Annotated in this window: 206 protein-coding genes, 1 tRNA gene and 6 pseudogenes (1 of these 213 cut by a window edge); 96 read left to right on the forward strand and 117 right to left on the reverse strand. The window is 38.8% G+C overall.

Going from position 1 to position 230,686, the window contains the following annotated elements; translation table 11 throughout:
- Positions 1-259, forward strand: a pseudogene (locus tag ANA7108_RS27665) (transposase); the annotation flags it as partial.
- 74 nt (positions 260-333) lie between these two features.
- Here the strand turns inward: ANA7108_RS27665 and ANA7108_RS29045 are convergent.
- The 3 genes from ANA7108_RS29045 to trxB all read right to left on the reverse strand — a co-directional run bounded on the left by ANA7108_RS29045 (position 334) and on the right by trxB (position 2,372).
- On the reverse strand, positions 334-507 hold the full coding sequence (locus ANA7108_RS29045; RefSeq protein ID WP_016952382.1) for a glycosyltransferase: 174 nt from the start codon (positions 505-507) through the stop codon (positions 334-336).
- 181 nt (positions 508-688) lie between these two features.
- A complete protein-coding gene (locus tag ANA7108_RS30310; RefSeq protein WP_016952383.1) occupies positions 689-850 on the reverse strand; it encodes a hypothetical protein in 162 nt (53 codons plus the stop codon).
- A 163-nt stretch (positions 851-1,013) separates the two neighbouring features.
- Positions 1,014-2,372, reverse strand: coding sequence for a thioredoxin-disulfide reductase (gene trxB, locus ANA7108_RS0118920; RefSeq protein WP_016952384.1), 1,359 nt, complete (start codon positions 2,370-2,372; stop codon positions 1,014-1,016).
- A 308-nt stretch (positions 2,373-2,680) separates the two neighbouring features.
- On the opposite strand from trxB, the gene ANA7108_RS0118925 reads away from it, so the two are divergent.
- The 4 genes from ANA7108_RS0118925 (at position 2,681) to ANA7108_RS0118940 (ending at position 7,888) form a co-directional block, all read left to right on the forward strand.
- Complete coding sequence (locus tag ANA7108_RS0118925) at positions 2,681-6,076, forward strand: phycobilisome rod-core linker polypeptide (RefSeq protein WP_016952385.1); 3,396 nt, start codon at positions 2,681-2,683, stop codon at positions 6,074-6,076.
- Between the two features lie 347 nt (positions 6,077-6,423).
- On the forward strand, positions 6,424-6,909 hold the full coding sequence (gene apcA, locus ANA7108_RS0118930) for an allophycocyanin subunit alpha (protein WP_016952386.1): 486 nt from the start codon (positions 6,424-6,426) through the stop codon (positions 6,907-6,909).
- Between the two features lie 68 nt (positions 6,910-6,977).
- Complete coding sequence (gene apcB, locus ANA7108_RS0118935; RefSeq protein WP_016952387.1) at positions 6,978-7,463, forward strand: allophycocyanin subunit beta; 486 nt, start codon at positions 6,978-6,980, stop codon at positions 7,461-7,463.
- A 218-nt stretch (positions 7,464-7,681) separates the two neighbouring features.
- Positions 7,682-7,888, forward strand: a complete 207-nt coding sequence (locus tag ANA7108_RS0118940) for a phycobilisome linker polypeptide (protein WP_016952388.1) — start codon at positions 7,682-7,684, stop codon at positions 7,886-7,888.
- A gap of 172 nt (positions 7,889-8,060) precedes the next feature.
- Here the strand turns inward: ANA7108_RS0118940 and murQ are convergent, their stop codons facing one another.
- Positions 8,061-8,990: an N-acetylmuramic acid 6-phosphate etherase gene (murQ, locus tag ANA7108_RS0118945; RefSeq protein ID WP_016952389.1), complete on the reverse strand. Its 930-nt coding sequence runs from the start codon at positions 8,988-8,990 to the stop codon at positions 8,061-8,063.
- Positions 8,991-9,053: 63 nt separating this feature from the next.
- Positions 9,054-9,497 carry a DUF3110 domain-containing protein gene (locus tag ANA7108_RS0118950; protein WP_369750743.1) on the reverse strand — a complete coding sequence of 148 codons (444 nt, stop codon included), beginning with the start codon at positions 9,495-9,497 and terminating at the stop codon, positions 9,054-9,056.
- A 213-nt stretch (positions 9,498-9,710) separates the two neighbouring features.
- On the opposite strand from ANA7108_RS0118950, the gene ANA7108_RS0118955 reads away from it, so the two are divergent.
- Positions 9,711-15,188 carry a translocation/assembly module TamB domain-containing protein gene (locus ANA7108_RS0118955; RefSeq protein ID WP_016952391.1) on the forward strand — a complete coding sequence of 1,826 codons (5,478 nt, stop codon included), beginning with the start codon at positions 9,711-9,713 and terminating at the stop codon, positions 15,186-15,188.
- Between the two features lie 283 nt (positions 15,189-15,471).
- Here ANA7108_RS0118955 and ANA7108_RS0118960 read toward each other — a convergent pair whose 3' ends face one another.
- From ANA7108_RS0118960 to ANA7108_RS0118970, 3 genes are read right to left on the reverse strand one after another with little or no spacing between them, the layout of a single operon-like run.
- Positions 15,472-15,861 (reverse strand): COG3650 family protein, encoded by a 390-nt coding sequence (locus tag ANA7108_RS0118960; protein ID WP_016952392.1) that lies wholly within the window; start codon positions 15,859-15,861, stop codon positions 15,472-15,474.
- A 43-nt stretch (positions 15,862-15,904) separates the two neighbouring features.
- Positions 15,905-17,407: a cryptochrome/photolyase family protein gene (locus tag ANA7108_RS0118965; protein ID WP_016952393.1), complete on the reverse strand. Its 1,503-nt coding sequence runs from the start codon at positions 17,405-17,407 to the stop codon at positions 15,905-15,907.
- Positions 17,408-17,428: 21 nt separating this feature from the next.
- Positions 17,429-18,367 (reverse strand): carbohydrate ABC transporter permease, encoded by a 939-nt coding sequence (locus ANA7108_RS0118970; protein ID WP_016952394.1) that lies wholly within the window; start codon positions 18,365-18,367, stop codon positions 17,429-17,431.
- A 40-nt stretch (positions 18,368-18,407) separates the two neighbouring features.
- Here ANA7108_RS0118970 and ANA7108_RS0118975 point away from each other — a divergent pair, with 40 nt between their 5' ends.
- Both ANA7108_RS0118975 and modA read left to right on the forward strand, forming a co-directional pair.
- The gene (locus tag ANA7108_RS0118975) at positions 18,408-19,046 is read left to right on the forward strand and encodes a GIY-YIG nuclease family protein (RefSeq protein WP_026104307.1); all 639 of its coding nucleotides are present in this window, start codon (positions 18,408-18,410) and stop codon (positions 19,044-19,046) included.
- Between the two features lie 358 nt (positions 19,047-19,404).
- A complete protein-coding gene (gene modA, locus ANA7108_RS0118980) occupies positions 19,405-20,199 on the forward strand; it encodes a molybdate ABC transporter substrate-binding protein (protein ID WP_026104308.1) in 795 nt (264 codons plus the stop codon).
- A gap of 202 nt (positions 20,200-20,401) precedes the next feature.
- On the opposite strand, the gene ANA7108_RS0118985 is transcribed toward modA, so the two are convergent.
- A complete protein-coding gene (locus ANA7108_RS0118985) occupies positions 20,402-20,851 on the reverse strand; it encodes a phosphate-starvation-inducible PsiE family protein (RefSeq protein ID WP_016952397.1) in 450 nt (149 codons plus the stop codon).
- Between the two features lie 174 nt (positions 20,852-21,025).
- Here ANA7108_RS0118985 and ANA7108_RS30575 point away from each other — a divergent pair, with 174 nt between their 5' ends.
- Positions 21,026-21,181, forward strand: a complete 156-nt coding sequence (locus ANA7108_RS30575; protein ID WP_192815417.1) for a hypothetical protein — start codon at positions 21,026-21,028, stop codon at positions 21,179-21,181.
- A gap of 281 nt (positions 21,182-21,462) precedes the next feature.
- On the opposite strand, the gene ANA7108_RS0118990 is transcribed toward ANA7108_RS30575, so the two are convergent.
- Both ANA7108_RS0118990 and ANA7108_RS0118995 read right to left on the reverse strand, forming a co-directional pair.
- Complete coding sequence (locus ANA7108_RS0118990; RefSeq protein ID WP_016952398.1) at positions 21,463-21,858, reverse strand: response regulator; 396 nt, start codon at positions 21,856-21,858, stop codon at positions 21,463-21,465.
- 43 nt (positions 21,859-21,901) lie between these two features.
- Complete coding sequence (locus ANA7108_RS0118995; protein ID WP_016952399.1) at positions 21,902-24,829, reverse strand: response regulator; 2,928 nt, start codon at positions 24,827-24,829, stop codon at positions 21,902-21,904.
- Between the two features lie 407 nt (positions 24,830-25,236).
- On the opposite strand from ANA7108_RS0118995, the gene ANA7108_RS0119000 reads away from it, so the two are divergent.
- The 8 genes from ANA7108_RS0119000 to ANA7108_RS0119035 all read left to right on the forward strand — a co-directional run bounded on the left by ANA7108_RS0119000 (position 25,237) and on the right by ANA7108_RS0119035 (position 32,128).
- On the forward strand, positions 25,237-25,767 hold the full coding sequence (locus tag ANA7108_RS0119000; RefSeq protein WP_016952400.1) for a universal stress protein: 531 nt from the start codon (positions 25,237-25,239) through the stop codon (positions 25,765-25,767).
- A gap of 187 nt (positions 25,768-25,954) precedes the next feature.
- The gene (gene hoxE, locus ANA7108_RS0119005) at positions 25,955-26,467 is read left to right on the forward strand and encodes a bidirectional hydrogenase complex protein HoxE (protein WP_016952401.1); all 513 of its coding nucleotides are present in this window, start codon (positions 25,955-25,957) and stop codon (positions 26,465-26,467) included.
- Positions 26,454-28,061 carry an NADH-quinone oxidoreductase subunit NuoF gene (gene nuoF, locus ANA7108_RS0119010; protein WP_016952402.1) on the forward strand — a complete coding sequence of 536 codons (1,608 nt, stop codon included), beginning with the start codon at positions 26,454-26,456 and terminating at the stop codon, positions 28,059-28,061. Before hoxE ends, nuoF begins: the two co-directional genes overlap by 14 nt.
- A 12-nt stretch (positions 28,062-28,073) precedes the next feature.
- On the forward strand, positions 28,074-28,790 hold the full coding sequence (gene hoxU, locus ANA7108_RS0119015; RefSeq protein ID WP_016952403.1) for a bidirectional hydrogenase complex protein HoxU: 717 nt from the start codon (positions 28,074-28,076) through the stop codon (positions 28,788-28,790).
- A 34-nt stretch (positions 28,791-28,824) separates the two neighbouring features.
- On the forward strand, positions 28,825-29,352 hold the full coding sequence (locus tag ANA7108_RS0119020; protein ID WP_026104309.1) for a DUF3122 domain-containing protein: 528 nt from the start codon (positions 28,825-28,827) through the stop codon (positions 29,350-29,352).
- A 94-nt stretch (positions 29,353-29,446) separates the two neighbouring features.
- A complete protein-coding gene (locus tag ANA7108_RS0119025; RefSeq protein ID WP_255344985.1) occupies positions 29,447-29,983 on the forward strand; it encodes an oxidoreductase in 537 nt (178 codons plus the stop codon).
- Positions 29,984-30,047: 64 nt separating this feature from the next.
- Positions 30,048-30,662: a CBS domain-containing protein gene (locus ANA7108_RS0119030; protein WP_016952406.1), complete on the forward strand. Its 615-nt coding sequence runs from the start codon at positions 30,048-30,050 to the stop codon at positions 30,660-30,662.
- A gap of 17 nt (positions 30,663-30,679) precedes the next feature.
- Positions 30,680-32,128: a Ni/Fe hydrogenase subunit alpha gene (locus ANA7108_RS0119035; RefSeq protein WP_016952407.1), complete on the forward strand. Its 1,449-nt coding sequence runs from the start codon at positions 30,680-30,682 to the stop codon at positions 32,126-32,128.
- Between the two features lie 189 nt (positions 32,129-32,317).
- On the opposite strand, the gene ANA7108_RS0119040 is transcribed toward ANA7108_RS0119035, so the two are convergent.
- The gene (locus ANA7108_RS0119040; RefSeq protein WP_016952408.1) at positions 32,318-32,878 is read right to left on the reverse strand and encodes a leucine zipper domain-containing protein; all 561 of its coding nucleotides are present in this window, start codon (positions 32,876-32,878) and stop codon (positions 32,318-32,320) included.
- 500 nt (positions 32,879-33,378) lie between these two features.
- On the opposite strand from ANA7108_RS0119040, the gene ANA7108_RS0119045 reads away from it, so the two are divergent.
- Both ANA7108_RS0119045 and ANA7108_RS0119050 read left to right on the forward strand, forming a co-directional pair.
- On the forward strand, positions 33,379-37,161 hold the full coding sequence (locus ANA7108_RS0119045; RefSeq protein WP_016952409.1) for a tetratricopeptide repeat protein: 3,783 nt from the start codon (positions 33,379-33,381) through the stop codon (positions 37,159-37,161).
- Positions 37,162-37,421: 260 nt separating this feature from the next.
- Positions 37,422-38,369, forward strand: a complete 948-nt coding sequence (locus ANA7108_RS0119050) for a serine protease (RefSeq protein WP_016952411.1) — start codon at positions 37,422-37,424, stop codon at positions 38,367-38,369.
- A 254-nt stretch (positions 38,370-38,623) separates the two neighbouring features.
- On the opposite strand, the gene tsaB is transcribed toward ANA7108_RS0119050, so the two are convergent.
- Together tsaB and ANA7108_RS0119060 are read right to left on the reverse strand one after the other, a co-directional pair.
- The gene (gene tsaB / locus ANA7108_RS0119055) at positions 38,624-39,283 is read right to left on the reverse strand and encodes a tRNA (adenosine(37)-N6)-threonylcarbamoyltransferase complex dimerization subunit type 1 TsaB (RefSeq protein WP_016952412.1); all 660 of its coding nucleotides are present in this window, start codon (positions 39,281-39,283) and stop codon (positions 38,624-38,626) included.
- 207 nt (positions 39,284-39,490) lie between these two features.
- Positions 39,491-39,739, reverse strand: coding sequence for a Ycf34 family protein (locus tag ANA7108_RS0119060; RefSeq protein WP_016952413.1), 249 nt, complete (start codon positions 39,737-39,739; stop codon positions 39,491-39,493).
- A gap of 86 nt (positions 39,740-39,825) precedes the next feature.
- Here ANA7108_RS0119060 and ANA7108_RS0119065 point away from each other — a divergent pair, with 86 nt between their 5' ends.
- Together ANA7108_RS0119065 and ANA7108_RS0119070 are read left to right on the forward strand one after the other, a co-directional pair.
- Positions 39,826-41,097 (forward strand): CCA tRNA nucleotidyltransferase, encoded by a 1,272-nt coding sequence (locus tag ANA7108_RS0119065; RefSeq protein WP_016952414.1) that lies wholly within the window; start codon positions 39,826-39,828, stop codon positions 41,095-41,097.
- A 172-nt stretch (positions 41,098-41,269) separates the two neighbouring features.
- Complete coding sequence (locus tag ANA7108_RS0119070) at positions 41,270-41,563, forward strand: hypothetical protein (RefSeq protein WP_016952415.1); 294 nt, start codon at positions 41,270-41,272, stop codon at positions 41,561-41,563.
- 193 nt (positions 41,564-41,756) lie between these two features.
- Here ANA7108_RS0119070 and ANA7108_RS29050 read toward each other — a convergent pair.
- A pseudogene (locus tag ANA7108_RS29050) lies at positions 41,757-42,026 on the reverse strand (Uma2 family endonuclease); the annotation flags it as partial.
- A 276-nt stretch (positions 42,027-42,302) separates the two neighbouring features.
- Between ANA7108_RS29050 and ANA7108_RS0119075 the strand changes: the two are divergent.
- Positions 42,303-43,469, forward strand: coding sequence for an AAA family ATPase (locus tag ANA7108_RS0119075; protein ID WP_016952416.1), 1,167 nt, complete (start codon positions 42,303-42,305; stop codon positions 43,467-43,469).
- A gap of 120 nt (positions 43,470-43,589) precedes the next feature.
- Here ANA7108_RS0119075 and bchH read toward each other — a convergent pair whose 3' ends face one another.
- Positions 43,590-47,324, reverse strand: coding sequence for a magnesium chelatase subunit H (bchH, locus tag ANA7108_RS0119080; RefSeq protein WP_016952417.1), 3,735 nt, complete (start codon positions 47,322-47,324; stop codon positions 43,590-43,592).
- Between the two features lie 260 nt (positions 47,325-47,584).
- Between bchH and ANA7108_RS0119085 the strand changes: the two genes are divergently transcribed.
- From ANA7108_RS0119085 to ANA7108_RS31205, 5 genes are all read left to right on the forward strand, one after another.
- A complete protein-coding gene (locus ANA7108_RS0119085; protein ID WP_016952418.1) occupies positions 47,585-48,526 on the forward strand; it encodes an N-acetylmuramoyl-L-alanine amidase in 942 nt (313 codons plus the stop codon).
- 481 nt (positions 48,527-49,007) lie between these two features.
- On the forward strand, positions 49,008-49,655 hold the full coding sequence (locus ANA7108_RS0119090; protein WP_016952419.1) for a hypothetical protein: 648 nt from the start codon (positions 49,008-49,010) through the stop codon (positions 49,653-49,655).
- A 105-nt stretch (positions 49,656-49,760) separates the two neighbouring features.
- Positions 49,761-50,150 (forward strand): hypothetical protein, encoded by a 390-nt coding sequence (locus tag ANA7108_RS0119095; protein WP_016952420.1) that lies wholly within the window; start codon positions 49,761-49,763, stop codon positions 50,148-50,150.
- A gap of 94 nt (positions 50,151-50,244) precedes the next feature.
- On the forward strand, positions 50,245-50,877 hold the full coding sequence (locus ANA7108_RS0119100; RefSeq protein WP_016952421.1) for a hypothetical protein: 633 nt from the start codon (positions 50,245-50,247) through the stop codon (positions 50,875-50,877).
- A gap of 17 nt (positions 50,878-50,894) precedes the next feature.
- Complete coding sequence (locus tag ANA7108_RS31205; RefSeq protein ID WP_255344987.1) at positions 50,895-51,020, forward strand: hypothetical protein; 126 nt, start codon at positions 50,895-50,897, stop codon at positions 51,018-51,020.
- 217 nt (positions 51,021-51,237) lie between these two features.
- On the opposite strand, the gene ANA7108_RS0119105 is transcribed toward ANA7108_RS31205, so the two are convergent.
- Positions 51,238-52,230, reverse strand: coding sequence for a CHAD domain-containing protein (locus tag ANA7108_RS0119105; RefSeq protein WP_016952422.1), 993 nt, complete (start codon positions 52,228-52,230; stop codon positions 51,238-51,240).
- A 133-nt stretch (positions 52,231-52,363) separates the two neighbouring features.
- Positions 52,364-52,768, reverse strand: a complete 405-nt coding sequence (locus tag ANA7108_RS0119110; protein WP_016952423.1) for an NIL domain-containing protein — start codon at positions 52,766-52,768, stop codon at positions 52,364-52,366.
- Positions 52,769-52,951: 183 nt separating this feature from the next.
- Here ANA7108_RS0119110 and ANA7108_RS0119115 point away from each other — a divergent pair, with 183 nt between their 5' ends.
- Positions 52,952-53,530 carry a thioredoxin family protein gene (locus tag ANA7108_RS0119115; protein WP_016952424.1) on the forward strand — a complete coding sequence of 193 codons (579 nt, stop codon included), beginning with the start codon at positions 52,952-52,954 and terminating at the stop codon, positions 53,528-53,530.
- 74 nt (positions 53,531-53,604) lie between these two features.
- On the opposite strand, the pseudogene ANA7108_RS31030 reads toward ANA7108_RS0119115, so the two are convergent.
- Both ANA7108_RS31030 and ANA7108_RS0119120 read right to left on the reverse strand, forming a co-directional pair.
- A pseudogene (locus ANA7108_RS31030) lies at positions 53,605-53,784 on the reverse strand (DUF6737 family protein); the annotation flags it as partial.
- A gap of 158 nt (positions 53,785-53,942) precedes the next feature.
- Positions 53,943-54,416 (reverse strand): hypothetical protein, encoded by a 474-nt coding sequence (locus tag ANA7108_RS0119120; protein WP_016952425.1) that lies wholly within the window; start codon positions 54,414-54,416, stop codon positions 53,943-53,945.
- 591 nt (positions 54,417-55,007) lie between these two features.
- On the opposite strand from ANA7108_RS0119120, the gene ANA7108_RS0119125 reads away from it, so the two are divergent.
- Together ANA7108_RS0119125 and ANA7108_RS0119130 are read left to right on the forward strand one after the other, a co-directional pair.
- Positions 55,008-55,469, forward strand: coding sequence for a DUF1499 domain-containing protein (locus ANA7108_RS0119125; protein WP_016952426.1), 462 nt, complete (start codon positions 55,008-55,010; stop codon positions 55,467-55,469).
- Positions 55,470-55,570: 101 nt separating this feature from the next.
- Positions 55,571-56,005 (forward strand): EVE domain-containing protein, encoded by a 435-nt coding sequence (locus ANA7108_RS0119130; protein ID WP_016952427.1) that lies wholly within the window; start codon positions 55,571-55,573, stop codon positions 56,003-56,005.
- A 124-nt stretch (positions 56,006-56,129) separates the two neighbouring features.
- Here the strand turns inward: ANA7108_RS0119130 and murG are convergent, their stop codons facing one another.
- Positions 56,130-57,203 carry an undecaprenyldiphospho-muramoylpentapeptide beta-N-acetylglucosaminyltransferase gene (gene murG / locus ANA7108_RS0119135; RefSeq protein ID WP_016952428.1) on the reverse strand — a complete coding sequence of 358 codons (1,074 nt, stop codon included), beginning with the start codon at positions 57,201-57,203 and terminating at the stop codon, positions 56,130-56,132.
- Positions 57,204-57,287: 84 nt separating this feature from the next.
- On the opposite strand from murG, the gene ANA7108_RS0119140 reads away from it, so the two are divergent.
- The 7 genes from ANA7108_RS0119140 to ANA7108_RS0119175 all read left to right on the forward strand — a co-directional run bounded on the left by ANA7108_RS0119140 (position 57,288) and on the right by ANA7108_RS0119175 (position 64,351).
- Complete coding sequence (locus ANA7108_RS0119140) at positions 57,288-58,097, forward strand: hypothetical protein (protein ID WP_016952429.1); 810 nt, start codon at positions 57,288-57,290, stop codon at positions 58,095-58,097.
- A 621-nt stretch (positions 58,098-58,718) separates the two neighbouring features.
- On the forward strand, positions 58,719-60,200 hold the full coding sequence (locus ANA7108_RS0119145) for a SulP family inorganic anion transporter (RefSeq protein ID WP_016952430.1): 1,482 nt from the start codon (positions 58,719-58,721) through the stop codon (positions 60,198-60,200).
- 22 nt (positions 60,201-60,222) lie between these two features.
- Complete coding sequence (locus ANA7108_RS0119150) at positions 60,223-61,086, forward strand: universal stress protein (RefSeq protein WP_016952431.1); 864 nt, start codon at positions 60,223-60,225, stop codon at positions 61,084-61,086.
- A 358-nt stretch (positions 61,087-61,444) separates the two neighbouring features.
- A complete protein-coding gene (locus ANA7108_RS0119155; RefSeq protein ID WP_016952432.1) occupies positions 61,445-62,215 on the forward strand; it encodes an SDR family oxidoreductase in 771 nt (256 codons plus the stop codon).
- A 65-nt stretch (positions 62,216-62,280) separates the two neighbouring features.
- Complete coding sequence (gene sipA / locus ANA7108_RS0119160) at positions 62,281-62,529, forward strand: regulatory protein SipA (RefSeq protein ID WP_016952433.1); 249 nt, start codon at positions 62,281-62,283, stop codon at positions 62,527-62,529.
- Between the two features lie 50 nt (positions 62,530-62,579).
- Positions 62,580-63,137 carry a peroxiredoxin gene (locus ANA7108_RS0119165; RefSeq protein ID WP_016952434.1) on the forward strand — a complete coding sequence of 186 codons (558 nt, stop codon included), beginning with the start codon at positions 62,580-62,582 and terminating at the stop codon, positions 63,135-63,137.
- A 344-nt stretch (positions 63,138-63,481) separates the two neighbouring features.
- A complete protein-coding gene (locus ANA7108_RS0119175; protein WP_016952436.1) occupies positions 63,482-64,351 on the forward strand; it encodes a polyphosphate kinase 2 family protein in 870 nt (289 codons plus the stop codon).
- Between the two features lie 488 nt (positions 64,352-64,839).
- On the opposite strand, the gene ANA7108_RS0119180 is transcribed toward ANA7108_RS0119175, so the two are convergent.
- Positions 64,840-70,497: an AAA family ATPase gene (locus tag ANA7108_RS0119180; RefSeq protein ID WP_042490558.1), complete on the reverse strand. Its 5,658-nt coding sequence runs from the start codon at positions 70,495-70,497 to the stop codon at positions 64,840-64,842.
- 663 nt (positions 70,498-71,160) lie between these two features.
- On the opposite strand from ANA7108_RS0119180, the gene ANA7108_RS27675 reads away from it, so the two are divergent.
- The gene (locus tag ANA7108_RS27675; RefSeq protein ID WP_016952438.1) at positions 71,161-72,819 is read left to right on the forward strand and encodes a response regulator; all 1,659 of its coding nucleotides are present in this window, start codon (positions 71,161-71,163) and stop codon (positions 72,817-72,819) included.
- Between the two features lie 112 nt (positions 72,820-72,931).
- On the opposite strand, the gene ANA7108_RS0119190 is transcribed toward ANA7108_RS27675, so the two are convergent.
- A complete protein-coding gene (locus ANA7108_RS0119190) occupies positions 72,932-73,858 on the reverse strand; it encodes a phosphodiester glycosidase family protein (protein WP_016952439.1) in 927 nt (308 codons plus the stop codon).
- 160 nt (positions 73,859-74,018) lie between these two features.
- Here ANA7108_RS0119190 and ANA7108_RS30315 point away from each other — a divergent pair, with 160 nt between their 5' ends.
- Positions 74,019-74,183 carry a hypothetical protein gene (locus tag ANA7108_RS30315; protein ID WP_158318376.1) on the forward strand — a complete coding sequence of 55 codons (165 nt, stop codon included), beginning with the start codon at positions 74,019-74,021 and terminating at the stop codon, positions 74,181-74,183.
- Positions 74,184-74,208: 25 nt separating this feature from the next.
- Here the strand turns inward: ANA7108_RS30315 and ANA7108_RS0119195 are convergent, their stop codons facing one another.
- The 7 genes from ANA7108_RS0119195 to ANA7108_RS0119225 form a co-directional block, all read right to left on the reverse strand.
- Positions 74,209-74,634 (reverse strand): hypothetical protein, encoded by a 426-nt coding sequence (locus ANA7108_RS0119195; protein ID WP_016952440.1) that lies wholly within the window; start codon positions 74,632-74,634, stop codon positions 74,209-74,211.
- A gap of 27 nt (positions 74,635-74,661) precedes the next feature.
- A complete protein-coding gene (locus ANA7108_RS31210; protein ID WP_016952441.1) occupies positions 74,662-74,829 on the reverse strand; it encodes a hypothetical protein in 168 nt (55 codons plus the stop codon).
- Between the two features lie 327 nt (positions 74,830-75,156).
- Positions 75,157-76,407 carry a DUF4912 domain-containing protein gene (locus ANA7108_RS0119205; RefSeq protein WP_016952442.1) on the reverse strand — a complete coding sequence of 417 codons (1,251 nt, stop codon included), beginning with the start codon at positions 76,405-76,407 and terminating at the stop codon, positions 75,157-75,159.
- A 543-nt stretch (positions 76,408-76,950) separates the two neighbouring features.
- A complete protein-coding gene (rfbB, locus tag ANA7108_RS0119210) occupies positions 76,951-78,036 on the reverse strand; it encodes a dTDP-glucose 4,6-dehydratase (RefSeq protein WP_016952443.1) in 1,086 nt (361 codons plus the stop codon).
- Between the two features lie 152 nt (positions 78,037-78,188).
- Positions 78,189-79,193: a glycosyltransferase gene (locus ANA7108_RS0119215; protein WP_016952444.1), complete on the reverse strand. Its 1,005-nt coding sequence runs from the start codon at positions 79,191-79,193 to the stop codon at positions 78,189-78,191.
- Between the two features lie 177 nt (positions 79,194-79,370).
- The gene (locus ANA7108_RS0119220) at positions 79,371-80,024 is read right to left on the reverse strand and encodes a DUF6391 domain-containing protein (protein WP_016952445.1); all 654 of its coding nucleotides are present in this window, start codon (positions 80,022-80,024) and stop codon (positions 79,371-79,373) included.
- 547 nt (positions 80,025-80,571) lie between these two features.
- A complete protein-coding gene (locus ANA7108_RS0119225; protein WP_016952446.1) occupies positions 80,572-80,847 on the reverse strand; it encodes a LuxR C-terminal-related transcriptional regulator in 276 nt (91 codons plus the stop codon).
- A 516-nt stretch (positions 80,848-81,363) separates the two neighbouring features.
- On the opposite strand from ANA7108_RS0119225, the gene ANA7108_RS0119230 reads away from it, so the two are divergent.
- Positions 81,364-82,341, forward strand: coding sequence for a carbohydrate kinase (locus tag ANA7108_RS0119230; RefSeq protein WP_016952447.1), 978 nt, complete (start codon positions 81,364-81,366; stop codon positions 82,339-82,341).
- Between the two features lie 92 nt (positions 82,342-82,433).
- Here the strand turns inward: ANA7108_RS0119230 and cobS are convergent, their stop codons facing one another.
- On the reverse strand, positions 82,434-83,210 hold the full coding sequence (gene cobS / locus ANA7108_RS0119235) for an adenosylcobinamide-GDP ribazoletransferase (RefSeq protein WP_026104311.1): 777 nt from the start codon (positions 83,208-83,210) through the stop codon (positions 82,434-82,436).
- A 280-nt stretch (positions 83,211-83,490) separates the two neighbouring features.
- On the opposite strand from cobS, the gene ANA7108_RS0119240 reads away from it, so the two are divergent.
- The 5 genes from ANA7108_RS0119240 (at position 83,491) to psbM (ending at position 86,232) form a co-directional block, all read left to right on the forward strand.
- Complete coding sequence (locus ANA7108_RS0119240; protein WP_016952449.1) at positions 83,491-83,943, forward strand: hypothetical protein; 453 nt, start codon at positions 83,491-83,493, stop codon at positions 83,941-83,943.
- Between the two features lie 144 nt (positions 83,944-84,087).
- Entirely contained in the window at positions 84,088-85,224 is a 1,137-nt protein-coding gene (tgt, locus tag ANA7108_RS0119245; protein ID WP_016952450.1) for a tRNA guanosine(34) transglycosylase Tgt, read from the forward strand.
- Positions 85,225-85,311: 87 nt separating this feature from the next.
- Entirely contained in the window at positions 85,312-85,449 is a 138-nt protein-coding gene (locus ANA7108_RS0119250; protein WP_016952451.1) for a photosystem II reaction center protein K, read from the forward strand.
- A 226-nt stretch (positions 85,450-85,675) separates the two neighbouring features.
- Positions 85,676-85,972, forward strand: coding sequence for a 2Fe-2S iron-sulfur cluster-binding protein (locus ANA7108_RS0119255; RefSeq protein ID WP_016952452.1), 297 nt, complete (start codon positions 85,676-85,678; stop codon positions 85,970-85,972).
- Between the two features lie 143 nt (positions 85,973-86,115).
- Entirely contained in the window at positions 86,116-86,232 is a 117-nt protein-coding gene (gene psbM, locus ANA7108_RS29070) for a photosystem II reaction center protein PsbM (RefSeq protein WP_084776946.1), read from the forward strand.
- A gap of 503 nt (positions 86,233-86,735) precedes the next feature.
- Here psbM and ANA7108_RS0119260 read toward each other — a convergent pair.
- Positions 86,736-87,587, reverse strand: a complete 852-nt coding sequence (locus ANA7108_RS0119260) for a universal stress protein (RefSeq protein WP_016952453.1) — start codon at positions 87,585-87,587, stop codon at positions 86,736-86,738.
- A 749-nt stretch (positions 87,588-88,336) separates the two neighbouring features.
- Between ANA7108_RS0119260 and ANA7108_RS0119265 the strand changes: the two genes are divergently transcribed.
- Positions 88,337-89,365, forward strand: a complete 1,029-nt coding sequence (locus ANA7108_RS0119265; protein WP_016952454.1) for a DUF2235 domain-containing protein — start codon at positions 88,337-88,339, stop codon at positions 89,363-89,365.
- A gap of 135 nt (positions 89,366-89,500) precedes the next feature.
- Here the strand turns inward: ANA7108_RS0119265 and sfsA are convergent, their stop codons facing one another.
- Positions 89,501-90,226 (reverse strand): DNA/RNA nuclease SfsA, encoded by a 726-nt coding sequence (gene sfsA / locus ANA7108_RS0119270; protein WP_016952455.1) that lies wholly within the window; start codon positions 90,224-90,226, stop codon positions 89,501-89,503.
- Between the two features lie 277 nt (positions 90,227-90,503).
- On the opposite strand from sfsA, the gene ANA7108_RS0119275 reads away from it, so the two are divergent.
- Positions 90,504-91,172 (forward strand): 2OG-Fe dioxygenase family protein, encoded by a 669-nt coding sequence (locus tag ANA7108_RS0119275; RefSeq protein ID WP_016952456.1) that lies wholly within the window; start codon positions 90,504-90,506, stop codon positions 91,170-91,172.
- 892 nt (positions 91,173-92,064) lie between these two features.
- Entirely contained in the window at positions 92,065-93,333 is a 1,269-nt protein-coding gene (locus ANA7108_RS0119280) for a tetratricopeptide repeat protein (protein ID WP_016952457.1), read from the forward strand.
- Positions 93,334-93,379: 46 nt separating this feature from the next.
- Here the strand turns inward: ANA7108_RS0119280 and ANA7108_RS0119285 are convergent, their stop codons facing one another.
- Positions 93,380-95,464 (reverse strand): serine/threonine-protein kinase, encoded by a 2,085-nt coding sequence (locus ANA7108_RS0119285; protein ID WP_016952458.1) that lies wholly within the window; start codon positions 95,462-95,464, stop codon positions 93,380-93,382.
- 842 nt (positions 95,465-96,306) lie between these two features.
- Positions 96,307-96,810: a 2TM domain-containing protein gene (locus tag ANA7108_RS0119290; protein ID WP_016952459.1), complete on the reverse strand. Its 504-nt coding sequence runs from the start codon at positions 96,808-96,810 to the stop codon at positions 96,307-96,309.
- A gap of 203 nt (positions 96,811-97,013) precedes the next feature.
- Between ANA7108_RS0119290 and ANA7108_RS0119295 the strand changes: the two genes are divergently transcribed.
- A complete protein-coding gene (locus ANA7108_RS0119295; protein ID WP_016952460.1) occupies positions 97,014-97,721 on the forward strand; it encodes an ROK family protein in 708 nt (235 codons plus the stop codon).
- 164 nt (positions 97,722-97,885) lie between these two features.
- Here the strand turns inward: ANA7108_RS0119295 and ANA7108_RS0119300 are convergent, their stop codons facing one another.
- A complete protein-coding gene (locus tag ANA7108_RS0119300) occupies positions 97,886-98,728 on the reverse strand; it encodes a prephenate/arogenate dehydrogenase (protein WP_016952461.1) in 843 nt (280 codons plus the stop codon).
- Between the two features lie 82 nt (positions 98,729-98,810).
- Between ANA7108_RS0119300 and ANA7108_RS0119305 the strand changes: the two genes are divergently transcribed.
- The 3 genes from ANA7108_RS0119305 (at position 98,811) to ANA7108_RS0119315 (ending at position 101,956) form a co-directional block, all read left to right on the forward strand.
- Positions 98,811-100,367, forward strand: a complete 1,557-nt coding sequence (locus ANA7108_RS0119305) for a pentapeptide repeat-containing protein (protein ID WP_016952462.1) — start codon at positions 98,811-98,813, stop codon at positions 100,365-100,367.
- A 66-nt stretch (positions 100,368-100,433) separates the two neighbouring features.
- On the forward strand, positions 100,434-101,027 hold the full coding sequence (locus ANA7108_RS0119310; protein ID WP_016952463.1) for a DUF1517 domain-containing protein: 594 nt from the start codon (positions 100,434-100,436) through the stop codon (positions 101,025-101,027).
- Positions 101,028-101,083: 56 nt separating this feature from the next.
- Positions 101,084-101,956: a hypothetical protein gene (locus tag ANA7108_RS0119315; RefSeq protein ID WP_016952464.1), complete on the forward strand. Its 873-nt coding sequence runs from the start codon at positions 101,084-101,086 to the stop codon at positions 101,954-101,956.
- A gap of 221 nt (positions 101,957-102,177) precedes the next feature.
- Here the strand turns inward: ANA7108_RS0119315 and aroF are convergent, their stop codons facing one another.
- From aroF to ANA7108_RS0119355, 7 genes are all read right to left on the reverse strand, one after another.
- Positions 102,178-103,209, reverse strand: coding sequence for a 3-deoxy-7-phosphoheptulonate synthase (gene aroF, locus ANA7108_RS0119320; protein ID WP_026104312.1), 1,032 nt, complete (start codon positions 103,207-103,209; stop codon positions 102,178-102,180).
- A gap of 272 nt (positions 103,210-103,481) precedes the next feature.
- Entirely contained in the window at positions 103,482-103,952 is a 471-nt protein-coding gene (locus ANA7108_RS0119325; protein WP_016952466.1) for a PAM68 family protein, read from the reverse strand.
- A 12-nt stretch (positions 103,953-103,964) separates the two neighbouring features.
- The gene (rpsO, locus tag ANA7108_RS0119330) at positions 103,965-104,234 is read right to left on the reverse strand and encodes a 30S ribosomal protein S15 (RefSeq protein ID WP_016952467.1); all 270 of its coding nucleotides are present in this window, start codon (positions 104,232-104,234) and stop codon (positions 103,965-103,967) included.
- Positions 104,235-104,504: 270 nt separating this feature from the next.
- On the reverse strand, positions 104,505-105,557 hold the full coding sequence (locus ANA7108_RS0119340; protein WP_016952469.1) for a 3-deoxy-7-phosphoheptulonate synthase: 1,053 nt from the start codon (positions 105,555-105,557) through the stop codon (positions 104,505-104,507).
- A gap of 218 nt (positions 105,558-105,775) precedes the next feature.
- Entirely contained in the window at positions 105,776-106,153 is a 378-nt protein-coding gene (locus ANA7108_RS0119345; protein WP_016952470.1) for a DUF1823 family protein, read from the reverse strand.
- Between the two features lie 180 nt (positions 106,154-106,333).
- The gene (locus ANA7108_RS0119350) at positions 106,334-106,777 is read right to left on the reverse strand and encodes a hypothetical protein (protein ID WP_016952471.1); all 444 of its coding nucleotides are present in this window, start codon (positions 106,775-106,777) and stop codon (positions 106,334-106,336) included.
- A gap of 587 nt (positions 106,778-107,364) precedes the next feature.
- A complete protein-coding gene (locus ANA7108_RS0119355) occupies positions 107,365-108,150 on the reverse strand; it encodes a dienelactone hydrolase family protein (RefSeq protein ID WP_016952472.1) in 786 nt (261 codons plus the stop codon).
- 223 nt (positions 108,151-108,373) lie between these two features.
- Between ANA7108_RS0119355 and ANA7108_RS0119360 the strand changes: the two genes are divergently transcribed.
- Entirely contained in the window at positions 108,374-110,482 is a 2,109-nt protein-coding gene (locus ANA7108_RS0119360; RefSeq protein WP_016952473.1) for a M3 family metallopeptidase, read from the forward strand.
- Between the two features lie 109 nt (positions 110,483-110,591).
- Here the strand turns inward: ANA7108_RS0119360 and ANA7108_RS0119365 are convergent, their stop codons facing one another.
- The 4 genes from ANA7108_RS0119365 to ANA7108_RS0119380 all read right to left on the reverse strand — a co-directional run bounded on the left by ANA7108_RS0119365 (position 110,592) and on the right by ANA7108_RS0119380 (position 113,203).
- Positions 110,592-111,059, reverse strand: a complete 468-nt coding sequence (locus ANA7108_RS0119365; protein WP_016952474.1) for a PPC domain-containing protein — start codon at positions 111,057-111,059, stop codon at positions 110,592-110,594.
- 69 nt (positions 111,060-111,128) lie between these two features.
- Entirely contained in the window at positions 111,129-111,809 is a 681-nt protein-coding gene (locus tag ANA7108_RS0119370) for a ComF family protein (RefSeq protein WP_016952475.1), read from the reverse strand.
- Between the two features lie 40 nt (positions 111,810-111,849).
- Positions 111,850-112,338, reverse strand: coding sequence for a GNAT family N-acetyltransferase (locus ANA7108_RS0119375; RefSeq protein ID WP_016952476.1), 489 nt, complete (start codon positions 112,336-112,338; stop codon positions 111,850-111,852).
- A gap of 265 nt (positions 112,339-112,603) precedes the next feature.
- A complete protein-coding gene (locus ANA7108_RS0119380; RefSeq protein ID WP_016952477.1) occupies positions 112,604-113,203 on the reverse strand; it encodes a tRNA-(ms[2]io[6]A)-hydroxylase in 600 nt (199 codons plus the stop codon).
- A gap of 361 nt (positions 113,204-113,564) precedes the next feature.
- Here ANA7108_RS0119380 and ANA7108_RS0119385 point away from each other — a divergent pair, with 361 nt between their 5' ends.
- Together ANA7108_RS0119385 and ANA7108_RS0119390 are read left to right on the forward strand one after the other, a co-directional pair.
- Complete coding sequence (locus ANA7108_RS0119385; RefSeq protein ID WP_016952478.1) at positions 113,565-114,986, forward strand: cell wall metabolism sensor histidine kinase WalK; 1,422 nt, start codon at positions 113,565-113,567, stop codon at positions 114,984-114,986.
- A gap of 110 nt (positions 114,987-115,096) precedes the next feature.
- A complete protein-coding gene (locus ANA7108_RS0119390; protein ID WP_016952479.1) occupies positions 115,097-115,774 on the forward strand; it encodes a response regulator transcription factor in 678 nt (225 codons plus the stop codon).
- Between the two features lie 5 nt (positions 115,775-115,779).
- Here the strand turns inward: ANA7108_RS0119390 and ANA7108_RS0119395 are convergent, their stop codons facing one another.
- The 7 genes from ANA7108_RS0119395 to ANA7108_RS0119425 form a co-directional block, all read right to left on the reverse strand.
- Positions 115,780-116,514, reverse strand: coding sequence for a DUF4079 domain-containing protein (locus tag ANA7108_RS0119395; protein ID WP_016952480.1), 735 nt, complete (start codon positions 116,512-116,514; stop codon positions 115,780-115,782).
- 50 nt (positions 116,515-116,564) lie between these two features.
- The gene (locus tag ANA7108_RS0119400) at positions 116,565-117,281 is read right to left on the reverse strand and encodes a molybdopterin-dependent oxidoreductase (protein WP_016952481.1); all 717 of its coding nucleotides are present in this window, start codon (positions 117,279-117,281) and stop codon (positions 116,565-116,567) included.
- 4 nt (positions 117,282-117,285) lie between these two features.
- Complete coding sequence (locus ANA7108_RS0119405; protein ID WP_016952482.1) at positions 117,286-117,888, reverse strand: cytochrome b/b6 domain-containing protein; 603 nt, start codon at positions 117,886-117,888, stop codon at positions 117,286-117,288.
- A 152-nt stretch (positions 117,889-118,040) separates the two neighbouring features.
- Positions 118,041-118,733, reverse strand: coding sequence for a cytochrome c biogenesis CcdA family protein (locus tag ANA7108_RS0119410; protein WP_016952483.1), 693 nt, complete (start codon positions 118,731-118,733; stop codon positions 118,041-118,043).
- Between the two features lie 126 nt (positions 118,734-118,859).
- A complete protein-coding gene (locus ANA7108_RS0119415; RefSeq protein ID WP_016952484.1) occupies positions 118,860-119,471 on the reverse strand; it encodes a thioredoxin family protein in 612 nt (203 codons plus the stop codon).
- Positions 119,472-119,529: 58 nt separating this feature from the next.
- On the reverse strand, positions 119,530-119,883 hold the full coding sequence (locus tag ANA7108_RS0119420) for a pentapeptide MXKDX repeat protein (RefSeq protein WP_016952485.1): 354 nt from the start codon (positions 119,881-119,883) through the stop codon (positions 119,530-119,532).
- A gap of 216 nt (positions 119,884-120,099) precedes the next feature.
- Positions 120,100-120,480, reverse strand: a complete 381-nt coding sequence (locus ANA7108_RS0119425; protein ID WP_026104314.1) for a hypothetical protein — start codon at positions 120,478-120,480, stop codon at positions 120,100-120,102.
- A gap of 264 nt (positions 120,481-120,744) precedes the next feature.
- Here ANA7108_RS0119425 and ANA7108_RS0119430 point away from each other — a divergent pair, with 264 nt between their 5' ends.
- Entirely contained in the window at positions 120,745-121,158 is a 414-nt protein-coding gene (locus ANA7108_RS0119430) for a heavy metal-responsive transcriptional regulator (RefSeq protein WP_016952487.1), read from the forward strand.
- Positions 121,159-121,176: 18 nt separating this feature from the next.
- Here the strand turns inward: ANA7108_RS0119430 and ANA7108_RS0119435 are convergent, their stop codons facing one another.
- From ANA7108_RS0119435 to ANA7108_RS0119455, 5 genes are all read right to left on the reverse strand, one after another.
- Entirely contained in the window at positions 121,177-121,419 is a 243-nt protein-coding gene (locus tag ANA7108_RS0119435; RefSeq protein ID WP_016952488.1) for a hypothetical protein, read from the reverse strand.
- Complete coding sequence (locus tag ANA7108_RS27680) at positions 121,420-123,726, reverse strand: heavy metal translocating P-type ATPase (RefSeq protein WP_016952489.1); 2,307 nt, start codon at positions 123,724-123,726, stop codon at positions 121,420-121,422.
- 228 nt (positions 123,727-123,954) lie between these two features.
- Positions 123,955-124,149, reverse strand: a complete 195-nt coding sequence (locus ANA7108_RS0119445; RefSeq protein WP_016952490.1) for a heavy-metal-associated domain-containing protein — start codon at positions 124,147-124,149, stop codon at positions 123,955-123,957.
- A 28-nt stretch (positions 124,150-124,177) separates the two neighbouring features.
- The gene (locus tag ANA7108_RS0119450) at positions 124,178-124,783 is read right to left on the reverse strand and encodes a DUF305 domain-containing protein (RefSeq protein ID WP_016952491.1); all 606 of its coding nucleotides are present in this window, start codon (positions 124,781-124,783) and stop codon (positions 124,178-124,180) included.
- A gap of 238 nt (positions 124,784-125,021) precedes the next feature.
- Entirely contained in the window at positions 125,022-125,927 is a 906-nt protein-coding gene (locus ANA7108_RS0119455; protein ID WP_016952492.1) for a Ycf66 family protein, read from the reverse strand.
- Between the two features lie 232 nt (positions 125,928-126,159).
- Here ANA7108_RS0119455 and gndA point away from each other — a divergent pair, with 232 nt between their 5' ends.
- From gndA to ANA7108_RS29080, 5 genes and pseudogenes are all read left to right on the forward strand, one after another.
- The gene (gndA, locus tag ANA7108_RS0119460) at positions 126,160-127,590 is read left to right on the forward strand and encodes an NADP-dependent phosphogluconate dehydrogenase (protein ID WP_016952493.1); all 1,431 of its coding nucleotides are present in this window, start codon (positions 126,160-126,162) and stop codon (positions 127,588-127,590) included.
- A gap of 151 nt (positions 127,591-127,741) precedes the next feature.
- Positions 127,742-128,047, forward strand: a complete 306-nt coding sequence (locus ANA7108_RS0119465) for a putative toxin-antitoxin system toxin component, PIN family (RefSeq protein WP_016952494.1) — start codon at positions 127,742-127,744, stop codon at positions 128,045-128,047.
- Complete coding sequence (locus ANA7108_RS0119470; protein WP_016952495.1) at positions 128,044-128,289, forward strand: hypothetical protein; 246 nt, start codon at positions 128,044-128,046, stop codon at positions 128,287-128,289. The genes ANA7108_RS0119465 and ANA7108_RS0119470 overlap by 4 nt, the downstream gene beginning before the upstream one ends.
- A gap of 81 nt (positions 128,290-128,370) precedes the next feature.
- Positions 128,371-128,592 carry a hypothetical protein gene (locus tag ANA7108_RS0119475; protein ID WP_016952496.1) on the forward strand — a complete coding sequence of 74 codons (222 nt, stop codon included), beginning with the start codon at positions 128,371-128,373 and terminating at the stop codon, positions 128,590-128,592.
- Between the two features lie 273 nt (positions 128,593-128,865).
- Positions 128,866-129,021 (forward strand): annotated as a pseudogene (locus ANA7108_RS29080) (Txe/YoeB family addiction module toxin); the annotation flags it as partial.
- Between the two features lie 105 nt (positions 129,022-129,126).
- Here ANA7108_RS29080 and ANA7108_RS0119485 read toward each other — a convergent pair.
- The 4 genes from ANA7108_RS0119485 to ANA7108_RS30325 all read right to left on the reverse strand — a co-directional run bounded on the left by ANA7108_RS0119485 (position 129,127) and on the right by ANA7108_RS30325 (position 132,730).
- Complete coding sequence (locus ANA7108_RS0119485; RefSeq protein WP_016952498.1) at positions 129,127-130,263, reverse strand: serine/threonine-protein kinase; 1,137 nt, start codon at positions 130,261-130,263, stop codon at positions 129,127-129,129.
- Between the two features lie 418 nt (positions 130,264-130,681).
- Positions 130,682-131,554: a bile acid:sodium symporter family protein gene (locus ANA7108_RS0119490; protein ID WP_016952499.1), complete on the reverse strand. Its 873-nt coding sequence runs from the start codon at positions 131,552-131,554 to the stop codon at positions 130,682-130,684.
- Between the two features lie 17 nt (positions 131,555-131,571).
- Complete coding sequence (locus tag ANA7108_RS0119495) at positions 131,572-132,585, reverse strand: tRNA-dihydrouridine synthase (RefSeq protein WP_026104315.1); 1,014 nt, start codon at positions 132,583-132,585, stop codon at positions 131,572-131,574.
- Positions 132,476-132,730, reverse strand: a complete 255-nt coding sequence (locus ANA7108_RS30325) for a hypothetical protein (RefSeq protein WP_016952501.1) — start codon at positions 132,728-132,730, stop codon at positions 132,476-132,478. The genes ANA7108_RS0119495 and ANA7108_RS30325 overlap by 110 nt, the downstream gene beginning before the upstream one ends.
- A gap of 43 nt (positions 132,731-132,773) precedes the next feature.
- On the opposite strand from ANA7108_RS30325, the gene ANA7108_RS0119505 reads away from it, so the two are divergent.
- A complete protein-coding gene (locus tag ANA7108_RS0119505; protein WP_016952502.1) occupies positions 132,774-133,055 on the forward strand; it encodes a BrnA antitoxin family protein in 282 nt (93 codons plus the stop codon).
- Between the two features lie 49 nt (positions 133,056-133,104).
- Here the strand turns inward: ANA7108_RS0119505 and ANA7108_RS27695 are convergent, their stop codons facing one another.
- From ANA7108_RS27695 to ANA7108_RS27700, 6 genes are all read right to left on the reverse strand, one after another.
- Complete coding sequence (locus ANA7108_RS27695; RefSeq protein WP_016952503.1) at positions 133,105-133,353, reverse strand: hypothetical protein; 249 nt, start codon at positions 133,351-133,353, stop codon at positions 133,105-133,107.
- A 41-nt stretch (positions 133,354-133,394) separates the two neighbouring features.
- A complete protein-coding gene (locus ANA7108_RS0119515) occupies positions 133,395-133,823 on the reverse strand; it encodes a hypothetical protein (RefSeq protein WP_016952504.1) in 429 nt (142 codons plus the stop codon).
- Positions 133,816-134,031 (reverse strand): hypothetical protein, encoded by a 216-nt coding sequence (locus ANA7108_RS0119520; protein ID WP_016952505.1) that lies wholly within the window; start codon positions 134,029-134,031, stop codon positions 133,816-133,818. Before ANA7108_RS0119520 ends, ANA7108_RS0119515 begins: the two co-directional genes overlap by 8 nt.
- A gap of 129 nt (positions 134,032-134,160) precedes the next feature.
- The gene (locus ANA7108_RS0119525) at positions 134,161-134,652 is read right to left on the reverse strand and encodes a hypothetical protein (RefSeq protein ID WP_016952506.1); all 492 of its coding nucleotides are present in this window, start codon (positions 134,650-134,652) and stop codon (positions 134,161-134,163) included.
- A complete protein-coding gene (locus ANA7108_RS0119530; RefSeq protein ID WP_016952507.1) occupies positions 134,642-135,505 on the reverse strand; it encodes a hypothetical protein in 864 nt (287 codons plus the stop codon). Before ANA7108_RS0119530 ends, ANA7108_RS0119525 begins: the two co-directional genes overlap by 11 nt.
- Positions 135,506-135,522: 17 nt before the next feature.
- Positions 135,523-135,900: a prevent-host-death family protein gene (locus tag ANA7108_RS27700; protein WP_202804352.1), complete on the reverse strand. Its 378-nt coding sequence runs from the start codon at positions 135,898-135,900 to the stop codon at positions 135,523-135,525.
- A gap of 269 nt (positions 135,901-136,169) precedes the next feature.
- On the opposite strand from ANA7108_RS27700, the gene ilvA reads away from it, so the two are divergent.
- The 3 genes from ilvA (at position 136,170) to coaBC (ending at position 139,191) form a co-directional block, all read left to right on the forward strand.
- The gene (gene ilvA, locus ANA7108_RS0119540) at positions 136,170-137,681 is read left to right on the forward strand and encodes a threonine ammonia-lyase, biosynthetic (RefSeq protein ID WP_016952509.1); all 1,512 of its coding nucleotides are present in this window, start codon (positions 136,170-136,172) and stop codon (positions 137,679-137,681) included.
- A gap of 45 nt (positions 137,682-137,726) precedes the next feature.
- Entirely contained in the window at positions 137,727-137,915 is a 189-nt protein-coding gene (locus tag ANA7108_RS0119545) for an RNA-binding S4 domain-containing protein (RefSeq protein ID WP_016952510.1), read from the forward strand.
- Positions 137,916-137,979: 64 nt separating this feature from the next.
- Positions 137,980-139,191: a bifunctional phosphopantothenoylcysteine decarboxylase/phosphopantothenate--cysteine ligase CoaBC gene (coaBC, locus tag ANA7108_RS0119550; protein WP_026104316.1), complete on the forward strand. Its 1,212-nt coding sequence runs from the start codon at positions 137,980-137,982 to the stop codon at positions 139,189-139,191.
- A 38-nt stretch (positions 139,192-139,229) separates the two neighbouring features.
- Here the strand turns inward: coaBC and ANA7108_RS29085 are convergent, their stop codons facing one another.
- Together ANA7108_RS29085 and ANA7108_RS0119560 are read right to left on the reverse strand one after the other, a co-directional pair.
- Entirely contained in the window at positions 139,230-139,652 is a 423-nt protein-coding gene (locus tag ANA7108_RS29085) for a PIN domain-containing protein (RefSeq protein WP_016952512.1), read from the reverse strand.
- A gap of 2 nt (positions 139,653-139,654) precedes the next feature.
- Positions 139,655-139,915, reverse strand: a complete 261-nt coding sequence (locus ANA7108_RS0119560; protein ID WP_016952513.1) for a type II toxin-antitoxin system Phd/YefM family antitoxin — start codon at positions 139,913-139,915, stop codon at positions 139,655-139,657.
- Between the two features lie 207 nt (positions 139,916-140,122).
- Here ANA7108_RS0119560 and ANA7108_RS30585 point away from each other — a divergent pair, with 207 nt between their 5' ends.
- Positions 140,123-140,680 (forward strand): hypothetical protein, encoded by a 558-nt coding sequence (locus ANA7108_RS30585; RefSeq protein WP_016952514.1) that lies wholly within the window; start codon positions 140,123-140,125, stop codon positions 140,678-140,680.
- A 69-nt stretch (positions 140,681-140,749) separates the two neighbouring features.
- On the opposite strand, the gene ANA7108_RS0119570 is transcribed toward ANA7108_RS30585, so the two are convergent.
- From ANA7108_RS0119570 to ANA7108_RS0119595, 5 genes are all read right to left on the reverse strand, one after another.
- A complete protein-coding gene (locus tag ANA7108_RS0119570; RefSeq protein ID WP_016952515.1) occupies positions 140,750-141,187 on the reverse strand; it encodes a hypothetical protein in 438 nt (145 codons plus the stop codon).
- 185 nt (positions 141,188-141,372) lie between these two features.
- The gene (locus ANA7108_RS0119575) at positions 141,373-141,597 is read right to left on the reverse strand and encodes a type II toxin-antitoxin system HicB family antitoxin (RefSeq protein ID WP_016952516.1); all 225 of its coding nucleotides are present in this window, start codon (positions 141,595-141,597) and stop codon (positions 141,373-141,375) included.
- A gap of 67 nt (positions 141,598-141,664) precedes the next feature.
- Positions 141,665-142,069: a hypothetical protein gene (locus ANA7108_RS0119580; RefSeq protein ID WP_016952517.1), complete on the reverse strand. Its 405-nt coding sequence runs from the start codon at positions 142,067-142,069 to the stop codon at positions 141,665-141,667.
- A 136-nt stretch (positions 142,070-142,205) separates the two neighbouring features.
- Entirely contained in the window at positions 142,206-145,373 is a 3,168-nt protein-coding gene (locus ANA7108_RS0119590) for an efflux RND transporter permease subunit (RefSeq protein ID WP_016952519.1), read from the reverse strand.
- Between the two features lie 59 nt (positions 145,374-145,432).
- Positions 145,433-146,746: an efflux RND transporter periplasmic adaptor subunit gene (locus tag ANA7108_RS0119595; RefSeq protein WP_016952520.1), complete on the reverse strand. Its 1,314-nt coding sequence runs from the start codon at positions 146,744-146,746 to the stop codon at positions 145,433-145,435.
- A 323-nt stretch (positions 146,747-147,069) separates the two neighbouring features.
- Between ANA7108_RS0119595 and ANA7108_RS0119600 the strand changes: the two genes are divergently transcribed.
- Positions 147,070-149,682 carry a PAS domain S-box protein gene (locus ANA7108_RS0119600; RefSeq protein WP_016952521.1) on the forward strand — a complete coding sequence of 871 codons (2,613 nt, stop codon included), beginning with the start codon at positions 147,070-147,072 and terminating at the stop codon, positions 149,680-149,682.
- Between the two features lie 91 nt (positions 149,683-149,773).
- The gene (locus ANA7108_RS0119605) at positions 149,774-151,273 is read left to right on the forward strand and encodes a site-2 protease family protein (RefSeq protein WP_016952522.1); all 1,500 of its coding nucleotides are present in this window, start codon (positions 149,774-149,776) and stop codon (positions 151,271-151,273) included.
- Between the two features lie 293 nt (positions 151,274-151,566).
- Here the strand turns inward: ANA7108_RS0119605 and ANA7108_RS0119610 are convergent, their stop codons facing one another.
- The gene (locus ANA7108_RS0119610; protein ID WP_016952523.1) at positions 151,567-152,820 is read right to left on the reverse strand and encodes a glycoside hydrolase family 10 protein; all 1,254 of its coding nucleotides are present in this window, start codon (positions 152,818-152,820) and stop codon (positions 151,567-151,569) included.
- A gap of 333 nt (positions 152,821-153,153) precedes the next feature.
- Here ANA7108_RS0119610 and ANA7108_RS0119615 point away from each other — a divergent pair, with 333 nt between their 5' ends.
- Positions 153,154-153,567: a hypothetical protein gene (locus tag ANA7108_RS0119615; protein ID WP_016952524.1), complete on the forward strand. Its 414-nt coding sequence runs from the start codon at positions 153,154-153,156 to the stop codon at positions 153,565-153,567.
- Positions 153,568-154,379: 812 nt separating this feature from the next.
- Entirely contained in the window at positions 154,380-155,903 is a 1,524-nt protein-coding gene (gene purH / locus ANA7108_RS0119620; protein ID WP_016952525.1) for a bifunctional phosphoribosylaminoimidazolecarboxamide formyltransferase/IMP cyclohydrolase, read from the forward strand.
- Positions 155,904-156,309: 406 nt separating this feature from the next.
- Here purH and ANA7108_RS0119625 read toward each other — a convergent pair whose 3' ends face one another.
- The 9 genes from ANA7108_RS0119625 to ANA7108_RS0119665 form a co-directional block, all read right to left on the reverse strand.
- On the reverse strand, positions 156,310-157,047 hold the full coding sequence (locus ANA7108_RS0119625) for a biotin/lipoate A/B protein ligase family protein (protein WP_026104318.1): 738 nt from the start codon (positions 157,045-157,047) through the stop codon (positions 156,310-156,312).
- 48 nt (positions 157,048-157,095) lie between these two features.
- Complete coding sequence (locus ANA7108_RS0119630; RefSeq protein WP_016952527.1) at positions 157,096-157,575, reverse strand: YbjN domain-containing protein; 480 nt, start codon at positions 157,573-157,575, stop codon at positions 157,096-157,098.
- A gap of 295 nt (positions 157,576-157,870) precedes the next feature.
- Entirely contained in the window at positions 157,871-158,428 is a 558-nt protein-coding gene (recR, locus tag ANA7108_RS0119635) for a recombination mediator RecR (protein WP_237741566.1), read from the reverse strand.
- 365 nt (positions 158,429-158,793) lie between these two features.
- Positions 158,794-159,591, reverse strand: coding sequence for a hypothetical protein (locus ANA7108_RS0119640; protein ID WP_016952529.1), 798 nt, complete (start codon positions 159,589-159,591; stop codon positions 158,794-158,796).
- 91 nt (positions 159,592-159,682) lie between these two features.
- The gene (gene purU / locus ANA7108_RS0119645; RefSeq protein ID WP_016952530.1) at positions 159,683-160,534 is read right to left on the reverse strand and encodes a formyltetrahydrofolate deformylase; all 852 of its coding nucleotides are present in this window, start codon (positions 160,532-160,534) and stop codon (positions 159,683-159,685) included.
- A 15-nt stretch (positions 160,535-160,549) separates the two neighbouring features.
- On the reverse strand, positions 160,550-161,167 hold the full coding sequence (locus tag ANA7108_RS0119650; protein WP_016952531.1) for a DUF4340 domain-containing protein: 618 nt from the start codon (positions 161,165-161,167) through the stop codon (positions 160,550-160,552).
- Positions 161,168-161,281: 114 nt separating this feature from the next.
- Entirely contained in the window at positions 161,282-163,120 is a 1,839-nt protein-coding gene (locus tag ANA7108_RS0119655; protein ID WP_016952532.1) for a Gldg family protein, read from the reverse strand.
- A gap of 115 nt (positions 163,121-163,235) precedes the next feature.
- The gene (locus ANA7108_RS0119660; protein WP_016952533.1) at positions 163,236-164,048 is read right to left on the reverse strand and encodes an ABC transporter permease; all 813 of its coding nucleotides are present in this window, start codon (positions 164,046-164,048) and stop codon (positions 163,236-163,238) included.
- Complete coding sequence (locus tag ANA7108_RS0119665; RefSeq protein ID WP_016952534.1) at positions 164,049-165,035, reverse strand: ABC transporter ATP-binding protein; 987 nt, start codon at positions 165,033-165,035, stop codon at positions 164,049-164,051.
- Between the two features lie 387 nt (positions 165,036-165,422).
- On the opposite strand from ANA7108_RS0119665, the gene ANA7108_RS0119670 reads away from it, so the two are divergent.
- The gene (locus tag ANA7108_RS0119670) at positions 165,423-167,492 is read left to right on the forward strand and encodes an S-layer homology domain-containing protein (RefSeq protein WP_016952535.1); all 2,070 of its coding nucleotides are present in this window, start codon (positions 165,423-165,425) and stop codon (positions 167,490-167,492) included.
- 186 nt (positions 167,493-167,678) lie between these two features.
- Complete coding sequence (locus tag ANA7108_RS0119675) at positions 167,679-168,365, forward strand: hypothetical protein (RefSeq protein WP_016952536.1); 687 nt, start codon at positions 167,679-167,681, stop codon at positions 168,363-168,365.
- Positions 168,366-168,661: 296 nt separating this feature from the next.
- On the opposite strand, the gene ANA7108_RS0119680 is transcribed toward ANA7108_RS0119675, so the two are convergent.
- Positions 168,662-170,305 carry a DUF1565 domain-containing protein gene (locus ANA7108_RS0119680; protein WP_016952537.1) on the reverse strand — a complete coding sequence of 548 codons (1,644 nt, stop codon included), beginning with the start codon at positions 170,303-170,305 and terminating at the stop codon, positions 168,662-168,664.
- 202 nt (positions 170,306-170,507) lie between these two features.
- Between ANA7108_RS0119680 and ANA7108_RS0119685 the strand changes: the two genes are divergently transcribed.
- Both ANA7108_RS0119685 and thiS read left to right on the forward strand, forming a co-directional pair.
- A complete protein-coding gene (locus ANA7108_RS0119685; RefSeq protein ID WP_016952538.1) occupies positions 170,508-171,551 on the forward strand; it encodes a thiamine phosphate synthase in 1,044 nt (347 codons plus the stop codon).
- 115 nt (positions 171,552-171,666) lie between these two features.
- Positions 171,667-171,879, forward strand: coding sequence for a sulfur carrier protein ThiS (gene thiS / locus ANA7108_RS0119690; RefSeq protein WP_016952539.1), 213 nt, complete (start codon positions 171,667-171,669; stop codon positions 171,877-171,879).
- A gap of 110 nt (positions 171,880-171,989) precedes the next feature.
- Here thiS and ANA7108_RS0119695 read toward each other — a convergent pair whose 3' ends face one another.
- On the reverse strand, positions 171,990-173,228 hold the full coding sequence (locus ANA7108_RS0119695; RefSeq protein WP_016952540.1) for a glycosyltransferase family 4 protein: 1,239 nt from the start codon (positions 173,226-173,228) through the stop codon (positions 171,990-171,992).
- A gap of 1,050 nt (positions 173,229-174,278) precedes the next feature.
- Here ANA7108_RS0119695 and ANA7108_RS0119700 point away from each other — a divergent pair.
- Entirely contained in the window at positions 174,279-175,238 is a 960-nt protein-coding gene (locus ANA7108_RS0119700; protein ID WP_016952541.1) for a DUF1517 domain-containing protein, read from the forward strand.
- A gap of 278 nt (positions 175,239-175,516) precedes the next feature.
- Here the strand turns inward: ANA7108_RS0119700 and ANA7108_RS0119705 are convergent, their stop codons facing one another.
- The 4 genes from ANA7108_RS0119705 to ANA7108_RS0119720 form a co-directional block, all read right to left on the reverse strand.
- Complete coding sequence (locus ANA7108_RS0119705) at positions 175,517-175,768, reverse strand: type II toxin-antitoxin system HicA family toxin (RefSeq protein WP_016952542.1); 252 nt, start codon at positions 175,766-175,768, stop codon at positions 175,517-175,519.
- Positions 175,761-176,270 carry a DUF4365 domain-containing protein gene (locus ANA7108_RS0119710; RefSeq protein ID WP_016952543.1) on the reverse strand — a complete coding sequence of 170 codons (510 nt, stop codon included), beginning with the start codon at positions 176,268-176,270 and terminating at the stop codon, positions 175,761-175,763. Before ANA7108_RS0119710 ends, ANA7108_RS0119705 begins: the two co-directional genes overlap by 8 nt.
- 353 nt (positions 176,271-176,623) lie before the next feature.
- Positions 176,624-178,462, reverse strand: a complete 1,839-nt coding sequence (locus ANA7108_RS0119715; RefSeq protein ID WP_016952544.1) for a bifunctional serine/threonine-protein kinase/formylglycine-generating enzyme family protein — start codon at positions 178,460-178,462, stop codon at positions 176,624-176,626.
- A gap of 378 nt (positions 178,463-178,840) precedes the next feature.
- On the reverse strand, positions 178,841-179,656 hold the full coding sequence (locus tag ANA7108_RS0119720; RefSeq protein ID WP_084776949.1) for an ABC transporter permease: 816 nt from the start codon (positions 179,654-179,656) through the stop codon (positions 178,841-178,843).
- Positions 179,657-180,286: 630 nt separating this feature from the next.
- Here ANA7108_RS0119720 and ANA7108_RS0119725 point away from each other — a divergent pair.
- Positions 180,287-181,363 carry a glycosyltransferase family 4 protein gene (locus ANA7108_RS0119725; RefSeq protein WP_016952546.1) on the forward strand — a complete coding sequence of 359 codons (1,077 nt, stop codon included), beginning with the start codon at positions 180,287-180,289 and terminating at the stop codon, positions 181,361-181,363.
- On the opposite strand, the gene ANA7108_RS0119730 is transcribed toward ANA7108_RS0119725, so the two are convergent.
- Positions 181,350-181,739, reverse strand: a complete 390-nt coding sequence (locus ANA7108_RS0119730; protein ID WP_016952547.1) for a DUF1499 domain-containing protein — start codon at positions 181,737-181,739, stop codon at positions 181,350-181,352. The genes ANA7108_RS0119725 and ANA7108_RS0119730 overlap by 14 nt on opposite strands.
- A 307-nt stretch (positions 181,740-182,046) precedes the next feature.
- On the opposite strand from ANA7108_RS0119730, the gene ANA7108_RS0119735 reads away from it, so the two are divergent.
- The 5 genes from ANA7108_RS0119735 (at position 182,047) to ANA7108_RS0119755 (ending at position 187,574) form a co-directional block, all read left to right on the forward strand.
- Complete coding sequence (locus ANA7108_RS0119735) at positions 182,047-183,195, forward strand: alanine--glyoxylate aminotransferase family protein (protein ID WP_016952548.1); 1,149 nt, start codon at positions 182,047-182,049, stop codon at positions 183,193-183,195.
- A 546-nt stretch (positions 183,196-183,741) separates the two neighbouring features.
- On the forward strand, positions 183,742-183,930 hold the full coding sequence (locus tag ANA7108_RS0119740) for a hypothetical protein (protein WP_026104321.1): 189 nt from the start codon (positions 183,742-183,744) through the stop codon (positions 183,928-183,930).
- A gap of 257 nt (positions 183,931-184,187) precedes the next feature.
- Positions 184,188-185,801 carry an RluA family pseudouridine synthase gene (locus ANA7108_RS0119745; protein WP_016952550.1) on the forward strand — a complete coding sequence of 538 codons (1,614 nt, stop codon included), beginning with the start codon at positions 184,188-184,190 and terminating at the stop codon, positions 185,799-185,801.
- A 307-nt stretch (positions 185,802-186,108) separates the two neighbouring features.
- Complete coding sequence (locus ANA7108_RS0119750) at positions 186,109-186,747, forward strand: hypothetical protein (RefSeq protein WP_026104322.1); 639 nt, start codon at positions 186,109-186,111, stop codon at positions 186,745-186,747.
- An 11-nt stretch (positions 186,748-186,758) separates the two neighbouring features.
- Positions 186,759-187,574, forward strand: coding sequence for a pentapeptide repeat-containing protein (locus tag ANA7108_RS0119755; protein ID WP_016952552.1), 816 nt, complete (start codon positions 186,759-186,761; stop codon positions 187,572-187,574).
- 103 nt (positions 187,575-187,677) lie between these two features.
- Here ANA7108_RS0119755 and ANA7108_RS0119760 read toward each other — a convergent pair whose 3' ends face one another.
- The 5 genes from ANA7108_RS0119760 to ANA7108_RS0119775 all read right to left on the reverse strand — a co-directional run bounded on the left by ANA7108_RS0119760 (position 187,678) and on the right by ANA7108_RS0119775 (position 195,370).
- Positions 187,678-191,910, reverse strand: a complete 4,233-nt coding sequence (locus tag ANA7108_RS0119760) for a chemotaxis protein CheB (protein WP_016952553.1) — start codon at positions 191,908-191,910, stop codon at positions 187,678-187,680.
- 481 nt (positions 191,911-192,391) lie between these two features.
- On the reverse strand, positions 192,392-192,604 hold the full coding sequence (locus ANA7108_RS0119765) for a DUF2555 domain-containing protein (RefSeq protein ID WP_016952554.1): 213 nt from the start codon (positions 192,602-192,604) through the stop codon (positions 192,392-192,394).
- Positions 192,605-192,760: 156 nt separating this feature from the next.
- Positions 192,761-193,387, reverse strand: coding sequence for an alpha/beta hydrolase (locus tag ANA7108_RS0119770; RefSeq protein WP_016952555.1), 627 nt, complete (start codon positions 193,385-193,387; stop codon positions 192,761-192,763).
- 290 nt (positions 193,388-193,677) lie between these two features.
- On the reverse strand, positions 193,678-193,887 hold the full coding sequence (locus ANA7108_RS29815) for a hypothetical protein (protein WP_144052406.1): 210 nt from the start codon (positions 193,885-193,887) through the stop codon (positions 193,678-193,680).
- 244 nt (positions 193,888-194,131) lie between these two features.
- Positions 194,132-195,370: a glycosyltransferase family 4 protein gene (locus ANA7108_RS0119775; protein WP_026104323.1), complete on the reverse strand. Its 1,239-nt coding sequence runs from the start codon at positions 195,368-195,370 to the stop codon at positions 194,132-194,134.
- Between the two features lie 85 nt (positions 195,371-195,455).
- Here ANA7108_RS0119775 and ANA7108_RS0119780 point away from each other — a divergent pair, with 85 nt between their 5' ends.
- Entirely contained in the window at positions 195,456-196,436 is a 981-nt protein-coding gene (locus ANA7108_RS0119780) for a glycosyltransferase family 2 protein (protein WP_016952557.1), read from the forward strand.
- 205 nt (positions 196,437-196,641) lie between these two features.
- Positions 196,642-198,705: an ATP-binding protein gene (locus ANA7108_RS0119785; protein ID WP_016952558.1), complete on the forward strand. Its 2,064-nt coding sequence runs from the start codon at positions 196,642-196,644 to the stop codon at positions 198,703-198,705.
- Positions 198,706-198,999: 294 nt separating this feature from the next.
- On the opposite strand, the gene ANA7108_RS28290 is transcribed toward ANA7108_RS0119785, so the two are convergent.
- On the reverse strand, positions 199,000-199,770 hold the full coding sequence (locus tag ANA7108_RS28290) for a ParB N-terminal domain-containing protein (protein ID WP_237741530.1): 771 nt from the start codon (positions 199,768-199,770) through the stop codon (positions 199,000-199,002).
- A 20-nt stretch (positions 199,771-199,790) separates the two neighbouring features.
- Positions 199,791-201,167, reverse strand: a complete 1,377-nt coding sequence (locus ANA7108_RS0119795; protein ID WP_016952560.1) for an AAA family ATPase — start codon at positions 201,165-201,167, stop codon at positions 199,791-199,793.
- A 304-nt stretch (positions 201,168-201,471) separates the two neighbouring features.
- On the opposite strand from ANA7108_RS0119795, the gene ANA7108_RS0119800 reads away from it, so the two are divergent.
- The gene (locus ANA7108_RS0119800; protein ID WP_016952561.1) at positions 201,472-202,356 is read left to right on the forward strand and encodes a ParA family protein; all 885 of its coding nucleotides are present in this window, start codon (positions 201,472-201,474) and stop codon (positions 202,354-202,356) included.
- Positions 202,357-202,579: 223 nt separating this feature from the next.
- Here ANA7108_RS0119800 and ANA7108_RS27715 read toward each other — a convergent pair.
- Both ANA7108_RS27715 and ileS read right to left on the reverse strand, forming a co-directional pair.
- A pseudogene (locus ANA7108_RS27715) lies at positions 202,580-203,185 on the reverse strand (Uma2 family endonuclease).
- A 90-nt stretch (positions 203,186-203,275) separates the two neighbouring features.
- A complete protein-coding gene (gene ileS / locus ANA7108_RS0119810; RefSeq protein ID WP_026104324.1) occupies positions 203,276-206,203 on the reverse strand; it encodes an isoleucine--tRNA ligase in 2,928 nt (975 codons plus the stop codon).
- A 152-nt stretch (positions 206,204-206,355) separates the two neighbouring features.
- On the opposite strand from ileS, the gene ANA7108_RS27720 reads away from it, so the two are divergent.
- The 3 genes from ANA7108_RS27720 to ANA7108_RS0119825 are packed head-to-tail and all read left to right on the forward strand — an operon-like array spanning position 206,356 to position 207,218.
- Positions 206,356-206,610: a hypothetical protein gene (locus ANA7108_RS27720; RefSeq protein ID WP_016952565.1), complete on the forward strand. Its 255-nt coding sequence runs from the start codon at positions 206,356-206,358 to the stop codon at positions 206,608-206,610.
- The gene (locus ANA7108_RS0119820; RefSeq protein WP_016952566.1) at positions 206,600-206,977 is read left to right on the forward strand and encodes a type II toxin-antitoxin system RelE/ParE family toxin; all 378 of its coding nucleotides are present in this window, start codon (positions 206,600-206,602) and stop codon (positions 206,975-206,977) included. Before ANA7108_RS27720 ends, ANA7108_RS0119820 begins: the two co-directional genes overlap by 11 nt.
- A complete protein-coding gene (locus tag ANA7108_RS0119825) occupies positions 206,970-207,218 on the forward strand; it encodes a DUF4926 domain-containing protein (RefSeq protein ID WP_016952567.1) in 249 nt (82 codons plus the stop codon). Before ANA7108_RS0119820 ends, ANA7108_RS0119825 begins: the two co-directional genes overlap by 8 nt.
- Before the next feature lie 85 nt (positions 207,219-207,303).
- On the opposite strand, the gene ANA7108_RS0119830 is transcribed toward ANA7108_RS0119825, so the two are convergent.
- The 7 genes and pseudogenes from ANA7108_RS0119830 to ANA7108_RS0119860 form a co-directional block, all read right to left on the reverse strand.
- Positions 207,304-207,846, reverse strand: a complete 543-nt coding sequence (locus tag ANA7108_RS0119830; RefSeq protein ID WP_016952568.1) for a transposase — start codon at positions 207,844-207,846, stop codon at positions 207,304-207,306.
- Positions 207,847-207,990: 144 nt separating this feature from the next.
- Positions 207,991-208,407, reverse strand: a complete 417-nt coding sequence (locus ANA7108_RS0119835) for a type II toxin-antitoxin system VapC family toxin (RefSeq protein ID WP_016952569.1) — start codon at positions 208,405-208,407, stop codon at positions 207,991-207,993.
- Positions 208,404-208,649, reverse strand: a complete 246-nt coding sequence (locus tag ANA7108_RS0119840) for a hypothetical protein (RefSeq protein ID WP_016952570.1) — start codon at positions 208,647-208,649, stop codon at positions 208,404-208,406. Before ANA7108_RS0119840 ends, ANA7108_RS0119835 begins: the two co-directional genes overlap by 4 nt.
- A gap of 76 nt (positions 208,650-208,725) precedes the next feature.
- The gene (locus ANA7108_RS31035; RefSeq protein WP_016952571.1) at positions 208,726-208,950 is read right to left on the reverse strand and encodes a hypothetical protein; all 225 of its coding nucleotides are present in this window, start codon (positions 208,948-208,950) and stop codon (positions 208,726-208,728) included.
- A 54-nt stretch (positions 208,951-209,004) separates the two neighbouring features.
- Positions 209,005-209,076: pseudogene (locus ANA7108_RS31415) on the reverse strand (DUF5131 family protein); the annotation flags it as partial.
- Between the two features lie 201 nt (positions 209,077-209,277).
- The gene (locus tag ANA7108_RS0119850) at positions 209,278-210,141 is read right to left on the reverse strand and encodes an ABC transporter substrate-binding protein (protein ID WP_042490566.1); all 864 of its coding nucleotides are present in this window, start codon (positions 210,139-210,141) and stop codon (positions 209,278-209,280) included.
- Between the two features lie 59 nt (positions 210,142-210,200).
- Complete coding sequence (locus ANA7108_RS0119860) at positions 210,201-210,785, reverse strand: molybdenum cofactor guanylyltransferase (RefSeq protein WP_016952574.1); 585 nt, start codon at positions 210,783-210,785, stop codon at positions 210,201-210,203.
- A gap of 283 nt (positions 210,786-211,068) precedes the next feature.
- Here ANA7108_RS0119860 and ANA7108_RS28295 point away from each other — a divergent pair, with 283 nt between their 5' ends.
- The 4 genes from ANA7108_RS28295 to ANA7108_RS0119880 all read left to right on the forward strand — a co-directional run bounded on the left by ANA7108_RS28295 (position 211,069) and on the right by ANA7108_RS0119880 (position 214,721).
- Positions 211,069-211,629, forward strand: a complete 561-nt coding sequence (locus tag ANA7108_RS28295; protein WP_016952575.1) for a tetratricopeptide repeat protein — start codon at positions 211,069-211,071, stop codon at positions 211,627-211,629.
- Positions 211,630-211,874: 245 nt separating this feature from the next.
- Positions 211,875-212,882, forward strand: coding sequence for a tryptophan--tRNA ligase (gene trpS / locus ANA7108_RS0119870; RefSeq protein WP_016952576.1), 1,008 nt, complete (start codon positions 211,875-211,877; stop codon positions 212,880-212,882).
- A gap of 59 nt (positions 212,883-212,941) precedes the next feature.
- Entirely contained in the window at positions 212,942-213,856 is a 915-nt protein-coding gene (locus ANA7108_RS0119875; protein WP_016952577.1) for a methylenetetrahydrofolate reductase, read from the forward strand.
- Between the two features lie 163 nt (positions 213,857-214,019).
- The gene (locus ANA7108_RS0119880; protein WP_016952578.1) at positions 214,020-214,721 is read left to right on the forward strand and encodes a Uma2 family endonuclease; all 702 of its coding nucleotides are present in this window, start codon (positions 214,020-214,022) and stop codon (positions 214,719-214,721) included.
- 205 nt (positions 214,722-214,926) lie between these two features.
- Here the strand turns inward: ANA7108_RS0119880 and ANA7108_RS0119885 are convergent, their stop codons facing one another.
- Positions 214,927-216,726 (reverse strand): DUF262 domain-containing protein, encoded by a 1,800-nt coding sequence (locus tag ANA7108_RS0119885; protein WP_016952579.1) that lies wholly within the window; start codon positions 216,724-216,726, stop codon positions 214,927-214,929.
- 305 nt (positions 216,727-217,031) lie between these two features.
- Between ANA7108_RS0119885 and ANA7108_RS31420 the strand changes: the two genes are divergently transcribed.
- Entirely contained in the window at positions 217,032-217,238 is a 207-nt protein-coding gene (locus tag ANA7108_RS31420) for a hypothetical protein (protein ID WP_016952581.1), read from the forward strand.
- Here ANA7108_RS31420 and ANA7108_RS0119900 read toward each other — a convergent pair.
- The 5 genes from ANA7108_RS0119900 to psbZ all read right to left on the reverse strand — a co-directional run bounded on the left by ANA7108_RS0119900 (position 217,235) and on the right by psbZ (position 220,384).
- A complete protein-coding gene (locus ANA7108_RS0119900; RefSeq protein WP_016952582.1) occupies positions 217,235-218,500 on the reverse strand; it encodes a glutamate-5-semialdehyde dehydrogenase in 1,266 nt (421 codons plus the stop codon). The genes ANA7108_RS31420 and ANA7108_RS0119900 overlap by 4 nt on opposite strands.
- 4 nt (positions 218,501-218,504) lie before the next feature.
- Positions 218,505-218,906, reverse strand: a complete 402-nt coding sequence (locus tag ANA7108_RS0119905) for a hypothetical protein (RefSeq protein ID WP_016952583.1) — start codon at positions 218,904-218,906, stop codon at positions 218,505-218,507.
- 230 nt (positions 218,907-219,136) lie between these two features.
- Positions 219,137-219,208: transfer RNA gene (locus tag ANA7108_RS0119910), tRNA-Gly, on the reverse strand.
- A gap of 233 nt (positions 219,209-219,441) precedes the next feature.
- A complete protein-coding gene (ribH, locus tag ANA7108_RS0119915; RefSeq protein ID WP_016952584.1) occupies positions 219,442-219,999 on the reverse strand; it encodes a 6,7-dimethyl-8-ribityllumazine synthase in 558 nt (185 codons plus the stop codon).
- A 196-nt stretch (positions 220,000-220,195) separates the two neighbouring features.
- Complete coding sequence (psbZ, locus tag ANA7108_RS0119920) at positions 220,196-220,384, reverse strand: photosystem II reaction center protein PsbZ (RefSeq protein ID WP_016952585.1); 189 nt, start codon at positions 220,382-220,384, stop codon at positions 220,196-220,198.
- Between the two features lie 326 nt (positions 220,385-220,710).
- On the opposite strand from psbZ, the gene ANA7108_RS0119925 reads away from it, so the two are divergent.
- From ANA7108_RS0119925 to ANA7108_RS0119935, 3 genes are all read left to right on the forward strand, one after another.
- Positions 220,711-223,404 (forward strand): CBS domain-containing protein, encoded by a 2,694-nt coding sequence (locus ANA7108_RS0119925; RefSeq protein ID WP_016952586.1) that lies wholly within the window; start codon positions 220,711-220,713, stop codon positions 223,402-223,404.
- A gap of 364 nt (positions 223,405-223,768) precedes the next feature.
- Positions 223,769-224,683: a hypothetical protein gene (locus ANA7108_RS0119930; RefSeq protein ID WP_016952587.1), complete on the forward strand. Its 915-nt coding sequence runs from the start codon at positions 223,769-223,771 to the stop codon at positions 224,681-224,683.
- A 53-nt stretch (positions 224,684-224,736) separates the two neighbouring features.
- Positions 224,737-225,729 carry a pentapeptide repeat-containing protein gene (locus ANA7108_RS0119935; protein WP_016952588.1) on the forward strand — a complete coding sequence of 331 codons (993 nt, stop codon included), beginning with the start codon at positions 224,737-224,739 and terminating at the stop codon, positions 225,727-225,729.
- Positions 225,730-225,879: 150 nt separating this feature from the next.
- Here ANA7108_RS0119935 and ANA7108_RS0119940 read toward each other — a convergent pair whose 3' ends face one another.
- Both ANA7108_RS0119940 and ANA7108_RS0119945 read right to left on the reverse strand, forming a co-directional pair.
- Entirely contained in the window at positions 225,880-227,220 is a 1,341-nt protein-coding gene (locus ANA7108_RS0119940; RefSeq protein WP_016952589.1) for a TldD/PmbA family protein, read from the reverse strand.
- Positions 227,221-227,428: 208 nt separating this feature from the next.
- Positions 227,429-228,901: a TldD/PmbA family protein gene (locus ANA7108_RS0119945; RefSeq protein ID WP_016952590.1), complete on the reverse strand. Its 1,473-nt coding sequence runs from the start codon at positions 228,899-228,901 to the stop codon at positions 227,429-227,431.
- A gap of 586 nt (positions 228,902-229,487) precedes the next feature.
- Here ANA7108_RS0119945 and ANA7108_RS0119950 point away from each other — a divergent pair.
- Positions 229,488-230,686 carry the beginning of an AMP-binding protein gene (locus tag ANA7108_RS0119950; RefSeq protein WP_016952591.1) on the forward strand. Its footprint extends 1,546 nt past the window's final position, so 1,199 of the gene's 2,745 nt are visible here — the first part of the coding sequence; it begins with the start codon at positions 229,488-229,490; the stop codon falls past the right edge of the window.

Below are 230,686 nucleotides of genomic sequence, written 5' to 3' on the forward strand. Positions count from 1 at the left end.
GGAATTGTGGTTAGCTCGTGATATTGTTACGGATAATCCTCTTCCTTGGCAGAAATCTCAGGGTCATTTGACCCCTGGAAGAGTTGCTCAATCTATGGGTGGAGTTTTTGCGGCCATTGGTACTCCCGCCTCTGCACCCAAACCTCGCGGAAAGTCTCCTGGTTGGGAATCAGGAAAACAGCGTCACCGTAAAAACCCCTGCCCCATTGTTAAAAAAACAGTAACACGACCACGTAAAGAACCATCAGTTACTGTTTAATACCTAAGATTATTCATAGTTTTACGAAGTCTCTGATTAACTCAGCCCTCCTGAGTCTTTTTTCATGCCTTAGTCTAAACTCCAGTAACCCCTGAAAACGCTCTAACTATCTCTGGAGAATTATCCTCTGAACCATCATCCACAACAACAACTTCTGATGGAGGATCTTCTTGAGATAAAACAGATTCTAGAGTTTGACGAATCCATTTTTCTCCATTGAATAATGTGATAATAACGGCAACATCCATAGATTTATAAACGGTTTAATTTTATTCAGCAAAACCTGTATATCTTAACATTAATTGTCACTGCCAGGACTTATGCAACTAGCACATTAGAAAGGTGCGTCAGACTGTATAAATCCAGTCAATAAGCAGATTTTTGATATCTGACGCACCCTACAATAGATTTTTGGTGTGACACGCAGCTTTAGTCATAACTGACTAGTAGTCTGTCAAGAACTAATTGACGGGTAAATAAATCTTCCTTCTTCCTTCTTCCTTCTTCCTTCTTCCTTCTTCCTTCTTCCTTCTTCCTTCTTCCTTCGCGCTCTTTGCGTTCTTTGCGGTTAGTTACTTCTTTATCCGTCATTATGTATTTGACAGACCACTAGCTAGTAGGATTTGAGGAAAAGAAAACAGAGAGATCGGTTGATAATTTTTTCATTGTAGAGACGATAATTTCTACTCATGGAACGTCTCTACAAGAATTCTGGATAACGGATATTTAAACAAAAATCGATGTTTAATGAAGTCTACAAATTACCCTCTATCAATTGTCGATATTCGCTTTTTTGCTTCACCCCTTTAACTTCCTTCACTAGTTCTTGATTTTTAAATAGTTGCACCGTCGGTGTGCCGGTAACTCCAGCATTTTCAGCAATATCTCTATCTTTGTCAATGTCGATTTCGACAAAATGGATTCTACCGTCAAATTCATCAACCACTTTATTTAAAATAGGTTTGAGTGTATGGCAAGGACCACAACCAGGAGATACATATTTGACCAACATCAAGCGATCGCTCTCATGGAATAATTTCCTTAAGGCATAACCACCTTCATGGCGTGTTGTTTTCAAATTAAACTCCGCTGCTGTTTCTGTTTTTTTATCTTCTGGTTGGGCTTCCAATTCCTGACTCTGGATTTGATGAAACTCTTGAATTAAACCTTTCCCAGATAACCACCGTTCCGCTAACATCGCCGCCATACAACCAGTACCCGCCGCCGTAATAGCTTGGCGAAATTCATGGTCTTGCACATCACCAGCAGCAAATACCCCATCTATACTAGTCTCTACGCCACCATCTTTAGTAATAATGTACCCCACCTCATCCAATTGTAATTGCCCTTGAAATAAGCTAGTATTGGGCTGATGACCAATGGCGTAAAATAAACCCTTGGCAGGTAATTCGCTCACTTCCCCAGTTTGATTATTGCGGACTTTCACCCCAGCCATCTGACCATTTCCAAAGACATCCACAGCCTCTGTGTGCCAGTGTACTTGAATTTTCGGATTACTCAAAACCCGGTCTTGCATTGCTTTAGAAGCCCGCATTTTTTCCGAACGCACCAGCAAATTCACCTGATCTCCATACTTAGTTAAATAAATTGCCTCTTCCGCTGCTGAATCACCTGCACCAATTACAACTAACTCTGCACCACGAAAAATTGGAGTTGCACCATCACAAATTGCACAAGCAGAAATTCCCCGACTCCAAAATTCATGTTCGCTAGGTAAACCCAACCGCTTGGCTGTTGCACCAGTAGCAATTACCAAGCTATGCGCCTTTACTTCCCTTTCTTGGGAACGGATAATAAAAGGGCGCTGACTCAAATCAACTGAGATCACATCTTCCGTATATAATTGCGCCCCCCACCGTTCCGCCTGGGCTTTCATATTATCCATCAGTTCCGGCCCGGTAATACCTTGGGGAAAGCCGGGAAAGTTCTCAACTTCTGTCGTTGTCATCAATTGTCCACCCGGTAAACCTCCAGCTTGGAACCCTTCAAAGACAACAGGTTTTAAATTAGCACGTCCTGCATATATAGCCGCCGTATATCCTGCTGGACCAGAACCGATAATTACCAAGTTTTCTACTGTAGGTTTAATCATGACTATTATACAAACTCATAACGACTACGCTTAATTTATAATAACACAACTGATATCAACTCACTTAATTCCAAAATACACAAATGAATTTCCCCCTGACTTGTGCCAATCACCTAATTTAGATTACAGATTCGACATACTTCTTAATAAACTAGCAGCGTAAACGCAAAACGTTCTAATCTAAAAATTAACTGGGTTAATTTACTGGGTTTTGGGGGCGTAACATTCATAAACACGTAAATATGTCAAGCCTCAGAACAACCCAGACTTAACACATAAACTTATTTATTAGGAGTTTTAGAAATCCAATGAGTGTTAAGGCAAGTGGTGGAAGCTCCGTTGCGCGTCCGCAACTATATCAAACATTACCAGTAGCGACTATTTCCCAAGCGGAACAACAAGACCGCTTTTTGGGAAAAGGCGAACTGAGTGAATTGGGAAGTTATTTTGCATCTGGTGCAAAGCGTTTAGAAATTGCCCAGATTCTCACAGAAAATTCCGAGATCATCGTCTCTCGTGCTGCTAACCGGATTTTTGTCGGTGGCTCACCAATGGCTTTCTTAGAAAAGCCCCAAGAGCGAGAACTAGCAATGGTTGGCGCTGGTGGGATGAGTGTGCAAGAGGGCATGGCACTAGGAACTGTTACCTACGTTGAAAGTCGTGGTGGTTTCTTTGAAAACCTGCGTTCTATTTTCAATACTTCTGCCAGTGGACCAGCACCTGTAGGCTTTAGACCCATTAACGTAGCTCGTTATGGGCCTAGCAACATGGCTAAGAGCTTACGGGACTTGTCCTGGTTCTTGCGTTATGCTACCTATGCGATCGTAGCTGGCGATCCTAACATCATCTCTGTCAACACCAGAGGTTTGCGGGAAATTATTGAAAATGCTTGTTCTGGAGAAGCAACCATAGTAGCTTTGCAGGAAATCAAAGCAGCAGCTTTGTCTTATTTCCGTAAAGATGCCGCAGCCACAGAAATTGTGACTCAGTACATGGATGTGTTGCTGACAGAATTCCAAGCCCCTACACCTTCAACCAAAGTCCGTCAACGTCCTTCCGGCGACCAACAAGGATTACAACTGCCGCAAATTTACTTTAATGCCGCAGAACGTCGTCCCAAGTACGTTATGAAGCCAGGATTGTCTTCTAGCGAAAAGACAGAAATCGTCAAAGCGGCTTATCGTCAAGTGTTTGAGCGCGATATTACCCGTGCTTACAGCTTGTCTATTTCTGACTTGGAATCCAAAGTTAAAAATGGCGAAATCTCCATGAAGGAGTTTATTCGTCGTCTTGCTAAATCTCCCCTTTACCAAAAACAGTTTTATCAGCCTTTTATTAACAGCCGGGTAATTGAGTTGGCTTTCCGTCACATTTTAGGACGGGGTCCAAGTAGTCGTGAAGAAGTGCAAAAATACTTCTCCATTGTTTCCAAAGGCGGTTTACCAGCTTTAGTTAATGCCTTAGTAGATTCCAACGAATACAGCGATTACTTTGGTGAAGAAACAGTTCCCTACCTTCGGGGTCTGGGTCAAGAAGCTCAAGAATGTCGCAACTGGGGACAACAGCAAGACCTCTTTAATTACAGTGCGCCTTTCCGTAAGGTTCCTCAGTTTATTACAACTTTTGCTGCTTACGAACAGCCATTACCCGACCAACATCCCTACGGTTCTGGTAATGACCCCTTGGAAATTCAATTTGGGGCGATTTTCCCCAAAGAAACCCGCAACCCCAGCAGCAGCCCTGCACCCTTTGGTAAAGATACCCGCCGGATTTTGATTCACCAAGGACCTGGTATCAATAACCAACTCAGCAATCCTCGTGCTAGGAGTGTAGCTCCTGGGACTTTGGGCGCAAAGGTGTTCAAGTTAGACCAGTTACCTGGAACTATTGGCAAAAAAGCGGCTACAGGTGCAAGTGTTAAATTCTCTGAAAGCTCTACCCAAGCGGTAATTAAGGCTTGTTACTTGCAAGTTTTCGGTCGTGACGTTTACGAAGGTCAACGCCTGAAAGTTGCAGAAATTAAGCTGGAAAACGGCGAAATCACTGTCCGCGAGTTTGTCAAAATGTTGGCGAAGTCGGATTTATTCCGCAAGATGTACTGGACTTCTCTCTATGTCTGTAAAGCCATTGAGTACATTCACCGTCGCTTGTTGGGTCGTCCTACTTACGGTCGTCAAGAAAACAATAAGTATTTTGACATTGCTGCTAAGAAGGGCTTCTATGCGGTCGTTGATGCCATCATTGACAGTGAAGAATACAGCCAAGCATTTAATGAAGATACAGTTCCTTACGAACGCTATCTAACGCCTGCAGGTGTGTCTTTACGTCAATTGCGCGTGGGTACTATCCGCGAAGATGTGGCGAATGTTGAAAAACAAGAAACACCTCGCTTTGTGGAATTGGGTGCAGTTACAGAAATGCGGACTGAGCCAGATATTGATTTCCGCATGAACCAAGGTGTTAGCAAGCAACGTGAGCAAACCAAGGTCTTTAAGCTGACAGCAGTTAGCAATGACAAGATTGCTGCTGAAACCGTGATTAGCGGTGCTTACCGTCAGATTTTTGAGCGTGATATTGCTCCTTACATTTCTAAGAACGAATTCACAGTTCTAGAAAGTAAGTTGGTGAATGGTGAAATTAGTGTTAAGGAATTTATTCAAGGTTTGGGTTACTCTAATCTGTACCTGAAGGAGTTCTACACACCTTACCCCAACACCAAAGTAATTGAGTTGGGTACTAAGCATTTCTTGGGTCGCGCCCCTATTGATCAGGCAGAAATTCGCAAATATAACCAAATTTTAGCTACTCAAGGTATTCGTGCCTTTATTAGCGAGATGGTAGATAGTGCGGAATATCGTCAGGTGTTTGGTGAGGATACTGTTCCTTATCGTCGCTTCCCAACTCTACCAGCGGCTAACTTCCCCAATACCGAGAAGCTTTACAACCAGCTAACCAAGCAAAATGATGACGTGGTTGTTCCTAGCTTTGAAACTCTGAAGCCACGGATTAAAACTGAGAATACGCCAATGTTAGCGAATGCGATCGCTGATTTGGCGACTCAAGCCAAGAAAATCGACAAGAGCAACCCCTTGTTTATTGAGTTGGGTCGTTCTTACAACGATGGTCGTGGTCAGTCTGTAGAAGTTGGTGTGGGTACAAGTCGTCGCAAACCAGCTCGGATTTACCGCGCTACCACTGGGACAAATTCCCCAGAAACCAATCAGGTAATTAATGCTATCTACTGTCAGGTAATGGACGTATTTAGCGGGCAAGTACCTACCTATTTCCGTCGTTCTGAATTAGATAGCAAATTACGTAACGGTGAAATTACCGTCCGTGAGTTTGTCATCGAACTAGCTAGTTCAGATATCTATCGCAAGCGTTTCTACACTCCCTATCCCAACACCAAGGTGATTGAATTCCTATTCCGTCACCTATTGGGTCGCGCACCAGCTACCCAAGGCGAAATCCGTCAATATAACAAATTATTGGCCGATAGCGGTTTAAGGGCTGCTGTAGAGGCAATGGTTAATAGTTCTGAGTATGCTCGGTACTTTGGTGAAGATGTTGTACCTTACAACCGCTATCCTTCCTTACCAGCAGGTAACTACCTTGGTAGTGTACAGGCAGCAGCAGACTTGGTTAAACAATCCTGGTCTAGCTTATCCCCCGCTGTTTTAACCGGTCGTCCTAGCAACAGATAGGCAACAGGTGACAGGTGACAGAAGAAGCAGAGGGGCAGAGGGCAGGGTGCAGGGGAGAAGTATTTTCCCCCTTGCTCCCTGCTTCCTGCTACCTTTCCTTTTTTCTGTTCCCTGTTCCCTCAGAATGAGCAAATCTGAAAATTAATATTACAAAGTGTTAAGAGCAGCAATAAATGCTCAACATAATGCCGGACAATGTTTTGCGGAAGGTAGTTGAGTTTTCAGCCTTATCTAGTTGTATCGAGTCTATCTGACTCGCAATGTGTATAAGATAGAAAAACGCTATCAACCAATTAAAGTCTTACCAGTTTCAAAGCTGGTGTCATTAGTTTTGGAGGAATCCATTAATGAGTATCGTCACGAAAGCCATCGTGAATGCTGATGCAGAAGCTCGCTACCTCAGCCCCGGTGAATTAGATAGAATCAAAGGTTTTGTTGCTGGTGGCGCACAACGTCTCCGCATCGCTCAAGTATTGACCGAAAACCGCGAGCGCATTGTTAAAGGTGCTGGCGACCAACTATTCCAAAAACGTCCTGATGTTGTTTCCCCCGGTGGTAACGCTTACGGTCAAGAAATGACAGCTACCTGCCTGCGTGACCTTGACTACTACCTCCGTCTCGTTACCTACGGAATCGTTTCTGGTGATGTTACCCCCATCGAAGAAATCGGTATCGTTGGTGTACGCGAAATGTACAAATCTTTGGGTACTCCCATTGATGCAGTTGCTGGTGGCGTTGCCGCTATGAAGAACGTTGCTGCTACTCTGTTGTCTTCTGAAGACGCTGGTGAAGCTGGTTCTTACTTCGACTACGTTGTTGGTGCAATGCAGTAGGTTTTAGCTGTTTAAGAAGCTCAAACTAAAACTGTGGCAATAAGGTTGGAAATAAGGAAAAAACAACAATGCAAGACGCAATTACCTCCGTTATCAATTCTTCAGACGTTCAAGGTAAGTACCTTGATACCGCTGCTCTCGAAAAGCTAAAAGGCTACTTCGCTACTGGTGAACTGCGCGTTCGTGCGGCTCAAACCATCAGTGCTAACGCTGCTGCGATCGTTAAAGAAGCTGTAGCTAAGTCCTTGTTGTACTCTGACATCACCCGTCCCGGTGGTAATATGTACACCACTCGTCGTTACGCAGCTTGTATCCGTGACTTGGATTACTACTTGCGTTATTCTACCTACGCTATGTTGGCTGGCGATGCATCCATTTTGGATGAGCGTGTATTGAACGGTTTGAAAGAAACTTACAACTCCTTGGGAGTACCCGTAGGCGCTACCGTTCAAGCTATCGGCTCTATGAAGGAAGTAACCGCTAGTTTGGTTGGTCCTGACGCTGGTAAAGAAATGGGCGTTTACTTCGACTATATCTCCTCTGGCTTGAGCTAGGAGTTACGTTTGCACTTAGTAATTTAGGTGCGGCTTTATTAAGGTCTGGAGATCAATCATGATTGCTAGAAGGTTCTCTTGCTAATTGATTGTAAGTGTTATCAGTCTAGTATTGATGGTTGATTCCCAGCCTTGGAAAGATTAATTAAAGATTTGCACTCAAGATTTTTGAGATAAAAATAAAGTTTCGCCAAACAATATCAGGAGATTTCAAGAATATGTCCCGGTTGTTTAAAATCACTGCTTGTGTTCCTAGTCTAACTCGTACTCGCACCCAACGCGAATTACAAAATACTTACTTTACTAAGTTAGTTCCTTATGAAAACTGGTTCCGTGAACAACAACGGATTCAAAAAATGGGTGGCAAAATTGTTAAAGTGGAATTGGCAACTGGTAAACAAGGTATGAATACTGGTTTGTCTTAAATTGCTATCAACCAAAAATTATTTGATTTAATGCTTAAGAGGCCTAAAAAGACCTCTTTTTTATTGATGTGTTGATACTAGGGTTGAGGGCTAAAGCCCTCACTACAAAAGTTTAATGATTGAGGTTGCTATATTTTAGTTACTTATCAAAAAAAACCTCCGCATCTCTTCTTCAATCGGTTGGCTTTTGTTGTTTATAACTGTCAACAGCAGCCCGAAGATTACCCTGTTGTGCAGCTAAGAGTTGTTCACCCGTTTCCTTATCTAAATCAGTCCAGTGCATTAACAGCGCTAACTTCACCCATTTGCCACTACGTTCCAGTAAGAAACCAGCTGCTTCTCGACTTAAACCAGTGAAATCTTGTAAAATTCGTAGAGCGCGATCGCGTAATTTTTGGTTGGTGACGGCGACATCTACCATGCGATTACCATAAACTTTACCTAGCTTCACCATGACCCCCGTAGAGAGAATATTTAAAGCTAGTTTAGTGACAGTACCAGCTTTGAGGCGGGTAGAACCAGCGAGAATTTCTGGGCCAGTTAACAGACGAATGTCAATATCTGCATCAAAATCTACTTGTTCAGCAGGAACACAGGCCATAAAAATAGTCATTGCCCCCCGTTGACGGGCAGCATTTAATGCCCCGTGAACATAAGGAGTTGTACCTCCAGCAGTGATACCGACTACTACATCCAATTGGGTGATTTGTCGTTGAGCGATCGCACTTTCTCCATCTTCTGCCCGGTCTTCTAAATCTTCGGAACTCCTTACTAGTGCGCCAGCACCACCAGCGATAATACCCTGTACCAACTCTGGAGGCGTGCAGAAAGTAGGTGGACACTCAGCCGCATCTAATACACCTAATCTCCCACTTGTCCCCGCACCAATATAAAATAAACGTCCGCCTTCATGAAGCCGATCTGCTGTGCGTTCAATAGCTGCTGCTAACTGAATTTTAGCGGCTGCGATCGCGGCTATTGCCTTTTGGTCTTCGTTATTAAATAACTCCACCAATTCTAGAGAGCTAAGTTGGTCTAAATTCAGACTATTGGGATTTACCTGTTCCGTCAGGAGATGCCCGCGTTCCTGCAAGTTTGTCATTTTTTACTTGTCCTGTGTCAGTTGTCAGTGGCCAGTTGTCATTTACCAATGACTAATGACTAATTACAATAACCCTTCTAGTCGGCGACGAATGCTGTCTAAATCAGAATCAGGTGTATCCTGTGCTGCGGTAGCAGATGGATTGGGGTAGAAGGAATCTTCATCAGTATCCACTGTTTCGTTCTCCGGTTGCCAGTCGGTTTGTTCGACATTTACTTCTGGTGGAGTGACTACCAAATTACTATTTTCTGGAATCAGTTCCCAGTCATAATCAGCACTTGCACAAAATTCCTGAATCTCCTCAGCATTCATCACCTCGACTGTTGGTGAGGCAAAATCCTGTGCTTCTAACATCAGAGCATAGCGTGTCGCGTCATCTTCTGACTCAAACATGAGAATTTTATTGCGTCCTGCCCCTGACAGCCCCGCTTCAGGATTACTAGTCCAAACTGTGTGAATCCCCTCGTTATCAGTCCCGACATTGAAAATTAATACAAAAACACGCATCATTCAGCCTTTAATCTCAAGTTTATATTATTCCCATTAAATCAGTAAGCAACACCAACCTAAAGGTGCTGGGCTTTAGCTCAGTTGATCAGCACATAAATAAGTAACAGGAAACTAAATATCTGGATACTGGAAGTTGCATAGTTGTTAAATATAGTGTAGTTATTAAGAGTCGGTTGTTAGCGACATCCGGCAATTTAAGATTTAAAACCTATGTCTAACTCTACCAATCAAGATTCTCATCCTCCGATCAATAACCCTAAGCATCTGTGGTTGATCATATTGAGTCGTAGTGGCCTTGCTTTAGGAGCATTGTTGCTGCTGGGAATTATCGTCGGTATCTGGCGGTTGCGGGATTTTGTGCAAACTGAGTTAGCACCATTGGCAGAGAAAAATCTTACCTCTACCCTCAACCGTCCAGTTAAACTTGGACAAGTAAAAGAATTTTCTCTGATGGGGGTAAAATTTGCCGCTTCGGAGATTCCTCCTACATCTACGGATTCAGATCGGGCGACTATAGAAGCAGTAGAAGCAGGTTTTGACATCTGGCAATTAATTGTTAACCGCCATCTGAAACTGGATGTCACTTTAATTAACCCAGATGTGTATATTCAACAAGATCAGCAAGGTCGCTGGATTACCACTAAGATAGCCCCAGGCGGCAAAAGTGGTCTAATTAAAACTGATTTAGATAAATTGCGCTTTCGTAATGGCAGGATTGTATTGTTGGCGCATCACGGCAGAATAAAAGAGGCAAAAGGGCAAGCATCAATGCCCCAGTCCTCAGCCCCTGTAGTATTTTCAGGACTAAATGGAACTTCCCAACTGGTAGAGAATAACCGCCTGATTAAGTTTGAGTTAGCGGGAAAACCAGACAATGGTGGCAGCATTTTCCTTCAGGGAAATATCCGCGCCCAAGCAAGTTTAGAAGGTAAGTTAAAGCTGCAAACCCAAGATTTATTGGCCGCAGATATTACTAATTTGATTAAGTTACCACTGACTTTACAAGCTGGTCGGGTCAATGGTGATTTGCAAATTCAATTGATACCAGACAAGGAAACTTTATTAGATGGTACTGCTGCTTTGCAAAACGTGACCATACAACTAGCAAAAGTACCACAACTGTTAAAAAATACTCAGGGTAATATCACCTTTAAAGGACTGGCAATACAGTTAGATAATGATGTAATTACTAGCTACGGACAAATTCCCTTGGTGGCTAGAGGTGTGATTGACCGAGAAAAGGGTTTTCAGTTGCAAGGGCGTGTGAATGCGGTGAGTGTATCCAAAGCCCTGGAAACTCTCAAGGTTAAATCACCTTTACCTGTGAGTGGAGTAGTCAAAGCAGATTTGCAGATAGTTGGAGATATATCTAAACCTGTTCTTTCCGGGACTGTTTCTAATCTGAAAACTGCCCAAATTGATAAAGTTGATTTTCGGAAAGTTAGTAGTAAGTTTGAGCTTTCGACTTTTGACTCTCTGATTACTCTCAAGGATATTCAAGGTCAATCTACATTGGGAGGAGAGATTAGAGGTGGGGGAACTATCCAACTTGGTAAAACGCCACAAATAAATGTTAATTTTACTGCCAAGAATATTCCAGGGGATGCGATCGCTAAACTCTACAATATTACTTCAGGATTTCCCATCGGCAATGTCTCCGCCACAGCCGCACTCACTGGTGCAACTGATCAAGTCCAAACTCTAGTTAAATGGCAAGCACCAAAGGCTAAATATGCCGCTACTGGTGAAACTATTATCAATCCAAACCGCACAGTTACTTTTCGTGATGTGGCTGTTAATGTTGGTGGTGGTATAGTCCGGGGTTATGGTAATTACGATTCCCAAGGTTGGCAAGCTGTAACTCAAGCCTCTGGTGTGAAATTAACACCATTTCTGAACAAAGAGCAACTAGAAAATATCTCTTTGGGAGGGGCAGCATTTAACGGTCGTTTACTGCTATCGGGAACTTCAGGACCATTTAAACTGACTAATATTCGCCCAGAGGGTGCAGGTGTTGACATTGCTGGAGGGAGAATTGCTATTTCTCGTCTGCAATTGCAAGACCAAAATTTTATTGCTGAATTAACAGGCCGAGGTGTACGTTTAGGGCAAATATTAAAACAGTCTCTCCCCATTTTAAATAACCCATTGGCAGGTAAGTTCACGATTGCAGGGAATACAGAAAATTTCAGCCTCAAGACTTTGGGTGGTGTGGGTGAAGGTAGCCTCACGGTTGGTAATGGGACAATTACAGCTAAAAATATTCAACTTAGTAATGGTCGCTATCAAACACAACTTAAAGTTGAAAATGTACCCTTACAGTCATTACCAGCGGTTCCACCCCAATTAAACGGTAGATTAGCAGGTCAGTTTAATGTTGCTGGTTCCCTTGAATCTTTTCAACCGCAAACTATTCAAGCGAATGGTCAAGCCCGGCTAAATCTGGCAGGGGGAACAGTTACAGCCTCTAATATCCAAGTTGCTAATAATCGTTATCAAGGGATTATTACTGGATTGGGTGTGAACTTAAATCGCTTGAATAAGCAGTTACAAGGTCAATTTGCGGGTCAGTTACAAGTGGCTGGCATTTTCGGATCTGCTAAATTAGCTGATGTGCGTGCTGCTGGTCAGGTGCAGTTTAGTCAAGGTATTGGTGGGATTAATTCACCACTCAATGCAGCTATTAGTTGGAATGGTCAGCAACTGACAATTCCTCAAGCTAGAACTCCGAATTTGAATGCCAGTGGTTATATATTAGCCAATGCTCAACAACCGGGTCTACCGGAAATTACGCAGTTAAATCTCAACGTCCAAGCACAGAATTTTGATCTGCAAAAACTACCTTTGAAGTTTCCTAATGCTGTAAATGTAGCTGGGAAAGTGGACTTTAGAGGACAGGTGACAGGGAAATTGACAGCACCTAATGTCGTTGGTGTGCTGGGGTTACGAAATTTGGCAGTACAAAAATTTGCTTTTGAGCCGCTGTTATCTGGTAAAATCAACTTGTTCCAAGGGCGGGGGTTAAACTTGGATTTAGCCGGGAAAAGCGATCGCTTGGCTTTGAACTTCAACAGCAACAATAGCCCGAATACCTTTGCTATCAAGTGGCAGGAAGCATTAGCCACAGGTCAAGCGACAGGAGATAATTGGGCAGTTAAAGTCGGAAATTTCCCTTTACAAGCCTTAAATATACGTTTACCGCAGACAACCACTTTAGGTAATGCCGCATTAGCTGGGTTGTTAACTGGAGATTTGGAGATTAATCAAAAGACATTAGTAAGTAGAGGCAATATAGCGATCGCACAACCGCAAATTGGTAGAATCAAAGGCGATCGCTTCACCACACAGTTTAGCTACAACAAAGGTACAGCCAGCCTCAAAAATAGTGAATTTATCAAAGCTCAAAGTAAATACACCTTTGATGCTACTGTCAACCAAACCACTAAAGCCCCTCAACTGCAAGCAAAAATTAACATCAACCAAGGCAATATTCAAGATGTGCTGACAGTAGCACAGATATTTGAACTTCAAGATTTACAACGAGGTTTAGCAGCACCAACCTACGGTACATCCGCAGATTTAACCACTAATCCCCAAGGCTTATCCAATCAACCTTTATTCAATCAAATCCAGCGACTATCAGAAATTGATGCACTTCTAGCAGCACAAGAACAAACGCGGCTAGATTCCAAACTCATACCAGATTTGACAGATTTAAAAGGTATTTTTAATGGCGACATTGCCATCGATACTGCTACAGCCAATGGACTAGCAATACAGTTTAACTTACAAGGACAAAACTTTACTTGGGGTAGAGAAACAGAACCCAGTCGTTTCTATCGGGCAGAAACAGTAATTGCTCAAGGCAGTTTTGAAAAAGGGATTTTCCGCTTACAACCTTTACGCATTCAGTCCCAACAAAGGTTAATAGCTTTTACTGGTAACATCGGTGGTGAAGAACAATCTGGTCAATTGCGAGTTAATAATTTCCCCATCCAAATATTAAATAACTTTGTCAAATTACCAGTAGGAATTACAGGTAATCTCAACGGTACTGCCGCTTTAGCAGGAAGTATAAAAAACCCTCAAGCCAGAGGAGAATTAGAAATCACAGAGGGAACACTCAATCAGAAAAAAGTCGAATCAGCTACTGCAAGTTTTAGTTATGCTCAAGGTCGTTTAAACTTTGGAAGTAAAGTCTTAGCAGCTAGTCCCGAACCTGTAAATATCACTGGCAACATTCCTTATAAATTACCTTTTGCATCCGTAGAACCAGACGGAAATCAAATTAGTCTAGATGTAAAAGTTAAAAATGAAGGTTTGGCATTATTAAATTTATTAAATAACCAAATAGCCTTTGAAAATGGTGAAGGAGAAGTAGATTTAACTGTCAGAGGAACAAGACAACAACCTTTAGTTAAGGGAATAGCCTCACTCAACAATGCCACCTTTACTGCTCAAGCATTACCAGAAAAAATAACAAATGTTTCTGGAAAGGCAGAATTTGATTTTGACAAAGTATTAGTAGAAAATCTGCAAGGTCAGTTTAGCAATGGTAAAGTAGAAGCCGCAGGAGAAATCCCCATTTTTAATAGTCAAGATATTCAAGTAGAAAATCCCCTCACCGTTAATCTTGAAAAATTAGCCTTGAATCTCAAAGGATTATATCAAGGTAATGCTAGTGGGAATTTAAAAATTACTGGTTCCGTCCTTGAACCAGGAATAGGCGGTAAAATACGACTATCTAATGGTCAAGTATTATTAACAGAATTGAGTAGCTCTGACACATCTAAAACCAGTACTAATTCATCAAATTCTATAGTTAACCAGCAAAATATCACATCTGCTAGTAGTGGAATTATAAAATTAAATAATTTAGCACTAAAGCTTGGGAATAATATTCAAATTGCTCGTCCACCTGTTTTTAATTTCATCGCATCTGGTGATCTAATTGTAAACGGTTCTTTAAGTAACCCCATACCTGAAGGAACTATCAAATTAACTAAAGGTGGCGTAAATTTATTTACTACCCAATTCAATTTGGCTCGTAACTATCAACATACCGCCACTTTTAGAAGTTCAAGCTCTCAACCCCGCGACCCTGACTTAGACGTTAAACTATTTGCTAAGATATTAGATGTAATTCAGAGTAGTGATATCAATAGACAGAGTTCTACAGGATTAGCAGCATTAGAAACAGTTCGTGTCGAAGCAACTGTCAAAGGTCCTGCAAGTCAGATTAATGATAATTTGGAACTGAAAAGCAGCCCCTCACGCTCTGAAACAGAAATTGTCACTTTATTAGGAGGTGGGTTTGTAGATACCCAAGGACGTGGTGACAGCACATTGGGTCTAATTAATATAGCAGGTTCTGCTGTTTTCAATAACTTTCAGGGTACATTTAACCAGATTGGTGATGCTTTTGGTTTAAGTGAACTGCGGTTATTTCCTACTATTATTTCTGATAGACCAGAAGCTGGTAAAAGCACTTCTAGTTTAGAATTAGCATTAGAAGCAGGAGTAGATATTTCTAGTAAATTTTCCTTCTCTAGTATTAAGATTTTGACAGCTAGTGATCCCTTTCAATGGGGTATTAATTATCGGATAAATGATGAAATTCGGTTGCGTGCTTCCACAAATTTAACTGATGACAGTCGCGCAGTAATTGAGTTTGAAAGAAGATTTTAAAATAATTCGTAATAGTGCCTACGGCAGGCTACCGCCAACGTAATTCGTAATTCGTAATATTTCCTTCTGAAACGCTACGCGAACGTAATTCGTAATTTGGAAGGGAGTCGAATATAATTCAATACGGTTCAGTTAAGCCTAAATTTTTTTAAACCGAACCACAGAGGCACAGAGGACACAGAGAAAATAGATCAACAAGTTGTTAACTGAACTGTATTGGAATATAATTAACACAGATAAGTTTAGACTTCAGCAGACTAGGAATCGATCAATTGTGGCTGGATTATTTTTTCACAGCACAACCTTCTAAAACTTGATTACCCATAATAAAAATAGCTGAATATGAATATTTATTATCCGACATTGTATCACTGCAATCGTTCACTTTATTCAAAATTAAGATATTTCTTCCTTTTCCCTGGAGTTGATATACTCGCACTTTATCTATCGGTCTTCCTTGGGCTGGTAATGGTGCAGTATAAGGAAATATTTGTTGTTTTTCTCCTATTAACTTAAAGACAATTCCCTCTTTAGTAACAGTAATATTCCAAAATGGTTCATTACCTACAACCGTGAATTCTTCAATTTTAGATGATTTGGCAATACTCTGATCAGAAACTAATAGATTAGCCGCAATTCCCAAGATAGCTATAGAGGAAATTAAGTTTTTCATGGTTAGCAGTTAGTAATGAACTTTTGGTATTTATAACTATAGATCATTCCTGATTTATATGCCAATCTTTAGCTTGTTGATGAATAGACTGTAACTCATTTGATGACATTTTATCTAAATTCTTTAAAATAAAACTCATTCGTCCTTGAGTTTGTAATTTCGAGCGGTTTTTATCCAAAAAATTCCAGTAAAAGAAGTTAAAAGGACAAGCTTTTTCACCTGTGCGTTCTTTATAATTATAAACACAACTTTTGCAATAGTCACTCATCTTATTGATATAATTAGCAGATGCGGCATAGGGTTTAGATGCTAATATTCCCCCATCTGCAAATAAACCCATACCAATTACATTTGTTTGCATTACCCAGTCATAAGCATCAATAAAAGCTGCATGAAACCAATTTTCTACTTCTAGAGGTGAAAGTCCTGCTATTAACGCAAAATTACTTAATACCATTAATCTTTGGATATGATGAGCATAACCAGTACGTTGCACTTGAGTAAGAATTTGGTGCAAACAATTCATTTGGGTTTGACCAGTCCAGAAAAATTCAGGTAAAGATTGGGTGTGGTTAAACCAATTTTTTTCTGTATATTCTCTATCTACAAAGTGGTAAATACCATGCATATATTCTCGCCAACCTAACACCTGACGGATAAAGCCTTCTACACTATTTAAAGGTAATTGATGTTGTTGATATGCTTGTTCTGCTGCGGTAATTACTTCCAAAGGTTGTAATAAACCCAGATTCAAATAAGGAGAAAGTAAAGCGTGCCACATAGTTTCTTCTCCTGTTACCATTGCATCTTGGTAGGGACCAAAATCAGGTAAACGATATTGAATAAACCAGTTTAATATCTTCAGTGCTTGTTGACGAGTAACACCCCATAAAAAAGGTTCTACTTCTCCATAAGTTGCAAATGGTAAAGATTTAACTTTAGCAATTACATCCAGTGTAATCTCATCAGGTTGAAACCATTTTGCAGGTGGTGTATTTAACTTTCCTTTTGGTGGTTGGCGGTTTTCTTGATCTAAATTCCACTTTCCTCCAACTGGTTGATCTTTATCCATTAAAATTTGAAATTTTCGCCTTCCTTGTCGATAGAAATCTTCCATTAATAGGCGTTTACGATTTTTAGCCCAACCATGAAAATCTTCTCGACTCCACAAAAATTGATTGTTAGGAATAAGGTTAATTTGACAAGGAAGTTGCAAATTTTCAATTATCTGCATGAAAGGGTGATTATTGGGCATCATTACCCGCAGTTCAGTAATATGATAATCTCTCACCCATGTTTGTAATGGTGTAGTAAAATCATCCGCAATTTCATAACTTACTAAATAGCCTTTTTGCTGCAATTCTTCAGCGAAATGACGCATAGCAGACCAAACTAAAACTAGCTTTTGTTTATGGTATGCTCTCTCTTGAATATGGTTGAGTGACTCGATAAAAATTACAGGTGTTTTTTGGGTTGCTGAACAAGTTTGTAATGCGGCTTGTTGTTCCCAAAGTTGATCTCCTAATATCCAAACTCCTATAGACATTTTGATTTTATTACCTCAGGATTACATACCTAGATTATTACCATCTTGCTGATTGATAACTAATCGCAAAATTGATAAACTCAAAATAATTAAAAATAGCACCAAGCCAATAGTGCAAGCATAGCTAATTTCTAAATTACTAAATGCTTGTTCATACAAATAGTAAACAATAGTTTTAGAACTATTGAGCGGACCTCCTCCAGTCATAATATAAACTTCTTCAAACACCTTAGTAGCTGAAATCGCCGAAATTACCGCAACTAAAGCTAAATAAGGCTGCATTAAAGGTATAGTAATATCCCAATGTTTACAAATACCATCAGAACCATCTATTGCCGCAGCTTCATAAACATCAATAGGAATTGATTGTAATCCCGCTAAATAAATTACCATGTAATAACCTAGACCTTTCCAAATAGTTACAGCCATTACACTGGCCAAAGAAATTGGTACAATTCCTAATATTTTGGCGGGACTAGTTAACCAGGGAATTCCCTCAGGAAATATACCTAAAGTTTGGAAAAATTGATTTAGTAAACCATTTTCTGCATACAACCATTTCCAAGCTATCCCAGCGACTACCATAGAAATTACAACTGGTGTATAATATGCAGTTCTAAACCAATTCATGCCTCGCAATTTTTGATTTACCAAAATTGCTAAAATTAAAGGAGCAATTACTAAAATTGGTACGACTCCAACTAGATAGAGAAATGTGTTTTCTAAGGTTTTCCAAAAAACTGCATCTTTCCATAAACGCAAGAAATTAGCAAAACCTACCCATTTAGGAGGTTCGCCAATATCTTGGTAGCTAGTAAAACTAAGGTAAAAAGCTTGTATTGCTGGATAAAAAACGGTTAATCCTAAAATAATTAAGGCGGGGAGTAAAAATAAATAAGGCGTTAATCGCTGTTGAATAAGTAGCCAATTTTTAGGCGTTATGGGCGTTAATTTATTCATATATATTATTCTCAATAGAATACTTCAAACAATAACTGTCATGGAAACTCAAAACAATTTGTCAATTGAACATCAAAATGTACCTGTTGCTCACCAAGGACTACATAATTTTTTGTATAGTTCTGAGGATGAACACACTGCCACTGACGTGAGTATAACGCCACAGACGGCAAATGATGAGACAGAAATTATTTCTTTAGAAGCCTGGCGGGCAATTGCAACTAATGCGAAGATTGCAGGCGTGTATGCAGTGTTGGATAATGAACGTTGTACGCAGTACATTGGCTATTCCCGTAATGTGCTGCTTTCGCTTAACGGCCATGTTACCCAAAATGGCCACCACAAGTGTGCTTTTGTACGTGTCCAACCCTTCAAATTTCCCAAACGGCAAGAAATGGAAGATTTACGCAATGCTTGGATAGCAGAACTGGAGACTATTCCCAGTGGTAATGCTGGTGAGGGGGGAATGTGGGCGAGTACCGTAGGTGAAGTTGCTAAGTCGGTAATGTCAGACACTGAACGCCAAGCTTATGAGGAGAAAAAGCTAAAGTTGCGAAAAGCAATGGCAGATACAACTCTTTTCAAAGAAGCCGAAAGGGTAGATGTAAGTGAAGTTACTGTGAAGAACGATGATTGGAGTGCAGTGATTAATGCACAGACTCAGGAAACTAAGTCTTAAGGAACTGCTAATTTTGATGGTGCGTTATGAAAGCCTAACGCACCAATGATACATCTGATATCATGTCCGGTTAAAGACTTATCATTAGGGCTGACGCGGAGACGCGGAGAGTTTTTTTGATAAGCAATTAGCCGGACTTGATATGATAGCTCAAATCCTTAATACCAACTTTATAGGTAAATTTAACCAATTAAATTGGTATTTATCATCTAACAACACACAATATTTTGCATTATTTTGAATTTATTTCTCTTTCTTAACAGAGTTACCAGTTTTATTGGTAAAAATATGATATTCTTGGTAGAATTCTACTGAGTGTTAATTCATGAGCCAAAATTTATCTACGCTTAGTTTCCTAGTGAAAAGAAGAAGATTTTTAGTTTTAATTACTACAGCATTAGCTACCTTACTACTTGCAATTGGCTTACCAACCTTAAGACCTTCTGCTGTAGTAGCGCAGTCTAATAATAATTTGCTTATTTCCGCTGCTGCTAGTTTAAAAGACGTAATGGAAGAAATTAAGCCCCTTTACCAGCAAACTCAACCAAACGTCAATATCAGTTATAACTTTGGATCTTCCGGTGCATTACAGCAACAAATCGAACAAGGTGCGCCGGCGGATATGTTTATATCTGCGGCTAAAAGACAAGTAGATGCTTTAGAACAAAAAGGACTATTAGTTCCAGGTACTCGTCATATCATTGCTAAAAACCGTTTAGTCTTGGTTGTACCGAATAATGTTGTTGGTGTCTCTAGTTTCTACAACCTTAAAGACGCAAAAATCAAAAAAATTGCTATTGGTGAAACTAGAAGTGTACCCGCAGGACAATATGCTAAACAAGTATTAGAAAAGTTGAAAATTTGGACACAGGTGCAATCAAAACTAGTTTTTGCTAATAACGTGCGCCAAGTTTTAGCATCTGTAGAAAGTGGTAATGCTGATGCAGGTTTAGTTTATGCTACTGATGCCAAAATTTCTAATCAGGTAAACGTTGTAGTTGCGGCAGATGAAAAATACCACTCTCCCATTATCTATCCATTAGCAGTTTTAAAACGCAGCAAAAAAATTGATTCTGCTAAAGAATTCTCCCAATTTTTATCTACTAATCAAGCACAGGCTGTATTTAAAAAATATGGGTTTATTTTACCTTAGTCGTAGCTATAGCAGGTGACAGGTGACAGCCTGAAAAGTCTTTTGATGTCTAGGTTTTATAATCAATTAGTGTCTTAACCGCCTTGTCTGTTGCTATAAAAATCAAACACTTTTGCCCAGATTAAAGATTCCTGCATGATTCAAAAATGCAGGAATAATTTCGGATTTATTGTCTAATCGACATCCGCTGTCAATATAATCCTTAATCTTCGCCAATTTTGACGTGTTCAAACAACTTAGATATCCAAGGAATAGCAACAAAAATTCCAGTCAATACTAATAAAAATACAGAAATTCCCAAAATTTGCTCACGGGGAATTTCTAGCACACCTCGTAAAATTATCTCACGTAAAGCAGAAACAATAGTAATTTCTACCGCTGCACCTACAGATATACTATGCTCTTGGATATAATCAATCAAGAGTTGAAATAATTCCACAAGTATCAAGATAAACAAAATATCAGATGTTACTTCCCGTAAATCAAGTGGATGTAAAAATGAGAGAAACATATCTCCTAATCTGATTAGCATCACACAGAATAAGCTTACACATAGAGAGATAACGATAATGTCTTGAAAAATTTCTAAGTTCTGTACAATTCTATCTCGCTTAAACCAACTATTTACTTCTACCAGAATACGTTTTGGCATGATTGCTCCAGTATATCTATTTTTATGTATGTTAATAACATTAAATTAAAATTAGAATTTACAATGTTTATCTAGAGCATTAATGAATTATTTGTCATGATCTGAACCCATTTCTACTTGTTGTAAAGTTCTTTCTAATTCACCTTGTAAAATTGCTAAAGGAGTTTTTAATTCATGTCTGCATCACCAGTAAAACGAGATGCTTATAGCAATTCCCATTCAAGTGAGGTACAAGCAGTAATAATTAAACGCAGCGAAAAGTTCCTCGAAGCCGGGTTTCCCGGCGTAGGAAACTTTTCAAGACAGATGGACGCAGATAAACGCAGATAATTTTGTACTTCATTAGACTAGGAAATGCTATATTTAAAACTGCGTTCTAATCGTGCTAACATTTGATTAAATTCTTGAATCAGTTCTAAAAATTCTACATCTGTAACATCTTGATGAACTTGTTGATTTAATCCATCAGAGGTGTTTCAAAAGTTTTGAGGGGTCGAAATTCAGGCGATGGCTATTTGAGTAAATTAGTATAAATCGATTTCAATAGCAAAATCCGGTAGACCGTGGAAAGTTAAACGGGAGTGGCATTTAAATAATTCTATAAGAGGTTATTATTCTTCTACTTCTCCAAAACTCCAACCTAAAGCCGCTGCTACTTGACCAGCTAATTCTAGCGGATTAAACGGTTTAGCGATCGCACTCTTGATCCCCAATTGAGTATAGCGACGACGATCAGTAGCTTGGATTTTCGCAGTTAACAAAATCACTGGAATCTCTTTAGTTGCTGGATTTGCTTGTAAATTTTCAAAAGCAGCCAGTCCATCCATATCTGGCATCATCACATCTAGTAAAATTGCATCTGGTTGGTAAATCTCAGCTTGTATGATTCCCTCTTTTCCAGAACTTGCAGTTACCACTTCCCAAGCTGCGACTGTTTCTAAACAAATCTTCGCTACTTCTTGAATGTATAGCTCATTATCAACTACTAGAATTCGCTTTGTTGTCATTTTATTAATTAAGAATTACGTTTTATTAATTACGGATTACGAATTACGAATTATCTGTCATTTTGTGCAACAAATACATCACCCGTTGTTCAAATTCATGATTTATAACTCGTCCTTTAGTCAAAAATTCCGTATTTCCTAATTCCTCACCTCTAGCAGATGTAATCACTCGATATCCTCCTTGTTCTAACAAAGTTTGTAACTCTGTGCGAATCACCGCATCATCATCACAAACTAACACGAGAGGATAGTGTTGATTGATAATGATTGGTTCTGAGGTAGTAGACTGTTCCGATTCTGCACTGTAGGGAGTGACTAAAATCGGCAGTTTCACATAAAAACTACTACCTTCATTTAAAACACTTTCTACCCAAATACTACCACCATGTTGCTGGACAATACTTTTGCAAATTGCCAAACCTAAACCAGTTCCCTCGTGATTGCGTGAATCTGAAGAATCAACCTGTTGAAAGCGCTCAAAAATACTGTTGAGTTTGTCGTTGGGGATTCCCCGACCTTGATCCTTAATTGTTAACAACACCTGATCTTCTTGTTGTTTTGCTATTAACCAAACCTTAGCACCAGAATGAGAAAATTTAATAGCATTACTCAACAAATTCGTCAAAGTTTGAACAATGCGATCTGGATCAGCCCAGAGTTGAACAGGTAAGCTAGAAATTGATAAACTCACCTCAGCCTTAGCTGCTAGAGGCTGCATAATATTCACTGCTGAAGCAATTAACTCCTCCATATTGCAGATTTCTTGCTCCATTTTTACCTTACCTGATTCAATTCGCTCAATGTCGAGAATATCGTTAATTAGCCTGACCAAGCGCTCAGTACTATCAGTAGCAATTTGTAGCAAGCGTTTCCCCTGCTCTGAGTCTGTTGGTAGCAAACCACTAGCTAACATTCCTAAAGAACCATGAATTGAAGTCAGAGGAGTACGAAGTTCATGACTCACCACAGACACAAACTCATCTTTCATTCGTTCCACTTGCTTGCGCTCAGTGATATCACGCAAAATGACGGTATATACACATTCCTGATCAATATCTAATTTAGAGATAGAAGCCTCTGACGGAAACTCAGTTCCATCTTTGCGACGACCAAATATTTCGCGTCTTTCACCCATTCTTCGGGCTGGACTGGGAGATTTACCAAAGTCCACCACATGATGACGATGTTGTTCAGCAAAGCGCACTGGTAATAGTAAATCCAGCTTTTTACCTAAAACCTCTTCCGACAAATAACCAAAAATCTTTTCTGCACCTTGGTTAAATAAAGTAATTTGCTGATTGCTATCAATAGAAATAATCGCATCATCAGCAATCCCCAAAATTCCTTCAAAGCGAGTTTGGGAAACCCGCAAAGCTTCCTGTGTTTGCAGTCTCTCATCCAGTTCTGACCGTAAATGATGATTAACAGTCATTAACTCCGCTGTACGCTCTGCTACTCTTAATTCTAGCTCGTCATTAACTTTATGCTGGGTTTGAGTCATGCGCTGTCTGAGTTTCACCCGTTCTAAACGGTTGATAATTCTAGTTACCAGTTCGGCTCCAATGATGGGTTTGCTAACAAAATCATCAGCACCAGCACTAAACACCTGATTCACCATTTCTGTATCGTTATGAACAGTGAAAAAGAGGATAGGTAACTCACTCCATTGGGAATCGCTGCGTACTATTTGGCAAAGTTCAATCCCGTTGTTATAGGGCATTTCTACATCTAGAATTAACATATCTGGCTTTTCAGTTTCTAGAGTTACCCAAAACTGACGAGGGTCACTCAGAGAAATAACCCGAAAACCCCAAGGTGTGAGTAAGGTTTGTAATAATGGGAGAATTTGCGGGTCATCATCTACAACCAAAATATTTGCTTTAGCGGCTTCTGGAGATAATTCTTCACCCACAACTAAGGAATTTTGATGATTTTTAGCTGTTGGTAGGGATAGGTTTTGTTGATCTTTGCTTTCGATTTCCTGACGCAGTAGGTTGACCAAATTTTGTAAATTGTTCGTATCAGTGGCATGGAAATTTTTAGCAGATTTCAGTATCTTCTCAATTTTTCTGGCTAATTGTGAACCCAAAGGTAAACCAAAAGTTCCTAAAGAACCTGCTAAGGTGTGTGCTTCTTGGGCGGCTTGTGAACGTAATTCTGGGTTTAAAGTTGGCTGTGCAGCTTGTTCTATGATGTTCACTTGTTCATTAACCCGCCCTCGAAAACGTTGCCAAATATCTGCAATGGCTGTGAAAGTTGGCTGGGATTTTAAATGGGATTGTAAATGAGTATCTTCTTCCAGTGCTTTGAGGCGATAGCCAATTCCATATACTGTTTCTATTAAATCACTGTTAGCGCCTACGCCTCTCAGCTTCATTCGCAGTCCTTTAATATGGGTACGAACGGCTTCTTCTCCTGGTGTGTCTTCATAGGACCAAAGATGATCTAAAATCATGCCACAGCTAAATACCCGGCGATGATTTCGCAAAAATAATTCTAATAGAGCATATTCTTTAGGTGTGAGTGAGAGTAAATTTTGGGCATAGGTGACTTCACAGTTACTCGGATCTAGTTTTAAATTTCCCCACTCTAGGATAGGTTGTGCAGTTATACTACCTCGGCGTAATAATGCCCGGACACGTGCCACTAATTCTTCTTGATCAAATGGTTTAACTACATAGTCATCTGCACCTGCATCCAAACCGATGGCTTTGTCGTGAGAGCGATCGCATCCGGTTAATAATAAAATTGGTACTGGCCGACCACTAGACCTAATTTTCCGACATAAACTAATACCGTCCAACTTCGGCAGCATTACATCCAAAAGAATTAAATCATAATCGTAAGTTGTGATTAAATCCCAAGCTGCATCTCCGTCACTCGCTACTTCAACGGCATAATTTTGGTCAGTGAGAACCGCTGTGAGTGCATAGGCATTTAATTCATCATCTTCAACAATTAATATCTTCATCTTCAATGCTTCCCTGATGTAATACTTTTAAAAGTTGGATATAAAGCAAACCATTTTATATTAGAATGAGTGATGATTAATTGTCCAGAACTCAAATAAGTTTCAGATTATATCTGAGGTATTAATTTAAGTTAATTTATTTAAAAATATATCAAGCTTAAGATATATGGTAATAGGAATGCTTTTAAGAAATAATGTCGATAGTCTCAATTAAATGAACCGCAAAGACGCAAAGGACGCGAAGTAAAGAAATAAGAAGATAGCTAATCTTACACTAGGAAGGGAGTAGGTATAGGAAGAAGATAAATAATCTAACGCTGGAAAGGGAGTAGTAGAAAAATCCATCCTCACAATTTCCTCAAATTGTTGATTTATAAACAAAGCAGTAAGCAGGAATGGAGGCCTCTATGTTTAACAAAATTATAGTTGCATTAGATCGCTCGGAAATGGGACAGTCTGTTTTTGAACAATCTTTGGCATTATCAAAGCTAACATCGGCTAAATTAATGCTACTGCACGTCCTATCTCCAGAAGAAGAGGAGAGTCCTGACTTGATGATTGCTCCTAACATTGACTATTATCCAGGTTGGAATGAGCAAGGTTTTAAGTTATATCAACAACAATGGGAAGCCTTTAAAAACGAAAGTTTGCAGATGTTACAGTCTTGGTGCGCCCAAGCAAACACAGCCGGAATCACTGCGGAATTTACTCAAAACACTGGTAATCCTGGCCGCAAGATTTGTCAATTAGCTACAACCTGGAATGCTGATTTGATTGTCATGGGGCGGCGAGGTCGTTCTGGACTAACAGAACTAGTACTTGGTAGCGTGAGTAATTATGTTTTACATCATGCTCCTTGTTCAGTGCATATTATACATTTTCCGACTCATCTCAAACCCACAGCAGTGAAACTAGAAACCACAAGCGTGGCTAACTAAAACGGTAATATTATTTTTGGTTTAAAGCTGAGGCGGAGAGAGGGAGATTTGTTTTTGATAAGTATAGGACTTTATGCACAAGTCAAAAAATATCTCACCGCAGAAGACAAGGAAAAATAAGAGTTTGAGTTTTTTTGCATAAGACTTAAAGTAATCAAGCGAACCTGATGTAATTGGTGATTTGAGAATGAAAACCTCTATTCCACCTAAATATACTCATCCCAGTGGAGATAAACGGTTAAAGATGCTAGATGCAACAATTAAGCGTCATCAATATCAACAAGATGCATTAATTGAAATTCTCCATCGGGGTTCGGAAATTTTTGGCTATTTAGAAACTGATTTATTGCTTTACATTGCCCATAGTCTCAAATTACCACCAAGTCGGGTTTATGGAGTAGCAACTTTCTATCATTTATTTTCTCTAACACCTAAGGGAGTACATAACTGCGTAGTGTGTACAGGTACAGCTTGTTATGTGAAAGGGGCGCAAGCAATTTTAGCTAGTGTAGAAAAATCTACCCAGACTCGTGCTGGAGAAACAACATCAGATGGTCAAATTTCCCTAATGACTGCTAGGTGTTTGGGGGCTTGTGGAATTGCACCTGCTGTAGTGTTTGATGGCACAATTTTAGGACATCAAACACCGGAATCAGTCTGTGAACTTGTTCAAGGATGGTGGCAACATGGAACTGGCTGAATTATTAGAAATAGCTGAAAAAGAACGTTCCCAAGTAAAACCTATACAGATTAGCTGCTGCACCGCTGCTGGTTGTTTGTCTGCTAATTCCCAAGCTGTCAAGCAAAATCTTGATGCATTTGTCAAAACTGCGGGTTTGCAAGACACAATCCAAGTCTCTGGTGTTGGGTGTATGCGTCTGTGCTGTCAAGGAACTTTAGTCAGGGTCGATAACCAAGCAAATCCCACCGAGACAAAGCTTTATCAGAAAGTCACCCCAGAGGATGCACCAGCAATAATTGCCGCAGTCAATGGAGAAAAAACCAATTTACAATCAGGAGATTTAAATCAGCCGTTTTTTAGGCATCAACTATCTATTGTCTTGGAAAACAGCGGCAAAATCGACCCAGAACGCATTCAAGCTTACATTGCAGCTGATGGTTATCAAGCCCTTTATCATGTGCTGCGGGAGATGAAACCCAATCAAGTGGTAGAGACAATTACTAAAAGTGGGTTACGAGGACGAGGTGGGGCTGGTTATCCCACAGGTTTAAAATGGGCAACAGTTGCCAAGTCTCAAGGTGAAAGAAAGTTTGTAATTTGCAATGCTGATGAGGGAGATCCTGGGGCATTTATGGATCGGAGTATTTTAGAAAGTGATCCTCATCGGGTTTTAGAAGGAATGGCGATCGCAGCCTATGCCGTCGGTGCAAATCAAGGTTACATTTATATTCGGGCAGAATATCCCATTGCTATTAGTCGCCTGGAAACTGCTATTCACCAAGCCCAACGTCTGGGACTCTTAGGTAGTCAAATCTTTGAATCTCATTTTGATTTTAAAGTCGAAATTCGCATCGGTGCGGGGGCTTATGTCTGCGGAGAAGAAACCGCTTTAATGGCTTCAATTGAAGGAAAACGCGGCCTTCCTTCCCCTCGTCCACCATATCCCGCTAATTCTGGTTTATGGGGTGATCCCACCTTAATTAACAATGTCGAAACCTTTGCCAATATCTCACCGATTATCCGCAAAGGTGCTGATTGGTTTGCTGGTATTGGTACGGCGAAAAGTAAAGGGACAAAGGTTTTTGCTATGGCCGGTCAAATCTGCAATACGGGTTTGATAGAAGTGCCGATGGGGACATCATTACGGCAGATTGTTGAAGAAATGGGAGGAGGTATTCCATCTGGCGGTATTGCTAAAGCAGTACAAACTGGTGGTCCTTCGGGGGGATGTATTCCCGCTTCGGCCTTTGATACACCTGTAGATTATGAATCCTTGAGCAATCTGGGTTCCATTATGGGTTCTGGGGGCATGATTGTCATGGATCAAACTACAAATATGGTCGATGTTGCCCGCTTTTTCATGGAATTTTGCATGGATGAATCCTGCGGTAAGTGCATTCCTTGTCGGGTCGGAACTCTGCAATTACATGAGTTGTTAACGAAGATTAGTCAAGGAGAAGCAAAACACGCTGATTTAGAACTGCTGGAGGAACTGTGCGACATGGTGAAACACACAAGTCTATGTGGTTTGGGACAGTCTGCACCAAATCCGGTTTTTAGTACTTTGCGTTATTTCCGTGATGAATATTTAGCATTAGTCACTAGTCATTAATAAATTACCCTTATGGCTGTCAAAACACTGACTATAAATGGTGAATTAATTAGCGCCCGTGAGGAAGAAACTGTACTAAAAGCAGCGCAAGAGGCTGGAATTCATTTACCTACACTTTGTCATCTTGAGGGTGTGGGAGATGTGGGGGCTTGTCGGCTATGTTTGGTGGAAATTGCTGGGAGTAATAAGCTGCAACCAGCTTGTGTGACTAAGGTGTCAGAAGGAATGGAGGTGATAACTCATAGCGATCGCTTGCAAAAATACCGTCGTACTATTATTGAAATGCTATTTGCCGAAGGTAATCACATTTGCTCAGTTTGCGTTGCCAATGGCAATTGTGAATTGCAAGATTTAGCTATAGAAATGGGTATGGATCACGTCAGATTAAAATATCAATTTCCTGACCGTGCTGTAGATATTTCCCATGAACTTTTTGGCATAGATCATAACAGATGTGTTCTTTGTACTCGCTGTATTCGTGTATGTGATGAAATCGAAGGCGCTCATACTTGGGATATGGCAGGAAGGGGTTCAAAATCTCATGTAATTACTGATTTAAACCAGCCTTGGGGAACTTCACAAACTTGTACTTCCTGCGGTAAATGCGTCAATGCTTGTCCCACAGGGGCGCTATTTAATCAAGGTTCAAGTGTTGGGGAAATGAAACATAATCGCGCCAAAATCGATTTTTTAGTTACAGCTAGAGAGAAAAAACAATGGAATTTTTAAAGGATAAAACACCAATGAGTCAAAGAGAAAGCTGATGTTAAACAGGATTAGAAAAAGATGCTTATGGATGCTAACTCTGGGAATTTTAATCATCTTGATCTTCCCAGGTTTAGGAAACTTCCAGGGGAAAGCAATTGCTGCTGTCACTAGTTTTGAAGAAGCACCAGGAGAAATTGTTTATCGCTCACAAATAAAATTAGATGATCAATCAGGAAAGGTATGGCAGGTTGTCTTATTTAAACAAGTGCATCCAAGTCAACAATCTCATATAAATTTGCGGTTAATTGGCTTTCCTGGTTCTGCTGAATTAACTCACCCCCAACCTTTAAAAATAACTTCAAATACAGGTAAGGTTTGGAATGCTGCTGATGTGTTTTTGGATCAAGCACCAGCACCAACTGTCGGTCAATATGATCTGACAAATATCTTGCCAGAATTACCAAATGAACAGTTAACATTAGCAATACCTTTACCTGATGCAAACTCCATTAATATCTCTGTTCCCCCATCTGTAGTTCAGGAATGGCAATTGTTAATGACAACTGATATCATATCCGGTTGAATCATCATTTCTCTGTGCCTCTGTGGTTAGTTTTTCCATGAGGTGTGCGTAAGTCCTATTTAAATTAAATTTGCAGCCAAGCGAGGTAATTTGTTTGAAATTAGCGACAGTATGGTTAGGTGGATGTTCAGGTTGTCATATGTCATTTCTCGATTTAGACGAATGGTTGATTGATTTATCCGCTCAAGTAGATGTGGTTTATAGTCCCTTTGTTGATGTTAAGGAATATCCAAAAGGTGTGGATGTAGTTTTAATAGAAGGTGCTATAGCTAACGAACAACATCTAGAATTAATCCACAAAATTAGAGAACGCACCCAAACAATAATTTCCTTTGGTGATTGCGCTATCACTGGCAATGTTACGGCTTTACGTAATCCCTTAGGTAGTGCGGAAATAGTTCTTCAGCGTAGTTATATAGAAACAGCCGATATCAACCCCCAAATTCCCCACGCACCGGGGATTATTCCACCTTTGGTTGACAAAGTATTACCCGTTCATCAAGTAGTAGCGGTTGATATTTATTTACCTGGTTGTCCACCCTCTGCGCCTAATATTCGCGCTGTTCTTGAATCATTATTAAAGGGAGAAAAACCACTAATAGCCGGCAGAGAAATCATTAAGTTTGGCTAATTTAATCAAGTTGAGATTTTAGATAATTTCACAAACAAATCTTGAATATTGAACGAGGTTGACCATGTTAACAGCAGCAGATGTAATGACCAAAGATGTAGCCATGATTCGCAGTTCAGCAACAGTTAAAGAAGCTGTTAATTTAATGCGTGCAAGAGATTGGCGAGCCTTAATTGTAGATCGTCGTCATGAACAAGATGCTTATGGTATTATCACCGAAAGTGACATTGTTTATAAAGTCATTGCCTATAGTAAAGACCCAAACAAAGTGCGTGTCTATGAAATCATGACTAAACCTTGTATTGTGGTCAATCCTGAATTAAGTGTTGAATATGTAGCCAGATTATTTGCTAATCATCATCTTCGTCGTGCGCCTGTTATTAGCGGCCATCTATTAGGAATAATCTCACTTACTGATATTTTAGCTCGGAGTAGTTGTCTAGAAAAACCTAGAACAATTCTCTTAGAACAAGAATTGCAAGATGAAATTAAAAAGTCTCGTCTTGTTTGTGCTGAAAAAGGCATCAATTCCAGCGAATGTGCAGCCGCTTGGGATGTGGTGGAAGAGATACAAGCCGAAATTGCCCACCAACGATCTGAAAAGCCCCTAATCTCAGCCTTTGAAGATTATTGTGATCAGTATCCAGAGGCTTTGGAAACAAGAACATTTAATCTGTAATCAATTACTAATTACTAATGAAAACAATAGTTATTGATCCGGTGACACGCATTGAAGGACACGCCAAAATTAGCATTTATCTGGATGATTTTGGACAAGTCAGCGATGCGCGATTTCATGTCACAGAATTTCGGGGATTTGAAAGGTTTTGTGTCGGCCGTCCCCTTTGGGAAATGCCGGGAATTACTGCCCGGATTTGTGGTATTTGTCCAGTTAGTCACTTGTTGGCTTCGGCCAAAGCAGGCGATCGCATTCTTGCTTGTAGAATCCCCACCGCAGCCACTCAACTCCGCCGCTTAATGAATTTAGGACAAATTCTCCAATCCCATGCCCTCAGTTTCTTTCACCTCAGCGCCCCGGACTTATTATTAGGCATGGATAGTGACCCTGAAAAACGTAATATATTTGGGTTAATTGCAGCTGAACCAGAATTAGCCAGAGGTGGGATTCGTTTACGTCAGTTTGGGCAAGAGATAATTGAATTACTAGGGGGAAAAAAAATTCATCCCTCTTGGGCTGTTCCTGGTGGAGTGCGTGATCCCTTAACTTCAGAAGCACGCAGTCACATTCAAGAACGGATTCCCCAAGTCCGCACTATTATTATTAATGCCATTGGTTTATTTAAAGGACTTCTCAAAAAGTATGAAAAAGAAGCTCAAACTTTTGGTAATTTCCCCAGCTTGTTTATGGGATTAGTCACTGATAAAGGTTTATGGGAAACTTACGACGGACATATTCGCTTTGTTGATAGTGGAGGTAATATTGTTGCTGATCATCTTGATCCCACTAACTTTCAGGAATTTATTGGTGAAGCAGTTCAAACCGATTCTTATTTAAAATCTCCTTATTATCGTCCTTTGGGCTATCCTGATAAAAGTGACCATTGTCGTTTAGATAGTGGAATGTATCGCGTTGGTCCATTGGCTAGATTAAATATTTGTAGCCACATTGGTACACCTTTAGCTGATCAAGAATTAAGAGAGTTTCGTAGTCATGATAATGGCACTGTAAAATCATCTTTTTTCTATCATTACGCCCGGTTAATTGAAATTTTAGCCTGTATTGAAAAAATAGAAATTTTATTAGATGATCCTGATATTTTATCAACTCATTTACGTGCCGAAGCTGGGATTAATCAATTAGTAGGAGTTGGTGCAAGTGAAGCACCGAGAGGCATATTATTTCATCATTATCAAGTTGATGAAAATGGCTTGATGCAAAAAGTAAATTTGGTAATTGCTACGGGGCAAAATAATCTCGCAATGAATCGTACAGTTGCCCAAATTGCTAGGCATTTTATCCAAGGTAGTGAAATTAATCAAGGCATCTTAAATCGTGTTGAGGCAGGAATTCGGGCTTTTGATCCCTGTTTGAGTTGTTCAACCCACGCCATGGGAAAAATGCCTTTATATATTGAATTAGTGGCAGCAGATGGTACTGTTTTAGATCAAGTTTGGCGTAGCTGAATCTGAATATGAAAAAATAATAATTCATACATCAATTAGAAATTTGATGAAAAAGCCAAATAAATTTACAAAAATGTTGGGTTTTCTTACGTCAACCCAACCTACACAGATCAATATTTTTATAGCAACAGAGAGGGTATTTAGGACACCAAAAGACTTTTCAGACTGTCACCTGATATACAAATAATATTATTCATCCCAAAGCTTTTCTAACTGACTTCTCCAAGCTGTTAAAACTTGTTCTCTTGCTGCTGCATTTTGGTCTATTTCTCCTAATAAACCTTCTGCATAAAAACGATCTAAATTTTGCATTGTTGCTTGTAGAGATTGTCCTTGTTGTTTTGCAGCTTGAATAATTTGCCGGATACGAGTTTCTATCAGTCGATTGAAGACATCATTAACACCAACTTGATATAAAGATTTAAGTCGTCCAATTGCATTAGCAAAGTCTGCACTAGTTAAAGTTCCGCTGTTGTGCTGAAATACTCCCCATATTACCCCATCATACAAAGCATAACGTGTTTCTTGAGTATCATCAAAGTTGGCTTCGAGGAACTGTGTTAAAAATGCTTCGGCTTCTTGTAGAGGTATAATTGGAAGTAATAGCCGCAACCAAGTATTATCTTCGGAAAGTAATACCAATAAACGAAAAGTAGGAGTTTCAATTTGCCAAGAACCAGGTGCTATATTATGCACTATTTCTGCATCAAATAACTCTATTAATGTAGCTGCAATTTCTTCCAGTGTCATAGTTTTTTGTAAAAAATTTTCAGATTCCCGATTTCTTAATCAATAAACCCAAAACATTGATTAATAAAGAATTTCAAAACCTGACGGTTATCAATTAACTGTCATGATTCAAAAATTTACAGTGTATTTGGGTCAATTCCCCTTGATTGTAATCTAGCTAGAAGAGTTTGCAATTCTTCCTCTTGGGTAGAGTCTCTACAAGGGTTTCAAGTCACGCACATTTAATTCTCGGAGATGTCTATTAAAAAAATGACTGACATAGCAGTATGCACTTGAATGAGATACATCATAGTTCTCTCCTCGCTTGCGGGGAGGGGTTAAAGTATCTCACACAACCGATAACCGCTATAATACATCAGATATGTGATTATGGTTTATCACAGTGTTGCTTACCTACCCTACACCCTTGACTAAGATTGTTACAAAAAACGCAACAGCACCCCAGATCATAAATTACCCCTCGTACAATCCAAGTAGTGAGGAGTAATAGAGGCAAAATCATGAAATACCAGGGAAATGACCGGGGTTTGCTACCGATATTTAGCCGTTGTGGGTTAACAATGTTGCTAACTGCGGTGTTACTGGTGGACTCAGTGGCAGCAATGCCCAGAGGTACAGGGTTACAGATAGCACAACAGCAAGGAACACAACAAGAAGCCATGCTTGCTAAAGCTAAAAAGTTATTTCAAGAAGGAAGGCAGCTTTATCAGCAGGGTACAAAGGAATCTTTATTACAAGCAATTAATAAATGGGAAGAAGCGTTACCCCTATATCGTGCAGTGGGGGATAGGCGTGGTGAAGCCACTACTCTCCTTGGTATTGGCAGTGTCTACTCCTCATTAGGAGAAAAGCAGAAAGCACTGGCATACTTGAACCAAGCACTTGCCCTGTATCGTGCAGTGGGGGATAGGCGTGGTGAAGCCACTGCTCTCAATAATATTGGCGGTGTCTACAACACCCTGGGAGAAAAACAGAAAGCACTGGCATACTTGAACCAAGCAATTCCCCTGTATCGTGCAGTGGAGGATAGGGGTGGTGAAGCCACTGCTCTCAATAATATTGGCTTGATCTACTCCGACCTGGGAGAAAACCAGAAAGCACTAGAATACTATAACCAAGCACTTCCCCTGTATCTTGCAGTGGAGGATAGGGGTGGTGAAGCTAACACTCTCAATAATATTGGCTTAGTCTACTCCGACCTGGGAGAAAACCAGAAAGCACTAGAATACTATAACCAAGCACTTCCCCTGTATCTTGCAGTGGAGGATAGGGGTGGTGAAGCCCGCACTCTCAATAATATTGGTTTAGTCTACTCCGACCTGGGAGAAAACCAGAAAGCACTAGAATACTATAACCAAGCACTTCCCTTATTTCGTGCAGTGGAGGATAGGGGTGGAGAAGCCACTACTCGCAATAATATTGGCGGTGTCTACTCCGACCTGGGAGAAAAGCAGAAAGCACTGGAATACTATAACCAAGCACTTCCCCTCAGACGTGCAGTGGGGGACAGGGGTGGTGAAGCCACTACTCTCGTTGGTATTGGCAAAGTCTACTCCGACCTGGGAGAAAAACAGAAAGCACTGGAAAGCTATAACCAAGCACTTCCCTTATTTCGTGCAGTGGAGGATAGGGGTGGAGAAGCCACTACTCGCAATAATATTGGCGGTGTCTACTCCGACCTGGGAGAAAAGCAGAAAGCACTGGAATACTATAACCAAGCACTTCCCCTCAGACGTGCAGTGGGGGACAGGGGTGGTGAAGCCACTACTCTCAATAATATTGGCTTTGTCTACAACTCCCTGGGAGAAAAGCAGAAAGCACTGGAATACTATAACCAAGCACTTCCCATAGCACGTGCAGTGTCGGATAAGCGTGGTGAAGCCCGCACTCTCAATAATATTGGCTTGGTCTACTCCGACCTGGGAGAAAAACAGAAAGCACTGGAAAGCTATAACCAAGCACTTCCCTTATTTCGTGCAGTGGAGGATAGGGGTGGTGAAGCTACTACTCTCAATAATATTGGCACTGTCTACTCCTCTCTGGGAGAAAACGAGAAAGCACTGGAGGAATACTATAACCAAGCACTTCCCATATATCGTGCAGTGGAGGATAGGGATGGTGAAGCTACTACTCTCACTAATATTGGCATGGTCCACTCCGACCTGGGAGAAAACGAGAAAGCACTGGAAAGCTATAACCAAGCACTTCCCCTCAGACGTGCAGTGGGGGATAGGGGTGGTGAAGCTGCTACTCTCAATAATATTGGCGCTGTCTACTCCTCTCTGGGAGAAAACCAGAAAGCACTAGAATACTATAACCAAGCACTTCCCCTATATCGTGCAGTGGGGGATAGGGGTGGTGAAGCCGGCACTCTCAATAATATTGGCGAAGTCTACAACGACCTAGGAGAAAAACAGAAAGCACTGGAATACTTGAACCAAGCACTTCCCCTATATCGTGCAGTGGAGGATAGGGATGGTGAAGCCCTTACTCTATACAATACTGCCCTAATACAAGGCAGCCAAAAAAACCTTCAAGCAGCCCTGACCAACATTCAAACCGCCATCAACATCATCGAAGAATTACGCACCAAAATAGCCAGCACAGAACTACGTACATCCTACTTCGCCACCAAACAGGACTACTACAAATTCTACATAGACCTGTTAATGCAGCTACACAAACAAAACCCCAACAAAGGCTACGACGCACAAGCACTACACATTAGTGAACGTTCCCGCGCTAGGGGTTTAGTTGAACTTCTCACCGAAGCTAACATCAACATCCGTAAAGACATTAACCCCCAACTCCTAGCGGAAGAAACCCGTTTACTGTCTCTGAGAGATGGTAAAGAAAAACTCCTCTCAGAACTGATGAGTAAACCAAAACCTCCCGAAGAAATTATCCAAACCACTAACCAAGAAATTCAAAATATCATCCAACAACAAAAGGAACTAAAAAATAAACTCCGCGCCACTAACAAAGAATACGCAGACTTAAAATATCCCGAACCTCTAACATTACCCCAAATTCAACAACAACTAGACCCCGATACAGTCCTATTACAATATTCATTAGGTGCAGAAAATAGTTATTTATGGTTAGTAACTCATAACAGTTTCACCACCTATCAACTACCCAAAGAAGCAGATATTAACAAAGTTGCTGAGGCATTAATTATCAAATTAAAAGCCCCCAGCAATTATGGTGCATCAGCCCAAGAAATAGCACACCATATAGCAGGAAAAACCCAATTAGCTAACAAACTCAGTCAAATAATTCTCCAACCTGTGTCCGATAAATTAGGGAAAAAACGGTTAGTAATTGTCGCTGATGGTATCTTACATCAAATCCCCTTTGCTGCATTATCTGACCTAACCCCCCAACCCCCTTCCCTGCAAGGGAATGGGGAGAAAGATCAACTCCCCTCACCTTCTAGAAGAGGGGTAGGGGGAGAGGTCACATATCAACCCTTATTAGTAAATCATGAAATCATTAACTTACCATCCGTCACCAGTTTAGCCACCCACCGGGAAAAACTCAAAAACCGCAAAACTGCACCGAAAAAATTAGCTGTATTAGCTGACCCAGTTTTTAGTAATGATGATAGTCGTGTTACAGGTAAAACAGAAGATGTATCATCCACAGATTTGGATTTAGAACGTTCTGCTTTAAGGCGTTCTAGTGTTAATAGAGGTTCATTATCTCGACTACCAGGAACTCGTCAAGAAGCAGAAGCAGTTTTAAAACTTGTTCCCAATACTGAAAGTATCAAAGCCTTTGATTTTGATGCTAATTATGAATGGGTAACACAACAAAAATTAAATCAATATCAGATGGTACTTTTTGCCACTCATGGACTAATTGACATGAAAAATCCAGAGTTATCGGGCATAGTTTTATCATTATTTGATAAACAGGGAAAAGCCAAGAACGGATTTTTAAGATTGGATGATATTTTCAACTTAGATTTACCTGCGGAATTAGTGGTATTAAGTGCTTGTGAAACAGGTTTAGCTGGGGAAGTTAAAGGAGAAGGTTTAATAGGTTTAACCAGGGGTTTCATGTATGCAGGTGCGGCTAAGGTTGTGGTATCTTTATGGAAAGTTAATGATGACGCAACAGCAGAATTAATGACTGAATTTTCTGGTCAAGTATTGAAAGAAGGTAAATCTCCCATTGTGGCTTTAAGAAATGCCCAGTTAAAATTATGGCAACAACAAAAAACTCAAGACCCTCGTTTTTGGGCTGCTTTTACTATTCAAGGTGAATGGCAAAAATAGTTATTAAATCTCCTGAACAAATAGATCCCCCAGATCCCCGACTTCTTGAAGAAGTCGGGGATCTAAAACTAAAACTGATATAAAACTAGAAAATCTGTTACAAAAACTGTAACAATACCAGTATTTATACTTCGGCATTTTATAATTGAAAAGTCAAAGATTCATTTTCTCATTAATGGTGTGTGACACTGCGCCAACACATCATAAAAATTACTAAGAAAATCTACACATTACAGAATTTTGAATGAGGAGTGTTTACCATGTCTAAAAGACTATTTGCTTTATTAACAGTAAGTGCGTTAATTGTAGCTGCTGCTGGTTTATCTGTGGAAGCACAAAGTAAACCTAAAGATAAACCAACAAATGCACCTAATTTTGTAAAATTGGAAAATGCAGGTAAATTAAATTTATCTTCTGCTGGTAATCCTTTTAAACCGCGTAATTTTAAACAGTCTAAAAAACCTTATGCTGGAGATCGGGGTATTATTGGCTATGATAACCGTGAACCAATGTTAAGTAGAGAATATCCTTGGTCTGCTATTGGTCGGATTCAAGGAACTACGACAGACGCAAAAAATTATCATTGTACAGGTACTTTAATTGCGGAAAATTTAGTGTTAACAAATGCCCATTGTGTGATTGATTCTAAAACTCATCAAATCAGTAGAGAAATTGCTTTTTTACCTAATGTAATTAATGGTCAAGTTGCTGATAGAGAAGATATTGCTTTTGCAGACAGAGTGATTTACGGTACTGATTTTACAGCAGATACAATCACTAATCAAACTCAAGATTGGGCAGTAGTCAGATTAAATAAACCGATTGGTAGAAAATATGGTTATTTAGGCTGGAGAAATTTACCAGTTTCAACAATGATTAATAATCCCAAAAAATTCTCTTTTGTTGGTTATTCTGGTGATTATCCTAATTCCAGTAAAAGAGGTTATGAGTTTTTAAGTGCTGGTGCTGGTTGGACTGCTGGTTTTCAAGAGGGATGCAGTATTGTGAAGGAAGAGAGAGATATACTGTTTCATGATTGCGACACAACCGGAGGTTCTTCTGGTGGTCCGATTATTGGTTGGATTAATAATCAGCCTTACATTGTAGCCTTGAATAATGCTGAAATTAAGGATGTTAACACCAATGAAGGTATTATTAATTTAGCTGTGAATATATCTTTTTTAGATAGACTGGCTGGAACAAATTGAGGATAGAAAAATTTTGCCATTTTGCGCCTATAGGTGAGAATAATTGATAAGCTGTTGTGCATTTAATTTGTATAAGCCTAGTGTCCAAGATATCCGTACTACAAGACTTAACAATATTAGGATTATTAGGATGATCAAATTTATCTGCTTAACAGCTTATTCAGGAAATGAATAATCAACTTTTATCAATTCCTGAACCCAACATTTTGCGACTACAACTGGTTGAGTAATTTTTTGTTACCTACCTTTGTTGATCAAATATCTACAGGATGCTGTCCATAATATGGTAGAGCCTCTGACCAATCAGGGCGTTTACTTTGTTGCCAATCTAAATAAGCTAATTCTAAAATACTGCTAACAGTTGCTGCTAATCCTGATGTGGCTTTAATTAGTTGATATTCTGTATGCCAATTAGCTAAAGTTTCTTGCCATTTTTCTGGTGTAAATACTGCATCTGGTAATAAAGAAATTAGTCCCAAATTATCAGCAGCTATTTGATAAATAGCACCAAAAACTTGCCCCCGTTGTGCTGGCATTTCTACTGCAATAATTGCTTGTGGTTTTGGATTTTTGCTGTTTTCATGCCAAGCTACAGCAGCTAAAGTGGAAATCGCAAATACTGGAATGTCTAACTGTTGTCCCAAAGTTCGGGCTGTGACTACACCAATTCGACTACCTGTAAAACCACCGGGACCTTTAGCAACGGCAATAAAAGCCAAGTCTGTCCAATTTTGGGGTGCAATTAAATCAATTATATATTGATGAATTAAACTTGATAAATCACGTCCTAAATTCCAAACATGGGCGCGGGTATCATCTGCAAAATTACTAATTACTAGACCTAGTTCTGGTGTAGTGGTGTGCAGTGCTAAAGCGTATTTTGCGGTTGGGAGATGTTCTAGTTGAGTTGTCAAAGTAAATATAGATTTTGAGAATATGAAAAAGTTAACTTTGGCTAAATTAACGATTTATAATTCTATCAGTTTTAGATACATAAAATATATAAAGAAACTTAAAATACAGCAGATTGCAGATAAATGAGGTATGGAATCTAAATTCAAGGTAGGGGCGTATTGCAATACGCCCCTACTCAAATTGCAATACGCCCTCAAATCTAAAACTTAAGTTGGTACTAATTCACCGGGACGTAATTTAGCCCATTTACCCATTTCTTTCTTAAAGCTGAGACAACCGACCACATCCCATTCCATTTCAATTATTTCGTCTTTTGTGCGAATATTGACATTGATAGAAGGTTCATTGGGGTCAAAATCGGGGGTTTCAGTCAAGTGAGGCTGTTGGTGCTGTGCTTCTACTGCGTTGTAGGTTACACAACGGTCTACATAGTGGCAATTTACGCAAATACACATAATAGAACCAACTCCAGAAACCTTTATAGTTAATGTAGCTTAAGCCAAACTATTCAGCATGAGTTAGTAGGTTGATTTTTATGACAATGAGTAACTCAGTTATTTCTCGTCTAGCTGCTGAAAATTGGCCTTTTAGCCTGGAATGGTTGCCAAAACCAGCTTACATGGTTGGTGGGGCGGTAAGAGATGCGATTTTGGGTAGAAGTCGGGAATATTTGGATTTAGATTTTATTATCCCATCGAACGCGGTAAAAGTAGCGAGTGCGATCGCTAAACATTATCAAGCGGGTTTTGTTTTATTGGACGCAGAAAGACAAATTGCCCGTGTGGTGTTTCCCCATGCTACGGCAGATTTTGCCCAACAGGAAGGAGATAGTTTAATCACGGATTTGCATAGAAGGGATTTTACAATAAATGCGATCGCTTATAATCCCCATACTCAAGAAATAATTGACCCTCTCCAAGGCTGTGCAGACATAGAAGCCGGTCTATTACGCATGATATCACCCAAAAATCTGCAAGATGATCCTTTGCGGTTAATGCGGGCTTATCGTCAAGCCGCCCAACTTAGTTTTACAATTGAACCAGCTACCCAAGCTACTATTCGCACCTTAGCAGCAGATATTAGTCAAGTTGCAGCCGAACGAGTGAGAGTAGAAATTGGTTATCTTTTAGGAAGTTCTCAGGGTACACCTTGGCTAAATGCTGCGTGGAAAGATGGTTTATTAGCTACTTTCTTTACCAACGCCACCCATAACGGCTTACTTAAATTAGCCGCAGTTGATAAAGCCGCAATTTTAATTTCTCAAAACTGGCCACAATTAGCGGAAGAATTGCAGCAATGCGTCCGAGATACAGTTAAAACCAACTGGTTAGGTATTGCTAAACTTGCTTGTCTGGTTCACCCAAATCCAAAAGTTGCAGAAATAGAACTACAAGAACTAACCTATAGCCGTGCAGAAATTCGGTCTGTAATTATCGCCCTGAGACTGTTCCCAAAGTTCAAAGTAGCTAATCTGTCCCTACGAGAACAGTATTTTTTGTTTCAGGACGTGGGGGTTGTATTTACGGCTACAACCACATTAGCCTTAGCAGATGATGTGCGAGTAGAGGCGATGTCTGGCGATAATCCGCTATGGGTCTATGCACCCTTAATCAACCGTTACCTGAACCCTGATGATCTGGTAGCTCACCCCTCACCATTAGTGAGTGGCAAAAAAGTGATTATAGCACTAAATGTTCCAGCTTCACCACTTGTGGGTAAAATATTGAGTGAAATCGCTGTAGCGCAAGCTGAGGGAACAGTTACGACCGTCGAAGAAGCAATAGAATTTGCAAGACAGTTTGTTGAGAATTAGTTTGTGTATTCTTAATTACCTTCTAGCTATAAGGTTCCTCCGCAATCACAACGTTATTATTGAGTGATATATCAAATATTTTATTAATTAATATCCAGTGTATTTACAGTTGTGCTAATCTTTGATATCAGCATACTATGTAGCGCAATAACTTTGCATTATCTAAGCTATTATGAAATCTATTCTAAAAACCTACGTAGAACAAGAAATATGGTTATTAATCAGAGATAAATGGTTTTTCGGAACAATTATCAGAGTTTCCGATGAATTGTTGTGGTTTAAACACAGAACTCACAATAAAGAGACAGAAGAAGATACTTTGTGGGAAAGGATTGTCAGAATCAGTGAAGTAGTTGCTATTGATAAAGTTATCTCGGTTATGAGTCGAAAACCGGATGTGTTTATGTCCCGGTTATTGGAAACCGAGAACAACACCAATAATCATCAACAAGAACATGACAAATAATTAGTTGATGGGAAAAATTCCATAATCTGAATTTGATCATTTTCCGGGTTAAACTGTTACTACTGGTTAATCAAATATTACCAGCTTTAAGAATTTGTATGGCTACGCTATCAGCAGTCAAATTCAATTCTGGAAAGCTGGATATACTATCAATTCAATTTTTTCAATGCACTACCTGAAAATCTTTTCCCTGCTATATAAAACTTACATCTTCATATAAATCATTCATATTTCCCTGAAAGTTAATACTTTGTAAATCAAAATATGATTCTGTATAAGATTGTAATACCCATAACCCTTGTTCATTAAGACGGAAACATTGTACTTTTGTTTTTTTGACATCAATTAGAACATATTCTTGTAAAGTATCTATATTTTGATAATCCGCAAATTTATCACCGCGATCAAATGCTTCTGTAGAATCAGATAATATTTCAATAATTAAACAGGGAAACTTTTTATAACCTATTTCACGTAGTATGCCGTTCGCGGTAGCGTGCCAGAGGCATCAGGGATAACCCAACAAATACATTTAGGTACATAAAAAATCGTACACAGCTTTATATTCTTACAAAAAATAATATCCTAAATTCGTTTAAAAACAAACTAACAGCTTAGTTGAGGGGTTTATTTATAGTAGTGATATGCACCCTAAATCGAAATTTTGATGATGAGATGGTAATTACTGAGACACTTTAGGGAAAAATAAGAGTGTGATCTATTGTGTATCAAGAATTTTATGGTTACTTTTGAGAGTGCAAGCGATTTTGAAAAAGTGGTCGCATTATTACTGACTCAGGCAGGATGGAAAATCACAATGCCTCCTGCTAATACGAAAGGATACGATATTGAAGCAGTTAAGGGTAGTGAAGTATTGGCAGTTCAAGTTAAAAACTATAAAACTTCTGTGAAAATACCCCAGTTAGAGAAATTTATTGATTTTCTTGAATTACCTATAGCTGCAAAATTTACTAAGGGTTTATTTGTGACATCAAGTGTATACTCCTCCCAAGCACTGACATACTTTGAACAAATCAATAATGATAAAATTAGACTTGCCGTTTTTAAGGAAGGAAATCTTACCTGGACAAGTCGAGATAAAGATGGAAATCTTATTTGGAGAGGAGTTGATGGACCCATTGAACCTCCCCCAGAAATAATACCTCCTACCAAAAAACTTACTTATTTTGGTGTATTTACCTGTAAAGGTGGTGTAGGAAAGACAACAGTTAGCGCCCATCTTGCAGGTGCATTTGCCCTCTCTGGTTATGATGTAGCATTAATTGATTTAGACCCACAACAAAACCTAACAACTTTGCTAGGTGAAGGGGTAAAACTATCCAATAAAAAAAATAGTCCAGGAAATACTGTCACTGTTTATAACGTTGATGAATGGGATGATGAAAATCCCCCTGATGATGTGAAAATGGTTATATGTGACTGTTCACCTGTTTTAGATAAGAATCCTCCAGAAATACTTAAGAAGTTATCTTATTGCATCATTCCGACAACACTTAACCCATTAGGTTTAAATAAAAATGGTCATGTCATACAAGAAACTTTGAAAGCAATTAGGAGTATTAATAAAGATGCTTATTTATTTGTATTAATCAATAATTATTTCCCTGATGAAAATAAAAGAAGTCAAGTGTTAAAATATCAATATCAGCTTTATTTTGATGAATTATCTCAACAAGATTCTCGTTTTAAATTTATTGACCCAGATCAAGTAGCTATACGTAATAGTAAACAATTATTTTATTGGGGATATCATATTTATGATGGAAGTCGGTCAGAATTAGCCTTTACACCCATTGGAGGTAGATGCTTACCTAAAGCTGATTTTCTCAATTTACTTGAATATCTAGAAGAACATTCTGATATTGAGAGTTTAAGAAATACGTAGTTTAAAGTTAAAAGGTGCGTTACGCTGTCGCTAACGCACCCTACCAATATTTAATTATCTTCTTTCTCTGTGTCCTCTGTGCCTCTGTGGTTCGTTACATCCAACCAAAATTTTAATTTCCTAAACCGTCACTCCTTCTAATTCCTCATCAGTTAGATCATATAATTTCCGCAATTTATCCAACTTATCTCCATCAGCTTGCCATAAACCGCGTCCCGATGCTTCTAACATTCTGCCGACAATATTTCTAAAAGCTTCAGGATTGGCTTTGCGTAATTTTTCCGCCATTTCTGGATCTAAAGCATAGGTATCTGCTGCTTGATCATAAACCCAATCATCTTGAAAATCAGCAGTACCACCCCAACCAATTAAAGCCGTCATGCGTTGAGAAATTTCAAAAGCACCACCAGAACCTTGATTAGCCATTGCGTCAGCCCATTTGGGATTTAATAACTTAGTTCTGTATTCCATTCGCAACAAATCATCTAAATTGCGGGGTGTGGTGTCTTTAGAGAAACTTTCGACAAAACTGGCTTGTACCTTCCTCCCACTTTGTTTTTCAGCGGCTTTTTTCAACCCGCCAGTATTGGCATAGTATTCCTGAATATCAGTTAAACCATATTCTACCGAATCTATTTCTTGGATGATGCGATCGCTAGTTTTTAATAAAGTCTGCAATATTTCCGGTCTAGCTTGTCCTTTATCATTTCTACCATAACTAAACACATTGCGACTTTCCCAAGTATTTCCCAACTCTTCCCCAGATTCCCAATTACCATCAACCACCCTATCATTAACCAAAGAACCAAAATCACCAGATGGATTAGAAAACAATCTCGCTGAAGAATTTTCCACACCTTGGGCTTTCAAAATCAAAGCGTGTTTTCTAATAAAATTCATTTCCTCCGGTTCATCAACTTCCGCAGCCCGTTGAAATAAATCATCTAACAATTCAATGATATTCACAAAACTATCACGGAAAATACCCGATAGATTTGCTAACACATCAATGCGTGGATGTCCAACATCAGATAAAGGCTTCAAATCATATCTAACAATTCTTCCAGTTCCCTCCTTCACAGGTTCAGCACCCACCAATTCCAAGAGAATTCCCAAAGATTCACCCTTAGTTTTAATAGCATCCAAACCCCATAATAAAACTGCTACAGTTTCAGGATATTTCTTATTTTCATCCAAAGACTGAGAAATAATTTTCTTAGCAATTTCCTTACCCCGTTCAAAAGCAGCAGGAGAAGGCATACGATAAGGATCTAAAGCATGAATATTCCTACCCGTAGGTAACACCCCCGCACCATCCCTTAACAAATCCCCACCAGGTGCAGGAGGAATAAACTCACCATTTAAACCCCTTAAAAGATTTGTTAACTCATCAGTAGACTGATTTAATAACCTTGTAATTTCCTTTCTTTCTTCTTCTCTTCCTTCTTCGCGCCCTTCGCGCCTTCGCGGTTCATTCTCTTCTCCAAAATAAGCATCCAAATAACCAGTTAACTCCTCCTGATTCGGTGCTTCACCTAAAGTATGTAAACCAGAAGAAAAAAGACGATTTTCCAGAACTTGCAAATACTCATACAACTTAACTAAATAATGATCAAAAGCATGACCACTAAACATCCGTACATTTTCCGGCGTAAAAGGAATACCCAACCTTTTCGCATCATCAAAAGGACAATCAGCATCCAAACCAGTATCAACAATCTTCTTACAAATCCCTTCCTTTAATAGATAATTTTTTTCTGGATCTTCCCGATATTCAGAAATCAAATCGCGTAAATTCACCAACTCCTTATACAATCCAGCGCGGCCATAGGGAGGGACATTGTGAGAAATTAACACCCCATAACCGCGACGTTTAGCTAAAATTGATTCCGAAGGATTATTTGCGGCATATATATATAAATTAGGGAGATTTCCTAACAGAATATCAGACCAGGAATAACCCGTATTTCCTAAAGGTGAACCTGGCAACCATTCAACAGTTCCGTGCATTCCGAAATGAACAACTGCATCAGCTTGAAAATCGTTTTGCAACCATTTATAATAAGCTGCATATTGAGGATGTGGAGTTAAATCTCTTTCAAACATTAATCGCATCGGATCACCTTGAATTCCCAAAGGTGGCTGTACACCTATCCACACATTTCCTAATTGCACACCACCAATATTAAACTCGTCTCCATAAGTTTTTATGCCGCTACCGGTGAGATATTTCCATTGTTTTTCAATGCGAGATGTTTGGAGATATCCTAACCATTTTTCTAAGGTTCTAGCATTAACGGTAGAACCCCCCCTAGCCCCCCCGTAAACGAGGGGGGATATGACTTCCTCCTTGTTTGTGGGTAGATTGGGGTTTTCATCTGCTTCTTTAATTTGGCGAATTAATTCTTCTCCATCTTCAGGAATATCACCAACTGTATAACCTTGTTCTTTTAGTGCATTTAGTAATTTAATTAAACTGCGAGGAACGTTTAATAAAGCAGCAGTTCCCACCGCCCCATAACCAGGGGGAAAACCATATAAAATAATGGCAATTTTCCGTGCGAAAATAGGTTTTTGGCGGAGAGAAACCCAGCTTTTAACTCTATTAGTTAATCGCTGCATTCGTTCAGGAACTAAATAAATTTGTTCACCTACTAAACCACCCAGGGGAATTGTATCAATAGCACCATCTAATTCTGGCAAAGAATACAATACAACACTTTGTAAACCGCCCACACCTTGCCTTGTCCAAGAATAAATATCTTGAATTAATAAAGGTGCAGCGACGATATAAGGGACATTTTTAGCTGTGAGAATGCGTTTAGCAACTTCTATTTGTCTTCCTGCTTCCATTGAACCAGCGGGTCCACCAACTAAGGGAAAACCGATAGTAGAAACTACAGCATCTACTTTTACCGCTTCTGAGGAAAGGGAAGGAGTTTCAATATTACCGAGTTGACGTTGTTGGGTTTCGTAGTCGCTTGTCATCCAATCTCTGACGGCTACGTGACCTTCTACACCGTTGATAAAGATGGGTAAGGGAGTTAACCCGGCTTTTTCAAAATAGCGTATCAGTTGGGGAATATAGGGCAGTTTGGTGATGACGTGTTTACGGTAAAGAAGAATTCCAATAACTGGGGAATTTTCTCTTCTCTGTTCCCTGTTCCCTGTTCCCTGTTCCCTTTTTTGATACCATTCTAAGTAGGCTTTAGGTGATGTGAAAAATCCTTGATAGTCAGGATGTAATAATCCCATGTTGGGGGTTTCGATGGGTGGAGGTATATCTCCGACTTTTAAATCTAAGTATTTTTCCGCAATTGTCCAAAATAGGGAAGCAACGTTTTCTGAACCGCCGGCGTTCCAGTAACCATAGATAATTAACCAGTTGCGAAGGTCTTGGACTTTTTGGACTGGTACGAATTTTAATAACTTTGGTCCGACTTTTAGGAAACTGATATAACCAGCGAGTTTGTCTTCTTCTTTACCGTTGCTGAATTTGTCAAGGATGAATTTAATGGGTTTGGGCATTCCTGCGGGTTTATCTCCAATGGAAAATGCTCCTATTTTTGTTAAACTCATCAATTCCAGTGCTGACTCGAAAATGAGACGAATAGGGATATTAGCGACACGTTTCCGCAACCACATCACTTGATCATAATCAAAAAGTAAGCTACCGAAGAATACATCTGCGTCCTGGAGTGCGGTTTCTACTTCGGCGCTATTGGTGGTAATATTGCGATCGCTAAATACTCGAATATCCAACTCTGGACACCGGGAATTAGCCAACTCAGCCGCTTTCCGGTATAAGTCCGCGTTAAACGATTCAAACCCAGCAATCAAGACAATCCGTTTCATTATGCTTTTGCTACGAAATGTTTCTTTATCCTGATCTTAAACATTGTTGAGGATTAATGGGGGAATATCTACCTAGAGATTATAATTAGCAAGTCTGTTTCCCCATTCTTAGAAGTTCTGAAATTTTGGATTTATAATATATTTGTAAAGTAGTTAATTTCTTCAATAAAATCCTCAATTGGCATGATTGGAAGTATAAATGTATCTTGAAAAATAGCAGCAGTTTAGAAATACTAGAAAAGTAAATTGAGGATACACCCATGAAATTTGGAATTGATATGGGGCATAATTGCCCTCCCGATACTGGAGCCAGCGGCATTAAATTTGAAGATAATTTAACTGTAGAGGTTGGTACTAAAGTTATAGCTAAGTTAAAAAGCTTAGGTCATGAAGCAATATCCTGTAACCCAAGTAGTGCTAGTACAGTAAGCCAATCTCTCGGCAGACGTTGTGATACTGCTAATAGAAATAAAGTTGATCTTTATGTTTCTATTCATTTTAATGCCTTTAATGGACAAGCTAATGGTACAGAAGTATTTGCTATTAGCAGTGCTGGCAAAAAAATTGCCCAAACTGTATTGGATGAAATAATTAGGTTAGGCTTCTTTAATCGCGGTGTCAAAAGTGGTTCCCACCTATATGTTCTCAGGAATACAAATATGGCGGCAATTCTCATAGAATGTTGCTTCATTGATTCCGCCAAAGATATGCAACTATATAACGGTGAAGCAATGGCCAGTGCGATCGTTAAAGGCTTAACTGGTAAAGTAGCATCTGCCCCTGTCAACACCATTAAAGATGACGAAGACAACACAGATACGAGTATTCTTAGACTACAAAAAGCCTTAAATCAACTCAAAATAACTGATAAAAATGGTAAGCCTTTGGATGAAGATAACTTAACAGGCCCAGCCACAGCCTCTGCTATCGAAAAATTTCAGAAGATTGCAGGAATTATCCCCACCGGAATGCCCAGCCCAACCACATGGGAAGCAATAAATCAAATATTATCCAAACGAGTTGTTCAAGGAAGCAAAGCTACCGGAGCAATTGTTAGATACTTACAATATCGTGTAGGTGCTGTATCTGATGGTATCTACGGACCACAGACACAAGGAGCAATTAAAAAATTTCAACAGCAAAATGGTTTAACTGCTGATGGAATTGTCGGAGCAATGACTTGGCAGAAATTAATAGGTTAGATTGAGGAACTGCTGGGGATTAGACATCTAGTGAAAAAGTAGAGACGTTCCATGTAACGTCTCTAAGTAGGTAGACAGAATTAAATGTCAGCTAAAATTTTGGTTGTAGTGAGCGATTTATCGCTTTCTTGCTAGGTTTGATAGGGTTAAATCCCTGACTACTAACTTTTCTTTTATTTAGTCTTACTACTTACAAGGGTTCAGAATTAAATGTCAGCTAAAATTTTGGTTGTAGTGAGCGATTTATCGCTTTCTTGCTAGGTTTGATAGGGCTAAAGCCCTTACTACTTACAAGGGTTCTAGGGTACGCATATTTCATTTCTAGAGATGTCTATTGGGGACTGGGAAAGAATTCTTACCAATTACCCAATCACCCAGCTAAAATTCTGAAAACAGAGTGCATAAACTAAAACTGGTCAACCTATAAGTCAGTGAAGGGGATGAAACCCCAGCAAAATAATCACATCTTAGGGGTATGACCATGAAATTCCGTCACTTCACTGGCTCTTTGTTAACAGCTACCGCACTACTAACTACAACATTACCCGCTTTCGCAGGTCCCTTTGAAATCAAGCCTGCTGGTATTTTTGCTCCAGCAACTAGCACTCCTGGAACATCCATAGGAAATGGAACTCCTAGCACCTCCTCTCCTAATAACCCAATTGGGACTACTGAAGTTCAAGGATTAGGAGATCATCAATCTTGGGTAGATCCCAAAACCCTCGCCAAAGACCCCCGCGCCCTATGTAGTGATGTGGGCTTGGGTAACAATACCCGCAATAGTTCCACTAAACTAGCCCTAGCAACCTCTACCAGCACTCGTTCCACTTCTGCTAGTAGTCATAATGATGGCGGTGGTGGGGGTGTCAGCTTCTTAGGTATTGGTGTTAACGGTAGTGGTTCCAGCCAAGGTAGTAAAAATAATAGTAACTCTGGGGACCAACGCAACAACCGCACAGAAGAAAATAGCAGCAGTTCCTCAACAGTAGCTCAAGGTAAGAATTGTGATGCTTTCGTTAACTCGGCCGCTGCTAGAGATATGAACTTTGAAGACAACCTCACCCGCCGTTATGAAATCAAATCTGGTCGTCGGGGACAGCAAGTAAATCAACTGCTAGAGGATAAATAAGCTAATTGATAATTGATAATTGGTAATTGGTAATTGGTAATTGGTGATGGGTGATTAGGAAAACTTTTCTCCTATCACCCTATTTAGCTTGAGGAAAAATTAACCATGAACAGATCAAATAGAGGGATAATTATTACCCTCAGTACAATCTTATTCTTATCTATCTCATCTTTTGTTAATGCTCAAACCCCTTCTCGGCACATTCGTGATTCGCAAATTCTCCCCTATTTGCTAGATCATCCTGATCAAAATTCATCGGTGCGAGTACGTTGTCTACCTACTCAGCAACAGGAACCAGACAGACGAAGACGGATGATTAGAGATAGTCTACTGCAACCAAATCCTCACACTATCACCATTGAAATAGAAGGGAATTGTCGAGGTGTAAGAATAATTACCCCAGAAACTACAGATTTTTTAAATCCCTCTGACTTTAACGACGACTGGTTAATTCGTGAAGGTTCTGGTTGGAATTGGTTGCTACATAATCGTTAATTTATCTCCTGACTGCATAAACTCATAAACCCAAACCTATTGATTGAGTGCAGGGTTAAAACCTCAAATCCACTCACACCACAGCAAAACGGTTATGAAAACACAAATACTTTTGAGTCTTGCTTGTTCTTTATCTCTGTTGAGTTCTCTCACAGTTCCAGCTAATGCTCAACCAGTTCCCTCCCAACCCCCAGTAGTCAGTCAAGAGCTTACTATTCCCCAGGATACTGCAATTATTGTCTCCTTTCCTGCACCTGTAACTGTAGATGTAGGACAAAAAAAGGATTATCCGCTCACAGTTCCTTTATCTAGTGCAATTAAAGATAGTCAAGGTAATGTGATTGCACCAGAAAATACACCTGTTACTATTGTTCTCAAACCTGCTGAGGGAGGTGCTAAAATTGTGGCGCAGTCGTTGGTTATTAATGGGCGCATTGTTGCTATTAAAGCATCTAGTCAAGTAATTCCTGGTACTACGATTACCCACAAACGAGCTAATGATAAAGCTGTGGAAAATGGCTCTATTTGGGGAAGAATTGGTGGTAGTACTTTAGGCTTTTTAGGACAAGGTGATCCTGAGAAATTTGATCGAGGGGCAATGCTAGGAAGCGCGGTCGGATTGGTTTCTGGTTTACGTTCTGCTGAAAATACTCGCATTGTCCAAATTTCTCAAAGCAGTGTTTATGTGTTATCTCTTGATGCTCCAATTATTGTTTCTGCTCCTTAATCAAGTTTATAAGGAAAATGCTGCAAACAGTAGAGGAATTTTCTAGTAGAGAACGGTGGAATCAACTCAGCGACCCAGATATAGAAAATATTGCCACATCCTATTGCCACATCCTTAGCACCCCTCCCCAACGGACTAAGTAGGTGGGCATTAAAAATTGTCGTTGGGGTAAGGCAGGGAGCAGGGGGCTTTCTAGCAGGGGGAAAGAGGGTTTCAGCCCTATTTACTTTTCTTCACATACCTTTAAATTTTTCTGTTTACCTACTTACCGACAGAAAACGAACTCGCTAAACGGTTTGATTTACTCTGTTTTAAAATCCAATTAGCAATCCTCAAACATTAAATTCTACCCTGTCCATGTTATGGCAACTCTAAATCTTTTACTGACAATGGTTGCAGAATTGTTAAATGAAAGTTATAGCTAGTTTCAGCTTTTAGATATCGCTCTTTTAATGGTTGCCATTGCTGCCATAATTGGTAACGATTTGCTGCTAATAATGTAGTTAAGCCTCGTAGTTGACTGTTGAGTTCTGATTTGAAGATATTCGCCAGCCATTCATTTAAAACCATGCTATCTTGCAACATACCCAAACTTTCTTGGATATGTTTGACATCTATAATATTAGCTGCGAAAGATTCACTATATAACTCAGTAAATAACTCCATTTGATAGCGAATACGTTTGGCTTGTTTCCGCAAACTATGTAGAATTTCACCTTCAGTTTTTAGATGTTGTTCTAGTTGTTCCGGTGTCCAGTTAGCTTGAACTATAACTTTTGAGTCTACCACTTCAGTACCAACAAGCCAACCAGGATGTAAGAAAAATCTACTCACTTCTGGTAATAATAAATCTGGTAGCACTTGCTGAATTGGCAAAGATGCTAATGGTTGATAACTAGGTTTTTTTAACCAATCTTGAGAGTCTTTTTTTAAATCTTTGTAAGATTCATCTTTGAATGTTTTATGAATATGAGAAAGTGCAGTTTTTCTCTGTTTATCTAAAGTAGATAAGGCTATTTGTAATACTTCTTGTTCTTTGTGAAGCAAATGTGGTTTGTAATTGTTTTCTAGGATATCTTTTAGCACATCTAAGTCTCGAAGCTTGCCCAAAATACAGGCAATTTTACCAATATTTTTGTCGCTGATTGACTTAGGTAAATTTAAAGATAGCCCAAACCTACTAACGGCTGTGCGGAGACGACGCATTCCTACACGCATTTGGTGTAGTGCTTCTGGATCTTCATCCTTATTAACTGATTTTTCCCACTTTACGGTTTTGTTAAAGTGTTTTTCAATTGCTTGGTATGCACAGTCTCCTAGAGTTTTGATTGTTGAGGTTGTGTCTAGATTCATAATTAATTACAGACTATAGGAATAATATTTGATTTTGGCAATATATATCAGCATATCAGGTGAGCAATGCCCTGCAAATTCTTGCTACAATCTACAAAACTTAAAAAATTGCGATTAGGAGACTGGAGCAGTTTTAAAGATTAGTAGAAATAGCTTGTACAGGGCAGGTGGGTATACATTGCTCACAAACAATGCAGCGCGATCGCGTAAAGGTGAGTTTATAAGTTTCTGGCTTCAGGGATAGGGCTTCAGTTGGACAAACCCCAGTACACAAACCACAGTCAACACAGACATCTTCATCTATCACAATTTCACCTAAATTATGGGAAACACTGATGTTTTGCGATCGCATCCAATCAATTGCTGCATCTAACTGATCGATATCTCCTAATAGTTCTACTACCAGTTTACCAATTTGATTGGGGGCAACTTGAGCGCGGATAATATTAGCAGCAACGTTAAAATCTTTTGCTAGTCGATAGGTGACTGGCATTTGAATAGCACGTTTAGGAAAGGTAAGGGTGACACGTTTTTTCATAAATAGAAAAATAAATAATAGGTTTTGTTTCTGTTGTCAAGCTGAAAGGGCATATTTAACGTACTACAGAGGCAAAAATCAGGAATACGCTATTGGGTTTCTAAGTTTAAATCTGTCGCTTTTTTTTCAGACTGATATTACACTAGATAATGAAAATGCTTAATAAGTTTTAATAAATAAATTATGAGTACAGATACACCTGTGAAGCCAGAATCTACTGTTGGCGGGCGCTTGAAGAACTTCATCATCGTCATTGTAGCAATCGCTCTGAGTGTGTCACTATTTTTAGGACTCCGAACCCAGACAAATTCAGTCTCTCTGACTCAACTAGATCAAGCTTCCACACCTTTAGAAGTAGCAGTTAGCAATAATAAACCTAGTTTAGTAGAATTCTATGCCGATTGGTGTACGGTCTGCCAAAAAATGGCTCCAGCTATGGCGCAACTCAAACAGCAGTATGCTGACAAGCTGAACTTTGTCATGTTGAATGTAGACAATACCAAATGGTTGCCAGAAATGCTTAAATATCGGGTAGATGGCATTCCCCATTTTGTGTTTTTGGGCAAGCAAGGAGAAGGTGTAGCTGAAACAATTGGCGATATACCTCTTGCTGTCATGTCTAGCAATTTAGAAGCCTTAATAGCTGGTTCTGCTCTTCCCTATGCCCAAGCTAGTGGCCAAGTTTCCAAATTCTCCGCCCCAGTATCAGCCGTAGGTGGTCCAGATGACCCTCGTAGTCATGGTAGCCAAGTTGTCAATTAATTCGTAATTCGTAATCGTGCTTCCAATCCCGCTAGGGATACGTAATGGGTAATGAGTAATTAACTGCTCATTACCTAATTTTTATCTTCCAAAACACCACTGTGAATCATGAGTTTTGGACAGATTAACAAAAAGAAACCTATCCAAATTAATAAAGGAATAGCGACAAGAATTGTTAACTAAATGATTTTAAATATTAACCAGCTACCGCTAATTAATGTTATGCCTGTGAGAATTATTGACCAAGACTGACACTACTAAAGTTTATAATTCCAAGGATTTATCAAGTTTTGTGCAAACATTGTTTGTAATTAAAAAAAAGTTTTTTATCAAAAAAGACAAAATGCAAGGAGTAGAAATAAAAAGAAAACGATTGGTAGTAGTAATTTAATCTACTACAACCTGATCCATTTTAACGTCCATCAGGGTTCCATTTTTCTAGAGCTATGTATTCGTTCTGTACCAAATCTAAAGGCTCAATCACACCGCTAGAACTAGATACACGAAACCAATAGACTGGATTGGTAGTTTTATCTGGATGATTCTCAAACACTCTAACTACGTAGAAAGCAGCATCAATATTAGCAGAACTATCAACAGCTGCTGCAACACGGATACTACCTTTTGAAAGGTTTTCAATTTCTCGTGCTTTGCGTTGCACTTGTGGGAGATTCCAGACTAAATTGACGGCTTTTTTTGGATCTATGGTTTTAGTAGCTTTATCTGCTTTAGCCACAGTTGGTAAATAAGCTAATCTCTTCTGAATCAAGTTTTCCTGATTATTGCCAATATTTTCAATGCTTGCATATCCTCCTACTACTCCTAGAATGAATGACGCAATTAGAGGGTAATAATTGAATTCCTTCTTGGTGTTACCTCTAAACATAATGATGCACCTCCGTAACTATGTAATTTTTATCCCTGTATAACTAGAATACCAGGGGTTAGACCCCTTATGTCTATTCTGGTCAAGAGTTTAGATGCTGTTGTACTTAGATAGATCAGAGTTAGCGCATATTTTTTTAACCTCCATAAATCGCAATGCTGCATAGACAATAGCGATCCCCACTCCATACCATCCTATAACTAATCTGAGTATTTTCCTAGTTTTCTTGATCTTGCTATTCATGATCCCCATTCACTAAAAATTGTTAAATGGCTATTATCAAAAAGTTTAGAAACTTTAAATTATGTGGTAAAATTTGACTGGTTTAAGTAGTATCGCAGATTGAGAAAAGACTAATAAATTTTGTTGAAAACCACAATTACGAGTTAATTAATTACACCTTCCAAGCCTTAGGAGATGAAAATAACAACCACAGGGCAACCAAATGATAAATTAGATGTAGAGCATGGATAGCGATCGCCCGATTGGCAGATAAAATCTCATTCAGAAGATAGACTAGGTGTGAATATTGGGACTGAATAGTGGTATTGTAATAAACTTAATATTGTAATTGTAACCTTCAGAAAAACTATGTTATCACAGAAATTACAGGGTGTGATTTTGACAATATTCTTAACCCTAAATGTTTTCATGCTTCCTGGGATTACTTGGGCTGCTGGCTTAGGAATTGAGTCAGGTCATCTAGCTTCTTGTCCAGCTTCTCCAAACTGTGTTGTGAGTCAAAATGCTGATGCTGAACATACTATTGAACCGATTCCCTATCATCTAGACCATGATACAGCCAGAGAAATCTTACTAAAAGTTTTGACGGTGGTTCCTCGGACGGAAGTTATAGAACAGACAGATAATTACATTCATGCTCTTTCTAAAAGCCGTATTTTCAAATTTGTTGACGATGTAGAATTCTATTTACCCACTGATGAATCAGTCATTCATCTACGTTCAGCATCTCGCGTAGGAGATTCGGATCTGGGAGTCAATCGCAGACGTATGGAACAAATTCGTCTGGCTTTGCGCGATTTAAACATATAATTAAGCATCGGTTTCTTAACACTACACTTTCCCAAATAGCTCATGCTTTCCGATTGTAGATAAGTATCCTTAAAAATATGCTTTCAGTAAATTATTGGCTCATGAAATCAGAACCAGAAGTTTATAGTATTGCTGACCTACAACAACAGCATGAGACTATTTGGGACGGTGTACGTAATTATCAAGCTCGCAATTTTCTACGCCAAATGCAGTTAGGAGACTTAGCTTTTTTTTATCATTCCAATACTAATCCTCCCTGTATTGTGGGGTTAATGCGTGTGGTTAAAATAGACATTGCTGACCCCACACAATTTGAGCCAACTAGTAAATATTATGACTCTAAATCAACTCCTGAATCCCCCCGGTGGCAGACAGTAGGAGTAGAATTTGTTGAGATTTTCTCTAACTTTATCTCCCTATCGACACTCAAAGAAAATTTTAGCCCCGATGAGCTACTTTTAGTCAGACCAGGAAATCGGTTATCGGTAATGCCTGTATCATCAGCAGTAGCTCAGAAAATACGGACTTTAGCATAAAAACTGTTATTAACCGGACAAAAATTGGGCAGAAAAGCACGGGAAAAAGTCAAATTATGTAAAGAAGGCTAAAACCCTCCTTTTCCCTGCTTCCTACCTGATATCAACGACAAAATTCAGTTTCTTATTTCTCGACAACTTCCCGCACCAAAGCCGCTAACTTATCGGCACTATGAGGAGATGCGATCGCTTTAGCATTTTCTCCCATCTTGGCCAATTGGGCTGGAGACTGCAACAAATCTAAAACCCGCTTTTGTAATATTTCCGGTGTCAACTCTGACTGTTTAAAGGTTAAAGCTGCACCAACATCAGTAAAAACCGCAGCATTATAAGATTGATGATCTTCTGCTGCAAAAGGATAAGGTATTAAAATTGCTGGTGTACCACAGACCGCTAATTCTGTTAAACTCCCAGCACCAGAGCGACTAATAGCTAAATTAGCACGGCGCAATAAGGGAGCCATATTGTCATAAAAAGGTAACTCTATATACTGAGAATGTTGCAGACTTGCCGTTTCAGGATCTTGATCACCTGTTAAATGTACTACATAAGCACCAGCATCAAACCAAGCTGGTGCTGACTGACGCACTAATTTATTCACAGCTACTGCACCCTGACTACCACCAAAAACGACAATTAGAGGTACACCGTCAGGAATTGGTAAATCTAGAGTATCATTTATTCCCTGTTCTAGGAATTGAGAACGAACAGGAGTACCCACACAGACATTTTGGGAACGGGGTAAATACTTTGCAGCCACATCAAATCCCACAGCTACTACACTACACCAGGGTCCAAAAAAGCGAGTGACTTTACCAGGTAAAGCATTAGATTCATGAAAAACGACCGGTAAACCCAAAGAACGAGCCGCAATGACCCCAGGGCCAGCAATATAACCACCTGTGGTAAATAATCCTTGGAAATTACCCTGTTTGAGAATGCGTCTGACTTGGAGAATTGAACCGAGAAGCTTAATCAAAATTCGCAATGAAGAAAAGCCAAAACCTTGCTGAAACCCTTCAACCGCAATTGTATTCAAAGGATATTGGTCTGGGACAAGCTGAGTTTCTAGTCGGTTGGGGACACCCAGCCATTCAATTTCATAGTTTGGCAGTTTTTGCGCCAGTGCGATCGCTGGAAACAAATGTCCACCAGTCCCACTAGCAGCTATTAATAATTTTATGGGTGCGTTTGCCATTCAAGCCATACCATTTAGCGCCTAGCTTAACTAAGATAGAACAAATTCCTTACATTCTCTAATCAAATCAGTAAACTATTACTAATGACTAACAATATTGCTTTATTAATGAAACTCAACAAAAAAGTTACTAGTGGCATTTCTCTGCTATCGTTGCTCATAACACTCAGTGTCAGCCATACTGGGTATTTTGCTCAAGCCGCTACACCTGATAATGCACCTGCATCACTCAAAAACCTGTTAACACAAATTGATACAGCTGCTAGTCGTGGTGATATTAAAGGAGTAATGCAATTTTACAGCCCTAATTTCACTCATGGCGATGGCTTAAACCGCCAAACAATGGAACAAGCCTTAACGTCTTTTTGGAAACGTTATCCCCAATTACGCTACAGCACACGTCTGCAATCTTGGAAATCTGAAGGTAATACCATCATTGCCGAAACCGTCACTAACATCACAGGTTTACCCTCTTCTAACAGTAGTAATATGGCTCTTAACGCTACGATTACTTCACGTCAGCGTCTTAGTGGTACAAAAATCCTACGCCAAGATATCTTATCAGAACGCACTCAACTCAGCTCTGGTAGCAAACCACCCCAAATAGAAATTAACCTACCACAACAGGTAAAAGTTGGACAGCAATATAACTTTGATGCTATTGTCCAAGAACCATTGGGTAATGATTTTATCCTAGGTAGTGCGCTAGAAGAAACTATCCAACCTAGTAAATATCTCAAACCCACAGATGTAAATTTAGAATTACTGAGCGCTGGTGGACTGTTTAAAATCGGACGCGCACCATCTACTCCCGGTAATCAATGGATTTCGGCGGTAATTCTGCGTAATGATGGCATGACAATGATTACTCAGCGTTTAGTTGTGAAAAAGTAATAACTTAGTCAGTGGTAAATAAATATAGCGTTTCCCAGTCTAATGAAGTACACACCAATTTATTCACTGTTCCCTGTTAAGAGTTCCCTGTTCCCTAAAACGAAAAAACTTTGTACCTCACTAGCATGGGAATGGCTATACCACTGATTGATGTGTGAGATTGATTGTCCTTTGTGTTTCATGGAAAAGAAAAAGTGTTGTCGTATTTATTACCAGAAATGAAAATATAAATTATAAATTATAAATTATAAATCTTCTTGATATAGCAACAGACAGGGCGCTGAGGACAGCAACTGATTATAAAAGCTAGATCCCAAAAGACTTTTCAGACTGTCACCTGTTATATCATGTCCAGTTGTTCGCGTAGCGTCTCGTCAAAGATATACTTATCATTTAGACTGACGCTCAAGACACGGAGAATTTTTTTTGATAAGTGATTAGGCGGACATGATATTAAGAGTCACCTGCTATAAGTGAGAATTTTTAGGTGTAGTTATTGAGATTCAAACCATGCAAAGCTGAGTCTGTCTCTAAAATTTCCAGCAGACAAAAGAAATGGAATCGGGAAGTGTTCTCTGTATAATTTCCTGTGTCCTAAATTGAACTAAAGCGGAGGATGATTTGAATACAACAGTTTTACAGCGAGAGTGGTTATCCAACGTCAAAACAGACATCTTGTCAGGAACTCTAGTCGCCTTAGCACTGATTCCCGAAGCGATCGCATTTTCGATTATCGCAGGTGTAGATCCAAAAGTTGGCCTATATGCCTCATTTATTATCGCTGTCGTCACAGCTTTCGTTGGTGGAAGACCAGGTTTAATCTCAGCCGCTACAGGTGCAATGGCACTACTGATGATTACTTTGGTGAAAAACCACGGACTAGAATATCTGTTTGCCGCCACAATTTTAACAGGTATAATCCAGATTATTTTTGCCCGACTGAAATTAGGTAATAAGCTCAAATACGTCCCCCGTGCAGTCATGACTGGCTTTGTCAATGCCCTAGCCATTCTCATCTTCATGGCGCAGTTACCGCAACTCATCAACGTTCCTTGGCAAGTATATCCAATGCTGGCTGGTGGTCTGTCCATCATTTACATATTGCCACGATTTACCAAAGCAGTACCTTCACCCTTAGTTGCCATTATTGTGTTAACAGCCATTGCCATCATCGGTAAAATTGATGTGCCAACTGTAGGTGATATGGGTGAATTACCCACGACTTTACCCTTTTTCAAACTTCCTCAAATACCACTCAACTTAGAAACACTCCAGATCATCTTTCCCTATGCCATCACTTTATCAATTGTGGGTTTGCTGGAGTCATTATTGACAGCATCATTAGTTGATGAACTGACAGATACTCCCAGTGATAAAAATAAAGAAGCTCAAGGTCAGGGAATTGCTAATATCATGACTGGGTTCTTTGGGGGTATGGCAGGTTGTGCCATGATTGGTCAGTCAGTAATTAACATCAAATCGGGTGGACGTACCCGTCTTTCTACCTTGGTTGCAGGTGTATTCTTACTGTTTTTTATTCTGGCATTAGGCACTTGGGTAAAACAAATCCCCATGGCCTCACTAGTAGCAGTAATGATTATGGTTTCTATTGGTACTTTTAGTTGGACTTCATTAACAACTCTACATCTAGTCCCTAGAAGTGAAACCGCCGTGATGCTAACAACTGTCTTAGTCACTGTACTGACCCATAACTTGGCAATGGGAGTTATTGTCGGCATAGTGATGAGTACAGTCTTCTTTTCCCGCAAAATTGCCAAAGTAGTATTTGTGGACAAAGTTCCCAATTCTGACCAAAGCCACCGCATATATAATGTTTCTGGTCCATTATTCTTTTTATCAATAGAAGAATTTATAGCGGCATTTGATTTTCAAGAAAACTTAGATTCGGTGAAAATTGATTTAACTAACGCCCATATTTGGGATCAAGCAGCAGTTGCAGCCATTGATAAAATCGTGATTAAATTTCGCCGTAATGGTGTAGAAGTAGACCTAGCAGGACTCAATGAAGCCAGTGCTACATTACTGAAAAAATTAGCTCTTCACGACAAATCAACGGATTTGGACAACTTGGCTGGTCACTAAATTAGCAAACAGGGCATCAATAATGAAAAGAATTCTTGTCTGCACAGATGGTTCATGTTTCTCTCAAAGTAGCTATCAATATGCTGCTTGGTTAGCACCACGTTTACAAGCCTCTATCGAAGTCCTGTTTGTCAGTGATATTCGCGCTCAAAAAGCTGTTTCCACTGGAGATTTTAGTGCCACTTTAGGTATCGACGCTTCCCGTGAACTTCTCAACCAGTTAGTAGATTTAGAACACGAAAAAGCTAGAATAAACCATCACAAAGCCCAATTGACACTACAAGCCGCAGCACAGTTTTTTACAAAACAAGGAATCAGCGAGGTGAAACTTACTCACCATACTGGTTTTTTGGTGGATAGTTTCCATGAATTTGAGGCACAAGCTGATTTAGTCATATTGGGTAAACGTGGTGAAAATGCCGAGTTTGCTTCAGGACATTTAGGTGCAAATGTAGAACGGGTATTGCGTTCTAGTAGTAAGCCCAGCTTTGTGACATCGAGGAATTATCAACCGATTAACCGCATTCTTTTAGCTGATGATGGTGGTAAGAGTTGCCAAAAGGCATTAGAGTTTTTAATTACCTCACCCGCTTTTAAAGGGCTAGAATTACATCTGCTGACTGTGGCGAAAAAACCAGGGGATGAAGCAGCACAAGCCTATTTAAAAACTGCCGAACACCAAGTCAAAGCAGGTGGTTTTATCCCAATTTGTCAACTTATCCAAGGTAATCCAGAACAGGAAATAGCCCGCTATGTGGAAGCCCAAAACATAAATCTCCTGATTATGGGAGCCTATGGACATAGCCGGATTCGTCATTTAGTTATTGGTAGCACAACAGCACAAATACTGCGAGGTAGTCATATTCCTGTTTTGCTATTCCGGTAGATTTCATGACTTAGCTGGTCTTGTTGATTTAAGAACTTATCGCTAACTTGATATTTGAGATTTTAGAGCAAATTAGCGATAAGTTACAAATTCAGAGGGAACAGGAAGCAACTCTTAACAGGAAAAACTCATGTTTAAAAACATGAGATTGAAATAATGACACTGTTTTTTTCGTCTCACTCTCCTTGTAAAAACATCCTTTTTTTTGACTGAGCTTTAAACTCTTAAACTTTAGTTTTTTATTTGTTCCCTGTTCCCTTCTTTTGTAAGCTTGGCAAAAATATGCGGTAATAAAATAGGACTATGATGCCTAAAGTGAGAAATTTCCTCATTTGGCATTTTTAATTTTGAAGTACTTATGCTCTCTCTAGAAAACCAAATCGTATTCATCACAGGTGCAAGTAGCGGAATTGGTGCAGCTTGCGCCAAAATCTTCGCTAATGCAGGTGCAAAACTGATATTAGCCGCTCGACGGTACGATCGCTTGCAAGAATTTGCTAAAACCTTAAATTTACGGGCTGACAAAATCCATTTATTGCAACTAAATGTGTGCAATCGCGCATCAGTCGAATCCACTATCTCTAATTTACCCCCAGCTTGGTCAAATATTGACATCTTAATCAACAACGCCGGATTAAGTCGCGGTTTAGATAAACTGCATGAAGGCGATATTCAAGATTGGGAAGAAATGATTGATACTAATATCAAAGGTTTGCTTTACCTCACCCGCTACGTAGTTCCCGGTATGGTTGCCCGTAATCGAGGTCATGTAATTAACCTTGGTTCCATCGCCGGACATCAAACTTACCCCGGTGGTAACGTCTATTGTGGAACCAAAGCCGCAGTCAAAGCCATTTCCGAAGGTTTGAAACAAGATTTATTAGGTACTCCCATTCGTGTAACATCTGTTGATCCGGGAATGGTAGAAACAGAATTTAGTGAAGTCCGTTTTCATGGTGATACAGAACGGGCTAAAAAAGTTTATCAGGGAGTTACTCCCCTTACCCCTGATGATGTTGCTGATGTCATATTTTTCTGTGCCACGCGATCGCCTCACGTTAATATTAACGAAGTCATACTCATGCCCGTTGACCAAGCTAGTGCAACCTTAGTTAACCGACGCATTTAAACAACCTAATTGGGCAAATCCCTGCTAAAAATTAAGAGTTCCTGCACATTCCCAACCATCTTAAAATGTCCCCAGAATTTCCTATTGGTAGTAAAGTCCGTGTCGTCGCACTACCACCCTACATCAAAACCGCTGACCCAATGCCCATGCTACGCCCTCCCAACGTCATTAGCATTGGCGAAGAAGGTATAGTCCTTGACCGTCGTCCCGGAGGATATTGGGGCGTGCGCTTTGGAATGGGAGCCTTTCTCATAGAGAGCCAATACATTGAAAGCACAGAAAAACTTCCTGAATCTCAACCCGAACCAGAATAGCAGCCATCAAGGATGATAACTTAACATAAGTTATTATTCAGGTTGAGACAATGATTTCCCGCCGCACTTTTATCAGCATCTTATTTGCCGCTTGTTTGTCCCTGATGAGTTGGTTAAACTTCACCCCCACCGCTCATGCTTTAGGTGGTAAACTACCGACAATTAACCAACCAGCACCAGAGTTTACATTACCCACCAATACAGGAGAGGGCAAAATTTCCCTCTCTGACTTGCGTGGTAAATGGGTAGTTCTGTATTTTTATCCCAAAGATTTCACATCTGGCTGCACAATCGAAGCACGTCGTTTTCAGCAAGATTTGCCCAAATACATCGAAAAAAATGCGGAAATTATCGGTGTTAGTGCAGATGACATTGATTCCCATGCCGAATTTTGTGACTCAGAAGGGTTAAAATTCCCTTTATTAGCTGATACTAACGGCGCAGTTAGTAAAACTTACGGTTCTTGGATAGGCTATGTATCTATGCGCCACAGTTTTATCATCGATCCTCAGGGCGTTCTCCGTGATACTTTTGTGAAAGTGAACCCAAATATTCACAGTGCAGAAGTTTTAGCGCGACTGGAAAAACTACAGTCAGCCGCTTCTTAATTCAAATTTCCATAAGTTAAAACACAGAGGGATTAAAAGTTAGTTGAATTTATTAACATTTATTTTGTCTCCTCTGTGTTCTCTATTTTCTCTGAAGTGATCACCTCTTTTTTATGAATAATTAGTAATTCCTTATTCTCTCCGTGTCTCCGTGTCCCCGTGTCCCCGTGTCCCCGTGTCCCCGCGTCTCCGCGTCTCCGTGTCTCCGCATCTCCGCGTCTCCGCGTCTCCGTGTCTCCGTGTCCCCGCATCTCCGCATCTCCGCGTCTCCGCGTCTCCGTGTCTCCGCATCTCCGCGTCTCTGCGTCTCCACATCTCCCCTCCCAATTCAGGTAATATTTCAAATGAATCATGATCCTTTTATAGTTCCACCCGGTACAAAGATTTCTTTAAAAAATGACTATAATCCAAGTTATCAAACATCATCTGAGGAAAAAGTCGATGCTAACATAAAATTAACAGCAGGTATTCAACAATTAGCTAATTATCAAAATATTCTTTATGCTCAAAACACCTATGCCTTGCTGATTATTTTTCAAGCAATGGATGCTGCTGGTAAAGATAGCACCATTAAACACGTAATGTCTGGTATTAATCCCCAAGGATGTCAGGTTTTTAGTTTCAAAGCACCAAGTGCAGAAGAATTAGACCATGATTATTTATGGCGATCAATGAAGGCTCTACCAGAACGGGGACGAATTGGCATATTTAACCGTTCATACTATGAAGAAGTACTAGTTGTGCGCGTACATCCAGAAATTCTAGAAAAACAACAACTGCACTGTATTCCTAAAGGTAAACAGATATGGCAACAGCGTTTTGAGGAAATTAATAATTTTGAGAAATATTTAGTAAATAATGGAATTATTGTCCTCAAGTTTTTTCTTAATGTTTCTAAAAAAGAACAGAAAAAGCGCTTTTTAGACCGAATTAACTCACCAGAAAAACATTGGAAATTTTCAGATAGTGATGTAAAAGAGCGTGCTTTTTGGGATGATTATATGAATGCTTATGAAGAAGTTTTTAATCACACTAGCACTGAATTTGCACCTTGGTATATTATTCCTGCTGATCGTAAATGGTTTACAAGGTTGATAGTCGCCGATATTATCTGTAAAAAATTACAAGAATTAAATTTACAATATCCAACTCTGACTGAAGAGCATAAACAGCGACTTTTAGAAGCTAAGAAAATGTTGGAAAGTGAAGATTAACTTACAATAATATTTCTCGTACTGTCACCTGTTAAGAATCACCTCCTGTATATTAGGACTAGCCCTTTCAAGGTGACTAACGAAGATACGTCGTTTCAGTGCTATCATCTTGACTCTTAGGTTCATATTTTGGGTTTTTTGAAGGTTGAAATAACCAATCTTCGTTCCAAATTTCACCACCTTGAAAGGGCTAATATTAGGACTTACGCATTGACAGAAAATACAAAATATGGATTATAAAAAAAACCGATATGTCGTAGGGGTTTAGCATTGCTAAATCCCTACAGCACGGATCTATTTAAGTAAGTGGGCGTTAAAAAATATAATATAAACCTAACCCCCCAACCTACCAGGGGAGAGGTTTGGAAGCGAGGTTTTATATTTAATTGTGCCAAGCTATTTACCATCAAAGTAATCATTAATCAAAGCCTAAAACGACCTATTTTCGTAGAAATCATACCATGATTAATTTGTACAGTGCGTAAGTCCTATATATTAGGAAGGGTGAAATAAAAAGTTGCACCTTGATCCACCGCTGCTTCAGCCCAAATGCGTCCACCGTGACGTTGAATGATTCTTTGGACAATTGCTAGTCCAATACCTGTACCTTTAAATTCTTGTTCGCGGTGCAGACGTTGGAAAACCCCAAACAAATTATCAGCATACTGCATATCAAACCCTGACCCATTATCGCTGATAAAGTACACTCCTTCGTTATCGATAACTTCATAACCTATTTGAATATGGGCAATGGATTTGTAGCTAGTGTATTTAATCGCATTTGATAACAAGTTGATCCAGACTTGTGCAAGCAGGGAACGGTCAGCTTGACAGATGGGTAAATCAGCGATCGCAAATTCAATCTGACGGCCTGAGTATTCTGGAGTCAAATCACACAGCACCTGTTGAATTAACTTATTGACTAACACAGGCTGCTTAGACATTGCCTTGCGATCCAAACGGGATAAATTCAACAGATCATCAATTAATTCACCCATGCGTTTAGCATTATCTCGAATAATTTTTAAGTAACGATTGGCTTCGGTATCCAGTTGTTCACTGTAGTCTTCTTGCATCATTCTCGAAAAGCCATCAATTGCCCGTAAAGGCGCTCGCAAATCATGGGAAACAGAATAAGAAAACGACTCCAACGCCTTGTTAGCAGATTCTAATTGAGCAGTTCGTTGTTTTACCCGTTCTTCCAACTCGGCATTAAGTTGACGGACTTCTGCCTCTATAGCTTTGAGGGTACTAATATCCCGGACAATCGTAGAAAAATATTCCACACTGCCATCTGTTGCTTTGTGAGCAATCAGCATTTGGGAAACTGGAATTTCTCTGCCATCACTGTCCAATAAAGCTATTTCACCAACCCAAGACCCATCTCGAATCGCTGCTGGTATCCCCTCGTTTTGCAGAATCTCTAGCGCCCATTGGGGATGATAGTTGGCAACGCTCAAGGTAGAAAGGTTTGCATCTGAGGAAATGCCAAGCAGTTTACGACATTGAGCATTATTCCAGAGGATATTGCCTTGGGAGTCTGCCATGCCAACGTAGTCTGTAGTGGCTTCCAGCATGGCAATTAAGCGATCACGGTCTTTTTCTGCTTTTTGGCGATCGCTAATTTCCGCCCGTAAAGAGGCATTCAATTCTGCCTGATACTTTAATAACCGAGCATTGTCAATAGAAATAGCTGCCCGACTAGAAAGTAACCGCAGGATTTCAATTCGCTCTGGAGTAAAGGCATTAGTAGTGAGATTGTTTTCTAAAAAGATAATTCCCGTCAGTTTTCCCCGATTCAACAAGGGCGCACACAGAATTGATTTCGATTGGTGCTGCATAATCCAAGGATCAGATTGAAAGTTACCTTTTTGAGCAGCATGATCGAGAATGACACTTTCTTGAGTGCGAACCACATAATTAATCAGGGCAGTTGGTAAATAACAAGTACCGTTTTTTGAGCCTAATTCTAAAGGAATTGATTGTAAAACGGCTATTTTTTCATCATCAAAAGACCCAATCGCTTCAATCCGCCATTCGTCTTCTGTTGGCAAAATTAAGTAACCTGTTTGCGCCCCAGCATTCTCAATCAAAATAGTCATTAGTTTTGCCAGGAGTTTATCTAAGAGGATTTCACTGGAAATGGACTGAGACGCTTTCAACACCGTTTCTAAGTCAAGTCCTGCTAACTCAGTTGTAGTCAATTGTGTAGTGTCAACTTTATCTATTCTGGTTCTTGTAAATCCCAGTTCTAGCAATTCGGAATAACGTCTTTTCAAATCCTCAACTTTAGCTGTTGCCCCCCATCTTAAATAACTATATTGCGCCTCTTTTAGATAGGTTTTGGCGACAGTTATCCGATGATTGGCCAGATGAAACTTAGCAGCTAGTTCATTGGCCAAAGCTTCCTCCTGAAGATAGTTATTTTCTGCTGCAAGAGCGATGGACTTTTCATAATTATCCATCGCCTCCACTTGCTGTCCTAAAACCCGGTGACGCTCTGCCTCAACTAAATAAAATTTATGCAAATGATTCATCGGGGCATATTCCGCCCATTGCTGGCTTTTTTCCTGATTTATTGCTACTTTTTCGAGAATCAGAGCCTGTTTTTTGGCATCAGATTGTTGATATACAGCTAAATAAGTTAAAGAACCATAAAAATAAATTAATGAATATTTAAAAGCAGCAGTTAACGCCTCAGAAAATGCTTCAACTAATTCAGCATTTTCCCAAGCTTGTTGATAGTCTTCAAACAAATAACCCAGAATTAACTTATTCAGATAAACACTACAAATAGCGTACTGCACATTATTAGCTTGGTGCTGCGGCATCATGATCTGCTCATCATAAGCCTCCCCAACTAAGCGACAGGGATTATCAGCCTGACCTCGCAAATTTAAAACAGTTTGGCGAAAAATTTTCAGAAAACTTAGAGCAGTTCCCTGGCGAATTTGATGGATAGCATGATCAAACATTTCTGTCTCTTGCTCCATCTCTCCCAAATTTCTCCCCGTACAAAAAGAAATCCCCGTATAATTGTAGAGCGCATAAGCTCCATGTTCTAACTCTCCAGTATCCAGTCCAATTTGATAGGTTTCTAACAATGGCGACAATGAATCCTGGGCGTGTCGTTTCCAGGGGCGAACAAAAGCATGAACAATATTATAAGTTTTGGCTTTTAAGTTCTTGTTTTTTAAATCATCTACCAAAGCCAATGCAGCTTCACCTGATTGATAACTAATATCAATATCACCTCCTAATCCTGCTTGAATTAAGCCATACCAAGAATAACTAGAAGCAGATGTTGGTGCATTGCCATAATTGAGAGATAGCTCAATTTGCTTGCACACAATTAGAGGAAATAATTTAGATGTAGATTGATGAGAAGCTGTCACAACTGTTACTAAAATCCGCATCATTGCTAAATAATTCGGGTTGGTCATTTCTGGCAGATTAATTAATTCTTCCAGAGTGTAGCTAGAGAATTTCCGTTTAGTTTGTTCCTGGATTTGTTGAATTTTTTCTGGGCTGAGATCTTCAGGAAATTCTACACCTAGCTGCTTGAGAATTATCAGTGCAGTTTTTTCTGCTAAGGGTAAATTATTCTGAGCAATATAACTTTGAATTTTTGTTGTATACACTTTTACAGTGTCTAAAGGGCTAAGAGCTTGATGTAATAAAATTTTTGCCTGGCGCTCCATTTGTGCAAAATCACCGCTCAAAAAAGCCGCTTCAACTGCTTCTCCAAACAGATTTAAAGTGAGTTGATATTGGCTATACCAACAATCATCTGCTAATAATTCAATTCCCTTATTCAAGCACACAAAGGCAGTTCCATAAGCCGTTGCTGTTTTGGATTTTTTGCCAGCAATTAAATTTAGCTGGGCAAATTGTTCTCTTTGGATGCCATCTTTAACTAGCTCAGTAGCGATATTTAAATGATTGACAATTTCAAAAATTCTTTCTTCTTGTTCTGCGTCCGATGTTTCCTTTAATAGCAGTTCCCCAATTTTTAGGTGAGTCTGTTTTTTCTGAGAATCGGGAATGAGTGAGTAAGATGCTTGCTGAACCCGATCATGCAAAAATTTATAAACAATTGTCAACTTCTCACCAGGCAGACTTGCAGATATGTCTTGCTCATATAGGAGAGGAATCTGATAGAACTGACTGAGTGGAATCACTAAACCAGATTCCAGTGCTGGCCATAAATCTATTCCTGTTTCTGATTGTGAATTTTCATTAATAATTGCCAAAACGTCTAAACTAAATTTATTTCCCACACAGGCAGCTAACTTTAAAATATTTTGCGTAATTAGTGGCAGTCTTTGAACTTCACTAATCATTAATTCAACGACATTATCAGTTATGTTAATATCTTGGATAACTTTTATATCCCATTGCCAATAACCTGAATTAAACTCAAAAAACAATAAATTGTCTTCATAAAGAGACTTGAGTAATTGAGTTAAGAAAAAAGGATTACCTTGGGTTTTCTGAAAAACCAATTCAGCTAATGAATGTGCCGGAGAAACTGTTGTGTGCAGAGTATCAGCTACTAATTGATTGACATGAGTAATATTCAAAAACCGGAGGATGATATTATTCACAATTGCCCCAGTTTTTTCAATCTCCTCCAAAGTTAGCATTAACGGATGAGTAGAACTTACCTCATTATCTCGATATGCCCCAATTAGCAATAGATATTGACTATCGGGGTCTAAGATAATTAGCTGGATGAGTTTAAGGGAAGACAAATCTGCCCACTGTAAATCATCTAGAAAAAAAACTAGGGGATGTTCGGGTTGACTAAATACATGAATAAATCTTTGAAATACTCGATTAAATCTGTTTTGTGATTCAGATGGACTTAATTGCAAAACTGCTGGCTGAGAGCCAATAATTCGTTCTACTTCGGGAATAACATCAATAATTACTTGGCCATTAGCACCAAGGGCTGTTAAAAGTTTATATTTCCAAACAGCTATTTTTTCATCGGTTTCTGTCAGCAGTTGTGCCATCAAATCCTGAAATGCTTGAATCAAGGCAGCAAAAGGTATATTCCGTTTAAACTGGTCAAATTTACCAGAGATAAAATAACCCCGTTGGCGGACAATCGGTTTATGAACTTCATGAACTAAGCAAGATTTACCAATACCTGAGTAACCAGAAACTAGCATCATTTCTGTGCTACCAGAGCTAACGCGCTCAAAAGCTGCTAACAGAGTCGCAACTTCAGCTTCTCGTCCATAGAGCTTTTGGGGGATTGAAAATTTGCTATATAAATCTAGCTTACCAATAGCAAAATGAGAGATATCACCATTCGTTTCCCATTGAGTTAGACAAGTTTCTAAATCAGCTTTTAGCCCTAAAGCACTTTGATATCTATCTTCAGCATTTTTAGCCAACAATTTCATCACAATATCGGCAACTACTGGAGGAATATTTGGATTTAACTGTTGAGGTGAGATAGGTTGTTTAGCAATATGACAATGAATAAATTCTAAAGTATCAGCAGCATTAAATGGTAGACAACCTGTGAGCATTTGATAAAAAGTCACACCTAAAGAATAGAAATCAGTCCGGTAGTCTAGGCAACGGTTCATTCTCCCTGTTTGCTCTGGAGATATGTAAGCCAGCGTTCCCTCTAATACTGTGGGACTTTTGAAAGTTAAGGTTTCTTGGGATAGAGCAGTTGAAATACCAAAGTCAATAATTTTAAGTTGTTGTGTTTCTGAATTAAAAACAATATTGGATGGATTAATATCTTTATGAATTATTTTGGCACTATGAATATCATTTAAAATTTTAGTTATTTGAATAGCCAAGTTGAGAAATTCTGTTAAGGTAAACTTGCTTGTAGCTATCCTATTAGCTAAAGATTCACCCCCGAAATCCTCTAGGATGATGATAAAAGTATTTTGATATGGCTGTAAATCGTAAGACTTAATTACACCTTCGAGTGATAAGCTGTGGGTAATTTCATATTCGAGTTTATATCGGGTAATTTCTTCTGGTGTAGGGTATTCTTTGGTCAAAATCTTGAAAATTACTGGCAAACTATCCCGTTCACGAATTCCTCTATAAACCTGTGAAGTAGGACTTTTGTGGATTTTTTTCTGAATTTGATAACCCGGAATTGTCATCATAGTTCAACCACCTTTCATAGGTACATTAATCCAGAAATACCGATTGATGGTAAATCTATATTCTACAATAATTTAACTTCTGATTAACTCATTTATCTACACTAGAAGCATTGGCAAGTTAAGTTAACTGAAGGCGTGTAGCTCAAAAAAAACTATCTCTCCCTTGAGCGTAAGCAAGGGCATGATTAGCCAGCCATTTGAACACCACTTAAATCGCGCCATCTGGTAAATTATGGGCTTCATCTCTGGGCAATATTGATTTTATCCGTAGACTCTCAGTGTCTTTAGACTTGAGTATGTCAAAAATACAATTTTTTCAACAACTAGATATTTTGATTAACATAGATATATATCTTAAATTATTTGGCGTTGCTGAATAAAAGTATGAATTTATCTGACGCAGAGGTACAGGAAGCAAGAGTTTGGGAGATGGAATATTTGAGTTGCATCCCTCGATTCGTCAACGCCAAATAATTTAATGAACAAATGTGAGTATCGTCATCATTTTTTCTAACTAAAATATTTTCCTACTTCTCTCAAAAATTAACATTTCTTAATCATAATGGCTAAATTAATGAGCAAATAGGTTTATAACCTCATGCAAATTACATAAGTCCTAAAAAGTTGGGGAATACTCAAAGGTTACCAAAGAACTTATCAAGTATGATTCAACCCTTGAACGTGTTGATTGTGGAAGATTCAGAGGCTGATGCTATGTTAGTTATCCGTGAACTACATCGCAATGGTTTCAATCCCATCTGGGAGCGTGTCCAAACAGCTCAAGAGCTACGTGCGGCCCTTCAGAGATGTAGCTGGGATGTGATCCTTTCAGATTACCGATTACCTGGATTCAATGCATCTGTAACTCTGGAAATTGTGAAGCAGAGTCAAAAAGATATTCCTTTCATTGTCGTTTCCGGCACAATTGGCGAATTATCTGCTGTGGAAATGATGAAAGCGGGCGCTCACGACTATGTGATGAAAGACAACTTAAACCGATTGTCAGAGGCAGTGCGTCGAGAAATGCGGGATGCACTGGTGCGGGCAGAGCGGAAAGAAGCCGAACGCGAACGCGAACACTTGCTTGCTCGTGAACGCCACTACATTAAACAATTGCACCAGTTATATGAAGCAGAACAGCAAGCACGGTCGGCGGCAGAAGCGTCCAGAGAAGAAGCCCAAGCTGCCAACCGGATTAAGGATGAATTTTTAGCGGTGCTATCCCATGAATTGCGATCGCCCCTCAATCCCATTTTGGGTTGGTCTAGGTTGCTACAAACTGGCAAGCTAGACGAGGTAAAAACAAAGTTAGCTCTGGCAACTATTGAGCGGAATGCCAAACTGCAAGCTGAATTGATTGAAGATTTGCTGGATATTTCCCGGATTCTACGGGGCAAGCTTAGTCTCACAAGTAACCCGATTAATCTAGCCTCAACTATTAAAGCAGCAATCGAAACTGTGCAACTCGCAACAGAAGCCAAGTCTATTCGGATAAAAACTATGCTAGATCCGGATCTAGGACTTGTTTTAGGTGACTCAACCCGTTTACAGCAAGTGATATGGAATTTGCTCTGCAATAGCGTTAAATTTACACCCCCAAAGGGTCGGATTGAGGTGCGATTGGAACAGGTTGATAATCAAGCTCAAATTACCATTAGCGACAATGGCATGGGTATTTCTCCTGAATTTCTACCTCATATATTTGATTATTTTCGGCAAGCGGATAGCACTACCACCCGTAAGTTTAGTGGATTGGGTTTGGGTCTGGCAATCGTGCGTCATTTAGTGAATCTGCACGGTGGCACTATTGAGGCAGAGAGCCAGGGTGAAGGAACGGGAGCTACATTCACGGTTAAGTTTCCACTGATGCCCACTGTACCAACTGTTAATCAAGATGTTCAATTGTCAGAACTATCTCTTGATTTAAAGGGTTTCCACATTTTAGTGGTTGATGACGACACTGATACACGAAATCTGATTGTTTTTCTTTTGGAACAAGTAGGGGCAAGGGCGATCGCATTTGCCTCCGCTGATGAAGCATTTACGTCCTTAACTCAATCCCCACCGGATATCCTCATTACTGACATCGGGATGCCAAAAATTGATGGATATATGCTAATGCGGCAGATCAGAGCTTTGCCACCAGAGCAAGGTGGACAGATTCCCGCGATCGCTTTGACTGCCTACGCCGGAGATATTAATCACCAACAAGCAATACAAGCAGGCTTTCAACAACATATTGCCAAACCTATTGAACCAGATAAATTAATACAGGCAATCTCTACACTCTTGAGCCAGATGCATTGTCAGGCGCACGTCTAGTTATGAGGGTTACGTTTTGAAGATTGTTTGCGTCGTAATCCAAAAGATAAGGTTTCTCAACTTTATCTAGAACGCTGTCAGATGTAAAGTAGCTTCTGAAACTATCGCACTATCATTTCTTATAAATCAAAAACGCCGATCCAATGGGTCCAAAATTCTCTACATATACCTTATTGTTATAAAACAATCCCGGAGACATTCCCCCATCAAATAAAATCCCTTCTTGAATTCTCCCTAAACAGTTATTTCTAGCAATTCCTGATAACACATCATCAAACTGACTGGGTAGCAATTCTTTATTAATTGCAGAAGTTTGAATACTAGAATTAGCTTTCACATCATTAACTAACAAAATTACATAACCTTTATTTGTAATTGCAGCCATAGAGCGATTAGTTGCACCTTTACAAGCAAATTCTCCCAAGGCTTTACAAATATCTTTAAACTGACCTTGACTATAAAATCTACCATTACCACCTACTAAATTGTAATTAAGAGAATTCGCTGCTCTTCTCCCAGTATCAATAGTAGCTCTACGTTGCCTTGGGTTTCCACCTGATATCCCAAAGGAAGAACGTTTATTTTTAAACGCACCTGAATACTCTACCCCACGAGAAATATTTAAACCTTGGGGTTTATTAACAGTATCTATATAGTCAGCATTAATAGCTGCAATTGGTGATTTACCATTTAATTTTGAATTTTCGTCTGATATCAATTGACCAAACTGTTTGGGTATGAATTCTTTACGAAAATTTCCTCTACTATCTTTAGCATATATTTTATGAGCTAAACCCAGATTCACCTTAAAATCTAAACTAGGTGATTTAGGATTAAAAAGAATCACATGATTGATCCCTTTACTGTATCTTTCACCTTGATTATTAGTCTTCAAAAATTCAATACTAAACTGGGAATTATTACCAGGACAATTAGTAGATGTTTTTGGGGCTGAATTAGCCACCATATCCTGACAACCTAATAATAAACTGGCGCTAATTATTGGCATAGATATCAAAAATAATTTATTTGTGTTCATCTGTGTTTATCTGCGGTTATGATCACAAAAAAAACCGCTACAGGATTACTATAGCGGGGATTATTACTGGATATAACAAATCAATCATTGAATTTCTTGCCTTATCATTCTCATGTAATATTTTACCTGTTAACTGCCCGATACAAAAAAATGACAGTAAATGAATTCACAATCCGCTTTAACCAATGCTGGGGGTTTAATTCCCCTGCCTCTACAGACAGAAATTTTTGATGCCTCAGCTAAATCCCCGTTGCAAAACTTAATTACGTTGGCGGTAGCCTGCCGTAGGCATTATTACGAATTACGTTGGCGTAGCCTGCCGTAGGCACTATTACGAATTACGAATTATTTTAATCTTTTTGCCTCAGCAATTGCTCTAAAATTCTCTCCAGCCTCTCTATAGCAGCATTTGTTGATTGTTGGCTATCTCGTAATTCGAGAACTACATTATTTACTACAGCATTACGCGCTTTGGTTGTATCCACAAAATCATCAATTTTGTGGCTTAATCGGTCAAACTGCTCATCTACTTTGACAATAAAGTTGTCAACTTTTTCGCCCATGACTTGAACTGTTACGGATAACCCGTCAAGCTGTTTTTGGGTGATATCTTGCCTTTCTGATAGCCTGTCAATGCGATTATTGGCTGATTCAGCATAGGAAGCGGCTGATATCAAAAGCTGTTTGACAGTCTCAAACTCATCATCTAACTGCTGTAGGTGTGAGTCGATGTTGGTTAAACGGGTGTTGGTGTCTACTGGTTGTGGGTTGGTCATGCCGATTTTTGCTGGCTGTGCGTGCGGCTAACTTGCTTTCTGGTCTTGAGGTTTGTAGCTCTGAATTGCTCGTGTAATCATCCGTTCTACAAGATTGGATAATGTACGATCTTCAGCATTTGCAATACTTTCTAACTCTTCCCGTAGTTCATGTGAGCAAGTAAATGTAATTTTTGCCTTTTTAGTTTGACCCATAACTTCAGAAACTATAGATATCTTCAGGTTACATTCTCACTCAGTCAAAAACCAAATTTTTTAGGAGCTATTGGAAGCTATAGATTACTTCAGAAGCTATAGATAATATAACAACAGATAAGCTAATTAGACAAGTATCTGTCAGCGATCGCTTACTAATCCCCTCATAAATTTCCCTCATAAATATAGGTGTCAACAGCTGTTGCGGCTCGCAAAGCAGGTTTTTAAGTACATATCATGAAAAAAACCGCTACAGGATTACTATAGCGGGGATTATTAAAAAATGCAGTTATGGCGTAATGTAAAATTCAATGTGAAATCCAAGAATTACGAAAGCCATTCCAGAACAGCTTCATCCTTGGTATTGGTATTGCGAGAAGGTGTTTCACGTTCAAACTTCATGTGAATAGAACGGCTTTGTTCACCATCAGCAGCAACAGCTAAAATTGGGTAATCAATTAAACCATCTTGGAAGGACATTTGGAAGCGGAATGTACCATCTGAATTCAGCTTAATTGGACGACCACCAATAGTTACATTCGCATCTGGTTCAGTTGCACCATATACAATCAATTCAGCGTCGGCAATTAACCAGAACTTGCGAGGACGTACAGGCACAGCAGAAGCGGAGAAGCCTACACCAGACATACCTACACCGGACATGGTTAAACCAGACACGCTAGGAACTGCCCACATACCTACACCAGATGGGAATACGTAGGAGCTGATAGATTTTTCAGGACTGACAGAACCGGCTACGTGCTGCATGGAACCAAATATAGAACCAGCTACCCGTTGTGCTTCAGCAGATTCTGCTAAACCAAAGATTTCGTCATAAATGGGGTTGCCATTTGCACCAGCAGCGGTAGTGGCAATTTTCTTAGCTGGGGGAACTAGTTCATACTTAGTCTTACCGCGTAAGTCTTCTTCAAAGTCTACGGTGATGAAGACATCTTCAATCCAGTCGGAAGGATAGACGGGAGGAATATGAACTCTAGCAGAACGAGCTAGTACTAACCAACGACCATCTGCGGTACGATAACCGATATCGATGACATAATCGCGATCGCTCACTGGAATGGGTATGTACCACTCTCTTGCTAATTCATCAGCAGGATATTCTTGAATGCTGTGAGGACTTTGGTATTCAATGTCATTGATGTCAGTGACATCATAAATCCGCAATGCTAGGGTTTGTCCCCCTTGACGGCGGAGTTCCTCTTTATGATCATTGGGAATATCCCAATATGTGTAAGCCCATTGAGGATCACGTGGTAGCAGCACAATACGGCTGTCACCATAACCCGCTGGTAAATCGGCAAGCACCTCATCTACATCAGTTAGAGAGCCACCAGTACGATCTTCCTGACCTAATTCAAACTTTGCTGCTTCCACGGTCTCCTGTGCCTCCAGTGAACGAGATGGACTAAGCGAAACTTTGTTGTGCTGGACTTCCTGAATCGATGCCAGCAATTGAGATTTACGCATTCGGCTATAGCGAGAAATGCTAAATTCACTAGCAACTTTACGAAGTTGCCGTAATGTCATCTCCTCTAGCGGGGGGCGTTCTTTTGCCATTAATTTGGCCTCCAGTAGTGTTAAAGGTAAATGATTTCCCCGGGTTATAGAATGGTTGTTAAAATGTCACCTATCCCAGATGAATTTCTTATTCCTGACTTCTGGTTTTGCCCAGTTTATAAATGTTTTAGTTTGTTTTTAAATTGAGAAATACAAGCTTTTGATTCCTCGTCCTGCCATCATTAGCATTTCTTTGGGATCAGCGGTTTGCTTTCTTCAAATAAATACTAACCGGTAATCATGCCTAGTGAGCAAGGGGTCTGAAGACGGTTTTTGGTCTGTTTGACGTATTTATCAGTTCTTCGGGGATCAATATGTCATAACTTCCTGACATAAGGAGTTTTGAGAAGGGAGTTATATCAAGATTCCATGACATTAATATTCAAAAGCGGTAGGGGCGTATTGCAATACGCCCCTACTAAAAAATAAAAATGTGTAGGTTGGGGAGATTTGGACGGGGTTCCCGGATTGTGACCAATGGCCTTTGACGTAAGGAAACCCAACCTACGAATATTCTTAACTGAACAGTATTGCAATACGCCCCTACTGACTGTAATTTTGCCGATAATAAGCTTGATATTCCTCAGATAGTAGTGGTTTCCACCAATCACTATTCTCCAGATACCATTGCACTGTGAGACGTAAACCCTCGGTAATTGTCACAGAAGGACTCCAACCAAGCTCAGTTTTTAACTTATTGGCGTTAATTGCATATCGTCGGTCATGTCCTGGTCTATCTTTGACAAAAGTAATCAACTTTTCAGCCGGACTCACTGGTAAATCAGGTGCTAACTCGTCCATAATTTGACATAAAGTTTTGACAAGACTGATATTTTCCACTTCATTATTACCGCCAATATTATAATTTTCACCTGGCTTTCCTTGATGAATTACCACATCTAAAGCCTGACAATGATCATTAACATAAAGCCAATCTCGTACATTTTTACCATCTCCGTAAACTGGTAATGGCTTACCCATTAAAATATTGATACACATTAAAGGAATTAACTTTTCTGGAAATTGAAAAGCCCCATAATTATTAGAGCAATTAGTGATAATTGTCGGTAATTTATAAGTGTGGTAATAGGCTCGAACCAAGTGATCACTTCCAGCTTTTGAGGCTGAATAGGGACTATTGGGACTGTATGCTGTAGTTTCCGAGAAAGCCGGATCATCTGGGGATAAACTACCATAGACTTCATCAGTAGAAACATGGAGAAAAAGATAATTTTCTGGCTGTGCTTTTGTTTCCCAGTGTTGACGGAAGGATTCTAGAAGGGTAAAGGTTCCAACTACGTTAGTTTGTACAAAAGCCCCAGGAGCAAGAATGGAACGGTCTACATGAGATTCAGCAGCGAAATGAGCTATGGTATCAATATTTTCTGCTCCTAATATTTTATCAACAAGAGTGCGTTGCCCTTGGCCGGCGTAGCCATCGCATATATCTCCCTGGACAAAGCCAAAATTCTCGTATTCCTGAACTAACTTCAAATTGGGGAGATTTCCAGCATAGGTGAGAGCATCCAAAACTACTACACGGTCATTTGGATAAACCCGACACCAGTGATGCACAAAATTTGCACCAATAAACCCCGCACCCCCAGTAACTAGTAAACGACGACTCATAATAATTTTAGATTTTAGATTTTGGATTTTAGATTTTGGATTTTAGATTTTAGATTTTAGATTTTGGATTTTAGATTTTGGATTTTAGATTTTGGATTTTAGATTTTGGATTTTAGATTTTAGATTTTGGATTTTAGATTTTGGATTTTGGATTACAAATACTTAGAAAAATATTTCTTCTTTAGTTTACCATATACTCTACCTACAAATAATTTTGCTAAACGCAATCTTGTTAAATTTTGAATCTTGACTGAGTTATGGCTTTTGTGGTCAAAGAACTCATTTATTTCTGCCAAAATCACTGGCAATCGCTGTAAAATATTCTCAGTTCGGTACTCTGATAAAACCTCCGGTGATAAAGTTAGTGTGATTGGTGATGTGAGAGACTTTAAAATTCTCTGCACATCATATTCTAGAGAATAGCCAGCTATTTTATAGCAATTAAATCCAGGATCTAAATAATCAGAAAGTCCGCCGTTGACACTAGAAAAAACTTGACAACCACAAGCGAGAGCTTCCATTGGTTGTAAGCCAAAACCTTCACTCACGCCTTGTTGCGCCCAATATTCGGCAGAGTCGTAAAGATAAATTTTAGCGCGGTTGAATAATCCCGGTAAATCTTCGATATAAGAATCAACGACAAAGACTTTACATTTTTGCTGCAATGCGGGAATTAATTCTTTAATTAAATATTCAGAAGATTTTCGGGTTTGAACTAAAATATCAATATCTCGTTCAAGATGCAAATTTGTAAATTCATCAGCGATTTGATTAGGTAAATAATAAATTAAAGAATTAGGTGATTTTTGTCCCCAATATCCCATCGTGTTACGGCTGACTGTCACAATGGGAATATCTGACGGTAGATTGAATTTATAACCAGCAGTGTGAGCATGATAAACCACATTGTATTTTTGCAGTTTAGGCGCTAGTTTAGCGATATCAAATCCCCAACTAATCACAAAAATAACATGATCTAAGTTGTTCTGCTTGAGCAGATCGTCAAGAAAAAGTTTACCTGGTTCACGTTGACGGTAAGTGACAACATCAGCACTACAAATCTGTTGAACTAAAGTAACTGTTTTTAACTCCGCCCAAAGACCACCACAGGCAAACTTTCCATCTGTTCCTGGTACTAAAAAGTAAAGTTTTCTCATCACACAATTAATAGGTATTTAAGTAGAAAGGCACAAAAAAAACGTAGACGCGGAGCGGCTTCTCGAAGAGTACTATGTAACTAAAAGTAAAGTTGCCCAAAAACCTCTTTCCTTCTGCCCCCTGCCCCCTGCCTCCTGCCTTGTCATAACGACAATTTTTAACGCCAACCTACTTATTTACTCACACCAGTTCACTTTGACAAAATGTGCTTCACGTCCCCAAGCATCCCGTGTACGGGTAATATTTTCAGTCTCTAGATTAAATGGGATAGCTGTTGTTAAATAACGTTGAGCTATAGAACCTAAATTGGGGGCTAGTTCCGATGCTGTTGTCGCTGCTAAACCTAAACCAATGAGTTGTTCAATAGGTCGAAATGGTAGCAACAAATGTACACCTACAGCCATTCCGGCTGTCAATAGCATTGCTACAGATAAATTTGTACCACAACGGGGATGAACAGCTAAATCCCATTCTCCACTGGTGAGGCGATGTTGGGCTAATGTTACCGCACGTCGCAGATGACTGATATTAACATCACCATAAAGATAAAATCCATGTTCGGTAGACAAGCCGCCCAGTAATTCGTTATCCAATTGCACATTTGTCGGCTTTCTTGCAGGTATACAAGCGCTTTTGATTTCACTGAGAACCCAAACGGTAGCGTGTTCTAGGGCGTGAACCTGACGCAGCATGAGAATTTCTTGTAACCCAGGCAGAAAAGATAGCTGTTTGAGTAATTCAGTGTCTTGTTTGGGTGATGGTGCGATTAAGTCAAACTTAAAAAAGTCAAAGGGAGATGAGCCATTTGAGAAAGAAGTAGAACTATTCATGTTGACCCAAGCTGATAAAGCAACATAGAGTTCTTTCCAATGTAGCTCTTGTAGAACTAAATTATTGCTAATTTTTATGGATAATTTCTGAACAAAGACTAAGGTATGGGGAAAAGAGTAAATGAAAAATTATACCCTTTTCCCCTGGCATTTTCCCTGACTGCTTACAAAAGTCTATTAGACATCGACCTGTCTTTAAATATGCGTTATCGGTTCTACTTTTTCACCAGATGTTGATTGATAGCTTCAGCTTTTCCTTGGTTATCTGTTTTGTTGAATTGTCAGCTGATGATCATTTAAATTGCATCTCCTTGTCTTTCTAGTAACTGCGGATGATGCAACTTAAAGGTAGATTAGCTTAAGAAAGATGATGGTATACAAGTTCCGATACTGAAAAAAGTTGAGTCCTTAGCGTCAACTCCCGCTAAGTGAAAGTTGCGGAACTTGTGGTAGAGGTTCACACTGAAAAATGGGTGTGAGGAGGAGAACAATCAGTAAACCTCAAAATTGACTTTTCAGCATACCAGATGGGAATAGTAGTAATCGACTAACTAACGGTTTCATCTTGAGCGGTGGGGAGAATACAGCAATTGACATCGTTTAAGCAAACTTTGCCCCATTGTAAAGCCCAGCGAACCAAAGCGACGCGGTTATCAGTTTTGGTTTTGGTGAGAATGTTGCTGATATGGTTATCAACTGTACGTTTGCTGATTTCCAGTTTGGCTGCAATCTCTTGGTTAGTTAAGCCGGTGGCCACTAAGTCGATAATTTGCAGTTCTCTGTCTGACAGACTAACAGGGGTCTGAGACTCACTAGCAGCCATGACTTCTTTATTCCTCCCTTGGTATATGTACTCAATCACTATTTCTAATTCTAAAAGATTCTCTCAAAGCTAGGCATTACAAATGTTCCCAGTAATACCAAAGTCTATATTTTCTTTGGATTTGATCTAGACCTTATACCAGATTAAGATGAAGCTGCATAGAATAATTGTAGCTTGCTTCCCGTTCGCAAAGCGTGCCGTAGGCATAGGGTACGCGGATGCACGCAGATAAACGCGGATAAAGACAGATAAATCAATGGATTTCAGAATTATGTGCAACATCACATAAAATTGGTATTAATCTAGTTCATTCGATATTTTGTAGTAAATAGTACGTTTATAGATCAAAAATTTTTGAACTATGCAGGCAAAAACAAATGGGAGTTTAAAAGCAGATATACTCTATTTAGTCACAAAAATTGCTATTGTATTGTATGAATAACTGGAGACAAATGAATAAAATTTGTTGTAGATTTTATACATATTTCTAATCCCAAGTCGTAAATCAAAAATGAGATGAGTAATCCCCGTGTTTTGTGCCTTGGTGAGGTTTTGTTTGATTGTTTAGCTGATCAAATGGGTCTAAAGTTGGAAGAAGTACAGTCTTGGACTCCCTACCCAGGGGGAGCGCCTGCTAATGTGGCTTGTGCTTTAGTGAAGTTGGGAACGCCAGCAGGGTTTATTGGCGCAGTAGGAGAAGATGAACCAGGTAATACACTGGTGAAGCTATTACAAGATGTAGGTGTAGATACCACAGGTGTGCAGCTTCATTCTACAGCACCAACACGACAAGTTTATGTGACTAGGGATTTGGCGGGCGATCGCACTTTTGCCGGTTTTGGTAACTATGATACTTCAGAATTTGCAGATACTCGCTTACAATCTACAAAATTATTACCTGCTCTCTTTAATGAAGCCGACTTTTTAGTAGTAGGAACTTTAGAATTAGCCTATCCTGAAAGTGAGCAAGCTGTTTTGCGAGCCTTAGAATTAGCAGAACAGTATGACCTGAAAATCATTCTAGACATAAATTGGCGACCAGTATTTTGGCAAGACGAAAATACAGCCAAGGCCAAAATTCTCCCATTATTAAAGCGTTTCGATTTTCTCAAACTGACCAAAGAAGAAGCTGAATGGCTATTTAATACTACAGATCCTGGTGCAATTACTTACCGATTGAATTCACTGGAAGGAGTTTTGGTGACAGATGGTGAAAATGGTTGTGCCTATTGTTTAGGTGAGAACGAAGGCAAAGTACCTGCTTTTTCTATGCCTGTGGTTGATACGACTGGTGCGGGAGATAGTTTTTTGGCTGGGTTTATCCACCAATTACATCAATCTGGTATTCAAAGTTTGAGAGATGGAGAAACGGCCAAACGGATTGTTACCTATGCTAGTGCTGTGGGGGCATTAACTACTATTAAACCAGGTGCGATCGCATCCCAACCCACTCCGGCAGAAGTTGATGCTTTTTTAGCTTCCCATCAACTTTAACCTGTCGCGGAAGTCCCCACCTTCACTCTACTCATCAGGTGGGGATTGTGAGTCGGGGATGATAAATCCCCCCGGAATTGAAAAATTAGCTTTCACGAAAAACTAGTAATTACACACAAAAATAAAGCTTCAGTCCATTCAACAACTGCACCATAGGTATCTCCTGTATGTCCACCTAATTTATGATTAAACCAAGCTGGTATTAAACTAGAAATCACACTGCCAATAATTATCATTCCTATAGCTAAAATTAAATTCTGGGGATTAATTAACCAAACTAAAATACTCAAACCTAACAGTAAAAACCAACTCGGTAATAAATCTTGATAAGAACGAATCGCTTGTTTATGAAATGCACCTTTACCTGTAGGTTTTAAATAAGGATAAAAAGCGATCGCCACTTGTTGTCCCCAACGTCCCCACCCACAAGCCGCAATCAATACCAAATAGCGGTTTTCTGACAAATCAGTCAAGGCAGTAGTTTTCAGTAGTAAGATAGCGATCGCTGCCATCGCCCCAAATGCACCTGTAGCACTATCAACCATCACTTGTAATCTTCTTTCTGGATCAGTCACCGCTAATCCATCGGCTGTATCCATTGCTCCATCTAAATGTAGTCCTCCCGTAATTGCCATCCAAATACAAACTACCAAAGCACTACGAGTTAATACTGCCATATTTAGATAACTAATCGCCATATCCAATAAACCTAAACTTCCACCAATCATCAACCCGACAACTGGAGCAAAACAGGCTACTCGATTGAATTCTAAGTCCTTGATATAAGGTAAAGGAATAGCACTATAAAATAGTATGCTCGCTATTAAATGTAGAAGTTGTTGTTTGCACCACTGTAATATTTTCATCATCTTAATACTAGCAATCTGCTGTATTTACTCATAATTAGCGACTTATGACAAAAAATTTGTTATGCTAGTGGGACGATTATCAACCTAACGAGTAGCAATTAATACAAATATATTGCTGGCTACAAAAGCCACAAACTGCTCAGGGATGATCCGCTTTTCGATTCTTTAATGGACGATCACCCGACAAAGTTGATATTTTGGAAATGTAGGGAGTCAAAAAGCTACGCAATTGACTTTTTAGCTGTGTTGTCACTCACCATCCCTCAATAGCTATTTCTCTATGAGTCATCATCTACCGGAAACCAGGATACCAGCCCCGTGCATTGTTAATACTGGCATTATTGTCAATAAGCTCGACATCCGACGATTACTGACTGATTTAGGCCGAGTCCGCTACATTTACACCCAAGACAACAAGCTACTCAGCGAGGGTGAAGGGGATGTGATGGAAGTATTTACCAGTCCGCAAAGGTCTACATTAGTAGCTAACAAAGCGCTGTATCTGAATATTTATAGTTTTGACTATTTGGAACTAAAACAATCGCCACAACAAGAAACCTATTTTGATTTAATCCAAGAGGATATCTGTTTGCGCTTGATTCCCCTATCAATACCTTTACAAGAACGATGCGATCGCCATTTTAACATTGTTGCCATAGAAGCAATGATGGATCAGGTACTCTCAGCCAGATGGGATGCAGAAATTGATGATGATTGTTCCGATTGCTTCTAACCAAAAAATAATATACCCAATAAGGCAGTAGTATGATGCAGGGTTTAACCCCTAATTACTGAGTACTGAGTACTGAGTACCGAGTACTGAGTACCGAGTGTGGATAGAAATCAATTGACTTCAATGACCAATGACCAATGACCAATGACCAATTTTTCCTTTGAATCTCTAGCTACCTGTAGCCATACCAAAGCCAGAGCCGGAGTATTTTACACTCCTCACGGGGAAGTCGAAACTCCCCGATTTATGCCTGTAGGAACGCTGGCAAATGTCAAAACTATCACCCCTGCTCAACTCAAAGATACAGGGGCGCAAATGGTTTTATCTAATACCTATCATTTGCACCTCCAACCAGGGGAAGCAATTGTTGCTGGAGGTGGTGGACTACATAAGTTCATGGGCTGGAATGGTCCCATGCTCACAGATTCCGGTGGGTTCCAAGTCTTTAGCTTGAGCGAGATGCGAAAAATTACAGAAGAAGGTGTAACTTTTCGCTCACCTCATGACGGGCAGATGATTAAATTAACCCCAGAACGCTCTATTGAAATACAGAATATTTTGGGGGCTGATGTGATCATGGCTTTTGATGAATGTCCTCCCTATCCCGCCACTCGTCAAGAAGTAGAAGCCGCCACAGACCGTACTTATCGCTGGCTAGAACGCTGTATAGTCGCCCACAAACGCAGCGATCAAGCATTGTTTCCCATCGTGCAGGGGGGTGTGTATTTAGATTTGCGCGTCCGGGCTGCGGAAGCTTTAGCAAAACTAGATATGCCCGGATATGCCATTGGTGGGGTGAGTGTGGGCGAACCAACAGAACTAATGGCGCAAATTGTCCAAACTACAGCGCCGTTGTTACCAGTTGATAAGCCGCGTTATTTGATGGGTGTGGGTACTTATCGAGAAATGGCAATTGCGATCGCTAGTGGTGTCGATTTATTCGACTGTGTGATTCCCACCAGATGGGCGCGACATGGAACAGCGATAGTATCGGGTGAACGTTGGAATTTAAAAAATGCCAAGTTTCGGGAAGATTTTACGCCCTTAGATGAAACTTGCCCTTGTTATGCTTGTGTAAATTTTAGTCGTGCATACATATCACATTTAGTGCGATCGCAAGAAATATTAGCCTATACCTTGTTGAGTATTCACAACATCACCGAACTGATTCGCTTTACCCAAAAGATTCGGGCATCAATTTTGAGCGATCGCTTTGTAGACGACTTTGGTCACTGGTTGACAGAAGAAGGTAACAGGGAACTCTTAACAGAGAACTCTTAACAGGTAGAGATTTTACCAATTACCAAACCATGTTAAGATACTTCTCAATTATGAAAGATGTGTTGGATTAGGTGGATTTAAACAAACATGGAAGCAGCACTTTTAGTAGCAAAACTGCCTGAAGCTTACCAAATCTTCGACCCCTTGGTAGATGTTCTCCCAGTAATTCCTGTATTCTTCTTGTTGCTCGCTTTTGTTTGGCAAGCAGCCGTAGGTTTCAGGTAAATCAATCTCTTATTAATTCTCTGGACAGGAAACATACACCTGTCCTATTTTTTTTCCTATTATCTTAGCGAAAATTGATATTTATTAATATTTTGCAATAAATAACTATAATTAACTAGGATAACAGGAGAACTCTTGTAAAAAGTCATTTTCCCAAGGGTCTAAAGCATCAAACTTGATTAACACAAAGCCACAAGCCACACTTACACTCAGCGAGGAATCAGTTATGGGAAACATTAAATTTGTTAAAGAAAATAAAGAAATAGTGGCGGCCGATGGTGCTAATCTCCGCATCAAAGCTATAGAAAATGGCATCGATATCTATAAGTTCTTGGCTAAGGTGACGAATTGTAACGGAAATGGTCAGTGTGCTACTTGCGTTGTTGAGGTAGTTGAAGGACTAGAAAACCTCTCACCCCGCACCGATGTAGAAAACCGCAAATTCAAGAAAAAGCCCGATAATTACCGCCTGGCTTGTCAAACCCTAGTTAATGGACCCGTCAGTGTTGTTACCAAGCCTTAAGTAAAGAGTTGGCGAGTTGAAAATTTTACCCAACGACTAATAACCAATAACTACTGACCGAAACAGAAAATTTGAGCAAACCCTGTCATCGATGATGCTATTCTAAAATTGTTAACTGGAAATCAAAGAGAGGCGATCTTGCCATGCAAGTTAATGAGTTGGGGTTCGTAGCGAGCATTTTGTTCGTTCTAGTTCCTGCCGTGTTTTTAATCATACTTTACATCCAAACTGCCAGCCGCCAAGGTGGAAAAGATAGTTAATACTTGAACTATAAAAGAAAAAACCCTTACACTTTTAGTGCTAGGGTTTTTATTTATCAACCACCGATACCAGTTTTGGATTATGTATTGGTAATTTGAAAAAGTACTATTAATTACCAATATAAACACCATCTGCTTAAAAACTTATAATTAGGGGTTGCTGATAGCGTAGCGTGGCGTTAGCCATATAAATCTGAAAACTTTACAGGTAAAGGGTTTTAGCCTGTTAGAATTTAAAAAAGTGCGAGCTTTTATGAGGTGGCAACTGAAAAACCTGGCATTTAATTCCTACTCAAAGGCAAAATCGTTCCCATTTAACTCTTGAAACTGTCACCTGTCACCTGTTAAGAGTCACCTGCCTACAAGACTTTCTCAGCAAGTCCTAATTAGGTCTGATGCGGAGATAGAGAGATGGGGTTTTTTGATAAGTAATTAAGTAGATGGGCTAAATTAAATATCATCCCTCTCTCCAAACCTCCCACCTGCAAGAGAAAAAACTCTAACTATGCAACCGTCCGCGCTAACAATACAGGACAAGTCGCATTGACTCGAACATAGTCAGACAAAGAAGCACCAATAAGTCTGTCTAGATCCACAAAACTCTTAGCAATAGATGGACGACGATCTGGAGAACCCAGCAATAATAAATCTACATTCAGTTCTTCAGCTAAACGACAAATTTCTTCCCCAGTTTTGCCACTACTAGTGACACAACGAACCGCAACATTTTGTCTTTCAGCCTCAGCAACTGCAAGTCCCAAAACTGAATTTTTTTCTGGTTTGATATCAGTAATTCCTGATAATTTGCCGCCTAAATCTGTGTTGACATTAGCCAAAACTAACTGACCACCTGTGACACCACGCAACAAAAATAGAGCTAAATTCAAGCAATTTGTAGCTGCTTCAGAATTATCTATAGCCACCATCACACGCTTGATTCTTTTGACATAAATGTCATCTTTAACCAGCAACATGGGACGAGAAGACAATTGAAAAACATACTGGCTAACTGAGTTCGATAAAATCGATTGTAATCGCTTTAGTCCTCGTGAACCCATGATAATCAAGTCAGCATCAACTTCTTCAGCTACTTGACAAACTACATCCTTGGGATCACCTTGTCGCAAAATCGAAGAAACCTGACTAGGATCTAAGTTCAAAGACTGAATTGCATTAGCGAGGATTTTACCACCTTCTTCCCATTTAGCTGTCATAGCAGCAGAAGTACTTTGCCCAGAAACAACGTGCAGAACTGTAACTTTTGCAGATTGGATTGATGGCATTTCTCTCAATGTCTTGAGCATTTCTTCCGCGTGTCCCAGTCCAGAGACAGCCAGCAAAATTTTTTCTATCATCTTCCGTAATTGTTCTTAAGGTTTCTTGGGGTTTCGCTGCTAGTACTGAGCATCAGAACGGATGCTCCCTGCACAACAACCTAGTCAGTAAACAAGCACAATTAAACTTCAGCTATTTAGTCATTAGTTACGAGTCATTAGTTAGTACGATTAAAACTAACCAATGAGTCAAAAACTAATGAATATTTAAGTTTATTTGCACTGATTTACTTAAATATTGCAACTAGGTTTTTATTTAGATTAAGCATACTCTCAATTTAGCCTAATAAACTTTACAAAATCTGATTTTATTTACTATTTTTAATCTATGTTCATCTTTTGTAATTAGAAATTCGTTAAGTAATGCTAAGAAAAGTTAAAGATAGAGTATATCAGTTATCCAATCAATACAAGATTTTTCAAGTCAGGTAAACAGAAAAATTTAAAGGTATGTGAAGAAAAGTAAATAGGGCTGAAACCCTCTTTCCCCCTGCTAGAAAGCCCCCTGCTCCCTGCCTTACCCCAACGACAATTTTTAACGCCCACCTACTTAACCACATCCCCAATCACAGTATAAGTACGGGCTTCCTCACCACCAAATAACCCTTCTACTACTTTGCCACAACTGTAAAAAAATAACAGTTGCGAGATTGCTTAGATTTGGGAATCATCTCAGTATTCTATGCAACTCTACATGAAATTGGTATAAAGGAGTGATATACAAAAAATTCCAGCTTGATCAAAATTTGGAATTTTCTATAGAAGAGTGAATGCAAATGAAACGGATTATTGTCTGCTTTGATGGAACATGGCAAACACTAGAAACTTCATATCCAAGTAATGTGGTAAAAATGGCTCAAGCTATTAAACCAGTTTCTGATGATCACATTTACCAAACATTATTTTACGACCAAGGTCTGGGAACTGGAAACTTAGTTGATAAAATAGGAGGTGGTGCTTTTGGTTGGGGAATTGACCAAGCGATTCAAAAAGCCTACTGTTTTTTGTGCCTTAATTATGAAAATGGAGATGAAATTTATCTATTTGGTTTCAGTCGTGGTGCTTATACTGCACGCTGCTTGGCCGGATTAATTTATTGTTCAGGATTATTAAAAAGACAATATATTCGCAAGATTCCCGAAGCTTATAAGCTTTATCGAAATAGAGACGAAGATACTCATCCTAGTGCTAAAACAGCAGTTGATTTTCGTCAAAAATATGGTGAAAATGTACCTATTGAAGTCCTAGGATGTTGGGATACTGTGGGTTCTTTAGGTGTTCCAGACCTGATTCCTTATATCCCAATAGATAACTGGCTTAATAGGAAATATGAGTTTTTTGATACTAAGCTCAATCACCGGATTAAGAAAGCATTCCATGCGGTTGCAATTGATGAGAACCGCAAAGCATTTGATGTAACTCCTATGACTCCTCATAGTCCAAACCAAGTAACACAAATATGGTTTCCTGGTGTACATGGTTGTGTGGGAGGAGGAACAGAATCAACGAGAGGTTTATCAGATCAGGCACTCGATTGGATGATGGATCAAGTATCTGCAATTGGACTAGAATTAGATAAAAGCTGTGTTGAAGATAAAATTCAACCCAATTATCAAACTCTTTTTCACCAGGATTCAAAAATATTAGATATTCCTTTACCAAAGGTACTGCGTAAAGTTGACGGTCAGTTTTCAGATTTGCATGACAGTGTCAAGAAACGTTGGCAAGATGCTTCACTTAATTATCGACCTGGAAATCTGAGTAAATTTCAAGATCAACTAAATACCTGGAAATCATAATAATTTTGATAATCTTGATTTTAGAGATGGGGAGAGCAATTTATTTCAAGTTTACTCAACCTATCTCTCGGTAATTGATCAAAAACTGATTGAGTTCAGAACTCAGCAATATTTTGGGAAGATTAAATTTTCAGATTAAATTTTCAGTTTTGCTAAACCCAAATAACGAATACCCTCTGGAGAAACATCAAAGCGACAGGGTAGGACTTCTAAACCCAGATTTATGGCTTCCCGTAACAACTTACCATATACAGGGTCGGTGCTATCTCCAGGGGCAAACTCTGGACAATCACCCCGATTGATAAAATACAGCATCACCCCTCGACTTTGGGGTAAAAGTGCCATTAATTCCCGTAAATGTTTTTGTCCTCTTGTGGTTTCTGTGTCGGGAAATAGCGCTAAATTACCTTGTGTCCAAGTCGTATTTTTGACTTCTAAATAAATTGAGATTTGTTCATCATTGCCTGTTAATAAAAAATCTACTCGACTTTTTTTATCTTGTCCATAAACTACCTCACTTTTGACTTGGTTATAGTCACCTAATTCTGGGAAAAGATGTTTTTCTAAAGCTAATTTCACTACCCGATTTGGTAAAGCTGTATTCACACCTACCCAAGTGGGTTCTGTATCTTGTACTTGAATTAACTCTAAGGTATAAGCTAATTTGCGGTTAGGATTATCACTTTTAGAAAGCTGTACTGCACTACCAATAGTTGAGACTCCAGTCATTGGGCCTGTATTGGGACAGTGCGCTGTTACTACTTCCCCTGAAGCTATTTGAACATCGGCAAAAAAGCGCTTGTAGCGTTTGAGTAAAATGCCAGAATATAGAGTTGGATAGCGATAAAGCCAATCAGTCATTGTCATAGTTCAGAGGGAACAGGGAACTCTTAACAGGGAACAGGGAATGGGGAACAGTGAAACCCACCCTTAAAAGAGTGAGATTGAAAACTTGGACGTTTTTAAGACACTTTCTATTCCCTGTTACTTTTTTTGTAAATCGTCTTATTAATACCATAAATTGGTAACTTTTGTAGTCAAATTTACGATTATTAAATAATAGTTGTATATAATGGAGATTACATACTTCCTATGTAAGAAAACTGGGAGGGTTAAAAAATGCAAGGAGAAATATCCTATGCAAGAAGTCTCGTGCGCGACGGAATTAGAATATGCTTTTCTGTTTAGTCTCAGAAAAGTAAATTCAATTAATACTGAAGATTTACAGCCATTTTTTCATAATTTACCAATTGATCCTTACATTAAAGGAGAATATCGATCCAGAAGGTTATCGCGGGTGGTAGTTTCAGGAGATAACTTGATTAAACTTCCTCATGGACATCTATTCCAAAGCCGAGATTATAATCCCTTATTAGGTGATATCAAAAGAGAGTTTGAAGAATTAGATGATGGGTTGGTAGAACTGGATATTTTTAAGCAAGTTATTTCAGCATTTTGTGATTCTTGTCAACTTCACCCAGAAGCCGAAATTGGTGTTCATCAAATTAGAACTTCTTGTTCACCTGGTCATTTGGGAAATCCTGCACCGGAAGGTATTCATCAAGATGGTACGGATTTTATTGGGATATTTGCTGTGGGTAGAGACAATATTCAAGGTGGAGAAACACATTTGTATAAGGCTAAAAAAGAGAAACCAGTTTTTAATAAAATTCTCCAACCAGGAGAACTACTTTTAGTTAATGATCATGATTTTTTTCACTTTACAACTCCTATTAAACCTCAAAATCCAGCTATAGGAACTAGAGATGTTTTTGTGCTGACTTCTCCTAGTTTAATTTCAGATTGAGTATTTTTTAGAGAGGATGTCTGGAAAAAGTTAATCACCCGTCTCCAAACCTCTTCTCCCTAGGGGGAGAGGCTTTGATATGATGTTCGTTTAATTACTTCTCAAAAAAACTGTCCGCGCGGTTCCTTTCAACTACTCTGGTAAACTTTACGAATTTAGGACTTACGCAAGTGTCACACTAAAAATCTGTTGTAGGGTGCGTCAGACTACATAAATCCTGCAAATAAACAGATTGTTGATATCTGACGCACCCTACCAATGTGCCAGTTGCGTCAGACTACATAAATCCTGCAAATAAACAGATTGTTGATATCTGACGCACCCTACCAATGTGCCAGTTGCGTCAGACTGCATAAATCCTGCAAATAAACAGATTGTTGATATCTGACGCACCCTACCAATGTGCCAGTTGCGTCAGACTACATAAATCCTGCAAATAAACAGATTGTTGATATCTGACGCACCCTACCAATGTGCCAGTTGCGTAAGTCCTGGAATTTTTAAACATCCTTTTCAAATCCAAAATTGATTGACGTTATTAGATATAGGATGGTTATATAGGAATCATATTTGATTCTTGAAAAACACTCTGTACACTTCCCCTGTTCCCTGTTCCCTCTCTACACAGATAATTTCAAAAATCAAATACCAGTCCTATAGTATAGGACTTACGCACTGTACGAATCTGCCATGATGTGAATGAACGAAATTGCGTCGTTTTCGCCTTTGGGAATAACTTATTGAGTAAGGTGCGTCAGATAGAGAGAATCTGTTTTTTGTGAAAATATCGTGTCTGACGCACCCTACAAGAAATATAATTCATATTACATATCTGAGGAATCTTGTCAATGCGTAAGTCCTATAGTAGTCTTAATTAATAAGATCAAAGATTATGAATGAGGAATTTTACAATCGGGGATTAGAAAAAGCTCAAAAACAAGATTATGCTGGTGCTATTGCAGAATTTAACCAAGCTATCCAAACTGATCCGTATTTTAGCGCAGCTTACGTAAAAAGGGGTTTAGCGTATTATAACTCAGGTGCAATTCTCCAAGCTGTTTCTGATTATACTGAAGCTATTAAACTGGATGCTAAAAGTGTTCAAGCTTATTATGGTCGTGCTTTAGCAAGGTTAGGGCTGAAAAATTTACCTGGTTGTTTAGAAGATGTAGAAAAAGCGATTCAGCTGAATCTTAATTTTGCTGCTGGTTACAATTTGCGGGGGATGGTGCGACGCAAACAGGGATATATTGAAGATGCGATCGCTAATTTTAAAAAAGCCGCAGAATTATATTTACAACAAAAGGATAAAGAAAATTGTCGTCTCTGTTTAGAGAAGATTAAACAAATACAACCTAAAGAACAAATTACAGTAAATCCACCCAGTAGTTTTCAACCGATTCCTGTCATATCTACTCAAGATTATTTTACGCAATTATTAGATAAGGCGGAAAAAGGAGACACAGGAGAAGCAATTGCTGATTTAAATTGGATTTTAAAAGCTGATTCCCAAGATGCACAAGCTTATTGCTGTCGTGGGGTGGTGCGTTGTAAAATGGGAAATTATCAAGAAGCGATCGCAGATTTTAATCAAGCCCTACAACTAAATTTTCAAGATGCTATTGTTTATCGCAACCGGGGAAAAGCTCGTTCGCAGTTAGGAGATCATCAAGGGGCGTTATTAGATTTTAACCAAGCAATCAAGATAGAACCAGAAAATGGTTTAGTCTATGTTGCTAGAGGTAATGTTTATCGATCTATGTGTAACTATCTGGCTGCTATTCAAGACTACGCCCAAGCCTTAGAAATTAATCCCCAAGATGCACAAGCTTACTACAATCGCGGACTTGCGTACACCTTTTTAGAAGAAATGTCAAATGCGATCGCAGATTATCAAAAAGCAGCGAGTATATTTTGTGAACAAGAAGACTGGGAAAATTATCAACAAGTATTAAATAGCCTACAGAAAATCCAGTCATCTATCCCAGGAACAAACAAAGCCACCCATAATCTACTACGTCAAAAACTGTTACGTCTAGTGGGGGGATATTGGGAAATCGCTCAAAGACTGATTCAGCAAAAGAAATTTGTGTATCCAGGGATGTCGGAAGAGTGGTATTTACAAAAAGTGATTGATGATTGGGAGCGCGATCGCAGTTAAACTCCTAAAATATCTCTGAATTCTTTAAAAAGTGAAGAATATTAGCCTATTGAGACAACCGCCAAATTTTAATTTTATTATCTTCCCCACCACTAACCAAAGTCTTACCATCACCACTAAAAGCCAGAGATGTAACTGTACTAGTTTCTCCCTGTAAGGTGCTTATTTCCTTATCTGTGGACACATCCCATAATTTAATAGAGCGATCGCGGTTAGCACTAGCTAAAATCTTACCATCTGGACTAAAAGCAATAGTAGTCACATTATTATCTTGTCCAATCAAAGTGGGAATTTCTGTTCCAGTTTCGAGATTCCACAATTTAATTTTGCGATACCTGCGAAGAGCATCACTATCGCGGCTAACACTTGCGAGAATTTTACCATCTGGGCTAAAAGCTAACGATGTCACTGTTTGGGAATTTGGTGTAAGCGTCTGAATTGGCTTTTCTTGAGCGATATTCCATAATTTAATAGTCCTGTCAAAACTACCACTAGCTAAAGTGACACCATTAGGACTTATCGCCACAGTTCGCACCCAGTAAGAATGACCTTTAAGGGTACGAATCAGCTTTCCTACTGCTAAATTCCAAACTTTAATTGTTTTGTCATCACTAGCACTGACTAAAGTTTTTCCATCAGCACTAATAGCCAAAGCATGAACTGCATCAGTATGACTTATTAAGGTATGAATTAGCTTTTTAGTGCTTAAATCCCAAACTTTAATTGTGTAATCATCACTCGCACTGATGAGATTTTTGCCATCTGGGCTAATAGCTACCACATTTATCTTTTGTTTATGTCCTTTCAGTCTGGCAATTTCCTCGCCTGTGCTAATATTCCATAAATTAATTATGGTATTTTTTTTAGCGCAGCCCTTTTTACAATCACCACTACTAGCAATAATTTTACCATCTGGACTAATTGCAACAGACGAAATAAAATCTTTATTTCCAACGAGAGTTTTCACCAAAGACATTTTCTCCGACAACTTCTCTTGAGATTGATGGACAATAGCATCACTCTTAACCTTACTAATTGGTGGTGGACTGAAACTAGAGGAAAGACCAGTTTTTAATTTGCGAAAATGTCTATAACCAGATTCTCCTAAGCCCAAAGATAAAATCACCCCAGCTACCAAAAGAATATTTCTGAGTAAAAGATATTTTTTTGGATAAGAGGATGTTTTATTTTTTGGTAATTGGACAAATGAATTACTAGCAGGTGGTAATAGATGTGTATATTGTTTACTTAAGTCTTTAATAACTTCATTAGCTGATTGGTAGCGATGTTTAACATCTATTTGTAAAAGCTTATCAATAACTTGTGCTAGTTCATTACTCACAGGAGTTCGCAAATAATTATGCCAAGTTTTCACCCAACTGTATCCATGTTCCATCCACAATTGAAAAGGAGAAATTCCCGTTAATAAATGAAAGCAAGTAGCCCCTAAACTAAATAAATCGCTAGAAGGGTAAGCTTTTCCATCTCTAATTTGTTCAATGGAAGAATAACCATGTGAACCAATTGATGTACCATGTTTTTTCTGACCTTTAGCTGTTAATTGTTTGGAAGATCCAAAATCAATTAAAACTAATCTTCCGTCACTTTTACGTCTGATAATATTTTCCGGCTTGATATCGCGGTGAATAACTCCCCGCTCATGAATAAACTGGATAATAGGTAACAAATCTAGCAAAATAGATTGAATATCCCAATCTCTATAGGTTTTTCTTAATTGCAACTCTTTTAATAAATTGTTTCCATCAATAAACTGCTGTACTAAATACAAACAATTATCTTGCTCAAAGTAAGCTAATAGAGTGGGAATTTGTGGATGTTCTCCTAGTTCACGAAGTCGCTTTGCTTCTTCACTAAACAACTCCATTGCTTTCTTTTGTGACCAAGTTCCTTGGAATTTTGGTGCTAATTGTTTAATGACACAGTAGTCATTTAATTTATCTGTATCTTCTGATAGGTAGGTTCTACCAAATCCCCCTTCATCTGAAAGCACCCGCATCACTCGGAAGCGATTTCTTAAAAGTTGTACTAGGGGCGTTTGACAAGTTTGACAAAGCTGATTTCCCTCTGGATTTTGGGGATTTGAACAATCTGGATTTAAGCAGCAAATCATGATCTGAGATGCGTGAATGCATGATAAATAATTCGTACTCTTACTCTGTTTTCCTGAATATTGGAAAATTATTAGTACTGCGGTCAATTAAAAATTTAAAACTTAAATTTAAAACTTAAAATTAAAACTCCTTGTCATGTAGGCTTTTAGTTGATTTTGTATCTCCTGCAACTTATCATCTGCTGTAATTATTTATTTTCTGATTATACAATATTCAAAAATCAAAAACTGGTCAAATTGCCACTACAATTTGATGTATATTTTGCTATCAAATTAGCCATTATTTATTCAGTAAATATATTTTTCATCTAATCACAAATATTCATTGTTTATTTGTAAAATCAGCTACTCAAATTATGTGTTATACTAGATTAATATGAAGCTGCATAAAATAATTTAACGCGGATGCACGCAGATAAACGCGGATAAAGACAGATAAATCAATAGATTTTAGAATTATGTGCAACCTCACATAAAATTAGTAACAGTACTAATAGTCTGTCAAGAACTAATTGACGGGTAAATAAATTTTGTTTCTTCCTTCTTCCTTCGCGTTCTTTGCGGTTCGTTCCTTTATCCATCAAAATTTATTTGACAGACTACTAGTATCGCAGGGCGTCAATAAACCAACTATTCTAAATCTCCGACAATCCTATGCTGTCTTCGTTTTGACTTCCGAGAAAGCGGTAATACCAATTTGGTTTAAGTACCCAAGCAAAATTAATTGTACATATTGATTGAAAACAAAAAGAATGTCTGTATTCCTTACCTGTTACCTGTTCCCTGTTAAGAGTTCCCTGTTCCCTCTCCTAACTATAAAATTTATTTTGCACGACTACTTATTAAGCTTGCCATGTTTTAAACCACTTATTCAAGACAGTATTGATAGTCTGTTTGATTTGATGCTTACGATTCCACTTTTGGAAAGCAGTTTCGTATTCTTCACCTTTGGTTTGAAAGGTATTCCAGATATCAAGCACTAGGGCTAAACTGCAAAATAGTAAAATATAAAGTGACCAAGAAAGAGTATTGCCACCAATCAAATCCATCAGCAGCAAAAAGATATTGACAATAGTATAATTACTGAGGCGCTTTTTAAATTTACTCCAACGGTAAACCTCAAAAGCTTTGCGCTGCTGCACTTCATTCTGTTGTCCTAACCAGTCTTGTTCTGCACTTTTTACGATTTCAGGTGAGATTTGTAACTCAGCAGCAATTTCTATAATTTGCTGATAGGAAAATTCTTGATTATGATCGTGGGTTTGACGAGCGATCGCTAATTGCAGAATTTGCTGCACCTCTTCTTGGCTATAAGAACGTAGGCTGTTAGATTCAAAGGCGGTCATAATACTTTCTCTGATAGGAATTTTAATAATAGAGAGCCAGGATTAGCAATTTTTGCACTACTCCTACACTAGCAAATCTAGATGAGGGTGGCGATAGAGATTTCTAACGGCAAGAAAAGCTAAAGACTCTCAAAAAATCTGCTGCTGGCTGGAATTTAGCAGCGCATAATAACCAAAGAAGTTGCACTAGGAGATAAAAACTCATGCTAGAAGATAACGGATCAATTCGCACTCTATCGGTGGATATTGGCGGTAGTGGTGTTAAGGTGATGGTTTTGGATATTACAGGTAAACCCTTAACCGAAAGGGGACGGTTAGAAACCCCTCAACCCGCGACACCAGAAGTAGTAATTAATGCCATTGTTATGTTAGCTTCATCTCAAGGTGAGTATCATCGAGTTTCTGTCGGTTTCCCTGGTGTGGTGCGTTGTGGAGTCACGGAAACAGCCGCAAACCTAGATAAAAATTGGATTGGGTTTGATTTAGCAACAGCACTGTCTGGGCGATTAAACAAGCCCGTTCAGGTAATTAATGATGCAGATATGCAAGGACTAGGTGCAATTGCAGGTAAAGGTGTGGAATTGGTGATTACCTTGGGGACTGGTTTTGGTTCCGCTTTATTTGTGGATGGTAGGTTAGTACCAAATATGGAGATGGGACATCATCTCTTTCGTCAAGGGAAGACTTATGAAGAACAGCTAGGACGTGCAGCCTTAGAAAAAATTGGGGATAAAAAATGGAATCGGCGCTTACAAAAAGCGATCGCATCTTTGCAAAGTTTGTTTAATTATGATTGCCTTTATATCGGCGGTGGTGAAGCTGTGCGAGTAAATATGAATTTGCCCTTAAATGTCAAACTCATTCCCAATATCACTGGTTTATTAGGTGGTATTGCTTTATGGGAAGAATAGAGGTGAAAACCTCTATATAATTTGTAATTAACAACGGTTTTAATATCAAGTCCGGATCATCACTCATTATCAAAGTCTTTCCGCTTACTCGTGTTAGACCTAATCATAAGTCATTTCCAGCAATTAGTATAAATCACAACCGGACTTGATATGATTACACATGATCAATCTTTAATAAACTTAGGTCGCTGCTGTTGATTTAACTGCAACTTTTGCTCCAACATTTCCCACTTTTCTTGTGAAATCAGGTCAATAAATTCGTCGATATTTTGACGGTATTGATGTAATGAGTGTAGCAATGCCTGACGATTATATTGTGCCATCATTACCCCTAATTCTGGATTTCCACCACCAACACGGCTGGTATCTCGAAAACCTGAACTAGCGAGATTTTCAGCAAGGTGGGCAATTTCTAGGTCTATTTCACTTAAACAAGCAGCTATCAAAGAAGCACTAACCATAACAGGTAAATGAGAAATCCAACTGACAGCGCGATCATGTTTTTCTGGCTGACAATGGTAGATAATAGAACCAAGCGATCGCACAATTTCCTCCAGCACTGCAATAGCATCTGTGGGCGTTGTTGTCACTGGTGTTAGTACATAAGGACGATTAACAAACAAATTTCGCTGTGCAGCTTCTATGCCTACATCTGTATTTCCCGCCATTGGATGACCACCAATAAAATTTTCCCAAATTGGGGTAATTGCCTCGACTATTGGTGTTTTGACTGAACCCACGTCAGTCACGATAGTAGTCCTAGGTAAATGAGCAATTAATTGTTCAACTTGAGGCACAATAAGTCCTATGGGGGTGCAAATAAATACAACATCGGCTGATGCCAATAGGCTCATGTCAACTGAGGCTTCATTAACACTACCCAATTCAACAGCCTTTTTACAGGTTGATTCACGACGGCTAACCCCTAAAACATGATGTCCTTGCGACTGTAAATCAAAACCTAAGGAACCGCCTATGAGTCCGAGTCCTAAAATACCAATTTTCATTTTTACCATTGACAACTAAACTTTTACATATTCTCTGCATAACTTTACCAACTATGAAAGTTGGCATCCGAGAGGTAGGTTCATGACTATAGAAGAATTACTAGAAAAATATGCAACGGGAGTCTTAGATTTTAGTGGTGCTGAACTGGCTGAAGTGAACTTGAGCGGCACTAAACTTAATGGTGTTAATCTGAGTCAAGCTAATTTGAGTGTAGCTAACCTCAGTGGCATAAATCTCTCCGAAGCTAATTTGAGTTACGCCAAACTTAATGTAGCCAGACTAAGCGGATCAAATCTAGCTGGAGCTATTCTTAACAACTCCAGTCTCAACGTCGCTAATTTGATTAGAGCCGATTTTAGTCGCACTCAATTGCGTCATGCTTCTCTAGTTCGAGCTGAGTTAATTCGCACAAATTTCACTCGCGCTGATATGAGTGAAGCGAACCTCAACAGTGCCGATTTACGAGAAGCTACATTGCATCAAGCAAATCTCCGTCACGCTAACTTGAGCGAAGCCAATTTAAGAGGCTCTTGTTTACGGGAAGCCAACTTAGAAATGGCTAATCTAAACGGTACAGATTTGACTTCTTCCGATCTCAGTGGGGCAAATTTACGTGATAGCGAGTTGAGACAGTCCCAACTTTGCATGGCTAACCTCAGTGGAGCAGACTTAAGTGGCGCAAATCTTCGTTGGGCTGATTTGAGAGGAGCAAATCTAATTTGGGCAGATTTAAGTGGCGCAAAACTCAGCGGAGCTAACTTAACTGGGGCTGATTTAAGCAATGCTAATTTAACTAATACAAGTTTAGTACACGCTAATTTAACTCAGACAAAATTAATCAAAGTAGAATGGATTGGTGCTGACTTAACTGGTGCTACCTTAACGGGAACAAAACTTTACGCCACTCCTCGTTTTGGCTTAAAAATTGAAGGCATCAAATGCGACTGGGTTGATCTTTCTCCTACAGGAGATCGCACCATCATCCAAAATTTTAATGACGAAGAATCACGGGAATTTTTTAATGCTACTCCGCCGACAATTCGCATTATTGTTGACTTACCTTTAGAACACGAAGCCAACTTTGTTCTCGCTGGTACTTATTACCAAATAGCTCAAGAATATGCGGGATTAATCCAAATACCCAGCGTAGAAAACGGCAGCCGTAGAACTATTTTTACCTTTCGAGTCGATAGCGATGAGGCTTTATTACCAACAGCTTTTATGGCTATTCTTCCCTTTAAAGATGCCGCTGCCACCCAGAAAAATATTTACACGATGGTAGAGATGATTAATAAAGAAACTATCTCTAACCAAAGTTTTAAATCAGCTGGACTTGTCAAGAAAATTATATTTTTAGTAGAGGAAGCTTTTAATAAGTCAAAAACCATTAAACAGACGAAAAAAAATCTAGAAGTAGCAGCAAAATTAAAGTTTTTTAGAGCGCCAACCCAAACAATATTAACAAATTCTAATGCTCAATCTTTAACTATTTATGATCATCCCAACTTTGGCAAACGATTGATGAATCGTCCTATCGGTGGTAGTTCAGTTGATGATCTAGCCATTAAATCAGAATATATTACACCTTCGCTACAGATGACCTTAGATTTTGTGCAAGGATTTTATTTACTTGGATAATAATTTAGGTAGGTCATTTGCTATTTGGTTGGGATAAATAATAAATACATTTGAGGAGTCAAAGAAATGCGCGATCGCTTAAATCGAATGATGGGTAAAACTCGCTATGTCGTCTGTCGTCTATTCCTGCATTTAAACGGGGGTGAAGTAGCACCAATTTTGGGAACCCTAAATCGTGCCGCACGGGAAGCAATTGATGCTGATGGCGATTTGGAAGTTTTGGGAGAAGAATTAGTCAAAATCTGCCAAAGCTTACTCCAATATGATGAATACTGGACTTCAGCCGCTAATGAAGGCGATGTATTTTGGAGTGAAGGTGAAGCAGGAGATTATGTCAACGAATTATTTACCGACTCCGCGCAGAGATATCTGAGTGAGCCAGATTTTAGTTCAGCCTCTAGTTTTGATGAACCTTTATCTATTCCTGTCACCCGCAACGTAGTTATCATGCTGACAGTGGCTTATGAAGGCGAAGTCCCAGAATTAGAAGCAGACCTTTCTAATATTCAGGCGCTGAAGGAAGGCTTGAAAGCTTTCATCAATCTGCACTACAAGCATAAACTCCGAGCCATCCAAGTACATTTTTCACCAGCCCAGTTAGGTGACGAACTGACTAATGATCAGTTATTGCAGTATTTTCCGGAATTGATTCCTTTGTAATTTGTTAGTTAGTCTATAATTACCAACCGCATTGATCACTTTAGGAAAATCGCACCATGATCATCACCATAGCCCGTAAATTTACAGTCATTTTTCTAGCCTTGAGTTTATGCTTGACAACTGTTGCTTGTGGAGGAGGAAACCAAAATACATCTGCCACTAAAAATGTGAGCCAAACTGCTACCCCCACGAAAATAAGTGATGGACAGTATCCAGTTCAGCAAGCCACCTACAACGATGGAAATGGTGAATACACCCTGTTTTTACTCAATAGTCAGCCGCCAACATTTGCCACCGAAAAATTACAAATGGCACGATTGACAGATGAAGAAATCAAAGCGGGTAAAAAGACTTACTTGAAGGTAGAAAATGGACAGCCAGCCTTATACCTGACCGAAGATTTTAAAATTGAGTACGTCCATAACGTCACTGAAACACAAACTAATCCCCAAACAGGACAAAAGGAAACAGTTGTTGTTCGTCAAGAATCTAACTTCTGGACACCCTTTGCCGGGGCTGTGGCTGGTAACATAGCAGGTCAAGCTATTGGTAGTCTATTATTTAGACCTCAGTACTATGTACCCCCTGTTTATCAGTCAGGTGGGATTATGAATGGCTATGGTGGATATGGTTCTACCTATGATCAAGCTGTTTCTAGCTACCGTACTCGCTACAATGAACCACCCGCAGCAGTGAAAAATCGCACTGCTTTCCGCACTACAGGGACAATTAGGTCATCTGGAAACTCAACTCGCACGACACCACGCACAAATACAAGTGGTCGAGCAACTGGTTCTGGTTTTGGTGGCAGTACACTTCGTCCTTCTGGTAACTCTAGCTCTACTCGACGCAATTCTGGTAGTAGTTTTGGTAGTGGTGGACGTTCTTCGAGTCGCCGTTCTTCTGGATTTGGTAGCAGAAGAAGGTAATTCGTAATTCGTAATTCGTAATTCGTAATTCGTAATTCGTAATTCGTAATTCGTAATTCGTAATTCGTAATTCGTAATTCGTAATTCGGATGATGGTTACAAATTACGAATTAGTTTTCTTTCAACTCTTTCACCTGTCACCTGTCACCTGTTACCTGTCACCTGTTACCTGTCACCTGTCACCTGTCACCTGTCACCTGTCACCTGTCACCTGTTACCTGTCAGCGTCCCATGACTTTAGCTATAACTGCTAATTCTGGCATCAACTTATCAAATCGGTCTGGGGTTAAAGATTGGGGTCCATCAGATAAAGCTTTGGCAGGATTGGGATGTACTTCTATCATCAGGGAATCTGTACCAGCTGCGATCGCCGCCATTGCCATCGAAGGTACAAACTCAGACCAACCGACACCATGACTAGGATCAATCATAATCGGTAAATGGGTCAGTTTTCGCAACACCGGCACAACCGATAAATCTAGGGTATTTCGCGTATATTGACGGTCAAAAGTTCTAATTCCCCGTTCACACAAAATCACATTAGGATTACCCGCAGCCAAAATATACTCAGCCGCCATTAACCAATCTTCAATTGTGGCCGCCATACCTCGTTTTAAAAGAACTGGTTTTGGTTGCGCCCCAACTTTTTTGAGCATGGAGAAATTTTGCATATTTCTCGCCCCCACTTGAATCACATCCGCAACTTCCCCTATTTTCTCCAAGTCTTCTGTATCCATTACTTCGGTAATAATGCCGAGTCCACTCACTTCTCTCGCTTTCGCTAACAATTCCAAAGCACTTTCACCATGACCTTGAAAAGCGTAAGGTGAAGTCCGGGGTTTGTATGCACCACCACGTAAAAACTTAGCACCAGCAGCTTTTACACGCAGTGCCGTCTCGACAATCATTTCCTCATTTTCCACAGAACAAGGACCTGCGACCACTACCAATGGATGAATTTCGCTAAACACAACATCCCCATCAGGAGTATTAACTACTACCTCAGAAGCTTGACCATGACGGAATTGGCGGCTTACCCGTTTGTAGGGTACTTCCACCCGTAGGACTTGCTCAATCCATTGACTGGTTTCCTGAATTCGTAAAGGGTCTAAGTTAGCTGTCTCACCCACTAAACCAATTACTACTTTATGCTGTCCGATAATTTTTTCTGGTGTTAATCCCCAGCTACTTAGTTCCTCGCTCAGACGGTCTATTTCTGCTTGTGGGGAACCTACTTTCATAACAATAATCATCTGAAGATTCCTATTTATGTGAGTAACTTTTATTGTTTATTATCTAAAAAATATCAGGGTGTCACCCTACCTAGGATTGAATAATTATTAATTAACAGATAGAATATCAAAAAAAATGTAGCGCTCAGTACTTTTTTTGAATATTGGGTATAAACAAGAAAATCATAATTTTTTTGAATATTGATGTTGAAGTGATAAAGTTTCAACTTCAACATTCAAGCTTAAAAACCTACCCAATATTGCAGTTATTTAAATACCTGAGCGCTAATGATTCAGACGTTCTTTTTTCGAGTTTCGCGCCAAACTTCGGTCATCCGTCCCCAATTAGTCCCAAACTCACCTACACCTAGTAAACTTCCAGGTCTTTCTTCATCCCAAGAGGCTGAAAGGACACCATAGGTAATTCCCAGCACCCCTAAACCGAATAATCCCATATTCACCAATAACACAGCAATGGGAGGAAGTTGGATATCAGCAAATGTGATGAGTAGATAACTGGCAACTAAAGTGATAATACCTAATAATGTAGGTATACCACAAAACGCAGCAACTCGGCGAATCATCCGCTGGCTGACGACTTCAGGAATCGTCATTTCTTCTTTAGTAAAGGTTTGGGGTTTTTGCGGCTGTTTACTAGATTCCTGTAACTTAACTGTGGGTTGACTGTTAGTTTTAGCAGGCTTTTGGCGCTTTTTGTTTGGCTCAAAAGGTAAACGACTACGTTCTGATTCTTCACCAGGCATAAGCAGTAGTTCCTAACCGCGAATACCGAGACGACCAATCAATGCTTGATACTTGTCGCGGCTATCCTTCTGGATATAAGATAGCAGGCGCTTACGCTGACCAATCATCTTCAATAAACCCCGACGGGAAGAATGGTCTTTTTTGTTAGCTTGTAGGTGTTGACTGAGGCGGTTAATGCGGTCAGTTAACATAGCGATTTGGACATCGGCTGAACCAGTATCGGTTTCATGAACTTGGAAGCCGGAAATTAGTTCTTGTTTGCGCTGTTGCGTCAGAGCCATGATTAATTCAATTTCTATTTTTTCTAATGTCTTCAGCAGTCTCTCATGATATCACAACCTTTAAGCTGTGCGGTAAATTAGCATTATCACCTTTTCTCAGGTCTATCATATTGACAACTAAACTCAGTAATCGGTGAAAACAGGCTCTGGGGTTGAAGGTGCAGAAAAGCATATATACGAGGAAGGTATTTTTTACCATGCAGCCACAGAACACCGCCCAGCTAACCAAAGCAATCCACCTGCGTCTCTGCGTAAGCTAAATTCATACTCTTAATCAGCAACGCCAAGTTTTGCATGAGCAGCCAAAATAATTTTTTCTGTTTCCTCCCAGTTAATACATTTGTCAGTTACGGAAACACCATATTGTAATTCTTCGCGTTTGCCAGTAATTGGTTGATTACCTTCATATAAATTGGACTCCAACATCATCCCGACTATGGAGGTATTCCCAGCCACTATTTGCTGAATCACATTTTCTAAGACCATAGGTTGTAATCTGTAATCTTTATTTGTATTGCCATGACTACAATCAATCACTATTCTGGCTGGTAAATTTGCCGCAGTTAATTCTTCTTCTACCAGCCTGATATTTTCTACATCAAAATTAGGCTGACTTCCGCCACGTAAAATTACATGACCATGAGCATTTCCTCTAGTTTGAAATACGCTTACTTGTCCTTTCTGATTAATTCCTAAAAAATTATGTGGGGCTTTAGCCGATTTTAAGGCATTTAAAGCTACATGAATATTGCCATCAGTTCCATTTTTAAACCCTACAGGCATAGACAGTCCACTAGCCATTTCTCTATGAGTTTGTGATTCAGTTGTGCGTGCGCCAATTGCTGACCAAGCAACCAGTTCACTAATATATTGAGGGATAATAGGATCAAGTGCTTCTGTCGCAGTTGGTAATCCTAAATCTGCAAGTTTTAATAACAGATTACGGGCAATTAATATACCGTTTTCAACATGAAAAGAATCATCCATATCTGGATCGTTAATCAATCCTTTCCAGCCCACAGTCGTACGGGGTTTTTCAAAATATACCCGCATAATCAATAGCAGTTTATCTTTGACTTTATCTGCTAGAACTTTCAATCTTTCGGCATATTCAATTGCCGCTTTAGGGTCATGAATTGAACAAGGTCCAACCACAATAAATTTTCGGCTATCTTGGAAATCAAGAATATGTTCTATTTCCTGTCTAAACTGCAAAATTTTTTGTTCAACAGACTTAGTTAAAGGCAATTTTGCCTTAACTTCATTGGGAGTTAATAGGACGTGGGAGTTTTTAATGTTAGTATTAATTAGTTTGTTGATCATGATGCAAATCTCTTGATTTATTTAATGTTATTTAATGCCTAAGGAATTAATATACACATTTTCAAGAAAAAATACAAGCTTAATGCATACAGCCATCTGAAATGATATGTACAAAAACACGTAGCTTTAGTATCTACTTTGAAAAGTCAAATTTTAGGGTAGCCCTGATGATTATCTCTAAAATTCTCACGAATTATTGATAATTGCTAACATAGCAATTACTCAATTTTTCCAGTCGTAATCAGCAGATGACTTAATAGCCAATTTGCTGCTGTTGCTCTACGAGTTTGTCGTGGTCCGAATTCACCTATTTTATAACCTTTGAAACCTAGTTTTTCTTTGAGTAACTGTTTGTTTTCTTGGGGAATAGAACGAGTCAATTTCATAGTTGCAGGGCGAGATTCAAGAAAATCTGTTGGTTCTGAGTAATCATCTCGCCATGCTGGTGCTACTTGACTTGTATTCCATGTTGCAGTAATGGAGTCGTAACGATAGCCTAAGTGATGCCATACTAATTTGTTGACGGTAGCATCATCAATGGTATCGTTGATAATTGCCCAAATTGTTGCTGTGTTAAGTTCTGGTAAGTTAGACATAAGCCAAATACAATTGATTCATTCTCATTTGCAAAATAATTACTGATGAATGGTAGTGAAAAACAATTTTTCACTACCTGGGTAGATTCTTAAAGACAGGGATGATTTTATCCTGTTATCAATAGGCTGAAAGATTTATCTGCTACAACTTATAGATGTTTTCACAATAAATCCTCTCACCTATAAAGTAATTGTTAAATCTTTGAATAAAGTAAAAAGTTCTACGCAAAGAGAGGTTACTTTTTCAGGAGCTATTTGATCATCTGTAACCCACCCGCTATAAACCCAATCTCCACAATAGTTGTAATAGGCATCTACTTGAGATATTTTGTCCCAAATGGAATGAAACTCTATATGATCCAGCTTATAAGGAGCAGTAAAGCTAAAACTACCATCTTCAGAGGATTGTTGCCAAAAGCATACATTTAGCATTACGTCAATTAATCCCTCAGCTTGAGGTATTAAAATTTTAAACCCTTCAAACATTTTACTACACCATATTTCTGCCTCGGTAGTATTATCAGGGAAATATTTTTTGACAATTTCTGACATTTTTACCAAATATTGGCGAACTTCAAAGTTTTTAAGTAAGACTTTTTCGCAATCCGATAAATTTTTCTGCATTATTCTTTGTCCTTGTATGCGTTTTCACTAAGCGTTTTTCTGTTATGTTTAGTTTGTAAGATTGATTAAAATATTGTGGTTTTTATACTTCCACAATAATTATTATATAGGTAAACTGGAAATCGTGAATACTAAACTAGTATATGCAACGCCTTTCTTACCACTACCGAAAATAATCTGCACCCATATCTTTACTGCTGGCTGATTTTAATAGATGGATTATACCGTTTCACTCTCAGGTTGATATAACTAGACAGACATGAAAAAGTGGGGATAGGAAGATTCATTTGCGGCTTTAATATACAGAGTATTGCGGATAAATGGACTCCAAAATCATAGTAAAAAAAGCTACTTACTAAAAGAGTTTTAGAGAACTCCTAAAAATAAATTATCCAATTTCACCGGATCAAAAAAACTTTGTCTCCTACTGCTAATAGGATATTCTTTGATTTAGAAGTTTCTTACTGCTGACCGCTGCTCTCAGTGTATTGACATTACTTTTAACAAGTTGCCATAAATAAACAAACCCAGCCGCCTGTAAAAACCGGGTCTGTAGAGTATTTAAATATTTAGAGTTTCAAAGATTTTTAGCGAAAGATTTCTCCAAAAAACTGTCGCATAGCCTTCCAAGACCGTTGTTCTGCAATTGGATTATAAAGTGCGCCTTTAGGATCATTTTTGGCTTCTGGATTGGTGAAAGCATGAACTGCACCACCATAAGAGATCAATTGCCAGTCCACATTGGCCTGACGCATTTCGTTTTCAAAGCCCTGGAGTTGCTCTTTTGGGACAAAAGGATCATCCGCACCATGTAAAACTAATACCTTAGACTTAATGTTTTTGGCATCAGCGGGATTAGGGGTATCGAGGTTGCCATGAAAACTGACTACACCCTGGATATTTGCACCACTACGGGCTAATTCTAATACTGTTCCACCACCGAAGCAGTAACCAATAGCAGCGATGCGTTTAGGGTCAGTTAACTGATAGTTTTGTAAAACTTGTAACCCAGCGGTGACTCTTTGACGCAATAATTTTCTATCCTGGCGATAAATTGTGGCTTGAGTTCCCGACTCCTGTTGATTTTTCGGTCTTACTCCCTTGCCATAGATATCAGCAGCAAAAGCAACATATCCCAACTTAGCTAATTGCTCAGTCCGTTTTTTGGTAAAAGTCTGTAAGCCAGTCCAGTCGTGAACTACTAAAACCCCAGGACGCTTACCCTTGATAGCATCGTCATAAGCTAAATAACCTTCTAGAATGGTATTACCTTGCTTATACTCAATATTCTGTGTTCTAATTGCTGCTAATACATCACCAGCACTCAACAACATAACCACAGGTGTAAAAAAAACAGAAAGCAAAATTTTCATGACCCTGTCAGTACTAAAATACTTATTATCCCCACAAAACTGATAAAAACTGCAACAATGTCTTACTCTGACTGCAAAAATTATGCTTCTGCTTGGTGGTAGATTTTTATAAATTCATAAGACTGCCATTCCAGCAAGGCCAAATTGTGTAGTGACGGTACATTATTAGTTATATAAATAAAAATCATTGTTCCGTCTATTTATCGGCTACTAACATAAAACCATGAGTGCAACTGCTACTATTTCTCAAAATTCCCTAATTCAAGGCTGTGGTTTACCTCCGTTTGCAGAGATTACACCGGAGCAAGTAGAACCAGCCTTCAGGTATCTGTTAGCAGACCTGGAGCAGCAACTGATCATCTTAGAAGCTAATGTACAACCTACCTGGAGCGGTTTAGTAGAACCTCTAGAAAAGTTGACAGAAAGGCTGCACTGGAGTTGGGGGATACTGAACCATTTGATGGGTGTTAAAAATAGTCCAGAACTACGTATAGCCTATGAAAAGGTTCAGCCGCAAGTAGTACAGTTTATTAACACTCTTGGTCAAAGCAAACCTCTTTACAAAGCTTTTAAAGCTTTACACGCTAGTGATAACTGGGAAAATTTAGAATCAGCCCAGCAGCGTATTGTCGAAGCAGCTATTCGGGATGCAAAATTGTCTGGTGTTGGTTTAGAAGGAGCAGCGCGAGAACGTTTCAATTGTATTCAGATGCAGTTAGCAGATTTAGCGACAAAGTTTTCTAACCATCTTCTCGATGCTACTACAGCTTTTAGCTTAGTTCTCACAACCAAAGCCGAAATAGAAGGTTTACCTAGCAGCTTACTGAGTCTCGCTGCCCAAGCGGCTCGTGCTAAAGGAGAAGAAAACGCGACTCCAGAGACTGGACCTTGGCACATTACTTTAGATTTTCCTAGTTATTTCCCTTTCATGCAACACAGCACCCGTCGGGATTTGCGTGAACAGGTTTACAAAGCTTACATTACTCGTGCTTCTTTTGGAGAGTTGAATAATAACCCTTTAATTGAACGTATTTTAGAGTTACGGCAAGAACTGGCAGAGTTAATTGGTTTTGCAAATTTTGCCGAACTTAGTTTGGCTAGTAAGATGGCTAAGAATGTCCCAGCCGTAGAAAAGCTGTTAGAAGAATTACGCCAAGCTAGTTATGATGCGGCTGTCAAAGACTTAGAAGAACTCAAAGCCTTTGCCAAAGCCAAGGGAGCGGCAGAAGCTGGAAACTTACAACATTGGGATATTAGCTTTTGGGCAGAACGTCAAAGAGAAGCAAAATTTGCGTTTACTGAGGAAGAATTACGACCTTATTTCCCTCTTCCTCAAGTCTTGGATGGGTTATTTGCACTAGTGAAGCGATTGTTTGGTGTGACTGTTACTCCCGCTGATGGTCAAGCCCCTGTTTGGCATGAGGATGTACGTTATTTCCAAATTACTGATAAAAGTGGTTCTTCCATTGCTTACTTCTATCTAGACCCCTATAGCCGTCCCGCCGAAAAGCGTGGAGGTGCTTGGATGGATGCTTGTATTCATCGCCGCAGAATTAAAGAAAATGGTGTAACTAGTATCCGCTTACCTGTAGCTTACTTGATTTGTAACCAAACTCCCCCAATCGATGACAAGCCCAGTTTAATGACTTTTGATGAAGTAGAAACATTGTTCCACGAGTTTGGACATGGCTTACATCATATGCTGACTAAGGTTGACTATACGGGAGCCGCAGGCATTAATAATGTAGAGTGGGATGCAGTGGAATTACCTAGTCAATTCATGGAAAATTGGTGTTATGACCGCCCCACATTATTTGGTATGGCTAAACATTACCAAACAGGTGAACCATTACCAGAGCATTATTACCAAAAGCTGTTAGCAGCCCGTAATTACATGAGTGGTTCGGCTATGTTACGGCAAATTCACCTTAGCAGCGTTGACTTGGAATTACACTACCACTATCGCCCTGATGGGAAGGAAACTCCGGTAGATGTACGTCAACGTATTGCTAAAACAACTACTATTTTACAACCACTGCCTGAAGATGCCTTTTTATGTGCATTTGGACATATTTTTGAAGGTGGTTATGCGGCTGGTTACTACAGCTATAAGTGGGCAGAAGTTCTTAGTGCTGATGCTTTTGCTGCTTTTGAGGAGGCTGGGCTAGAAGATGAAGAAGCAATTCACGTTACTGGTAGGCGCTACCGAGATACGGTGTTAGCACTGGGCGGTAGTAAGCACCCAATGGAGGTTTTTCAATTCTTCCGGGGTCGGGAACCCAGTACTACTGCTTTGCTCAAGCATAATGGTTTATTGAGCCAATCCATTTAAAGTTTGTATGGTAGTCAGCTGTTTAAAATCCTGATCTATCTGTCAAGCCCTAAGGGCATAGCTGCGCGGTAAGCGCAGCTTGGCGCAAGCTAGTCAATTCAACTGGAGTTTATTTTACTGGTTGCAGTTTTGTCACCTTGAGTTTAAATTGCCCTATTCCAGTTTCTCCAAATGACCGGACACGAATGATATAATTTCCCGTTTCTACAATCCGGGTAAACAAAAGAGAATTGCTAGTACCATCAGGTCCGTCATCATTTTCTGCAACTGTTGAGCCATCAGGCGCTAATAGTGTAATCATACTGTCAAAGTTCTCCGATGACAGATCAATTGCTAGATTGTCGCCTTTGTTTAAATTGACCGTGTAATCACGGGCAAATCCTCCTTGACCTGTAGGAATATCTTGATCTGATAGAGTATCGGAAATTTCAGTACTACTAGGTAAAGGAATAGGGCTATATAAATTATTTTTTTGCTTTTTTTGAGCAAAAGCTGTATTTATACTGATAGTCATTGTTAGTAATATTGCAGGAATGATAATGATTTTTCTTAAAGCATCTGTAAAATCTTTATTCATAAATTGAAAGAGTATTGCTAAAAACGCAGGGTAATCTTGCTAATTATAGATTTCTTAGCTATGACTTGCCTATAAACTCTTTATTGATCTATCTTTGGCCGTAGTGGCAACAGCGGCTAAACCCAAAACCGAAATGTTACTTTGATTAAGTGTATACACAGCAGATTTAGCAGTAGCTCCTGTTGTATAAATATCATCGACTAATAGCACTGGTGCTTCAGGTTGACGACGGCGAAAATCTGTCCCTAAAGAAAAAGCTGCTGCTAAATTTTTTTCTCGCTCAGAAGCGGATACGCCAAACTGTGCTTTCGTATTTTTGATTCTTTCTAAACCATTTAATTGTAACTGACAACCAGTTATTTGACAGAAACCTTTAGCTATGAGTGCAGCTTGATTGTAACCTCTTTCTTTGAGTTTTTGAGAGTGGAGTGGTATTGGTATAATTACTGGCTTTTGATTGGTTTCTACCGAATTTAATAACCATGATTCTCCTAAGTACCGACCTAGAAAAGAACCAATTTCTGGATGATTTTCATATTTCATTACGGCGATCGCTCTTTTGAGAGAACCACCATAAATTCCCCAAGCAAACACTGGTAATGGTTGTTGCCATAAATAGCTAGGTTTTTTCAGATGACAGCTTTGTATTTGTTGGTTGCAATATTGACATAATTCACTTGGTGTGCTGCGTTGACACAAAGGGCAATTAGATTGGAGAAACAGGTTGAGTAAGCTTTTGAAAATTGTCATTATTCAACCCCTTTGGGGAATTAACAATTAAAAATTCAGGTCAATTGCTAAGAAGATATTTAACGTAAATGCGATCGCACCTTTGTGTTTCTACACCTGTTGTGGGGATATAACCATTATTTTCATATAGTTTGACTGCGGCTTTTAAAATACTGGCAGTTTCAATCCAAATTTGCTCAAATCCACGGGATGCTATCGCAGTTTCTAGTTGTTGTAATAAATGCTTTCCTAATCCTAGACATCTTACATTTGGTAAAAGATACATTTTGCGGATTTCTACAGCTTTTTCTCCTCTATCTATAGGATAATATGCACCTGTACCTACTATCTGATTTTGGTGTTCAATTACCCAAAACTCTCCTCCAGTAGCTAAATAACATTCCTCAACTTGCAATACATCTCTATCAGCACCATCTGGTTCCCAATCTAAACCATATTCTAATAATACAGAACGAATTACCTCTGCAGCTTGAGTCTTTTCTTTCTGTTCCCAGTCACGAATTACAAAATCTTGGTAGTAATATAGCATCTTTGAAAATCTCTGAGTTTATAGCCATCTTCAAACATTGTTCAGAGGGAACAGGAAGCAACTCTTAACAGGAAAAACTCATGTTTAAAAACATGAAATTGAAATAATGACACTGTTTTTTTCGTGTCACTCTCCTTGTAAAAACATCCTTTTTTTGACTGAGCTTTAAACTCTTAAACTTTAGTTTCTTATCTGTTCCCTGTTCCCTGTTCCCTGTTCCCTTCTTTTGTAATTTTCTATATTCACAACTCAAATCAGTGCTAACTTAACTATGAATTCTTGGTTCTGGGTGTAAAGTTGCTAATAATTCACTTTCAACAACTGCTAATTCATCAAGACGCTGCATGACTATTTCTCGCTCAAAATAAGTATCAGCTAATACCCAATATGTACCAAAATGTCGCGCTTCTGATGCCATCAACGTACGATAAAATTTAGCTAATTCGGGTTCTGGACAGTTCGCAGCTAAAAGTCCCAAACGTTCATGACTCCGTGCTTCAATTAAACCAGTCACCAGTAAATTGTCTAAAAATCGTGCTGGTTCCTGCGATCGCACTTGGGTTTTTAACCCCGCACCATAGGGAGGTGCTGACAGGGGTGCAAGGCGAATATTGCGGCGTTCTAGCCATTGATTGACTAGTTCAAAGTGTTCTAGTTCTTCACGAGCGATCGCTGTTAGCTCTCGTACCATTTTACTATTAGACGGGTAACGAAACATAAAATTTAAGGCTACCCCAGCGGCTTTCCGCTCACAGTGGGAATGATCGAGTAAGATAATATCCAAATTAGCGATCGCTTGCTCTATCCAAGCATCACTGGTAGGCTGCTTCAGAGCATTAATAGTTGGTAACGGAGAACTCAGCACAGGATAAAAACTCCAAATTTGACAATTTTCATAAATTTTAACTAATTTGGGCGATTTAAGTCTCCCGCTTTTATAATTTGATTTCTTGCTCCGTTCGGCTAACGCTCACGACGAAGCCTGGATTCTACTGTATTATGGATTAATTTAGGCACAGACAAACAACAACCAAAATTTTCAGCGAATTCTCAGATGAAATTAATGTAATTACTGCTAATTTGATTTAAATTATTAATAGAGAAAAATGTATTTTTTTAATTAACTAACTAATTATTAGTCAGAACCAGACGTTTATAAAGTAGATTTAATTTAAATAAATTTAATTTAAATTATTTTTCACAAGACCCAACTTATAAATAAGAAAGTGAAACAAATTAGAAAAATTTGTCAACGAATTGATCCATTTTCATTACGACTACGTCTAACTATTGGTACTGCTATATTTTCCGCATTGGCATTAGGTAGCCTCGCTGTATGGACTAGCTGGAAAATGCAGAAAATACTGATTGACAGTCATAAACATAACATTCAACAAATTGCTAACCGATTGCCACATGATATCCAACTTTATAGTGAAATGATGCAACCCGAAACAGGGGTGCAAAAAGCTATTAATAACTTAGCAAATACCAACACTTTATTATGGCTAAAAAGTACTGATAATAAAATTTGGTTCAAATCTGCCACTTTAGATTTGTTATCTGATTCTACAGTGGCTAAATTAATGTCTATTAGCAATATGTCAATTAAACCTAAAGTTTACCAAGTCAATAACAACTACTTCATTTTAAGTGGTGGTTCTTTACAAGTTCAGGGTAAACTGTTGGGTATGCTATTTGTAGTGCAGGATATTACAACCGAACAAACAATGTTTATGGCAATGGTTAGAAGTTTGACTATTGCCAGTATTTTAACAATTATTTTGATTACAATAGCGATCTCATTTTATATTCAGCGTTCTCTACAACCATTACGTCAACTCAGTCAAATGACCTCTGTCATTTCTATAGAAGACTTAGGACAAGCACAGCTATATCTTGATAATGCACCCAGCGAAGTCAAAGAATTAGCTCAAACTTTAACTATGTTGTTGTCACGTCTTGCCCAATCGTGGGAACAAGAACGACAATTTGTTAGTAATGTTTCCCATGAATTACGCACACCTCTAACAATTGTACATGGTTATTTACAAAGTGTTCTTCGACGACAAAATAACTTAACAGAAATTCAAATAGAAGCCTTAGAAACTGCCTCATCAGAAGCTGAACATACTATCCGGTTATTACAAGATTTACTAGATTTAGCAAGAGCAGATAGTGGTTATTTACGCTTTCAGATCAAATATTACATATTGAATGATTTAGTTGAAGAAGTTGTAGAAATGGCAGCAAAATATAGTGGTCGTATCATTAAAATTGAAACAGCAAATCACCCAATTGAAGTAAGAACAGATTATAGTCGTCTGAAACAAGTATTGCTGAATTTGATTGATAATGCTGTTAAATATTCTGCCGCTGAGACACCAGTAACTTTAAAATTAAACCAGTTTCATGATAAAGTAGTTATTCAAGTTTGTGACCAAGGTTACGGCATTCCCTTACAACATCAATCCCGGATTTTTGAAAGATTTTATCGTGTAGATGAATCCCGCAGTCCCATAACAGGTGGTTCTGGTTTAGGGTTATCAATTGTTAAAACTCTGATAGAAGGTATGGGAGGTAACGTCACTTTACAATCAAAGTTAGAAGAAGGGAGTATATTTACCATCAATTTACTTAATAATTAATAATAGGTGACAATTACAAAAGAAGGGAACAGGGAACAGGGAATAAATTTGTGTGTACTTCATTAAACTGGGGAATGCTATATATTAATAATTTATAATAATTAAAAAAAATGTCAGCACATATTCTTTTAGTTGAAGATGAAATTAAACTAGCTCGATTTGTAGAATTAGAATTGAGTAGTGAAGGCTATAAAGTCACCGTCGCTAATGATGGCATGACTGGTTTAACATTAGCACGAGAATCATCACCAGATTTAGCTATTCTAGATTGGATGTTACCAGGATTATCAGGTGTAGAAATTTGTCGCCGTTTGCGAGCAACTGGAAACTCAATCCCAGTAATTTTATTAACAGCAAAAGATGAAGTAAGTGATCGTGTTGCTGGTTTAGATGCAGGTGCAGATGATTATGTCATCAAACCATTTAGTATTGAAGAACTATTGGCGAGAATTCGCGCTCATCTCCGACGTACACAAGAAACAGATGAAGACATTCTGCAATTTGAAGACTTGAGTTTAAATCGTCGGACTCGCCAAATTTATCGAGGTAAGCGAGGAATTGAATTAACAGCAAAAGAGTTTGATTTATTAGAATATCTTCTTTCCCATCCCCGGCAAGTTTTTACAAGAGATCAAATTTTAGAAAAAGTTTGGGGTTATGATTTTATGGGAGATTCTAATATTATTGAAGTTTATATTCGTTATCTGCGTTTAAAGTTAGAAGAAAAAAATGAGAAGCGTTTAATTCACACAGTGCGTGGAGTAGGTTACGCACTGCGAGATATGTAAAATTACTACGGCTTGGGAGATAAAGAAGGTGCTTGAATTGTGCAAGGTTGTGTATCACACTTCTGCCCATAAAGCATCTGCACATAAGGTTCTTGCCAACTCAGAGGAACTTCTAACAATGATCTTGTCCCTGTAATTCCTTGTCCGATAAATAATAAAAGAGCAAGAGAATTGAGAATAATATGAACCTTCCGCCAGCGATTTGTTTTATCTTTGTATATATCTGGTAAAATTGCTATTGAAAAAATCATTAATAAAGCCGCTAATTCTCCATAATAGTAGTGAGAAATATACCATTGATCGGTTTTGCGGTAAACACCATCTTGACAACCAAAAACCACTAAACCAACCCCACTCAGAGTTGCAAATATACCGCGCCAATTTGCTTGTTTTGCTTGATAAAGTAAATACAAAGAAGCAATAGTAGCTGCAAGTAATAACCCCAGAAAAATTACCTGAAATGGTGATTTAACCCAAACTTGCTTATCTATAATGTTCCCAAAAACATCGTTAGCTAAAGCTATTAAAACAATACCGACAACTGAGCCAGTTAACCACTTTCCTAACTGGACGTGTTCTTGTCCAACTACAGGAGGAATTTTACTTTTACTACCTGCTACAGTTTCTAATCGGCGTTGACGAACTTGTAAAGCCCGGTTAACAATAATCCCAATTAGGGGGAAAACTACAATTACGGCTAATATTGGATGTAATAACAAAATCGCATCTTTAATTTCCATTTTGCACCTCTTGATAAAACGAGTTTTGAATGTAACTTTTTTGTGCAGTACTAAAGTCCTGCAAACCATTCATAACCCTGGTCTTCCCAATAGCCTGTAGTCGGTAACAAATTACTGACAAACATAATTTGAGTCACCCATTTACTTTGTTTGTAGCCAAGTTTAATAGGAGATGCTAGACGCAAGGGCGCACCATTTTCAGGTGCTAATGGTTGTCCATTTTTTTGATAAGCCAACAGAGTTTGAGGATGAATAGCAGAAGCTATATCCCAGCTTTCATAGTAACCATCTGCTGATTTAAAATAGACATAACGAGCATTTGGTTTAGGTTGGACAAGAGTAATTAAGTCTCGTAAGCTCACACCTCCCCATTGAACAATTGCTGCCCAACCTTCAACACAAATATGACGAATCACCATTGAAGTTAAAGGCAATTTTTGAATATCTACTATACTTAATTGCATGGGATTATTAACTTCTCCATCAATTTTCAGGCTAAACTGCGCTTGATCAATTTGTGGTGTGAAGTTAAAGCTATTTATCAATAATTTTTCTGGTTCAATTTCACTGATAGAAAATTCAGGTACAGGCTTTTGACTAAGTAAAAGTTCTTCAAAAGATTGATTAAGTGGCTTAAATATTTGTCCGACATTCTCTGAAAACAAATTAGTTCCACAGCCACCTAAAAGTAAACTTGCGCCTGAAAGTCCAGATAATTGCAGGAAATTACGACGTGATATAGTCCGTTTAGGAAAAATTAAACTCATATTTTTAATTAAAAATAAACATAGACTTGACTAAACGAAAGCTTCCCACTTTGAGAGCAAGTAAGAAATGAATAATTGTAAATAAAAGGACAGTAGGAACAGTAATAAAATGAATAGTGCGGAGAATTTGCCAACTACCAAATAGCCCAGATAACCAATGTAATTGGGCAGGTTTATACATAGCCAAACCACTAAATATCGCCAGCAGTAAAACAGGAATAATACCAGTGTATACTAACCGATGCCAAGCGTAGTTTTTGCGTTTGAGATTTTGGCTGACTTGTAATGCTTTAATATCACCAGCGTCAACAAATCGACGTTGCCAACGACGAGTGATAAAAATATATATTCCATACCAGAGCAAGTTAAGAGAAAAGAACCACATGGCTGCAAAATGCCAATTTCTCCCACCTGCTAACCAACCTCCTAGTAATAGAAAATCGGGAAAATGCCAACCTTCACGTCCACCAAATACCGGATTAGCATTATATATTTGCAGTCCACTAGCAATCATAATCATTAAACTAATGATATTCATCCAGTGAAAGGTTTTAGCGAAGAAAGTTTGCTTTGGTTTAGGGGAAACTTTGCGTTTAGATGAAGTCATACAATTTTGGATTTTTGGCGTTGCTAAGTGAAATTATAAATTTGTATCACGCAGAGACACAGAGAGTAAGAGTTTGGGAGATGGAATTTTGGACTTTCAATTATTTAATCCAAAATCCAAAATTGACAATCTAAAATTCGCTCATTGCTGTTTCACAAAGGTAGACGGGGAAAAAATGGAGCTAACCACAGCTGGATTTGGATATCCCAACCCAGAAGAATAGTAATTGCTGTTGTGACAATCATGACTCCACCGACACGCTGTAATGTGGCGCTATGGGAGCGGAGTTTGAGTATTTTTTGGCTGACTGACCTTCCTCCGTAAGCAATTGCCAATAAGGGTAATCCTGCACCTATTCCGTAAGCAAGCAGTAGCCCAAATGCGCTGATAATTTCATGTTTGACTGCTGCTAAAACGAGAATTGCTCCCAAAACTGGACCCGCACAGGGAGTCCATAACAATCCCAATTGAGTCCCTAACCAGAATTCTCCCATAAGTCCTACTCGTTGAGATTTTTTAGTCCAGTTACCAATAGGAATGTAGCTAAATATTCGGTAACTCCAATTAGGGAAAATTGCCAGCAGTCCTAAAAATAATAAAAGTGCGATCGCACCATAACGTAATATATTAGCCAAACCTGTAAACCAGATTGCGGTGACACCTAACAAACTACCCGCTACTGCAAAACCAGCGATTAATCCCCCAACCAGTGCAATTGGTCCGTAAACATGAGATTGAAAAGAGCGCCCCACAAACACAGGTAAAATCGGTAAAACACAGGGAGAAAGCACATTTATAACTCCCCCCACAAAAGCCAGACCAATTGATAGATGAGAATTTGCCATAAATTAGGACTAACAATGTCTTTTGTAGGGTACGTCAGATAAAAAAAATCTGTCGCTGCTTCCCGAATTAACAAGTCTGACGCACCTTACTAATATGCCAGATGCGTAAGTCGTGATAAATTCCGGCTATCCTAATAGTTGGCGGATAGTCTGCTCGGTTTTCTCATAAGCCCCTTCCCCAATATGGTCATACCTGAGTTGACCTTGACGGTCGGCTAAAAATAGGTGAGGCCAATACTCATTTTTATAGGCATTCCAGGTTTTAAACTCGTTATCAACTGCAACCGGATAGGTAATTTGATGCTTCTGAAGCGCTCTTTTGATATTATTTATATCTCGCTCAAAGGCAAATTCCGGTGTATGGATACCAATTACCTTTAATCCCTGCTCTGCATATTGCCGATGCCATTTCGTAATGTAAGGTAAGGTGCGTTGACAGTTGATACAAGCAAAAGTCCAAAACTGGATTAGGACAACATTATCTTTCAGATTTGCGATCGCTAAAGGAGTAGAATTAAGCCACTGACTAATACCCTCAAACTCTGGCAGATTTTTACCTGCGGGAGGATTCGCAGCAACAACTTTAGCCTTTTGTGTATTGTTGGAATTGGTAGGCAAAGGAGAAATACTATACTCTTTTTTCAAGTTGGGAAAGGCTGTTGTAGTTGCACCAACTCCCACAACTCCTAACCCAAAATAAAAAAGTAATTGCCGACGACGAAGCAGGTTGTGATTCATGAAAATTTCTTTTATTGAAGTCAAAGCCTGACAATGAATCTAATCAAAAAGGTTGCGGTTATGGCTTGCTGGTGGCGGGTAATTTCTTCATAGCATCACCTTTCATAGCGTCGTCTTTCATAGCATCACCTTTCATGGCATCACCTTTCATAGCATCACCTTTCATGGCATCACCTTTCATGGCATCACCTTTCATGGCATCACCTTTCATGGCATCACCTTTCATGGCATCACCTTTCATAGCATCACCTTTCATAGCATCGTCTTTCATAGCATCACCGGGTTTATCATTGCTCACAGCAGGAGAGGCATTAGGAACAATCTGATTGTTGGTTGCAGGAGTGCTAGTGCAAGCTGCGAGACTGGTAGTTAAGCTCAGAGCAGCAATTAAAGAAAGTGTTTTCCAGTTCATAGTCTTCTTCCTCTGAATAGTTATTTTTTTATGAATAGACTTCTTGCAAAAATTAAAAAAATGAATAAATAACCGCCGATAAATGCAGATTAAATTCACTTAATATAGAAGTCATGCAATTAATTTGAGATTGTCTAAGTCCCAATATTAACAGGGTTGAAAGTGCCATTTTCATATTTCATAAGTAATGACTTTTACCAATCAACCCAATACAAATTACTTCACTTCGCTGGCTTCAAATCTAGAAATCTTACCTTGTTTAACTGCAACTACTACATCGTAAGTTGAACAGTAAGCAAACGTGACATTATTAGCTTTGTTGTAAAGATTCACTACCATACCTGCACCACCGGGTTGAACACCAAGCGGTTCAAGATCACCAAAGAAGAAGCGACGTAATTGATCTCCACCACCAAATTGACCTTTATTCTTCATCACCAAATCAATTTTCTGTGCAGCAGTCAAACCTGTAGAATCTTTCATTTCTGCGGCTGAGGCTTGAACTAGTGAAGGATTCACCGCTTTAAGTGGAAAATCCCAAACTGTCAACATACCAGCTAGAGCAACACCTGTGATTAAAGAAGAAGCGAGTTTCATTTGTTTTTCCTGATGTTTAACTTGTTCAACTAAACACAGCATCCCATCTGCTACTGAAACTCAAATGAAGCCAGTCTATGAATTGTCTGAATTTATCCGTTGGAAAAATTTAGTTTACACTCAGCATATTCTCAGAATAGTATGGGCTGCACGCCATACCGTCAGGGCTGTAAGTAATTATAATTAAGTTCTGTAACGGCAATTTAGATTCCGCCTCACATACTTGCCACTTATACTAAAAAGAAATAGTTGCTAAAGTTAGTTATGTTAATTCAAGATAAACAACTGCTTTTAATTGGTCAGGTAACTGAACTAAGTGGAATTTCCATCAGAACAATTCGCTATTATGAAAGCCTAGGTTTAATTCAAGCCTCAGCACGCACTGAAGGAGGTTTTCGTCAGTTTTCCTTAAATGTTCTGACTCGTTTAGATTTCATTAAAAGAGCGCAACATCTGGGTTTAAGCCTGGAAGAAATTCGAGATATTCTTCAAGTGTATGATCAAGGAGAAATACCTTGTGGTGAAATTCAAGAAAAGCTGCAAGAAAAGCTATTGAAAATAGACCACCAAATTCAACAATTGTTAACTTTACGCGGAGAGATTCAAGGATTACTTTCAGGCTGGCAAAATAGGAAAGAACAACCGCCGGAAAGTATTTGTCCTATTATTCAGAAATAGAGTTTAATTTGGTGACTTCTATTCGTTATTAGTCAATTTAGTCGGCGCTACTTTTGATTTACTGTAAATAAACCACCATAACTCAATGCCAATTAAGGCTAAACCACCGACTGTAACAGCAACTTTCAAACTTAATGGTTGCTCAATTCGGTGAAATTCGTTAGTTTTCATAGAATGAGAAGCTGGCATTTCTGCTACTGCACTTGATGTCAGCACTACTAAACCAATAAGACTGGCCAAAATAGTTTTTTGATTCAACATTTACTTAACTCCTGGTTGAAAGTTACGCAATCTTAAGGCATTGGTGACGACAGAAACGGAAGAAAAAGCCATTGCAGCACCCGCGATAATGGGATTAAGTAACCAACCAAAAATAGGGTAGAGAATACCCGCAGCAATAGGAATGCCAATAATGTTATAAATAAAAGCAAAAAAGAGATTTTGCTGAATATTGTTGATAGTAGCGCGGCTGAGTTTTATGGCGGTGACAATGCCTTGCAAGTCTCCAGAAATTAGGGTAATATCACTTGCAGCGATCGCAACATCTGTTCCTGTACCAATGGCAATCCCTACATCTGCTTGTGCTAAAGCTGGGGCATCATTGATACCATCCCCTACCATAGCGACAATTTTAGATTTTCTATTTGTTTTATTGAGATTATTTGGTAGAGAAGTTGTATGCAAAGTCTCTACATTAGATTGCAAAGATTGAATAATAGCGGCTTTTTGGTCTGGACGAACTTGGGCAAAAACTTGGGTGATACCAACTTGAAGTGCGATCGCATCCGCAGTTTGCTGATTGTCTCCAGTTAACATTACCACTTCTAAACCTAAATTTTGCAGTGCTTTGACTGCCTGGGCTGATGAAGGTTTGAGGGCATCAGCAATCGCCATTATTCCTTGTAATGCACCATCAACAGCTATCAAAATCACTGTTTTTCCGGCGGATTCCCAATCTATTTGATACTGCTGTAGAGAATCTGTATTAATTCCTATTTCTGTTAACCAGCGTTGTGTACCGATTTGTACCAGATGGTCATTTACAACCCCTTGTACACCACTACCAGCAATAGCTAGAAAATTATTAACCTTTGCTAAACTCACATCTTGGGACTGGGCATATTTTACTACTGCTTCTGCCAAAGGATGCTCAGAATTTCTTTCTACAGTTGCAGCTAATTGTAACAGGTTAAGCTCATTATTATTTGCTGTGCCATTAACAGTCACAAAATCAGTAACTGTGGGTTTACCTTGAGTTAAAGTCCCGGTTTTATCCAAGACAATAATTTGGATTTTGTGGGCTAACTCTAAACTTTCAGCACCTTTAATTAAAATACCATTTTCCGCACCTTTACCTGTTCCGACCATCACAGAAGTTGGAGTAGCTAAACCCAAAGCACAGGGACAGGCGATAATCAAAACACCCACCGTCGTCATAGTAGCGAGGGTGAGATTACCCATGATATTAAACCAAATCACAAAAGTTGTAATTGCGATCGCAATCACAGCCGGCACAAACCAACCCGTTACCTGATCTGCTAAACGTTGAATAGGTGCTTTTGAACCCTGCGCTTCTTGCACCAATTTGACAATTTGTGCCAAAAAAGTATTTTTCCCTACCCTTGTTGCCCTAAACTTAAAACTACCAGTTTTATTAATAGTCGCCCCAATCACCTCATCTCCTGGCTGTTTCTTTCTTGGTAAACTTTCACCTGTAACCATCGCCTCATCTACTGTTGAAGCCCCTTCAATCACTTCACCATCTACAGGAATCTTTTCTCCAGGACGCACCACAATCACATCATTAATTCTCACCTCAGCAATGGAGATATCCATTTCTACATCATTGCGAATCACTCTAGCAGTTTTCGCTTGTAGTCCCATCAGTTTGCGAATTGCTTCCGAAGTTTTTCCCCTAGCGCGACTTTCCAAAAATCGCCCTAACAAAATTAAAGTAACAACCATTGCTGCAACTTCATAATAAACATGAGGTTCTAAACCTTGGCTAATCAACAAACCAGGGAATAGCGTCACCACCAGAGAATATAAATAAGCCGTCCCCGTCCCCAAAGCAATCAAAGTATCCATAGTTGCAGTATGGTGTTTGAGAGACTTCCAACCATTGCGGAAAAAAGACCAACCACACCAAAATTCAACAGGTGTCGTCAACACCAACTGCAACCAAGGATGATGTAAAAAGCTGGGAATAAAAGGCAACTTTAAACCCATCATCATTGGTAAAGAACCGAAAAACAGGAAAATGCTAATTACACCTCCCGTCTTCAACTTAAGAATTAGTTCCTGTTGTTCTGCTAACCTACTCGCTGTTTCTGTATCATTTTCGCCTTGTGATTCTGACAGCGAAAAAGATGAATAACCCGCAGCCTCAATAGCAGCTTGGATTTCCTCTAAATTTGTCTGTTGGGAATCATAGTTAATACTAGCTTGCTCTGCACCAAAATTAACATTACAATCAATCACCCCAGAAACCGACAAAATTGCCTGTTCCACATTATTAGCGCAACCAGCGCAACTCATACCTCGAAGTTTGAGAGTAAGATTATCCATATTAGTAAGTATTAGTAAGTTAAATTTTTCAGCCGCAGATAAATGCTGATAATTTATCTGTGTGCGTCTGCGTGTATCTGCGTTTTTTTTAGAGAATAGGACTTACGCAACTGGCACATTGGTAGGGTGCGTCAGACTGCATAAATCCTGCAAATAAACAGATACTTGATATCTGACGCACCCTACAACAGATTTTTGGTGTGACACGCAGCTTTAGTCCTATATCTATTAAGCAGGAGGATACCCAGCAGCCACCAAAGCTTCCTTAATTGCTGTTTCTGAAGCTTGAGTATCTACGCTGACCAGCTTAGTTTTTGGGTCAGCATCTATGTTAGCGTTAGCATCTACAGCCTTGAGCGCATTAGTAATATTGGTTGCACAAGTCGAACAAGCCATTCCGGGAACTGTCAGTTTGAGTGTCATAGGTTTAAAGAATCTCATGAAAAACTAATTAAGATGACGCTTTAGACAACTGCTCTAATTGCTGAATTTCAGCGGTTTGCGTTTTGATGATATCTTGGGCTAAATCGCGGAGTTGTTTGTGAGTAGCACTGTTCATGGCTTTCTGTGCCATCATCACAGACATTTGTTGGTGATGAGTCATCCGCTGTAGAAATGCCTTGTCAAAGTCGGGGGAATTTTGCAAAGATTCCATATTCATCATTCCAGCCATTCCCTGATCTTTGCCATGCTGCATTCCCATACAATTCATAGTAGTAGCGGGAACTTCTGTGCCATACAAATTTTTGTACAAAGCTTTCAGTTGCTCAATTTCTTTAGTTTGATCAGTTTTTATCGTCCCAGCCAATGTTTTAATTTCTGGATTTGTAGCTTTTTGTACAGCCAAATCCGCCATTTCTATACTTTTCTGGTCATGATGAATCATCATGGCGATAAAATGTTGATCTTCCCACTTCTGCGTCATAGTTTTAGTCACCCCAGCAGGAGAAGATGGTGACTGGTGGTGCTGTTGTGCTACGGCGCTGTAGGTTGTCGATAAAGTGACAATTAATCCGACAAACCCATAATTTACTAAAGTTGCTAATTTGTTAAGCATACTGTTTGCTCCTTTCGCTTCCTCAGGAAGGTTGAGGGCATTTCCGCCAAAAAATCAGTAAATGGTATTGCCTAGTTACCAATTTTTGGCTGAGAGTCCTGTTAAATTTATCCTAAACCCTCTAGTGGGATAGAGAGTCTAGAGTATATTTACAAATCTTAATAATTTTATTAATTAAGACGCGGAGCGTATCACCGCGTCAGCTTTGATTACTATTCAAATTCAACCGGACAGGATATCAGTCCTGCAGTGTTTGTTCTATTGGTGTTTCGGCTGGGGGAGCAATTACCGCGTCTGGTGCGACTTCCTCAATGGGAATTGCTGCTGGTTTTGCTTCTGTTTCCCCTTGCGCTGCTTCCACCAGTTCCGGTGATGGGGAGTTGGGAGGAATTACTTCTGGTATACTGACGATTTTATCTTCTATTATTTGTTCTACTACAACAACAGTTACCTCTGCTATTGCCACTTCCTGACTCTCTGTCACCACATCCCCCTGTCCTTCTGTCACCACATCCCCGTGTCCTTCCATCACCGCGTCACCGCGTCCTTCCATCACCGCGTCACCGCGTCCTTCCATCACCGCGTCACCGCGTCCCTCCATCACCGCGTCTTCCTTCCTCTCCGTCGTAGCTTCTGGGGAAGGTGCTTCTACTTCGCTCGATTGTGCTGGTATAGAACCGGTTTTATCAATTACTTCAACAACAGGCTTTGGTGTAGGTGTAGATGGTTGTTTGGTCATTGTTTGCTGCACCTTACCTTTGACACCACTGAACACACTACCAATAAAGGCTGGTAATTGTCCCAGTTTTTCCTGTAGAGAAAAATTAGATACCTGGTCTTGTAAACTAATCTTCACTAGCTCCAGACTAGGTACAGGCGTTTGTTGTTTTTCTGGTGTGAGTTGGCGACGTAATAACAGAGTTTGCCAGCCAAAAGAACTCAAAAGTGCAACACTAGCTACATGACCTAGCAGTAAACCCCCAGTAATACGCGGTGCAAAAACCCATAAGACTAAAGCATAGAAAAGACCAACTCCGCTCCAGATAAAGTCATTCTTACGGTGGATTTCCGGGAAGAAGAAAGCTGATATGTAAATGGCTAGGCTGCCAAGTCCAACTACTAAGGCTAGGAAATAGGCCAGCATTTTTCAATACTCCTGATTGTTTGATTTGTGCCAGTATTTTAATTTTGCAAATTTTGTAACTAAATTGTTGACTTAGATACAAATTAAAACTAAATATTGATATTTAGTGGTGATTTTTTAAATTCTAGAAAAACTCTTAATATCTTCTTTAGGAGTGAAGCGAAAATCTCGGATTACCCTTAAAGGGAAAGGATCTGCAAGAGTTAGCCAAACCCGAAAAAATATTTGAACTATGACCCTACAAAGCTTTGGTGTGATTGGATTAGCTGTTATGGGCGAGAACATCGCTCTCAACGTCGAGCGTAATGGCTTCCCAATTGCAGTTTACAACCGCTCTCGTGAAAAAACCGATGCTTTCATGGCGCAGCGTGCAGGTGGAAGGAATGTTGTTGCAGCCTTTACTCTAGAAGAATTTGTCGCCGCACTAGAACGTCCCCGCAAAATTCTAGTCATGGTACAAGCTGGTAAGCCTGTTGATGCGGTAATTGCCCAGCTTAAACCCTTGCTACAAGAAGGTGACATCATTATTGATGGTGGTAACTCCTGGTTTGAAGATACCGAAAGACGGACTCAAGAATTAGAACCCACTGGTTTACGCTACATCGGTATGGGTGTGAGTGGTGGTGAAGAAGGTGCGTTAAATGGTCCTTCTTTGATGCCTGGGGGTACAAAAAGCTCCTATGAGTATCTATCGCCCATTTTCAACAAAATCGCTGCTCAAGTTGATGATGGTCCTTGTGTAACTTACATTGGTCCCGGTGGTTCTGGTCACTATGTAAAAATGGTTCACAACGGTATTGAGTACGGCGATATGCAGTTAATTGCAGAAGCCTACGATTTGCTGAAAAATGTGGCTGGTTTAAATGCAGCACAACTCCATGAAGTGTTTTCCCAGTGGAATACAACTGACGAACTCGATTCATTTTTGATTGAGATTACAGCCAATATTTTCCCCTACGTTGATCCAGAAAGCAAGATTCCTCTGGTTGATTTGATTGTTGACGCAGCCGGTCAAAAGGGAACTGGTCTTTGGACTGTAAAAACTGCTTTAGACATAGGTGTGGCAATTCCGACAATTACAGCCGCTGTAAATGCCCGGATTATGTCTTCGATTAGAGATGAACGGATTGCTGCTTCTAAACAAATCAGCGGACCTAATGCTAAGTATACCGGAGATATCAAGGCTTTTGTGAACATGGTGCGTGATGCACTTTATTGTTCTAAAATTTGTTCTTATGCTCAAGGTATGGCGCTGTTATCTACAGCTTCCAAGACTTACAATTGGGATTTGAATTTGGGCGAAATGGCTCGGATTTGGAAGGGTGGTTGTATTATTCGCGCTGGCTTCTTGAATAAGATTAAGAAAGCTTTTGACGAAAATCCAGCTTTACCAAACTTGCTATTAGCACCTGAGTTTAAGCAGACTATTCTTGATAGACAAACTGCTTGGCGTGAAGTGATTGTGACTGCTGCTAAATTGGGTATTCCTGTTCCCGCTTTTAGTGCTTCTCTAGATTACTTCGATAGCTACCGCCGGGAACGTTTGCCTCAAAACTTAACTCAAGCACAACGCGACTATTTCGGCGCACATACCTACAAACGTATTGATAAAGAAGGATCTTTCCACACTGAGTGGGTTCCCATTGCTGAAGCTAAGAAGTAAGACACTTCTGGTTAAGCTTTACAATTAATTCTTGCCATTTATTTCGGTAAGATTGCCTGTAGGGGCGGGGTTTTCCCCGCCCTTAATTGTGAGATTAATACTAGGTTTTTAAAGTAAGAACCAATTATAAGTTTAAATATTATGCGAGACTTTGCCTCTTGTACTGGAATACACGGATGTTTTACTGCGTGAATTACCAAACCTTTATTTGAGCTATGAAGAGGTAGATGACCTAATTGATTTCTACTGTGCAGTAGGAGTGCAGCATGAAATTTTCTTCCTTTGGCGACCGTTCCTGCGCGATCCTAAAGATGACATGGTATTGGAGCTTGCAGTCAAAGCAAGATGTGAGATTATAATTACATATAACACCCGCGACTTTGCAGGCGTAGAGCAGTTTGGGTTAAAGCTACTTGAGCCTTCAGAGTTTTTAGGCTTGATAGGAAAGTTGCCATGAGTATTGTTCAAGTTCAAATTCCCGACTCATTACAAAAAAGCTTGCATGAACTTGCAAGTCGTGATGGAATTTCTATTGATCAATTTATATCTACTGCGATCGCAGAAAAACTCTCAGCTTTGATGACAGAAAATTATCTCAAAGAAAAAGCAAAAAGCGGTAGTCGCTTGAAATATGCAGCAATTTTGGCAAAAGTCCCAGATGTTGAACCAGAACCTTATGATAGGATACCGACCGTCTAACAAATTAGCATAACTCAGTTATTGGTACTGCAAGCGATCAATGATTTTCTAAAGAATTAAGGAAATTAGGAACATATTAGAATGCACATCAGTTATAGATTGAATGCTAACGAACTGGACAACAATTTTCTGGAAAGCTTAAAAGCTGCTTTTCAGGACAAAGAAATCGAAATTGTTGTATATGAAAGTGACGAAACACATTTTCTTTTAGAGAATCCTGCCAATAAAAAGAGATTGCTAACTGCGGTTGAAAACATTCAAAATCGGAGCAATCTTGTAGAGCTTAATTGGGAAAGCATCTGATGAGACGAAGAATTTTGTTTGAAGCAGAAGCTTTTGAGGACTTTAATGAATGGGCAAAAATTGATCGCAAACTTTACAACAAAATCGTTGAACTTATTTAGGACTTACGCATTGACAAGATTCCTCAAATATGTAATATGAATTATATTTCTTGTAGGGTGCGTCAGACACGATATTTTCACAAAAAACAGATTCTCTCTATCTGACGCACCTTACTCAATAAGTTATTCCCAAAGGCGAAAATGACGCAATTTTGTTCATTCACATCATGGCAGATTCGTACAGTGCGTAAGTCCTATTATTAAAGATATTGAACGATCTCCATTTTCAGGTATGGGCAAACCTGAACCCCTTAAATATGAACTCAGTGGTTTTTGGTCAAGACGCATTAGTGATGAACATCGGCTTGTTTATCAAGTTACAGATTAAGAGATTCTAATTGCTGGTTGCAAAAGTCATTATGAGTAATAGCGTCAGCGCGACTTAGTGCATTGCTAAACCCATACTTGTTTATTTTGCAATGCTTACCCCAAATCAACCATTACCCAAAAACTTAGCTCTCATTTCCTCCAAATCTTTGTCTATAGCATCATTATTCGTAGGCATAGATGTAGGATTAGATGGTTGTGGTGGAACATTTTGCGGTTGTACCTTACCACCTGTAAAATGTGTTTTTAGTTCCAGTAATTCTTTCTCAATTTCAGGAGAAGTTTGAGAAACAAAGGTCGGTGGAGAAGTTGTTGATGCTTGGGTAACGGGTTTAGTAATTATTGTGGGTGGGATAACTGCGGGAGTTTGAATATTTAAAGCTTTTAGAACTTCATCGGTTGTTTGGTAACGACGACTGGGAATACTTTCTACCATTTTGTCAATAATCTGACTCAATTCTTGACTTACTGGAGTTTTGAGATATTGTCGCCAAATCCAAGTAGCATTATGAGTATCATAGCTATCGAAGGGCGATCGCTCTGTTAAAAGATTAATACAAGTTACGCCTAAACTATAAATATCACTAGCGAAAAGCGCCCTGCCGCGCATTTGTTCTGGGGCGACATATTCGGGACTACCTATACTTGTTCCAGTGTGGTTCAGGGATGTAGCGGTGGCAGATTTGGCTGCCCCAAAATCTACAATAACTAGTTTATGATCACTACCTCGACGAATAATATTCTCTGGCTTAATATCTCGATGTATGACTTGTCTTGCATGACAAAATTGCAGCACTGGTAATAAATCATTCAGTAATTGGCGAATCTGCGTTTCATTAAAAGCACCTTTATTTGTTAATTCCTGGGCTAAGTTTAGTCCGTCTATAAATTCTTGCACTAGATACTGCCTGTCATCTTGGCTACAATATGCTAGAAGTGCAGGAATTTGGGGATGTTGTCCCAATTCGTCTAACTGTACTGCTTCTTGGTTAAATAACTCTACGGCTTTTTGTACCGTGTTTGTACCTTGGGCTTGAGGATAAAATTGCTTAATGACACAGGGAGGTTTTGAGGGTTTATCCTCATCCACAGCTAAAAAAGTTCTGCCAAAACCACCTTGTCCTATGGGTTTGATAGCACGGTAGCGTTCTTTGAGGAATAATTTTGTACCACAAGTCAGGCAAAACTTGAGATCATCAGGGTTTTCCGGTTTGGAACAATGGGGATTAAGGCAGTAACTCATAGAGAAATAACTCGTACTTATCTTTATTGTGCCTTGTAGCTGGGTTGTTGGAAACTTGCTCAGATTTTGGGGTGACTACTCGCAATTGAGGATAAGCGATCGCTTATCAGTTAAAATTTTCTTACAGGACTTACGCAACTGGCACATTGGTACGGTGCGTCAGATATCAACAATCTGTTTATTTACAGGATTTATGCAGTCTGACGCACCCTACAACAGATTTTTAGTGTGACACGCAGCTTTAGTCCTATCTTACTTTGCTGAATCAGGAGATGATTGAGGCTGACGCGGGGACATAGAGACGCGGGGACGCGGTGATTATATATTGATGGAGATTCTCAAATCATCCCGCAATTATGCAACGCTAAATCTTCTTATTTGCTATCGGCCATCATTCTATTTTAGTCTCTAGAGGTTGCTAAATCGGACTAGTTGCAGCCAACTTTCGCCCGTAAGCAATAGCAATCAAAGCTGTCACATTCTCAAATAAACTGTAAATCGCAGCCGGTACAGCCATATCAGGATTATTGAGTAGACTGGCGGTTATAGCGATCGCTAGTGTACCACTTTGAACCCCCACTTCAATGGCAATGCAGATTTGCTGAGGAGGATTGAGTTTAAATAGTTTGCTAACATAAAACCCGGCCAATATTGCGATAGTATTCAACAGCACCACAGCAGCCCCTACTTGGACAATAAAGCGGGGGAGATTATTCCATTCATGAATAATCAGTAGCACAGCAATTATTGCCAAGAAAGCAACTGCTAGGCGGTTAGTAATTTGTTCCAAACGACGCGCAAGTTCTGGTAATATTTGTCGAAAACCCATTCCTAAGCCGATAGGTAGAAGCATCATCAGAAAAATTCGTAGTATAGTTGCACCAATGGGTAAGGCTATGGCGGCTGTTTGTCCGATGAAGTGCTGATATGCAAGGTTGCCCAAAACGGGAATTGTAAAGACTGTAATTAGACTGCTACAAGCTGTCAGCGTGACAGAGAGTGCAACATCACCTTTAGCGACGAATGTAATGATATTTGAGGTTACGCCACCTGGACACAGTGCTATTATCATAAACCCCATAGCGATCGCAGGTTCCATGGGGAAAATGTTAGCAATGACAAAAGCAATTATGGGTAAAAAGACTAACTGACTAATCAAGCCAATTGAGACAGCTTTGGGATACTTCTTTACACGTTGGAAATCTTCTGGAACAAGAGATAAACCCATTCCTAACATAATGATAGCCAAGGCTATCGGTAAAACAACCGCACTCAGAAAGCTGGCTTCCATAATTAATTTTGGATGAATTACACAATCAAAGATGGTGCTAGGGCTAAAGTTTTCGTCAGATCAACAAGCAGAAAGCGATCGCACAAGTCAAATAATTCTACCTCGCTCTGCACCCGTCGCATCAATCGCAGAAAATCACCTTCAGTATCAACACTTAAAGCAATGTAGTTAAGGAACATTTTTAGGTAGCCTACCCGCGCCCGTTCGGGCATAGTTGACGCTGTGGGAGTTTGGTATAAACGATCAATATATTTGCGTACTTCGACTAAAGGAACAGGCGTAATCTCCTCTCCTCTCAAAGCCTGACGAATTTGATTAAAAACCCAAGGATTACCAATCGCCCAGCGTCCTACCATCACACCTGCTGCACCGGTTTGGGAAAGTACTTCCAGGGCTGTTGTCGCTGAGTTGATATTGCCATTAGCAAGCACTGGACAATTAACCCGTTTCACCGCTTCTGCAATCAAATCATATTTAACTTCTCCGTGGTACATATCTTTAACCGTGCGACCATGTAAACTCAGTAAATCAATATTGTGGCGATTGATTATATCTAGTATTTGGTAAAAGTTATCGGTATTTTCAAAGCCTACGCGCATTTTCACAGTTAAAGGTTTATCATTCACAGCAGCACGCAGTTCTCCCAAAATCTGCTCGACTTTTTCCGGTTCTCGCAACAATCCACCACCAACATTTTTGCGATAGATTCTCGGCGCTGGACAGCCCATGTTTAAGTCTACTCCCGCGATATTGTATTTGCAGAGTTCCTTGGCTGTTCTTACTAAATCGGGAATGCTTTCGCCAATCATTTGAGCAAAAACGGGGCGACCGGTATCATTTTCGGTGATTGCTGCCAGAATTTTACGATTGAGCCGGGAAGTATCATTGACGCGGAAATATTCGGTAAAGAAGTAGTCAGGACTACCGTAATGGGCAATGACTTTCATAAACCAGAGGTTTGTCACATCCTGCATAGGTGCAAGAGCGGTGAGAGGAAGGTCTGGCTGAAGCGATTGGGGGAGCAATATCATTGTTTTGAGATTTAGCTGCTTGTAAGACTTCTAACATAGTATTTGCAGCATCGAAAGCATCATAAGGCGACCAAACTGAATATGATTTATCCGGTTTAATTAAGTGAGTTTCTTCTTGTGCTAGTTCAGATATCAAAACCTGCATGGTGATGTAATTAGAATTATTTCAGCACGAAAGGCAAATCGTTATGAACGAAAAAAATTTGAAGAATATCTCACGTACTAATTGGCAAGCTTTAGATTCAATGTCAGATGAGGATATTGACTATTCTGATATTCCTCCATTAACTGATGAATTTTTTGAAAGAGCAACTCTGCGAATTCCCGCAGCGCAAGCAAAAAATGTGATTCAATTAGAACCTGATGTAATAGCTTGGTTTAAAGCTCAAAATACAGATTATCAAACAGCTATTAATGAGATTTTACGTCGTCATATTGAAAGTGGTGGTAGTAATAAACAAGCTGCTTGATCAATTATAGTGTTGGTGAGGAAGAGATATTGCAAATTCATCCTATCATCTAGTGAGAAATGTCAGAATCAGGATTTACAGGATTTAGCTGATAATGTTTATTTTCAAAATCCTCAATTAGTTTTACCAATAATTCCAACAACATATTTTCTTCTGGCGTGAGTTGAGGACGAGAAAGTAAATCTTCTGCAATTGCTAAAAACTTCTCGTTTTCTTCTTCAGTTTTGATAACTTGCGGTTGATACTGAGACAGTAATTTGCTGTAAGCTTCTGAATTATATGGATGCTGCTCTTTCATAGCTGAATTTATCTTCATAGCATAGGAGATATAATGCTTTATTATTCAACAACTTTTTGTTTCGGGTTAATCTCAAAATATAACTGTGAGCGATGAAAGCAAACATCAAATTCCATAAAAAAGTTTACTTGTCCTAAAAGTAGGGGAACATTAGTAGCTTTTGTCCAAGCAAACACAATTTGTACAGGTTCAAATTGTCCAAATATAGTATTAATAACCACTGCACGAGCTTCATACTGAGCTAAATTTCCTGTTAAGCTTAAAGCTGTTGTTTGTTGCTCCCAAATACACCCAAGTTCAATACCCACTGGATAAGGTAATACATTTACCATTGCACCTGTATCTAGTAAAGCAGAAATTTGTAGTGAGCGTTTTTGATATGTTAGTCTTAGTGGAAGATGTGGACGAAACCCAGCCTCACCTAACTCTGGAGCAACGGTAATAAAAGGATATCTTTCAGGATTAGTCATTGTTTTGAGATTTAGCTGCTTGTAAGACTTCTAACATAGTATTGGCAGCGTCGAAAGCATCATAAGGCGACCAAACTGGATAAGATTGATCAGGTTTAATTAAGTTAGTTTCTTCTTGCGCTAGTTCAGATATCAAAACCTGCATAATGTACAGTTTATCTGCACGGCTGAGAGTATGTAGGCTGTTGAGTAGTTCTGTAGAAACCATTTAAAAATCTCCAGGATTTCAAAGAGCGATACCTTTGTTAAGCATTGCTAATGCACTTTTAAAACTAAGTTTTCGTAGTAGGGTAGGAGCGATCTTGTTAACAATTTAGCAATAAACATTGAGTTGAAATTACAATCCTTCAAGATATAGTTTTTGAATCTGATATGCGATTTTTCTAACATCAGATAATGGTACTGGAATTCCCAAGGTTTTATAATTCTTGTTAGGTACAGTTCTTTCTGTAAGTAATAGATGCTTTTGCCAAACAAGTGATCTCAAATTACCAGGCTGAATTATGATAATTTCTTGTTGTGGTATCAAAAATATCCAATAATCAGCCTGTGAAGTCCAGCCCCAACCAGGTATATTCTTGATGTCAACTGCAACTGTCTCAAAGAAAATATTTCCTGTGCGTTTTGCTGCCATATCATACTTGTACTCTACAGTGGCAGAAGTTCCATCTTGTCGTTCTATAATGCGATCAATGCCTATTTCCTGATACCGAGCTATAGCTGAAACATCTGTAACTTTATAGTTACTTTGAAGCCACTGATCTATTATTTGTTCACCCTGCTTACCCAATGATCTTTGGGTTTTAAAATCGTAATATTTAGTCAGCATAGATATGAGGAATATAAAGTTGTACACCTTCTTGTCCTTCACGACAAATTGGAATACCTGCCCAACGAGATAACCAATTAATCAAAGCTCTGACAGATTTAGCTCTTCTGGGTAGAGTTGCACCACCACAGCTATCTAGTGAGCAATCTTTTATTACATCACAAATTAGTTCTAGGGTTAACTGTCTTTCTCCTCTGGTAGTTTCAGAAATAATTATTTGAATTGGCACAAATCCTAGTAAAGATTCAGCAAATAAACGATATCTAGTATTGCTGTCAATAGTTTTGGCAATTAATTCTCCTTTGTCTGTAAGTCTATATTTACATAATTTTTTACCAAATTTCTCAAATTCTAATAGCCCTATTTCTGTTAAGAAATCACTGAAATAGTATCCACGACGAGCAATATCTTTTACTTTAGTTGCCTGACTACCCATCAGTAAACCTAAGTCATGAGGTGTTGTCACACCATGAGAAACATTTTCAATTGCTTTGATATATTTTTTAGGATCTCCAATTTGAGGAATTGAATATTTTTGAATTTCAATATTACTTAAATCCTCAAAATTTTGTTGCCAGTCGATTGAGTAAGACATTTGGTAAAAAGCATAAAATTTTACAATTTTTAGTTCTGAAGACACTGTATAGACGAGCTTAAATGTTGTACCTTGTAATTCATATAAAATTCCCATTACTCCAGGTTGAAAACCACAATTAGCCCCTGCTATTTCACCAGTTTCTTTGAGTTTTTTCAGTGCGTCCTGAATTTCTTCCTTTAATTCAAAGTCAACAAAAGTATCTAAGTTGGAAAAAATAGTTTTTATTTCTTGATTTTGGTATTCAAATCTGTACATAAATCTTAAAAGCTCCTCTATGATACATGGGTTTGAAATTCATTTGAGAAAAACAAAATATTCTCTGTATTACCAATAAATGGCAATGATAGATAAGGTGTTAACCGAGGGCTTACAAAAGCTACAACCCTACGATTATGAAATGTAAGATATATACAATCTATACCTGATTGTAAAATTTCCCAAGCACGAGTCAATTCATCACGAAATTTCGTTAAGGGCATTTCTTCAAATTTTGTTATCAGTGAATTACCCTCTTCATCTACAACACTATCAAGATCACCAAGAGGTAACAAGAAAGCAGCTATTTCACCATAATGAGTTGATACAATCCTTAAATTTCCCAGCTGAACTTGTCGTCGCAACTTAGGTATCTTGACTCTCAATTCACTCATTGGAATTTGTTTAAAAATCTTAGTCATAAGTTTTGAGAAGCTTATAGCTGATGCTCATAGCTCCATTGCGAACCAACAATTTCTATGGTAAAGGATTTTTTGAATATGTCAATAAAAAAATTTTACGTTTTTTACGTTTTTAGTGTGTAAAGCTTATATCATAAGGAATACAGCAATATAAAGTAAACTCTCCCATCACAAAAACCCATCCACCCCAACTACCCAACAAGCGGTAGAATTAACAACCAACCCCAATTGCACCCCTTGATATGTATTGCGACTACCTGGTACAAATCCTCACCGCCCGCGTCTATGATGTAGCCCAAGAAACACCACTGGAATATGCCCCCAACCTCTCCGCAAGACTGAATAACAAACTCCTCCTGAAACGGGAAGATATGCAGTCTGTCTTCTCCTTCAAACTGCGGGGCGCATATAACAAAATGGTCAATCTCACCCCAGACCTACTTAAACAGGGTGTCATAGCCGCCTCTGCGGGGAATCACGCCCAAGGTGTCGCTTTAGCTGCCAGTCGCTTGGGAACAAAAGCCATCATTGTGATGCCCGTGATTACGCCCCAGGTAAAAATAAATGCCGTCAAAGCTAGGGGCGGAGAGGTTGTATTACATGGCAATAATTATGATGATGCTTACGCCCACGCCCGGCAACTGGAAGTAGAAAAAGGGTTAACCTTTATACATCCCTTTGATGATCCAGAAGTAATTGCGGGACAAGGAACAATTGGTATGGAAATACTGCGACAATATCAGCAACCTATTCACGCCATTTTTGTCGCTATTGGTGGTGGTGGCTTAATTTCCGGGATTGCGGCTTATGTCAAACGGTTGCGTCCTGATATTAAAATTATTGGTGTTGAACCTGTAGACGCTAACGCTATGTATCAATCATTGCAAGCTGGCGAACGGGTGCGGTTGTCTCAGGTAGGTTTATTTGCTGACGGTGTAGCGGTACGGGAAGTAGGAGAAGAAACCTTCCGGCTATGTCAACAATACGTAGATGAAATTATTTTAGTGGATACAGATGCCACCTGTGCAGCAATTAAAGATGTGTTTGAGGATACTCGTTCTATTTTAGAACCTGCGGGGGCATTAGCGATCGCAGGAGCAAAACTTTATGCAGAACGAGAACAAATTCAAAATCAAACTCTCATCGCTGTTGCTTGTGGTGCTAATATGAACTTTGATCGGTTACGTTTTGTGGCAGAACGGGCAGAATTTGGAGAACGTCGAGAAGCCATCTTTGCAGTCAGAATTCCCGAAGAAAGAGGTAGTTTAAGAAAGTTTTGTGAATGTATTGGTAAACGCAACCTCACAGAATTTAACTATCGCATTGCTGACAACAAAGAAGCACATATTTTTGTGGGTATGCAAATAGAAAATCGTGCTGACGCTGCAAAAATAGTAGAAAATTTTGAATCTCACGGATTAATAACCATAGATTTAACAGATGATGAATTAACAAAACTGCATTTGCGTCACATGGTAGGAGGACATTCTCCTCTTGCAGAAAATGAACTCCTTTATCGTTTTGAATTTCCCGAACGTCCAGGTGCATTAATGCAGTTTGTAACTTCCATGTCTCCTGATTGGAATATTAGCTTATTTCATTATCGAAATAATGGTGCAGACTATGGAAGAATTGTGGTAGGAATGCAAGTTCCTCCCCATGAAACAGTAGAATGGCAATCATTTTTAGATACTCTCGGTTATCGCTATTGGGACGAAAGTCAAAATCTCGCATATCAGCTATTTTTAGGTTGAAGCATCATATCCCCACGCAGTAAATTACTTTCGATAATTAACAAAATGATTAAACTCGATCAGTTCTTAAAATTAGTAGGTATAGCCTCAACAGGAGGTCAAGCAAAATTGATGATTGTTGATGGTGAAGTTCAAGTCAATGGCGAAGTTGAAACTCGACGTGGTAAGAAATTAGCAGCAACAGACCAAGTAACAGTTAATGGTCGAATTTTCAAAGTTGGAGATGTAATTTAATGTTGGCAATGCTACGAATCATTCTTAAAAATAGGCTAACAAATTACTACCATAAAATCAGAAAATGCTATCATCTGTAAGTCTAAAATTGAGACGAGTTCTTATTTGTGTGGGTGGCGGTATAGCTGCCTATAAAATATGTGAATTAGTTTCCACTCTATTTAAATCTGGGGTAGAAATACGAGTTATTCTCACTAAATCTGCTCAAGAATTTATCACACCTTTGACTTTAGCAACTTTATCCCGTCATCAAGCTTACACCGATGATGATTTTTGGCAACCAATTTATTCCCGTCCTTTGCATATTGAGTTGGGTGAATGGGCTGATTTAATTGTGATTGCGCCTTTAACTGCTAATACTTTGGCTAAGTTAACTTATGGAATGGCGGATAATTTGCTGACAAATACCGTTCTCGCTTCTACTTGTCCGGTGTTGTTAGCACCAGCTATGAATACAGATATGTGGGAACAGGTAGCAGTACAAAGGAATTGGCGGCTGCTATTGACAGATAGTAGATTTTATGGTATTGGTACAGCATCGGGTTTATTGGCGTGCGATCGCATCGGTGCTGGTAGAATGGCAGAACCCGCCGAAATATTTGTTTATATTCAATCTTTATTACACACCCAAGGAATCAGAGATTTAGCTGGAAAGCAGGTTTTAATCAGCGCTGGGGGAACACGAGAATATTTAGATCCGGTGCGATTTATTGGCAATCCCTCAACTGGTAAAATGGGTTTAGCATTGGCACAGGCAGCACTGCACAGAGGCGCAAAAGTAATATTAGTCCATTGTCCAGCAAGTTGGGATGTACCTTTGGGAGTAGAAGCAATTGAGGTAATTAGTGCAGACCAAATGCAGCAGGTGATGTTAGAGCATTTAGCCAATGCAGATATCATTATCATGTCAGCCGCAGTTGCAGATGTAAAGCCTAGAGATTATAGTACCGAAAAATTGCCCAAGCGATCGCTTCCTGAAAATCTACCCCTAGCAGCAGTACCGGATATTGTTGCTGAACTGGGAAATCGCAAACAACCGCATCAATATTTAATTGGTTTTGCAGCACAAACTGGAGATATTATTACTCCTGCAAAAGAGAAATTGCAAAGAAAGAAATTAGATACAATTGTAGCGAACCCTATTGATAAAGTTGATAGTGGTTTTGGTAGTGATAATAATCAAGCGGTGTTTTTAGATAAATCAGGAAGAGAGGTAGAAATTCCGGCCTGTTCTAAATTGGAAATGGCACATTATTTGTTTGATTTTGTTGTTTAATGGAATAAAATTATATCGTTCTTCCCACAACTACAAAATTAATTACTACTTAAATAAATCTCTACATTTCGAGTGTTCCATGTAGCAATCCCAATTCCAAAAAAATCTTGATCTTCCGTCCATATTGGACAATTTAAAGACAGAGAAAGAGCAACTATTGTCCAGTCTTTTATATCTCTTTCTTGTATTCGCCGTTTAGCATCATATTCATATTCACTATAAATTTCGTCAGCTATTGGTATGACTACCTTTGTTAGTTTTTCTATAGCATTTAAAAATGCATCTAATGGAAGATCCCGCTTTTGTAAAATTTTGGGTAAATGCTCATTTAACTCATCATAGCAGGAAGCGGGAGTAAAAAAACTACAGTTATAATTGTATTTATCTAATAAATTGGGAACACGTTCTGCTAATACTGCGCGAATGAGAATATTAGTATCTAAAACAATTAACTTTCTCATCGTTATATTGTACTTTCTCTAGCATTCTGGAAATCGGCAAATAATTCATCTTCACTAATACCTCTTGTTTCCAGCAATTGTTGGATTTTTTGTACTGCTTCTTGCAAAGCCATTAAATCTTGTTTTTGAGGAGTAGGTTGTGTTGGTATGTAGTAACCTATTGGGACTCCATGAGAAGTAATTGCGATTGGTTCAGATGTTTGTTGTGTGTATTTATGTAAATTAGCCCGAAATTCTTTGATTCCTACAGATTGGATGTCCATAATAGTGAATTGACAAAATGTGTACACTTGAGTACACTATAACATAAACTTTGACTTTTTGATAATAATCAAGCGGTGTTTTTAGATAAACAAGGAAGAGAGATAGAAATTCCGGCTTGTTCTAAATTGCAAATGGCGTATTATTTGTTTGATTTTGTTGTTTAATAGAATGAAATCACATTTTTATTTTTACTAGGATTTTTGAATATGACAGTGCATTTATCTCAAATTGGTATTCCTATTATTCGTAGAGGACAATCATTACTGGAAGAATATCCTCAAAATATTGTTGGTAGTTTTTGGGTAATGTGTGGTGCATATGGATTTTTTAATGATAAACCAATTCCTGATTGGTGGATTGATATTGATTCAGCACAGAGTATTATTAATGCTTCTGAACAAGGGTTGTTTATGGGAGGATATAAAAATGCTTTATACGCAGGATTTTGTATTATTGTTGTTGCAGATTCATTAAATCCTGTTAATTTATCTTATGTAATTGAAAACTTAAGAATGTTGGAAGGAGAGGGAATTAATTTATTAAGAATGCGGATGTATCTTCCACCCTTTGCGGATGATTTATCTGATATAGTTGGAAATTCATTACTATTTGATGGAATAGTACAAATACATTTAGATGATTTGCTGTTAGCGCAACGACACGCAAGTTTAAGTCTAGTAGGATGGCGGATTTTTGGCTCAATGGTTCGCTCAATTCTAGTTCGTGCTGGTGAGGATGAAGTAAAAATGCGGTCATCTATATAGTAATAATATTAGGGTCATTGATAACGACCCTAATATCTATCAATGAGAATTGTACTCATAAGCAAACCTCTAATAATTAAGAGGTCTTTTGATTGTAGTAGGATCGAGATTTACTTCATCATCCTCATCTACATCTATACCATCTTCTGGCATTAAAGGCTCGAAACTATTACGAGTTGGAAGTTCGGGTAAACCTCCTAACATAGCAATTGCTTCTATTAATAAATCAATACTCTCAACATCACGATGTTTTTGCACAACACGCACAGAGCTAGATATTACACGTAACCCTCCGCGCAAACGATCAACATCACGAGCTAAACCTAATAAACGTTGAAAATCCTGTTCTTCAAGAATGCGGTATTGTCCAGTTTTAGTAGTTAAAGTAGCAACTGTCCCACTTTTTACAGATTCAAGAGCTTTTCCACCTTCTGTGCGAAATTTTTCAAATGATGACCAATTTGGACCATTTTGTAAATTAAGTGATTTTTCTGCTGTAATTGCCATAGCTATATTTTCCCACCTCTGTTTTACCTCTCCTTGGGATTTTAGCTTATTTTCTTTGAAAATACATTGGTATTTCGTTGTGTAACCGTGGATAACAAATAAACACTATACTTGCGTAGGGAAATTACACGCTAATTTTTTAAGCGTAATTTTTCCTTTTTATTAGAATTGTAGCGCCGTGAAAATTACGCAACTTTCAAAGACTTGCCTAAAACGTGCGGTTCGGGAAGCGGTTCACCATCTGCTAAACATGACTCAATCAGCATTTCTAACACTTCCTGACCATTTTTTAAAGCTTCTTCGTAAGTTTCTCCATGAGTACAAGGCTGCATTACATTAGTAAAATCAGGCAGTGAAACTATATAACATTTATCTTCTTCAGACCATTGAATAATTATTGTATATTTCATTCTTTTGGTTTCTCCTGTTCATCTGCTTCAATCTTCTTTAGTTCATAGAAGTTTTAGAGTTTAATGACTAACTAATCGAATAAGGAATTGGTTTAATAAACTGGCTATTTGCACGCACAAAACATCGAATTTTTATATCTTCTGCACTACCTTCCTTGGCAACATATAACCACGGTTTACCTCGTTTATCTCGATAAATTTTTGGCGTTCCTACAATATTGATATTGTTGCCTTTTAAAAGCGATCGCACAACACGGTAATTTTCTCCAGCTTGAGCGCGGCAATTAAGTTTGTTAGTTACAACCCCCCACACCAAATGTGGAGATTGTTTCCCATTTTTAAACTTACTGAAAATTGATGTGTAGTCACCTTGTTTGTTTGCTTGAGGATATTGGAAATTAGGTTGAGCGACCGCTAATGTAGGAGCGAGAGAAATTGCTGTACTCAAAGTAATTGATAAAAGTGATTTCATTGTTTGTTTGGTTGAGGATATTGGAAATTAGGTTGAGCTATTGCTAATGTAGGAGCGAGAGAAATTGCTGTACTCAAAGTAATTGATAAAAGTGATTTCATTATCTCTCCTCCTTTGCGCCTTTGTGTGAGAAATCCTATTTATATAAAACCTTATTATCCTCACTTGCTTCCAAATGCTGATACTTGCGAACAGGTTGCAAACGCTGACGAATTTTGCCAATGATGATATAAAGAATTGGCACAATAAATAAACTTAAAAAAGTCGCCACAAACATTCCCCCAAATACAGCAGTACCCAGAGATTGACGACTTGCTGCACCCGCACCCGTCGCAATTACCAGAGGAAAAATCCCTAACAAAGTCGAAAAAGCAGTCATCAAAATTGGACGTAAACGACCTTTTGCCGCTTCAACTGCTGCTTTGGAAATTGATAAACCTTGTTGTTCTTGTAATTGATTAGCAAATTCCACAATCAAAATTGCGTTTTTACTTGCTAAACCAATTAACATCACTAACCCTACTTGGCAAAATACATCATTATTTAAACCTCGTAATGATTGTGATGCTAAAGCTCCCATAATAGCTAAGGGAACAGCCAGCATAATAATCAAAGGATCAACATAGTTTTCATATTGAGCAGCTAAGACCAAAAAGACGAAAACTAAACCCAAACCAAAAATGAGCGGTGCTTGTCCACCAGATTCTTTTTCCTGAGCGACAATACCCGACCATTCATATCCCATACTTGTAGGTAATATCTTTTTAGCTAGTTGTTCCATAGCTAAAGTTGCTTGTCCAGAACTAAAACCAGGAGCAGGAGAACCGTTAATTTCAATAGAACGAAATAAGTTGTAGTGATTAATAGTTTGCGCTCCCGTTGTTGGAGTTAATTTCACTAAACTATTCAAAGGAATCATCTGATTAGTTTCAGAACGGACATTTAATAAACCGATATCATCAGGATTGGAGCGAAACTGAGCATCAGCTTGGATATATACCCGATATGTGCGAGAAAGGTAATTAAAATCATTGACATATCGTGAACCCAAATAAGTTTGTAGGGTTCTAAAAATATCGTCAATGGAAACTTGCAGAGATTTAGCTTTATTGCGGTCAACTTCAATTAAAATTTGTGGTGTATTCGCTGTAAAAGTGCTAAATACAGCTTGCAGTCCTGGGGTTTGATTCCCCTGCATCATGAACTGACCAACCGTTTGCAGCATAGAATTCAAGCTGTTAGTGCCGGCTATGTCTTGTAACTGAAACTGGAACCCGCTAAAACTACCTAAGCCACGAATTGCGGGAGGATTAACTGGAAAGACTCTAGCTTCAGTAATTTCTGCGAATTTTTGTCTTAAATTGCCAATAATAGCTTGTACAGATTGATTTGGTTGTGTACGTTCATCCCAGGATTTGAGAGTTGTAAAAATTACGCCACTGTTAGCAGTATTCCCACTAAAACCAAAACCACCGATAGCGAAAGTACCTGTAATTTCAGGTAATTGGAGGATTTCTTTTTCTACCTCACTCATGACTTTGCTGGTGTATTGGAGTGAAGAACCTTCTGGACCTTGAATAATTGTAATGAAATAACCTTGATCTTCGTCGGGTAGAAATGATGAAGGTACGGTCATGTACAGCCAAGCTGTGACACCCAATAAACCAATAAATGCGATCGCAATGATCCCTTTGATTTTTGTCAGAAACCTTAAAGATCGCTCATATCCCCGGCTCATGGCTTCTAAGAACCAGTTAATTCGACCAAATACCCAACCTAAAACACCCCTAGGTACAGGTTTTTGCCGTAATAACAAAGCGGAAAGAGAAGGTGTGAGGGTCAAAGCTAAAAATGTAGAAATGGCGATGGAAAAGGCAATTGTCAGCGCAAATTGCTTGTAAATTTGTCCAGTTGAACCGGGGAAAAACGCCACCGGAACAAACACAGCCATTAGTACCAAAGAAGTCGCAACTACAGCCCCCGTTAATTGCGACATAGCTAAAGAAGCGGCCTTACGGGGTGGTATTCCTTCTTCTTGAATTAAGCGGGAGATATCTTCAACTACAATAATTGCGTCATCAACTACCATTCCTGTTGCTAGGGTCAAACCAAACATGGTCAAGATGTTGATAGAAAACCCAAAGGCTTTTACAAAGGCAAAAGTGCCAACTAAAGCCAGGGGAATAGTGATCACAGGAATTAAAGTAATGCGCCAATCTTGTAAGAAAATAAAGATGACAAGAATAACCAGAGCGATCGCTTCCAATAGCGTTTTTACAACTTCTGCTAATGACTCTTCTATAATCGTAGTGGTGTCAAATGCCACTTGATATTTCATCCCTGGGGGAAAGCTTAGGGACAATCGCGCCATTTCCTTTTTGACTGAATTCGCAACGTATAAGGAATTACTTCCCGGTGACGGAAATATCCCCAGCCCTACACCTTCATTCCCCTTAAAGCGGAGAAATGAGCTATAGCTTTGAGCGCCAAGTTCCGCCCTACCCAAATCTTTCAACTTAATCAAACTACCGTCAGCAGCAGTTTTGATCACTAAATTGTTAAATTCCTCAGCTTCTGTTAGCCTACTAACTGCCCTCAAATCAATTTGATACATCTGACCATCTGCGGCTGGCTGCTGTCCAATTTGCCCCGCACCCACCTGTAAGTTTTGTTCGTTGAGGGCATTAATAACATCATTAGTAGTTAAATTTCGACTAGCCAGTTTATTTGGGTCAAGCCATAGACGCATCGCATAGCGTCGTTCACCAAAAATCCGCACCTCACTGACACCTTTAATTCGTTTGAGGGCATCTACTACATATAAATCTGCATAATTACTTAAAAAGACATTATCTAGTTGTTTGTTATCACTATACAAACCCATCGCTAACAAAATATTGTTAGTCTGTTTACTCACAGTCACACCTGTTTGATTTACCGCTTCTGGTAACTGGGGTTCAGCTGCAGTCACGCGGTTCTGCACATCCACCGCTGCAATATCTTTGTCCTGAGAGGAATCAAATGTTACAGTAATGTTACTACCACCATCATTACTACTGCTCGAAGTCATATATTTAATGCCTTCGATACCATTAATCTGACGTTCTAAAATCGTCGTTACGTTACTTTCAACAATTTCTGCACTAGCACCCGGATAATTAGAACTAACAATAATCTGCGTTGGACTAATTTCTGGATACTGTGCGGTGGGCAATGTGGGAATACTGATTGCACCAACTAGCAAAATGATAATAGCGCAGACACTGGTAAATACAGGTCGCTTAATAAAGAAATCAACAAACATAGCTAATTAGGTGATAGGTGACAGGTGACAGGTGATAGGGAACAACTTAATTTGCCGGGTCACTCAGGAATTATTGGTACTCCATTTCTGAGATTTTGTACCCCTGAAACTATCAGTTGTTCATCTTGTTTTAATCCTTCAATTACTTGGTAATCATTACCTTTGATATTGCCTAACTTTACCTGTTTTTGTTTGGCTATTAATTGAGAAACACCGTTAGGAGATTTCTCTGTTTCGGCCACAAATACAAAAGTTTCCCCAGCTATTCGAGATATTGCTGTAGCAGGAATCCGAACTCCTGAACGCTGATTCCAAATCACTTTAGCCCGAATCATTTGATCTGCTCGCAACTGTCCTTCGGAATTATCATATAGTGCTTTAACTAATATTGATTGAGAGTTATTGGTAATATTGGGAGAAATAAAGAATATACTACTATTGGCTATAGTTTGACCTTGGGCGTTAATTAATGCCACTGGTAATCCTTGACGTAATTGAGTACCTTTTTCCAGTGGGATAGGAATTTTAACTTCTAAAGGTCGATTTTGAGTAATAGTAGCTAATGGTGTGGAAGTATTGACGAAATCCCCAACTTTCACAGGAATATCGCCAACAGTTCCCGTAAAGGGAGCAGTTATTTTATAATATTGAAGTTGGACTTGTTGTTGTCTAATATTGGCATCAGCTTGTTCTAAAGACTTTTCAGCTTGGGATATAGTAGCTAATTGGGCTTGAATTCGGGAATCTATCGCCCCAAGTTGGGCTTTTGCTGTCGCCAGTTTATTGGCATATAAATCTTCAGTTTGACGAGATACCGCTCCTTGTGCAGCTAATTCAGAATAGCGATTATAATCTAGTTGGTTTAATCGCACATCCGCAACATTTGCTAATCGTTCAGCTTGCAGAGATTTGAGAGTAGAGCGAGCATTTTCTAATTGTGCTTGAGAACCTTGACCAGCAGCAGATAAACTACTCACTGCGGCTTGTTGCTGTCTGGAATCTATTTGCAGAATTGCAGTCCCAGAAGCAACTGTATCTCCTGACTTCACAAATATTTGAGCAACTTGACCTTGAATTCTGGGTTGGAGATTGACTGAACGCCTAGATTCTAAACTAGCAATGTATTCTGTGCTATCCTCAATTGTGCCAGCTTGCACTGCCGATAGTTTTACTTTTACTCCCGGTGGTGGAGCATTAGCCGCTGCTGGATTCGGTTTTTCAGGAGTTAGCAATTTCCACGCTATAGCCGTTCCACCCCCAAGTATTAATACTAGAGCTAATAACAAACGTAGCCACCGCTGTGATTTGTTTGGTGGCTCAAATGAGGGTTGTGGAATATCTGGAAAATCTGCTTGAGGCTCAGGAGATGTCATAGGTTATAGAGAATTGAAGGAAGAAGTAATTAAAATTCCATCTGGATTATGTGCATGGATATTAAAATTACTTATTTGGTATGATGCACTAAAAAAAACTATGTGTTAGCTCATCCAATATACAGTATTTATAATTCTTTACAATCTACCGAAAGGTGAATTATTCTCTTCTTATAACTGTAGCTTTCCATAGTAGTCTGTCAACCAACCATTAAAAATTTATGAGAAGCTTGTGTAGTCTGCTTTTTTTAATTTTTAATTTTTAATACCGCTCTGTGGTATTAGAGTCAATCTCAGACCCTGAATAGGCAAACAACAAGACTATGAGTAGTGATTTTATCACTGTCAATAAAAATACTTATGACTCTCTACAACAGGAACTAGTAGAATTACGTCAGCTAGTACAAAGTTTAAGTCAGGGTCAGTTATCAACCTCTCAGGGTTATAACCAGGAGCAGATGGGTTTATTTATAGAATATACACCCGCGGCGATCGCTATCTTTGACCGTCAAATGCGTTATGTATTAGCAAGTCGTCGTTGGCGACAAGATTACAGATTGGGAGATGAGGAAATTATCGGCCGCTGTCATTATGAAGTTTTCCCAGAAATTTCCCCCTCTTGGCGAGAAATTCACCAACGTTGTCTAGCCGGCGCAATTGAACAATGTGAAGAAGAGTATCTTCAAAGATCCGATGGCACAACTGAATGGGTAAAATGGGAGATACGTCCTTGGTATCAAAATTCTACTGACATTGGTGGAATTATCATCATTACTGAGGTAATCACCACTCGCAAACAAGCAGAAATAGCCTTAGCTAATAGTGAAAGACGCTTAAGAGATATTACCACTAATATGCCTGGAGCAATTTTCCAATTCACCAACCGCAATGGTGTTTGGAAAGTAGATTATATGAGCGACTTCATCCGGCAATTGGCAGGAATTACAGCCAGTGAAATAATGCAAGATCTAAATAACTTTTTTGTTCTTGTCCATCCAGAAGATTTTAATAGTTATATGAGTTCGGTCATTGAAGCCCTAGAAAATTCTACCCCTTGGCACTATGAAGGAAGACTGGTACAACCTAATGGTGAAATGCGTTGGTGGCAAGGAGACTCAAAACCAACAAAAAATGAACAGGGAGAAATTATTTTTTGTGGAGTACTTTTAGATATTACTGCTCGTAAGCAAGCCGAAGAAGCACTCAAAACACTCAATGAAAATTTAGAAAATAAAATCCAAAAACGTACAGCCGAATTAAAAGAAAAAGAAGAATTTTTGCGGAGTATTTATGAGGGAGTTCAGGAAATTATCTTTGTGGTTAATGTTCTAGATAATTGTGATTTTTCCTATGCAGGTTGGAATTCTTCAGGAGAAAAATTAACAGGTATACGTCAAGCAGATATTCTTGGCAAAAAGCCGGAATATCTACATGGAGAAATAGAAGGTGCAGCAGTACGTCAACGCTATCAAACTTGTGTAGAATCTGGTGAAAGCATTAGCTATGAAGAATTTATCAATATTAAAAATGAACAGACTTGGTGGCTAACGACGCTCAATCCTCTTAAATCCAGTGATGGTAAAATTTATCGTTTAGTGGGGACAAGCACAAATATTACAGAGCGTAAACAAGCTGAAGAAGCACTGAAAGAAAGTCAGCATTTTATCCAACGCATGGCCGATTCCTCTCCTAATATCCTCTATATTTTTGATTTAGAAGAACAACGGAATGTTTACGCCAATAAAGAAGTTATTAATTTGCTTGGCTACTCTAAGCAAGAAATTCAACAGATGGGTTCAGATTTAATATCTACAATTACTCATCCAGAAGATTTAGAAAAAATTAAAGCACATTGGCAACGCTTTATCAATGCTGAAGATGGAGAAATTTTAGAAATTGAATATCGGATGATACAAGCCAATGGACAATACTGCTGGTTATATAGTCGAGATACTATTTTCAATCGTAATAATAATGGTCAAGTCAAACAAATTATAGGCGTATTAACAAATATCACAGAACGGAAAAATGCAGAAATAATCTTACAAAAACAAGCCAAAAACCTAGAAAATACCTTACGGGATCTCAAGCAGACACAAATCCAACTTATTCATAGTGAGAAAATGTCTTCACTGGGTAATATGGTTGCTGGGATTGCCCATGAAATTAACAATCCAATTAACTTTATTCATGGCAATATTTCACCAGCCAGTGACTACATTCATGAATTTTTAAGTCTGATTGAATTATATCAACAATACTTTCCTGAACCACCAGCAGAAATTCAAAAAAAAATTGCCGATATTGAACTAGATTTTCTGAAAACAGATTTAATAAAAATTCTTAATTCTATGAGTCTAGGAACTGATCGGATTCGAGAAATTGTACTTTCATTGCGAAATTTTTCTCGTTTAGATGAAGCCGAAATTAAAAGAGTAAATATTCATGAAGGTATTGATAGCACCTTAATGATTTTACACCATCGTTTGCAGCCAAAATCAAAGAATTCGGAAATTTATATAATTAAAAAATACGGAAATTTGCCATTAATTCAATGTTATCCTGGTCAACTAAATCAGGTGTTTATGAACATTTTAAGTAATGCTATTGATGCTTTAGAAGAAGCAGATTTATATCATCAGCCCAAACAAATTCATGTGATTACTGAAATGATTAATAGTGACAGATTAGCTATTCGGATCATTGATAACGGCATGGGAATTTCTGAAGAAATTATCTCCAAATTATTCGACCCATTTTTTACAACCAAGGATGTGGGTAAAGGTACAGGTTTAGGACTTTCGATTAGTTACCAAATTATAGTAGATAAACATCATGGCAACTTATCTTGTCATTCTACTCTAGGAGAAGGAACTGAATTTATCATTGAAATTCCTACTACTCAGCTACCAGTACAGAAGAATGTTGATTTTTAGGCTTAACTGAACACTCTTACGTTATAGATTAATTAATGTATCTAAAAAACCGGACTTGTTCTGGCTTAGTCTCAATAGCGAAGGTTTACAGATGTTGAATTCATCAGAAACTCCTATAATTGCGGCAGTGGTGCTGGTCGCTTTCGGCATTTTGGCTTGGGGCTTTTATCGCGCCAGACCTTTTGGTAAACTGGGAATCTTAGCCTGGTTACAGTCGGTGGTATTAATGATTCCCTGGCTGCTGTTCTTTGGCTTGTTTGCCGCTGGGATTTACATCAATATAGTAGGTATATTGTTATTGCTCGTGGCTTCTACTGGAATCTACATCTTTTTAGGTAGACAGTTACGCAACGCTGGGCAAGATGCCATTCTCAAACAACGGGCAACGGAAAGACTTGCTGCTAATGCTTCACAGGAAGCAAATTCACCAGCAAATGCCAACAGTGAAGTACTAGTTGCAGAACTAAAACTGGACGCAATGACAATACCCGAAGAAGATTTGAGTACCATTAAGGGTATTTTCGGGATTGACACATTTTTTGCCACAGAAACCATCCCCTATCAAGAAGGAGTAATTTTCAAAGGCAATTTGCGGGGAGAACCAGAGGAAGTTCACAACCGGCTGACAAAAAGTCTGCAAGAACGTTTAGGTGATAAATATCGCCTGTTTTTAGTGGAGAACACAGACGATAAACCCGTAATGATTGTTCTCCCCAGCCGTACAGATCCACGTCCGATGCAGTTACCACAGAAAGTCTTTGCGGTGATTCTTTTGGTAGCAACTATTGCCACCAATTTTGAAGCGGCGGGATTATTGCTGAATTTTGATTTATTTTCCAATCCATCAAGGTTTCCTGAAGCTTTACCTATAGGTTTGGGGATATTTACGATTTTGATTGTTCATGAAATCGGTCATTGGATCATGGCGCGACGACACCAAGTCCGCCTCAGCTTACCCTTTTTCCTCCCGGCAGTGCAAATCGGCTCTTTTGGGGCAATTACCAGGTTTGAGTCCCTACTACCTAACCGTAAGGCGTTATTTGATATTGCTTTGGCTGGGCCTGCCTTTGGCGGTATCGTTTCTTTGATAATGTTGGTGACAGGTTTGCTGCTTTCCCACCCAGGTAGTTTATTTCAATTACCCAATCAGTTTTTCCAGGGTTCAATTTTAGTGGGAAGTTTAGCACGGGTTGTGCTGGGTGCAGCCGTCAAAGCGCCCTTAGTTAATGTCCATCCCCTAGTTATTATTGGTTGGTTAGGTTTGGTGATTACGGCATTGAATTTAATGCCAGCTGGACAATTAGATGGTGGGCGGGTTGTCCAGGCTATTTATGGACGCAAAACCGCAGGAAGAGCGACATTTGCGACTTTAATTTTGCTGGGCTTGGTGTCTCTGGGTAATCCTTTGGCCATGTATTGGGCGATTGTGATTTTGTTTTTACAACGAGATTTAGAACGCCCCAGCTTGAATGAGGTAACTGAACCAGACGACGCTAGAGCCGCTTTAGGTCTTTTAGCCCTGTTTTTGATGATTAGTACCCTTTTACCCCTAACTCCGGCTTTAGCTGGGCGTTTGGGAATCGGCGGCTAGTACCGCAGGGCGGAATTAAAAATTAAAAATTAAAAATTAAAAAAGCAGATTAAACAAGCTTTTAGAGATTTTTAATGATCAGTTATTTCCGCCTTGGGGTAATCAGTAGAGTAACGTAAATAATTACAGGTTTTTAGTCAGGGCTAAAGCCCTGACTACGAACGAATTTCAGAATTTGTTACATCGTTTAACATCCTTTGATTTCTTTTTGCCTACTTAGTGACTTTGTTCATATTCAAAATTCAAAATGAAGAATTCTATTTTTGAATTTTGAATTTTTAATTTTTAATTGATTAAGGTTTCCAGCCTGCGAGTAAATTAGGATAAGTTGTTGGTTTAGGGAAGATTTTCTCAAAACCAGCTTGACGTTGTTCCGGTTTTTCTTGGCTGATGTTCCAGAGGGTTTCGTAGAAAAAGAACGAAACTCCGGCAAAATTGCGATCGCGCACTTTCTGTACTTGTGTCTGAATCTGTGACATGGGTACAGAACGATTTTTTAACCCACTTAAAATGCCAATACTTACAGGAATATGTCTTTTGGCTGCTTTCACTTCTGGATATTCTAATTCGCTGATAAACACATTTAAGTCATCGCGGTATATCTGCAAAACCAAGTCTTCGACTATTCCCATGCGTTCCCATTTCTGCCAGTCTGCTAAAAAGAATTCATAGGAAAACCGCTGGGGATTAGGCGCAACAGAAACTATACAGTCTTTTTTATTAGCTTTGATAGCTGTGAATACCTGCTTCATGAAGTTGGTGATTTTGTTCGCCCTCCAGCGCACCCATTCTGGATCTTTCGAGTTTTTGGAGGGCGCTTTACCACGATGTTCTTTTTTGTAAAGTGCTACTGTGTAGGCATCATAGCCTAATTCTGATGGTAAGCCGAAGTGGTCATCAAATTGAATCCCGTCAACATCGTAGTTTTTAACGATTTCGACAATTAAATCTTGGATAAATTGTTGTACATCGGGACGAAAAGGATTGAGCCAAACGCGATCATGTGTACCTTCTTTGATAATTTTACTGCCGTTGCTGCGGCTAGTCAGCCATTGGGGACGATTTTTGGCTAAAAGGGAATCAGCAGGAGCCATAAAGCCAAATTCAAACCAAGGAATGACCGTTAAGCCCTGTTTATGTCCCTCAGTGACAATTTCTTGGAGCATATCTCGTCCTTGTAATCCCGGTGCGGGATCTAGAGATTTACCAATTACTTTAGCTGCGACTTTGCTAGGGTAAAGTGTGTATCCCCAATTCCAAACAGTCGGATAAACAGTATTGAAGTTAAGATCATCTAGGCGTTGTAAAGACTTTTGCAAGCGTTGGCTGCGCCCACCGAAGGTATCGCTCTCAAATAAAACATCGCTATCAATATTGGTTAACCACACCCCCCGTAACTCTGATGTTGTACCTTGGGGAGAAGCGGTCTGAGCTTTTAAGGGTAACGATAGTATCACCACAGTAATCATACTCAGGACAATGATAACCGCAAATAAACCTGACTTAACACGTTGATGCATATGCCATTGAACCAACTTTTGGCTCATTAAATTTTTTTTCAAATTTAGGTTGCTGTTATGCTTCCTAGTAGTATTTTTGAGTTCTTTTCATAAATAGGGATTGAAACCTTGAATTTTGGGTCTAGTTACTCCGCTTTGTTCTCCCTTAAAAGTTAAAAGTTCCCATTTGGGTCAAATTTTTAAATTTTGACGGAAATTAACGCTTATAAGTTTCCCTGTTATTTAATATCTGCCAAAAGAGATATTTTTACCTCTACAGCCCCTATTAACTCGGCAATTGAGCCTTGATGGAGTACCATAGTCCCACATACCGACAGTAAAAAAATTTGCTAAATTTTTTCCGGATATGCACAAAAATTTATGTTTATTGTTACACGTAATTATGTCAGCACTATGAATATTAAACTCGATAAACACACTCCAGACAATCTGGCATCTTTATTTGTCCTTCTGATGGAAGAAGGTATGACCGCAAATCAGATCATGGCTGGTATTGTTCGCCTAACGTCTGATACCAGAGAATTAGAAGGAACAATTGTATCAGCTGATTGTCTTGAATTCTTACTATCCGCCATGCCAGTAGACAACAGTGCTATGGGGGTGACAGAATTTATCTCATCCCTAGCCACAGAAGGTGTTAATAGCTTAATGTTGTTGGATGCCTTAGGTTTTGCTTGCTATGTTCGTGGTTTATTCGATTCTGCCAGCATTATCCGCTTAACTTATCAGAGACTGCAAGCCGACAAAATTATTTCCCAAATGTTGCGTGATTAAGAGTTAATGACTAACTACCGTTATTCAGGAATTTTTCCGCAAAACCAAAAAAGGCCAAGATCAATGACCATTGACATATTTTTTATCAATCCTTGGAGGTGTCCATTGGATAAACCACTTAGACATTCGTATGTTTATTATGAGATTTTTAGCCAGTTGTAGTGAAGCGGCGACAAAGCACTGTTTATTTTACTGCTGCAACATATAGGGACGTTGTACAGTACTTCAACAACAACTGGCGAGTGGGTAAGAGTTCTAAGGGTTGGCGCCAATCCGTCCCTGGGAACAATCTTAAAGGCCCCGTTCTCTTTGTTGATATTTCCATTAAAACGGTAACAGAAAATTTTTGTCTGCCAAATTGCCAAAACTTCGGATTATTGGTTTACGGTTGATATGATTGCATAGGTGGGGTGCTAAGGAGCGCCCCAATTTTTGTTGAAGAAGAGACGCGGTGAGGGGGAGAAGAGACACGGGGACGCGGGGACGCGGTGACACGGGGAAGAAAGAGATGAGGGGAGGAAGAGACGCGGTGACGGGGGTAACCTTTCAACTGGAGTTAAACCTCACCTGAAAGATAAGCGCCTGAATTACTGAATTAGAGATATCAGTCGAGGTCTTATATCAACTCACTTAATTAAACCCACAAATGAATTTCCACCTCTCCACCTCTCCACCTCACCGCGTCTCCCCATCTCCGCGTCCCCGCGTCAGGCCTAATGATAAGTATTCAACTGGACACGATATCTCTTGTCTCCTTTGGGTAAAATGGTTTTCTGCTGGCAATTTTGTAGTCGAAAGGAAACTGGGGAATTATGGCGCGTCTAGCCCTGCTGAGTGTATCTAACAAAACTGGTATTATTGACTTAGCCCGTAGCTTGGTTGAAGAATTTGACTTTGATATCATCAGTAGTGGTGGAACAGCCAAAACGCTGAAAGATGCCGGGATTCCGGTGACAAAGGTTTCTGAATATACAGGTTCACCGGAAATTTTAGGTGGTCGTGTCAAAACTCTACATCCCCGCATTCATGGGGGTATTTTAGCAAGACGAGATGTGGCGGAAGATGTGACTGATTTGGAAAATAATCAAATTCGTCCCATTGATTTAGTTGTCGTCAATCTTTATCCTTTTGAGGAAACGATCGCTAAACCGGGTGTAACATTAGCTGAGGCGGTTGAGCAAATTGATATCGGTGGACCAGCTATGTTAAGGGCATCATCGAAAAACTTTGCCCACCTGACAGTATTATGCAATCCTGATCAATATGATGAGTATTTGCAAGAATTACGCCAAAATGGGGAAGCGTCTCTAGATTTTCGCCAAAAATGTGCGTTAAAGGGATTTTTGCATACTTCTAGTTATGATAATGCCATTGCTGCCTATCTCGCTGGCAAGCAAACACAGGAATACACTCTTTCGGGAACACAAATCCAAGCTTTACGCTACGGTGAAAACCCACACCAACCCGCATCTTGGTATCGAACGGGAACTACAGCCACAGGTTGGGCAGCTGCAACTAAACTCCAAGGTAAGGAACTCAGCTACAATAATTTGGTAGATTTGGAAGCTGCACGGCGAATAATTACCGAATTTACGGAAAGTCCCGCAGCGACAATTATCAAACATACTAATCCCTGTGGTACTGCTGAGGCAGATACAATTTTTGCAGCTTATCAAAAAGCTTTTAATGCTGATTCTACTTCGGCTTTTGGTGGGATTGTGGCTTTAAACCGTTCTATTGATGGGGCGACAGCGACAGAATTAACGAAGACATTTTTAGAATGCGTGGTTGCACCTGAGTGTGATGAGGAAGCGCAGGAAATTCTCACTAAAAAAGGTAACGTCAGGATTTTGATTTTACCAGATTTGCAGAGTGGAATAAAAGAAACGGTGAAAGCGATCGCTGGTGGTTTCCTTGTTCAAACAGTTGATGACATCATTGCTGACCCCAGTAAATGGCAAATTGTCACCGAACGTCAACCCACTTCTAGCGAATTAGCCGAATTACTATTTGCCTGGAAAGTTTGTAAACACGTCAAATCAAATGCTATCGTCATCAGTAGCGATCGCACTACCTTGGGAGTAGGTGCTGGACAAATGAACCGTGTCGGTTCCACAAAAATTGCTTTAGAACAAGCTGGAGAAAAAGCTCAAGGTGCATTTCTCGCTAGTGATGGATTCTTCCCTTTTGATGATACCGTCAAAGCCGCTGCCGCTGCGGGAATTACTGCTATTGTTCAACCAGGTGGCAGTTTACGTGATAAAGATTCCATCAAAGCTGCTAATGAACTGGGTTTATTAATGGTTTTGACTGGTGTTCGTCACTTTTTACACTAAGAGGTGACAGGTGACAGGTGACAGGTGACAGTGAATAGGGAATAGGGAATATGTTATTCTCCCCATCTCCCTAAGACTAGTGCAGTTGTGAAAGTGGCACTTAAGATACTTATTCTTTAATTGAAAAGTGATAATTTGAGCTTTGTGTGAGGAGTAAGTTGAAACGAAAAACGCTTGGGGTGGAAACACGGCAACACTCCCAGGCGCTTTTTATTTTCCCCTTAAAGGACATATTAAAATTACTAATATAAAAATTTTGATTAAAATACTTGCGCTTTTATTTAACTAGTGATATAGTCTATTTGTGTGAGGAGCAATGTTGAATATAAAAAGCGCTTGGGGTGGAAACACGGTAACACTCCCAGGCGCTTTTTATTTTGGCTAATTTTTATTTTGGCTAATAAATTCAATTCATCAAATTAGATTGTGCAGAAATTGCTTCCCACTCAGTTTCAGAAAGTGGTTGTACTTCTATTTGCATATTAAAACAATCACAGGCTGCGATAATTAAAGCTTCTATAATCGTTTCTATGTTGAGATTTTGGGGAAGTTGACTTGGGGTAAAAGACTTTTGAGCAAATACTCGACCAAATAAATCTAAATCTGGATTTAAGCGAATTGAACCATGTTGTAAAATTGCTTCACCTCGCCGGAGTTGGGCGCTACCAATGAGTTTAGAACCATTTGCTAAAACTAAATCTGCACCAGTCGCAGTGCCAAAACAGTTAGGATTGTGGATATAACCGCGCCCAGCTTGCCCATAGTTTAACTCTAAGCCAAGCGATCGCCATCCTTGAATCAAAAACTCACAAATTTTTGCATAAGCTTGAAGACGACTGCCTATGATTCCAGATGTCACCACAGCATAGGTTAAATCGCCTTGGTGCAGCACTGCCCTTCCACCACTAGGACGGCGGACTAAATCGATTTTCTCACCTTGCCAGATTAAATTTTGCCAAGATTCAGGATATTTTTTTTGATGATAGCCTAGAGAAATTGCAGGTGGCGACCAAGTATAAAACCGCAGAGTTGGAGGATGTTTTCCTAAATGGTGCTGTTCTAGTAACCAGTAGTCAATTGCCATTTGGATATTACCAGCAGTTTCTAGTAACGGAATTAGTCGCCAAACCTGCTTATTTTGCAATGCTGTAGATTCCAATCTAAAAATCCCAAATCCAAAATCTAAATTTGCCTATGCTGCCCCAAACTCATCAACCAAAGCTTCATCATTATCATCAGCTATGGTGGCAACAATGGTAATTATGCGGGAAACTTCGCTAGGTGACAATTCTGCTAAAGTGCGTGTCGAGATAACAACTATCTGATTTTCAATAATGCCAAAACGAGCTTCAAAGGTACTTGTGCAATTCAACTCTAACAGATGGCGCATTAATTTAGGTTCATTTTTGGCTGGTAACTTCAACACCGCAGACCACACTGTGATAGTATCTTCATCACTGGAACCTGTGAGTTGTACGAATACTTCGACGCTGCCATATTTAAATTTCCACAGATAAGCACCGTTTTCACTGTGGCTAACCATTGCACTGTTATCTTGTTCGAGAGTGCCAATGACGCTTTCAATTACTTCGACATGGGTGATATTAGTAGTTTCAGCAATGAGTTCATCAATTGATTGATCAGAAGTTAAGGTTTCTTGGTAAGTTGCCATACAGATTTATTCCTCAATATAGTTACTGCTTTAATCTACACCTACTTTATCGCTTGTAGACAAGGTTAGTTTTAGTCTCTGGAGATAAGACTTTTCACAAACAGGACTTATGGAACTGGCACATTGGTAAGGTGCGTCACAATACTGTTCGGTTAACGATTTTTGTAGGTTGGGTTAAGCGATAGTGCAACCCAACAAATGCTTACAAATGTTGGGTTGCGTTCCTTAACCCAACCTACTTAATTCTATTTTTTGAGCTTAACCGACAAGTATTGAGGTGCGTCAGATGCTCTATCTAATCTAATTCTCGTCGTCCTTCCATTGCTCTAGCCAAAGTCACCTCATCAGCATATTCTAAATCACCACCCACAGGTAAACCAAAAGCAATGCGTGTGACTTTAGTAAATGGTTTTAATAGCTGTCCTATATATAATGTGGTTGTTTCCCCTTCTATGCTGGGACTAATAGCCATAATCACTTCTTTGGGCTGTTGCTGACTAACGCGTCTTACTAAAGCTTGGACTGTTAATTGTTCTGGACCAATACCGTCCATTGGGGAAATTACCCCACCCAAAACATGATATTTACCTTTATACTCGCGGGTTTTTTCCAGTGCAATCACATCACGGGAATCTGCAACTACACAGATAGTTGTCTGGTCACGGTTGGGGTTGCGGCAGATTTCACATACAGGTTCAGCCGAGAGGTGATAGCAAACTTGACACAAGCCTATTTGTTTTTTTGCATCAATCAGGGCTTGTGCTAAGGCTTCTACTTCTGATTCTGGGCGCTTTAAAATATGCAAAGCTAGACGCTGGGCGGATTTGGGACCAACTCCTGGTAGGCGTTGCAGTTGTTCAATTAACCGGGCTAAAGGGCGTGCGTAAACCGTAGTTTTGTCTCCTGGATGTTTTCACCTTTACTATGATGACATTTTTGGGAGGGTTTGGAGTAAGCTGTTGTGCGATCGCAATGAGAATACATTGGTACGATACCTTCACCAAATTGAAAAAAGCCTTGCTTCGTAAGTTGGGTTGCGCTGTCGCTTAACCCAACCGTAAGTATTCAGCCATAGCACTCCTTCATACCCAGATCCCCGACTTCTTTTATTTATTGTGTCCACAAATTATAAATTGATGTCAGAAGTCGGGGATCTTATCACCTTACCTGAATCCTTACACCCAACCTACAAAAAATAGCGAAGATATTGATTGATAATTATTCAATTTCTTCACATCTAATTAACAACCGTTCCAGGTCTTCAGCTAAGGAAATCAAATCTTTCCAAGAGGAACCACTAACTAAACTTTGAGCGTGGGCTAAACGGTTTCGCAAATGTTCAGCCGATTTAAGGAACCTTTCACCAAACCGCTTTGATTTCATTTCTAATTGCTGAAAAAGTTCTGGTTGATTCAATACCAATTCTCGTTTATCGCAAAATTGCAAATAATCTAATAAATCTGTAGCTTCATTTCTTTCTTGACTTTCACGCCATAACTTTTGAGCAGCTTCTAAACGGTCAGGTTTGAGGACTTTTTGCCAAGAATCTTGAGGATAATAAAGCCTTACTAGTCGTAACAGATTCATTTCTAGCAGCGTCACCAAGCCAAATAGTAACATTCTGACTGGGGCTTTTTGCAAATCACCACAAGTAATAATACCACTTACTTTATTACAGTCTAATACAAATAATCTTGGCGTTTGTTTCAGAATAGGAAACAACTTCATTAGTGGGGTGGAAATAGCGACTAATTCTTGAGGATGAAATACCCGTTGATAGTCGCTGCATTTTCCAAATTCGCTTTTTAGTAAGGTTGTAATTTCTACATAACCACTGATAATATCTCCTGTTTTTACCCCCACCACATCAAAATCCTGTAACTGCATCCAATTTATTACTTCTGTTACATCTGCGTCAGCCGTTACAGCTTTTAATGGTTCGGCTACATATTCTATGGTGATACTGTTCTCAAATAAGCTTCGTAAGTCTTGAGAACGGGATTTTAGCTGTTTCATCTATCGTTAGGAATAAGACATCCACAGGACTAGTATTTCATGAAAGTCTACATTTTTACTGTCCTCTAGATATCATCTGTGACTATTTCCTTTACTCAAAGACAACAGTACGATTTCCATACACTAAAACGCGATTTTGTAAATGCAATCTTACCGCCCTAGCTAACACAACTCTCTCCAAATCTTTACCCTTTCTGACTAAATCATCCACTTCATCACGGTGACTCACTCGCACCACATCCTGCTCAATAATTGGTCCCGCATCTAAATCAGCAGTAGCATAATGTGCTGTTGCGCCAATAATTTTTACACCTCTTTCAAAAGCTCGATGATAGGGATTAGCACCAATAAAAGCAGGTAAAAAGGAATGATGAATATTGATAATTTGCGGAAATTGTTTAATAAAATCTGCGCTAACAATCTGCATATATTTTGCTAAAACAACTAAATCAATATTGTATTTTTTTAATAATTCTAGTTGTTTAAATTCTTGTTCAATTTTATTATCTTTAGTAATGGGAATATGATGATATTCAATCCCAAATTGTTCCGCTACTCCCTGTAAATCAGGATGGTTGCTGATAATTATGGGAATTTCAGCAATAAATTCCTTAGCGCGTTGTCGCCAAATTAAATCAAAAAGACAATGGTCTTGTTTACTTACCCAAATAGCTAGACGGGGAACAGTATCAGAAAAGTGTAATTCCCATGTAGCGCCTAAAGGTTGACCAATAGCATTAAATGCTGGTTCAATCAAATTTTTGGGTAAATTAAACCCTTTTAACTGCCATTCTATACGGGTGAGAAATAACCCAGCAGCAGCATCTGTATGTTGGTCGGCATGGATAATATTACCACCATTAGCATAGATAAAATTGGCAATTTTGGCAACTAATCCCCGTTGATCTGGACAGGAAATCAGTAAAGTTGCTGTTGACTTCATTTAGATAAATATCAGTTATTTACTATTTGTGGGTGTTGGTAAAGTAAGACTAGGTAAAGGCTGTGATTCACTTTTATTTTCTATTTGTTTCCACTCTGATAATTGACGATTTACCGCATTGCTAAAATCTGGAGATACTAACAATAGATTTATCTTACCATTTTGTTGAGTATTGGGATCAATTTGAGCATATAAAAAGCTCTTGTTAAAATTAGTATTTCCTAAAATTAACTGATGGGTTTGCTGATTTTTGAGTTTGATATCAATAGTTGCTTGGGGTTTATCTAAACCAAATTCTTGGAGTTGACTAACTTGAGTTGATAGATTTTTGTCGCTTTTACCTTTTACCAATAAATCCAGCAAATATGAAACAATAGCATCATTTGCAGGTTCAGAAATTGGCGATTTGATTAACCACTTAGGTTCTTCAGGTTTATTGCTACGTTCTAGATTCAAATTAATGTCTTTTGTGGTTACTGTTAATGATTGAATATCATCAGCAGCAAAAGAGAAAATTTGCTGTTTTTGTTCTTTAGTTTCTTCTTGCTGAGTTGCATTTTTAATTTCCAAAAAGTAAACAAAACCACCCAAACCTAGGGCTAAAAGTATCAAAATTAAAGTGCTGCGTTTCATTTAGTCATCGATGATTGGTGATTGGTGATTGGTGATTGGTGATTGGTGATTGGTGATTGGTCATTTTCTCCGCGTCCCCGCGTCCCCGCGTCTCCCCTCCTCAGTAACTAATATCTATCTTCGTTTCCACCAAATAATACCGCCTGTTGTTAAACTAATTAAAGGTAAAAGCAGCAAGGAAGATATTATTAAAATATTTGCTTGAGTCGTTGACATGGTGATGCGACGATTTGTCGGTTCTTTAGGGCGAATTGAAAGAGGTTGCTGGTCTTGTTGACTTAACCAAGTGACTGAATTAAGAAATACATCTCCATTTAATTGTTGTTCAAATAAGCCGTCTGTAGCAAAATCTGAGTTTCCTAATACTACTAACCGCGATTCTTTAGGAGTAGTTTGGGAAGTTGTGGGAGTTGGTGAAGTTGTTGGAGTTGGTGAAGTTGTGGGAGTTGGTGAAGTTGTGGGAGTTGGTGAAGTTGTGGGAGTTGGTGAAGTTGTGGGAGTTGGTGAAGTTGTTGGAGTTGTTGGAGTTGGGGAAGTTGTTGGAGTTGGGGAAGTTGTGGGAGTTGGTGAAGTTGGTGTTGGTGAAGTTGTGGGAGTTGGTGAAGTTGTGGGAGTTGGTGAAGTTGTTGGAGTTGTTGGAGTTGGTGAAGTTGTTGGTGTTGGTGTTGGTGAAGTTGTTGGTGTTGGTGTTGGGACAACTTGGACTGGTAAATTTCTTTTTAAAGCCACACCCAAAGTTAGAGGACCTTTGAGGTCTTTACCTTCATTAAACTCTAATTTTTCATTTTGTTGGTCACTTTCTGCCCAACTGTTAGGATATGGTTTAGTTTTGAGTAAAGAAATAGATTCAATACCAGAAACCGGAGTAATTTGTAAAGGTCGGACTAGGGGATAAAAAGAAATACCATTACCGAAATCTTTAGTAATAGGATGTTGTCCATATTCTGTGACTAGAGGTGCTGCTGGTCCAAGTCCTAAACTTTGTCCAGATATATCAATAGCCAAACGATTATCTAATACCACGCCCCAATCTTTTAGCAAACTATCAATTTTAGGATTGGTATTGGGGTCAATCATCAACAGTAAGTTACCGCCACGATTAAGATAGTCTTGTAAGGCTTTAACTTCACCTGCAAATAACTCTCGTTTTGCACCGGCTAAAATCACGACAGATGCATCTTCAGGAACTTGAGAAACTTCTGCTAAATTTAATGGTACAGCGGTGAAATTTTTATCTGTTAATCCTTGAATTGCTTGGGAAATTGCACCTTTACCTGGTGTAAGTTGGTGTTCGCCGTGACCTTGGAGAAAGTAAACTTGTGCGGTAGTGTTGCTAGTGATTTGTTGGAGGCGATTAGTTAACTTAACTTCTGAAAGACGTTCATTTTCATTGACTGTCTGCACTAATTGCCGCTTCTTTTCAAATTCTAGATACACTTCACCAAAATCTTTAACACCAAACTTTTCTGCTAATCCTGGTCTAATTTGAGGATCAATATATTCAAATTTAAATTTTGGACTTTGACGCTGAAAATTTTCTAGTAATTCTTGGTCTTGAGGATATTTATCTCTAGCAAATACCCAGACCTTAGCTTGTTGTGGTAAGGCTTTTAGTAATTCTTTAGATTGAGGGGCGAGGGTAAATAACTGTGTATCTGTTAAGTCTAACCGCAGGTGATAGCGAGTACCTAAAAAGTTGATTAATCCCAAAATGGTTAATACTGCTAAAGTTGCGAATAAGGCATTTGTACCTGTTTGGGTTGAACGGTTTTTCCACCATTTACTCTGCTGACTTTGTAAGATTATCCACAGGAGGCAAATTACGAAACCTGTAATTAAAAATAAGCAGGGAATTAATCCCCATTTTTCGGTGATGATACCTGCTGTTACGCCGACAGATATGAAGAATGGTCCTAGCCAAAATATGAGTTTCCAAGTTTGTTTTTTAATCATTAGTTAGTTATTGGTCATTTTGTAATAAGGCAATGAATAATTAACGGTAGATAAATGCGGATGAATTTTTTAGAAGCTGTCTATTGGTGATTGGGTGGAGAAGAAGATCATGTCTCTAACGTCTTTGAAAGCGGAGTGCATCAATTGATTGGGCGGTGAGAAAAATGCCTAAAATAATGTAACTGGCAAATAATATTAAGGCGCTGGTATCGAAAATGCCTTGAACTAGGGTATTGTAATGTTTAAGTAAGGAAAGATGACCCAATGCTTGTCCTATAGAACCGGGTATGTTGCTGGCGATTGCATCAATAAATAACAGCAAGATAATGACTGCAAAACTGAGGACTGCTGATAAAAGTGTGCTGTCTGTTAATGAGGAAATAAACATTCCTAAAGATAAGATAGCTGCGGCTAGTAAGATTAATCCTAAGTGACCGAGTAAGGGAATTATGGGTGACATGGGGGGATTTGAACTGCTGAGTGCGATCGCTTCAAATCCTAATAGGGGTAAAATCAATGTGATCAAAAATGTTAGCACTCCTAATAATTTCCCGACGGCTACAGCCCAATTGGTAATTGGTGATGTGGCTAATAGTTCTAATGTTCCCCGTTTGCGTTCTTCGGCGTAAAGTCCCATTGAAAGTATGGGTAGGATAAATAATAACAGCCACCCCATGCGGTCTAAAAATGCCCGTACAAATTCATAAGGTACATCTATGGGCGGTACTGGGACTCCTATTTGTTGTCCTTGGATGTCATAAGCTGCTACGGTGGGCAAAATGCCTCCTGGGCCTAGCAAAATCATGACGAGGAATAAGCCGGAGATAAACCAAAAGATGCCAGCAATACCATAAGCTAAAGGCGATACAAAATAACTTTGTAGTTCTCGGCGATAAATGGCAATGATATTAGCTAGTACTATACCCATCTATGCGGCTTCTCCTTCTGTGTCTTTTAAGTCTACTTCCAGGGATAAATTCTTTTCTTCTGTGGTCAGTTGCAAAAACACATCTTCTAGGGTAGCGCTGACTCGGCGCATTTCATATAAACCGAATCCGGCCCGAATCAAAGCCGCTGCAATATCTTTGCCTGGTTCTGTTCCCGGTTGGGAGATTACCCGCATAGAAGCGCGGTTTTGAGAACTTGTCGGCATTGATTCTACCAGAATGACACCGGATACATTTTGCAATACTTGTTTGGCTAGAGGTACTTCTCCTGTAATTTCTAGTGCATACCCAGATCCACCGGTCAATTGTGTCATTAGGTTTTCTGGAGTATTAGTTGCTACGACTTTACCCCGATTGATAATGGCAACGCGGCTACAGGTCATACTCACTTCTGGTAGAATGTGAGTCGAGAGGATAATTGTGTGGGTTCCAGCCAGGCTTTTGATTAGGTTTCTGACTTCGATGATTTGGCGGGGGTCAAGTCCAACGGTTGGTTCGTCAAGAATGATAGCTGGGGGATCATGAACTATGGCTTGGGCTATACCGACTCTTTGACGATAGCCTTTAGAAAGTTTACGAATTATGACCTGGCGTTTTTCTTCCAAGTTGCAGCGTTGCATGGCGGCGATGACTTTTTTCGAGCGATCGCCTGCCGATATCCCCTTAATTCGGGCTACAAAGTGCAGAAAACCCTCAACTGTCATTTCGGGGTACAAGGGTGGTGTTTCTGGTAAATAGCCAATTTTTTGCCGGACTGCGAGGGAATTTTCATGGACATCATAACCCGCGATTTTGGCTGTTCCTTTGGTTGCAGGTAAATAGCCGGCTAAAATTCGCATGGTTGTGGTTTTACCTGCGCCATTTGGCCCTAATAAACCGAGGATTTCTCCTGGTTCGACCTTAAAGGTGACATCACTAATGGCTGAGGTGGAACCGTAAATTTTACTGAGATGTTCAACTTCTATCATTTAAATGTGAGCGATCGCAATTTAACATTCACAATATTGACATTTTTTTCCAGTTATTGGGGAATAGGGAAAAATCTAAAACTGTTTACATTTTCGATCATGTCTATCAAACTTAGTCTAAAAATGCTCAGATGCAAAAATTCTGAAACCTGACAAAACTAAATAGATGAAACAGTTGTCACATTGTATAGACGGTGATAATTCATACAACAGGGAACTCTCTTTTTCTATGCTAGTGTTCTTAACTGCTGTCCCTCCGGCAACCGGAAATCTGCTGTAATTATTTTTGTCGGTTTCGTGGTAGCTTGCTGGGTGAAGAATTAAGCGTAAATACAAGCCAAAAGCATAGATTATGAAGTATAAATTATAAATTACAAAGTATAAATTATGGTTGTTATCACAATCTATATAAACCCTGTAACAGGGAATGATACTAATACTGGCTCCCGGATAAGCCCTTTTAAAACTATTACCCGCGCCCTCAAAGCGACTACCACATCTGCAATTATTCACTTAGCACCAGGAACTTACAGTACAGCTAGTGGTGAACTGTTTCCCTTGATTATTCCTGAACAGATGCTGGTAGTAGGTAACGAAGCGAATAAAGGTCAGGGAATTGTGATTTTTGGAGGTGGTGAGTATCAAAGTCCTAGTTTTGGTCTACAAAATATCACCATGCTATTGCTAGGTGATGCCAGTTTGTTAGGTGTAACTGTGACTAATTCCATCACTAAGGGTACAGGTATTTGGATTGAGTCAACAGCACCAACTTTGGTTAATAATACTTTCAGTAAATGTGGAAGAGAAGGAATATTTACGACAGGTAATGCTAAACCAGCAATTTTAGATAATCTGTTTGTGCAGAATCTGTCCAGTGGGTTAATGATGGCACGTAATAGCAAGGGGGAAGTGCTGCGGAATAGTTTTCAAAATAACCCTATAGGGATCGCAATTAGTGATTTTGCTGCCCCGCTGGTGGCAAATAATCAGCTTTCAGAAAACCGGATAGCGATCGCACTTTCTCGTGATGCCACCCCCGTACTACGGCGAAATCTGATTACCAAAAATAGCCAAGGTGGTTTATTGGTAAATGGTAACGCTGTTCCTGACTTAGGTCGCGCCCAAGATCCCGCTGATAATATTTTTCGAGATCAAGGTGAATTTGATGTCCAAAATTTATCATCCCAAACATTAACTTCTGTAGGCAATTTGTTAAATCCTAGTCAGATCAAGGGATTGGTGAAATTTATGGCTGCTACAGCAGAAACGCCTAGTCAAGTGGGAATTAGCAGCAGTTTTTCTGACTTAGATGGCCATTGGGCAGCAGCTTTTGTAGAAGCTTTAGTTAACAAAGGTTTAATTAGCGGCTTTCCTGATGGTACTTTTCAACCATCCACACCAATTACCCGCGCTCAATATGCTGCTTTAATTACCAAAACTTTTCAACTACTTACTAGTGATAAATTAGATAAATTTAAAGATGTAAAAACTGATTTGTGGGCAGCTTCAGCTATTGCCAGTGCAGCCGAAGCAGGTTTTCTCAGTGGTTTTCCTGATGGGACATTTCGACCAGGGCAAAATTTAGCCAAGGTTCAGGCAATAGTATCAATTGTCAATGGTTTAAAATTGACAGGTGGGAATCCCAATGGATTAACGGTGTATAGCGATCGCGCTCAAATTCCCAGTTATGCGACCAATGCAGTGACAATTGCTACGCAAAAATTATTAGTAGTTAATTACCCGCAAACAGAATTACTAGAACCATTACGAGAAATTACTCGTGCTGAGGTGGCAGCTTTAATTTATCAGGCTTTAGTCGCTAGAGGTGAAGTCGAAGCCATCTCTTCTGCCTATATTGTCAAACCAGAAACTGAAATTCCCTCCTTTTCCGATTTAGTGGGACATTGGGCTGAACCATTTATCCGTGCTTTAGTGAGTATGGGTCTAACCCAAGGCTTTGCAGATGGGAGTTATCAACCAGATAAACCCATGACTCGCGCCCAATATACAGCTTTAGTCGCGGCCGCCTTTAACCCCACAGCCAAACGTCAAGCCACAGAGTTTACAGATGTACCTCCAGATTTTTGGGCAGCGAAAGCCATTCAAATGGCAGCTAGAGGTGGTTTTGTGGGCGGATTTAGCGATCGCACCTTTCGCCCCGATCAAAATGTCCAACGGCTACAAGTGATTGTTTCCCTAGTGAACGGATTGGGATTACCAGCAGCTGATAACAGCGTCTCAATAGCTTACAGCGATAAAAAGTCGATTCCTGAATATGCCCGCAGTGCGATCGCCGCTGCTACCCAACAGAAAATGATTGTCAATTATCCAGATCCCAAGCTACTTGCACCAACAAGAGATGCTACACGGGCTGAAGTTGCAGCTATGATATATCAGGCATTAGTTGCCTTAAAACGGACTAAACCCATTAATTCGTCCTATATAGGACTGATGTGACGAGGACGTGTCCCCGCGTTCAAGTTCTGCTATATTACTTTGCATATCAGCAATTGACCAGTAGAATGAAAAACACTGCCTATCAAATTTGCAGCTGGTGAGAAAAACACTCATGTAGCCAAAAATACGCTAGGCTAGATGCGATGGGTGAAACATTTATACCTATTGCCTGGAACTAACAGCCCCATGCTAACAACAGCCCCAGACACCTCCGCCGAATTAGCCGCTAAATTATTAGTTCATTATAGTTTTGAACTGAGTGGGTATAGTGCCAGTGAATTAATTAACAGCTGGCGACGAGAATACCCACTGCATTGGTTACACTTAGCAGTGATTGAAGCACTGTATCAAGGTCGTTATAAAGCAATATCAGTACAACAAATTTTAACTTTTTGGCTCCGGCGGGAACAGGTGATTTATCATTTCAACATGGAATTTGAACGCCTGATTTGCAGCAAATTTCCGGAAAGCTTAACCAAAATATCTCCACCTGTTTTACCACAGTTACCACAAGCACCGCCGATTGAACCGACCCAAAATGCTCAATTATTACCTGCTAAAGTTGGGACTGCTTACCAAGAAAGTAAGATTCCTACTTACTCTTTAGCAAGCAGTGGGCAGGAAGGACGCGTTTTAACATCTCCTTCTTTTAAAGTAGCTCCAGATATTAGCAAGCGGCAATTAGCGACAGTTGTTAGTCAAAAGCTGATTTCTCAAGGAAGTTTGATTCCAGAAAAACAGCCAAAAATGCTGCCAGAAAGTGCTAATAACCCACCAATTGGACAGTTTATGCCCCAAAGGAGCGATCGCTCTGAATCTTTCACATCTAAACTCAAAGCGATGACGGGAGAAGAGCCGGAATTTGCTGTGTAATGGTGATTGATAGAAGTTTTTCTTCTTCCCCAATTACGAATTACGTTAGCGTAAGTACTAGGACAGAATTAATTACACAATGTCATTGCGAATGGAACGCAGTGGAATGACGCAATCGCAAGGGCTGGGATTGCTTCGCTTCGCTCGCAATGACTGTAAATATTTTTGTCCAATTACTTAGCTCTCCCGAATTACGAATTACGAATTACGAATTACGAATTACGAATTACGAATTACGAATTACGAATTACGAATTACGAATTACGAATTACGAATTACGAATTACGAATTACGAATTAGTTAAAAGGCTGAATAATCGCTCTTAAACCTTTACTACTCAAAATTTGAATCATTTCGCGGGCTTTATTTTGACTACTAAAAACCCCTACTTGCATAACTCTACTACCTTGCCAGGTTTTAGAAAAAGCATCAGGGACGACAGAAAGAACGACTTCCCGCTGTTGGTTATTGATCACTGGAACCATGACACGGTAACGTATACTCTTGCCAGTAGTTGCATAAACTTTGGGTGCTGATATTATTATTGAATTGTTAGCAGGAGATGCTTGAGGGGCAGTAAACTCAATCACTCCCGGTTCAATTCCCACATAATTTAATTGCAGTGTATCTGATTGTTCTCCAGAAGTAGTGATCTGAGAATTGTTCTTGGGGAAAGAAGTTGGCACATTAGCTGGTAAAGTATTGCTGCTACTAGGCAACATAGCTAAATACTGGTTAGGATTTTTGGTAATTGTGGGGGCAGCAAAGACAATTTCTTTGCCTTGAGGTGTTTCCTGTATCGATACAGGATTAGACCGAAAGTTCCTGGCTATAGAGGCTCTTCTAGCTTGAATATCTACATTGCCAAGTATCCGGTTTTTGGCTAGGTTGTTGCCTGGGGCAGAGAGTAGCTGTTTAGCAGCTTTAGCATTAATATCATAGCGACCATTATTCCGAAATTTATTGCCACCTGGTTCTGTGAAGTTACCTAAATCCGGTGTAGCTTGAGCAATTACCACCAATCCATCTTCTTGACTATCTGCAATTAAATTATTCCGTAAAGTCGGGCGAGTATTTGCTTGGGCAATAATTCCTGATCTGTTGTTGAGAATTTGATTACCGGCTATTATGGGAGCGGAATTCTGGGCAATGTTAATGCCAAAACCAGTTTGTTGAAAGACATTTTCTAGAATTTCAGGACGGGAATTACCAGTAATAGTGATTCCATTAGCACCATTGCGGTAAAAATAATTTTTGCTAATAGTGGGTGTAGCATTGCCAGTGACGGAAATTCCATCTTGGGTATTAGCAGTAAATGTATTTTCATGGACTATGAGATTGGTTGATTCCAGCCATAAACCATATCCACGGGTATTTGTGTTGGTGACTGTGACTCCAGTTAAACTTGTTTGGTTAGCACCAACAATGGTAACGTTTTGACCACCAAAGCTACGACTCAGGTATTCTCCACCGCCAATAATTTTAATATCTTTGCCTTTATTGCGAATGTCTCCTTGAATGGCCACACCTGGTTTGAGGAATAAGGGAAATACTTCTCCGGTGGCAGCACTATATGTACCCGGAGAGAGGATAATGAGACTATTAGGCTGTGCTAATTTCAAGGCTTGGGTAATTGTCTGCCAAGGAGCGCGATCGCTACCATTACCTAGTTTGTCATCTCCAGCACTTGGGTTGACAAACAGCACGTTAACCTGAGAAAGTGTTTTCTCACTGTGAAGTTTCTGTTCTCCGGAAATGGTAATCTGGGCAATGGCACTGCTAAAACTTGTGTTTAAAAGTGCTATACTCACGATTCCTAAAGCAAAGGTTAAATTCAATATCGAGGCAGGTAAATCTGAATATCTACCTAGTGGAGAGACAATTAACTTTGTTGGCAGGATATCTGCTCTACGGTTATGACAAAATTTAAAGGGAGGCATAAAATTCAACTAACTCCTGTAGCGCACACACTGAAATTTTATACTTTCATACAGTAATATGTGGATAATATTACTCATAATTTGACCATTTGGCTATTTTTCATCCCCATAAGTTAGTAAATATTTAATGATACAAATATTATGAAACTATTATGAAACAGGCTGAAGGTTTGATAATTGGACTAACAACGGAGTTGTTGTAATGGTCGAAGCCCACAGCCAAAAACAGCAAGTACAGCAAGTGGTTTATCGCATTTTAGACGCAAATTTAGACCGCGCTCGTGAGGGTCTCAGAATTATCGAGGAATGGTGTCGCTTTGGCTTAAATGATGCCCAGTTAGCTGGAGTCTGTAAGCACCTACGTCAAGAGGTAGGTCACTGGCACACATTAGAAATGAGGGCAGCACGAGATACACCAGGTGATGCTGGTACTGATTTAACCCATCCCCAAGAAGAACAACGTGCCAATATCACATCGTTGTTGCAAGCTAATTTTTGCCGTGTTCAAGAAGCCCTGAGGGTGCTGGAGGAATATGGCAAGTTGTATGACCCGAATATGGGGAGTGCTTTTAAACAGATGCGTTATCAGGTTTATACCCTGGAAAGTAATCTGATGGGTTATCAGCGTCATCAATCACTGTGGCGATCGCGCTTATATTTGGTAACATCTCCAGTAGATAATTTATTCGAGATTGTCGAAGCAGCTCTCAAAGGTGGTTTAACACTGTTACAGTATCGAGAAAAAACGGCTGATGATCTAATTCGTCTTGAACAAGCCAAAAAACTAAGGCAGTTATGTCACGATTATGGCGCTTTGTTCATTATCAATGACCGCGTAGATTTAGCTTTGGCTGTAGATGCTGATGGTATACATTTAGGACAACAAGATATCCCCATTGCTACTGCTAGAAAATTGCTAGGTCCGCAGCGTTTGATAGGGCGTTCCACCACAAATCCTCAAGAAATGCAAGGGGCAATTGCGGAAGGTGCTGATTATATTGGTGTAGGTCCAGTGTATGAAACACCGACAAAGGCAGGTAAAGCCGCAGCTGGTTTAGAATATGTCAGCTATGCGGCTAAAAATTGCCCAATTCCCTGGGTGGCAATTGGAGGAATAGATACGAGTAATATTCATGATGTGATTGATGCAGGAGCGCAAAAAGTGGCTGTGGTGCGATCGCTCATGCAAGCTGAACAACCAACTTTAGTCACACAGTATTTTATTTCCCAACTTTATCGGAAGTAGATGATTGGTCATTGGTCATTTCTCCCTGTCTCCCCATCTCCGTGTCCCCGTGTCTCCGTGTCCCCGTGTCTTCCCATCTTCCGTGTTTTCAATTACGAATTACGAATTACGCACTATGAATTCTAAAATTATTTTGCAAGTAAATGGAGAAACACAGAGTTGTGTATCTGAAACGTCGTTACCTGATTTACTTCAACAGTTGGGTTTTAATCCTCGGTTGGTGGCAGTGGAATATAATGGGGAAATCTTACACCGTCAGTTTTGGTCAGAGACTAAAATCGAAAATGGCGATCGCTTGGAAGTAGTAACAATTGTCGGTGGTGGATAGAATAGAAGGCGGGGGGGGAGACGCGGGGACGCGGAGAAAATGACCAATCACCAATCACCAATCACCAATCACCAATCACCAATCACCAATCACCAATCACCAATCACCGATTAATAATTCAACAAACAAGAATAACGAGATTCAGGTGCATATAGCCAACGGTGATAGGTTTTGCGTTTGGCTAATTCCTGTCCTTGACGACCAAGTTTTTCCCGTAGTTGTTTGTCTTTGCATAAGCGCTTAAATGCTTGTAAAACTTCATAGCCAGAATCTGGATTTACTAACAATCCATTCTCTTCATGGTGAACTGCATCTAAAATACTCCCTAAGCGAGAGGCAATTACAGGTTTACCAAAGTATTCTGCTTCTAAATACACCATGCCAAAATTATCTATTGTTTCCGCTTTTTCTGACTCTAAAGTTAGCATGGCGAAAATATCACAGGCTGCATAATAACTAGCTAATTCTCGTTCGGGTACATGGCCAGCAAAGTGTACTCGTTTATCTACTCGCAAACGCTGAGATAAAGATTTTAGCTGTGGTTCACAAGCACCTTGACCACAAACTATGTAGTGAACATCTACGCCAATAGTTAATAGTAAAGGAATATTATCGATAACTCGGTCGAAATTCTTATGCTTAAGCAAATTACCAACAGAGAGAATGACAATTGCGGTTTCGGGAATGTTGTAAACTTGACGCAAGCGGACACGTAAGTCATTAAGATGACTAGGACTTGTGGGAGTACCAAATTTTTCTGGTCTGACTACTGGGTTAATGACATGAGTAGGAGTATCTAAGCGAAATTTAGTTCTTAAAGTATCTCTGATATAGGAACTATGACAAACAATTCCTGCTGCTCGTTTTAGAGTAATTTTAAATAGAAATCTCCACAAAGGATTACGAGCAATACGAACTAAGTCATTACCGTGGAGGTAGATAAAAAATTGGATAGGTAAGATATAACTGAGTATTAACAAGGCTATAAAATCATCACCATGACACCATTCAATGTAGCGGTAATGATAGCGAAAATATAATTTAATGGCTAGTAATAATGAGCAAATAATATTAAAAAAAGGCTTAAAGATATTGCTCAATAAATTACCGCCACAAAAGCTTAGATATGGCCAGCGATAAACTGGAAAATTTTGAGCTTTGTCGAATGTTTTATCCCCTGAGCAACCAGCAGCTAATACAATCACTCTGTCTGGATCTTGTAAACAGCGATTATATACATATTCCCCAATTACAGCCTCTTGCGGACGAAAGACCCTGGAAATAACTAGGATATCTGGATAAGCAGTATTGTCCCTAAATTGTGTCCCTAGTTGTGAAATATGTTCCATGATTAGGTTTTAAATAAACTTCAGATCCTTGAAATAGGTTTTAATTTTTTGCAAATTAATTGGCGATAAGCAGAGTTGAAAACTCATGGCTTATCCGGCTGGATATAGTAGTCAGGGGTCAGCTTTTTAAAATTTGTATCTGACAAAAATTACAGAATTTAAGAACGTTATAATTACCCTGGTAAATACTACATTTTGTAAAAATTCAGAATTAATAATGAAGAGAGGTTGATTTGAAAATTGTCTTAAGAAAATTGTCTTAGTTTGATTTTTGTTTGCCAATTGACTATTAATGGATGATTTTTTGGCATAATCAACTTGAACTAGATTCTATGGCGGGTAGGCTTCAAGCAATTTCTCGGATAATGCTGATGAAATTACTAAATCTAGCTGATACTAATAGACTAACCTAAATATGTCCAAAATCTATGCCAAAATGCCAAAATTTCTCTAAAAATTTGATACTTTGGGCGGTAAATTGTATTTCCTAAGAATGATTTATGTTTGTTCATATTATTGTAAAGTTTCCTATTGTTTGTCCTGATATTTAGAGTTTTGATTCTATTGTCATCAATAGCATAAATGACAAGGTCGTATATTTTACCTCTGTACAGATATTGATAATTTCCTCTTAGAGATATACGTAGTACTTGTTATTTTTATATTGATTGAATCTGTGTTTATAGCAGTTATGATGACTTTAACCCCCTGCCAATATGTGCTGAATATTCTTTTCCTATCCGGAAAAAAATGAGTCTCTATAAGAAAAAAAAGTATCTGGGTATGTATCAGTTTGTGAAGTAATATTTTTGGTTTAATTGCAGTGAACAGCGCAGGGAATAATTAATTGATGCTAAAGTTTTGTGTTTGCAAAGATGTTGCGCGGTACGGTTATCTACGCGAGAAATCCCCCCTCTGTTCACTACCAACTTAAGATAATACGCGGTAGATTGAACATATAGCCGAACAATTCAAACTGATGTGCTTGCGGCTATTGTCTCCTAGCAATGGGGAGATAATACTTAGAAATACTCAAATTTCAGACTAATTATGCGTAAAAAAATACAACAAATCCTCAAACCTCTCTTAAAAGTTTCCTTTGTCCTCAGTCTAATGCTGGCTTTAGCACTGGGTAATGCTGATGGTGCTTTAGCTGCACGCAGTGGTGGACGTATTGGTGGAGGTTCCTTTAGAATGCCTTCTAGCCGGACTTACACACCACGCACCTACGCACCTCGTGGTGGTGGAGGATATTACCCTGGTGGTGGTTTTGGCTTTCCGTTCCTACTTCCTCTTTGGGGTTTTGGGGGAGGTTTTGGCGGGTTGTTTGGTATTTTAATCTTTTTTGCGATCGCTAATTTCCTAGTGCAAACTTTTCGCCGTGTTAGCAGTGGAGAAGGTGAAGAAATAGCCTACAACAGCAATCCCGGTGTTTCTGTCACTCGTTTACAAGTTGGTTTATTAGCACAAGCGAGAGGTTTACAAACCGAACTTAACCAAATTGCAGAAAAAGCTGATACCAATACTCCAGAAGGAAGAGCAGAAATTTTGCAAGAAACGAGTTTGGCTTTACTGCGTCATCCTGAATATTGGGTATATGTGGGTGGTGGTAGCCAACAAGTGAAATTAAATGCTGCTGAATCACAATTTAACCGCTTGTCATTGGCTGAACGCAGCAAGTTTAGCGAAGAAACTCTTTCTAATGTTAACAATCAGCTAAAATCAGTTCTAACTAAAGAATTACCAGGTGAAGTAGATAACCCCACTCGTCTAATTAGTGAAGGACCTGGAGAATATCTCATCATTACCTTATTAGCCGCTACTTTAGGTAAATTTGAACTTCCCCAAATCAATAGCGCTGAAGAATTGAGTCAAGCTTTACGACAAATTGGTAGTCTTCCTGGTGAAAAACTTCTAGCACTTGAAGTATTGTGGACTCCCCAAGCTGAAGGTGATACTTTAACTTCTGATGATTTGTTTGCTGAGTATCCTGATTTGAAGTTGGTTTAACCAACCTATAACCACAAAGCAAAATTTAAGGGTTTAGCAATGCTAAACCCCTAACAACTTGTATTCATTTTTAATTTTAAATAGTTCTTCCTCGTCATTTAAATGGTAACAAATTTAAACGTGGTTGTCAACCTCCAATATTCTATCTTTGCGTTTAGTTCAAAATAAAAAAAAGCTGCGGCGAGAATAACAATTAGGTTAGATCATGACCGAAAAGAATGGGATACAAGCCCCGTCCCTTTGTGATGGTATGGTGTTGTTTATTATATTTTCATACTTTAGCTGGCAATTTTTCCTATAAAACTGTCAAAAGCATTGGTGTTGATTAAACCATTTTCTACCAATATTCGACGTACAGCTACTAAATGCACAGGCTGAAGATATGCCTGTTGTTCGTAAGCTGGTAAAATGACCAAAGTTCCTGACGATGGATATTGATAGACTTTTTGAGAGCCTGTTGTTGGTACTTTTGTAAAACCTATCTTGAAAAGCAATTGTTCTAGGTCAGTAAACTGAATATCTCTAACCATAATGACGAATCACTCCCTTTAACTGTTTTAAAATATCATTCCGGTATTGGGCAAATTTTTTAACCGCTTCTTGATTTAGTATATTTGTTTTAGGCAAGTGAACGGTAACACTTTCACCAATATTGAACAAATCAAAACCTGACAAATTTTCAAAATATGCTTGTAAGTATAACCAATAGGCTATATCCAACTGAGCATCATACACAATCAGAATACATGGCATAGGCTCAAACAGCCATAATTCCAAATCTGAACGCGCTAGACTAAAAGCAATAGTTTCTTGGTCTGCAAGTGTTCTTAGAGAATCTGTAGCCTTTAATTGTAAATAAATTTGACCGTTTTCAATCTCACTATCTACATTATATGTGAAAATAATTAAATCAAACCCATAATCATGCTCAATTCTCTCTACTGAATAACCGCATAAAAACACCCATCGTTCAACATGATTAACGCTTAAATCAGCTATAATATGTTCTCTAGGTCGTTTCTTTTTTACCATTAATTAAATTAAACCAAACGTCATTTAACCTTTGTCAATTATACGTTAGTATTTCGGTATTTTCTAACAAAAATACGATTTTTAAATTATTTATGCCACTTGGTCAAGATTCATAGTGTAATGGTGGATATTGTCGTACTTAGGCAGACGGTTTGATATAATTAGGCTATTCCATAACATTTTAAAATTGCACAACAGCTTATGTGGATCATTTTGTGTAAATATCCCCACAAAAACCCATACATAAGTTTAAAAAACAGAATTTTGAAATTAACAGGATGAGGAATTGACAAGAAATATTTAATTTCTTCATCCTATAAATCCTTAAATCCTGTAAATCCTGATTCTGACATTTAAACCTCAGCAGAAAACACCACCCGCAAACCCGACATTCTCAAACCACCTTCTGCTTCATTCCAACTGCGACTCGCACTACGACAAAGTTCTGCACTAAAATTCCACGCACCACCACGCAAAACCCGACGATGTATATCACCATCTACATCCCACACCCTACCATCTGTCGGTGCGCCTTCATAATTTTTATGCCAAGGATCAGCACACCATTCCCAAACTAACCCGTGCATATCATATAATCCAAAGGAATTGGCCACATCAAAACTGCCGACATTGGTAATTTGTTTACGAACATTACTTGTAGGTGGGACAAAATAAAAATCACCACCACTACAATTAATTAAATCAGCAGTAATGCGTTCTCCAAAATGAAAAGCTGTGGTAGTTCCTGCACGACAAGCATATTCCCATTCGGCTTCACTGGGTAAACGGTAATTTCGTCCTGTTTTCATTGATAACCGCAAACAAAATTCCACTGCTTCATACCAAGAAATGTTTTCTATTGGTAAATTTGCACCTTTAAATTTTGAAGGGTTGGGGTTTAAAGGTTGGACAATTTGTGGTAAATCTGTTACTGCTTTCCACTGTGCTTGTGTAATGGGATATTTACCGATAAAAAATGGTGAAATGCTGACTTGATGTTGAGGACATTCCTCTACATCACCTTCATATTTTGATGAACCCATCAGAAAAGTACCACCGGGAATGGAGACCATTTCTAAAGCGATATTTTTATTTAATTCATCTAGAAAGAATTTGGAACTAAGTCTGTCATAGCTAACTTTTTTCCCTGCGGTGTTGACTGTCACTACATCAAAATCAAATGTTGCTAAAGGTAGTGAAGGGACGATAATTTTTTGAGGTGGTGGTAATGGTGTTTCGACAACAGGGGAAACTTCTACAACTTCTAGAAGTGGTTTTTCCGCTTTCAAATCCTGTAACACTTCTGTTGCTGACTGATATCTATCAGTAGGAAAATGCTGGAGTAATTTATCTAATATTTTTGTTAATTCATCACTAATAGTAATCCCTTTTTCTTGTAAACGTTCTTTCCATAACCATTTCGCATTCATGGGATTATAAAGAGGATCTTTAAGTCCATAGGTATCTTGCATAGGTAAATCTTGAGTTAATAACCGGACACAAGTTACTCCCAAAGCATATAAATCACTAGCATGACAAGCAAAACCTGCCATTTGTTCTGTTGGTGCATAACCTAATGTATAAATGGCTGTAGCTTGTCTGGCTATGCTGGTGTGAGTCACTTGTTTTGCACCACCAAAGTCTATTAATACAGGTTTGTTATCTGTATTTTGACGAATAATATTTTCTGGTTTGATATCTCGATGAATTACATTTTTTTGGTGAACAAAATCAAGTACTGGTAATAAATCAGCTAAAAGTTGGCGAATTTGGGTTTCGTTATAAGCTTGTTCTTGAACTTCTTGGAGGAGAGTTTTACCAATAATAAATTCCTGAACTAAATACAAACTAGCACCTTGTTCAAAGTAAGCTAATAACCGGGGAATTTGGGAATGATTTTCGCCAAGTTCATATAATCTAAAGGCTTCTTCTTTGAAAAATTCGGCTGCTTTTGCACGTTGTGCTGTTCCCTGAACTTGAGGGAAAAATTGCTTAATTACGCAAGGTGCGTTGAGTCTATCTACATCTTCTGCGGCGTAAGTTTTGCTAAACCCACCTTCTCCGATTAACCGCAAAACTCGGTAACGGTTTCTGAGGTGTTGTCCAAATGTACCGTGTCCGCAAACGATGCAAAATTTACTGTAGTCAGGGTTGAAGGGGTTTGAACAGTTGGGATTTTGGCAAATTTGCATGGTTGAGGGGAAGATAGCATCTTTTCCAAAGTCGTCCCCAATATTATCTAATTAATAAAAGATATTTAGGTCAGTAAACAAGGATATCTATCTATGTCCTGACATTGGCAATTTATGGAAATAAAAGTGAAGAAAATATGTGGATTTATTGATGTTTGTGGGGAGGTTTTATTTGTGATCACCCTATTTACTGTTTAGTGATTTTTGGGTGAATATATAACTATATATACATGGGCGCACAGATTCCCATTATAATATTAACAATATAAGAGTTTTGGGATCTTGTCAAGTGTTTGAGTGATTGGTAATTGGTGATTAATAGAGTAGAGTCAGAGACTCTGTGATAACATTCCCAGCCTGAGACTGGGAACGAGATAATTACGAATTATTTGAATTTTTATTTTCGCCGACAGCACGAATTAATTCAGCTATAACAGCGACAGTTCCAGTTACGGAGATTAACATGACGCTAAGAGCATTAATATCAGGTTTAACTCCAGTTCTAATGCGGCTAAATATTTCCATAGGTAGAGTGTTGAAACCGCTACCTGCGGTAAAACTGGCGATGAGAAAGTCATCTAAACTGAGGACAAAGGCTAGTAAACAGCCTGATATGATACCGGGCATTAATTGTGGTAAGACAACTTTGAAGAAGGCTTGAATTGGAGTTGCACCTAAATCTAGTGCGGCTTCTTCGAGGTGAGGATCGAGATTATTGAGTCGGGATGAGACTACTAAGCCGATGTAGGATAGACAAAAAACGATATGGGCGGCTACGATTGTCCAGATGCTGAGGGGAATGGCAAAAGCGGCTAAACAGACGAGAGTGGCAACTGCGATCGCAATATCAGGAATTAATAATGGTAAATAGGATATACCGCGATACAATTTCTTTCCAGGAAACTCATAGCGGGCTAAACCTACAGCCATTAAGGTTCCTAATACAGCAGCAACCGATACGGCACTAAAGGCAACTATTAAACTGTTATTTACAGCTGATAAAATGCGATCGTCACTAAATAGTTTTTGATACCATTTCAGCGTAAATCCTTTCCATACTGCACTGTAGGGTGATTGGTTAAAGCTATAAAAGCCCAATACCAGTATGGGCAGGTACATGAACACGAATATGACTAGTGAGAAAACCGCCTGCCATGAGACACGCGGTTTTTTGATTGTTTTAGATATATTCATATTTAGTTCTATTTTATCGTACCTTTTAATACCATAAATAAATTATCAAAGTCAAGGTATCGATGTTATCCACCTGCGTAGGTTTTGTCTCTGTAGAAGCGTTCACCTAGGGTGTCGGAGGCATCTTTCTAGTCACCAAGGTAAGTAATAGATTCAGGACTTACGCAACTGGCACATTAGTAGGGTGCGTCAGACTGCATAAATCCTGCAAATAAACAGATTGTTGATATCTGACGCACCCTGCAACAGATTTTTAGTGTGACACTTGCGTAAGTCCTAAGATTAAAACTGTGTCCACAACCTCTTAAAATAAACAGACAAATTACCCTAGAAATTGAGATAAATAGAAATTGTTTAATTTGGGGATAAGTTCTGATTTTGAGCAAAATATTCAGCAATTTAATGTTAGGTTGCTGAACTTATAATTGCTAATTTACCTCTAGAGGTGAGTATAATTTCCCTACCTCAGATAGACAAAAAATATGAAAGTAACAGCATAAGATTCTAAGACACTTATCAATATAGTTGGTGTTTTAAGTGATTTACTGCTATGGTTAATCGCTGGACATTAATTTAAATGAAACAAATAAACACCACTAATTTACAGTCGTACCTTTCAGGAGGTTGATCATGAGAATTGCTCAAATTGCGCCACTGTGGGAGAGAGTACCTCCTCCAGCTTATGGTGGAATAGAATTAGTAGTGGGATTATTAACAGATGAATTAGTTCGACGAGGACATGAAGTTACATTATTTGCGTCAGGGGATTCTGTTACCTTGGCAAAGTTAATATCAGTTCATCCTCGGGCTTTAAGACTTGATAAGACGGTCAAAGATTGTAGCATTTATGAATCACTACAACTAGCTTTAGTATATGAGCGAGCCAAAGAGTTTGATATTATTCACTCTCATGTAGGATATATGCCAATACCATACACAGAACTAGTGAAAACGCCTACAGTTCACACCTTGCATGGAATTTTTACCCCTGATAATGAAAAAATATTTGAATATGGTAAAAACCAGCCCTATATCAGTATTTCTGATTCCCAAAGAGAAGGAAGATTAGGATTAAATTATGTCACCACAGTTTACAATGGCATTGATGTGAGTAGTTATGAGTTTTATCCCCAATCAGTAGATGAACCTTACTTGGCATTTTTAGGAAGAATGTCTCCAGAAAAAGGTCCACATTTAGCAATTGAGATTGCTAAAAAAGCTGGTTGGCAATTAAAAATGGCAGGTAAAGTAGATGTGGTAGATGTGGAGTTTTTTGAAAGAGAAATTAAACCACATATTGACGGGAAGCAGATTCAGTATTTAGGTGAAGCTAATCATGCTCAAAAAAATGTCTTGATGGGAGGTGCTGTCGCAACTTTATTTCCTATCACTTGGAGAGAACCGTTTGGGTTAGTAATGGTGGAGTCAATGGCTGCCGGTACACCAGTAATTGCGATGCGAATGGGTTCAACTGAGGAAGTAATTGCTGATGGGGAAACTGGTTTCCTTTGCAATAATACACAAGAATGTGTAAATGCGATTGACAAAGTAAATAAGTTAAATCGCTATGCTTGTCGGCGGTATGTAGAAAAATGTTTTAGTGTGCAGAAAATGACTGATGGTTATGAGGGCGTTTATCAACAAGTCCTCGCTGAGAGATTTGCTAAAAATGGTCATTTTCGCACACCTGTAGTTAATTTAATTTAGCGCGAATTTGTTCAATCCGTTGGCGATTTACTCCTAAGTCGCCATAACCTAAGCGGGAAGCGGAACGTACATGAATGATGTTAGATTTATGGTCGAGATAGAATTCTACATCATCTACAAATCCCATCCAAGCACTTTTGAATTCTGCATATAAATAATCCTCTGTTTCCGTAATTATTTTAGTTCTAGGTAAAGACAGAATCAGATTTTTTAGATTAGTCAAGGCTTGTTCTGGGCTGGATGTAAAACTCAGAGGTGCAATGTGATGGAGTGAATCTGTACTCTGACTAGAAACACAGTTAGGGCTAGGAGGACAGAGTGCTAATTTACCTTCTCGAACACCTAAATTATTTGGTCTGTTGCCTGCGAATATCATGGGGTTAACTAGGGGTAAAATAATAAGTATGAAGAAGCTAAGAAAAATGAAAGCCAAAAAAACTCTTCTTGTTTGTTTAACGAACACGAAAAATATTGATTTATAATGATGTTGATAATTCCATCATAAATAATCAGTAGTTAATTTCCTGAAAACATAATATAAAAAAATATCTGGATTAATCCTCCTATAGAAAGATAAACAATTATCAAACTTATGGTATCACTCAGTGCGCGATCGCCTCTAGCACTGGCATAGCAAATCGCTTTATGATGCGATTAGTTACCATTTAGTCTCAAATAAATTTATGACATCCACAATTGCCATTAACGATAGTCAGCACCTACAACTTTCACCCTTAGAAATTCCCAATCGTCTACTACTAGGACCTGGCCCCTCCAATGCCCATCCGGCGGTGTTACAGGCCATGAATACCACACCCATAGGTCATCTTGATCCTGCATTTTTAACCTTGATGGATGAGATTCAATCTCTGCTACGCTATGTATGGCAAACCGAAAACCCCCATACTATCGCCGTTAGTGGTACGGGTACAGCCGCAATGGAAGCTACTCTGGCTAATACCGTAGAACCAGGAGATGTAGTATTAATTGGTGTATCAGGTTATTTCGGAAATCGCTTAGTAGATATGGCAGGAAGATATGGTGCAGATGTGCGAACTATCACCAAGCCTTGGGGACAAGTTTTTAATTTAGATGAAATCAATACAGCAGTAGAAACCCATAAACCGACGATTTTAGCTTTAGTTCATGCTGAAACATCCACCGGCGCACGTCAACCCTTGGAAGGAGTGGGTGAATTGTGTCGTAAACATGGCACATTGTTATTGGTAGATACTGTTACTAGCTTAGGTGGTGTTCCTATCTTTTTGGATGAATGGGGTGTTGATTTGGCTTATAGTTGCAGTCAAAAAGGTTTAGGTTGTTCTCCTGGTGCTTCCCCGTTTACCATGAGTGCGCGGGCAATGGAGAAGTTGCAAAAACGCCCATCTAAAGTTGCCAACTGGTATTTGGATATGTTATTGCTAGGGAAATACTGGGGTACTGAACGTACATATCACCACACTGCACCGATTAATTTATATTATGGCTTACGGGAAGCATTGCGTTTAGTAGCGGCAGAAGGTTTAACAAATTGTTGGCAACGGCATCAAAAAAATGTTGAGTATCTTTGGGAAAGCCTGGCAGAAATCGGTTTAAAAATGCACGTTGAAAAGGAATACAGACTACCAACTTTAACTACAGTTTGCATTCCTGAAGGAGTAGATGGTAAAGCCGTTGCCAAGCAGTTATTACTTGAGCATAACATTGAAGTTGGCGGTGGTTTAGGTGAACTTGCGGGTAAAGTTTGGCGTGTAGGTTTGATGGGTTTTAATAGTCGTCCTGAAAGTGTAGATAGGTTAGTTGATGCTTTGAAGCAGGTTTTGGGTAAGTAGAAGTTTTCTAAGGTGGGCATTTTGCCCGCCATAACTATCAACTATAGAAATTACGCACTATACACGATAATTGGTGATTGTCGGCTTTTGGGACAGCACATAGCATATTAGTAGGGTGCGTCAGACTCGATAATTTGGCACAATTAACAGATTTTCTAAATTTGACGCACCTGACCAGAGACTCAAACCCATACCCCATAATAGCCCTAATACCAGATTAATATGAAGCTGCATAGAATAATTTAACGCGGATGCACGCAGATAAACGCGGATAAAGACAGATAAATTAATGGATTTAAGAATTATGTGCAACCTTACATAAAATTGGTATAACAACCAACATTTAATTATTTATATTGTTCAGATTGTTCTACATATCCACAAATGTAGAGAATCAAGAAGAAGTGTATATTTCAAAACTTATGAGGTGGATAATATAAAAGTCACCAAAAATTGATGAGAATCTGTCCTGCTTGTGTTGAGATTCAACCCAAGACGGTTCAAGAAGTCCCACAACTCAAAGTACAAGTTACGGAGGTGTGTGTAATGAAAGAATACATGAATATTTTAGAAAAGTTAGTTGATCAGTTGACACTATCTGCAATTCTAGAGATGCTAGAACGTATATGCCACAAAAAAGCTGAAAATCTGAGAACTCATTGGCAAGATGAGAACTCCGCAAAACGGTGGGATAAAGCTGCTAAACAAATAGAAAATATCAATGTTGATATTTGAACGTTTCGCAGCAGTGTCTACTCTCAATGTAATCATAGGGTAGGGACTGTTGCGAGTTATTATATCGTATCAGAGCGAATACTAATCATTAGGGAACCGCACGGAGATGGGGGGACGCGGGGACGGGTCGAGTTTTTTTGAGCAGCAATTAACGGGACTTGATATTAGATATCACATTTTTTACAGTCCCGGCTTTGGTTCAGCAACGCCAAATATATTTATATATTAATAAGTTATAAGTCGCATTGTTGAACAAGATGCTAAATGAACTTTCGCAGTTTCTTAACCCCAACACAGAAATTCTCCCCACACCTCCCAGCTATTACTATGAAGGAAATTGTCCGCAAACGGGGGAACTGCTGAAACTTCCTCGTACTCCTTTAGCAGAAGCTATAGCTAAGGGTTTAATGCAACAACTTCAGCAAAATGAAATTTATTCCCGTGAAGGTAAAATGTATGGTATTTTATTAGTTGAATTACCGAATGGCGAACAAAGAGTAATTAAAGCTTTTTCCGGTTTATTGAATAGTTGTAGTGTGGTTGAAGGTTGGGTGACACCAATCCCCGGACGGGAAGATATTGCCTTAGCAGAAACGCGAACTTTAGCAAAGTTGGCAGCAATTAAACAAGAGATAATTACTCTCAAACAACTTCCTGAAAGAGAAAAATATGCAATATTATCTGCTGAATTTAAACAGCAGTTGCAAATATTGAGTTTACAACATAGTCAAAGTAAAAGAGAACGACAGGAAAAACGTCAACAACTCGGCGAAAATATCACAATCGCAACTATTGCCCAACTAGAAGCAGAAAGCCGTCAACAGGGAATTGAGCGCAAATATCTCAAACGTCGTCAAAATGAAGTTTTGCAGCCTTTACAGCAAATCATAAATACAGCAGATACAAAAATTAGAGAACTAAAACAACAGCGAAAAGAACTATCTCGCCAATTACAAACCCAAATGCACGCTGCTTATAGTCTAACTAATTTCTCTGGAAAATCTCTATCTTTACAGCAACTACTACCAGGAGGAACACCCACAGGCACAGGGGAATGTTGCGCTCCTAAATTATTACATTATGCGGCAACTCATGGATTAAAACCTTTAGCAATGGCAGAGTTTTGGTGGGGAAATTCTTCTGTCCAAGATAAAAAACAAGGTGAATTTTATGGTGCTTGTGTAGAACGGTGTCAGCCATTAATGGGGTTTTTGCTATCAGGAAAATCTCAGCATTCAGCCCAGGGTAAAGAAGAAATTATTTATGAAGACCAATGGTTAATTGCTGTGAATAAACCTTCAGGATTACTTTCTGTCCCTGGACGTTATTTTCATAATCAAGATAGTGTGTTGAGTCGGTTGCGTAATTTGTATAATCTAGAATTGATGGCAGTACATCGCCTAGATCAAGAAACTTCTGGTATTCTGTTATTAGCTAAAGATGTATTTACCTATTCTCAACTAAATCAACAATTCCAAAAAAGACAAATTCACAAAGTTTATGAAGCCATCCTGGCAGGTAATCTGATTATTAATGAAGGTGTAATTGATTTACCATTGTGGGGAAATCCAGAAAATCGTCCTTATCAAACAGTTGATTTAGAACGAGGTAAACCCAGCTTAACGCGTTTCCGGGTAATAAAAAAAGAAGGAGACTATACCCGGATAGAATTTATCCCTCTGACAGGACGCACCCATCAATTACGAGTTCATGCGGCTGATGTGCGAGGATTAGGGATGATGATTTTGGGAGATCAGCTGTATGGTTGCAGTGCTGAGAGCAGTAGACTATATCTGCACGCCAGAGAATTGAGTTTTCATCATCCGCATTTAGGAGAAAATCTGTATCTACAGACAAAAACACCATTTTGAAAAACGGGAAACCTCATACCATTTCATATCATGTTCGCTTAATTACTTCAGGACTTACGCAAAATCAGGAAGAAACGAACCGCGTTCGCAAAGCGTCTCGAAGAGAAGGCGCGTTCGCGAAGCGTTCCGTTCGCGCAGCGTCTCCGATAGGAGAAGGAAAGGACACGAAGTAAAGAAGGCTTCAGAGATATTTTGCGTAAGTCCTGACTAATTTAACTGAGATTCTATTTTGTTCGTGTAGCTTTTATATGTAAACTCTAATATTGCATAGAAAAAACGTTTACCCTCATGACTGGAGAGCAAAATTTTGGGCATAGAACTACGCAGTTTCGTATTTCTAGACAATCTGCAACCTCAACACGCCGCATATATGGGAACAGTAGCCCAAGGTTTCTTACCATTACCTGGGGATACATCCCTGTGGATTGAAATCTCACCTGGTATCGAAATCAATAAAATTACAGATGTCGCCCTCAAATCTGCCTCTGTCCGTCCGGGAGTACAGGTAGTGGAAAGGCTATATGGACTATTAGAAGTGCATTCTGGTTCCCAAGGGGAAACACGAGCCGCCGGACAAGCAATTTTAGCTCTGCTGGGAGTGAAAAAAGAAGACTGTCTCAAACCCCGTGTGGTTTCTAGCCAAATTATTCGCAATATTGATGCTTACCAAACTCAACTTATTAACCGCACCCGTCGGGGACAGTTATTGTTAGCAGGACAAACCCTATATGTATTGGAAGTTGAACCTGCTGCTTACGCTGCGTTAGCTGCAAATGAAGCTGAGAAAGCTGCGTCAATTAATATCCTGGAAGTGCAAGCTGTAGGCAGTTTTGGAAGGCTGTATTTAGGTGGACACGAACGGGATATCCTAGCGGGGGCAGCGGGAGCCTTAACGGCGATTGAAAACGTCCCTGGTCGAGAAAATCCCCAGCAGCGCAAGGAATAAAAGGAGCGAAAATGGCAAATCAAGAGCATCTGAGATTACTCAAAGCAGGTGCAGTTACCTGGCTAAAGTGGAGAAAGCAAAATCCCCAAATTGAACTTGATCTGAGTGCGGCTAACCTGCAAGGAGAAAACTTGCGAGGTGCAAATCTCCAAGGTGTAAATTTAACCAAGGTAGATTTAAGTCATGCTTTATTGGTGCGAACCAATTTCAGCGGTGCAAATCTGAGTAATGCTAACCTTAACCAAGCTATTTTAATTGAAGCTAATCTGAGTGCAGCTAATTTTAGTATTGCTAATTTGAGTGGTGCAATATTGTCACAGGCTGATTTGAGTGATATAAATTTGATTGGTGCTGATTTGAGTGCAGCAAATCTCAGCGGTGCTGTGATTACAGATGCTAATTTGATCGGGGCTGATTTTAAAAATGCTATTTTGCGAGACGCGGATTTAGGAAATGCCAAATTAATCCGCAGTAACCTGTGTTTTACTAATTTGTATAAAGCTAATTTAATTGCTGCTGATTTGAGTGAAGCGAACTTATATGAAGCAGAAGTAATGGCAGCTTACCTTTATAAAGCTAATTTGTATAAAGCTAATTTAACTAAGGCACATTTGGGTAGTTCATATCTATTTAGAGCTAACTTGAGTGAAGCTAACTTGACGGAAACTGATTTAAGTTGGACTAATTTGCGAGGTGCAAATCTTGGTGGTGCAAACCTCAAAGGTGCGAACCTCAGAGGTGCGAATATTCAGGGTGCGAACCTCAATGGTGCTAATTTTCAAGATGCAATTATGCCTGATGGTTCTAAAAATAATGGCGTTGCATAATTCGGGATGATTTGAGAATCTGCATCAATATGTAATCACCGCGTCCCCCTGTCCCCGCGTCCCCGCGTCAGCCTCAATCATCCCCTTATTCAGCAAACCCTAATTATTTATTTGCGGTTCTTCCAGCTAGGTTGGCAACCATTAGTACTAGTTGATCTAACTCGATAGGTTTAGCACAGTGCATTTGGAAACCTGCTAAGTGAACCTGTTGGATTTCATCATCACTCACATAGCCTGTCAGGGCAGCAGCAGGAATTTCTCGCCCAAGTTTAGCATCAAGCGATCGCACTCGCTGGATCAGACTAAAGCCATCTTGGTCTGGCATCCCGATATCGGATAGAAGCACATTATACATACCTGGGTTAGTCGTCAAGATTGCAATTGCTTCGTCAGCGGATGCCGCCGTTGTCACCTCAGCATCATAGGTTACAAGTGCAGTCATCAATAACTCACGGATATCTTCCTCGTCATCCACAACCAGAATATGCAAATCCTTCAGTGACGGGAGATGATCAACGGGTGATTCTACAAACTCTGCTAAATCCTCTTCTCTTTGTGAATTACTAGGCAGCAAAGGCTCTTTGACAGTAGAAGAGAGAGGCAACTGGATGATTATGGTTGTCCCTAGCCCCTCACCTGAACTTTCTGCCTGGACTGTACCGCCGTGAAGTTCAACCAAATGACGGACAATTGAAAGTCCTAGCCCAAGTCCTTCATGAACGCGAGTTTTGCTACTGTCAGCTTGGCGAAAGCGTTCAAAGACATAAGGCAGAAACTCACTAGGTATGCCAATACCTGTATCACTAACTCGAATTTGAGCTTGGGAATCAACACGCTCTAAAGAGATTTCTACCATTCCCCCTGGTGGAGTAAACTTAATAGCATTAGACAGCAAATTCCAGATTACCTGTTGCAACCGATCTACATCACCTAGGACTTTTCCTATTGCTGGTTGCAGATGGGATTGAATCTGAATATTTTTAGCATCTGCCGATAAACGGACAACTTCTAAAGCTGCTTCAATTACAGATTGTAGATCAATGAGATGATTGTTGAGACTCAGTTTGCCAGTTGTAATCCGCGAGATATCAAGGAGATCTTCAATCAATTGAGTTTGTGCCTTGGCACTGCGTTCCAGTACTTCCAGTCCGCGGGCAATTTGCTCTGGCTCAAGATTCTTCTTCCGAAGCAACTGAGACCATCCCAGTATGGCATGGAGGGGGTTGCGAAGTTCATGGGAGAGAATTGATAAAAACTCATCCTTGGCGAGGTTAGATGCCTCTGCTTCCAGTCTGGCTGACTGCTCATAAGACAATAACCGGCTACGTTCTGCTTCCAATTGTCTCTGCTGCGTAATATCCCGAATTGCCAGCAGAACCATCGGCTCATTTTTTTCTTGAAGAATTTGACAACCATTGAGTAACAAAACTTTATACCCAATTTTATCGAAAACAGCCGTGATCTCAAATTCTTGCAGATGAATCTTATTAAGAAAAATTTCTTCTAGACAGGTGATGAGATGGGGAATATTCCACTCACCTTTTCCTAGCTCAAAAATCAATTGCTGCTCTATTTCTGGTGATGAAACTTGGAAAATTCGATAAAAGGCTTGATTTGCTGTAACAACACGTAAACCAGAATCAAGTACCAACAAAGGTTCTGGAACAGTCTCCACAATAGCTTCAGCATAATTACGGGCTTGTTCCAGCTGCTGGGCGGTGTGCTTAAGGGCATTAATATCCACGAATACCATCACCACACCATCAATTTTATTTTCTGTAGTCCGGTAAGGTCGAATGCGGAGATTGTACCAATATCCCTGCTGGTCTTGTACTTCTAGCTCTTGGACATTGAGGCTATCCATCACTTCTTGCAGCAATGACTCTAAGTTAGGAAGATCAATTGTAGAACGGATATCACTAAGTGGCCTCCCTATATCTGTGGGAATAAGATTCAGTAACCTTTGTGCCACAGGTGTAAAGCGGCGAATTCGCAAATCGCTGGTCAGGATAATGATGGGAATATTAACACTGCTGATCAAATTCAACAAATCATTGTTGACATAGTGTAACTCCAGATTTCGACTATGTAGTTCTTGGTTGGTTGTATAAAGTTCTTCGTTAGTTGCTTGAATCTCTTCTTTAGCTGTTTGTAATTCTTCGTTAGTGCTTTGGAGTTCTTCGTTGCTAGATAATATTTCTTCATTTGCGACTTTCAAGTCTTGAGTAATGGCTTCATGCTCATGGGTAATTAATTGCAAATACTCTTGAGTTGCAGCTAGTTCTTGTTTAGTGGCTACTAGTTCTTCTCGAAGTCGGAGTATTTCTGGCGCTATATCTAGCTGTTCGATATTTTTTTTAGGATTGACTGGGCTAGGTTGATGTGCTAATTCAGATACATCCTCAAATAAAACCAAAAAGTAGTAAGTTTCTCCCTCATCAGCCTGGAAGGGAATCACTTCAACATTAAGTTTTTGATTCGGTTCGCTGCCTTCAATATGTAAATTTTCTTTTCTGACAGAAATATTCTGTCTTTTCGCTTGCAAAATTCCAGTCCGCAACTCTTCTAGCAGCCCTTTGCGTGCCATTTTCAGCAGGTTGAAGCTAGGTTGTCCAGGGGCTGGTCTCAAATAGGGACTGGTATCTCCCCGGAATTGGAGAATGTCTATTCTGTCGTTAATTAATACCCCAACTGGTGCATAGAGATTCAAGACAATCTGGTCAGCCAGTTTTTGTAAGTCAACAGCCTCCCCGCTCTTTTCGCTGATTTGCTTGTGAGAATCTTGTCTGGCTATGGGATAGTTACTGGTAGAAAAATCTAGTTGCGGGCGCACAGATACCAATTTTCGGGAGTAAATATTGTATTTTCTATCGACTACAGGGAATAAATCTGAGAATTCTCCTGTACTCTCCGAGGTTCCTAACATCAGAAACCCGGTCGGCTTAAGAGCATAATAAAAAATCTGCATTACCCGCTTTTGCAAAACAGATTCAAAATAAATCAGTACATTTCGACAACTAATTAAATCTAGATTAGAAAAAGGCGGTTCACCAATTAAGTTTTGTCTGGCAAACACGCATTGTTCACGAATTGTTTTACTGATTTTATAGCCACCTTCTACTGAAGTAAAAAAGCGTCTAAGTTGTTCTGATGAAACATTAACTAGTTGGCTTTGCTTGTAAATACCTAACCGAGCTTTTTCAATGGCAGTCTCGTTAATGTCTGTAGCAAAAATTTGGATCGCAGGTTTGGGGATCACATTCTCCAAAAACTCTAGCAGACAAATAGCAATGGAATAAACCTCCTCACCTGTGGCACATCCTGGTACCCAAATCCGAATGGGTAAGTCATTGGATTTGCCCTTAGTGATTGTCGGAAATACTCGCTCTTTCAATCCTTGATAAACTTCAGGATCACGGAAAAAACTGGTGACACCAATCAGAATTTCTTGGTATAAGGCATATATTTCTGCTGGATTTTCTTGGAGATACCGAACGTAAGCCGCCATCTGCTCTAATTTATACAACACCATCCGCCGAGCAATCCGCCGATTAATGGTAGTTTGCTTGTAGTGGGTGAAGTCAACTCCTGTGGCTGAGTGCAGCAAAGCAAAGATTGTGGGCAGGGCTTCTGGAATTTCAGACAGTGGCTCAATTGTTTCTGGCTTAGTTAAACCAGCCACATGAGGATGATGGGCAATTTGTGCCAATTCCTCAGCTATTTGTGATGGTGGCAGGATAAAATCTACATAGCCTGTGGCGATCGCATTATTTGGCATCTCGGTGAATTGTGCGGAGACTTCATTCTGGGCAAAGGTAATGCCACCAGCCGCTTTAATCTCTCCTAATCCCAGGGAGCCGTCTGCATTGCTACCAGATAGAACTACACCAATTGCTTTGTTTCCTTGCTCGGCTGCCAATGAACTAAAGAAAGCATCGGCAGGCATATACCTACCAAGAATTTTCTTACGGCTGATCAGTCGTAGCACCCCCCGTTCCAGAGTCATTTTTGTATTGGGTGGAATGGTGTACACCTGGTTTGGTTCGACGATGATCCCATCTTCCGCTTCCTGGACTGGCATCTGAGTTTTTTTAGTGAGAATCTCAGTTAGCAAACTCTTTTGACTGGGGTCTAAGTGCTGAATCAGCACAAATGCCATGCCAGTATCGATGGGTAAATGCTCTAATAATTGGGTAAATGCTTCTAATCCCCCCGCAGATGCGGCAATCCCAACTATAGGAAATAATACATTGCTTGTATCCTGCTCCTTTGGCATCGCTCCTTCAACAGCAGCAGAATTGGAGGGCAACGACTCAGAAGGATGGTCGGAGTTCATATAAACTGATTAAATACAAAGCTAGAAAATTTAACTTGAAATTTAGCTTTCTAGTGTATTTTGTTATGGGTTGTCTTTAGTGTAGCAGAATATAGTTATCAGTTACTTTTTAGTCCGTTTTTTATATGCATCAAAAAGCATGAGTAAAAGCCGATTTACTCATCATTTAGTATATCTGCAATTGGGTAGATACTTGAACATTAGACATCTCCATAAATTAAATATACGTTTTTCAGAACCCTTGTAGAGTCGTTACATGGGTAGGGATTCTCGGCTCTAGATTTTTTTTAGAGATGTCTATTACTACATTTACTTTGCAATTTTACTGAGATTACCATAACAAATGCACAGAATTGATAGGCGGCTATAGAGCCGCCTACATAAATCAAAAGCCAATTTAATGATTTTGGATTGGCATCTTTGACTCTATTTCGATTATGTTGAATTTTAACCAGTCACCCCAATCACAAATCTCAAATTTCTATGCTTCGTCGTAGGGTTCTAAATCCAAGAGGTGAATATAAGGCTCAACTAACTCTGGACGCTGAAACGCAATAGCTCTGAGTAGATGCCAATCATTTAAACCCTCAAAAGCATTACTGTAATTATCCAATTCCAGACGCGTAGCCAAATCTTCCACCTCTGCTGCTTGCATGGCAGCAATTTCTGTTTTGGAAATGCTTAGAGTTGTCATCATGGTTGCCCCTCCCTTTTGCAGCGTTTGCTTTCAGCCCTGGGTGGAGTTACTTTGAAAAGCTTCCACCCAATCTATATTACTCATTAGCGGGCATCTATTTTGTAAAAATTTTGCTGATTTACACCCTGATTTGTAAAATATTGATAACTTGGGCTAACCAATTGTGTTCAAGACGAAATTTCTTAGCACTCCTAGCATTTCTGGACTGATTTCATGTCCCATGTCAAATTCATGGTATTCTACTGCGACTCCTAGGGATTCAGCAACGGTTTTGGCTTTGATGGCAGCTGGCAATGGTACAACTTGATCTTGTCTACCATGCATGATTAATGTGGGGGGAAAACTACTTTTTTTGAGGGTTTCTATCCCCGGATGTAAATATCCACTCATAACGACTAAACCAGCTAGGGGTAAGTTTAGTCCTACGTCTAAGGTCATAGCACCACCTTGAGAAAACCCGCTCAAAATAGTCCGCGATAACGGTACTCCTGTATTACTTTCTAAGGATTGTAACCAATCTATGAGCATTTGCCGACTTTCTGTCAATCCCTCATACTTGTTTTCATCCCGCAGGTCATACCAAGCTCTACCGATGGGAGTATATGGGTATGTATAAGGTGCATTGGGCAGTAAAAATTCATAGCTAGGTAAGTCTAAATAAGGCAATAAAGATGCTACGTCTTGAGCATTTGCACCCCAACCATGTAAGGTAACGATTAAAGCGGTGGCTTTTGGCTCTGTTTTGGGGGAAAACTTGATGAAATCTAATGTTGGAGTCATGAGTGATTTCGTTAAGAATTAACGCGGATTTAAACACAATCTTACTGCGATGTCAGGGAGAGCTACGATGTTATACCGTTTCTTGGTGAAGATACAATTTAGTCGTTGTTGTAGAGCCGAGAATCCCTACCCATGGAAAGTCTCTACCAAATAAATTTGGCGAAGCTTCACATAGAATTGGTATTAGTTATGGCTGATTGCTAAAGTTACATATAACGTATATACGGTAATGTAATTTAATTGAGCGAAAACTAAATTTGGATTATGTATATTTAAACATACTTATTAGCCTAATCTTGAGATTGGCGATCGCCTGGTTTTTCCTGAAACTGTTGAGGATTATGCTGTGTTTGCATTTCATACCACTCATTCAAACAGTATTGTGACCAACAAAAGCAATACTCGTACCAGCAAAAATCGCACAACTTGGATTCTGGTATCTGCTGACTATTTGAAAGGGGTGTAACCCTGTTTTGAGGACAGTGAATGTAATTACTCATAAATTTTGACTCCGGGAATTTCTGAAATCCTGTTTTTGGATGTAACTGTAACTATTTAATACCAGATTAGTATGAAGCTGTATAGAATAAGTGAACGCGGATGCACGCAGATAAACGCGGATAACGACAGAACATAAAATTGGTATAAGTAATCCTACAAGATTAATGACACAGATTAGACATAGCACTGAAAATTAAATCTGCGTTTCCTAGAATCTTTGTAGAGATTTTCTCTGGAAGGTCTCTACAATTTTTTCTGGAGATGTCTATTGTGTAAGCAAATTTGTTCATAATGTTGACCGGCTATTTCCCAAGTGAATTCTGTTTGTACCAGTTGTCTAGCATTAGCAGAGAGTTGTAATCGGAGTTCCGGCTGTTCAAATAGTTGAGTAATAGCGGCTATATATTCTGCGGGTTGATTTGCTCGAAGTGCGCGTAATGGCGTTGTTTGACCATCTACGTTTAGTCCTTCTAAACCGCGATCGCTTGCTACTATCGGTATACCCGCAGCCATAGCTTCTAGGGTTTTATTTTTTATACCAAATCCTGTCCGCATAGGAACAACGCAGATAGTAGATTTGTGCAGATATGCTGCCATTGAGGGGACACGTCCAGTGACATTAATTCCTGGTTGATTTTTCAGTTCTAAAACTTCTGGTGCAGGACGAGAACCAACAATATTAAATGTTGTCTCTGGATATTTTTTTTGAAGTTCTGGTAATACTTCATGACTGAAAAAACAAACAGCGTCTATATTTGCTAAATTATCCATTGCTCCGATAAAAATTATGCTATGTCCCCCTGGATCTTCGAGACGGTTAGGAAAAGTAACTAAATCTACACCATTAGGAATAACTGCAATTGCCGCATTTTTGTTTAACTGTTGCAGTTGTTGTTGATCTTCGGCTGTGGTAACTACAATGTGAGAAAATTTGTCACAGTAGTTTTGTTCATAACGACGCAATAATGGTAATATAACTTTGTCTCTTAATTTATTTTCTGATGTACCAGTTGCTAACTGATTTAGACAAGTTCCATAAACAGAACTATGAACATTAACTATAGTTTTTACTTGCTTTTGAAAATAGGGACGAATATAAATTTCATTGACGCTGTGTTCACAGGTAATTACATCACATTTCCCTGCTTTAACAAAGTTGTCTACCCATGTTTGCATTTCCACTGAATAGCGGTTGAGGACACTGGGAGGTGTTCCCTGTAACAAGAATTTTCCTAGTCGCTGGATTTTCTTGGGTATTCCTACGGTGCTTCTTGGATCTGGGGGACGCTCAAAAACGACTAAGTTATCTACGCAATCCCGTAAATCTGCTATTTCCGAATCTGTCACATCCGACTCACGTTGAGTGACTAGGGTGATACTATGGCTTTGACTGAGGTATTTGAGTAGATTAAAGGTTCTGACTTGGGTTCCGCCCCTTGTCGGTGGATAGGGAAAGGTGGAAGATAGCATTAAGATATTCATAAACGTAATCGTGAAGTTTAGGATATTACCGAGTAAAGTCATAACATAATATACTACAATTACTCTCAGTTTGCCGATTTAGATTATGCCTAAAGTTAGTGTTTGCATTCCCACTTACAACCGAGCTAATTTACTTTCTTACGCTGTGAATAGTGTTTTATCTCAAACTTACAAAGACTTTGAAATTATTATTTGTGATGATGGTTCTACAGATAATACTTCGGAAATAGTCAGTAAATGGGATGATCCACGCATTCGCTATATCAGACAACCTGTTAATGGTGGCCGTAGTCGGAATATGCGTTCTGGTTTTAAAGCTGCTTGTGGGGATTATTTTATCAAATTTGATGATGATGATGCAATTACTCCCGAATTTCTAGAGAAAACCGTGGCTGTTTTAGATGCAGCATCAAATGTAGATTTTGTTTGTACAAATCATTGGATTATTAATCAGAATAACGAAAGAATTGAATCAGCAACTAAAGAAAATTCTAGTAAGTGGGGAAAAGATAAACTTGAAGCTGGGCTGATTCCTGATTTAATTAGGGAAACTTTTATCAAGCAAAGTTTGCAAGTTGGTTCAACTTTGTTCCGTCGAGATTGTTTGATGGAAGTTGATTATATGCGTCCCCAAGCTGATGGATGTGAGGATTTTGATTTATTAGTCAGATTGGCTATTGCAGGTAAGCAAGGGTATTTTTTACCTGAGTTTTTGATGGAATATCGTTTTCATGGTGGACAAACAAGTTTAAAACAAAATCTGCATTTTCTGTCCGCCAAAGTTTTTTGTATAAATAGTTACAAATTTCCTGATCAAGAATTAGAGAAAATGCGATCGCACAAATTAGCTATTACCCAGCAAGCTTTAGGTTTAAGACTGATTGAAAAGGGTGATAGCATCGAGGGAAGAAAGCTTTTACAGCAATCAACTCAGGTTTTAGGGAGTGATAAAAAAATCATGTTGGGTATGATGCTATCTTATCTACCAATCAGTTTACGGAAGTCAGCTTTACAGATTTTTCGTCAGATTCGTCCCAAGGATTATACTGAGCAAGTACGGGGGTAAATTTAGATTTTACTGAGCTAAACACGCTCTAGGGTATGAAAACTATGAATCAATCTTGATTAGCAGTGCATTTGACATTATTAAACAAGTTTCAAATGGCTATTACTTAAACATAAATCAAAGTGGGAATTAGTCAACACTCAAAATTAGCTAAAACTCATGAATTCCACTGTCTTTCATGAAAACTACGGTGAAGGGAAATATCATGGCATCGATTGATGAACTTATTCTCAGGAATACTAATCCTTTTGATAATATTTACCCTACAAATTTTTGGCATAAACAAGATAATTCAGAATCGACAATTGATTATATTCATCAGGAAGCATTTGTCATAATTGAAACACTATTAAATCAAGTTTCTCAAGATTCTCGAACAAGAACTGTACTAATTCATGGTAATACTGGTTCTGGCAAAACTTACTTATTGAGTAGACTTAAAAGACAATTAAATTATAAGGCGTGTTGTGTTCATATTCCTCCTTTTCCTCAACGGGATAGCATTTGGCGGCGAATTCTGCGCTATACAGTTGATAGTTTAGTACAAGTTGTAGAAAACAATCAAAGCTCTGTATTATTGCTGTGGTTATCGACTATCAAGCAAGATGTGAGTAAAGACACTAGATTAGATTTTTGGCGAAGTGATAAGCAAAAATTTATTAATAAACTTAAAGAGATATATAAACAAGTTAATATTTACGATCCTGATGTTTTCTTTGGAGTTTTGTATGAATTAAATAATCTAGAAGTTGATAACTTAGCTGGCAAATATCTGCGGGGAGATAACTTGAGTGAAGAGTCTTTGCAAAAAATAGGAGTAGAAAAATCTATTAATACAGAGACAACAGCAAGAGAAAACCTAGCTAATTTTAGTAAAATCATGGCTGATATTCAGCCAATCATAATTTGTTTTGATCAAATAGAAAGTATAGCTCGTTTACCAAATGGCTCAATAGATTTAGATATCTTATTCCAAGTCAATGCCAAAATTCGAGAGGAAAATCAAAACTGTCTGATTATTATTAGTATTTCAACTCATAGCTGGGAACAGAATAAATATCAAATTGAACAATCCTATAAAGATACTATTAATCAAACAATAGAATTGAGAAATATTAGCTTGGCTCAAGCAGAATTGCTTTTAGGTTCTAGACTTCACTCTCTACATCAACAGGCAGATACTCAGCCTATTTCTCCTATATATCCTTTAAATCGTCAATTGTTAGAAACCACATTTACGACAGGTAGAACTAATCTCAGAGATGTGTTAATCTATGCTAGGAACGTATATAAAGCTTACAAAGAATGGTTAGCTAAAGATGATAAATCAGATCATTTTAGCTTGTCTAAAAAAAATCAAAATAAAAAAGATGAGTATTTAGAGTTTCTCTCATATTTTAAAGTAAAGTGGCGTGAAGAGTTTTCACAAATTCAGAAACAAATTACACAAGTTAGCCAATTATCATCTCCAGAATTAATTCAGTTTCTCCAAGAAGTTTTATTAGCTTTGCAAATCGAAAAAGTTACAAATCCCCTATTTATTAGAACCAAGTATGCTAGTTATTCACTAAGTTATGAATTGCAGGATAAATCAGAAATAGTGGGAGTTGTTTGGGCAGAAGATCCTAATATAACTAGTTTTTTTCATGTCATGGAAGCTTGTAGGAAAACTCTTGAGAAAAATCCGTCTTTGAAATTGAGTCTAATTCGTGGAGAATCTTTAGGTAATCCCAAAAGTCAGGCTTATAAACTTTATAAAGAAATTTTTATTGGTTCTCATCATCGTTATATTACAACAGATTTAAACTCTGTTCATTATCTAGCTACGTATCATAATTTTGTGAGAAATGCTCGTGAAGGAGATTTGGTAATTGGTAGTAAGATTATCAGTTTAAAAAATTTGCAATCTTTGATTTATACAACTAAGATTTTGCATAATTGTCTTTTATTACAAGAGTTAGGAGTAGTCAAAAAAGCTCATGATTTGGCAACTCAAACTAATGGTAATAATGAACCAACTATGTTTAAGCCTATGAATGAAAAAAACGTATGGAAGGAAAGCAAAGATTATATATTTAATCTAATCATAACTCAGCATTGTTTGAGTAGAAAAGTTTTGCTGAAAAAGGCTTGTAATAACTTTCCAGGATTGAAGAAGTTACAACTAGATGGTTTGATTCAACAGTTATGTTGGGAAAATAAGATTAAAGTTATTGATTCTAAAGCTTCTCCTGAGTCTCAGTTGATTTGTTTGTTTCCTAAAAAGTGATTGATTTTTGCGCCAAGTGCGGGGGTATGTTTTACGCAAAGGCGCAAAGGGTTATTTCATTCTCATCTAGTCCGTCTCAGAATGAATTCTGAGCCTAATAGCTAAAGTCGGTTAAAATCGACTATTGAGAATTCATTTAGTCCGTTTTAACGGACTTTGGCTATTAGACCGGAACTTCAGTTCTGGGCGGGTTTTGTTGATAATTAAATAACTTTGGTTGCTTCTTTTTTCAACACCAAATATGGTTTAAATGAATCACGAAGACACGAAGAACACGAAGGAAGAAGAGGTTAACTATTGTGTTCTTATTTCTGCAATCTCTTTGAGTTTTTGGTAAGTAGCAGGTCCAAAGCCTTTAATACTATATTCAGCACCACTTTTGGTTGATGTTTTAAGATTTGCCCAAGTTAAAGTTTTATTCGGTTTCCGCCAATAGCGAATTGCTTCTAATGCTGCTTTTCTTTCTTTCTGGTTTACATTCTCATTTGTTAAATAATTTGCAATTTCTTCATCTGTTGCTGTTACTAAATTTAATTTCTGCGGCTTTGGCAGATCTATAACTTGTTGAACAAGTATAGTTAATGTTTCTACCACTGATGTAAGATGTTCTATTTTGTTTTCCAGTGATTCTAGTCTGTCGTCAACATCTACTTTTTGTGTATTTGCTGGTGGATTAGAGATAAGTTGTTTGAGCATTGCATAAATTTGTTTATTTTGATCAAGTAATTTACCAATTTCAGTTTTTTCATCTATTGGGTTGACTATTTTTTCAGTATCTCCTTCTTTAAGAATTGCTACTTGATTTAGTGCTGCATCTTCTTTTTCAGCAGGGATAATAAAGGCATTAACAATTTCTCCCCTATTGGGATTTTTTTCTCTAGCTCTTACAGCAGCATAGTATTCAAAATGCCCATCAATTACTTCATATTTTTCAAAACCAATTTTTTTAAGTACCAATGGTTTCAATATTCCTCCTGACTCTAATATTGAATCAGCAAGAGTATCTAAATCAGCTTCATCAAAGTTAGAACGAGGAACATTTGAAGTTACACCATCAATTTCCACAATTGAAAACTTGCTCACGACTATATCTCCATTTTTCTAATTACTTCTAAAGCTAAAGACTCAAATTCAAAAGCTGATGCACTAGCTGATGATTCATATTTTGCAAAATCAAAAATTGATTTAGGATCAGGTATTTCTAGATTGCCTACAATTAAATTTTTGTTAATACAATGAGATAACGCTGTTCTTTCTGTAATCATGTTATCCATCAATGGAAGTTCATAGCGTTTTGGAATTAAATCTCTATGGCGTGGGAATGAATGTCTGAGATATTGAGCATTACTAGAAATTTTTGATGGCAGAACACCCATAATTTGAATAGGCAGTTTTCCCATATTTTCCTTAATCTCGTTAATCTGTGTTTTGATGAAATTTTTTACACTTATCAAACCTTGATTAGAAAATGGTTTCAAATCTGAAGGAATAATTAAGTAGTCAGCAGCAGTCAAGGAAACTAAAGCATATAAATCTAATGATGGTGGAGTATCTATGATCACAATATCATATTTATCATTTACCAGTGCCAATTTTTTTGCCAATCTAGGTATAGTTATAGCTGACCTAACAGTTAACTCGGATTGTCTTTCTATTAAGCTAATATGTGAAGGTATAACATCTATTTCTATTAAATTAAAACCATTTGATTTACGAACAATATCAGGTATAGAAAATGATTTATCTTCACCTGCAATTAGCAAATGAAAAATATTGCGATCTTTTAAATCATCATCATCTTCAAACTCAAACTTTATTAATCCTGTTGCAAAAGTTGTATTGGCTTGAGCATCTATATCAATTAAAAGAACTTTTTTACCTTGATTACTCAATGCTGCTGCTAAATTTACTGCAACAGTTGTCTTACCAACTCCACCTTTATGATGATAAATTGCGATTGTCTTCATAGAATGCTCCTTTTTTGTTTCTAACTGTGATACTTGAACTTCTAACTGTTTCTTAAACTGCCTATTCTTCAGACTTTCTCTACCAATTACCCCCCTAATTTCCTCGATATTTTCCTCAATATTATTACCATCACATTGAAAGACTAACTTAATTTCAACCCCGTCTTTTTCATAAATTCTGATTTCTTTACCATTAGTTAACAACCCATAGCGCACATTTAAGCTCGTTAAATAATGCCGAAGTCGTAAAACATGATAATTTAAATTTTGCTTCGGGCTTTTTGCCTCCATTACTACACTAAGCGGTGAATTAACATCTAACACAAAGGGAATAGTTTGTGCTGAAAATGCTAAAAAATCTAAGCGAATGCTACCAAAGGCTACTTCCTGATGCCATGTATCAGCTGTATAACCTAATTGCGGTAGCAAATATTGAACTATGAGTTTACTTTCAACTTCGCTTTCATTACGGCACAGTGCAGGGTTAAAAAGCAACGTGTTTTACCTCTAAGGAACAGTAATCATCATGAGAATTTAGCTACACGATTCATTGTGTCATAACATGAACTTTTAACTTTATAAAGTTTACTTAAAGTTTTGTAGTCAAAAGCTAATTAACTTAGTATTTATACGCAAATTATGTACATTCCTCAAAGTCGGGCATCAACCACCTAAATGAGAAATAATATCTAAAAGCACATTTTCGCATCTTCCCAAAGACTAAATTAGCGAAGGTTAAAATCTATTAGATAATATGTACGCTACCTAAATGGGAATGCGTCAGCAGAGGAAGTCAAAAATGGGATATGTAATTGCAACTGCAAACATGAAAGGTGGAGTAGGCAAAACTACACTCACCGTTAATTTAGCTACTTGTTTAGCGAAAAATCACGCAAAAAAGGTGCTTGTTCTCGATTTAGATAGTCAAATTAGCGCCACACTTAGCTTAATGTCGCCAGTAGAGTTTGCTAAACGTCGCAAACAAAGAAAGACATTTAGATATTTGATAGATGAAGTTATTAATCCAGAACCTGATGCTAAATTGACGATTCATGATATCATTCAATCTCAAGTCTGCAATCTTCCCGGATTAGATTTGTTGCCAGGTGATATCGATTTATATGATGAATTTGTCGTTTCGGAAATGGTGCATAATCAAGCAGTTGCTTTGGGTGAACAAGATTTTGAAACAATTTGGAATCGTTTTGAAAGAGTTCTAATTAGGGATATTTTAAAACCAGTACGTGATGAATATGATTTTATTCTTTTAGATTGCGCCCCTGGTTATAATCTCATGACTCGTAGTGCTTTGGCAACTAGCGATTTTTATCTGCTTCCTGCTAAACCAGAACCGTTATCTGTGGTGGGAATTCAATTATTAGAAAGACGCATTGCTAAGTTAAAAGATAGTCATGAACATGAAGCAAAAATCAATATCAAAATGTTAGGAATTGTCTTTAGTATGTGCAATACTAATTTGTTGACTGGTAGATATTATAAACAAGTAATGCACCGAGTTGTTGAAGATTTTGGTGTAGAAACTATTTGTCAGTCACAAATTCCCGTTGATGTAAATGTAGCCAAAGCTGTTGATAGTTTTATGCCGGTAACTTTAATGAGTCCAGGTTCTGCTGGTGCTAAGGCATTTATGCAGTTGACTCAGGAATTGTTGCAGAAATTGTAAAAGCTAATATATAGGAATAATATTTGATTTATGAAAAGATACGTAGGGTGCGTCAGACTCCATAAATTCTATTAATAAACAGATTTGTAATATCTGACGCACCCTACAATACCTAATTTTTTTCAAAAATCAAATATGACTTCTATAGATCCCCGACTTATTTTTTGATATTGTCAGTAAATTATCAATTAATCTCAAAAGTCGGGGATATGTTATAAATTTATTACCAAATTTCACTTAAATCTAAAATAAATTCGGGTAAAATATCTTCACCGTTTAATGTTTGTGGTTTATCTAATTCTGCCACAACTTTACCAGGACGATAAATAAATACTTTTCGTTGTTTTCTATCAATTAACCAACCTAATTTAATACCATTTTCTATATATTCTTGCATCTTTTCCTGTAGTGTTTTTAAATTATCTGTTTCGGAATGCAATTCCACAACAAAATCAGGACAAATAGGTGCAAATTTCTTTCTTTGTTCTGCTGGTATTGCTTCCCATCGTACTTTTTTGATCCATGCTGCATCAGGAGAAAGAATTGCACCATTAGGTAAGGTAAAACCACCACTAGAACCAAAACCTACACCTGTACCATCTTGTTTTGTTCATGTCCATAATTGCCCAGTTAAATTAAAATTTCGTTCATCTGTTTCTGAACCTGTAGGTGACATAATTAATAAATCGCCAAGATGGTTACGTTCAATTCTAAAATCACGGTTTAATTTACAGAAATCAAAAAATTGATCATCAGTCATGATGATATCTGGTTGCATTTTCAGCACCATTGGTAAGGTTTCTGTAACCACGGCTGTTTGTGTATTCATAGTTTTGATTTTCATCCTATGTATAATCGGAAAACTTACTCTTTGCTAAGGGTTTAGCAGTGCTAAACCCCTACAAGTATCTATTTTATTTTAAAACTCCCCAGCTAAAGCGGGAATACATCTTTCACAGAGTAAAGGATGTTCTGCTGATTCACCTACATGGGTAGAATAATTCCAACAGCGATCGCATTTGTGGTAAGATTTCCCATCAGACTCGTAATCTGCAGCATTGACTACGCCAATATCCCAATTATCTTCACCTTGAACTCGCAGGGTTTTTAATCCTTTTAATGTCTCAGGTGTATCTAATAATTGCACTTGGGAAGTGAGGAATAAATACCGTAATTCATCAATTCCTTTACCGCGAACATTTAACGGTTCGATAGCAGCGCGTAATTTTTCATCACTGAGATAAATCAAAGCGATAGATTCTAGAGAAGAACCAATCAGCTTTTCTGTCCGTGCTTGTTCTAAAACTTTATTAACATCACCACGAATCCGTCGCAGTGTTTTCCAAAATTCTGCTAATTCGGGATTATTCCATTCATCACTCACCTTGATCCAACCAGCTTGAAACACTGATTTATAGGATGTTTTGTAGGGGATAAATTGCCAGATATCCTCCGCAGTATGACACAAAACAGGTGCGATCGCTCTCGCTAAATTCTCCAAAGCAATTTGCAAAACCGTTTGACAACTGCGACGACGAAAACTATCAGCAGCACTGATATATAATCTATCTTTCGCAACGTCTAAATAAAAGTTCGACAAATCAACAACACAGAAATTCTGCACAGTTTGGAAAAAGCGGAAAAACTGGAAACTATCAAAAGCTTCCGTCACCTCATTAAACACCTCACGAATGCGGTGCAACATATACTTATCTAAATCTGGCAAATCATCAAAATTAACTGCATCTTTTTGAGGATCAAAATCATGCAAACTACCCAACAAAAACCGCGCAGTATTGCGGATTTTATTTCTGACATCAGCTAATTGTTTAATGATGTTACTTCCCAGACGCACATCACCAGAATAATCAACCGAAGAAACCCACAAACGCAAAACATCCGCACCATAAGCAGGTTGTTGTTTTTGGTTACTACCACCGTTAATAATAACTTGGGGATCAACCACATTTCCCACCGATTTACTCATTTTTCGGCCATTTTCATCCAAGACGAAACCATGAGTTAAAACCGTTTTATAGGGTGCAATTCCATTAACCGCAACACTGGTTAAAAGAGAAGATTGAAACCATCCTCGATGTTGATCAGAACCTTCCAAATACATATCAACGGGATAACCTAATTCTGGTCTTTGCTTTGCCACAGCAGCCCAGGACGAACCAGAGTCAAACCATACATCCATCGTATCTGTACTTCTGCGGTAATTTTGTCCATTACTGCGGTAAGGTTCAGGTAACAACTCCTCCACCGACAACTCCCACCAAGCATCAGAACCTTTCTCTGCAATGATAGCTTGAACGTGGTTAATGGTATCTGCATTCAGCAACGCTTCCCCAGTTTCCTCATCATAGAAAACAGGAATGGGAACACCCCAAGAACGCTGACGAGAGATACACCAGTCAGAACGTTCTGCAACCATCGGTGTAATTCTATTCTCACCTTGTGCGGGAATCCAACGCACAGATGCGATCGCTTTTAAAGCATCTTCCCGAAAACCAGCCACAGAAGCAAACCATTGTTCAGTCGCGCGGAAAATCGTCGGTTTTTTCGTTCTCCAGTCATAAGGATATTTATGAGGATAAGCTTCCTCCTTCAACAGAGAACCGACCTCATTCAAAGCGTCAATAATCGCTTGATTACCATCGCCCAAAACATTCAAGCCCGAAAATTTACCAGCTTCATCTGTGAAATTACCACTATCGTCAACAGGCGCAAGAATCGGCAAACCGTAACGCTGACCAACAATATAATCCTCTTGACCATGACCAGGAGCAGTATGTACCAACCCAGTCCCCGACTCAGTAGTGATATAATCACCACCAACCACCACCGGACTTTCACGGTCAAAAAGAGGATGACGGTAAGTAGTATGTTCCAAATCCTGACCAGAGAATTTAGCCTTTACCGTTAACTCACAATCCAAAACCGCAGCCAACCGTTCCACCAACTCAGCCGCAACAATCAGATATCTGCATCCTCTCAAATATCTGTATTCGCTTTGCGCCTCTGCGTCTCTGCGTGAGACCTCCACCACCGCATATTCCAACGCACCATTCACAGCCACAGCCAAATTACCGGGAATAGTCCAAGGAGTAGTAGTCCACACAGCCACACCCAACTCAGGCAAGAAACCATCTAAACTAGCTTTTAACCCTTCAGCAACCTTCACGACCGGAAAAGCGGCGTAAATACTCCTAGAAACGTGACCTTCAGGATATTCTAACTCAGCTTCTGCTAAAGCCGTTTTAGAACTAGGACTCCAATGCACCGGCTTTAAACCGCGATAGATGTAACCTTTGAGGAACATTTCCCCAAATACACCAATTTGCGCGGCTTCGTATTCTGGTTTTAACGTTAAATAAGGATTTTCCCAATCACCCCAAATCCCATAGCGTTTAAAGCTTTCTCGTTGTTCATCAACCGTCTTCAGTGCGAACTCTTTCGCTTTTTGACGCAATTGCAAAGGTGTGAGATTTTGCCGTTCTGCCTGTTTCATATTTTGCAGAACTTTTAACTCAATCGGCAACCCGTGACAATCCCAACCTGGAACGTAGCGAATTTTACGACCTTGTAGGAGTTGGTAACGGTTAATAATATCTTTGAGAATCTTATTTAAGGCATGACCAATATGCAACTGGCCGTTAGCATAGGGAGGACCATCGTGCAGTATAAATAATTCGCCGGGGTTTTCTTCAGATAAGCGAGAATAAATGTTGTTTTCTGCCCAGAATTTTTGGATTTCGGGTTCGCGCTTGATTGCGTTTGCCCGCATATCAAAGTTAGTCTTGGGGAGGTTAACGGTATCTTTGTATTTTCCAGTTTCGGTCACAGTTTCATGCCTAAATGTAGGTGTGCAGGTTTGATCAATTATAAATCGTAGGTTGGGTTGAGAAACGAAACCCAACAGCAGTTATGGGTATTTTGTGGTTAATTTTTTGTTTTTGCAGGTTTACAATATATAAAGTCACTCACAATAGACTTATGACACTAACCCTCAGCTTACCACCAGAATTAGAACAGTATTTAATACAGAAAGCACAACAGCAAGGGCTTTCTGTGGAAACTTATGCACTGGAACTTATTCAAAAATCTATTTTCCAATTAGAGAAAAATTCATCTCTTGAAGAAACACCCACAGAAATTGTAATTGAAGGTATTCATCAAGGAATAAAAGAAGCATTAAGTGGACAAACTATACCTCTTTCACAAATGTGGGAAGGGATAGATGCAGAATAATAATGAACCACTACCAATTGAAATTACTCTTACTCCTCGTTTTCAAAGAGATTTGCGAGAACTGGCTAAACGCTATCGTTCCATTCGTAGTGATATTCAACCTTTAATTGATCAACTACAAGCAGGTGAAACTCCTGGAGATAGAATTGCGGGAATTAAATATCAAGTTTTCAAAGTTCGTATTAAAAATAGTAACATTCAAAAAGGAAAAAGTGGAGGATATAGAGTAATTTTTTATCTAAAAAATGCTCAAGGAATTATACTCACTACAATTTATTCTAAATCTGATCTAACAGATGTGAGTAATGAAATAATTGAACAAGCAATAGCTCAATATGAAGAAGAAAATACCATTCCAGATGACTAAAAGTATGCCCCAATTACTAGACGTAGTATCACTCACAGTTGATTTACTTGAATATAATTTGCTACATGGTCAAGTTGGTACAATAGTTGAATTATTAGCCGATGGTGCTGCTTTTGAAGTAGAATTTAGCGATCTCAATGGACAAACCTATGAATCTGTTGGTTTACGTCCAGAGCAAATTATGGTATTACATTTTGAACCAACATCCCCTAATTTAGTGCCGGAAATGGTTACAGCGTAAATAACTGTAGGTTGGGTTGAGAAAACCCAACACCACTCATTGGTATCTTGTGGTTAATGTTGGGTTTCACTTCATTCAACCCAACCTACTCGTTGCCAATATCATTATCAAAAATAATTTCCTCACCTGCACCCCACATCATGTCATACATACCTTGACGCACAGCCCGATGAAAACTGGAATATTCCCAATCTTTTGGTGCTGTTACCAAACCATGTTTCACCGGATTATAATGAATATATTCAACGTGATTTTGAAAATCAATTTCATCTCTAATTAAATGTTCCCAAAAACGATATTGCCATATAGCCCGTTGTTTTTTATTTTTTCTAGAAACAGATATATTTTCTGGTGAAATAGTTTCACATTTACAACTAAAATAACTTTTAATTAAACGCCAACGGGTAGAAAAATCATGATCATTTTCTGGTAAAGTCCAAATACAGTGGAGATGATCAGGTAAAATAACAACAGCATCTATAATAAATGGATATTTCTGCATTACATAACCAAAAGCATCTCTTAATAAAGAAACATTTTTTGGTAAACATAATATTTTTTGTCTTTTCTCTGTCACGACTGTAAAAAAGTATGTTCCTCCTGCCACTTTGGCGCGGCGATATTCCATACTATAAATATCCTTTCAATAAAGTTATGTTTTATAAACTTGATTTTACCCCGTAGGTTGGGTTGACGCAAGGAAACCCAACATTAATTATAATATCCTGGTGGGTGGTGTTGGGTTTCACTTCGTTCTACCCAACCTACAAATTCATGACGTGGAAGGTGCTACCCAATTTTCATATTCTAAATCAGGGATATTTTGAAAGTGTTTAATATTAGCAGTGATTAAAACGCATTTATTATTAATTGCTGATGCTCCAATCAGTAAGTCAAGGGGAGTAATTAATAAACCTCTCTGACGTAAATCTCTATAAATAATACTGGCAACATTAGCTGTATCTATATCAAGAGGTAAAATCTCGCTGCTATTGGCAAGAATTTCAAATTGCTGCAAAAGATTTCTAGCATCTTTGTACAGCAATCCACTTTTGATTTCGTAGTAGGTAAGAACCGAAAAAGTTAGATAACTGTGAAATTGTTGATATTCACGGAATTTTTTGACAACTTGTGTTTCACCTCGCAGAAAATATGAGAGGATATTAGTATCTAGTAAGGCTTTTTTCACAGTTCAATTTGCCTTTGCAAGTCTAGTAATCTTTGTTCTCCAATCTCATGTTCGAGGTTTTGTAAAAGTATAGTTTCTTCAGCACTGGCAATACCAGCAAATTGCATAAAATCTATATTCTTTGGATGCAGTAGTTGTTGACGCTGTGCTAATTGCTGGAAAATCAGTTGAGCAATTTCATTCTGTTCATCTTCAGGTAGCCGTGAGACGACAGCATAAGCTTGTTGTAAGAGATTAGTCATAGTTTTTTGTCGCCATTATCAAAAATTTTGGTAAGTTGATAAAACTAGATTAATTTTATCACAAACATTTTATCTTTCATAAGAAAACTTTATTTTTTATTAACTGTAAATTTATTTTAAATAAAATTGTGTTTTGTACTACAGAACCACCTATTAATGAACGAAGAAAAAATACCTTTGGAGATTCTGTTAAAGTTACATTTCTACCTAAGCAGTAAGTTGGAAATTTTCTTTTTTTAATTGTTAATTTTCGTGGAGATTGACCCCATTTTTTTTGATGTTCTTGCCAAGCTTCTGGCATTTCATCCCATATTCTACCATCTAATAACTTATCTCCAGCTTTAGAAGTTCTACCACCAATTTGCTTAAAGAAAAATGCAACTTCTGCTTTTTGGCATTGATCACGAATGTCTTCAGCCCATTCAATAGATGAAAATCGTTTATCTAATCGTCAATTATTTCCGCAAGAATTAAAAGGTATCAGTTGGTGAATAAAAGGTTATTGTACCTATTACCGGATGGAACGAAGTTTTTGCACAAGTACCTTGGATGATACGTATTGAACCAACAGCAGAGAATAATTTAGATGCGTTTCCCCTGGGCTGAAGCCCTGACTACCAACTTTTAATTATTTTACTAATAAAGCTTTCTTCAATTGCCAAGAAGCTTTCTCAATCGCATCTAAACTACCTGGATTTACCAATCCATAATAATCAAAAACATAAACTCTGTTATTTTTAGTAGCTTGTAATTTCTGCCAAAACGGTTCTTTTTTTAAGGAATTTAATAAAGTTGGTTCGGCATTAACGACTATTAAAACTTCTGGATTTGACTCTAAAACTTTCTCTGCTGAAAGTGTTACATACCCACCAATGGGACTGTTACCTTGTAATTCGGCAGCTATATTTTTAGCCCCAAATCTGGCAATTAAATCACCAGCCCAACTGTTTTTATTTGGTGTTAAAATTGGTTGACGACTAACTAAAATTAAAGTAGAAGGATTTTGAGTGAGGTTATTAGGTAAAAGGGTTTTGTAGCGATTTAATAAAGGTTTTGGATCGATATCAATTTCCTTAGCAAGTGTTTTGGTTAGTTCTTCTAGAGATTTCCAGCTATTTACTTGAGTCGATAAAGTGCGTATTCCTAGCTGCTGAAGTTTTTTAATCGGTACGTCAGAAAAGCCAGTTGTACCAATGACTAAATCTGGTTTTAAAGCAACAATTTTTTCTAAATTTGGCGGACTTTGACCTTCGCTGATACGGGGAATATTTTCAAATTTGGAGTTATTTTTAAATAAGCTACTACCAGTAATTCCGACAAGTTTACTTTTATCTAACTGCAAGATAATATCAGCTGCGAGAGAGGAAAGAGAAACAACTCTTGTGGCTGATGTTATGTTTGACTTTTGTGGTGGTATTTGGGTTGTTGCTGTGGTACAGGAGAATAAGAAGAGGGTGAAGATGAGTGCTATTGCAGATGATATCCAAGGCATAATATGATTATTGTTTTTTAACGCGGAGGGACGCGAGATGAGTTTGTTTTTATTATGGCTTAATTAACTATAAATTGCTGTACATCTTCTGGGGTGTTACAGTTAAAGAGGATATCAGGTTCTGATAATGGTAAAACTTTTACTGGATATAGTTTTAGCCACTGTTGAAATGAGCGTCCCCCTTGGTTGATAAAATCTAATAGTAGAAGTAAACAACGACTGCGATAAAAACCACAAAGTGGTTCCCAACCTTGAGGATTTTTTACTAAATAGGCAATATTTTCTTGTTCTACAAAATCTAGTCTTTTCACCCAATCTTGCAACACTTCAACTTGCAAGTTCGGTAAGTCGCAAGCTAATAATAATACCCATTCTGTTTTTACTTTCTCCAGTCCTTGTGCAAAACCTACTAGGGGTCCTTGTGTATCAGTGGGTGTTTCTTGTATAAATTCACATTGAGGCAACGGCAAGTGTTGATATCGTTCTGGCCAAGGTGTGACTATATATATGGTATCGGTGCAACTTTTTGCAACATTGCAAACTCTTTGTAATAAGGGTATTCCCTGAATGGGAATTAAAGCTTTATCTTCTCCCATACGAGAACTTTTGCCTCCTGCTAAGACTATAGCGGTTAAATTAATCATAGGAACAAAATATTTTTTGCTACGTCTAATGACAAAGTTAATGTCACAATGCTACTGTCACAATAGTTCTTATCTTTTTCAGCAGCTATGTCACCAGGCAATTTCAGGGAATGATAAACCATATATTGTACCGATTTAGAACTTTGACGTTGTCTTCTATGTTTACCCTATATATATTCAGTTTTAAAATTGACATAATAATAGAAAAAATTAATCTCAACAATCCCATCAATATCACAACTATCAAACATCCTGTAAATTCTTTAATCCTGGATATCCTGATATGGCTACGCCACGCTTCGCTATCAGACAATTAAAATCCCATCAACATCACAACTATCCCGCCTCCTGTAAATCCTTAAATCGTGGATATCCTGATATGGCTACGCCACGCTACGCTATCAGACAAAAAAATCATCAATATTTTACGGATGCTTACCCCAATAGATGTATTAACTATTATCCACTAGGAAACGGTATCAATGCTATGTCCAATTATAATCAAGCAGTTGCTCAAGATGTCAACAACTTAGCAGCTATCAATAATATAGCCTTCATTAAATATGAACAAGGAGAGATAGAAACAGCGATTAAACAATGGCAACAAGCCATCAAAATTAACAATCAATCTGCTGAAGCTACCTTAGCTTTAGCTGTAGCTTTATATGTTAAAGGAGAACAACAACAGGCTTATAAATTAGCTGAAACTGCATTAAAATTAGATAAAAACTTTGCTGATTTTCATTGTATGAGAAAGAGTCTTTGGGGTCAAAGCATAATTACTGATGCTCAAAAATTGCTATCTACACCCAAGATAAAAACCTTGTTATTAGAGTTGCGTTAATATCAATAAAAACCCCTTAAGAAGAATGTAGAGATTTTGCCTGAAACGCCTCTATATAGAAAGTGACAGGGGACAGGTGAAAGTGTAAAAAGTCTCTTAATATCGAGGTTTCATACAGCAGTTTTCATGTATTTAAACTACGCTGTTGATTTCTCTCTGCACCTCAGCGTGAGAAAAAAATGTGGTTTATTTACCTGAAAATAGCTGTAACATAGTCGGGGTATTAGCTTCGTTAACTGAAAATTATGGGTAAGCAGCGCGTTCTGTCGGGAGTTCAACCAACTGGTAACTTACATTTGGGTAACTATTTAGGTGCGATTCGCAACTGGGTAGAAATTCAAGACCAGTATGAAAATTTCTTTTGTGTGGTGGATTTACACGCCATTACTGTACCGCATAACCCCGCCACTTTAGCGGCTGATACTTACAAGATTGCTGCTTTATATTTAGCCTGTGGTATTGATTTGAGTCATTCTAGCATTTTTGTCCAATCTCATGTTTCCGCCCACAGTGAACTCACGTGGTTGCTAAATTGCATTACTCCCCTAAACTGGTTGCAAGATATGATCCAGTTTAAGGAAAAAGCCGTTAAACAAGGTGAAAATGTCGGTGTGGGTTTGTTAGATTATCCCGTGCTAATGGCGGCAGATATTCTGCTTTATCAAGCGGATAAAGTGCCAGTGGGTGAAGATCAAAAGCAACATTTGGAACTAACGCGGGATATTGTCAACAGATTTAATCATCAATTTGCGAAAAAAGCACCTGTATTAAAATTACCAGATCCTTTGATTAGAAAGGAAGGTGCAAGGGTGATGAGTTTGACAGATGGAACAAGGAAAATGTCAAAATCAGATCCTTCAGAATTAAGCAGAATTAATGTTTTAGACTCTCCAGAGGAGATTACCAAGAAAATTAAACGCTGTAAAACTGATTTGGTGCGAGGTTTAACTTTTGATGATTCAGAACGCCCAGAATGTCATAATTTATTAACTCTCTATACCCTACTGGCTGGAAAAACCAAGGAAGAGGTAGCGGTTGAATGTGCAGATATGGGTTGGGGACAATTCAAGCCTTTGTTAACAGAAACAGCAATTAATGCTTTAAAACCAATTCAAGAAAAATATCAGGAAGTAATGGCAGATAAAGGTTATTTAGAGTCAGTTTTGCGAGATGGTAGAGAAAAAGCGGAAACTATAGCTAATCAAACTCTCATGCAAGTAAAAGCTGCTTTAGGTTTCTCTGTTCCTCTTTAAGGTTTAGGCTTTTAGGTGTAATTTGTTTTACCCTGTAAGAAAACCGAACTGATCACATTATGCCGGATACCCATAGCTTCAGTGCTTTAAATAACTTCCGTAAAGCAGCCCTTGCGGGTGAATTTCTCATTACCGCTGAAGTTGCACCTCCCAAGGGCGGAAATCCCACCCATACCATCGAAATGGCGGCGACTCTTAAGGGAAGGGTTCATGCTGTCAATATTACTGATGGTAGCCGCGCTGTGTTGGGAATGTCTTCTCTAGCAGCTTCGGTGATTTTGTTGCAAAATGGAATTGAGCCGATTTGCCAAGTTGCTTGCCGCGATCGCAATAGAATTGGAATACAAGCAGATTTGATGGGCGCTCATGCTTTGGGTATCCGCAACATTTTAGCTTTAACTGGCGACCCTATAAAAGCCGGTGATCATCCTGAAGCAAAAGCTGTTTTTGATTTAGAAGCTGTGCGATTATTGCAGTTAATTAGGAAGATGAATCAGGGTGTTGATTTTAATGAAAAACTGCTCAATGATGGTGCATTAGATTTATTTGCAGGTGCAGCAGTAGATCCTCAAAGTAAAAGTTGGTCAGGTTTGCAAAGTCGTTTTGAAAAGAAGATAGAAGCCGGGGCGCAATTTTTTCAAAGTCAATTAATTACTGATTTTGAAAGATTAGAAAAGTTCATGGATAAAATTGCATCTAGTTACAATAAACCAATTTTGGCTGGAATTTTTCTGTTGAAATCGGCAAAAAATGCCCAGTTTATTAATAAAGCGGTTCCAGGTGTGAATATTCCTGAACACATTATTGATAGGTTAGCAAAAGCGAAACAGCCGTTACAAGAAGGGATGAAAATTGCAGCGGAACAAGTGCAGATTGCGCGGGGATTGTGTCAGGGTGTGCATATAATGGCGGTGAAGCGGGAAGATTTGATTGCGCCAATTTTGGATTTAGCAGGAGTGGGAAAGGTTAGTTAGAAGGAAAAGCGGCGTTGCATAATTAAAGTATGAATTTAGTAGAGACGTTACATGGAACGTCTCTACAAGGACTTTGACATCACGGATATTTAAATTCAGTCGTTGTCTCTGATATTGCTAATTTTGCTAAACTAAAACAAACCTCATAAAATCCGAGGAAGTTATGAAATTTACTACAGATCCTCCCTATACAGAAACCAGTCTCCCAGACCATACCCAACTCCCAGAGTCAGACGGTAAATTTGTGAAAAATTGGCAAGAACACCCCCAAAGCATTTTGCTAACAGAGTCCATCACACCAGTATTACAAAAACGTCATCCAGATGGTCAGTATTGTATTGGTCAAGATTTAGGAATCTACTGGCGTATTACTGACCCTCCAGAACGCGGTGCAGAAGCTCCAGATTGGTTTTATGTTCCCAATGTACCACTTTTATTAAATGGTCAATTTCGCCGTTCCTATGTGCTATGGCAAGAATATATTTCGCCATTAATTGCCTTAGAATTTGTTTCAGGAAATGGCGCAGAAGAACGAGATAAAACTCCTTGGCAGGGTAAATTTTGGATTTATGAACAAGTAATTAAACCTGCTTTTTATGGCATTTATGAAGTCACTAAAGCCAATCTAGAAGTTTATGAATTAATCGGTGGACAATATCAGCTATTATCAGCAAATGAACGGGGACATTATCTAATGACACCTATGGGTGTTGAAATAGGGTTATGGCAGGGAGAATATAAAAATATGGAATTACCCTGGCTGCGTTGGTGGGATTTGCAAGGTAATTTGTTGTTAACTGGTGAAGAAAGAGCAAATCGCTTGGCTGCACAATTACGTGCTTTGGGGGTTGAACCGGAAGCGTAATATTATTTTGGATTTTGGGTTAAAAATGCTATGGCGAAACGCCCGCTGGAAGCGATCGCATTTTAGATTTAGCGGAGGTGGGAAAGGTTAGTTAAGCATGAGGTGTGATACCTGATTTCATAAAGAAGTCGGGTATATAGATATAAGAAATAGATTTGATGGGTGATAAATGTTTCATCCTGATATCAACTTCAAGTTTTCACATCTAAAAGATGTCTAGTCTGTCTAGTCCCCAAACTTTCATAGCGATATTAACTAAAATTTCTTGACGTTTATTAATAGCTTCATAATCCCACATTCCAAAATGAATTAGTCCAAGACTAACCATTGCACGATTTATTTGTGTATTATTACCAACATGAGGTTTTTCAGCCAAGGAACGAGTAATCAATATTTTTGATTGTTGATATCCCAATAGTTTATTTTGATAGTTTTTATCAGAAATAGAACTATTTATAGTTTTTTCTAATAAAGTCAAATTACCGAGTTTACTAGAATAAGAATCTTGTTTAGCTTGAGGTAAAATATGTTCAATAGTGATTGATTTATCTAAGTAAAAATCTAGAGATTCAGAGTGACCGAAGGCTTCTTTTTCAACATATTGAGTTATTTTAGCTAATAAATAACGTAACCGATACTTCGCTAAATTTGATCCAGAAGTTTGGCTTACAGATTGTTGAAATTCGTCTTTCAATTCTGTGATTTGAGGGATAAAATATTTATCAACAAAATCATCTAGATTTTCAATAGTTTTCACACATCTTAATTCCCTTGACCAAATAGCAAATTCTCTAGTAATATTAAAGTCTTTTCGCCTAGTTTTTCTAGTAATAGAAATAATAAAAAATAAGTTTTCAATATAATATGATAGTTTTTCAAAAATAGCTTTTTCTAAAAAATGTCCTCCTAGCAATAATAGTAAATGAGCTTTGACTCTACCTTGGATTTTACCAATAGCTTTTAAATGTAAATTATCTGATCCATCAATATTTTTTCCCTGACTAAATTTACAATAGTGATCAGCAGCTAAAATAAGATCATCGAGAAATTTCACGGGATTACTTTGAATACCTTGTTGTTCTCCATATTTAAGAAACCAATCGTAAATTTCTTCTTCTGGAAAACTATTTGATAAGTCAACCTCGTAATGAGACATCAAATAATATCGTAAAAATTGTAAAGGTTGTTGTTTATTTTCATAGAGTAATTTTAAAAGTTCTTCCCACTTTTTCGTTAAAGCTTGCCAATGGCGGTCTCTTGCCTGTTCTTTCGCCGTATGAATGAATAGGTAATTTTTCAATAAATCAACAGGAGTTAATCCTATACCTCTTTCATTAATTGTTTCAAAAACCTTTAAAGCATTTGTTAAATTAGGGGTTTCAATTCTAATTAATTTAGTTCGGTTGGCGATAGCTGTCGAAACTTTTTTATATAATTTAATATCTTCTTCTAAATTTTCTGAAAAATATTTTTTAATCACTTTCCATGCTTTCGCTATATTATCAGCAGACGCTGAAGATTGTAGTAATAACTTCTCAGGTTCTTGTCCATCTAATATATAATCATTAATCACTTTTTGCCCAAAGCTATCATATTGAAGACTTAATCGAGGTTTGTCAATATCTTCGCCTGTGTCTGTACTTTGAGTAGTACCTTGTAAATAACCTTCTATCGCTTTTGAATTATCACCCAGTTTTTTAATAGAATCTCTAATGACACAAAAAATCAGATATATAGTAGTGAGTCTTTGTTGACCATCTATTAATTGAAAAGTTTGTTTATCATCAGTAGAATCTGGATATACAACAATCGAACCTAAAAAATACTCGGATAAAGTTGTATCTCCTTCGTCTAGACCTAATCCTTCAAATAAATCTTCAAGTAATTTTTGAACCTGATCTTTTTGCCAGACATATTCACGTTGAAAATCTGGGACAATATAGAAATCCTGAAAGATTGTTGAAAGACTGAGGTTTCTTGATTCAATAGTAGGAATAGTAGACATAAGTTTTTATTTTTTGAATTATCTTAAATAATGAATTTCGATTAGGGAAGTGAGGCTGTAAAGATCCATCATAAAATTATACTACAGACACTGCTTCAGTATGAGAGATCGTTTCTTATTTCTCTTGCAACATCACTTGTTTACGCTCTTTATACTCAATATACTGACATAGAGCATAATTGATAAGCTGTTGTGCAGCTAAATATTGCGAAAAATCCATGAGTTCTTGAAAATCCTGAAAGTTCATCAAACCCGGTAAATTATCAGTAATTCCCTGTTATTTTAAGTGACGCAAACAAACACTCATGACTTCAGTTACAGCCATGAGTGTAGTCAGGGGAAAAAAGACAATTTTAAAACCCAAATTTGGCCATTCTGTGGCAGAAAAGGGGGGGAGCTTTGCCACCTTCAACAAAATTTACTACCAGTGGCACATGAGGAAAAGCAGCGGCTTGGCAATTCTGCCACAAATTGAGGTGCTTTTTACTGCTAACCGCTGCTGTAACTCCTAAAACCGTCCATTCCCCTGGACAATATGCTTCACAGTCGTCAAAGTCTCCAAACTAATAAATCCCCGGCGATGTCCTTTTTGATTCGACATTCCCAAAAATACTGCATCTCCCCGTGAAGAGTTGCGGGAAAACCGAGGGGAAGCATTGATGTAGGTGGAGGCGCTGTTGACTCCTAAAGCAAATTGCCGACTTTCTTGGTAAGATTCTGTGACGATGCAATCAGCATGACTGCTACTATATTGATTAATCCAAGCGATCGCACTTTCTAAGCTATCCACCAATTTAAAAGCTACTGTTTTCGTTAAATATGGCGTTCCCCATTCTCCCTCTTTCGCTAACTGCAACTGGGGAAAAGCTTCTACTAATTCCTCATCTGCTTTGAGTTCAAAGCCTTTATCCTTTAAACTATTCCACAACACAGACAAGGAAGATGGTAAAGCTTGACGATGAATAAGAACCTTTTCAATGGCGTTGACTGGATCTGGTTCACTCTCATGACTATCGAGAATCATCCAGCGCACCATTTCCAAGCTACTATTGAGCGACCAGTATAGGTAACAATTACCCATCGCTGACTTTAAAACCGGACAAGTTGCTTGTTTTATTACCTGTTGGATTAAGCTAGAACGTCCATAGGGAATAACTAAACTGAGATACTGGTCTTGAGTCACTAAATCTCGAACAGAAGCACCATGTTCAGATGTAACTAATTCTATACAGCCTGGTGGTAAACCAACTTCAGTAATAGCATTTTGCAGTACTTCTACAATCGCCGCGTTAGAATGACTAGCTTCTGTACTACCTTTGAGAATCACACTATTACCAGTTTTAATACAAAAACCAGCTGCGATCGCACCCAAATCAGGAAAAGCCTCATAAATAAATCCAATTACTCCCAAAGGCATCAACTGAGTATAACTTTGGGAGTCTTCCTGTTGATAATCGGCAGTTCTCACCCGTCGCAAGGGATCTGATAATTCCCCTAAGCGTTGGAGAATCTCCACTGTATTCTCTAACCTTGAGGGAGTTAGCTTCAACCAATCTAAAATCAACTCTGATACTGCCATTTCTCGACTTGCTTCTAAATCCAATGTATTGGCTTCAAGAATGTCGTCGAATGAATGTTTTAGTGCTTGTGCCATTGCCAACACAGCACGACTCCGATCTATTCCCTTAGTGATACCTAACTTCAGGGAAGTTTGATAAGCGCGTCTAGCACTCTTGATAGGTTCAGGAAAATCATCAAAAACTTCAACGGTCATTGAGTTAACGTCTGTAGGTAAGCCAGACCATAATTACTGGCGGGATAGCCAACAGCAATGTTATTACCCAAACAACGATGCTTGGAACATTTGCCAGCCGTGCTAATAATAGCCATATAATCACTAGCACGAAAATAATGCCCAGCGCTATTGGCCAATAATTTTCTCTCCATCGGGGTTGGACAATGCGCCAACTATTTCCTGTCCAGCGCCAAGCTTGCTTATACGGATAGGTGGGAGAAAGTTTTTCTAGCACATGACCATTATCTTCTACAACGAAAATTTGCTGACAGCGATCGCATCCAAATGCATCTGTTAGCGTAATCGGGATTAACTGTCCACGGCGACGGCAGGGACAAATATATTCCGTATTAAGATCTATTTTTTCAGGTTTTTGAGATGGCACAAGCGATATAAATAACTTGAGCGTGTTTTTCTTAACTGTTCTAGCTGAAGACCCCAAGAATTACTTCCTGGACTACTATTTCTAGTATATTTCTGGCTGCATTGTACTTGCCATTTTCAAATTGACAAAATACTTAGCACTAAAAAACTCCGCTCCCTTTGACCTTGTTCTCACATAAACAGATGCCATCAGCGGTTTAATAATCTGAGTTTTCTAAATATTAATTGAAAAGCGGGTAACGCGATTCGAACGCGCGACATCAACCTTGGCAAGGTTGCGCTCTACCACTGAGCTATACCCGCAACTTTCACATTAATATAACTATCTCAGATTTATCCCGGTTTGTCAACCCCTAAATTTATGTTTTTTGGTGATTGGTGATTGGTAATTGGTGATTGGTGATTGGTGATCGGTGATTGGTAATTGGTGATTGGTGATTGGTGATTGGTGATTGGTGATTGGTAATTGGTAGACAAGATGAGCAAATATTGATATTTCTTCTGCCCCCTGCCCCCTGCCCCCTGCCCCCTGCCCGCTAAACCACCTCTGACTCCACGGGATTTTGGATTGCAGCTGGAAGGGTTTGAGCATTCCGAGCATAAGGTTCTGCTAGGTTAGAGCGTAAATTACGCATCAGGCTGGCCATTTCTATAGCATTCATGGCATAATCCCAGCCGTGATTACTTTTAATTCCGGCTCGCTCTAATGCTTGTTGCATCGTGTCCGTTGTCAAAATGCCAAAAATCACGGGTACGCCTGTTTGAAAGCTGGCAGCAGCAATACCCTTAGCTACTTCAGATGAGACATAATCAAAATGGGGCGTTTGTCCTTTAATCACCGCACCCAGACAAATTATGGCATCATAACGATGGGAGAGCGCCAACTGCCGAGCCACGGTAGGAACTTCAAAGCTGCCTGGAACCCAAACATAGTCTACTTGATTGCCTTGAGGATCGGGATTTATACCATGACGTTTCAGACAATCTTGACATCCTTCTACAAGTTTGAGAGTAACTAAGTCATTGAATCGACCAATCACCATTGCAAACCGCAAAGGCTCTGTTTGAGTAAAATTTCCCTCAAAAACTGCCATGACTGCCTCTTAAATTAACTATAAATTCTTAGCCAATACTCTTTTCTGCCTTCAATATAGAGGAGCAGGAAAGCAAGTTTAGGAAAAAGTCATCAGACAAAAGAAAATCTCTTTTTCAGCTTTGACCTTATTACCTGAGCTTTTCTGCTCCTCTAAATTTTTATGTTATGCGCTTGTGACTGTTTGTAACCGTCATCTACACCACAAAAAAGTTTAATATCCCGACTAAAACCACTAAGATCGTCCAAACTCCAGAACCAACCCACAGTAGCTTTTTCGATTCAACCCAATTTTGAGGGGTTGCATAAGCGACAGGAACGCCAATCACCAAGACAAAAGACATTAGAACTAGAGATACTAAAGCAAATTGGAATACTAAGGTCATTTTTACTTTTCCCAACACAGCGATATCGTAACTTGTCCCAAGACTGTCGCTGTATGATGGACAGACTGGGTTGTTCAGTGACCCCGGTGAACTCACTTGATCTTCTGAACCATTAATATTTTACGTCCGGTTTGTAACAGATGATCAATTGTCATTAGTCATTATCTCCACCTGCTTCTTCTCCCTGTTCCCTGCAACCTCTCCCTCTGCTCTCTATTACTGTCACCTGTCACCTGTCACCTGTTACCTGTCACCTGTCACCAATCACCAATCACCAATCACCAATCACCAATCACCAATCACCAATCACCTGTCACCTATTCCCTATGGATTTAATTCTTTGTCACACAACTGCTGATTTTGACGCTTTGGGGGCGGCTGTTGGCTTAACTTGTCTGCTGCCAGGGAGTAAGATTGTCCTAACTGGGGGAGCGCATCCGCCTGTACGTGACTTTTTAGCGTTACATCGGGATGAGTATGCGCTAATTGAAAGACGTTCGGTTAATCCAGAAAAGATTCGCTCTTTAACGGTTGTAGATACTCAACAGCGCGATCGCTTGGGTAAAGCTGCTGAATGGTTTGATTTAGCCAATATCCAAGAAATCGTAGTTTATGATCATCACCTCGGACAAGATAGTGATATTCCCGCTACACAATTATATCTTGATCACGTGGGCGCTACGACAACCTTAATGGCGGAAGAATTACAAAAACGTCACATTTCTTTAACTTCTGCCCAAGCAACTGTCATGGCTTTGGGTATTCATGTCGATACAGGTTCGTTAACTTATAGCCAATCGACACCCAGAGATGCTTTAGCGTTAGCCTGGTTAATGCAGCAAGGAGCAAGTTTAACCGTAATTTCTACCTACCGTGACCCTGGTTTATCGCCACAATTACAACAATTATTAAGTCAGGCTTTGGAAACTTTAGAGTATATCTGTCTCAGGGGATATACGATAGGTTGGGTGACATTAAAAACAGATGGTTTTGTGCCAGGGTTATCAAGTTTGGCTACAGAACTGGTCGAATTAACAGAAATTGATGCCATCCTGTTGGCAAATGAATATGCTTTAAGTGATGATGAATGGCGATTAACGGTAATTGGGCGATCGCACATTTCCGGTACAAATCTGAATCTTCTCTTTCAAGTATTTGACGGTGGTGGACATTCTCAAGCTGCTTCCTTGAATCTTCGTACACAAGACTCACAGCCGATCTTGCAGCAACTCCTAGATGGGTTAAAAGCCCAAATTCCCCACCCTCCCACAGCTAGGGATTTAATGTCTTCCCCAGTCCGCACCATTCGACCTGAAACCACAATAGCCGAAGCGCAACGTATTTTACTACGTTACGGCCATTCAGGTTTATCTGTTGTTAATCCCCACGGGCAATTAGTTGGTATAATTTCTCGGCGCGACTTAGATATTGCTTTACATCATGGTTTTAGTCATGCACCAGTGAAAGGATACATGACCAATAATTTAAAAACCATCACCCCAGATACCACCTTGCCACAAATTGAGTCCTTGATGGTGACTTATGACATCGGACGTTTACCAGTATTAGAAAATGATCATCTAGTTGGTATTGTCACCCGCACCGATGTTTTAAGGGAATTACATCAAGCCGATATATTTGATGGAGAAATACACAAAGATGGGGAAATTAATATTAATTTGCCACAATTGCAAAATAAATTAAATCCGCAACTTTGGCAATTACTCACCACCGCATCTCAAGAAGCAGAAAAACGCGGTTGGCACCTTTATTTAGTTGGTGGTGCAGTGCGGGATTTGCTGTTAGCAGAAGCTGAAACTGGCACTTTAATGATTAATGATATTGATTTAGTCGTTGATGGTTTTCATAAAACAGCATCAGTGGGTGCAGGTGTAGAATTAGCAAAAGCACTCCAGGAAATTTATAAAAATGCCCGTTTAGAAATTCATGGTGCTTTTCAAACTGCTGCTTTATTATGGCACAAAGACCCAGAATTAGATTCATTATGGGTAGATATTGCCACTTCTAGAACTGAATTTTATCCTTACCCAGCCGCAAATCCTGAAGTAGAAGCGAGTTCAATACGTCAAGATTTATATCGACGGGATTTTACCATTAATGCCATGGCATTAAGGTTAACTTCTCCTCGTGCTGGAGAATTACTGGATTTTTTTGGTGGTTTCTTAGATTTACAAGCCAAGCAAATTCGGATTTTACACGCTAATAGTTTTATTGAAGATCCTACTCGAATTTATCGCGGTGTCCGCTTTGCTGTCCGGTTTAATTTTCAAATTGAAAAGCAAACAGAAGCATATATTCATTATGCCATAAATAGCGGAGTTTATGATCGCACTTCCCAAGAAAATACCAAAACACCAGCTTTACAAACTCGCCTAAAAACAGAATTAAAATATATATTAACAGCAACTTATTGGCAATCAGCCTTAAAACTACTTGATAATTTAGGCGCTTTACAGTGTATCCATCCTACCCTAAAATTAGATTCAGAACTCTACCGACAATTGAATTTATTAGAACGTTGTTTAGGGAGATTTGATAAGCAAAAAACCTTGACAAATTGGCATATTCGCCTAGAAGCATTAATCAGCTATTTAAAACCAGAATATCGAGCAAAAGTAGCCAAAAATCTGCAATTAGCTGATGATAGTATTGCCAGATTAAAGAATTTATCCCACATTCAAGCTGAGATAATCACATTATTACCTACTTGCGATTATCCCAGTCAAACTGTATATTTACTTAGAAAGCATGATTTACCAACTTTAATTTTAATTGCTTTACAAAGTTCCCGAAAAATCAGAAGAAAGATTTGGCAATATTTAACAACATGGGTAAATGTGCCACCTTTATTAACTGGGAATGATTTAAAACAATTAGGTTATAAACCTAGTCCAAAATATAAGCAAATGCTTGATGATTTATTGACGGCAACTTTAGATGGCATGATTAAAGATAAAGCCGAAGCTAGAGAATTTTTAACCAAGCATTATCCTAGGTAATTTAGAATATTATTAAAGCCATGGTTGAGTAGCGCTGTCGTTTAATTTAACGTAGATTTTACTTCTGTAATATCATGCTTCCTTAATTACTTATCAAAAAAACTTTTCGCATTAGTCCTAATTATCAGTCTTTGATATCTGAGTTGATATAGCGCTTTTAATTTAAATTAAATATACTACATTAGAGGATGGCGGTTCCTGGGGACGGTTATTACTATACACTTTTGTTGCTATTAGTTTCTTTTACCCGTGTCCCCCTGTCTTCCAGCCTTGTTCTAAACTGATAGAAAACTTTTACTATCCACTAGAGCGCTACTCCAGTTATAATTTATTCCTATCGGATACCTGTGCCGGAGATCTACCGATGAAAACTCTATCTAACCTTGATCAAGTAGCGAAATACCTAGAACAGCATGAAAACTCAACACGGATTAAAAAATTAATATACTGTGTATGTAAAAAGAAGTGGGAGAACGATCCAAATACGCTAAATAGCTGTACAGTAAGAAATTTAATTCAAGAATTATGCACATTAAACCCAACTTTATATAAGTTAAAATTATCTTTATCTAAAGTTGTCAAAAGCCTGAACAAACAAGCTGAATACGCTTTAGTTGCCAGTATAGTTTTTAATGAAGTCCAGAAGTTATATATCAAGCAAAATCAATCAACAGGAACACCATCAAGTCCACTCAATCAGGAGCAACATATTTTTGATAATTCTGAACAAATATCATCAAACTTAGTATATCAATCGCCAACAATTGAAATCAAATCTCAATATGATCAATTTGATTTACGGCAAAATATTATGAAATATACTAACCCCCTCAGGGCGAAGATAGTTCTATTTTCTGCCCTTTACAAGAATTTTACTTTCAAGGAAGAAGACTGGTTCAAACTCAGAGCCGAAGAACTTGATAGTTTATTGCAGAAATTGTTTGATTCTTGTTCAAGCATTCAAGAGATTGAATCTAGACTAAATAATATCGTCATATCTGGGAGTGATCCAGATGAAAATGCTCAAGCAGTAAGTGCAATCATCCAATGTATGCGAGGTTTGTATGGCAATATTTCACCCAAAACAAACCAATATCAACCAATCAACAGCTATTCATCTCAAGAAACTAGACCTATATCTAATGTTAATAGTGAAATCACATCAACTGCTATTAATCATATCTATGAGAATGAAATAGATGATGATAATACCTGTCAATTTATGGCACCTCCTACGAAAGATATGTTCAATAAAAACAGTGATGGCGACTTTCGATAATTTTTTATTCTAGGGAAAATCGAAAAGACTTCATTAATTAACAGGGTACAAATATGGATGCTAATGAACTTTTGCAGCGATATGCAAATGGAGAAACAAAATTTATTGAGGCAAACTTAAATGGAGTAAATCTGTTTGATGCCGACTTGATTGGCATAGCCTTAAATAAGGCGGATTTGCGTAACACTATTCTAATTTTTAGTTATTTAAGTCGGGCAATACTGAACAAAGCAAATCTAACTTCAGCCAAGTTAAGTGGTGCAAACCTCAATCAAGCGAGTTTAATAAGTGCCAATTTCCATGATGCTGATTTGCATGGGGCTACTTTGCAGGGTGCTGATTTGCGTAATGCCAATTTAACCTTAGCGGATATGCTGGATGCTAACTTAATGGATGCCGATTTGCGTGGTGCCGATTTAAGTGGTGCTAACTTAACAGGTGCGTGTTTGCGTGGTGCTAACCTGCGAGAAGAAAAGAGAATCTATTCTGCTATTCTCCGAGGTGCTAAACTGCACAAAGCTGATCTGCGGGGAGCTAACTTAACTGGTGCAGACTTAGCTAAAGTTGATCTGAGTGGTGCTAACTTGAGTGAAGCAATGCTGCGTTATGCTGATTTGAGTGGTGCTGACCTGAGTGGAGCGATTTTATACAATGCAACTTTGAGCGACACTAACCTGGTAGGTGCTAATTTGAAAGGTGCTAACATGATGAATTCTAGGCTAGAGCGGTCACATCTCAATGATGCTGAACTGACAGGTGTTAACTTGTATGGTGCAATTATGCCAGATACAAAACTGAACAGAGCCAAATTAAGTCATGCAAACCTGAGTTTTGCCAGGTTGAGTAGAGCAGATTTAAGTCGGGCTAACCTGTCTCAGGCTAATCTAACGGAAGTAGACTTGGTTGATGCTTATCTTGCTAGAACAAACTTGAGTGGGGCTAATTTAAGCAAGGCAAATCTGATCAGAGCAGAAATGAGTACTACAAATATGACTAATGTAAACTTGCATGATGCAGTAATGCCTGATGGAAAAATTAACTACTAAAAACATAATATAGTTTTTCAGTAATTTATTTTTTGGTGTTCCCCGACATACCGTAAAATGGTGGGTTAAGTTGTCACTAACCCACCCTACTAAAAATTAGTTTAGCACTAATAAATGCGGCTCACTTCCTTGCTATCTGGTGAAAATATCTTACTCACCAGTAATAGAAAGTTCATTCACCCAAATTCTGGGAGAAACTCCACCTGGTGTTAACTCCACCTCTTTCTCCACATAAACAATTGACTGCAAAACTTCCAAGAAATCACCAGCTACGGTTGCCGATTCAATACTGGTTTTTTCACCTTTGTTAATTAGCCAACCATCAAACGGCAAAGAAAACGAACCTTGTAAAGATTTAACACCTGCATGGAGAGCTTGTAAATCATCAATCAAAATCACATTTTCCGCAGTTTCTAAACTCAATTCTTGATCAGGTGTTCCGGCTGCAAAAACGTGATAAAAATTGGGACTTACACTCACCTTTGCGCCAATACTAGCATTACCTGTAGGTTTAGTATTAAACCTTTTAGCAGTTCCGGCACTGTGGAGAAAGCTGGTTAAAACACCATTTTCTATCAACTTTACCTGACGGGTAGGTGTACCTTCACCATCAAAACTTTCTGCACCAACATTAGCTGGATGTAAAGCATCATCATAAACCGAAAGTAAAGGTGAAGCAATTTGTTTACCGATATCTTCCGCTTTAGATAAACTTTGATTGTCAAGAATACTTTGAGCGTTGAATAAATTAGAAAAAGCACCCAATAAACTTAAGAAAGCTTCCGGTGAGAAAACAACTCGATATTTACCAGTTTTGATTTTTTCATAATTCAAATGACTGATAGTTTTCTCAGCCGTTTCTTTAATACAACCAGCAATATCTAAATCCGCTAAACTTTCCTTAACTCGATAAGCACCTGCACTACGTGGTTTCTTATTTTCTTCCTCAGTTTTGGTGTAAAGATAAATCGAAGCTAAAGAATGAGATTCTGTTCTCACAGCACCATCACTATTGACATAAAACCTGTCAATATCCCTTTGTGCCAAACCATTATAAGGCACACTTGTAATAGCAGGATGAGTAGACATAAGTTCTTTCTCTGCTACTAATAATTTATCTATTAGTTCAGAAACTGGGGCTTGGGCTACTTTTTCGTGATGTGTATTAGGAATAGGAACAGTTGCTTCTGGACTAAAATCAGGAATGTTTTCTTTTACTCCAAAAAAACTAGCTTCATAAGCAGTTTTCAAAGCCAATTCTAAACCCAGAGGATCTACATCTGTGGTGCTAGTCACACCCATTGTATTCTCTTCATTCCAAACTCTAACAGTTACTCCAGAACGATTAGAAGCCTTAACTTGTTTGGGTTCACCTTGGTCAACTTGCACACTTGTATCATCTACAGTTGAACCGTAAATATCAAACTTCTTAATGCCAAGTTTAGCGGCATTTTCTTGAGCGTAAGTTGCAATTTCTTGAATCTTTGTCATATTTCAATTCACAATCAAAATCTAAGAACATAGTAGGTTGGGGAGCCACCGTTGTGGACGGGTTTCCCGGCTTGAGACGAGTGGCGTTTGACACAAGGAAACCCAACACAAATAATTCAACAAAACAAACTCTTTTGTTGGGTTGCGCTGTCGCTTAACCCAACCTACGTAAATTTTTGCTCATTCACAATCTAAAATCTAACATTCCTTAACGTCCACCAACTGTTATGGAATCAACCTTGATATGAGGTTGACCAACTGTGGTGTAAATGCTGCCACTAACAGAACCACAAAAACCGGGTGCAAGTTCTAAATCTTGGGAACACATAGAAATTTTATTCATAATTTCCTTAGCTTCACCAATTAAAGTAGCGCCTTTTAACGGTTTAGTAATTTTGCCATTTTCTATTAAATAAGCTTCATCAACACTAAAGTTAAATTGACCTGTAGCACCGACACTACCGCCACCCATTTTTTTACAGTAAATACCTTTATCAACAGAGGCAAATAAATCTTCGTTGGTGTATTCGCCAGTATCAATATAAGTATTTCGCATCCGACTAGCGGCAGCAAAAGTGTAATTTTGACGGCGGCCACTGCCTGTTCTCGGATGTCCGGTACGTACTGAACCAGTTCTATCAGCTAAGAAATTTTTGAGAACACCTTTTTCAATTAATAATGTTCTTTGTGCCGGCATTCCTTCGTCATCCATATCAATTGTGCCGAAGGCATTATCAGCGCGTCCTTCATCCCAAGCTGTTAAACTTTCATGGGCGATTTTTTCACCTTTTTTATCAGCAAAGGGTGTGGTATTGCGTTCAATTTGGGTAGTTTCTAACAGGTGTCCGCAAGCTTCGTGGAAAATTACGCCGCCAAAGTGATTGGCCATGATAATGGGGTAAGTTCCTGATTCTACGTAATCTGCGTAAAGCATTTTACCGGCTGATTCGGCGATTTGTTCAGATGCTTGTTGATAATCCCAAGTTCTCAGGAAATTAGCATCGCTGGTGTTACCTGCACGTTCAGCAATGGAGGCGCGGTTAGCACCGTCAGCACAGAGAATATTAAATCCTACTGATTGGGTGAGGCGGATATCACGGGCAAATGTACCATCACTGGCAGCAACTAAAACTTCTTGCCAGTCACGGAAATAGGAAGCGCGGCGTGATTGGACGTGGGTAGCTTTTTTATTGAGTTGGGCAGTACCATCAAGGAGAACTTCTCCCATTTCGCGGATAGAACTACATAGAGGTAGCCAGCCATCTTTGCCACGTTTGGTGGCGTAGTCTCTCAGTAATTCGAGGTTAATTTCGGGAATGAAAGCATTAGCTGTAGGTAGTTGTAATCCTAAGATAGAAAGACCTTTTTCTAAGGCTGCTTTTAACCCGGAAAATGTCAGGTTATTGGTGCTGACGTAGCAGTCAGCTTTGCCTCGAAATACTCTAACTCCTGCACCTGTGGCTAAACTGGGAGAAATGCTGGTGATGATGTCGTCTTCTGCTAGACAACTGATGTAGTTACGACGTTCTAAATAGAATTCGATAAAATCAGCACCAGCGGCGCGTCCAAGTCCCAAAAGGGTTGCCAGTGGGGCTTCCCAGGTTTCATCAAATCGTTCTGAGGTGGATGAATACTGGAGAGTGGGGAGTTGATTCGAGAGAAGTAAGGTATTTGTAAGCATGAATTGCCTCGTCTGCTGGCGTTATCTACAGATGTGACTGAAAAAATCCTGGTGTGTTAAGTCTAACAAATCAATGAAAGTCACTGTCGGCAGTTAGGCTGTAGAGGTTTCCTCACCTCAGAACTGCGACTAATTAAAATTTAGGGCTAAATGTAGCAATAAATATATAGAAATATATAGTTTAAAATCAAACATTTTGTTTTGCGATCGCTATTGCCAAGGTATGAAAAATACCAAAGCTATTTTCTGACATCTATTTTGTTAATAGATATACAATTCTTATATTTAAAGTATAGATAAAGATTTGATGAAAGATAATAGTAACTATTGGCAATTACGAGTAAGTGCCTGTACTATCTGTTTTAAGTAAGTAGTGCAAGGTAAATAATTAAAAGTTTGTAGAGAGGAATTTTGATATAAAAGTAGGGCTGTAGCCCTGACTAAGAGTAAATTTTAACATTTGTGACTTGACATAATCTGATTTATTTTTGCCTACTGACTTAATAAGTCTAACCATGTTTTTGGAAGACAAAAAAGCCCAATATCTATAACTGTATAACCTGTAGTTACTTTTTTTAGATTATCTATGAGCAATATTTACCGTACGTTTTCCCACAATTTATTCAAACAAAAACTTGTTTGTCAAAAATTAGTTTTTCCTCCCAAAGGCTTTATTAGCTTTGATTCAGGAGATATTCAGCAATCTATACAAACTCGTTTTGAACAACAAGTTAACAAATATCCTCATGCTATTGCTGTCAAAACTAGTAATAAAACTCTCACTTATAAACAGCTAAATCAAAATGCGAACCGATTAGCCAATAATATTCTTTTACAAAAAAGAGAAAAGTTAGAAGTGATTGCATTGTTACTAGAAAAAGGTGCAGATTTTATTACTAGCATCTTTGCAGGATTGAAAGCAGGAAAAATCATCGTACCTTTAGATCCTACATTTCCCATTGATAGACTAGCTTATATTCTCGAAGATTCTCAAGCTGTTATGATTATCACCAATAATCAAAATTTAGCTTTAGCCTATGAATTAACTACTAATAATTGTCAAATCTTAAACATTGATGAAAATATTAATAACATCTCTACTAAAAACCTCAACATTGATATATCACCTGAAACACCAGCTTATATAATTTACACTAGTGGCTCGACTGGTAAACCTAAAGGAGTAGTGCATAGTCATATTAATTCGCTACATTACTGCATGACTGATACTAATACTTTACTTATCAGTCCAAAAGATAGAGTAGTTTTTCTGTATTCATGCAGTGCATTAGGAGGATTATTATGTATTTTCTACACTTTGCTAAATGGTGCGGGACTCTATTCTTATGATGTCAAAAAAGAGGGATTAACGAATTTAGTTAACTGGCTAATAGAATCAGAAATTACTATTTATCATTCATTTACTACTCTGTTTCGACATTTTGTAGAAACTCTCACAGATAAAGAAGATTTTTCCAAAATTCGGTTAGTGAAATTAGGTGGTGAAGCTACCTTAATTAGAGATGTAGAAAACTACAAAAAGTATTTTGCTGATAACTGTGTTTTGTATGCGAGTTTAGGCGCAACTGAAACTGGAACTTTCAGAAATTTTATTGTTGATAAAAATACGAAAATAGTGGGTAGTAATGTTCCCATTGGCTACCCAGTTGAGGGTATGAAAGTTGTGCTGTTAGATGAAACAGGACAGGAAATAGAAAGTGATAGTATTGGCGAAATCGCTGTTAAAAGTAAATATTTAGCTTTAGGTTATTGGCAAAAACCAGA

Source organism: Anabaena sp. PCC 7108 (assembly GCF_000332135.1).
In the GTDB taxonomy this organism is placed as follows: domain Bacteria; phylum Cyanobacteriota; class Cyanobacteriia; order Cyanobacteriales; family Nostocaceae; genus Anabaena.

Coding starts and splice junctions, on each gene's coding strand:
- ANA7108_RS0119180 (WP_042490558.1), bottom strand. CDS start 70,497: ATGATGACAATTCCGGGTTATCAAATTCAGAAAAAAATCCACAAAAGT.
- ANA7108_RS0119945 (WP_016952590.1), bottom strand. CDS start 228,901: ATGCTTACAAATACCTTACTTCTCTCGAATCAACTCCCCACTCTCCAG.
- ANA7108_RS27695 (WP_016952503.1), bottom strand. CDS start 133,353: ATGAAAGAGCAGCATCCATATAATTCAGAAGCTTACAGCAAATTACTG.
- ANA7108_RS0119830 (WP_016952568.1), bottom strand. CDS start 207,846: ATGGAATATCGCCGCGCCAAAGTGGCAGGAGGAACATACTTTTTTACA.
- ANA7108_RS0119455 (WP_016952492.1), bottom strand. CDS start 125,927: ATGCTGGCCTATTTCCTAGCCTTAGTAGTTGGACTTGGCAGCCTAGCC.
- ANA7108_RS0119715 (WP_016952544.1), bottom strand. CDS start 178,462: ATGCAAATTTGCCAAAATCCCAACTGTTCAAACCCCTTCAACCCTGAC.
- ANA7108_RS0119740 (WP_026104321.1), top strand. CDS start 183,742: ATGAAAGAATACATGAATATTTTAGAAAAGTTAGTTGATCAGTTGACA.
- ANA7108_RS0119475 (WP_016952496.1), top strand. CDS start 128,371: ATGCACATCAGTTATAGATTGAATGCTAACGAACTGGACAACAATTTT.
- ANA7108_RS0119225 (WP_016952446.1), bottom strand. CDS start 80,847: ATGGCTGCTAGTGAGTCTCAGACCCCTGTTAGTCTGTCAGACAGAGAA.
- ANA7108_RS0119615 (WP_016952524.1), top strand. CDS start 153,154: ATGTTTATTGTTACACGTAATTATGTCAGCACTATGAATATTAAACTC.
- ANA7108_RS0119400 (WP_016952481.1), bottom strand. CDS start 117,281: ATGAGTTTAATTTTTCCTAAACGGACTATATCACGTCGTAATTTCCTG.
- ANA7108_RS0119840 (WP_016952570.1), bottom strand. CDS start 208,649: ATGACTAATCTCTTACAACAAGCTTATGCTGTCGTCTCACGGCTACCT.
- ANA7108_RS0119445 (WP_016952490.1), bottom strand. CDS start 124,149: ATGACACTCAAACTGACAGTTCCCGGAATGGCTTGTTCGACTTGTGCA.
- ANA7108_RS27680 (WP_016952489.1), bottom strand. CDS start 123,726: ATGGATAATCTTACTCTCAAACTTCGAGGTATGAGTTGCGCTGGTTGC.
- bchH (WP_016952417.1), bottom strand. CDS start 47,324: ATGAAACGGATTGTCTTGATTGCTGGGTTTGAATCGTTTAACGCGGAC.
- ANA7108_RS0119640 (WP_016952529.1), bottom strand. CDS start 159,591: ATGAAACAGCTAAAATCCCGTTCTCAAGACTTACGAAGCTTATTTGAG.
- trpS (WP_016952576.1), top strand. CDS start 211,875: ATGGGTAAGCAGCGCGTTCTGTCGGGAGTTCAACCAACTGGTAACTTA.
- ANA7108_RS0118965 (WP_016952393.1), bottom strand. CDS start 17,407: ATGTCTATAGGAGTTTGGATATTAGGAGATCAACTTTGGGAACAACAA.
- ANA7108_RS0119670 (WP_016952535.1), top strand. CDS start 165,423: ATGGTTGTTATCACAATCTATATAAACCCTGTAACAGGGAATGATACT.
- ANA7108_RS30315 (WP_158318376.1), top strand. CDS start 74,019: ATGAATTCACAATCCGCTTTAACCAATGCTGGGGGTTTAATTCCCCTG.
- ANA7108_RS0119290 (WP_016952459.1), bottom strand. CDS start 96,810: ATGACCGCCTTTGAATCTAACAGCCTACGTTCTTATAGCCAAGAAGAG.
- ilvA (WP_016952509.1), top strand. CDS start 136,170: ATGTATTGCGACTACCTGGTACAAATCCTCACCGCCCGCGTCTATGAT.
- ANA7108_RS0119340 (WP_016952469.1), bottom strand. CDS start 105,557: ATGATCAACAAACTAATTAATACTAACATTAAAAACTCCCACGTCCTA.
- ANA7108_RS0119580 (WP_016952517.1), bottom strand. CDS start 142,069: ATGAAATCACTTTTATCAATTACTTTGAGTACAGCAATTTCTCTCGCT.
- ANA7108_RS0119085 (WP_016952418.1), top strand. CDS start 47,585: ATGAAATTTGGAATTGATATGGGGCATAATTGCCCTCCCGATACTGGA.
- ANA7108_RS0119700 (WP_016952541.1), top strand. CDS start 174,279: ATGCGTAAAAAAATACAACAAATCCTCAAACCTCTCTTAAAAGTTTCC.
- ANA7108_RS31210 (WP_016952441.1), bottom strand. CDS start 74,829: ATGGGTCAAACTAAAAAGGCAAAAATTACATTTACTTGCTCACATGAA.
- ANA7108_RS0118925 (WP_016952385.1), top strand. CDS start 2,681: ATGAGTGTTAAGGCAAGTGGTGGAAGCTCCGTTGCGCGTCCGCAACTA.
- ANA7108_RS0119395 (WP_016952480.1), bottom strand. CDS start 116,514: ATGGAAATTAAAGATGCGATTTTGTTATTACATCCAATATTAGCCGTA.
- ANA7108_RS0119070 (WP_016952415.1), top strand. CDS start 41,270: ATGAAATCTATTCTAAAAACCTACGTAGAACAAGAAATATGGTTATTA.
- ANA7108_RS0119120 (WP_016952425.1), bottom strand. CDS start 54,416: ATGTTTAGAGGTAACACCAAGAAGGAATTCAATTATTACCCTCTAATT.
- ANA7108_RS30310 (WP_016952383.1), bottom strand. CDS start 850: ATGACGGATAAAGAAGTAACTAACCGCAAAGAACGCAAAGAGCGCGAA.
- ANA7108_RS0119505 (WP_016952502.1), top strand. CDS start 132,774: ATGAACGAAAAAAATTTGAAGAATATCTCACGTACTAATTGGCAAGCT.
- ANA7108_RS0119220 (WP_016952445.1), bottom strand. CDS start 80,024: ATGAATAGTTCTACTTCTTTCTCAAATGGCTCATCTCCCTTTGACTTT.
- ANA7108_RS0119665 (WP_016952534.1), bottom strand. CDS start 165,035: ATGATAGAAGTTGAACATCTCAGTAAAATTTACGGTTCCACCTCAGCC.
- ANA7108_RS0119575 (WP_016952516.1), bottom strand. CDS start 141,597: ATGAAATATACAATAATTATTCAATGGTCTGAAGAAGATAAATGTTAT.
- gndA (WP_016952493.1), top strand. CDS start 126,160: ATGACCCTACAAAGCTTTGGTGTGATTGGATTAGCTGTTATGGGCGAG.
- ANA7108_RS0118940 (WP_016952388.1), top strand. CDS start 7,682: ATGTCCCGGTTGTTTAAAATCACTGCTTGTGTTCCTAGTCTAACTCGT.
- ANA7108_RS0119880 (WP_016952578.1), top strand. CDS start 214,020: ATGAAATTTACTACAGATCCTCCCTATACAGAAACCAGTCTCCCAGAC.
- ANA7108_RS0119110 (WP_016952423.1), bottom strand. CDS start 52,768: ATGAAAAAACGTGTCACCCTTACCTTTCCTAAACGTGCTATTCAAATG.
- ANA7108_RS0119525 (WP_016952506.1), bottom strand. CDS start 134,652: ATGCTGACTAAATATTACGATTTTAAAACCCAAAGATCATTGGGTAAG.
- ANA7108_RS0119925 (WP_016952586.1), top strand. CDS start 220,711: ATGGATTTAATTCTTTGTCACACAACTGCTGATTTTGACGCTTTGGGG.
- ANA7108_RS0119735 (WP_016952548.1), top strand. CDS start 182,047: ATGACATCCACAATTGCCATTAACGATAGTCAGCACCTACAACTTTCA.
- ANA7108_RS0119350 (WP_016952471.1), bottom strand. CDS start 106,777: ATGCAGAAAAATTTATCGGATTGCGAAAAAGTCTTACTTAAAAACTTT.
- ANA7108_RS0119390 (WP_016952479.1), top strand. CDS start 115,097: ATGTCAGCACATATTCTTTTAGTTGAAGATGAAATTAAACTAGCTCGA.
- ANA7108_RS28295 (WP_016952575.1), top strand. CDS start 211,069: ATGGCTACGCCACGCTTCGCTATCAGACAATTAAAATCCCATCAACAT.
- ANA7108_RS29045 (WP_016952382.1), bottom strand. CDS start 507: ATGGATGTTGCCGTTATTATCACATTATTCAATGGAGAAAAATGGATT.
- ANA7108_RS0119115 (WP_016952424.1), top strand. CDS start 52,952: ATGAGTACAGATACACCTGTGAAGCCAGAATCTACTGTTGGCGGGCGC.
- sfsA (WP_016952455.1), bottom strand. CDS start 90,226: ATGACTGATTGGCTTTATCGCTATCCAACTCTATATTCTGGCATTTTA.
- ANA7108_RS0119195 (WP_016952440.1), bottom strand. CDS start 74,634: ATGACCAACCCACAACCAGTAGACACCAACACCCGTTTAACCAACATC.
- ANA7108_RS0118990 (WP_016952398.1), bottom strand. CDS start 21,858: ATGACAACAAAGCGAATTCTAGTAGTTGATAATGAGCTATACATTCAA.
- ANA7108_RS0119610 (WP_016952523.1), bottom strand. CDS start 152,820: ATGAGCCAAAAGTTGGTTCAATGGCATATGCATCAACGTGTTAAGTCA.
- ANA7108_RS0119060 (WP_016952413.1), bottom strand. CDS start 39,739: ATGTGTATTTGCGTAAATTGCCACTATGTAGACCGTTGTGTAACCTAC.
- ANA7108_RS0119230 (WP_016952447.1), top strand. CDS start 81,364: ATGAGTAATCCCCGTGTTTTGTGCCTTGGTGAGGTTTTGTTTGATTGT.
- trxB (WP_016952384.1), bottom strand. CDS start 2,372: ATGATTAAACCTACAGTAGAAAACTTGGTAATTATCGGTTCTGGTCCA.
- ANA7108_RS0119175 (WP_016952436.1), top strand. CDS start 63,482: ATGAATCATGATCCTTTTATAGTTCCACCCGGTACAAAGATTTCTTTA.
- ANA7108_RS0119425 (WP_026104314.1), bottom strand. CDS start 120,480: ATGAAACTCGCTTCTTCTTTAATCACAGGTGTTGCTCTAGCTGGTATG.
- ANA7108_RS0119095 (WP_016952420.1), top strand. CDS start 49,761: ATGAACAGATCAAATAGAGGGATAATTATTACCCTCAGTACAATCTTA.
- ANA7108_RS0119785 (WP_016952558.1), top strand. CDS start 196,642: ATGGCATCGATTGATGAACTTATTCTCAGGAATACTAATCCTTTTGAT.
- ANA7108_RS0119675 (WP_016952536.1), top strand. CDS start 167,679: ATGCTAACAACAGCCCCAGACACCTCCGCCGAATTAGCCGCTAAATTA.
- ANA7108_RS0119495 (WP_026104315.1), bottom strand. CDS start 132,585: ATGATATTGCTCCCCCAATCGCTTCAGCCAGACCTTCCTCTCACCGCT.
- ANA7108_RS0118975 (WP_026104307.1), top strand. CDS start 18,408: ATGGAAACTCAAAACAATTTGTCAATTGAACATCAAAATGTACCTGTT.
- ANA7108_RS0119940 (WP_016952589.1), bottom strand. CDS start 227,220: ATGACAAAGATTCAAGAAATTGCAACTTACGCTCAAGAAAATGCCGCT.
- ANA7108_RS0119760 (WP_016952553.1), bottom strand. CDS start 191,910: ATGAACTCCGACCATCCTTCTGAGTCGTTGCCCTCCAATTCTGCTGCT.
- ANA7108_RS30585 (WP_016952514.1), top strand. CDS start 140,123: ATGACAGTGCATTTATCTCAAATTGGTATTCCTATTATTCGTAGAGGA.
- ANA7108_RS0119285 (WP_016952458.1), bottom strand. CDS start 95,464: ATGATTTGCTGCTTAAATCCAGATTGTTCAAATCCCCAAAATCCAGAG.
- ANA7108_RS0119265 (WP_016952454.1), top strand. CDS start 88,337: ATGCAAATGAAACGGATTATTGTCTGCTTTGATGGAACATGGCAAACA.
- ANA7108_RS0119850 (WP_042490566.1), bottom strand. CDS start 210,141: ATGCCTTGGATATCATCTGCAATAGCACTCATCTTCACCCTCTTCTTA.
- ANA7108_RS0119705 (WP_016952542.1), bottom strand. CDS start 175,768: ATGGTTAGAGATATTCAGTTTACTGACCTAGAACAATTGCTTTTCAAG.
- ANA7108_RS0119680 (WP_016952537.1), bottom strand. CDS start 170,305: ATGCCTCCCTTTAAATTTTGTCATAACCGTAGAGCAGATATCCTGCCA.
- ANA7108_RS0119105 (WP_016952422.1), bottom strand. CDS start 52,230: ATGAATCTAGACACAACCTCAACAATCAAAACTCTAGGAGACTGTGCA.
- ANA7108_RS0119560 (WP_016952513.1), bottom strand. CDS start 139,915: ATGGACATCCAATCTGTAGGAATCAAAGAATTTCGGGCTAATTTACAT.
- ANA7108_RS0119935 (WP_016952588.1), top strand. CDS start 224,737: ATGGATGCTAATGAACTTTTGCAGCGATATGCAAATGGAGAAACAAAA.
- ANA7108_RS0119450 (WP_016952491.1), bottom strand. CDS start 124,783: ATGCTTAACAAATTAGCAACTTTAGTAAATTATGGGTTTGTCGGATTA.
- ANA7108_RS0118995 (WP_016952399.1), bottom strand. CDS start 24,829: ATGAAGATATTAATTGTTGAAGATGATGAATTAAATGCCTATGCACTC.
- ANA7108_RS0119410 (WP_016952483.1), bottom strand. CDS start 118,733: ATGGCAAATTCTCATCTATCAATTGGTCTGGCTTTTGTGGGGGGAGTT.
- ANA7108_RS0119250 (WP_016952451.1), top strand. CDS start 85,312: ATGGAAGCAGCACTTTTAGTAGCAAAACTGCCTGAAGCTTACCAAATC.
- ANA7108_RS0119630 (WP_016952527.1), bottom strand. CDS start 157,575: ATGGCAACTTACCAAGAAACCTTAACTTCTGATCAATCAATTGATGAA.
- ANA7108_RS0119695 (WP_016952540.1), bottom strand. CDS start 173,228: ATGGAACATATTTCACAACTAGGGACACAATTTAGGGACAATACTGCT.
- coaBC (WP_026104316.1), top strand. CDS start 137,980: ATGCTATCATCTGTAAGTCTAAAATTGAGACGAGTTCTTATTTGTGTG.
- ANA7108_RS0119755 (WP_016952552.1), top strand. CDS start 186,759: ATGGCAAATCAAGAGCATCTGAGATTACTCAAAGCAGGTGCAGTTACC.
- ANA7108_RS0119125 (WP_016952426.1), top strand. CDS start 55,008: ATGTTATCACAGAAATTACAGGGTGTGATTTTGACAATATTCTTAACC.
- ANA7108_RS0119415 (WP_016952484.1), bottom strand. CDS start 119,471: ATGAATCACAACCTGCTTCGTCGTCGGCAATTACTTTTTTATTTTGGG.
- hoxU (WP_016952403.1), top strand. CDS start 28,074: ATGGCTGTCAAAACACTGACTATAAATGGTGAATTAATTAGCGCCCGT.
- ANA7108_RS0119860 (WP_016952574.1), bottom strand. CDS start 210,785: ATGATTAATTTAACCGCTATAGTCTTAGCAGGAGGCAAAAGTTCTCGT.
- ANA7108_RS0119040 (WP_016952408.1), bottom strand. CDS start 32,878: ATGACACTGGAAGAAATTGCAGCTACATTAATAGAGTTATTTGATGCA.
- ANA7108_RS0119255 (WP_016952452.1), top strand. CDS start 85,676: ATGGGAAACATTAAATTTGTTAAAGAAAATAAAGAAATAGTGGCGGCC.
- ANA7108_RS0119820 (WP_016952566.1), top strand. CDS start 206,600: ATGCAGAATAATAATGAACCACTACCAATTGAAATTACTCTTACTCCT.
- ANA7108_RS30325 (WP_016952501.1), bottom strand. CDS start 132,730: ATGCAGGTTTTGATATCTGAACTAGCACAAGAAGAAACTCACTTAATT.
- ANA7108_RS0118960 (WP_016952392.1), bottom strand. CDS start 15,861: ATGAAAAACTTAATTTCCTCTATAGCTATCTTGGGAATTGCGGCTAAT.
- ANA7108_RS0119595 (WP_016952520.1), bottom strand. CDS start 146,746: ATGACATCTCCTGAGCCTCAAGCAGATTTTCCAGATATTCCACAACCC.
- ANA7108_RS0119605 (WP_016952522.1), top strand. CDS start 149,774: ATGTTGAATTCATCAGAAACTCCTATAATTGCGGCAGTGGTGCTGGTC.
- ANA7108_RS0119780 (WP_016952557.1), top strand. CDS start 195,456: ATGCCTAAAGTTAGTGTTTGCATTCCCACTTACAACCGAGCTAATTTA.
- ANA7108_RS0119655 (WP_016952532.1), bottom strand. CDS start 163,120: ATGATTAAAAAACAAACTTGGAAACTCATATTTTGGCTAGGACCATTC.
- ANA7108_RS27675 (WP_016952438.1), top strand. CDS start 71,161: ATGATTCAACCCTTGAACGTGTTGATTGTGGAAGATTCAGAGGCTGAT.
- rpsO (WP_016952467.1), bottom strand. CDS start 104,234: ATGGCTCTGACGCAACAGCGCAAACAAGAACTAATTTCCGGCTTCCAA.
- apcA (WP_016952386.1), top strand. CDS start 6,424: ATGAGTATCGTCACGAAAGCCATCGTGAATGCTGATGCAGAAGCTCGC.
- ANA7108_RS0119305 (WP_016952462.1), top strand. CDS start 98,811: ATGACTATAGAAGAATTACTAGAAAAATATGCAACGGGAGTCTTAGAT.
- ANA7108_RS0119190 (WP_016952439.1), bottom strand. CDS start 73,858: ATGAACACAAATAAATTATTTTTGATATCTATGCCAATAATTAGCGCC.
- ANA7108_RS0119130 (WP_016952427.1), top strand. CDS start 55,571: ATGAAATCAGAACCAGAAGTTTATAGTATTGCTGACCTACAACAACAG.
- ANA7108_RS0119050 (WP_016952411.1), top strand. CDS start 37,422: ATGTCTAAAAGACTATTTGCTTTATTAACAGTAAGTGCGTTAATTGTA.
- nuoF (WP_016952402.1), top strand. CDS start 26,454: ATGGAACTGGCTGAATTATTAGAAATAGCTGAAAAAGAACGTTCCCAA.
- tgt (WP_016952450.1), top strand. CDS start 84,088: ATGACCAATTTTTCCTTTGAATCTCTAGCTACCTGTAGCCATACCAAA.
- ANA7108_RS0119765 (WP_016952554.1), bottom strand. CDS start 192,604: ATGACAACTCTAAGCATTTCCAAAACAGAAATTGCTGCCATGCAAGCA.
- ANA7108_RS0119730 (WP_016952547.1), bottom strand. CDS start 181,739: ATGATATTCGCAGGCAACAGACCAAATAATTTAGGTGTTCGAGAAGGT.
- ANA7108_RS0118970 (WP_016952394.1), bottom strand. CDS start 18,367: ATGAATAAATTAACGCCCATAACGCCTAAAAATTGGCTACTTATTCAA.
- ANA7108_RS0118955 (WP_016952391.1), top strand. CDS start 9,711: ATGTCTAACTCTACCAATCAAGATTCTCATCCTCCGATCAATAACCCT.
- ANA7108_RS0119140 (WP_016952429.1), top strand. CDS start 57,288: ATGACTAACAATATTGCTTTATTAATGAAACTCAACAAAAAAGTTACT.
- ANA7108_RS0119775 (WP_026104323.1), bottom strand. CDS start 195,370: ATGAATATCTTAATGCTATCTTCCACCTTTCCCTATCCACCGACAAGG.
- ANA7108_RS0119600 (WP_016952521.1), top strand. CDS start 147,070: ATGAGTAGTGATTTTATCACTGTCAATAAAAATACTTATGACTCTCTA.
- ANA7108_RS0119315 (WP_016952464.1), top strand. CDS start 101,084: ATGATCATCACCATAGCCCGTAAATTTACAGTCATTTTTCTAGCCTTG.
- ANA7108_RS0119650 (WP_016952531.1), bottom strand. CDS start 161,167: ATGAAACGCAGCACTTTAATTTTGATACTTTTAGCCCTAGGTTTGGGT.
- ANA7108_RS0119205 (WP_016952442.1), bottom strand. CDS start 76,407: ATGGCAAAAGAACGCCCCCCGCTAGAGGAGATGACATTACGGCAACTT.
- ANA7108_RS0119325 (WP_016952466.1), bottom strand. CDS start 103,952: ATGCCTGGTGAAGAATCAGAACGTAGTCGTTTACCTTTTGAGCCAAAC.
- ANA7108_RS31035 (WP_016952571.1), bottom strand. CDS start 208,950: ATGCCAGAAGCTTGGCAAGAACATCAAAAAAAATGGGGTCAATCTCCA.
- ANA7108_RS0119295 (WP_016952460.1), top strand. CDS start 97,014: ATGCTAGAAGATAACGGATCAATTCGCACTCTATCGGTGGATATTGGC.
- aroF (WP_026104312.1), bottom strand. CDS start 103,209: ATGATTATTGTTATGAAAGTAGGTTCCCCACAAGCAGAAATAGACCGT.
- murQ (WP_016952389.1), bottom strand. CDS start 8,990: ATGACAAACTTGCAGGAACGCGGGCATCTCCTGACGGAACAGGTAAAT.
- ANA7108_RS0119420 (WP_016952485.1), bottom strand. CDS start 119,883: ATGAACTGGAAAACACTTTCTTTAATTGCTGCTCTGAGCTTAACTACC.
- ANA7108_RS0119240 (WP_016952449.1), top strand. CDS start 83,491: ATGAGTCATCATCTACCGGAAACCAGGATACCAGCCCCGTGCATTGTT.
- ANA7108_RS0119020 (WP_026104309.1), top strand. CDS start 28,825: ATGTTAAACAGGATTAGAAAAAGATGCTTATGGATGCTAACTCTGGGA.
- ANA7108_RS0119770 (WP_016952555.1), bottom strand. CDS start 193,387: ATGACTCCAACATTAGATTTCATCAAGTTTTCCCCCAAAACAGAGCCA.
- ANA7108_RS0119365 (WP_016952474.1), bottom strand. CDS start 111,059: ATGAATAAAGATTTTACAGATGCTTTAAGAAAAATCATTATCATTCCT.
- sipA (WP_016952433.1), top strand. CDS start 62,281: ATGTCCCCAGAATTTCCTATTGGTAGTAAAGTCCGTGTCGTCGCACTA.
- ANA7108_RS0119065 (WP_016952414.1), top strand. CDS start 39,826: ATGAGTAACTCAGTTATTTCTCGTCTAGCTGCTGAAAATTGGCCTTTT.
- ANA7108_RS0119710 (WP_016952543.1), bottom strand. CDS start 176,270: ATGGTAAAAAAGAAACGACCTAGAGAACATATTATAGCTGATTTAAGC.
- ANA7108_RS0119280 (WP_016952457.1), top strand. CDS start 92,065: ATGAATGAGGAATTTTACAATCGGGGATTAGAAAAAGCTCAAAAACAA.
- purU (WP_016952530.1), bottom strand. CDS start 160,534: ATGAAGTCAACAGCAACTTTACTGATTTCCTGTCCAGATCAACGGGGA.
- cobS (WP_026104311.1), bottom strand. CDS start 83,210: ATGATGAAAATATTACAGTGGTGCAAACAACAACTTCTACATTTAATA.
- ANA7108_RS0119045 (WP_016952409.1), top strand. CDS start 33,379: ATGAAATACCAGGGAAATGACCGGGGTTTGCTACCGATATTTAGCCGT.
- ANA7108_RS0119875 (WP_016952577.1), top strand. CDS start 212,942: ATGCCGGATACCCATAGCTTCAGTGCTTTAAATAACTTCCGTAAAGCA.
- ANA7108_RS0119800 (WP_016952561.1), top strand. CDS start 201,472: ATGGGATATGTAATTGCAACTGCAAACATGAAAGGTGGAGTAGGCAAA.
- ANA7108_RS0119520 (WP_016952505.1), bottom strand. CDS start 134,031: ATGGTTTCTACAGAACTACTCAACAGCCTACATACTCTCAGCCGTGCA.
- ANA7108_RS0119430 (WP_016952487.1), top strand. CDS start 120,745: ATGTTAATTCAAGATAAACAACTGCTTTTAATTGGTCAGGTAACTGAA.
- ANA7108_RS29085 (WP_016952512.1), bottom strand. CDS start 139,652: ATGAGAAAGTTAATTGTTTTAGATACTAATATTCTCATTCGCGCAGTA.
- ANA7108_RS0119375 (WP_016952476.1), bottom strand. CDS start 112,338: ATGCTATATTACTACCAAGATTTTGTAATTCGTGACTGGGAACAGAAA.
- ANA7108_RS0118985 (WP_016952397.1), bottom strand. CDS start 20,851: ATGCCAAAACGTATTCTGGTAGAAGTAAATAGTTGGTTTAAGCGAGAT.
- ANA7108_RS27720 (WP_016952565.1), top strand. CDS start 206,356: ATGACACTAACCCTCAGCTTACCACCAGAATTAGAACAGTATTTAATA.
- ANA7108_RS0119725 (WP_016952546.1), top strand. CDS start 180,287: ATGAGAATTGCTCAAATTGCGCCACTGTGGGAGAGAGTACCTCCTCCA.
- ANA7108_RS0119090 (WP_016952419.1), top strand. CDS start 49,008: ATGAAATTCCGTCACTTCACTGGCTCTTTGTTAACAGCTACCGCACTA.
- ANA7108_RS0119745 (WP_016952550.1), top strand. CDS start 184,188: ATGCTAAATGAACTTTCGCAGTTTCTTAACCCCAACACAGAAATTCTC.
- ANA7108_RS0119545 (WP_016952510.1), top strand. CDS start 137,727: ATGATTAAACTCGATCAGTTCTTAAAATTAGTAGGTATAGCCTCAACA.
- ANA7108_RS0119030 (WP_016952406.1), top strand. CDS start 30,048: ATGTTAACAGCAGCAGATGTAATGACCAAAGATGTAGCCATGATTCGC.
- ANA7108_RS0119490 (WP_016952499.1), bottom strand. CDS start 131,554: ATGGAAGCCAGCTTTCTGAGTGCGGTTGTTTTACCGATAGCCTTGGCT.
- purH (WP_016952525.1), top strand. CDS start 154,380: ATGGCGCGTCTAGCCCTGCTGAGTGTATCTAACAAAACTGGTATTATT.
- ANA7108_RS0119825 (WP_016952567.1), top strand. CDS start 206,970: ATGACTAAAAGTATGCCCCAATTACTAGACGTAGTATCACTCACAGTT.
- ANA7108_RS0119570 (WP_016952515.1), bottom strand. CDS start 141,187: ATGGCAATTACAGCAGAAAAATCACTTAATTTACAAAATGGTCCAAAT.
- ANA7108_RS0119660 (WP_016952533.1), bottom strand. CDS start 164,048: ATGGGTATAGTACTAGCTAATATCATTGCCATTTATCGCCGAGAACTA.
- ANA7108_RS30575 (WP_192815417.1), top strand. CDS start 21,026: ATGTCTGCATCACCAGTAAAACGAGATGCTTATAGCAATTCCCATTCA.
- ANA7108_RS0119590 (WP_016952519.1), bottom strand. CDS start 145,373: ATGTTTGTTGATTTCTTTATTAAGCGACCTGTATTTACCAGTGTCTGC.
- ANA7108_RS0119075 (WP_016952416.1), top strand. CDS start 42,303: ATGGTTACTTTTGAGAGTGCAAGCGATTTTGAAAAAGTGGTCGCATTA.
- ANA7108_RS0119165 (WP_016952434.1), top strand. CDS start 62,580: ATGATTTCCCGCCGCACTTTTATCAGCATCTTATTTGCCGCTTGTTTG.
- ANA7108_RS0119900 (WP_016952582.1), bottom strand. CDS start 218,500: ATGACCGTTGAAGTTTTTGATGATTTTCCTGAACCTATCAAGAGTGCT.
- ANA7108_RS0119515 (WP_016952504.1), bottom strand. CDS start 133,823: ATGACTAATCCTGAAAGATATCCTTTTATTACCGTTGCTCCAGAGTTA.
- ANA7108_RS0119155 (WP_016952432.1), top strand. CDS start 61,445: ATGCTCTCTCTAGAAAACCAAATCGTATTCATCACAGGTGCAAGTAGC.
- ANA7108_RS0119720 (WP_084776949.1), bottom strand. CDS start 179,656: ATGAATATATCTAAAACAATCAAAAAACCGCGTGTCTCATGGCAGGCG.
- ANA7108_RS0119355 (WP_016952472.1), bottom strand. CDS start 108,150: ATGAAAATTTTGCTTTCTGTTTTTTTTACACCTGTGGTTATGTTGTTG.
- ANA7108_RS0119485 (WP_016952498.1), bottom strand. CDS start 130,263: ATGAGTTACTGCCTTAATCCCCATTGTTCCAAACCGGAAAACCCTGAT.
- ANA7108_RS31420 (WP_016952581.1), top strand. CDS start 217,032: ATGACTTCAGTTACAGCCATGAGTGTAGTCAGGGGAAAAAAGACAATT.
- ANA7108_RS0119370 (WP_016952475.1), bottom strand. CDS start 111,809: ATGACAATTTTCAAAAGCTTACTCAACCTGTTTCTCCAATCTAATTGC.
- ANA7108_RS0119150 (WP_016952431.1), top strand. CDS start 60,223: ATGAAAAGAATTCTTGTCTGCACAGATGGTTCATGTTTCTCTCAAAGT.
- ANA7108_RS0119345 (WP_016952470.1), bottom strand. CDS start 106,153: ATGTCTAACTTACCAGAACTTAACACAGCAACAATTTGGGCAATTATC.
- apcB (WP_016952387.1), top strand. CDS start 6,978: ATGCAAGACGCAATTACCTCCGTTATCAATTCTTCAGACGTTCAAGGT.
- thiS (WP_016952539.1), top strand. CDS start 171,667: ATGAATTCTAAAATTATTTTGCAAGTAAATGGAGAAACACAGAGTTGT.
- ribH (WP_016952584.1), bottom strand. CDS start 219,999: ATGGCAGTTTTTGAGGGAAATTTTACTCAAACAGAGCCTTTGCGGTTT.
- psbZ (WP_016952585.1), bottom strand. CDS start 220,384: ATGACCTTAGTATTCCAATTTGCTTTAGTATCTCTAGTTCTAATGTCT.
- ANA7108_RS0119885 (WP_016952579.1), bottom strand. CDS start 216,726: ATGTCTACTATTCCTACTATTGAATCAAGAAACCTCAGTCTTTCAACA.
- murG (WP_016952428.1), bottom strand. CDS start 57,203: ATGGCAAACGCACCCATAAAATTATTAATAGCTGCTAGTGGGACTGGT.
- ANA7108_RS0119405 (WP_016952482.1), bottom strand. CDS start 117,888: ATGACTTCATCTAAACGCAAAGTTTCCCCTAAACCAAAGCAAACTTTC.
- ANA7108_RS0119275 (WP_016952456.1), top strand. CDS start 90,504: ATGCAAGAAGTCTCGTGCGCGACGGAATTAGAATATGCTTTTCTGTTT.
- ANA7108_RS0119300 (WP_016952461.1), bottom strand. CDS start 98,728: ATGAAAATTGGTATTTTAGGACTCGGACTCATAGGCGGTTCCTTAGGT.
- ANA7108_RS29815 (WP_144052406.1), bottom strand. CDS start 193,887: ATGAGTAATTACATTCACTGTCCTCAAAACAGGGTTACACCCCTTTCA.
- ANA7108_RS0119310 (WP_016952463.1), top strand. CDS start 100,434: ATGCGCGATCGCTTAAATCGAATGATGGGTAAAACTCGCTATGTCGTC.
- ANA7108_RS27700 (WP_202804352.1), bottom strand. CDS start 135,900: ATGAGTGAATTGAGAGTCAAGATACCTAAGTTGCGACGACAAGTTCAG.
- ANA7108_RS0119360 (WP_016952473.1), top strand. CDS start 108,374: ATGAGTGCAACTGCTACTATTTCTCAAAATTCCCTAATTCAAGGCTGT.
- ANA7108_RS0119530 (WP_016952507.1), bottom strand. CDS start 135,505: ATGTACAGATTTGAATACCAAAATCAAGAAATAAAAACTATTTTTTCC.
- hoxE (WP_016952401.1), top strand. CDS start 25,955: ATGAAAACCTCTATTCCACCTAAATATACTCATCCCAGTGGAGATAAA.
- ANA7108_RS0119260 (WP_016952453.1), bottom strand. CDS start 87,587: ATGATAGAAAAAATTTTGCTGGCTGTCTCTGGACTGGGACACGCGGAA.
- rfbB (WP_016952443.1), bottom strand. CDS start 78,036: ATGAGTCGTCGTTTACTAGTTACTGGGGGTGCGGGGTTTATTGGTGCA.
- ANA7108_RS0119035 (WP_016952407.1), top strand. CDS start 30,680: ATGAAAACAATAGTTATTGATCCGGTGACACGCATTGAAGGACACGCC.
- ANA7108_RS0119470 (WP_016952495.1), top strand. CDS start 128,044: ATGAGTATTGTTCAAGTTCAAATTCCCGACTCATTACAAAAAAGCTTG.
- ANA7108_RS0119435 (WP_016952488.1), bottom strand. CDS start 121,419: ATGTTGAATCAAAAAACTATTTTGGCCAGTCTTATTGGTTTAGTAGTG.
- ANA7108_RS31205 (WP_255344987.1), top strand. CDS start 50,895: ATGCTGCAAACAGTAGAGGAATTTTCTAGTAGAGAACGGTGGAATCAA.
- ANA7108_RS0118950 (WP_369750743.1), bottom strand. CDS start 9,497: ATGCGTGTTTTTGTATTAATTTTCAATGTCGGGACTGATAACGAGGGG.
- psbM (WP_084776946.1), top strand. CDS start 86,116: ATGCAAGTTAATGAGTTGGGGTTCGTAGCGAGCATTTTGTTCGTTCTA.
- ANA7108_RS0119215 (WP_016952444.1), bottom strand. CDS start 79,193: ATGAGAAAACTTTACTTTTTAGTACCAGGAACAGATGGAAAGTTTGCC.
- ANA7108_RS0119000 (WP_016952400.1), top strand. CDS start 25,237: ATGTTTAACAAAATTATAGTTGCATTAGATCGCTCGGAAATGGGACAG.
- ANA7108_RS0119100 (WP_016952421.1), top strand. CDS start 50,245: ATGAAAACACAAATACTTTTGAGTCTTGCTTGTTCTTTATCTCTGTTG.
- ANA7108_RS0119685 (WP_016952538.1), top strand. CDS start 170,508: ATGGTCGAAGCCCACAGCCAAAAACAGCAAGTACAGCAAGTGGTTTAT.
- ANA7108_RS0119930 (WP_016952587.1), top strand. CDS start 223,769: ATGAAAACTCTATCTAACCTTGATCAAGTAGCGAAATACCTAGAACAG.